Raw genomic sequence first — 230,686 nt, forward strand, 5'->3', positions numbered from 1 at the left:
TTACGTCTAAAGTAAAAAAAGAGCAGATGGATCTTCTGTTGGAGTTGGCCATCAGCAACAATTATCATTTAATAAAAGAATATAAAAATAACATCAATACTTTAACACAAACGGAATTATATTATGGCTATTAACTTACAAAAAGGACAAAGAGAAAACATCAACGCACCTAAATTCACTGTAGGTTTAGGATGGGATATCAATAATACTTCTACAGGAACTGCTTTCGATCTTGATGCATCTTTATTTTTGTTGGGAGATGATAAAAAGTTAGTGTCAGATAATCACTTTATTTTTTATAACAACCTTGAATCTCCGGATAAAGCAGTTGTTCACACAGGGGATAACCTTACCGGTGAAGGCGCAGGAGATGACGAGCAGATCAAAATTGATCTTACAAAGATTGATGCTGCCGTAAAAGAAATCACTGTGGTGGTAACGATTCACGATGCAGATGCAAGAAGACAGAATTTTGGACAGGTAAGAAATTCTTTTATCAGAATTTTCAATACAGATACGAATGAGGAAATCTTAAAGTATGAACTTGACGAAGATTTCTCAATCGAAACAGCAGTAGAATTCGGAAGAATCTACAACAGAAACGGAGAATGGAAATTTGAGGCTGTAGGAGCAGGACAGAGAGACGGCCTTGAGAAATTTGTATCAATTTATCAGAAGTAATCATGGACAATCAGGAAAATCAACCTATAGATCCGCTAGGATCCATCGAACCTCTCAGAACATTTGAACCTACACCCATGGTTCCGCCAACACCGGCTCAGCCTGCTCAAAATGCAACGCCGGCAGTTCTTGTAGACAGAGAGGGAAATGTAAACTTAACTCAGCTACAGACTGAAGAACGCCAGAAATATGAAGTTCTCGCCAACTCCATCGATGAGGCGAATCCGGGTTCTATTGTGAATTTCGGTGCAGAACTTCAGAAAACCTTAACCAATCAGAGTGACAGCTTTTTAGGAAATGTTAGAAGATCAAACTCCGGTGAAGTGGGAGGGCTTATCAATGACCTTTTGGTAGAGCTTAACTATGTGGACGTAGAAGAGCTTAACGGAAATAAAGTAAAAAGTTTCTTAAGCAAATTACCCTTCATGAAGAAGGTAATGACGCAGGTGGAAAATTTATTTGCAAAATATGATAAGATCATCAACAATATCGAGCAGATCTCTTACAAAGTGAATGCAGGGATCATTACTTCAACAAAAGATAATGCCGTTTTGCAGACTATTTTTGAAAGCAATGTGAACTCTATTAAGCAGATTGAAGATCTTGTCATCGCCGGAAATATCAGAATGGAAAGAGCTGCTGTTGAGCTTGCGCAGATGGAAGCTAATCCTCAGAATTTCCAGGATTATCAGATTGCAGACAAAAGAGATTTTATCGCAAGATTAGACAGGAGAATGGCTGACCTGAAAGTTGTGCGCGTCATCATGATGCAGTCACTTCCACAGATCAGACTTGTTCAGAATAATAATGTTTCAATTGCAGAAAAAGCACAGACAATTCTTACGACGACACTTCCTGTATGGAAAAATCAGCTGTCACTGGCTGTAGCAATGTACAGACAGCAGCAGAATATTGAAATCCAGCAGAAAGTTTCTCATACAACAGAGGAGATCTTAAGAAAGAATGCTGAACGCCTTGGTCAGAACTCTATCAATGTTGCCAGAGCTAATGAACAGACTATCGTTTCTGTAGAAACATTAAGGGAGACCACTTCAATGCTGATCAATACCTTGAATGAAGTAAAACAGATTCAGAAACAGGGTGCAGACAACAGAAGAAAGCTGGATCAGGATCTTCAGACATTGGAACATGAATTAAAAGCAAATGTCAGAGGTTAATTTATAGGATGCAAAGGTGGGGGATGATGCAGCAACCATATGGTCACAGAGCAAAAGAAGATTAACACGGCTTAAGCTTCTCGCCAATTTTTTTGAACATATTGACATGATATCGATTTATATTAAAACCGATATTATCCACAATTTGTTCCAGGAAAATACGACCCTGGATTACAATAAACTGGAGCTTTTCCACCTGCAGTATACCGACAGTCTCATCGAACTTCTGACCAAAATTAAAAGGCAGAAGGAAAACGAAATGCTGGCTGTCATTAATGAAATTGACATCAACAATAAATATATTTCAGGTTTCGAAGAAAGAAGAGTCGATAGTTTTGAAACGGACCGTAAAATGTATAGCGGTATATTTTCACAACATCTGAAAACCGTGTATAAAGATCTCACAGAAGATATTTTCACGGCCAACTGGGATAATGTCCTGTATTTTCATAAGAAATATGCACAGGAATTTTACAGGACAGATGTAGATGAATCCCTGTTGAAAACCGGAAATTTTCCGGCTTATCAGTATAAAGATTATTCTATTGAGAGAAAGCTGTTGGGAAGACTCAATATACAAAGCTTTAAAGTACGTTTTGTATGTGGTTATCTTATCGGAACCCATGATTATGAGCTTTTCAAAATCTTTCAGTCGGATGATTATTTTGTTTTCAGTGTAGACGAAAGGAAATTATATCTTTTCGATAAAGATCTTGATCAACTGGATATTTCTGAAAATCAGTCGAACCAAACAACCATTATCGATCAGCTGAAAAGAAAGAATGAACAACTCGAAAGCAGTATGAACGAAAGAAAACGAATTGTACCGCCAGAAGTAGAAGGCGTTTTGAAAGACTATCTCAGAAACCTTGAAAATATTGATATTATGAGTAAAATATTTGACTTTAATGAAGAAACAAATATTCTGCGTGCAATGCTTAATTTAAATTTAAATAATAACTAAAAGGTAGATTGTAAAATAGTATTTTGCTTTTTCACTTTTTTGAACCAATAAACAACAACAAAACATAAAAAAATGGCTATCAACTTACAGAAAGGTCAGAGAATTAACCTTAAAAAAGAAAACGGAGCTGAGCTTTCCCAGGCTTGTGTAGGAATCAACTGGGGAGCAATTGAAAAAAAAGGATTTTTCGGAACTAAAAAAGAAGCAGTAGACTTAGATGGAAGCTGTATTTTATATGATTCAAACAAAAATGTAACGGAAGTAATTTATTTCGGTAACCTAAAATCAAGAAACGGTTCTGTAAGACACAGTGGAGATGACCTTACCGGAGATGTTGACGGAGATGACGGACTGGATAACGAGGTGATCACTGTAGATTTCAGCAAACTGGAGCCTAATGTAGAACACGTTGCCATGGTTCTAAACAGTTACAGAGGTCAGGATTTCGGAACGATTCCTTTCGCTTCTATCCGTATTTACGAAGGAACTCCTACCAATGTAAAAGAAGTTTTTGCAAAATATGATATTGCGAACGATGCTTCTTTCAGCGGACATGTTGCCATGGTTATGGGAGTATTCTACAAAAGAAACGGAGAATGGAAATTCAATGCCATCGGAGATCCTACTGCTGACAGGAAGCTGGAGCAGACAGTGCAGACGGTGCAGATGAATTATTTGTAATCAATTATCAATCAACAGATAAAATAAACAGCAATATTTGTACCTTGTACACTTATTGCTTTTATCATATATAATAACACATTAATCAAGTGGAAAAACATCAGAGTATTTTAGAACTGCACCCGGGGCTGGTGTGGGGATTTGCGGTAACGGTCGTTATCATGCTGCTCCTGGATTTAGGAGTATTCAACAAAAAAAGTCATGAAGTTTCATCCAAAGAAGCTACCATCTGGACCATTGTATGGATTTCGTTGTCTATGGTTTTTTCAGGGGTAGTATATTGGGTTTTCAATACAGACGGAACCCCGGAGAGCCATGCGCTGGCTGTAGAGAAATTTACACAATACCAGGCGGCCTATTGGATTGAAAAAGCACTTTCAGTGGATAACTTGTTCGTATTTATCCTGGTCTTCGGATTTTTTAAAGTGCCCAAATTTCTTCATCACAAAGTCCTTTTCTGGGGAATCATCGGTGCATTGATTTTCAGAGCGATATTTATTTTTGCAGGAGTAGGGCTTATCAACCTGACTTATCTTCCTGAAATGCATATTTTCGGAGAAGCAGTAAAAATCAACATTGTAATGACCCTGTTCGGATTGTTCCTTGTGTATGCAGGGATCAAATCATGGGGAGACGGTGATGATGACGATGACGAAGACTACAGCAATACTGCAGGAGCAAAATTGATCAAGAGCTTTTGGAAAGTTTCAGATAACTACGATGGGGACAAGTTCTTTACCATTCAGAACGGAATCAAGATGGCAACACCACTTTTAGTAGTAGTGGGAGTTATTGAGTTCACAGACGTTCTTTTTGCCGTAGATTCCATCCCTGCGATCTTTGCTATTTCGGATGACCCGTTTATCCTGTATACGTCGAATATCTTTGCGATCTTAGGTCTTAGATCACTGTATTTCCTATTGGCCAATTTTATTCACATGTTCAGCAAACTTCCGTATGGACTGGCAATTATCCTTTCATTTATCGGAGTTAAAATGTTGATCGCCCCTTGGTATCACATCTCATCCCCGGTTTCACTAGGAATTGTAGGTGGAGTATTGGTTATTTCCGTTATTCTGTCTATTATGTTTCCTGATAAAGAGGAAGAAAAAGAGAAGCTGGAAGAATAGTATATACTGTTTAATATATAAAAAGCCCCTGAGAATCAATCTTAGGGGCTTTTTGTGGAATATGGGATAGAAACAGGAGACTGGAAGAGGGAAGAGGCAATTATCTTTTCTATTTAGACAGACAGGTTTGTCTATTATGTATTTTTGTCTTACATTTGCTCTACAATAAGATAATATGGCGTCACCAAAGGAGAGAATAGTAGCAACAACTTTTGACCTGTTTAGCCAGCAGGGATATAATTCTACAGGTATTAATCAGATTATTGCAGAAGCAGAAGTCGCGAAAGCGAGTTTTTATCAGCATTTTAAATCTAAAGAAGATTTGTGTGTAGCATTTCTCAACGTGAGACACGAATACTGGTTCAATGAGCTGATTAATTTTTCATCCCGGGCGACAAGCCTTCAGGATCAAATAATAAAAGTTTTTGATTTCCTGATCTATATGAATGAAAAGGAGCATTTCAGGGGATGCAGTTTCCTGAATATTCTATCTGAAATTCCTGCAGACAATGTTAAAATCCTGGAGGTCATACAATCTCATAAGGCAGATCTCCGGAATTACTTTTTAAAATTGTTGAAAGATGACGTAGTATCCGATCATATCTACATGCTTTTTGAAAGCAGTATTATTGAGAGCCAGCTTTTTAAATCCAATGAACTGATTGAAAAATCAAAGAAAATAGTCATTCATTTAATACCTTAATAGTATGGAACAGAAACATCCGCTTCCGCCGTTCACCTTAGAAACGGCTAAAGAGAAAATTCAACTGGCAGAAGATGCCTGGAACAGTCAGGATCCTGAAAGAGTTTCCAAAGCATATACCGTCAACAGTGAGTGGAGAAACCGGGATACTTTTGTGACAGGACGGGAAGAGATCATCGCATTTCTTCAAAAGAAATGGGAAAAAGAGCTGCATTATAAGCTTAAGAAAGAATATTGGGCTCATACCGGTAACCGTATTGCCGTACGTTTCGAATATGAATACCAAACCAAAGAGGGGAACTGGTTCAGGGCTTACGGAAATGAAAACTGGGAATTCGATGAAAACGGGTTGATGGCCAAAAGGTACGCAAGTATCAATGATCTGGCAATCCGGGAAGAAGACAGAAAGTTCCGGTAAATAGCTTTTTGCCACGAATGCACAGGCGGATTATAAAGTATATTTATGGCTTAGATTTCGTAGACTGAACAGCACCAGGTTTACAACTCCGTACCCTTTCCATGCAGGAGTTTATTGATTTTTCTCCTTGTCTGTACAGATACTTTATACGCTTCATCACGTAATTTCTGGATTTTGCCCACAGGTTGAAAAATAGCTTTGCTCTCAAATGGATTAAATGACAGCAGCTCATTACTGCAGATACGCGGATCCAATAATGAATCTTTGTTTATTTTCACTTCACCAATTTTAAGATAAGGAGAATTTTTCCATTCTACATTCAGTTTGTTGATGGGCTGGTCTTTGAGGTCATAACAAAATTGAATAAAAATATCTGCCGTAAAATCTGTCGTTTGAAAATAATTCCGCAATGTCTTTTTTATATTTTGTTTCTTCCCGATATTCTTGTCCACAGATTGAGGTTCCAGCTTAATTTTAATCATATAATCTCCGAGACGATAAGCCCCGACAGAATAATAATCAAAAGACAACAGAAAATCATTCCGTTTTTGAAAAAGCTTCAGGATGTTTTTGAAAAAGCTACCCGTTACAACTGAGGGTATTATTTTGATCATCTGTGCTGCAATAGAGAACAGACTGCTTCCTTTTTTGATGTAAGAGCGGTTAATGGCCGTAAAAAGTTTCAGAAAAGTAGAAACCGAGTTAATAGGAAATAATGGAAAATTAACCAGAGGAAAATTGGCCAGTAATCCTCCTTTTTCATCCTTGATCTGTATTGCAAAACCATAAGCCGGGATATCTTTCCTGGAATTCTTAATTTTCAGTTGGGCATTTGAAAACCTGATCATAATATCAAACTTCTCATTATCAAAAAACGGCTGTACCCATTCAGGGATATTTTTATCTACCCAAAATGTACCTTTCGCCACCGCATAGGTTTTTGCATGGGCATTTCTGGTAGCATAATTGACGTCACTGATAGAGGAAGATTGTTCAACGAAATCTGCTATAGATTGTTTGTTAATCTCTAGGAGTTCTTTTTCTTCTTCATTCAGTTCGTCGAACTTCTTATTATATTTTAGTGGATCTGGCATTTAGTTTTTAAATTCAATTATAACGCCAAGTTTCGGATTCTGTGTTAAGAGAGTATTACAATTATTTGAATTTTATAGATAAGAAAATATGAAATACTCAAGATATCATTTTAAAGCTTGTATATTTGGAATTAATAATTGTTTAAAAATTTGATTTTCAGAATGTTTTGTGATGTTGAACTTTAGTTTTCATTTTCGGCGGGGTATCAATAATTCCAGGCAATACGAATACAGTAAAACATAAAATAATTGATTTTTATATCAATTTTAGGTATCAATAAGGTCTTTAAAAGCAAAATCAGTGGTTGGTTGGGTATTTAACCTTAATGCTAAAAAGCACTATCTTTGTAAAAAAATAAAATTATGGGAGTAGCAGACATGTTATTTAAACGTAAAAAAGAATTGGCAGAAAAGAACCTGAAAGATGGTAAAGAATATATGGAAGAATATGGTAAGAGAGAAACGGTAGTTGAATTACCAAGCGGCTTACAATATGAAATCATCACAGAAGGAGACGGTGCAAAACCGGGACCTAAATCTACAGTAAAATGCCATTACCACGGAACTACAATTTCCGGAAAGGTATTCGACAGCTCTGTAAAAGAGGAACTCCTGCATCTTTTCCATTGAACAGAGTAATTGCAGGGTGGACGGAAGCTCTTCAGCTAATGCCTGTAGGAAGCAAATGGAGATTAATCATCCCTCCGCATCTGGCATATGGAGATCAGCAGATCAGCAAAGAAATCGGCCCCAACTCTACATTGGTCTTTGAAGTAGAATTGCTGGATATTAAATAGTACAGCTTAAAAATAGATTAAAAATTTACCTGACATCAGGTAAATTTTTTTATTTGTATTATCTTAGTGTTGATCAATTGCAATAGAAAATCAATTGTTCCTGAATATCAATCTGTTTGCAATGGGCAGCTGTATGGCACAAAAAATATGACTGAATGAAAAAACTTTTTTATCTTTTTATTGTTTTTGGTCTGTTGGTTTCTTGTGTTTCCAAGAAAAATCAGGCTATTAAACAAAATATTCTCACCCTTAAGGACAGTTACTGTAAAGCTCCTTTCAAGTACAATTACAGCAATAAACTTCCATCCTACAATTCAGATTCAATTTTAGAAAAGAATAAAGATCTGAAGACTATGTTTTCTGATCAAAGCATTTTAATTCTGAACGCTTTGAACAATCTTGATGAGGTTCATAAAATTGTTGAACTTAAAAAGATTCATCTTTGGCGTCCCAGGTTAAAATCCTGCAGCTTAAAACGAAAATCAACAGCAGAATTACCATTGCTTTAACCGAGCTTGATGCCGTAGCGGCAGAGTTCGACTGTGAAGGGGAAAGGGTAGCACAGATCGGAAATTATGTGGATAACCTCAACTCCTCAAGAAATAATAAACTTATTTTATATTCAATCATTGCAGGTGCAGCTTCCTCTATTGCTGGAGGAATTGTAAAAAGCGACGGATGGGATAATGCGATTGGCATCGGAGGAGGTATCCTGGGAGCCGGGTTTGGATTGGCAACACTCAATCCCAAAGGCAAAAAAGTAGAGTTTATCCATCAGAGAAATCTTTTAAGAGACATATGGCGGGAAAAACTGGAGTCTCCGAACTTCCCACCATTTATCTGGTACATGTATACAGAGAAAAAGTTTTCTAACAGGGAAGAGCATTCCATCATCAGTAACATGAAAACAAGATGGCTACATTACCAGTTTGATGATAATAAAACGGCTGCCGATCAGTCAGTAATTTTCAGTGACGGGGGATTTTACCGGGCAGATGACCTGCATAACCGCGCAGCTATGCTTAACCAGATGCAATCTGCAACGCGAACGATCAATCAAAACATCAATTATTTACTGTTAGATTTAGACAAATTAATACTTTAAGAAAAAATTAACTGTAATAAAATTTGTTACATTTGAAAAAAGTTATATCTTTGCCATGTAATTGAAATGAATAATACAAGATTTGCTACGGCAGTACATATTATGACCTTATTGGCAAAAAGTCCTCAGGAGTGGCTTACTTCTGAATGGATGGCGGGTAGCATTAATGTCAACCCGGTCATTGTACGCAAAGAAATCAGTGTATTGAGGGAAGCAGGTTTGATTGTAAGCAGACAGGGAAAAGAAGGTGGCAGCCAGCTTGCAAAAAATGCGGAAAGCATTACTATTTCACAGATCTACAGAGCAGTGAAAAATACCGAAGTATTAGGAAAGAAAAATCAAAATCCTAATCCGGCATGTAGTGTGGGAAAAGAAATTAATATTCATTTAAATACTTTATTTGAAGAAACAGATCAATTGGTAACACAATTTTTAGGCGATAAGTCATTACAGGAATTTACCGACCAGTTCGACTAAAATTTTTTACCTATAAATGTAACAAGATTTATTACAATTTAATTTTTAAAAATAAAACATTATGAAAAAAGTAGCAGTAATCGGAGCAACCGGATTTGTAGGAACACAAATAGTAAATGAACTTGCTCACAGAGGCTATACAGTTGAAGCGTTGGTAAGAGATGCATCGAAGGTAAAAACACAGGAAAATGTAACCGCAAAGAGCGTTGATGTAAACAATGTAAACGAACTGGCAGGCGCTTTAAAAGGTAGCGATGCTGTAATCAGTGCTTTCAACGCAGGTTGGACGAATCCTAATCTTTACAATGATTTCTTACATGGGTCTGAAAATATTGAAAAAGCCGTAGAAGAAGCAGGAGTAAAAAGATTAATCGTTGTTGGTGGTGCAGGCAGCCTTTATACACCTGATAATGTTCAAATTGTAGACACACCGGACTTTCCGGATGCTTACAAACCGGGAGCAACCGCAGCAAGGGACTATTTAAATAAAATCAAAGAAAACAACACTCTAGACTGGACTTTCTTTAGCCCTGCTGTAGAAATGAATCAGGCCAACGTAGGAGAAAGAACAGGAAAATACAGAACTTCACTGGAAACTCCCGTATTTGATGACAATGGAAGAAGCCGTCTTTCTGTAGAAGATGTAGCCGTAGTTTTAGTTGATGAATTGGAACAAAACAACCACATCCGTGAACGTTTTACAGCAGCTTACTAATTTTTAATCTAAAAGAACAAAATGTTAAAAAAGAAATTATTATCGTTGATCACAGTACTGAGCTTCGTCAGCTTGGTGTGGGCAGGGAATCTGAAAGTGAAGGTGTATAATCCGGGAACAAAAGCGATTTTTCCCATTACCTCTACTATTATTTATGGAGATAAAGATGCGATACTTGTTGATGCACAGTTTCAGAAGCAATATGCAGAACAGCTGGTAAAAGAAATAAAGGCTACGGGTAAAAACCTTACCACCGTTTTTATCTCTCACAGTGATCCGGATTTTTACTTTGGACTGGATGTGATTAAAAAAGCTTTCCCGAATGTGAAAATTATTTCAACAGCACAAACAGCCTATCTGATCTCAGCTTCAAAAGATGATAAATTGGCGGTATGGAAGCCACAGTTGAAGTCGGATGCTCCTTCTGAGATAATTGTTCCGGAAGCAGCAGTTTCAATTCCTGATCTTGAAGGAAATAAAATTGAAATCAAACAAAATCCTGAAGATCCTGCTCACAGTTTTCTCTGGATCCCATCAATCAAAACAATTGCCGGAGGAATTTCTGTTTCTGTAGATTCGCACCTTTGGATGGCAGATACACAGAATGTAAAGGCTATTGATCAGTGGATCGGTCAAATTGATGCTATGAAAGCACTGCATCCTCAGCAGGTTATACCTTCACACTTCGCAAAACAATCCTTAGCTCCTCAATCGCTTGATTTTGTGAAAAGTTATCTTGAGAATTACAGGAAAGCCGTAACAGAAAATAAGACGACACCTGCGATTGTAGATTTTATGGTTAAAAAATATCCGAATCTTCCGGGAAAAGATGAGCTTGAAATGGGAGTGAAAGTCTTCCGCGGAGAAATGGATTGGGATTTAAAATCTCCTTATCCCGCTATCGGCAGAAAGGTTGAAGTAGATTTCGGAACAGTGAAATTTGTTCTTGATTTTAAAGACAACAAAACCATGACATTTATAGGAACGGAAGGAAGTTCAAAGAACAGTACTGATACGGTAGAATATACAGCCGTTGAAGTAGCCAGAAATGTTTTTATGGTGTATTGGCATGAGCCTCATCTCGGTTTTAATGTAACCCATATTCAGGATTATAATAAAAATATTGTTTATTCTAATATTGCCGGTCCTGACGGGACATTTACACATCCTAAAGGAACTATTAAAATTTTAAAATAAAATCTCGGCTGCCTCTGGCAGCCGAGATTTTTGAATAAATTACTCCTCAAGATTAACCTTAAATCTTCATCCAATCAGCCGGCTGATTGTCTCCTTAGCTCACTTAAAATTATAGGAAGGTTTATAAAAACTCTGCGTCGAACCTATCTCCCACGGATTCCTCAGATATATAAGAATCTGCAAAATCAACCCAATCAGCGACAGAATAATTAAATAGCATAAAAAAGCTGCCTCATCAGAGACAGCTTTCTTTTATAGATTCATAAACAATTTCGGATTCACCGGAGTATTGTTTTTGTGTACTTCATAGTGAAGGTGAGGCCCTGTAGATCGTCCTGAGTTTCCTGATTTGGCAATTACCTGACCTACTTTCACTTTATCATTTACTTTAGAAACAAGTTGTGATAAATGTCCGTAAAGGGTGGCTAGCCCGTTTCCGTGAGAAACGATGACACAGTTTCCATAACCTCCCTTTTGCCCGGAAAATATTACGGTTCCGGCTGCAGCAGCTCTTACGTCAGATCCAAAAGCAACAGCAATATCCAGTCCTTTATGGAATTGCATCTGGTCTGCCTCAGCAGGCGGATTGTTCTTCTCAGCAGGACCAGCTTTTGGGGCATTGGTAGCAACAGTTTGAGCGGTTGTTTGAGCTGTCGGCGCAGAAGCCACCGGCGCAGCTTTTGGAGTTACCATTACTTTTACCTCCCTTTTATTTCCGTAGCTGTCGGTTAGTTCAACAATTTTTTCAACAGGTTCAGCTTTGACTTCCGGTTGTGGAGCTGCTACTGCCGCTGTTGAGGTTGAATGAGATTTCACCGAAGCGTAGACTGTTTTAAACGGAATAGGATTTTTTCTCACCCCAAAGTTTGATGAAATATAGCCGTCTGTAGGCATTCCCAGCGGTACCTCCATCAATTTTTTCTGAAGGTCCATTAAGTATTGACTATATCGGTTGGCTTGCTTGAAAAGGTAAATGGAATTTGAAATACTGTCCTGGTCGAGCATCATCAGCTTTTCATTAGAAATATCTTTGGATCTGAGGAAAGAATTCAGCTGACCAACGGTCTGATCTACCAGAGTAAGATCAGTTTTCATTTTTAAATAATCTACACTGTCTTTTTCAGTGTTTATTTTCACAAGGTTTACTTCATAGTTCTTGTCATCTTTTTCAGAAAACAGTTTGGCAATAAAGATACCTTGGCCAAAAACTACTAGTAAAAGTCCTCCGAGAAGAATATTTACGTTCTTTTTGCTGTTTAGAAATTTTTTCATATTTCTTCAGTATGGGTAAAACGGTTTTTTTAAGACTGCAAATTTACATAAAAATAATCTTTGGTGATTATTCTTAAGTAAAATTCAGTTTTTTCTGTATCTAACGTCAGATTTTATATTTAATTGTGTATGCATAGCATTTTTTTAAGAATATGGTTTTTATCATATTTTCGAGCCCTGTGTTAAATCTTTGTTTAATATATTTGCAGTTCACATTCCAATTATGGCTAAAAAGAAAATAATTTCAGAATCTTCGAATCCAAAAAAGAATAAAAAGGATGTTTCTGTTGGGGTAGTAGGAAGCGGAAGTTTTGCTACTGCTATCGTAAAAATGTTGGTTGAAAACTGTAAAGTAGTACATTGGTGCGTAAGAAGTGAGTTTGTAAAAGGGGCTATTGAACTTCGTGGGCATAATCCTACCTACCTTACTGCTGCCCACTTTAACCTTAAAAGTTTAAAACTGACGACAGATATCAATGAGCTGGTCTCTGCCTGCGATGTCATTGTCTTGGCAACACCTTCGATTTATCTTTCGGATGCGTTGGATAAAATGACGTGTGATTATTCAGACAAAATTTTTGTTTCAGCTATTAAAGGGATTATTCCGAGAGTAAATGATGTGGTTGCTCATTATCTTCGTGATGAATTTAAAATAGGATTCAGAAATCAGGCTGTAATTGCCGGTCCTTGCCATGCAGAAGAAGTGGCAATGGAGAGGCTGTCATATCTTACGATTGCAACAGTAGAAGACGAGATCGCTGAAAAGCTTGAAAATGTTTTCAGTTCAGATTTTATTAAAGTACATACGAGTAAGGACATTTTAGGTAACGAATACAGTGCTATTCTTAAAAATATTTTTGCCATTGGAGCGGGTATTGCCAGTGGGTTAGGATATGGAGACAACTTTACGGCAGTCTTTGTGTCTAATGCCATCCGTGAAATGGAAACTTTTCTCGAAGCAATTTATGAAGCTCCCAGAGATGTAAACGAAAGTGCTTACCTTGGAGATCTTTTGGTAACGGCCTATTCTCTTTTCTCAAGAAACAGGAACCTGGGTAACCTTATTGGAAAAGGATACACTGTAAAATCAGCTATTCAATCCATGAATATGGTGGCAGAAGGGTATTATGCTGCTGACTCGATTTATAAAACAGCAAAGCAGAAGAATCTTAAGTTACCTATCATTGATACTGTTTATGCTATTTTATATGAAGGTAAAAATGCAGAGAAGCAATTTAAAAAACTGACGGCAAAGCTGAATTAAAAAAATAAGGTCCTGCAGTGAGAACCTTATTGTAAAATATATCTGAAACTTAAGCATTCCTCATATGCTTAAGTTTTTTTATTGACTCATTTTAGTAATAATAAGAGCCAGTGAGGATCTTATATTCAGGTTGCTGGCCGTAAATCCGTTTCCTGTATCAAATTCAAATTTTTGTCGGATCGTAGTAGGTGCTGCTAACGTTAAAAAATAACTTCCCTGGAAAAATGTGAAAGAACTTGATAACTGACACATTCTGTTCGTCTCCGTAATATTTGTACCGGTCGCCGCATTGATCATGTATGAGCGCGTACAGGTAAAATTTTGTGAAAGGTATTGGGTATTAGCCGTTCCATTATTATTACCTCCATTACTTGAATCTACAGAATAGCGAAGGATATACGTTCCGGCAGGTAATGTAATGGTCGAATTATCTGCTCCCAGTGAAGCACCGGTAATTTTATTGGCGGCTACACTAAAGTTGGCCAAAGTATTATTGGTACTTCCTGTAGGAATTAAAACACCGGAATTAATGATCAGCGACATCGCCTGAGGCTCAGAACCCGAAAGAATAGCCCGTTGCCACTGGTTCCTGATCCAAATATAGTATCCTTTCGGAAAAGTGGAGGCTCCTCCTTTGTTATAAATCATCAAACCATCTGCCGGATTGGCTATAGGAGTTGCTGTACTGTTGAGTACAGTGAGGTCATATTGAGGAAAAAGTACTCCTTTATTAGAAGAAGTGATGTCCAAAACACTGCTTGCGCTGGGGGTGCTTGTATTGATACCTACTTGAGCATTAACGGGTATGGCCAATAGTATGGTAAACAGACAAACAATATAAAAATAATTTTTCATTGTAATACTGATTATTGATTAAGAGCTGATCTTTGAATGTCAACTTTTGCATTCGTTATAATGATTTCACCATTGTTTGGAGCAGTGCCTCCGGCTCCCATCTGATAGGTGCCTCCCGCATCATGAGCGATGGAAGGAATTAATGTGATAGGAGTAGCAGAGGTAGAGACAAATGAAAAGCTCATATTGAGTGTATGCGTTTTATTACTTGCTATTGATTGAGCATTGATGCTGATGGTCTTTCCATATACATTACCCGTTACCGGATCTACCAGCCTGACCAGGTACTGATGCAAATGAACCTGGGTTCCTCCGATTCCCGCTGTTGTGCTTTCCTGGGTTGTTCTGATATTCAGACATACGTTGACTAAATAACCACTGTTTCCGGGAAGAGTGATTGCACCTGTTGCTGCATTATAAGAACCTCCGATATCATTAGACATCACAGTAAAAGCTGCATCGTTGAAGTTTTTAAATGTACCGTTCGCGAAACTCCCCAATACGGTATAATCCGTACTGCGCTGGAGCATCATATAGCTTACCAGATTATACGTATCTGCCATTTGTGTCCATTTATTGCCTTTCCATACATAAATTCCGGGGCTGATTGAATTACCTTTATTATACACCACAAGACCTTCCGCAGGATTATTAACTGGTGTAGTTTTGTTTAATATATCGATTATGTCAACTCTGGGAAGAAGAACTCCCTTATTGCTAGATTCAGATATTTCAAGCGCTGCAGAGCTGTTGATGGTTGTTTTACCTATTCCTACTTGAGCATATAGGGTCTGTGCTATGATAAATAATAGCAGGATATAACTTTTTTTCATAGGTCGGCTTTTTTAAAGTTGTGATATTTTAATATAAGACCCGTTAGCAATGACATTGACCAGGTCATAAAAGGTGCTGTTTTGCATTCTTCCTAATCTCAACCTCAATCCTCCGATGATATTACCATCAGCATTACTCGGAACACTGTAATAATAAGACCAGGTTGCCAGATGGTTTGTATTCACTTTTGAAACTATAGGAACTTCTTTTCTGGTGTTGGCACCTCCGGTGAATGTATTGGTCGTATTGTTGTACGTATCATTCGTAAAATCGATGAAATATCCCATCAGATAATAGGTGCTGCCTGACAAAGGTGCAGTTCCTCCCTGGCCGGCCGGATTCTCCTGAGGAGAATTGAGATTCAGGTTTACTTCCACCAGGTAATTTCCTTGCGGAAGAACCAGTGAATAGCCTCCCGAATTTGGGTTCTGGACAACTTTGAAACCATTGATGTTGGATACTCCGGAAATTGCAGGGGGATTTACTAAAAGCTGAGTGTTTGCACCCGCGACTGCATTGTCTAATGCAGATAGTGATCCCGTAAAATCGAGGTAAGCAACTTTAGGTGTATTTTCTGCATCAATGTTACTTTGCCATTGATTGGTTGTACTGTTGAAAGTATGCAGTGTTTTATTGTTGCTGTTACTACCTCCATTATATGCAATAAGACCATTGGCAGGAGATGCCACAGGACTGGTAGTGCTGCTTAGGTTGGCAATATTCAGATTGGGAAATAACATTCCTTTATTTCCTCCCGATATCACAACGGCAGGAGCTGTACTGTAGCCGCTTCCTCCATTGTTGATCGTTACACCCGTAATCACACCATTGGAAAGTATAGCTGTAGCACGTGCTTTGTTGCCACCGTTTACAACGGATCCTCCTCCATAGAAGTTGACCGTAGGGACAGTGGTGTATCCACTTCCTCCATTGGTAATGGTAATCCCTGTTACTGCTCCTCCTGATATGGTAGCAGTGGCAGTAGCTGGAACTCCATTGAAATTTTCGATATGCAGAATTGCACTGGGGTCCGGTTTGGACGTATTGATTCCTACACTTCCGCTTTGGGCAAATGCCACTGTTGCGAAAAACGTACACACGAAGTTAACAATTTTCATCCTTGTAATGTTTTACGAAATAATTTTAATTTAAATACACTGGAATATGGTATTTATTTATTGAAAGATACATATAAAAAACATTCTTTTTGTATTTTTTAAATAGATTTTTATCGATAAATGTGATTATTTATCAATAAAATGTGATTTTTAATCAATATTTATTAATGTTTTATCACCTTTTATTGAAAAAAAGTACTGGCGTAAAGTATTATGGTTGAAGTATTTTATATCGTGAACTTAAATAAACTTAAGTTTTTATAAAATTTTACCCTTTATGCAACCCCTTCATTAGTGAATTAAATACTTTGAAAATGTGGTATTTTTTTATTTCAAATAAGACTTCTTGTCATTGTCTTTATGAATCATTTCAATGAAACTATATTGAAACTTTCCATTGCATTTTGTTGTGTATGTAAGAAGTCGTTTTACTTCAAAAAATAACGTGTTAAAATCGTTAAACGCGTTTCTGTTTTTAAAACTTTTCCCGAAATTTGAAGTAAAATTTAAAATTATGTCACAATCGCTTACAAGCAGAACACCGAAACCTAAATATGACGTTGTACTGATAGGCGGCGGAATTATGAGCGCCACTTTAGCAACGCTGCTTCATGAGTTTGATCCCCATCTTGAAATTGCCATCTTCGAAAGACTCGGAAGATTTGCCAAGGAAAGTACAGCAGCATGGAACAACGCAGGAACTGGCCATTCGGCTTTTTGTGAGCTAAATTATACCCCTGAAAAAGAAGACGGATCCATTGATATTAAGAAAGCGGAGAGTATAGCCGAACAATTTGAAATTTCAAAACAATTCTGGGCGTATCTGGTAAGCAAAGGATACATCCAGGAACCCAAAGATTTTATCAATTCCTGTCCGCACATGAGTCTGGTATTTGGTGAAAAAGATGCAGATTACCTTAAAAGGCGCCACGATAAAATGTCTGAATCTGTACTTTTCTCCGGAATGGAATTTTCTACAGATCATGAGAAACTGAAAGAATGGATTCCTTTGGTGATGAGCAAAAGAAATAAATCTGAAGTGATGGCAGCCACCAAGATGGATATGGGAACGGATGTGAACTTTGGAACATTGACCCGAAAGATGGGAAGACATTTGCTTGAAGATTCTAATGTAGAAGTTTTCCTTTACCATGAAGTGAAAGATATTGATCCTCGCGAAGACGGAAAGTGGGAGATGAAGGTAAAAGACAGAATCCACAATCATAAGCAGGAAGTAGTAGCCGACTTTGTATTTATCGGGGCTGGAGGATATGCGCTTCCATTACTGGATAGTTCAGATATCAAAGAAAGTGAAGGATATGGCGGTTTCCCGGTTTCCGGACAATGGTTGGTAACGCACAATCAGGAATTGGTAGAAAAGCATCAGGCTAAAGTATATACACAAGCAACGGTAGATGCCCCGCCTATGTCTGTACCTCACCTTGACCTTAGAATCATCGATGGTAAAAAAGCTCTTCTGTTTGGTCCTTTTGCAGGGTTTTCAACAAAATTTTTAAAAGAAGGAAGCTACCTGGATCTGCCAGAAAGTGTAAATACTAAAAATTTAAGATCGCTTTTTGGGGCATGGTGGCATAATCTTCCTTTAACAAAATACCTTATTCAGCAGGTAGCGATGACAAAATCTCAGAGAATACAGCATTTGAGAGAGTTTATCAAAGATGCCAAAGAAGAAGACTGGGAATTGAAAGTAGCAGGACAGAGGGTTCAGATCATTAAGAAAGATGATAAATTAGGAGGAAAACTTGAATTTGGAACAGAGGTGGTAGTTAACAAAAAGGGTACTATCAGCGTCACTGTTAGGGGCTTCACCCGGGGCTTCCACTGCGGTACATGCCATGCTGACCGTTATTGAAAAGTGTTTCCCTGAGAAACTTAACGGGGAATGGAACAGCAAACTCCTTGAAATGGTACCTTCTTATGGGAAAAAGCTGGCAGAACATCCTGAGCTTACAGAGGAATTAAGAAATTATACAAAAGAAAAATTAGAATTAGAATACTAACATCAATAATGGGCAATAGGTACAAATAGTATCAATTGCCCGTTATTCATACTTATAAAAGTGGAAGAAATAGTTGTAAAACCGGTCATTGCAAAAGAGCTTCTTGAATCTCTTCAGACAAAAGTAGAAGAGGAAAAGCAGGTTATTGTTCATTGTTGTTTTCCGGCCTCACCATTTTTAGGCAATCTCATTAGAATCTGGCATTCCACTTATCTTTTTGATAACCAGTCTGAACATAGAAGTAAGCTGATTCATGCTGAAAATATTTCTATTTCCCCTTATTGGACGCCTGTTCCCTTTATGAAGGATTTCTGGTTTACCTTAATATTTTCAGGTCTTCCTAAAGATTGCAAAAGCTTTGATTTAAAAGAAGTCATTCCTGAAGAAGGCGGATTTTTTGTAGAATCAATTAAAAGGAATTCAACAGATGTGTATCGTGTGAAAATCTCAGAATCCTATTAACATGAAAATAAGAGAAGATAAGCTTGAACAAATCATTCAATGGGCAACCGACAACCGGGATGTTCGTGTCGTTCTGCTGACGAGTTCTTTAGTGAATCCTTATGCACCGGTAGATGATTTCAGCGATCTGGACGTTGAACTTGTTTTTGAAAGCAGGAAACCCTATGAAGATGATCATCAGTGGATCAGTCTATTCGGCCAGCCAATTTCAATGGTTGAGGAAGGTGACGAAGTTTTTGAGGGAAAACATGCGATGAAAATGGTTTTGTATAAAGATCATGTGAAGGTTGATTTTAAATTGTATCAGCTTTCAGACTTTATTGCTGAAATTAAAGCTGAAAAACTTCCCGACGACTGGGATTTGGGCTACAGGGTGCTGGTTGATAAAGATGGATTGACCACAGAGATGAAACCTCCAAGCTACCGGTCGATCATGATTCATCAGCCTGAAGAAAAAGAGTTCAGACAACTGCTTAATGATTTTTGGTGGGACACCACTTACGTTGCCAAATGCCTTAAGCGTGGAGATATTTTTTATGCCAAATTTATGTCCGAAAATATCCTGAGGACAGATTACCTGGTTCCCTTGATAGAATGGTATATTGCCTCTTCCCATGACTGGAATAACATTACCACCAATAAACATGGCAGACTCTTTAAAAAATATCTTTCACAGGAATTGTGGAATAAGGTTGAACTAACCTTCTCAGGCAGTAACATTGAAGAAAACTGGGCTGCTTTATTCGCTTTTGCTGACCTGGTTCATGAACTGGGAACTGCTTTGGCTTATCAACTCAATTTCACCTACCCGGTTACACTCGAAAATGATATCCGGAATTATCTGGCTGAAGTACGGGAAATATCGTTTTAAGCAAACTCATTGTGCTGAATCAGATTTTCAATACAATATTCGGCGATGGCAGTAATAGTTACAAAAGGATTTACACCGATCGTTCCGGGAATAAGTGATCCATCCAGAACATAAAGATTTTCGTGACCCTTTAATTTACCATATTGATCAGTGGCTTCCCCGAGTACACAACCACCGAGTGGATGGTAACAAATATCAGCTCCGAAACCATTATTGAACAAAAAATGACTTCGGGTGCCTCCATTGGCTTTATTCATTTTTCTGACAAAATATTTAGCATTTTCCCGCATTTTCACAGTATGATTTTGGTTCCAGTCAAGTTGTAAAGCCTGCTTTGCCTTATCAAATGTCACTTCACCTTTTTTGTCAACCCTGTTGATCAGTAAATATAAAGCGGTTGCAACATCCATACCCATTGGGAGAGGAGCTATTTCAGTGAAAAACGGATGTTCAGAATCATCCCAGTTATCAATTCCTCCAACAGGAATCGTTGATTGCTTTGAGCCGGTTCCTCCTGATAAAGGATGTACCCAATTTCTTCCGGTCATGAAATTGCCGTTATTCCCCCAGCTTTTTCCTACTTTTTCATTGATAGGAAAGGTATGAATAGCATTTGATTTCAGGAGAAGCTGTAAAGTTCCCATTGTTCCGGCAGAAAGAATTAATTTTTTACAATTGAATGTTTTACTGGCAAGTATATTTCCGGAAGTGCCAATCTGCTCCGTGCTGACGGAGTAGCTTTTATCATCATTGAGTTGAATATGTTCTACACGATGAAGATCAAGGATCTCAAGATTACCGGTTGCCAGTGCCTTTTTTAAGTATGTTTTGTCTAAACTGTTTTTGCCGTAGTTGTTTCCATAGATGACTTCTGTATTGAGAGCCGAGCGGGGAACTTCATTCCGGAATTCTTTTTCCATGTACTTAAAATCATATACATTAGGCACTCTTATCGTCCTAAAACCTGCTTTATGTGCTTCCGCTTCACCTACTCTTGTGAATTTGTAATAAGGACAATCCTTTACAAACTGCTCATCAATGACATTGACTTTAAGTTCTTCCCGTACTAACGGAAAATAATGACTGTAAAACTTTCCGGAATCAAGATCAGGGAAAATTTCTTTGAAGTAACTTTCTTTAGGAGTAACAGCCATTCCACCGTTTACCAGTGAGCCTCCGCCAACACCCCGTCCTACCCAGATGTTAATGTTTTCAAATTCCAGCCGGTCCAAGGTTCCGGTGAAAGGAGTTAAAGAAAAAATATTCATAAAAGGAGCAATTGTTTTTTTCTTTAACCAAGCCGAGCTTTTGCCCGGTTTCAGTAAATTGGAATAAGGAATTCCGGACTTTTCCCAGTGAAGACCCATCTCAAGAAGAATGACTTTTTTTCCGGCTTCGCACAAACGAAGGGCAGAAACAGCACCACCATATCCGCTCCCGATAATAATGATAGGAGCTTCTATTGTTTTTTCCTGTTTAGCGATTCTAGGTTGTACTGCTTTCAATACATCGGAATAAAGAAAATAAAAACCTGATAAGGCTAGTACACTCGTCTTAATAAATCCTTTTCTGTCCATGAATCTTGTTTTTCAAAAAGTATGCTAATGATGTTGAAGAATATTTTATTTACAACAGATTATCATTTTTTATTACAAATTTAACGCTGCTGTCCCGTGAAAAATTCATAGTTTTACTTTATAATTTTAGATTCATGAAAAAATATATATTGATTTTTTTACTCGTTCCATTATGTTTTTTTTCACAACGGATCGTTTCTCAGGAAGTCATGGATGTGAAGAAATTTCAGGATGATCTCAACGAAGAATACCTGAATCCTAAAACAACACCATTACGCGGGGATAATTTTAAAAACTTTAAAGAACATCCATTCTTTCCTTTTGATTTAAAATACAGAATCACCGCAAAATTTGTGAAAACAAAAGATCCGAAACCTTTTGACCTGCCAACTTCTTCAGGAAAAACAAAATCGTACCGGGAATATGGAAAAGCTACCTTTAAGCTGGATGGTAAATCATACACGGTTACTTTATACCAAAGCCTGGATCTGATCAGGCAAGAAAAATATAAAAATGATCTTTTCCTGCCTTTCAGGGATGCTACCAATGAAAAAGAAACATATGGTGGAGGAAAATATATGGACCTGAAGATTCCGAAAGGAAATACAATTTTGTTGGATTTTAACCAGTCCTATCAGCCGTTTTGTGCTTACAACGCTTATGACTACAACTGTCCGATCGTTCCTGATGAGAATAAACTTCCCGTAGAAATAAGGGCCGGTGTTATGTATCAGGATATTTACCATCACTAATCATGATACAGCTACGATTTTTTACTAAAGGAGATCTTTCTGAACTCAACTATGCTCTGGATGAAAACCAGTCTCGCTTTACGGCAAACGTTGAACAGGCATTGCACAATCTCGAACTAAGGGAAGATCATAAGGGATTTGCTGTGACCATCACCGAAGATGAAAAACCTGTAGGATTTTTTGTGCTTGATTTTGGTGAAGATAAATTTGAACTGACAGATAATGAAAGTTCTGTTTTGGTACGATCATTATCTGTAAACCCTGAAATGCAGGGCAAAGGAATTGGAAAAGCTGCCATGCTGAAAGTTGACGGCTTTGTAAGAGATAATTTCAGAAACTGCAACGAAATTGTACTGGCAGTCAACCAGAAAAATGAAGCGGCATACCATATCTATCTCAGTGTCGGATACGTTGATGAGGGCAAGACCAGAATAGGGCGGAGCGGACCGCAATATCTGATGTATAAAAAACTTTAATAAAATTTTAAAACCATAATTTCTTTACTGCTGATTTCTTTCCCTAACTTTGAGTAACATCAAATTCAAAATATGGAAGTATCACTTCATAACCAGGTTGCTGTAGTTACAGGAGCCTCCAGCGGAATAGGTTCCGGAATTGCAAAATCATTAGCCGCAGCAGGAGCAATAGTCATTGTCAACCATTCTTCTGAAAGATCTGTAGAAGAAGCAAAAGCTGTATTGAAAGAAATCACTGATGCCGGCGGAAGTGGAACAACCTATCAATGTGATGTTTCTAAGGAAGATCAGGTTGTTAAAATGTTTCAGGACATCGTTTTACAATTCGGGACAGTAGATATTTTGATCAACAACGCCGGAGTGCAGAAAGATGCAAAGTTCACAGAAATGACTTTAGACCAATGGAATACTGTCATTGGGATCAATCTTACAGGTCAGTTTTTATGTGCCAGAGAAGCGATCAAAGAATTTTTACGCCGGGGAATTGATCCTTCAAGGTCTGTAGCCTGCGGAAAAATTATTCATATCAGTTCTGTTCATGAGATTATACCATGGGCTGGGCATGCGAATTATGCTGCCAGCAAAGGAGCGATCAGGATGCTTATGCAGACTCTGGCTCAGGAATATGGTGCAGACAAAATCCGGGTTAATTCTATTTGTCCGGGTGCCATTCAAACCCCGATTAATAAAGATGCGTGGAGCACACCTCAGGCACTGAATTCACTTCTCAACCTTATTCCTTATAACAGGATCGGACAACCACAGGATATCGGTAACCTTGCAGCATTCTTAGCCAGTGATCTTGCGGATTATATTACAGGTACCAGCATTTTTGTGGATGGAGGAATGACCACTTTTGAAAGCTTTTCAACCGGAGGATAGTCCTGATATTCACAGTATCGTGTTTGTCGTTTAAAATTTAAATCTTACCATTTGAAAACTTTGTCAGTCCGGAGGTTTTGTTCAATACAGCACTCATTACCTATTACTCATTACTCATAATTATCGTTTATGTCAGAAAAAGAAAGAATTTCAGATGTTTCATGGAAGAAGTGGGGCCCTTACGTAAGTAACCGTGAATGGGGCCTTGTACGTGAAGATTATAGTGAAAACGGAGATGCCTGGAATTACACCAATCATGATACGGCTGAAGCCAAAACATACCGATGGGGTGAGGAAGGAATATGCGGAATCTGTGATGACCTTCAAAAGCTAGTATTTTCGGTAGGATTCTGGAATAAAAAAGATAAAATGGTGAAAGAGCGATTCTTTGGCCTTACCAACGGACAAGGAAATCATGGAGAAGATGTGAAAGAATATTTTTATTATCTGGATTCCACTCCCACGCACTCTTACATGAAGATGTTGTATAAATACCCTCAAAACTCTTTTCCTTACGAAGATCTGATAACAACCAACGGCAGAAGGAGCAAAGAGGAACCGGAATACGAACTTATTGACACAGGCATTTTTGATCACAATGAATATTTTGATATTTTTATTGAATATGCCAAAGAAAGTCAGAATGACATTTTAGTGAGGATAACGGTTGTTAATAAATCTGAAAATGAAGCTTCTCTGGTTCTGTTACCTACTATTTGGTTCAGAAATACATGGAACTGGGGCTACGATGATTATCAGCCACAGCTTTCCGGAGGAGAGGCGCGACGTATTAAAGTAAATTGTAAAGATCTCGAAATAAAAAATCTGTATGCAAAACAATCTTTAAAAACGCTGTTCTGTAACAATGAAACGAATAACCACAGATTGTATCAGTCTGCTAATGTAAATGAATATTGTAAAGACGGTATCAATCAATTTATTCTTACAGGAAACTCTGCAACCGTTAATCCGGAAAACACCGGGACCAAAGCCGCATTCTTTATTGATGAAGATTTTAATGGTAATGAGTCAAAGACATTTGAATTCAGGATTACCGATAAAGATATAAGAGATCCTTTCAGTGATTTTACTACTGTTTTTGATGAAAGAACCAGAGAGGCCGACGAATTTTATGCGGAGATTCAGAAAGGGATAAAATCAGATGATGAGAAGCTTGTACAGCGGCAGGCATTTGCCGGTATGCTGTGGAATAAAATGTTTTATCATTATAATGTTGAAAAGTGGCTGAAAGGAGATCCTTCTCAAATGCCACCCCCAAAATCCCGTGAAAAAATAAGGAATTATGACTGGAAGCACCTGAATAACGAACATATTATTTCGATGCCTGATAAGTGGGAATATCCCTGGTATGCCACATGGGATCTGGCATTTCATACCATCAGTTTCTCATTGATAGACCCGGATTTTGCCAAGCATCAGTTGAAACTGTTTCTGTTTGAATGGTATATGCATCCTAACGGCCAGCTCCCTGCTTACGAATGGGATTTAAGCGATGTTAATCCTCCGGTGCATGCCTGGGCCGTTTTCAGGGTATTCAAAATTGATGAATATTTAAGAGATAAGCCGGATCTGGAGTTTTTAGAAAGTGCTTTTCAGAAGCTGCTGATGAATTTTACCTGGTGGGTCAATAAAAAAGATGTCAACGGCAATAATATCTTCGAAGGCGGATTCCTGGGGCTTGATAATATCGGTGTCTTTGACAGAAACGCTACGCTTCCCAATGGTGAGCAACTGGAACAGTCCGACGGAACAAGCTGGATGGCCATGTTTGCGCTGAATATGATGAGGATAGCTTTGGAACTGGCTTTGTACAACAATGTATATGAAGAAATGGCGATGAAGTTCTTTGAGCATTTTCTTTCTATTGCCCATTCACTGGATAATATGGGGGATGAAAAATTCAGCCTCTGGGATGATGAAGATGAGTTCTTTTATGATGCTATTACCTCCAGTGACGGTACTCATATGTACTTAAGGATGCGAACAATCGTAGGCCTTATTCCGATGTTTGCCGTTGAGGTGATCGATGATGAGATGATCGAGAATCTCCCCAATTTTAAGAAAAGAATGAAATGGGTGCTCGAGAATAAGCCGGAACTGGCGTCCCTTGTTTCAAGATGGGAAGTGAAAGGACAGGATTCCAAACACCTTTTGTCTCTGTTGCGGGGACATCGTTTGAAAAGGTTGTTAAGCAGAATGCTGAATCCCGATGAATTTTTAAGCGATTATGGTGTCAGAGCTCTTTCTAAAGAATATGAGAAAAATCCGTATACTTTAAATCTTAATGAAACAAATTATACGGTAAAATATACTCCTGCAGAAAGTGATAGCGGTCTTTTCGGAGGCAACAGCAATTGGCGCGGTCCTATCTGGTTTCCTATTAATTTTTTAATCATTGAAAGCCTGCAACGTTTTTTCTTTTATTATAGTCCTGATTTTTTGGTGGAATATCCCACCGGAAGTGGAAACTATTCCAATTTAGATCAGATTGCCAACTCATTAAACAAAAGGCTTTCTAAAATTTTCTTACAGGATGCAGAGGGCAAGCGGCCTGTTCATGGTCAGTATGAAAGATTTCAGACAGACCCGGACTTTAAAGATTATCTATTGTTTTATGAATATTTTCACGGGGACAACGGACGTGGGGTAGGAGCGTCGCATCAGACGGGCTGGACGGGGCTTATTGCAAAAATTCTGCAGCCTAGATTTTCCCAAAAAGAAATTGCAGAATCAGAGACTGAAATGCCGGAAGATACCGGTGAAAAGAAGTGATCCATCGCTTCCAACATTCACTGTTTTATCATGTTTTAATCAAAAATCTGCTGTATAATTTCCAGTGAGGCTGGTGTTTTAAAATCAGTGATATGGTAATGGTAATACACCAGAAGGCTATCCAAAAAGTCTTTTCTTAACCGACTATGAATTTTTGTGGCATATAAGTTATCGCTGCTGAGTGCTTGTTTCCATAGCATTGAAACTTCTTCGCTGAATAACTGATGAGACGGATAAGGTGAAAAAGTTCCGGTTTCAGGATCTAAAAAATGTCCGTCAGCCAATAAAGGCGCAACTCCCTGGATTTTTAAAACAGCGACCAGAAAAAGTAAATGAGCCTGGTAATTCTTGTTTGTCAATTCGCTGATAAACCTGTCAATTCCGGAATAAATACTGAGGTTTTTATTTTCATATTTAAGAATCTGATTCAAAAATCTGAAATGAAAAAAATGACTGTATTGGTTTTTATGTCGGTATACATGTCATTATTTTTTACCAGTTCAAATTTTGATACGGACGATATACCGTTGCCTCTTGCTACGGATACAGAAAAACAGAGTTCATTCAGCGGTTGCAGCAGGGCTTTCTTTTTATTTTTTTTGGAATAAATTCCTTTTAAAAAATAGCTCTGAAAACCCTCTTCCTCAGTAAAACAATGCAGTACAGCATCATTTTCCCCATATTTAATAAATGAAAGTAAAAAACCGTTTTGCGAATTCATTAATTGACCACTCCTATTTTAGCTGTAGCTTTATCAGATCCATCTTCATTAGTCATCAGAACAAAGTAAATTCCAGAGGCCACTCTGTTTCCTTTCTGATTATTAAGATCCCATTCGTAATAGCCTCCTCTTGCTACAGCTGAATGCACTACATTTCCTGCAGCATCTACAATCCGTATATTGGTCTTTTCAGCAAGACCCTTAATAGTAACTTTTCCTTTGAAATTAGAATATACAACGGGGTTAGGATATACCATTACGTCGCCAAAATTAGACGTCACATCAGATACATCTCCCTGATAGGTCACAATTCCGCTATAGGTTGCAAAATATACTTTTCCTGTTTTTTTATCTACTTTAATGTCTGTCACACTGTTGGTTGGAAGTGGGGAGTTTTCTTTAGTGAAATGCTTAATGGTTTTCTGGCCGTCAGAAGATAGATAATAAACACCGCCTCCGTCGACAGATACCCATTTGTAATCACCACCGTCTACTTCAATCTGGAGGATATGAGAGTCTTTGAATAATTCTTCAGGAATACCATTTTGCTCGATGACCACAGCTTCCATTTTGGGTTTAGAAGATCTGATTTCTGATGCTGCATTAGACATTACCCTTAAGCCGCTGTCGGTACCGATCCATGCATCCCCGGATTTGTCAAAAGCAACAGATAGTGATCCGGCAGAACTGCTCGGGAGACCGTTGGGCTCACTAAGAATATAGTCCGAATCATCGGAAAGATTAGCTGCGTTTTTATAGTCGTATACCCAAAAGTTATTCGTCCTGGGTAGAGGAATCCATAGCATATTCTCGTAGAATATGGGTTTTTGTACACCTGTACTTGTGAAAACAATCTTTTTTAAAACGAAATCATCCGTAGCCTTGTCATATATTCCTATCGCCGGATTTCCATCGTTATCAAATCCGATAGAGGCGAAAATATTATTTTGTGGATCAGTTGCAAGACCTGTTCCGCGTCTTAAATAAGGTTGAGCTCCCAAGTCATAATATTTTACCAACTCAAAATCTTTATTGGTAGCGTTGTATTTCATTCTGTAAACCCCCTGATCCTGCATAGCATAATTGGTGAAAAACACTTCATTATTGTTGAGAGGGTTGAGTATGGCATCCAATACGTTAATGCTCCTTGTATTATTGATGAAAAACGATGAGTAGATCCATTCTGTACCATTGAAATAATAAAATCCTGGTTTTTTAGGAATAACAACAGGATAGTTATATGTTTCTGCTCTTGCTCCTGTAGAGACAAGAATCTGGTTGTTGTCATACAGGTTTATTTTGTATGCATAATTATAAAATGGTCCTGATGGTTTGTAGGTAGTATTTCCCTCATCTTTTATTCCGGAAAGTACAGTTCCTCCGAATACTTTTCCACCCGCCATCAGTGCCGTATTACATTCCTCACCGAGACTGACGGCATTTAAAGAAACGCCATTGGTGCCGTATGTGTAAATCCTGTTGTCGGTAACTACAATATTGTTGGGAGTGATGACCACATCCTTGATATCGCTAAAACTTGTTGGAAGTTGAGTAGGAGTACCATTATTATAAAGATATGCAGTAGTAGCATTTGAAAAAACAATATCAGATTCAGAATCTATATGCTTGAATGCACCCGGAATTTCTGTAGTCCATGTGGTGTATACGGGGAAGGTCGTATTCATTTCATGGCTTTTTAATCCTGAATTTGTAACTGTATACACTTTATTTCCAAATATTACTGCTTCATTGCTGGCCTGATAAACACCGGATTGAATGAAAAAAGCAGAATCTCCGAATTCTTTCTTTTTCAAATTAAATAATGAAAGACCATAACCGACAGAAATTACAGCCTGATCTCCGGTAATCGAAATATGATTGATTTTTTTACTTCCGTTGTAACCGGTAGCAATAGGAATATCAACGATATATTTGATTTCCTGTGGTGTAATAACGTCCATGGAACCATTATCATAGCCTATAAGAGCTGTTTTGGTCTGCGGATTATAATCAAAAGCAGTGATTCCGATATTGTGAAGGCCGTTCGCTTTAGATAACTTCGTAATTTCTCCTGTAGATATAGTATAATAGAATATTCCACTTTCTGTTGCGGCAATTATTTTTCCATTGTCTTCTTTCATAGCAATGACATTGTTGTAGGAAAAAAGATCTGCCCACTTTTTTGAGGAAATCACCTGCGCTTTTGTAAGTTGCAGAGCGGCTAAAATACCAAGAGAAATTATATAAAGTTTTTTCATATTATGCGATTATACTGCTGTCTATTGCCTGGTTGTTCCAGGAGATATGTTTTACATTTTTGTTTGTATCAAAATAAAAATCTATCCTGCCTAAAAGAAGGCCTGCCCATCCCACTTGATTGACAAGAACATTTTTCCCCTGTCTGTTGGTGAAAGTTTGAGGTTCCGGTAGAAAGGTATGGGTGTGACCGCCTAAGATGATATCAATATTCTCTGTATTGGCAGCCAAAATTTTATCACTGATCTTATCAGGTTCTTCCTTGTAATCATAACCGATATGTGAAAGGCAGATCACAAGATCACATTTTTCTTCGTTTTTCAGGAAGTTGGAATAGTGCTGGGCTACATCAATAGGGTTTGAATATACTGTTTCTCCATATTGCTTCTTGCCTACGAGACCATCCAGCTGAATTCCCAGTCCGAAAATTCCTACTTTGATACCGTTTTTATTAAAAATCTTGTAAGGAGAAGTTTTCCCGTCCAGAATGGTATTCTTAAAATCATAATTGGAACAGATAAAAGGAAATTTTGCATTGGGAAGAACTTTCAGAAATCCCTCCAATCCGTTATCAAAATCGTGATTTCCCATCGTAGATGCATCATACTTCATCATCGACATTAATTTGAATTCCAGTTCTCCTCCAAAAAAGTTGAAGTAAGGGGTGCCCTGGAAAATATCTCCTGAATCAAGGAGCAATACATTGCTCTCCTGATTTCTGATTTGCTGAATTAGGCTTGCCCTTCTGGCAAAACCTCCCTGGTTGGGATTTTTAATATAGCTGGCATCAAAAGGTTCTATCCTGCTATGCTGATCGTTGGTATGAAGGATCGTCAGTTTATGGGCAGATTTTAAGTCAAGAACTTTGAATTCTTCCGCCATCATCATATTCGGAGCCAGAGCTATTGCCAAAGATCCACCACCTATTGCTTTTAAAAAACTTTTTCTATCCATTACTTTTTACCAATAAAATTTAAACGAACGTCTGTAGCAGGAACAATTTCAGGATTTTTTTGAAACATTCAATATATAAATCTCTGAGTTTAACTCCCGTTGGGATTGCTTCTCCTTTTGAGAAAAACTTCATATTATCACCACCCAGAGCAAGATAGTCTGAAGTGGCAATATAGTAGTCTTTGTTGGGGTCAACTACTTTTCCGTTAATTAAAGATTGGGATAATTGTCCGTTTTTTGTTTCAATATAAAGGTGAGAAACAGGGTTGTTTACCTGTGTTTTTGCATAATATTCAAAAAGTCCCGGTAAATCTGCTCCGTTCATCTTGACAATGATCAGTTCATTTTCAAAAGGCATTACCTCAAAAACATTTTTCAGCATAATGTCACCTTTTCCAATCGTGGTACGAATACCTCCGATATTGATCAACGCTGCATCTACATTTTGCTTGAGATGAGTTTTTGCCCACTGATCGCCTCCTTCAAGGGTATAGTCTGCTAAAAGATTACCCAGATTGCTGTTATCACCCTGTTTTGTAAGATCAACATTGGTATGGGAGATTTTTTGATTCATCTCTCTGTCCAGTTTTTGCTTGTAGGGTTCGATAAACTTTACAAATTCCTCATCATTCTTTAGTTCATTATTAATAGAAATATTTTTCTGGGTCTTTACATTCGCAAGTTGCGGCGTAGAGGCCGTTTTGCATGCTGTAAGAGATGCCAGAGCAATTCCTAGTAACAAGAATTTATTTTTCATAATATCTTTTAGTATATGCAAATATAACTATATGTATAATAAAACATTATTATTTATAACAAATTCTTGACGTAAATGATTAAATTTGGCAAAAATAATTCGAACAGATGAGCATTTTAAAAGGAGTAGGTGTTGCATTGGTGACACCCTTTAATGAAGATTTATCCGTTGATTTCGATAGTTTAACAAAGCTTGTTGAATATAATATCGACAACGGTACCAATTATTTGGTAGTATTGGGAACTACGGCAGAAGCCGCAACGCTTTCTGATGATGAAAAGAAACAGGTAATTGAGCATATCATTAAGGTGAATAATAAACGTCTTCCTCTTGTATTGGGAATTGGCGGAAACAATACCCTTGAAGTCAAGAAACAGATCGAAGAAGCGGATCTTTCTGCATTTGAAGCAGTGCTTTCTGTATCACCTTACTACAATAAACCTAATCAGGAAGGTCTTTATCAGCATTATAAAGCTTTAGCATCCACAGGGAAGAATATTATTATCTATAATGTTCCGTCAAGAACAGGGCAGAATGTTGAAGCAGATACAACGATACGTCTTGCAAAAGAATTCCCGAATTTATTCATGATCAAGGAAGCTTCACCCAATATTCTGCAGTATTTTGATATCTTGAGAAAGAAGCCTGAAGGATTCTCTCTTGTATCAGGAGATGATGAATATACTCTTCCTGTGACGTTAGCAGGAGGTGATGGTGTGATTTCCGTGATCGGACAAGGATATCCGAAGGAGTTTTCTACGATGGTGCAGCTGGCTTTTGAGGGAAAGGTGAAAGAAGCTTACGAAATTCATAATAAACTGGTAGAAATTACCCGTTTAATTTTTGCAGAAGGAAACCCTTGCGGTATTAAAGTCGTATTGGCTGAAAAAGGTATTATTAAAAATTATCTTAGACTTCCGTTGGTTCCTGCTTCGGAAGGGCTATACGCGAAAATTAAAGCAGAAATGGCAAATATTTAGTCAATGATTTGTTTCTGGTAAATTTTTACTGTAATTTTAATGTTTATCAGTATTCTTAAATTAGAAAGACTAAACAAAATATCATAAAGTGAGAAGCTCCGGCTTTTCACTTTTTTAATCATAATAATACCAACTTATGAAATTAATACAAGCAACACTGGAAAATATTCCTTTAATTCAGGACCTGGCACGACGCTCCTGGGAAAATGCCTATGCGGATATACTTTCTGCAGAACAAATGGAATACATGCTATCCGAAATGTATTCTGAAACGGAAATAGCAAGCCATTTTCAAAATCCTGATTATCATTATTATCTGATTTTTGATGAAAACAACGGATCATATGAAGGCTTTATCGGCTACCAGCATCATTACGAAGATAAAACGACCAAATTGCACCGTATTTACCTGACTCCGGAAAGTAAGGGAAAAGGTTTTGGAAAAGAAGCTCTTCAGTTTATAAATGGGCAGGTGTCTGAAAACGGAAACAGCAGAATTATTTTAAATGTTAATAAGCATAATGTAGCCAGGAAGTTCTATGAATCGCAGGGATACAGGGTCTATGACGAGGGTGTTTTCGATATTGGAAACGGTTTTGTAATGGATGATTTTCTGATGGAATTTCTAATTCACGATTAATTGACTTAAAATTTTGTAACTTTCACCTGTAATTCTATAACGGGTGATTTCTTTTTTTAAGTCATCTTTGCTTCAGAACCAAATCACTTATAATACAATACATTCATATGCTTGGTTTTGAGCTTTTTGAGCTTTTTATCAGTATATTTTTTTCATCCTTAGTGTTTAAATTCCTGTATTCAAGAATACAGGAGTTTTTTTTTCTATAAAATATGTTAAAAAATATAATCCTATTTCACATTCAATTGAAATAAATTATTATATTTACTAAAAAATTGGCTTACTTATTACTAGGATGAAAATGTACGTAAAATTTGACTTCAATGCTCTTTGTAAAAAGGTATTGGAGGAAAAACTTAGAGAGCATGGGCTAAAGTACCGGCTACTGAACTTCGGTGAGGTAGAGTTTTACGAACCCATTACTCAGGAGCAGCATAATCTTTTTAAGAAAAATCTTGGAGATTATGGGATCGAGATCATTGAAAGCCAAAAAACGGCTTTGGTGCAGAAAATAAAAGATGCTATTGTAGAACTTGTTTTTTCAGATGAGATTATTCCTGTAAAAGCGTCTATTTATATTTCCGAAAAACTGAATCACAGCTATGGATACCTTTCCAATCTGTTTTCAGAGGTCGCTTACACATCTATTGAGAATTTTATTATTCTGCAAAAAATTGAGCATGCGAAAGCTCTCATTATAAGAAATAAGCAGAGTCTCACTGAGATTGCTCATAAGCTGAACTATTCCAGTGTCGCTCACCTGAGTACACAATTTAAAAATACCACAGGGATTACTCCCTCCCAGTTTCAAAAGATCATAGGAAAAAGAAGAAGGGCCCAGACTACGGTAATAAATCCTAAAATGCAGTATGAATAAAGAATTTCTGAACGTAATAGTAGCAGATAGCGATGAAAATACTTTAACCTTTTTTAAAAATATATTCAAAGAACAGAAGATATCTATAAAAATTCAAAGCTTCAACAACGGAAAAAATATGATGAAGTATCTGAATCATGAAGATGCAGTGGTTCCTGAAATTGTTTTTATTCAGTATGCAATTCCTGAGATAGATAGTATAGAATGTATTGCAGAATTTAAATCACATTCAAAGTTCAATAATATGGTGACTGTTATATTTTCCGACCAGATTTCAGAACATGAGATTGAAGATATTTTTGTGGCGGGCACCAATATTTACATGAGAAAACCGGAAGATTTCAAGAGTTTAAAGAAAGTTCTTTCAGATATTATCAGTATCAATTGGCAGTACCACACTTCAGGATTGAATAAAGATCATTTTATCCTGAAAATATGATGGATACAAGATTTAAAAGCTCTGGTTTTTGTTAAAAATCGACTTATATTTCATGCATACTATTCACACAAAAGTGAAAATTTTATAACTAATAGTTGAAATCATATAAAAAAAATATCAATTAATATTCTGACATTTGTAATCATAAAATAATTACACAAATTTAACCATATACGAAAATACGGATGAATGAAAAGGAAATTGTTTCTAAAAACAAAAAAATATATAAATCACGATGTTAGCTAACAAAATGAATTATACTCATTTCCAATTTTAAAGCATAGAAGATCTTTAAACAAAACGGTACAATCATGAAAACTTAAGAGTGTTGGAGATATTTTTTATTCGTTTCATTCCCTCATCTTCAACCTCGACACAGTTAGTTTTTATAATAAGCAAGTTGGAAAAATAATTCATTTTGTTTTTTATAATTTATTTTAATAGTTGATGGTTTTGAGCCTATTCAAATAGTAGATACATATTTTCACACCACATCACAAAATATTAAGCCTAAACTATTAAAATAAATTTTTTTGAAGACCAAAAGTAATTTCTTCTAAATAACAGTTTTATAAGGGGACCGCAGGAAATTTTTTTCTGCGGTTTTTTTATGAAATCTTACTCCACTTATTCTTCCCTTTATAATTTCTGAGATAATAATTTTTCATGACAAGATTGTCTGGCCTTACCAGTAACGGATCTGCTTCCAGTATTTTCTCAACCGTATTTTTCGTGGTCTTAATAATGGCAGAATCTTTTACCAGGTCCAGTCTTTTGAAATCTACCACACCACTTTGTTGTGTTCCCAGAATATCTCCGGGCCCGCGAAGCTGCATGTCAACTTCAGAGATTTTGAATCCGTCATTGGTCTCTGTCATGGTACGGATACGGGTTCTGCTTTCTTTGCTCAGCTTATCCGAGGTCATCAGAATGCAGTAGCTCTGCTCTGCACCTCTTCCTACACGGCCCCTGAGCTGATGAAGCTGAGAAAGACCAAATCTTTCCGAACTTTCTATAACCATTACGGAAGCATTAGGTACATTGACACCTACTTCAATAACCGTTGTTGCAACCATGATTTCAGCTTTCCCTGAAGCAAAATACGCCATAGCAGCATCTTTTTCATCGGGTTTCATTTTCCCGTGCAGCATCGTTACATTATAGTCTGAAAAATAATCCATGACATGCTCAAGACCTTCCATGAGATTCTTGTAATCTAACGTCTCGGATTCCTCAATAAGTGGATATACAAAATAAATCTGTCTGCCTTTTTTAATTTCATCTTTACAGAAATTATATACATACGATCTGTCTTTCTCCCGTCTGTGAGCAGTGATAATGGGTTTTCTTCCTACAGGCATTTCATCAATAACCGATACATCAAGGTCGGAATAGAAACTCATTGCCAGAGTTCTTGGAATAGGAGTAGCCGTCATCACCAGGATATGAGGTGGAATTTTGTTTTTGGCCCAAAGCTTAGCGCGTTGTGCCACACCAAACCTGTGTTGCTCGTCAATGATGGCCAGCCCAAGGTTTTTAAACTTAACCTTATCTTCCAAAACAGCGTGAGTTCCCACTAAAATAGAAAGGCTTCCATTTTCCAGTTCTTCATGAATAATTCTTCTTTCTGCTGCCTTTGTGGATCCGGTTAAAAGGCGAATGTTAACTTCCGTATTTTCAAGCAATTCCTTTATGCCATTATAGTGCTGCTGCGCAAGGATTTCTGTAGGCGCCATAAGGCAGCTTTGAAATCCATTATCCATGGCAATAAGCATTGTCAGCAAAGCCACCATTGTTTTCCCGGAACCCACATCACCTTGCAGGAGCCTGTTCATCTGGATAGGTTTTTTCATATCCATACGAATTTCCTTTAAGACTCTTTTTTGCGCATTGGTGAGTTCAAAGGGCAGATGATTTTCATAAAAACCATTGAAATGATCTCCTATAATAGGAAAGGGATTACCCAATGACTGCGTTTTATGATGGAGCTTTTTTAAGCCATATCCGAGCTGAAAAAAGAAGGACTCTTCAAACTTTAATCTGAAATCTGCTTTTTCAAAATGTTCCATATCCTTTGGGAAATGTACATTCAGAAAGGCATGCTGTCTTGAGATGAATTTAAAAGTTTTCACCATGTATTCCGGAAAGTTTTCTTCAATCAGATTAGGAATTTCTTTGCATATATTTCTTAATGCATTCTGGAAGAACCTCTGGCTTAATCCTCTTTTGGTTAATTTTTCGGAGCTCGGGTAAATCGGTTTCAGGCGATTATCACTTTCTTTATTTTCTTCAGCTTCAATCTCCGGGTGGGGCATAGAAAACTGACGGTTAAAAACATTGATTTTTCCAAAGATATACACCTCACGGTTGATGGGAAGCTGTTCTTTCAGCCATTTTGAATACTGGAACCATACCAGATCCATGCTACCGGTGTCATCATTAAATTTTGCAGAAAGTCTCTTGGTTTTTCCGGTTTGAATTTCCTGTACCTGGGTGATTTTTCCTTTCAGCTGTATTTCAACACTGGTTTCCTCGTGAAGCTGGGAGATTTTATAGACTTTGCTTTTATCCAGATACCGGATAGGGTAGAAGTTCAACATATCTTCTACGGTGGATAGGCCCAACACACTTTTTATGAGTTTGGCTCTTTCCGGACCTATTCCTTTTACATATTCTATGGAGGTTTCTAAAGTCATTTTTTTTAAAGATCCGCGATTCCGGACCTGTATTTTTTGAATGGAAAAACAAAGGTCCGAATTTCGGGAAAATAAAAAAGACTTCAAAAAAATGGAAGTCTGATTTTTTATAAGGTAATCGGAAGTTCGAGTGTTAGTCTTTTATTTTGGATTTAAATTTCTTCTGGTAATCTTCCCATTGCTCCCGGGTTTTGATTTTTTTAAATACATCTTTTGAGATCAGTTCAAGGTAGGGTTCCAGCTCTTTGGCCGACAATTCTCCCTGAAGGATGGTGATGGGATCTCCGTGCTCATCCAAAAAAACAGTGCTTGGAACAGCTCCTACATTCATGTATTGGGTAAATTCATGTAATGAATTTCTGCCTTTATGCTCAGTACCATGGTTGGAAAAAGTTCTTCCAAAGATTTCAAATGATTTTTTTTCTTCTGCATTAAATTTTACAGGATAATAATTTTCATTTAAGATCTGAGCAATAATGGGATGTCCGTACGTTTTTTTATCCATTATTTTACATGGGCCACACCAATCTGCATAGAAGTCAATAAGGATTTTCTTCGGACTTACTTTTTGTGCTTTTAAAGCTTCGTCTATAGTCATCCATTTTACCTGGGCAAAAGTAAAATTTAATAAAAATAAGAGTGTTATGCTTAGAATTTTCTTCATAATTTGATATTTACGTAAAAATAAGCATAATTACTTATTTTTTTATTTTACATCCTGCATTAATTTTTTCACGAGTGATGAAAGCAATATTAATACCACTCCGGCAATTAAAGCGTAAATACCCAGTGTTTTATATCCATCTGTATAAGCCAGAAGTTTACTCATATTGGTATTACCTGTATTGGATTCAGAGAAACTGGCTCCGATCTTTCCTGCGGCAAACTGCCCGAATGCACTTGCTAAAAACCATAATCCCATCATCATTCCAAACATCTTTTTCGGAGATAGTTTAGTGATAATAGACATACCTATCGGACCTAAACAAAGTTCCCCGAAAGTAATGACAAGCCATGTGAAAGTAAATAAGTTAAGAGAAGACTTTCCGTCTGCTCCTGCAAAATATCTTAAACTATAGAATAAGAAAAACCCGGCGGCCAGAAATAAAAACCCGATTCCGAACTTGTTAATTGTATTAGGTTCAAGTTTCTTTTTGTTTAAACCAACCCATGCTAAGCCGATAAGAGGGCTGAAGATGATGATAAAAAATGAATTGGCACTATTGTTAATCACATTTGGATCCATCCCAAATCCCAGCAAATTGTGCACAAGGTTATCTTTTGCAAACAAAGATAAAGACCCGCCACTCTGTTCATATATAGAATTGAAAACAAAATACATGAAAATAAATATAAAGGCAGCGATCAGTTTCTTCTGATAAGGAGTTGTTTGCTTTAAGGTTTCTATAATGAAATAGCCTACAGCCGCTACACCGATTAAGTACATGAAATAATCTGTAAAGCTTGTATTTTTAACCATGACAAAAATAAGGGGCATACTTAATAATGCACCAATATAGACCAATACTTCACGTAATGTTCTCTTTGATTTAGGAATAAATTGCAACGGAGAATCACCGATAGGACCTAATGTCTTTCTGGTAGCAAAAAATGTAATAAGGCCTAAAACCATTACAATGGCAGCTGCAAGGAAGCACCAAGACCACGAATGGTATTTTCCGAGATAAACACAGAGAGCGCCTCCTAAAAGTCCGCCAATATTGATTCCTGCGTAGAAAAGCCCATATCCGGCATCTCTTCTCGGGTCATCCTCTTTGTAAAGTTCGCCTACCATAGAAGAAATATTCGGTTTGAAAAACCCGGTACCTATAATGGAACAGGTAATTCCGAAATAAAAGAAATCGTGTGGAGAAAGAGCGATAATCAGATTACCGACAGCCATAATAAGTCCTCCAAAAACGAGAGATTTTTTAAAACCTAAGATTTTATCAGCAAAAATCCCTCCTATGAAAGTAAAGGCGTAAATGAAAGCCTGTATGGCTCCATATTGTAAATTGGCTTTGTCTTCCAATAATCCTAATTGGTCTACCATAAAAATAGTAAGGACACCACGCATTCCATAAAAACAGAAACGTTCCCACATTTCAATGGTGAATAAGGTCCAAAGTTGTTTTGGATACTTGCCTTTAAAGTCTTGTATTTCTTCTAGAGTTAAGCTCATAGCGCTATATGATTAAGTTTTAGTTAAGGGGTTTTATTTTCCTGATCCAGTTCAAAACGAATTCTGTCCTGATCAATAAGTTGTTTTAATTCTTCTTCTTTTGGGAGATACAGCAGGTATTTGCTGGCGAATAAATTGTTTTTATCATTGAGTACGGAATATTTTACGATTGTTTCATCTTTTTCAGAACAGAGTAAAATTCCGATAGTGGGATTATCTCCTTCACCACGTTTCATATCATCATACATTCTTACGTACATATCAATTTGCCCGATGTCCTGGTGAGACAGTTCGCCAGTTTTCAGGTCGATGATTACAAAACATTTTAGGATGTAATTATAAAAAACCAGATCGATATAAAAGTCTGAGGTATCAGTAGAGATATGTTGTTGCCTGGCAACAAAAGCGAATCCTTTTCCAAATTCCAGTAAAAACTTTTGAATATGGTCGATGATGGCGGTTTCAATTTCTTTTTCTGAAAACTGTTCATCAACTTTTAAACCGAGAAATTCAAAAATATAAGGATCTTTTAAAACACTGTGGATACTTTCAGTTGAAGTTTTTTTATGTTTTAAAACTCTTTCGTAGGCAAGTGAACTGATCTGTCTTTTTAAATCTCTTACATTCCAGTTATTTTGTACAGCTTCATTGAGATAATATTCTCTCTTGGATTTATCATCCTGACTTGAAAGCAGTCGGTAGTGCGACCAGCTCAATTGTTGAGACAATGTGTCAACAATTGGGAAAGCGGTATAAAACTTACGCATATTGGAAAGATTTGTGTAATCAAAACCTTTTCCAAACTCCAGAGTCAGTTTTTGTGAAAGATTCTTTAAGGTGTATTTTCCATATTCCGCACGTTCTTTTCCTTGCTGCTCATTTTCAACAATCAGTTTTCCGATTTGCCAATAGGTAAGCAATAGCGTAGAATTCGCTATCCGAAAAACTTTTTCGCGCGATTGCCTAACAATTTCCTTTACGGACTGGAATAAAGAATCTTCGGAAATTTCCATCATACGAAAATAAAAAAAACCTCTGACTTAGCAGAGGTTTTATTCATATTTTGTTAATGCTGCTAGTTGACACCGTGCATCATTTTCTTTAAGATCGGCGACAGTAGACCTAAGATTACTGAAGCAATACCACAAAGTACCACAAACACCATGAAGAATTCAAATAAGTTATGAATCTCAAATCCCACAAAACTAGGGTTGTGTAACGGTAGCTGTGCTTTTTCAAATGCTGCAATCTGATCAGCATTTAAAGTAATTTTTTTATCTAAAACATCCTGTAAGTTAACTCCGATTTCCTGAGCTTTCTTAAATTTATCACCTGTTGCAGGGATAAGTGCTCCTAATGAACCTGCCAATGCGTATCCGGCAGCATTAGAGATAAAGAAAACACCATATAGCAATGAAGCAAATCTTTTTGGAGCCAGTTTACCTACCAGCGAAAGCCCGATTGGTGATAAACAAAGCTCACCACAAGTCTGGATGAAATATAAAAGCATCAACCATTTGATTGCCAATAAACCGGAGTTTCCTAGATCTTTTACATTATGTGCAATGATGAAATAAGAAAGAGCAATTAATGCAAGCCCCATCGCTTGTTTGAATGGAGATACCGGCTCTTTTCCTTTTGCTCTAAGCTTATCCCAACATAAACTGAAAGGAACCGCTAGTAGAACTACAAAAATTCCGTTAAATATCTGAACCATTGATGGTGGCATATTCCATCCAAAAATATTTCTGTCTGTCTGGTTATCTGCAATAAACGTTAATGAAGAACCTGCCTGTTCGAAAGCTGCCCAGAAAAAGATGATGAAAAAAGAAACGATATAAATGACCCAAATTCTTTGTCTTTCTACCTTGTTTTCAGCTGAAGACATAATTAAGAAAGCTAATGAAATACCTGCTGCATAGATGAAAGGATAGATAATCCCTTTGATCATCTGTCCCATTTCCACAGAGTTGAATCCGAGTTCTCCTACCAATAAATATCTGAATACAAAGAAGAGAACAACAAAAATTGCTATTGTAGCTCCCAGGAAAGCACCCGAAAATTTTGCTGTCTGAGATTCTCCTTCTTCAAAATCTGCAGTGGTATTGTTCTTTGGTAATCCTCCGATAGGCCTTCCTTCAGGAGTTACTACATATTTATTTTTAAGAATGAAGAATGTAACTGTTCCGATTACCATCGCAATGGAAGCTGCCAAGAACCCCCATTTGAAAGCAAAAATATCTCTTACACCGGTCGTAGCATCCTTTACGTCTCCTACATAAGGACAGATAAACTGGCCAAGGAATGCTCCGATGTTGATCCCCATATAGAAAATAGTGAATGCAGAATCCAGCTTAGATTTTTCCTGTTTTGGATATAGACTTCCCACCATTGAGGAAATATTCGGTTTGAAAAATCCATTACCAAAGATGATAACAAATAAAGCCAGCCACATAATCAGTTTAGCACTTCCGATATCCGCAGAGAAAGTAGATGCACTGATAAATAATAAAAACTGTCCGATGGCCATTAGGGATCCTCCCACAATAATGGCAAATCTGTTTCCGATATATTTATCGGCAATAAATCCTCCCAAAAGCGGAGTAAGATAACATAAAGCTAAAAATCCACCATAGATGATTGCAGCATCTGCTTCTTTTATTAATAAGGAATTTACCATAAAGAGCGTTAAAAGTGCTCTCATTCCATAAAAGTTGAAACGCTCCCACATTTCCGTTCCGAAAAGAACCCATAATCCCTTTGGATGTCTGGAATTCTTATTCTCCACAAATTCATCCGGTTTCGGACTTAATGCTTCAATATTATCCATTTCTATTGTTAATTTTTGTTAAGACTGACAAATATAGTTTATTTTGGGTTTTTGGCAAGTTTTTAATTTTATTTTTAAATAAAAAAGCTGCGGAACCGGTCCACAGCTTGATATTTGTTATAGATATAAAGGATTAATGTCCTTTTTCTTTCATGATTTTATTTAATCTTTTCAACATAGAAAGGCCTAATAGTGTAGCAAATATTAACAAACCGAAATTTACAAGAAAATAATTCGTCTTGTTTTCATAGCTGTACCACGTACTGGCAAGGATTCCTGAAAGTTTGTTTCCTACAGAGTTGGCCAGAAAAAAACCACCCATCATCAATGCTGTAATTCTGGCTGGTGAAAGCTTTGAAACAAAGGAAAGTCCCATTGGTGAAAGGCATAATTCGCCGATAGTAATTACCCCGTAGCTGGCAACAAGCCATAAAGGAGAAACTTTTACCGATCCATTATCTCCGGCCATTACAGCAAGAACCATTACCAGGCATGATAAGCCTGAAATAAATAACCCCAGAACAATCTTCGTAGGAGTTAAAGGCTCTTTTCCTTTTCTTCTCAGCAATGCCCAGAACCCGACGATCACCGGAGTCAGTGCGATTACCCAGAATGGATTAATAGACTGGAAAAGTTCTGTATTGTATAAGTATACTTTATTTTCAGGGTTCTTTTCTAAGACAGCACGTTGTTCCGGAGATATATTTTTAAAATAAACATCTTTGCCTGTTTCTTTTTAGTATCACCATTTTCATCCTTCTGAGATCTGAACTGATTATCGTAAACCGGAGTTTCTTTGTCTTCATAGCTCTTGCCATCCACCATATAGATACCTTCTAATGGTTTTTCCAGGGAAGCAGGAACACTTCTGTCGGTGTAATAATTTGCCCATCTTGTCAGTGCAGTACCATTTTGTTTGAATACAGCCCAGAAGAACATACTGATCAAAAAGACAGACAACAATGCTCCGATTGAAGCTTTTTCCTCAGGTTTAGCCTTGAAATAAAGGGAAGCATAAAAGTAAATAACAGGAATACAGGCGAAAATAAAAGCGTCAGTACTGTCACTTCCAAAAATATTGTTCGGAATAAACCAGCCGATTGCTCCTGCTGCAATAGCGGGAACAAATACTTTGATAAGGATCTCTGAAAGCTTAGTATCTCCTTCCTGTACCGGCTTCATCTGAGCGGCGTGGAGATAATGTTTTCTACCGATGGTAAAAATAACCATACCGATCAGCATTCCTACTCCGGCAGTAATGAAAGCTTCACCCCAACCGAATTTATTACGCATGAATGCTGCAATAATATTACAGATAAACGCTCCGATATTGATTCCCATGTAAAAAATATTATACCCGGAATCTTTGTTGGCTTTATAAGGTTCTTCAGAATATAGATTTCCCAGAAGGGTTGAGATAGTAGGCTTAAAGAAACCATTTCCGATAATAATTAATGCTAAAGAAGTATAAAATAAAGGTAGATCTTTGAAAACTCCCATTCCGATATATCCTGCAGCCATTAAAAAACCACCCAGATAGATCGATTTTATATATCCTAAAACCCTGTCTGCCAAGAAACCTCCAATAAAAGGAGTAAGATAAGTCAATGCAATATAAGTCCCGAAAATGTCATCGGCGGTTTTATCCGGTAATCCAAGGCCTCCTTTCATACCGGCAGGCTCGATAACATACAAAACAAAGATTCCAAGAATCAGGTAATACCCGAAACGCTCCCACATTTCTGTAAAAAAGAGAAAAGGCAGCCCTTTAGGATGTTTAGTCTTCATATAATCAATTTTCAAATTTCCCAAAATTAGGTTTTTAATTTTAATTGATAAAATAAATAATCATTGAGTAAACGATTAATGAAATAAATATAAAAACCTCTTGTTGTTGACAAGAGGTTTATTGTTTTATATGTAATTAGATTTTTATTTATTTGATTTCATTTTCAATTCTTGGTTTTCTTTCTTTAGAATTTCATTTTGCTCTTTTAGTATAGCAATGTAATCTTGTAGGTTTTCTAATAAGGAGCTAGGAATATTAAAATGTTGATTGTAATAGTTTCCAGAATTGTCATTAAATGTCGAATTATCATTGTGTACTATTCTCAATTCTTTCTCTTCCTTAATATCTTCAACCGGAACTTCAAGAGCTGCAGCCAATTTTTGCCATTCCTCATCATGAATTCTTACCTCCCCACGTTCTTTGCGGGAATAATTAGATGGATCTGTTGATAGTATTTTAGCCATTTTTTCTTGGGATATACCTTTTTGTTTACGTAAATTTCTAAGTTTTTCTTGAACCATCATTTTAAATGTTTTTTACAAATGTGCAAAATATGCATTTATTCTGCAAGAAAATTACAATAAAATTGCATTGGTTATTTCACTGTTGTTTGATTTTTATTTTTAGCTTTGGCAATGTCAATAGTGACATAAAATCATTCTAAAAAAAACATCATGAAAAAAATTGATTTGAAAAAATTGAAGGGAAGCTTGTCCAGAGACGAGCAGAGAACAATTAAGGGAGGGCTTATTGCGGCTAGTGGATGCGGATGCACTAATGCTGCCTGTGCAAACACTCATAATGGTAATGGAGATTCTTATTGCAATGGTACTTTTTGCTGTGGATAATCACTGAAACTTTTTTAAAATGGCAACGGGAAACTGTTGCTATTTTTTTTGAACAATAAAGATGCATTAGAGATGACACATAAAAGTTATATAGCTGTTATGAATTATCTGGATGATAATAAAATATATATTGATAGGGATGAGTTCGAACTTCAATTGGAAGGGCATCCTGATTTTCCAAGTCTTCTGGCATTTTCTGATGCTTTACACTTTTTCAATATTGAAAATTACAGTTACAGAATAGATAATGATGAAAAAGATTTTTTACCTGAGGATTTCCTGGCCTTAGTAAAAGGAGAGTTGGCAGTGGTGAATAATAAAGATAATAAAATAACAGTCAATGGTTCGCAAACGGACGATTTTTTTTCAGAATGGGAAAATATAATACTTATTGTAGAAAAATCTGAAGACCAGTTTTACAAAAAATCAAAATTTGAGTATACATATGTCAACTGGGGAATTGTAGCGCTGGTGTTTCTGTTTCTTTTCGCATATGATCACTCCAATCTGATTTTGAAATTGATCTTTGCCGCTACCGGACTTATCGGCTTCATCTTTGCCCGTGAAGCCTACAAAAAAACTCATGGTAAAGGAACATTCATTCCGGTTGGAGTATGTAAAAGCAATTATCTGAATACGGATTGTGACCTGGTTTTTAATTCGAAAAAATGGAAGATTTTTAACAAAATAGATTTATCTGAGATTTCATTGTTGTTTTTTACGAGTCAGATCGTGTGTTTTGTTTTACTTGGCCTGATAAAAAATGTTGAATTCTTTTTTGAGACCTATCGGTATGGGTTATTTGCATTTATACCCGTTGCTGTTTTATCATTATACTATCAGATATTTGTTGTTAAAAAATACTGTCCTGTCTGCATGGTAATCATAGCTTTAGTAGGTATTCAACTGGTGGCTGCCAATCTTATCTCCTTTACGAGTAAGAAACCGGACATAAGTGCTGTTCTGTTTTTAATCGGGAGCTTGGGTTCGCTCATTGTTCTGATGAATTTTAGGATAAAAAATCAAAATGCCCAGAAAGATGAAAATACACTTAAAAGAAATTTAAAATTCAGAAGAAACTATCAGTTTTTCAAAAATAATTTGTCTTTACAAAAACGGTTGGTCAATACTGATTTTTCAAGTGCTTTTGTATTTGGAAACGAAAATGCAGACCAGAATTTGACCTTTGTGACTAATCCCTTTTGTAAGCATTGTAAAGAATTTTATCCTGTTTTTCTAAAGCTGGTTAAAAAGTATTCAGATGAGTTGAGAATCACTATTTTTTTTGATATAGACCTTAGCAGGGATGATCTGGATAATAGAACGGTTCATGTAAATCTTACCAATATTTATATCAATAGCGAAAATAAAATAGAATTTCTGGAAGCGTTAAGCGGCTGGTATAACGTTCAGGGATATAGTGAAGACAAAAGTGGCTGGTATCAAAAGTATTCTAAATATTTTGGAAACCCGGAGAGTGCACTAGCACTATTAAAAGGACATGAAGAATGGGTAAGCAGCAATGGTGTGCATTTTACACCCAATATCTTTATCAATGACACGGAGTACCCGGTTCAGTACGAAAGAGCAGATCTTGAGTTCTTTATTCCGGAATTATTATCTGAAAATTAAATTATTATGAAAGGCTTATTATTTATATTGCTGGGAACATGTATGATGTTTGCTCAGAACAACAGGTTCATCTATGAGGTGAAATACAAGAAAGATTCAACCTCAAAAGATATTACCAGGGAAAATTATTATCTGGATATCACAAAAGAGGATATAGCCTATTATAACAGATTGAATTATATTAATGACTCAATATTTAGTGTTACCGGGCAATATACATCTGGTAGGTTGACTTCTTTTATTATCAAAAAGAACAAAAGTAATATTTATCAAAACTATGAATATATTGGAGATGCAAACTACTATAAATTATCCGAAGAACCCAAACAACAGTGGAATATTACAGACAGTGTAAAGATTTCTAATAATTTACGGATTCAAAAAGCTACTACTCGGTTCGGAGGAAGAAACTGGATCGCATGGTTTACAAAAGATATTCCAATGGCCTACGGACCTTATAAGTTTAACGGATTGCCGGGATTGATTATGGAATTGTATGATACAAAAAGAATTATTATTTTAAGGTGATTAAGAGTGAAAAGATTGCGGATGATTATCAACGTAATTCATTAAATAATTATATCCTCAGAGCGATTTCCGTTACTCAGAAAGATTTAAATAAACTAAGGCTGGACCTCTATTCCAATCCTTTTAAATATATATTTAATGGAAATCTGACTATGCGCGAAGGGCAAAAATTACAGCTTGATGACGGTACAATTCTCACCAAAGAACAACTGAAACCAGCAGAAACCAACGAAAGAAAAAAATTAAAAGCCTTTAATAATCCGATAGAGTTAGATAAGGCCGTAAAGTATCCTTAATGAATGTGTTTTATGAAAACTCCCTTTCAGAATTTCTGAAAGGGAGTTTATCTGTTTTATTTATTTTTTATAAATTTTGTACAATGAAATCCGTCATCTTCTGATAAAGCTGAGGTCTTGTCTGCCCACCATTGATTCCATGGTTTTTATCAGGATAAGCCATGAAATCAAATTGCTTTTTATTTTGAATCAATGCTTCAGATAATTCCATCGAATTTTGAAAATGTACGTTATCGTCAGCCGTTCCATGGATTAACAGGAATTTGCCTTTCAGCAGATTTGCATATTCTGTAGGAGAGTTTTTATCATACCCATCAGGATTTTCCTGTGGAGTTCTCATAAATCTTTCAGTATACACCGAATCATAATATCTCCAGTTGGTTACCGGTGCTACAGCAATTCCCATTTTGAAAACATCTGCACCTTTGGTCATTGCTAAGCTGGTCATGTAACCTCCGAAGCTCCATCCGAACATTCCGATTCTGCTTTTATCAATATAAGATTGATTTCCGAACCATTTTGCAGCAGTGATCTGATCTTCAATCTCATATTTACCAAGATTCATATAAGTTACTTTCTTATATTTTGCACCTTTATATCCTGTTCCGCGTCCGTCTACACAAGCTACAATATATCCTTTTTGTACCAGGTGATTAAACCACAAGGCATTACCGTTATCCCACGAATTGGCAACCTGCTGAGATCCCGGTCCGGAATATTGGAACATGAAAAGCGGATACTTTTTATTAGGATCAAAATTCTTCGGTTTCATTACCCAGGCATTCATTTGATCACCCACCGCATTAGGAATCGTAATGAACTCTTTTTCTGCAAAATTATCCGTTTTTAATTTCTGCAGCTGGTCATTATTATTGTGAAGTTCCTTTACTGTTTTACCGTTTCCGTCTTTCAATACATACGTGTAAGGTCTTGAAGCTGTAGAAGAGGTCTCGATAAAATAGTTGTAATTTTTACTGAAATTGGCAGAATTGTTTCCTTCCCCATTGGAAATCAGTTGAATCTTCCCGCTTTCGATATTTACCTTAGAAACAACCTTGTTGATGCTTCCTTTCTCAGTAGTCTGGATGTAAATTTCTTTTGTCTTGGGATTGAATCCATAATAATTGGTTACCTCCCAGTTTCCTTTCGTGATTTGCTTTTTAAGCTTACCATCCTTATCATACCAGTATAAATGACGATTTCCGTCTCTTTCAGAAGACCAGAGGAAAGAATTGTCATCCAGGAATTGAAGTGTAGGGCTATCTGTTTCTATCCATTTATCATCCGTTTCTGTAAATAGTTTCTGAACTGCCCCCGTTTTGGTATTTACTTTCAAGATGTCGGATGCATTCTGAATTCTTTCTGAAGTAATCAACACCATTTCATCAGGCTTTGCCGTCTGGAACACATTCGGGATATAGTAATTTTTGAAAGAAGCTAAGTTGAGTTGTATTGTTTTTCCGCTATCAAGACGATACAGCTGAGCTGAAACTACAGAGTTTTTCTCTCCGGCTTTCGGATATTTATAACGCATCTCAGCAGGATAAAGATTTTTTCCGTAGATGGGAATGTAAACTTCCGGAACCTGGCTTTCATCAGACTTTACAAATACAATGGCATCAGAATTTTTGGTCCATTCATATTGTTTTGCATGACCGAATTCTTCTTCATACACCCAGTCTGCCAGCCCATTGAGAATAGAATTTTTCTTGCCGTCGGTCGTGATCTGCGTAATTTTTCCTGAAGTTAAATCCTGATAAAACAAATTATTGTCTACAATAAAAGCAACTTTTGTAGCGTCAGGTGAAAAGCTAGGTTCCTGTACCGGTTTTCCATCATTTAAACTGATTGTTTTTCCTGACTTCAGATCTTTGACATCAAATTTTCCAAGGAAAGAATGTCTGTAGACCGGTTGACGGCCTATTTGTAACAGAATTTTAGACTCGTCATCAGAAAAAATATAGCTTTCAAATTTTCCATCTACAAGATTTCCTTCTTTCTGAGAATTTTTATAAGAATATTTAGCTATTCCGGTAGGTTCAATAACAAGATAATTTTCACCGTTTTTCATAGATGTGATTCCGGCAATGCCTTTGCCACGGTAATATCCTGAATATATTTTGTCTAGTGTGATTTCCTGGGCTGATGCATTATAGAATGCGGCTGCCATAGTAAGAGTTAAAAGTAGTTTTTTCATTTCTAGCATTAATCAATTTCAAAGATAATAATTTTATTAAAATATATAAAAAAGCTTTTCCAAATATGCTTTTTGGCAAAAAAATTGAATATCATTTCATATAATCAAATCAAATAATAATTATGGAAACGAATGCCTATAACCAGAAATTAAACCGTTACGTATTGAACGACCAGATTGTCTATACCGGTTTTTCCAGCTTTAATGATGCTGACGAATGTGCCCGCAAAAAAGGTGGAACTCTTGTGGAAGTGGGCTTTAAGGACGGAAACGACAACCCTGAAATCACTGATGAAGCAGGTTTGATAGAAAAAAAACTTCACTATTATGTGTATGCCGGCGATGAATACAAATTTATCCATTCTTCAGATCCGGGATTCCGGAAATATGCAGATGAACTGCAGAAAATTAAAGCAAAGCAACAACAATCTCCACCGGATGAAAGATATTTAGCCAATTTCGAGATTGAAAATGCAGAAGACCCGATAATTGTGATTAAAAATGATCATTTTCAATCGGTAACTTCAAGAGAGCGTTCAAAATATTTGAAACACGCCAGAGTTTACGAACTGGGGGTAGCCCTGCCAAAATCTTAAAACAAGTATCATGAGCAAGACAAAATATTCAGAAAAAGCTCAGGACAAAGTAGGAAAAGTTATGCACGAATTTAAGGAAGGAAAACTGAAATCTTCTTCCGGTAAAAAAGTGACAAGCAAGAAGCAAGCCGTAGCTATCGGTATTTCTGAAGCAAGAGAGAAAGGCTTAAAGGTGCCTGCAAAGAAAAAAAGTAAATAATTAATTCTCAATAAAAAACCGCCTAGTAAAAGTTTTACAGGGCGGTTTTGTTTTATTTATTTGATAGCAGGATATTATCTTTCTTGATAGAGTATTCTGTAATATTCATCTGCCATTCTATCACTATTGAACTGATCTTTCACGTCATTCATTGAGTTGTACTGAATTTTTCTCCATTGCTCCGGATGATCATAGTAGGTGGGAAGAATTTCATTTTCAAGGATTTCGTATAATTTATTTAAATCATAGTTATCCTGCTCATAAATACTCATATTCTGGTAGTCTGCTTTTGGTACTACAAAAGCATTTTCCCATGTTTTGCGAATTCAGGGATCCAGCCATCGTCAGTAGATAAATTGATCGATCCATTCATTGCAGCGGTCATACCGGAAGTACCCGAAGCTTCACGGGGTACCCTTGGATTGTTGAGCCACAGATCTGAACCTTGCTTTAAAGATTTGCTGAGAGACAATTCATACCCTGTAAGGACAGCCATATTTTTATGGTTCTTACTTTCTTCCACGAGTGTATTGAAAGTAGAAATAGCCGAATAATCCATAGGGTAGGGTTTCCCGGCCCAGATAATCTGTACCGGATATTTCGGATGATTTAAAAGCCTGTAAAATCTGTCTTTATCATGCAGCAGCAGTTCTGCACGTTTGTAGCCTGCAAATCGTCTTGCCCACACAATAGTAAAGATGTTGGGGTTGAATAGATTTCCGGTCTGATCGGCAACAATGTTGAATAATTTTTTCTTTAAATTCTTTTTACGGTAGTCGAAAACGGTTTCGTCATTTTCATCCTTTGCGTTATAAAGAGGCTTATCCGCCCAGTATTTAAATTCCTGAGCATTGGTGATGGAAGTGATCTCACAGATTCCCGGATATTTATTCCACATCGTTCTGGAAACTACTCCGTGGAGTTGGGAAACTCCGTTGGCCTTCCGGGCCATCTTCAGAGCACAGAGAGAATGGTTGAAGCGATCTCCATCACCTCCTTCAATACTTTTTATCTCTTCCATGCTGTATCCTGAGAAGTATGACATATCGTAGCATAGCTTCAGATTATGTTTTTCGTTACCTGCTTCTTCCGGTGTATGGGTAGTGAAGACCAGTTTTTCCCTTACTTTACCCAGGTCACCATTGTACTTTTTCAACAGATAAAATGCAGCAGGAAGACCGTGAGCTTCATTGAGGTGGTAGACCTCTCTTTCAAGATTCATCTCATCCAGTAACTGAGCTCCGCCTTTTCCCAGTAAAATATATTGTGCCAGCTTGGTAGATTCGTTGGCATCATACAATTTATGACAGATCGTTTTCGATACGTGATCATTCTCCGGAACATCTGTAGACAGAAAAAACATAGGCGCTGTATTGAATGTTTCGGGATTGAGGTACCATACCTTTACCCAGACAGGTGCACTATGAATTTCAATTTGGAACTTTATCCCTGTGTCTTCAAGAAAGCTGTACATTTTTCTGGTCCATACAGGTTGTAAAGTCTGATCATGATTCCTGGCCTGATCATAATAACCAAATTTCCAGAGAATACCAATTCCTATTAAATCCTGCTTCAGGTTATAGGCGCTTCTCATATGAGATCCTGCCAGAAAGCCGAGACCGCCGGAGTATATTTTAAGTACCTGCTCAAGGGCAAATTCCATTGAGAAGTACGCTGTTTTCTTTGAATATTGGGGATTGATGTTGTAGGGTATCTTAAAATTCCTAAAATCCATAATGCTGATTTGTGTTACAAGAGACAAAGGTATTAATAATGAAAATAAACCTTACATTAATTATTTGATAAATAAATGATAAAACCGGATGTTGAATTGTTTTTTTACTTATCTTTAAGTGTGTAAATTTTTGATTATCAAAAACTTTTAATGATGAAAGCCATTGGCTGCATGTGTTCGTAATTTTTAAAAAATAATCACATGAAAAAGACGTTTTCTGATGAAGATCTGATTAAAAATCTAAGTTTATATTATCTCAACAGGCATTTGAAAAAAAAGCCCATAGAAAAGTACCACCGTACCATAGACGAGTCTCCGCTTCATGATCGTGAAAAATACAGAAAGAAGTCCGAGATTTTGCTACTCAATTCTTTCATGCATCATTTTCCCGAAGTGAAATTTGAAAACTTTACCTGCGAAAGTCCTGACTTTATCGCTAAGTTAAACGACAAAAAAATCGGAATAGAACTGACCGAAGTGATCAATCATCTGGAAATGAAAAAGGTGGAAAGCACTTTAAATAAAATATTCCGTCAGGCAGAAATACTACTAGAACAAGAAGACACTACGAAATATCGTGGTGTTTATTTTTTAGAATTTCATTCCAATGTAAAATTTGATCACTTGGAACAACAGGAGGAAAATATTACCAGTATTTATAAAAGTATAAAAAAGAATAAACCGTTAGGATGTGTAAAAAGTATACGAAAATCTTTCCACAGAAGAAATGTATTTATTACTCATGAGTACAGTATGAATCTTTTTGACGAATTATGCTCTGAGAAAATTCTTGAACTGATCGAAAAGAAAAATGAAAAGTTCCCTTATTATGACACCTCTGTGGATGAATGTTGGCTGGTCATTGTGTCTGATATGAACTCTATCGCTTCCAGGTATACTTTTATTCAGGATAAAGAACATTTGAAAGAAGTCAAGAGCCCTTTCCATAAAATTTTTCACCTTGAAAACCTTTGTGGAAATATTACAAGTATAAAATAAATCGATTTATGTAGAGTATTACGCAATAAAATATTTTTTTTATTTAAAATATTTTAAAATAATGTAAACTTTATTATTTGTAATGAAATTATAGGTATATTTGATATGTGTTGAGAGGGATATGTGGATGTAACTAATTCAACCATAAAAACATATGTCTATGAGAAAACTTTTACTATTTGTTCTTTTATTGATATCCCATACTTTTTATTCTCAGCAAGATTGTGCCACAGCATTGGCCGTCTGCGGAAACTCAAATATTACATACAGCCCGTCAGGATACGGTGATATCAAAGAATTGGAAAACTCTGGAAGTTGTATAGATTTCACTGGGGAGCACAATTCGATTTGGTATAAAATTACAATAGCAACCGGAGGTACCCTTACTTTTGATCTTACTCCGAATAACCCCGGTGCAGACTACGACTGGGCTATTTTCGGCCCCAATGTGAATTGTGGCAGCCTGGGAGCGCCAATACGTTGTAATGCCGCCACGGTGATTGGTGTTGGAGCGGCCACAGGCCTTAATATGACAAGTACAATTACAAGTGCTCCCGGAGGTTCCCCAACACCGTACTGCAAATATATGGATGTTTTGCCCGGAGAAACATATTATTTATTCATAGACAACTGGGTGAGTAGTACCAGTAGTATAACAGCGCCGTTTTCTTTAACATGGGGAGGAACGGCAACCCTGGCTTCTCCTTTTACCGACCCGAATATTCAGGTTTACCCATTTGTGCCTCCCGGAATTCCTGCAACGAATCCTGCTGACCCCAGAGAAGTGGTAATCTGTGGTGCCACTGAATTATTTGACTTTTCACTCCTGACTCCGGGAATTCTTAACGGGAATCAACATTTCGGGGTAAGCTATCACGTGAGTCAAAATGATGCTTTAACAGGAAATAACCCGATTACAACTCCTCAGACGGTAAATACGACGACGGTTTATTACTACAGTATCAGCTATACGGATGCGTCAAATCCTGATAATCCACTTAACAAATGTAAACAGGTTGGCGCTTTCAGATTTAAAAATGGAGCAATTACAGCAAAAAATGCAACATTAACGCAGTGTAATAACAATAATGCGGGTACTGCCTTATTTGACCTTACATCAGCGGACGTCGGGTCAAACCCCAATTCCATTAAGAGGTATTTTCTAAGCATGACAGATCTTAATGCCAATGCTAATGAAATTACAAATCCTATGACTTTTGTATCCGCAGAAGGAACTATTTATGTAAAGGTAACTTCTGAATTCGGATGTAAAGCTATTGCTCAGATCAGTTTGAAATTTCATCCTGTCGTCGTCGTTAATGATGCAATATTAAGATCGTGTGCTCTCGAAACAAACCTTTCTACAGGAGCTTTCAACCTTGGGAATGCGTCTGTTACAGGCCAGACAAATCCTATCAAAAAATATTATCCCTCTCTGACAGATGCTGTTAATCAAACCAATGAAATAGTAACCTTCAACAATTATATTGCGCCTAATGGAGTAGTATATGTAAGAGTCTCCAATGCGCAGGGATGTTATAATGTGGCAAAGATTACACTGGTAGTCATTGAGCCGGTGTATTCTGCGATACTCAAAGATAAAATTATTTGTGCCGAAGCAAGAACTGTTTTAGATGCCGGCCCGGGATTCAAAAGTTATGAGTGGAGTACCGGAGCGACTACCCAGACGATCAATGTAGGAATCGGAACTTACTGGGTGAAGCTCAAAACCGGAGAATGTGTAATTACCCAGCCGGTAAAAGTATACGCTTCGGAACAGCCGGTTATTTCTACAGTTGATATTGGCAATACTACGGTTACGGTATCTGTGATGGGTGGTACACCTCCTTATCAATATTCATTGGATAACGTAACGTGGCAGAATTCCAATATTTTCAATAATGTGGCGAGAGGAGATTATAAAATATTTGTAAAAGATACCTATGATTGTGTTCCTGTAGAAATAGGAATTGTTGTGCCTAATCTTGTCAATGTTATTACTCCCAATGCGGATGGTATTAATGATATTGTCGATTATTCCGCATTAGGAGGTAAGCAAAATCTGGTAATGGATATTTTTGACCGGTATGGAACTAAAATCCATCAGCTTAATAAACTGAGCGGCTATACATGGGATGGAACTCAGAAAGGAAGAAAAGTCCCTACAGGAACTTATTGGTATTCTGTAATGTGGAATGAAAATGATAAAAATAATACAGCCATTAAATTTACAGGTTGGATATTGGTGAAAAACAGAGAATAATAATCAATAAAATAAATAGATAAAACCACTTCGTCAGAGGTGGTTTTATGCTGCAAATACTTTAGATTAGTAACAAAATAGAAAAAAATGAAAGAGCTGTTTGTAAAGCGTTTTAGATATTATAAATCTCTTGGTGATCAATCATTTGAGCAATTGTCAGATCAGCAGATTTGCTGGCAGTATAATGAAGAAAGTAATTCTATTGCTGTCATTGTAAATCATATCGCAGGAAATATGCTGTCAAGGTGGACGGACTTCCTTACTGAAGATGGCGAAAAATCCTGGCGTAACCGTGACGAAGAATTTATAAATACACCCAAAACCAAAAAAGATGTTATTGAATTTTGGGAAAAAGGGTGGAGATGTCTGTTTAACGCTTTAGAACAAATTACCGATGAAAATTTATATTCAACAATTTACATTAGAGGAGAAGCACATCCTGTTATTGATGCAGTTTTAAGACAACTGGCTCACTATCCTTATCATATCGGACAAATTGTATATATCGCCAAAATGATAAAGAATGAAGACTGGAAAACACTTTCTATTCCAAGAAACAAGTCTCAGGAGTATAATGCTGAAATGAAGAATAAATTTTCAGGCAGTGAACCTGATGCAAATTCCTCACCAGTATGTTTCCAAAATAGTTCCGAAGTAAGGGATGAATACAAGCAATAGATTGAATCAATCTTGAGTTCTTATTAAAATTACTATCTTTGCACCCATAAAATTAAGGAGTACCTCATGTCTAGTTTTCAAAGAACTGCCGCGTATCACACACTTGGCTGCAAGTTAAACTTTGCAGAAACATCTACTATTGCCCGTCAATTAACAGATGCAGGTTATGATAAGGTGGGCTTTGATGAGAAAGCCAATATCTATGTGATCAATACATGTTCTGTTACCGAAAATGCAGACCGCGAATGTAAGCTTCACGTAAAAAGAGCAATGAAAGCCAACCCTGAAGGTCTCGTGGTAATTGTGGGTTGCTATGCTCAGTTGAAACCTGAGGAAATTTCACAGATTGAAGGAGTAGACCTTGTGTTGGGGGCTAAAGAAAAATTCAATATTCTAAGCTACCTTGACGATCTGGAGAAAACAGAAAACGAAGGAATCGTTCATTCATGTGAGATTGAAGAAACCGATTTCTTTATCGGAAGCTATTCAATTGGTGACCGGACAAGAGCCTTTCTGAAAGTTCAGGATGGCTGTGATTACAAATGTACCTATTGTACCATTCCGTTGGCAAGAGGTATTTCACGTTCAGACACCATAGAGAATGTTCTCAGAAATGCTGCTGAGATTGCAGCAAAAGATATTAAAGAAATTGTTCTTACCGGAGTGAATATCGGGGACTATGGAAAGGGAGAATTTGGAAACAAAAGACACGAACATACTTTCCTTGATCTGATTTCAGAACTTGATAAAGTGGAAGGTATTGAAAGGATCCGTATTTCATCCATAGAGCCTAATCTGCTGAAGGATGAAAGTATCGAACTGGTTTCTAAAAGCAGAAGTTTTGTTCCGCATTTCCATATTCCGTTGCAGTCAGGAAGCGATGATGTATTGAAAAAAATGAAACGCCGTTACCTGACCAAACTGTACAGTGACAGAGTAAGCAAGATCCGCGAGGTAATGCCTGATGCTGCTATTGGGGTAGACGTTATTGTCGGATTCCCGGGAGAAACCGAGGAAAAATTTATGGAAACCTATAATTTCCTTAATGAACTTCCTATTACTTATCTTCATGTATTTACTTATTCGGAAAGAGAAAATACAGAAGCAACAGCTATGGACGGCGTAGTACCGGTAGCTGAAAGAAAAAAACGTAATAAAATGCTGAGGATTCTTTCTGAAAAAAGAAAATGGCATTTTATCAGACTCAACTTGGAAAAACGCTTCCTGTCCTTTGGGAGCATGAAAATAAAGACGGCAAAATGTTTGGCTTCACAGAAAATTATGTGAGGGTTCAGAAAGACTTTGATCCTGCATCCGTTAATCAGATAGAATTTCTAAATTTAGAAAAAATCCTGTCAGATGGCACAGTTTCTGTGCAATCTTCCTACCAAAATTTTTTAGCAAAAGCATAGGCTCTTTGCAAAATTTCTACTAAATTTATTTTTAAACTTTAAAATACTACATTCATGAGAGATAAGTTTTTATCTTGGGGAATTGTATTAGTTATTGCTACCTGGATTGTCGCAATACTGATCAGAGCGCATTATTGGATACCGACGCTGTTATCCGCAATTTATGCATTGGGAGTGTATAATGCTTACCAATCGAAACATGCTATTTTGAGGAATTTCCCGGTTTTGGGATACTTCAGGTACTTTTTCGAGAGTATTTCGCCGGAAATGCAGCAATATTTTATTGAAAGGGAAACAGACGGAAAGCCTTTTCCAAGAAATCAGCGTTCTGCAGTGTACAGGCGTGCTAAAAACTTAAGCGACACGGTGGCTTTTGGTACTCAGCTGGAAGTAAATCACAGAAAATATGAAGGTATTAAGCATTCCATTTATGCAAAATCCCCTTCCGAGGAGCTTCCGAGAGTTTGGGTGGGAGGAGAACAATGTACGCAACCCTACCATGCTTCTTTATTGAATATCTCAGCAATGAGTTTTGGGGCATTAAGTGACAGAGCTCAGATTTCCCTGAACAGAGGGGCCAAAAAAGGAAACTTTTACCATAATACAGGAGAAGGAGGTATTTCTCCATATCATCTGGAAGGAGGCGATTTATGCTGGCAGATCGGTACCGGATATTTCGGATGTCGTGATGAGGAAGGAAAGTTTAATCCTGAATTATTCACGAAATATTCAACACTTCCCAATGTGAAAATGATTGAAATCAAATTGTCACAGGGAGCAAAACCGGGACACGGTGGAGTACTTCCGGGAGTAAAGAACACTCCGGAGATTGCAGCCATCCGTCACGTAACACCGGGAATGACGGTGATTTCACCACCATCACATACTTCTTTCTCTGATGCTGCCGGACTATTAAGATTTGTACAGGAATTAAGAGAGCTTTCAGGAGGAAAACCGGTTGGGTTCAAGCTTTGTATCGGTGATACTAAAGAATTTGAAGATATCTGTGTACAAATGAATGTTCTGAAAATTTATCCTGACTTTATCACCATTGACGGTGCAGAAGGGGGAACAGGAGCCGCTCCGCCGGAATTTTCAGATGGAGTAGGGATGCCACTTGAGCCTGCCTTGATCTTTGTAAACAGAACACTGAATAACTACAACGTAAGAAATAAATTAAGGGTTATTGCCAGTGGTAAAGTCCTTACCAGCCTTGATATCTTAAGGGCTATCGCTATGGGAGCAGATATGTGTAATAACGCAAGAGGATTTATGTTTTCTTTAGGTTGTATCCAGGCGCTGAGATGTAATTCCAACAATTGTCCTACAGGAGTTGCCACTCAGGATAAAATGCTGATCAAAGGACTTGATGTAACCGATAAAAGTGAAAGAGTATATCACTTCCATAAAAATACCCTTCATACATGCAATGAGCTTATTGCCGCTGCAGGAAGGAGTTCTTATGAAGAGGTAGATGCTACAATGTTTATGCGTGGAGATGAATTTGATCACCTTGCAGATCTGTATTTCCCGGATATTTTAGGAAATGTAAAACAAAAAGCAAGAACATAATAAAACATAAAAAAACCGTCCTCAGGACGGTTTTTTTATTAGTATATCTATTATCTCTATTGTTGTTGTTCTGAAGTTTGCGCCTGATCGGCAGGTCTGTCCGATCTTCCGTAAATCTGGAAGTTGAAAACAAAAGATCTGTTTCTGTGAGACATGCTCAGGTAAGGATAGTGTGGGTTTCTTGCAAATGCGGCTCTCGAAGGAACAATAATTACCCCCTGAAGATTATAAGGCGTTTCGCTTGGAAGATTATCAAAAGCATTGAACTTTTGTAATGCTTCTCTAAACCCTGGTATCTGATAGTATTTTGCTTTTTTAGCAGCTTCTACAGTCGCATCATCCAATACCTTTTTCTTAACATAGTAATACATGGGGTCAATCACAGGAACTGTATAGCCGTCTATTGTATTAAAAAAAGTCTGCTGAGATGCAAATGCTACTTTTCCGTCTGTTTCAACAGCTATGAAAGAATAAGCCCTACCCATCATTTTAATAACGTCATCCGTCTTAATGACCTGCGGATTAGTCGTTGGCTGTGCACCTTCTCTTTTAATGTAAATAGTTCCGGAAGGTAGTTTTTCATTAGGTAATTCAGACAATTTTTTGTATTTGTCATCAGTAGTATCAGTGGCACTGAAAGGTTTTATATTCCCCTGTACATCCAGATAGTTTTCGTCCATAAATTTCTTAATAGACTGATCATCATAGCTATCCTGGGTGGCAACATCTGCAGGTTCTTGATAGCCTACCACTTCATCATCTTTTTTACATGCAGAAAAGCATAAAGATCCTACAAGGGTATATAAAAATATTTTTTTCATTTCAAAAAACTTTTAATTACTTTACAAATAATATAACGGCAAAAGTATAAAAAATTATGAGAATAGATAAATTTTTATGGAGCATTCGTTTTTATAAAACAAGAAGTATTGCAGCAGAAGAGATTAAAAAGAACAGAGTTTCTATCGGAACGTCTGCCGTAAAGTCATCTAAAGAGGTAAAAGAAGGGGATGTTATCAAAATTCGTAAAAATCAGATTGATTACAAAATAAAGGTTATCCAGATTCCTAAAAGCAGAATTGGAGCCAAATTGGTCCCACTTCACATACAGGATGTGACGGATAAAGAACAATATGAATTGTTAAAACTTCGCAAAATGTCACAGGATTATTACCGTAATAAAGGTGAAGGAAGGCCAACTAAAAAAGACAGAAGAGATATGGATGATTATGTAGGTAATGATATCGATTCAGATTTTACAGATTGGGATGACTTCTTTGGAGAAACAGGTGACGAAACAGAAGGTGACGATTAAAATAAAAAAGCTCTAGGGATAGAGCTTTTCTATTATTTCGTTGACGATCTCTTCCGGATCACGCGAATCTGTTCCTACTGTAAATTGAGCCTTACTATAGAACTGATTTCTTTCAAACAGGTGTTTAGCAATGAACTCCGGGAGATCCTCATCGGATATATTGGCTATTAAAGGTCTTTTTTCCTTTTGCTTAGACAATCTTTCTACCAAAGTGCCCACAGAGCTCCTTAAAAAGAAGCTTTTCGAATTGTGGTTGATGATCTCCATATTATTATAGTAAACAGGAGTTCCTCCGCCAAGGCTTAAAACTACATTTTCTTCAGAGGCAAGAATCTCTTCCAGAGCCTCTCTTTCAAGCTTTCTAAAATAAATTTCTCCTTTTTTTTCGAAGATTTCTGGAATCGTTAATTTGTTCTTTCTCGAAATCTCTTTATCAAGATCTATCAATTTGAAATTTATTTTCTCGCTTAATATTTTGGAAACGTGAGATTTGCCACTGCCCATGTATCCGATCAATGAAACTATCATGAATTTTTTTTAAACAAATTTGCGAAAAAGTTTTGAGATAAAGAAAAAAGTCATATCTTTGCACCACTTAAAACAAGGGACATTACTTAAATGAAACTTGATGCATAAGTGGCCGACTCGGTAGCTCAGCTGGTAGAGCAATACACTTTTAATGTATGGGTCCTGGGTTCGAATCCCAGCCGGGTCACAAGCAAAAAAAGTTACTGGAATTTTGTAATTTTTATTGCCTGCGTGGTGAAATTGGTAGACACGCCATCTTGAGGGGGTGGTTTCCTAAGGATGTGCTGGTTCGAGTCCAGTCGCAGGCACTGCAAAGAAAATTTAATAATTAATAGTGAAATTTATTCATTTTTAATTGTGGCCGACTCGGTAGCTCAGCTGGTAGAGCAATACACTTTTAATGTATGGGTCCTGGGTTCGAATCCCAGCCGGGTCACAAGTTTACTGAAAAGTAAATTTTTTTCATATTAATATTTTGTGATTTGGTGTTTCAAAGGCTTCCTTCCGGAGGCCTTTGATTTTTTATATTAAACCTTTACTTAGGGGAATATGAGTATTATTAATGAAGAATTAGCCTGGGTGCTATTAATTGCTTTGCTGTCAGCAGGAATTTTCTACTTGATTTTTCTATTTCATGTCATTAACGGGAATAGAAAAGCGGGCAAAGAAAATATAACACTAAAACAAACCTTGTCATATGGTTATATTGCGGGTGGCGTGATCTTATTTGGACTGCAATCAATCTGTTTATTTTGTCTTAGCATCAGCAATGGAATGATACAGGATATTGTGGCTGTGATACTCCTTGCGGTGTTGTTTCTTTCCCCTGTTATTATTTTATTATCAGGATGGTATTATAACAGAATAAAAAACTCTGATTATAGAGTCTGAAAGACTTTCATAACCAGAGTCGGAGATTTTATTTTGCTGTATGTTATTTTGGAATTAATCCAAATGCATATTGTCAATTAATCTAACACCGTCTACTACAACTACAATGAATGCTCTGTAGTTTCTATCCTTGTAAAAGAAATCAGTTTCTTTTAAAGTATCTTCATCGGCAATCAGAAAGTACTCAAGTCTCATTCCCTGTTGCTGATCGAAAATGTCTGTCACTCTTTCTTTGATCTCAGGGACGGAAACTGTTCTGAACCAGTCGTTCACTTTTTTCAACGTTTCATAAATTACTTTTGAAGTTTCTTTTCGGTCTTCATGCAGCCTCTGGTTTCTTGAGCTTAAAGCCAGTCCGTTTTCTGCCCGATAAATAGGGACTCCTTTTATGTTAACCGGAAGATGTTTTTTCTCAACCATTTTTTTGATGATCGCAAGCTGTTGAAAGTCTTTTTCACCAAAGTAGGCGTTGTCCGGCTGTACTTGTCTGAAAAGCTCTTCCACCACAGTTCCTACACCATCAAAATGTCCCGGTCTGGATTTTCCCTCCATTTCATTTTCTAATCCGTCGTAGTCGTAATGCTGGCTTTCTGCCTTTTCAGGATATATATCTACGACTTCAGGAATATAAACGGCATCTACCAGTCCTGAATTTTCCAGAATTAAAATATCTCTGTTGATATCTCTCGGATACTTCTCAAGATCCTCAGGATTGTTGAATTGAGTAGGATTTACAAAAATTGAAGAAATAACAAGATCATTATCTTTTCTTGCTTCTTCATAAAGAGAAAGATGGCCTTTATGAAGTGCTCCCATAGTAGGGGCAAAGCCAATTCTTTTCCCATTTCTTTCTGTCTTTCAATGAAATCCTTCAGGACTTTACTGTTTTTAATAACTTCCATAGTTTATTTTAATACTAATTCAAAATTACTAAAAATATCACATAATAAGGTGTGTTTTTAATAATTTGAAAATCGGAATTTTCGTAAAAAAATGTTAATTAAAATAATGTTGGATGTTTTTTTGTAATTTTGCACATTAAAGCATTTTTACAAAAATTAGATAGAAAGTTTATGCCGAATCAAAAAATACTGTACATTACTACAGAGATGTATCCATATCAGGAAGATACAAATATGGCTGCTGTGGTAAACAAAATGGCACTTAAGATGCACAATGAAGGCAATGATGTAAGAGTTTTTATGCCAAGATTTGGACAAATAAGTGAGAGGAAATTCCAACTTCATGAGGTGATCCGTCTTTCAGGAATGAATATTATTATCAATGACCTGGACCAGCCCTTAATCATTAAAGTAGCGTCTCTTCCGGGGGAAAGACTTCAGGTTTACTTTATTGACAATGAAGAATACTTCAAAAGAAAGCAGTACTATTTTGACGACGAAGGGAATCCTTTCGATGACAATGACGAGAGAGCTATTTTCTTTGCAAGAGGAGTTATCGAAACCATCAAGAAACTGAACTGGGTTCCTGATGTTATTCATCTGAACGGATGGATGGCTTCTTTTGTTCCAATTTATCTTAAAACTTACTACGAATCAGATACTTATTTCAAGGACGCGAAAATTGTTCTTTCTCTGTACAACGAGAAGGATGCAGATCTTGATAAAAAGATTGATGAAAAGTTGAAGTTTGATAATATTTCAGGATTAAAAGCGTTAGATAACCCAACAATTAAAAGTTTTGTTATCGAAAGTATGAACTATGTAGATACGGTAGTGAAGGGCGATGAGTTTCTTGACGAAGACCTTGACCAGGCATTTAAAGAAACGGCTACTCAAAAATCAGAGTATCTTGATGTAGATTCTATAAACCAACTTTATTAAAAAACACATTTTTAATGACTCATACTCTTAAAAGGACTTTCGCCGTGCTTTTACTGGCGATTTTCGGAAGTACAATCCTTTATAACTGTGAACCGGATCCGGATGCTCTCGGAGAGCAGCTGTTTAACAATGATGCAGCACAAGGTACGGAAGTTTCATATCCCGTTGTAGCATACAACTCCAGCAATAACGACTCAATCAGAAGTGATGCATCCAGACTTATTAACTCATTAAACACCACAGGTGGAGGTCTTTCCGTTGGGGTGTTAGGAGCTTTTAAAGATTCACAATTTGGTATGCAGAAGGCATCGTACGTTACGCAGTTCAGAATGCCTACCGATAATTTTGATTTTAACGGGCCTAATGCGAAAGTAGATTCCGTAGTTTTGGTATTGAGAACTCCTGCGAATACGGCTGATGATACTTATTATATCACTGATTCAATCAAAGCACCGGGCGCTTATGATAAAAATGACTTCCCGGTAGGTGATGAAAAAGTTGCGGTTTCCATTGAGAAAAAATCTTATCCTGTACGTAAATATGGTAATTATAAAACCATGAAATCAATGAAGATTAACGTACATGAAATTACAACTTTCCTTGATATAAATACAGAAAGTCTTACCCGTTCGAATCTAAACGTTGGTCTTGGTGAAAAATTAGGATCAGCAACTTTTGACGGCAATGTAAGTACCGTGACTGTGACGAAAAAGTCTGATAATACCAATGTGTTTACAGGTAATTTAGGATTTAGAATAAAATTGGATAATACCGATTTCTTCCAAAACCGTATTATTGCTAAAAAAGGTAAGCCTGAGCTTCAGGATGCTTCAAACTTTGTGAGATATATCAGAGGACTTAGAATTTCTACAGAAAGTAATGACGGTTATCTTTTCCAGTTTGCACCTGATGATATGGAAATGATTATGTATTACAAATATGATGTAACCAATAATGGAGTAGTAACCCGTCCTCAGACTTCTTTGAAATTTTCTATGGGAAGTCCTAATGCTCATGTGGGACAGTATGAGTATGACAGAACAGGATCTGCTCTGGCCAATGCACCAGCAAGCGATCCTATAGGTGGAGATGCAAGACTTTTTGTACAGGGAATGGGTGGACCATCCGTCAATGTGAAAATTCCTGATGAAAAAATTAACGAGCTTAAAGCTTTATTTGAAAAAGATAAAATAGGTATCGTTGGAGCTAAAATCAGATTTTTTGTAGATCCTCAATCTCAAAACTGGACGAATATTACAAATACGATAAGTGGAGATCGTAAATTTAATCTTGTTCCGGTAATTACAGACGATAAAGGAAAAATTGATCTTACTCAGTTTACTTCAGATGCTTTAAACGGATTTAATATTTATACGTATACTCCGAAAAAGGACCCTGTACCGGAATATTATGATTTTGTAATTACAAAAACCCTTAAAGATATCGTTGAAGGTAAACTGGTAAATAATAAATTAGCTGTTAATACTCCTTTCCTTATCAATATGGGATCATTTGTGAGAAATGCTTCAGGAGCTCCTGTAGGTGCGAGATACACAACCAGAGCATTTGATATGAGCAGAGTCATTTTAACAGGTACAACTAAAGATTCAAACCCTTACAAAACTCAGTTGATAGTTACGTACGGAAAGAAAAAAATAAAACACAATAAACAACAACACTAGACAAAATAAATATGTGCGGAATAGTAGGATATACAGGTTTTCAGGATGCTTATGATATTGTAATCAATGGGCTTAGAAGACTAGAATACAGAGGATATGACAGTGCCGGAATTGTTTTAGAAGGTTCAGACAATAAGCTTGAAGTAGAAAAAACAAAAGGTAAAGTTGATGATTTGGTGAATATTTCGAAAGATTTAAAAGGAAAATTCAAAGTGGGGATGGGACATACGCGTTGGGCAACTCACGGAGTACCAAGTGACAGAAACTCACACCCGCATTTGTCAAATAACGGTAAAATAGCAATTGTACACAACGGGATCATTGAAAATTATGATACCATCAAAACAATGCTTACAGAAAAAGGATTTTCTTTTAAATCAGAAACAGATACTGAAGTATTGGTGAATTTAATCCAGTATTTTATGGATCTGAACCCTGAAATAGATTTCCCGACAGCAGTAAGATATGCATTGAATGAAGTATATGGGGCGTATGCCATTACAGTACTTCATGAAGATTATCCTGGCGTTTTGGTCGTAGGAAGATTAGGATCTCCATTGGCGATCGGAATCGGTGATAAAGAATATTTTATTGCTTCTGATGCTTCTCCTTTTGTGGAATTTACAAAAGAAGCTATTTACCTTGAAGAAGGACACATGGCGACCATTTCTCTTGAAAATGGAGTAGATATCAGAACCATCAATGAAAACTCTAAGATTGAGCCTGAAATTCAGAAACTAAAATTAAGCTTAGAGCAGATTGAAAAAGGAGGTTATGAGCATTTCATGCTTAAAGAAATCTTTGAACAGCCAAAATCCATCCACGATACTATGAGAGGTAGACTTCTTGTAGATGAAGGAGTTATCAAAATGGCAGGAATCTGGGATCATGTTGAGAAGTTTAAAAATGCCAACAGGATTATTATCATCGCTTGTGGAACTTCATGGCATGCAGGTCTTATCGGGGAGTATCTTATCGAAGAATATGCAAGAATTCCTGTAGAAGTAGAATATGCTTCTGAATTCAGATACAGAAACCCTATTATCACAGATAAAGACGTTGTTATTGCCATTTCTCAGTCAGGAGAAACAGCAGATACAATGGCAGCCTTAAAATTAGCTAAAGAAAAAGGAGCATTTATATATGGTATATGTAATGTAGTAGATTCTTCTATTGCAAGGATTACAGATGCCGGTTCATATACCCATGCAGGCCCTGAAATTGGGGTAGCTTCTACAAAAGCATTTACTGCTCAGCTTACCATTCTTACGTTAATAGCTTTCAAATTAGGAAAACATAACGGGAATTTAGGAAATGCAGACTTTATGAGTCTTATTGCCGAGCTTGACGCAATTCCTAAAAGAGTAGAAGACGTACTAAACTCTACCCATGAGCAAATTCAGGAGATTGCAAAAGATTTTGTAGCCACTACAAACTTCCTTTATTTAGGAAGAGGATACAACTATCCGGCAGCTCTGGAAGGTGCTTTAAAATTAAAAGAAATTTCCTATATCCATGCAGAAGGATATCCGGCAGCAGAAATGAAGCACGGACCTATCGCATTGATAGACGAAAACATGCCGATTGTTATTATAGCCCCTAAAAAAGGTCACTATGATAAAATAGTAAGTAATGTTCAGGAAATTAAGGCAAGAAAAGGAAAAGTTATTGCTGTCGTTAATAAAGGTGACCGCCAGGTTAGCGAAATGGCAGACTATGTTATTGAAATTCCTGAGACATCAGAATGCTTCTCTCCGATTGTGGCTTCAGTACCTCTACAACTGCTTGCATACTACATTGCAGTATATAGAGGAGCGAACGTAGATCAGCCGAGAAACTTAGCAAAATCTGTAACTGTGGAATAAAAAATTGTTGTAAATAAAATAAATTTAGATTTCTTTCGTTATTTCAAAATAAATCTTAAAAGTTTCTTAAAAAAATTATATATTTACGGCTTAATTATAAAAATTAACATGAAAAGGATATTTCTTTTATTATTGTCTGCGTCGGTAGCATCGGTATCTTGTTCAGGTGGTGGCAGCTCTTCTGTAGGGAAGCCAGGAACAAAAGGAGAATTGATACCAAGAGAAAAAACTAAATCATTTGTTGCGGAAAGACCATACGGAATGGTGGCGATTCCTGCAGGTTCATTTGTGGCTGGTTTAGCAGACCAGGATCCAACAAATACACCTGAAAAAGCATCATTGAAGACAGTTACTGTTTCTTCTTTCTTCATGGATGAAGCAGAAACTACCAATTCAGAATACAGGGTATTTATCAATTATGTAAGAGATTCTATTGCAAGAACTTTACTTGCCGAAGCTGCCGGAGAAGGTGGTGACGAAGGCGGACGTAGAGGTGCAGCTATAGGAGATTACGCATACCTTGCTAAAAAAGAAGAAAATTTAACTCCTTATCAGGAATATATGGAAGGTCAGGGCGGCCGTGAAGACGGAACCTATGACGCAAGCAAAAGACTAGACTGGAAAATCCCATTGCACTGGAGTACTTCAAAATACCCGGATGTAGAATATGCGGAAGTTTTGGAATCTATGTATTTACCTGCTTCTTCCAGAATAGGAAACGAAAGAATTTTAGATGTAAGTAAGCTTAAATATACGTACCGTTGGGGAGATATGGATGCTGCACTTGCGGATAACGAAAGAGGAGCCAATTACCTGAAGAGTCAAAGTATTGCGATTTATCCTGATACGACTGTTTGGGTAAAGGATTTCCACTTTGCTTACAATGAGCCATTATTTGAACAATACTTCTGGCACAAGGCTTACAAAAACTACCCTGTAGTGGGAGTAACCTGGGATCAGGCAAGAGCTTATTGTAACTTCAGATCTAAATTAAAGACAGACTACAACGAAAGCCTGAAAAGAAAAAAACAAAGACCATTGCAGTTCCGTCTTCCGACAGAAACAGAATGGGAATATGCTGCAAGAGGTGGAATGCAAAATGCTACTTATCCTTGGGGTGGTCCGTATTTAATGGACGACAGAGGTTGCTACTTAGCCAACTTCAAACCTAAGAGAGGTAACTACATGGAAGACGAGAAAAAAGGTACTTATACATATACAGCTCCAGTTAAGAAATTTAAGAAAAATGGATTTGGGTTATTTGATATGGCTGGAAACGTTTCTGAGTGGACAGAATCTGCTTACAACAATTCTTCATATGGATTCTCTTCTACATTAAATCCTTCTACTAAAGATAAAAAGGATGTAAAAAAATCTGTAAGAGGTGGATCTTGGAAAGATATAGGATATGCGTTGATGACAGGGGCAAGAGATTGGGAAAGAAAAGATTCAGCAAGAAGCTATATCGGATTTAGAACTGTACAGGATATTCCTGAAGCAGCTGTTAAGCCAAGAAGAGTTAATAGATAATAACAAAACAATTATTTTTCAATACAATTTTATTTAACATTAAAAAAACTAACTCAATATGTTTAAGACTAAAGATGCTTGGATGAATTTCTTCTATTCATTCGGTGCTGCAATTGTAATTCTTGGAGCTTGGCTTAAAATTACTCACATTACCCTGGGACCAATTAACGGTAATATAGCTCTTACAGTAGGGCTTATTACAGAGGCAATTATCTTTATCATTTTTGCATTTGACCCTCCGAAAACTGAAGAGTCTTATGCCTGGGAAAATGTTTATCCTGAATTATTAGATAAACATGCCAACCCAAACCCATTGCATTCTAACGTAACAACAAGAAATACAGGTGCTCAGTTTGCTGAATTAGAAAACTCTCTTTCAAACAAATTAGATAAAATGCTTGAAGATGCTAGACTAGACGTTCAATTATTTGAAAGACTAAGAACAGGTATCGACAAGTTCTCAAATTCTGTTGACCAGATTAACCAAACGGTGGACGTTTCGGCTTCTACTCATAAATATAACGACCAGCTTAATAAAGCAGCTCAGCATATGGAAAGCATGAATGCCTTATACGCCATGCAGCTGGAAAGCGGTAAAAAACAATCGGAGTTTGCCAATAAATATGTAGCAGATATGCAAAAATCTGCTGAGCAATCTGAAAAATTCAATCAAGAACTACAAGGTTTAACATCTAATCTAAACAACTTAAATAGAGTTTATGGTGGTATGCTAACTGCTATGAAGTCTTAATTCCTAACCATTTCTAAATTTAACTACTTAATCAAAAAACAAAAAACAGAAAATGGCACAAGGAAAACAGACCCCTCGTCAGAAGATGATCAACCTGATGTATCTGGTGTTCATCGCGATGATGGCCCTCAATATTGATGCAGAAATCATCAGATCATACTACGACTCTACCAGAGCATTGAATGAAACCAGAACTTTAACGGAGAAGAAAAACGAAAAGATCTTTGAAAAAACGCTTGAAGCTAAAGCACAACAAGTTCCCGATACTTATGCTAAACCTTGGGAGGATTACAAAGTATTAAAGAGCAAAATTGATGCACTCGTGAAATCAGCTCAGGATGTTAAGGTTTTATTAAAAAAACAATCCGAGTTTCATGATAAAGATCCTAAAACCGGAAAAGATATTGATGTAAGCGAAAATTTTGCGGCATTAAATAATAATGAAGCTACTACTGAATACTTCTTTAACGAAGGAGATGAAAACTCACCTTCAAAGAATGCACTGGACTTAAAAGCTAAAATCGATGACGTAAGAAATTATATCAACGCAACTTTTGGGAACAATGCACAGCTTAGAGATTTAGTAGACAGAGCCAACAAGTCTTTGATTGCAGAATATCCTAAAGGAAAATCTCCAAACGAAAAGACCTGGTTCCAGAATAAATTCTATCATCAGCCGCTTATCGCTGCAATATCTAATCTGGAAATTATCCAAAATGATGCCAGAAATGTTCAGTCTGATGCATTAGCATTATTACTTCAGGAAAAAGTTGATGCAAGCATTAAATTCACAAGCTATGAGCCGATTATTTCCGGACCTACCGATATTCAGGCGGGTAAACAAGCGGAGATAAAAGTAATGTTAGGAACTTATTCTAATAGCAATAAGATCAACATTTCAGGAGTAAGCAGACAAGAAAATGGTAAAGGTATTATTCCAATCTCAGGTGCTGGAATTGGAGAACATAAACTAGGAGGTACTATTACATTAACAGATGCTTCAGGTAAACCGCAAAGTTTCCCATGGACTCATACGTACAATGTTATCGCCGGACCAAGAGAAGTTAAACTTGAAAAAGGATTGCTACTTTCTGCCGATAAGATGAATGTAATGTACAGAGGACTTGAAAACCCTGTTTCAGGATCAATCTTAGGTGCAGACAACTCAAAACTTTCATTATCAGCTCCGGGTGCTAGCGTAAGAAATACAGGACCAGGAAAATGGATTGTAAAACCTTCTACAGGTACAACTGTGAAGCTGACCTTATCCGGTGTAGATCCTTATGGAAAATCAGTATCTCAGGTATTTGAATACAGAATTAAGAATGTACCGCCACCTCAAGGTCAGATGAGAGGTCAGAATGTATTGTCGATGCCGGCAACTTCTATCCCGAATCAGTCTGTGCAGGCAGCGATTCCTGACTTCGACTTCCCGGTTTCATTCACTGTAACTCAGTTTATGGTAAGAGTACCTGGCAGAGCAGCATTACTGATTCATGGTAACTCATTAAATGATGCAGCAGGATTAATTAAAAATCTAAGAAGTGGAGATGTTGTTTCAATCTTTGATATTAAAGCAACTGCTCAAGGTTTAGAAGGACAACAGATTAAAAATATTACTCCTATATTAATTAACGTTCAATAGGACTAAAATTGTAATAGATTATGAAAAAATATATTAGTACCCTTTTAGTATTAGTTTCGGGATTTGCTTTTTCCCAGACTATTCTGAACGCTTCTTCTCCGGAAGAGTTTAGAAAGATGAGAGAGGAGAACAAACAAAAAGTTGGTGATACTATTATAGATAAAACAGTAAAGCCTCTTGAATACGGATTTGTTGAAGATAAAGATATCCTTAAAAGTATGTTTGTTTGGGAAATCATTGACATGAATGATAAGATCAATCAGCCATTCTATTATGACAATCCGGACGGCCTTCTTTCCACTCCTACAAGATCTTTATATCAGCTATTGCTGGATGCAGCTTTAACAGGTAAAATAGAGCAGGTATATGATGATGAAAATTTTACGGTAAAACTTTCACCTGAAGGAATTCAGAAAAGATTGGAGAATGTTAGAATCAACGATGCTGCTATCGACATTTTAAATTCAGGAAGACAATTAACGGATAAGGAGAAAAAAGAATATACAGACGTATTTAAGACAACTACCGATAAAGTAAAAGTTCTTAAAATTATGGGAATGTGGTTCGTTGATAAAAGAGACGGTCAGATGAAATACAGACCTCTTGGTATCGCAGCTATGGGGCCTGATCCTGCCGTACAGGGAGTTATCGGACCGGATGGTAAACCCATCGCAGGAAATGATGAACTTATAGACCTGTTCTGGATTTTCTATCCTAATGCAAGAGATGTTTTAGCAAACAATTATGTTTTCAACAGAAAAAACTCTTCTGCTGACTTATCTTTCGATGATATCATCAATGCAAGAAGATTCTCTTCAGTGATCTATAAATCTTCCAGTGGTTTAGGAGACGGTACAATCAAAGATTATATCCCTAAAGATGCTGATGATCAGATAGATGAAAGTGATAGAATCAAAAAGCAGATTCTTGAAATGGAAAATGATATGTGGAATTACTAGATTTCACTTGATATTTATACAAAACCTGAGTATTTTTACTCAGGTTTTTTTATGATGAAATTGCCCTTTGATGTATTGTCAATCGGTAATCAGTAATGTAAGCGATTGTATATAACCTTTAAGTAAATGAAATTTTCCATATGAAAAATGTAGATTATATTATTGTAGGAGATGGATATGCCGGACTGTTCTTTGCCCATCAGTTAATCAGAAATAATAAATCATTCGTGATTTTTTCTGAAGGCAGAAAAAGTGCCTCCCAGGTCTCAGCCGGAATTATCAATCCCGTTGTTCTTAAAAAGTTTACGACATTCTGGAAAGCACAGGAGCAAATTGATTTCCTCAAAAACAGCCTCAGGGAAATAGAGACATATACAGGGAAGAACTACCTCATAGATGCACCTATTCACAGGATTTTTCATGATGAAAACGAACAGAAACTTTGGCTGAAAAAGTCAGCGAATGAAGAATTATCAGGTTTTCTCAGTGAAAAATTTGAGCGTTTAAATGGAGTAAAAAACGACTTTCAGACAGGAAAGGTCAATCAGTCTGCCAGACTTGATGTAAATGGATTTTTCAGCGGTTTATTCGATTATTTTGAAAAAAATGATTTTTTGATCAGAGAAAAATTTGAATATACACAGTTGGATCCGGCACGAGCAATATATAAGGATTTTAATTTTAAAAATATTATTTTCTGTGAAGGGATGCGTGTCAGAGATAATCCCTACTTTTCTGAAATCAGTGTAAATCCGAATAAGGGACATCACATAAAAGTCAGGCTTTCTCAGCCAATTCCCGAAAACATAACCATAAAGAAAAAACATTTCTTATTTCCCACAGGAACGGGACTGTATTTTTATGGTGGAACTTACGACAGAGACCAACTTCATCATCATATTGATGAATCGGCAGTTGACCAACTGGTCAAAGGACTTTCTGAAATCTATCCGTATGATTTTGACGTGAAAGAGGTACATTTCGGTTTCAGACCTACGGTAAAAGACAGAAGGCCAATTATTGGAAGACATGAAACTCATGATAATTTATACGTATTCAATGGCCTTGGAGCAAGGGGAATTCTTAACGGGTGTTACTTTGCAAGAGACCTGTACCGTTGTATTGAAGAAGGTGTTCCGTTGCATGAAGAAGTTTCATCGGACAGGTTTAAGTAATCTAAGCTTTTCTTCAGTAACCGAAGTGTAAAGAAAATAATAAGATGATATAATTTTAAAGATGACAGCTTATGAATGAAAACCTCTTAGGTATTATTGCAGGAGTACTGACTTCCATCTCCATGATTCCCCAGCTTATCAAAGTTATCCGGGAGAAAAATGTCGAAGATATTTCATTGCTTATGCTTTTGGTTCTTATTTCAGGACTATCATTATGGGTGTGGTACGGTTTTGTCAAAGATGAATTACCCATTATCCTTTCCAATGCATTTGCTGTTCTGGTGAATCTCAGTCTTCTTGTATGCTACATAAAGTACAACAAAAGAAAACAATTTTAATCACAAAAAAAGCCCCGCAATTGCAGGGCTTTTATATTGTATATCTTTCTTTATTGAAGGACAAATTTAGCCAGAGGAGCCATCTTTGCTTTGTTCAGAGTTAATGTATTTCCATTTACAGAATAGTTATCTGCTGAAAGCAGGGCTTTAGTAAACTGATTTTCAATATCAAGGTCTTCACAAGCCATCATCGTAGACATTCCCTGATTGAATTTGATTCTCATCACGTCCTGCTTGATCTCAAAGGTACCGCCTAATCCGTTACAACCGGCATGCCCTTCATATCTCATTCCTTTCATATCAAGTTTGAAATGAGGATTATTTTTAGGGTTTTTCAGTTGGATAGGCTGTCCGTTAAGCTCTGTAAGTTTCCACGTTTTGCCGGTGATATCTGTTGCTGCAGGCTTCTGCGCAGTTTGGGTATTACAGGAAACAAGAAATACGCTTAGAAAAAGAGCTGATAAAAAGTAATATAAGCTTTTCATAATTTTAAATTTAAACATTTGTTTAATATATGCTAATATGATGCCATTTTTGCAGGATCCGATTCTTTTTTAGCCTGTTTAAGGTGAAACAGAACCATATCTACATTCTTCTTCAGGAACGTTATATTACCCTTAATTTCAGAATATTGATACTCTTCATTTGAAGCGGTATATTCCGGTAAAGCATCGCTTTTTTTAAGGTCATAAGTTTTGCCGTTTAAATGTATGGTCGCTGTATTTTTAGTTTGGTTGATCGTAACTTCTATTTTTTCTCCATAGCTGTCGACGTATACATTTTTGGAGATGTTATCCGTATTTTCAGGAGCGGCTGCCGTAACGTTTTCTGCTTCTTTACTCGGATGTTTACACGCTGTTGAGGAAAGGACTGCCAATCCGATAAGGATCGGTGTTAATAAATTTTTCATAGTGATAAGTGATTTTAAAGTGTTTCATGAATTATTGTGTTAATACTATATAAAAATACGAATATTTTTAATAAATATATGTTAATTTTACATAAACTAACAATGTATTTTAATCGGGTCCTGATGAAAGGACCATTTTAAAACACTTTTCGTGAAAAACTAAAAACTAATAATAATTGTTAAGGATTTTAGATTGAAAGATGCTGTGCTGTTTTTTTAATGGGATTATTTTCAATCAGATAAGTTGTTGTTTTTTCGTTGTTCATTTGTTGTTGTAATTTGCGGCAAAAATAATTCAAAAATCAGAGAATAACAATAGATGTATGTGAATTATTTGAATTCATGATAAAATTTAGTTTTTTGTAGGTATGTCATTCTTTGATAGGGAATTAGTTTAGAAATTTTATTCTATAAAAACTGAAGAAGAAATGGGTGGCCAGCCCGGTTTTTTATCAATATATTGGCTGAAATATGTTTTTTTTTCTTAGCTGCCTGTTACTATTTTTTACGATCTGGATTTTTTAATCATACCAAGAAGACGGTTTAATTTTTCTTACATTTTTCCATTCAGCTTATTTAAAGATTCGTTAAATTTTGTTAATCTACTATGATGGTATGATAATGTAAGTGTACATTTGCAACTTCAAAATGAGAAACTATATCATATATTTTTTAACAAGTCTTTTTTGCTTTTTGTGGTAGAAAGCCGGCTTAATGTTAAAACACTCCGGAATGATTATTCCGGCCATGTTTCTCATCACCTTCCTAAAAGGGCTAATCGCCTCAACCAGACTTTTGAAAAACTTTCTATTCAGCAAATAGCAGATACTATTGATAATTCCTCCTTAGAACTTGTGGAGAATGATTTTCAATTATCTGATATAATGCAGACGATTGCTGTATTTGCAGGAGTCTTCAACCTGATTTATATTTTCGGATTAAAAAGCTATAAACGTTTTAGACAAAACATTCATGGCTTCGTCTTTGGCCTTGCTACCAAAAGATTTATCCTGATCCGTTCCCTAAGAATTTAAAATCCTTTTTTCTTGTTTTCTACCTGTTTGCGGGCAGGAAACACTGCGTTGTGTATGTTGGTAGTCATCACTTCGTAGTCCTCTTTATTACCATTTTTATTTCTATTCAAAACATTAACGATTTATACAAACTCTAGAATTATGATAAAAAGAGTTGCCTCAGGCATTGCGCTAAGCATTCTCCTATTGATGGTTGGCTGCAACAAGAAAAAAGAAGAAAAGGAAGAGGTTACAGTATACCCTGTGACAGTTCCCGTGGTAATGGATACGGTGATCAATAAAGAATATGTAGCTCAGATCCAGTCTGTGAAAAATATTGAAGTACGTGCACAGGAGAAAGGGTTTTTGGAAAAAATATTCGTCGACGAGGGACAATATGTTCATGCCGGCCAGACACTGTTCAGAATTATGCCCAAACTCTATCAGGCAGAACTATTGAAAGCAAAAGCAGAAGTGGAGCAGGCTTCTATTGAATTGAAAAATGCCAGTACCTTGGCAGGAAATAATATTGTCTCTAAAAATGAAAGAGCAATGGCTAAAGCTAAGCTGGATGCTGCCAATGCAGAAATGAAGCTGGCTCAGATTCACCTGTCGTTTACCGATATTAAAGCTCCGTTTTCAGGAATTATCAACAGACTTCCCCTTAAACTGGGAAGTCTTGTCGATGAAGGTGATTTGCTCACTTCATTATCTGATAATACCAATATCTATACGTATTTTAATGTTTCCGAACCTGAGTATCTGAGCTATCAGACACATGTTGCCGACAGAGGCACAGATCAGGTATCATTGATTACCGCAAATGGTGAAGTATACCCTGAAAAAGGACTTATCCAAACCATAGAAGGAGAATTCGACAATGAAACCGGAAATATTGCTTTCCGTGCTAAATTCCCTAATCCCAATAAACTCCTTAGAAATGGCGAAACAGGTAAAGTCCAGATGACGATGCCGGTTCATAATGCTTTAATTATTCCCCAGAAAGCAACCTATGAAATCCAGGATCAGAAATATGTTTTCGTTGTTGATAAAAACGGAACGGCAAGATCACGAAATATTAAGATCGCTTATGAGCTTCCAGATCTTTATGTAGTGGGATCAGGACTTTCAAAAGGTGACCAGATCCTTTTGGAAGGAGTACAGAAAGTAAAGGATGATCAGAAACTGAAAACAAAATTCCAGGATCCTAAAAAAGTTCTTCAGTCATTGAAACTAAAAGCAGAGTAGTAGAGGTATGTTTAAAAAATTCATTCGCAGACCTGTTCTGTCTATTGTAATCTCATTGATTATTGTGTTTATGGGAGTTCTGTCACTGGTAAAGTTACCGGTAACACAATTTCCCTCTATTTCTCCACCTAAAGTAAATATTACGGCAGAATATCCCGGAGCCAACAACGAACTCTTGATTAAATCTGTTGTTATCCCTCTGGAAAGAGGTCTGAACGGAGTGCCGGGTATGAAATATATGACATCCGATGCCGGAAATGATGGTGAAGCCTCCATCCAGATTGTTTTTGATTTGGGTACAGATCCCAACGTAGCAGCTGTAAACGTTCAGAACCGTGTATCTTCAGTTGTGAATAAACTGCCGCCACTGGTAGTCCGTGAAGGGGTAAAGATCACCCGTGAAGAACCGAATATGTTGATGTACATTAACCTGTACAGTGATGATCCCAAAGCAGATCAGAAATTCCTTTTCAACTATGCGGATATCAACGTGATGTCCGAATTGAGAAGGGTAAGCGGGGTAGGTTTTGCCGACATTCTCGGAACCCGTGAATATGCCATGCGTATCTGGCTTAAACCAGACAGGCTTACAGCTTACAGTATTTCAGCTGATGAAGTGATGGAAGCTCTGAACGACCAGAGTTTAGAAGCTTCGCCTGGAAAAACAGGTGAAAGTTCCGGGAAGAGATCGCAGTCGTTCGAATATGTGTTAAAATATCCGGGACGTTTCAACAACGAAAAGGATTATGGAAATATTATTTTAAAAGCAAAACCGGATGGTGAATCCGTAAGGTTGAAGGATGTTGCTGATATTGAATTCGGAAGTTCAATGTATGACATTTATTCCACGCTCAACGGAAAACCTTCTGCCGCTATCACAGTAAAACAGTCTTACGGTTCTAATGCCAGTGATGTTATCAAAAATGTAAAAGCATTGATGAAGGACCTGGAAAAAAATAATTTCCCTAAGGGGATGCACTATGAAATTAGTTACGACGTGTCCAGATTCCTTGATGCATCTATGGAAAAGGTAATACACACACTGTTTGAAGCCTTTATTCTGGTGGCAATCGTGGTGTTCTTATTCCTTGGAGACTGGCGTTCTACTTTGATTCCGGCGCTGGCAGTTCCGGTTTCATTAGTGGGAACTTTTGCAGTCATGTCCGCTTTTGGAATTACATTGAACATGATTTCACTCTTTGCCCTGGTAATGGCAATCGGGGTGGTGGTAGATGACGCGATTGTAGTTATTGAGGCCGTACATGCCAAGATGGAAGAAAAGAACCTCTCTCCTCTAAAGGCAACAGAAGAAGCGATGCACGAAATTAGTGGTGCCATCATTGCTATTACTTTGGTGATGGCATCGGTATTTATCCCGATTGCATTTATGTCCGGTCCTGTGGGGGTATTTTACCGTCAGTTCTCAATTACTATGGCTTCCTCCATTATTTTATCAGGAGTGGTAGCTTTGACATTAACGCCTGCTTTGTGTGCCTTAATCCTTAAAAACAATCACGGAAAAGCTAAAAAGAAAACTCCGGTTACGGTTTTCCTTGAAAAATTCAATAATCTCTTTACAAAAGGAGCCGGCAAGTATGAGAAAATGCTGAATAAAACAGTGACAAAGAAAACTATTACCCTTCCTTTGTTGCTGGCATTTTGTGCCTGTACTTTTTTCCTTAGTAATTCGCTTCCTTCAGGATTTATACCTGCCGAAGACCAGGGGATGATTTATGCGATTATCCAGACTCCTCCCGGATCTACATTAGAAAGGACGAACCAGATTGCAAGAGAACTTTTGAGAGAATCTGAAGATATTGATGGTGTACAGTCCGTTTCTTCACTGGCAGGATATGAAATTTTGACCGAGGGTACCGGATCCAATTCAGGAACCTGTCTGATCAATCTTAAAAGTTGGGAGGAACGTAAAGAATCTGCCGCTGAAATTATAGAAAAACTGGAAGAGAAAGCTAAAAATATTCCGGGAGCCAATATTGAATTTTTCCAACCGCCTTCCGTTCCCGGATATGGAGCTGCCGGTGGATTTGAACTTCGTTTACTGGATAAAGCGGGAAGTGGTGATTATCATAAAATGGAACAGGTGAGCAGTGATTTTGTAAAGGAGCTGAAAAAACGTCCGGAGCTTGGATCTGCATTTACCTTTTATTCTGCGAGTTTCCCTCAGTACATGCTGAAGATTGATAATGATCTTGCTGAGCAAAAAGGAGTGACAATTGCCAAAGCCATGGATAATTTGTCAACATTAATAGGCTCCAATTATGAAACAAGCTTTATCCGTTTCGACAGACCTTATAAAGTTATTGTTCAGGCCGGGCCGCAATACCGTGCATTGCCTACCGATCTTTTAAAATTATATGTGAAAAACGACAAAGATCAGATGGTGCCCTATTCAGATTTTATGAGGCTGGAAAAAGTGTATGGTTTATCTGAAATGACCAGACATAATATGTACAATTCAGCTCAGGTAAGTGGAACTCCGGCACCGGGATACAGTAGTGGACAAGCCATTAAAGCTATTCAGGAAGTTGCTGATAAAACGCTTCCGAGAGGCTTTGGTATCGACTGGGCCGGAATCTCTAAAGATGAAGTGAGCCGTGGAAACGAGGCCATATTTATTTTTCTTGTATGCCTGGGATTTGTTTATCTGATTCTTTCGGCACAATATGAAAGTTTTATCCTTCCGCTTCCGGTTATTTTATCCCTTCCCGTAGGTATTTTCGGGGCATTTTTATGCTTAAAACTCTTAGGACTGGAAAATAATATCTATGCACAGGTGGCGATGGTAATGCTTATCGGTCTTTTAGGAAAAAATGCAGTATTGATTGTAGAATTTGCAGTACAGAAGAAAGCAGAAGAAGGAATACCTGTTGCTAAGGCTGCTATTGAAGGAGCTGCCATTCGTTTCCGTCCTATCCTGATGACGTCATTTGCCTTTGTTGCCGGGCTTATTCCATTAGTTGTCGCTACAGGGCCGGGTGCTGTTGGTAACCGTACCATTGGAACAGCGGCGGCAGGAGGAATGCTGATCGGAACCATTTTCGGTCTGATGATTATTCCGGGACTGTATTACATCTTCGGAACAATAGCAGAGAAATCGAAACTGGCAAAATATGAAGAAGAAAATCCTTTAACAGAACAAACTGAACCTTATAAACACGATGGAAAATTCGAAGATTAAAAATATATTCATAGCCTTAGCTTTATCGCTTGTTCTGGCAAGTTGTAAAGCGCCGATGGCAACAGTCATAAAAGATGAAGTAAAAGAAACGATACCTCAAAATTTTAATCAGGAAGAACAACAGGATGCTAATAACAACAGCGGGACAACACCGTGGAGACAGTTTTTCACAGATCCGAACCTGGTAAGTCTCATTGAAACGGCATTAAAGAATAATCAGGACCTCTTGATTACCCTTCAGGAAATTGAAATTGCCAAAAGTGGTGTATTAGCCAAAAAAGGAAAATTAAGTCCCACTGTTTCTGCTGCTGTAGGAGCAGGATTGAAAAAAGCAGGCCGCTATACCAGTGAAGGGGCAGGAGATGCGAGCACAGAAATGGAACCGGGGAAACCTATTCCTGATCCTTTAGGGAATTTTGAAGGTGGCTTAATGGCCAACTGGGAAATTGATATCTGGAAAAAACTCAGAAATGAAAAAGAATCAGCAGTAGCTCATTATCTTTCCACAGTGGAAGGAAAAAACTTTGTGTTATCTAACCTTATTGAAGAAGTAGCTGATGACTACTACGAATTATTGGCACTGGATAACCAACTGGATATAATACAACAGTATATCAAGCTTCAGCAGAAAGCACTGGAGATTTCCAAAATTCAGAAGGAGGCGGCAGCAGCGACAGAGCTTGCGGTAAAGAAATTTGAAGCTGAACTGGCTAAGTCAAAAGCGACAGAATATACCATCCGCCAGCAGATTACGGAGAAGGAAAATGAAATCAATGCCTTACTGGGAAGATATCCGCAACCGATTATCAGGGCAAAGGAGAATTTCATGTCAACCATTCCGCAGACGATTTATACGGGAATTCCTTCACAGCTTCTTGCAAACCGCCCCGATATCAAACAGGCAGAGCTGGAATTAAAAGCGTCAAAACTGGATGTTCAGGCGGCCAGAAAAGAATTTTATCCGTCTCTGGAAATTTCAGCAACATTAGGACTGGAAGCTTTTAAACCTTCCTATCTGGTAAAAATGCCGGAATCTATTGCATATAATCTGGTAGGAGAGCTGGCGGGCCCGTTGATCAATAAAAGTGCCATCAAAGCCAATTTCCAAACTGCGGATGCAAAGCAGGTTCAGGCATTGTACGAGTATGACAAGACTATTTTGAATGCTTATCTGGATGTGGCCAATCTGATGTCAAAAATTAAAAACATTGATCAGTATTATCAGTTAAAATCTCAGGAAACAAAAGCGCTGGATCAATCCATTGATATTGCCAACCAATTGTTCGAAACTCCAGAGCAGACTATCTTGAAGTTCTGTTGAATCAAAGAGATGCTCTGGATGCTAAAATGGATCTTATAGAAGCCAAACAAAAACAACTAAGTACCGTAGTCGATATTTACAAAGGTTTGGGAGGCGGCTGGAAATAAAACATCATAATTCAGTTCAACAAACAGTTAATGTTTGAGGGGGTAATTCTTTAGAGTTACCCCTTTTTTATTACGTCAAGTTTTGTCGTTTTTAAGGAGTATTTTGGACCAAGAATTTAATAATAAGCAGTAAGCTGTTGATTGTGAGATTTGTCAGTATGCTTTTTACTGTAAAAAAAGTAAATTTGCGGAAAATTAATAATTGAATGTATCTCAAAAATAAGACACAAATGAAAAAATACTTGAAGATATTCCTCGCGGGATGTGTTTTCCGGCTTACTTAGCCTAAAAAATAATTGTGTAAACCTTATGCTAAAAATAGTTTCTGGACTTTCTGAAAAGTAATCCCGGTTATTGTAAACTATTGCATATAAAAATTACAATAAAAATACACAGTAGATCATTGTTTAAAATTGTATTTAATCCTATTTTTCAAAAAATAATGCATATGAAAAAAATTTATCTCGGCGCATCTGTCGTATGCGCATTCTTACGGGTGTCTGCCCAGGAAGTTCTCTGGCAGAAAGACATCAGGTCTTCCACTCAGGATTTTCTCAGCCAGGTCACTACAACAATTGACCAGCAATATCTTATCACAGGCAGTTCTATCCGGTCAGCAAGCACGAAGCCGGAGGCTGGAAAACAACAGAATAACGGTTACGATTTCCATGTAGTCAAACTCAACCAACAGGGAGAGCAGGCTTGGGAAAAATATTTTTCAGGATCAAATCATGATTATCTATCCTCTACAGTAACTACTCAGGATGGTGGTTTTCTGTTGGCCGGAACTTCTTATTCCGGGAAAGGATTGGGCAAAAAGACGATTCTAAGGGTGGCTCGGATATCTGGCTGATCCGAATCAATGAATTCGGAGATGAATTATGGCAGAAAACGTTGGGGAGCTCTTCTGATGAAGAAGCCAGGGCAGTTATTCAGACTACCGATTTAGGATTTTTTGTAGCCGGAAATGTACAAAATTCATCAAAAGGATATGGCTCCAAAGATGTCCTGATCACCCGATTGGACAAAGACGGAAAAGAATTGTCACAATTGATTGTAGGGGGAAAAGGTCTGGATGAAGTTGAGAAGATGATTCCGACCAGGGATGGAGGAGCGTTACTGGGAATATATTCTAGGAGTTCTGAGGTTCGTGATACAAGGTCTACCACTTCAGATCTGAATAATAAAACCCCAAATTCAGAATCCCGTTACTCAAAATCCAGCAGCAATTTCGGGGAAGGTGACTACTGGATTGTAAAGCTCGATAAAAACGGAAAAGTAGAATGGGAAAAGGATTTCGGCGGCAAAGGAGATGACCATATCAGAACACTGGCTCTTACTGCTACAGGTTTTGTTATCGGTGGAGAATCCAGATCCGAAAGGTCAGGAAACAAATCCGTAGGTATCGAAGAAGGCACAGATCTATGGTTGATTGCTGTAAACGAAAGAGGTGATGAAGAGTGGCAAAGATCCTACAATTTCAAAAACCGGGATATCCTGATGGGAATGAATGTGATGATGAAGAGCCAAGAATCAAGATCCAAGAATCAAGATGTTACCACAGGAATTTTACTTGGTGGTTATACCCAGGCGGAAGGAAGAGTTCAAAAAGACGATGAAACGTTTTGGATGCTCTATCTGGACGGAAACGGCAATGAACAGTGGAGAAAGCATGTGAGCGGAGAATCGCGACAAAAAGAAGAAAGACTTTCAGACTTGAAACTGAACAGAGACGGCTCTATAATCCTTGCCGGAACCAGTGCCACAGAATTAGGAAAGGAAAACTGGAAGATCGTAAAACTGGGCGACAAACAGATAGACCAGCTGATTCCAAAATATGATATTAAAATCTATCCGAATCCTGTTTCAGACTATGCGTACGTAGAAATTGGCTTTGATTTCAAAGAAGCTGAGATTGTGTTGTACGATATGAGCGGAAGACAGCTTCAGAGTTTGAAAACAAAAAATAAAGTGACCAAAATCAACACACAGGCTTTAGTTCAGGGAGCCTATCTGGTGGTAATAAAAACGGATAACAATAAAACAGCTAACGCTAAGCTTATCAAACAATAACCAATATGAAGAAGAATTATTTTTATGCAGTGGTTCTGGCCTTATGGTGCGGAACTGCTATGGGACAGCTTAATAACTTTCAGGGAGTCAATTTTGGGGATAACCGAAATCCAGTTCCTTCTTTATCATCTCTTGCTTCCTTCACGGATAATCCCCCATCAATTGCGGTGGGAATACCAGAAATTTCAGTACCATTATTAAGTCTCCCGGGATATGGAGGCTCGGGAATAAGTCTGCAATTAAGTTATGATGCTACAGGAGGCCCTCAAGACGACCCTATAGGTGAGGTGGGAGCAGGATGGTTTTTGTCTAAAGGAGGGGTTATTTCAAGACAGATCAATGGGATAATGGTAGATGAACTATTCCAGAGTCAAAATAATCCTAATTATGAAAAAAATGTATTCGATGACGAATACTATTACAACGTTCCTGGTTTATCGGGAAAGTTTAAGATAGAGAGAGATATTCAGCAGAATACCTTTAAGATTATTGATCTTAGCCCATTGAATCATGTTAAGATAGCTTACACAAAACAAAATAATACGGCAACTTTGATAGTTGATTCATTTACCATTACAGATGATCAGGGAAATATTTACTCGTTTAATGATTACTCTACAGCAGTTGTATATGATAGTTATTATAATGAAAAAGGGCTTTGGGGTACAGAATATAAATCGGCTTTTTACTTAACCCGGATTACAGATGCTAACGGAGTGGAATTATCTGGATTTTCGTATAAAAAAGAAACAAAAACTGATAAAAATGGGGCATTGCTTTATAAAACATGTCAGTTGGAGAAAATAAATACAGCTTTCGGAAATATAGAAATGGTGTACGATTACGATGAAACACTCCAAAAAACGTTAAACGATCCATTCAGTATTAAAAAAATTGTTTTGAATAACAAATACAGTAAGAACTCAGAATATGTATTTGAGTATTCCTATCCGCTTCCTTTAGGTACCATTGACAGTAAAAAGAAGAGGAGACAACTTGAAAGAGTAAAAAAGATGGATGGACAAACACTTGTCGAAGAAACATCTTTTCAATATAACCCCTTAGATTATACTTACTTTCAGGGATCATCTTGCGGTGGAGGTGATTTGGTACATCCCGCCGGTATACTTAACAAAATAACTCATCCGGCTAAAGGAGTGACTGAATATGTTTATGAGACAGGTGAAGTCTATCGTGACAGGAATTCTACAGCCTATCTGGCGTCTTTGGATGGTGATTTTAATGGTATTTTGGATCCATGTGCTCAATATATTAAAGAGTATCCCTACCTAGATATGGATACCAACCAATCTTTGACCTATAATTTTACCATATCAGGAGATGCTGCAAAGAAAAAAGCATTCTGGCTTACCGGAGGGATTGATTATTATATTGATAACCCTGAAATTATTGATCCAAGAACCGGACTACCTATTCCTCCGAAGCCTCTGCCAAAAGATCAATGGATAACATATACCTTAAAAAGAGGGACAGAAATCATAGCTACGAATCAGGACTTTATAAAAACTAAATTTTATAATTATCCGGGTCAATATACTCTTATCCTTAATGTTCCTTCTGTTGGTGGTAAAGGAGGTGTTTTTGTTTCAGAACTAGTAACTGTACCCGGACCTTACAAAAGCAGGACCTCTGCTGGTAGCCATAGGCTCAGATCCATGAAACGATATGCAGGTGTGGGAAATACTGTACCTGTCCAGTCGGTTTCTTATAATTACGATCATTTTTCGATACCTAATGCTTCAAGTGGGGAGTTTCAAATAAATAATGTAATGTACAGAAATGTTAAGGTTACTGAAGATTCAGGAAAAGGTTACACGAAGTACTATTTTAAACTTCAAAAAGACTATCCATCATATTCCTATACAAAGGACGGAAAAACGCTTTATTTTTGGCCTTATAATAACATCGTTAATTCAGGGTTGGTTGAAAAAAAGAAATCTATAGTGATAGTAATCAGCTGCTGACTAAGGATGAATATAATTATACTTTCACCGATATAGATGATAATGTCTATGTGATAGGAAATGATAAAGGATTTTCCAAGCCGGCATTTACCAGCCAGACCAAAACGAGTTCTGTAGCATATCCTTCCGGTACCGCATCTTCTTTCCTGCAAAGTTCAGGGGAAAATAATGTGAGAGCAGATAATTTCAAACCTTCGAGTTCTAAGAGTACAGCTCCTGACGGAACCGTAACCGAAACGTTCTACAAATATGCTCAGGATAAAAATCAAACCCGATTACTGGAAGCCAATATGACGGGTGTTTTACTTGAATCAGAAGTAAAAGAAAACGGAAAAACAATCGGGAAATCCGAAACACAATTCGATAACGGGTCCCATTTATATCCAAGCGCTGTTATTGGCTATAACAGGCAAACCCAGGCTCCGGTGACAACTTCGACCCTTGATGTGTACGACAGTAAAGGAAACCTGGTACAGGCCACCGGAAAAAACGGAATTCCAAGTACCACCATCTGGGGCTATAACCAGACTGTTCCTATTGTCGTGATTGCAGGGGCTTCTTATGCTCAGATCGCTTCTTTATCCAGTGTTACCGCTGCCATCACCGCATCAGATGCTGATAATAATAACCCGGCGAACGAATCGGCATTGCTTCAGGCACTGGAAACTTTAAGACAAGATCCTGCTCTGAAGGACTACAGCATTACGACTTCCACCTATGATCCTCTGATAGGAGTAACCAACACTATATCGGCCAACGGAATCAGAACGACCAATGTGTATGATACGGCAGGAAGATTAGTTAAAGTAAAGGACTCTGAAGGAAAGATCCTGCAGGAAAATCAATATAACTACAAACACTAGTGAATGATGAGTGAAGAATTAAAAATGAAAAGTAAAAATGTGTTGAAAGATAAGAGCTTTACTTTCAGTATTCATATCATTGAGCAATACAAAAGATTGACAGAATCCAAAGAATATGTTATGTCAAAACAGTTGCTTCGAAGCGGAACAGCGGTTGGTGCATTAATCCGGGAAGCAGAGTTTGCCCAAAGCAAGGCGGACTTTATCAGCAAGCTGTCTATTTCATTGAAGGAAGCTAATGAAACTTCCTATTGGCTTGAACTTCTGCATCGTACCCAGTATATCGATACCATGCGTTTTGAAGAATCAAGCCAATACATCAATGAGCTTATCAGTATGTTGGTATCAAGCATCAAAACCTCAAAATTAAAACTGAACACATGAACACACATAATGAAAAATTAATCAGGAAAACCGGAAAATCAAGGATGAAAAGAAATTTTTCACTCTTCATTCTTCTCTTTTCATTGACTCCTGTTTTTGCACAAACAAACCTCAGCACGAATGAGAACTATGTCTACAGCAAAACCTGTATGGATGGAGACTGTAATAAAAAGTCAGAATCTGTACAGTATTTTGATGGATTGGGAAGACCCATCCAGTCGGTAGCCATCAAAGCGACGCCTCTGGGAAGAGATGTGGTACTGCCTGTGGAATACGATGCCCAGGGAAGACAGGCTAAAAACTATTTTCCGGTTCCTCAGAACGGAAGTCAGAACGGAGCGCTTTACTCCAATCCATTAGCCAATGCTCCTTCGGCAGGATATGGCAATGAAAAAAATCTACACCGAAAAAAAATATGATGCCCTCTTTGCCGGGCGCGTCAGCCAGGTGGTACCGGCAGGAAATATATGGTCCCAGAGACCTGTTAATATAGGCTATGGAACCAATATTGATAATGAAGTCAGAAAATATACACTAACCACGACATGGGTGGATGGCAGGACGGAAACTGCTATTTCCGGGCCTGTTTTTTACCCTGCCAATCAATTGGGGAAAAATACGGTAACCGATCCTGACGGGAATACCGGTACAGAATTTAAAAACGGAAAAGGAGAAACCATCCTCGTTAGAAAAAATGATGGGGCACAGAATGTAGATACATACTACCTCTATAATGAATACGGACAACTGGTCTATGTCATTCCTCCGATGGCAGTAACAGGTACCGCTCCTGATCAGGCCACATTAGATAATCTCTGTTACCAGTATCGCTATGACGGACTGGGAAGGTTGGTAGAGAAAAAAGTTCCCGGAAAAGGCTGGGAATATATGATCTATGACGGGCAGGACAGACTGGTGGCCACTCAGGATGCCAACTTGAGGGAAAAAGGACAATGGTTGTACACCAAATATGATAAGTTCGGAAGAGTAACATTTACCGGGATAAATTCAGGTGGAGGAAGAAGTTCAGAGCAGGCGTATGCTAATATCTTCGGAAGTAATAATGTCACCAGAACCTCATCGGTTTTCTTTAACAGAGAAGGGATGGATGTGTATTATGATCCCAATAGTACCTATCCTACAGTGGGGTGGGTAAAGCTGTTATCGGTCAATTATTATGATACTTATCCTGCCTATAGCTTTAATCCGCCTTTTCCATCTTCAGTGTTTGGAAAACCTGTTATTTCCGATACAGGGAATGCTCCTGTCAATACGAAGGCAATGCCTACGCTTAGTCTTGTGAAAAATATTGAGGATGACAACTGGACGAAAAATTATGCGTATTATGATGGGAAAGGAAGGTTGATCAGCACCTATGCCATTAACCATCTGGGCGGATACACCAAAACAGAAACCGAACTGGACTTTGCAGGCGTTACCCAACAGTCTAAAGTATATCATAGAAGACTAAGTGGTGATAAAGAAATGGTCATTGCCCAAAGTTTTGATTATGACAACCAAAACAGAGTGCTGAGACATCGTCACCAGGTAGGGCCCCAACCTGTGGAAATTCTTGCAGAAAATACCTATAATGAGTTGTCACAGATTACCAATAAAAAAGTTGGAAATGGCCTGGAGAGTATGGATTATCAGTATGACATCCGTGGGGCTCTTACGAAAATTAATGATCCGGCAGCATTGGGAAATAAGTTGTTTGGGTATGAACTGAAATACCAGAACCCGGCCTATACCAATATTGCTCCGGGAAAGAGCAACGGAAACATCTCGGAAATCGACTGGAAGTCTGCTTCAGATGGGGTGTTGAAAAGGTATTCTTACACCTATGATGCTTTAAACAGGTTAAAGGATGCCGTGTATACAGAACCGAATACGACCAACCCGTATAACAATTATTATAACGAATATGCGACCTATGATCTGAACGGAAATATCAAGACCCTGAAAAGGAATGCTTTCCCGGTAACAGGAACCACCGCCACCCAGGTAGATGACCTCGTATACCAATACACCGGAAACCGCCTGGACAAAGTCATTGAAAATGCATTGAACGACACCGGATATGAAGGCGGAAACAATCTGATTGATTACGACCAGAACGGAAACATGATCAATATGAAGGATAAGGGGATTCAGACGATCGGATATAATTTTCTCAGTCTGCCTAATCAAACTTCCATTTCCTTGACCAATTCGGCAGGAAAAGTGTCTACCACAAATATTGATCACATCTATAGAGCAGACGGAACAAAACTTAGAAAAACAACCGTTCAACAGGCTTATATGGGGCTGCCCAGAACGGAGACCACAGATTACCTGGATGGCTTTCAGTATACCAATATAGATGACGGACAAGGATGCCGTACCTGTAAAACTGAAAGTGCGTATGAAGAACAGGCCTACAGAAAAGTGATCGGCCCTATTATCCCCGGCGGGCCAAAATGGACATTGAATTTTATCCCTACCGCAGAAGGCTTTTACAGTTTCACGGAAAACCGTTATATTTACCAGTACAAAGACCATTTAGGCAATGTAAGGGTAAGTTTCGCCAGAAACAGCGCAGGCGCTCCTGAAATTACCGGAACAAACAACTATTATCCATTTGGGCTTAACCATATCGGAGGAGGAAATATGTCTTCATTCTCCAATTATCATTCCTATAAATTTGGAGGCAAAGAACTTCAGGAAACAGGGATGTATGACTTTGGAGCCAGAATGTATATGCCTGATCTGGGAAGGTGGGGCGTGATAGATCCGTTGGCAGAAACGATGAGAAGATATTCTCCTTATAATTATGCCTTTAATAATCCTATAAGCTTTATAGATCCTGATGGGATGGCTCCATTGAACCAATTTAGGATGATGTCAGATTCTCGTCCTGATGCGACTTCCGGTTGGACAAACCCCAATTGGTTGGGAAGAGGATCATACGGTAATATAGATTATGGAGAAACTTTAGCACCTGGAGGTGGTGGAGGTGTTTATGAAACTGGTTATGGAACTGTATATGAAGGAAGTTATGCAAGAGATGCTTTTTCATCTTTAATATCTGGTGCTGATCCAACTCCTCGACCTAAGAAAAATAGGAGCATATGGAATAGAATCGGCCGTTTTTTGGGGTTAGTTGGTAGCAGTAAAAAAGGAAGCATAGAAGTTGGTCCTGCGGTAGCTATAGATCCTTATGTTCCAATTGTTTCCCCCTATGAATCTATTGGCGTATTCTCTTCTTATATAGCAAGTCAAATAAGAACTACAACGGAAACATTCTTTAGTTTTTCAGGAGGATCAAATGATCCGGATAAAGAAACTTTGAATAAGCTTAGACCTGGTGATAGAATAGATTTTAATAATATGTTTGAGTATATTATAAATGGTTATGGGAGATCTGCAAAAATTTTAAATGTACGACCAGATGAAATTCAGGCCGGTATTGATGCTATTAGCGTTGCAACTCTACCAGATATATTTAAAGGTGATCCGGATAGTTTATTAATTAATGAGGCCCTTTATTTTCCTCAGGTTCATGATACGTCAATATATGTTCCTTATAATCAAAATTTTAGTAAAGAGTCAGATAAATTTAATAAAGCTGTCAGAATTATAAATAAAAGAGGTATAGATAATTGGTATAAAAAATATTATGGTAAATAATTTAAAAAATATTACATCATTGGCATTTATTTCACTATTGATGTTTTCTTGTAAAAATCCAGAACAGAAGTCGTTAAATATTTTAGAGTTATCTGATTTGCAGAATTATAAAATTAAAGAGATAAAATTGAGTGACACTGTTGTAAAAATTTATGGTAAAAACTCAGAATATACTATAGAGGGATTAATGGACCGACGAAATCATTCTAGACAGAAATGGTGGAACATTAAAAGCAGGATAAATAAAAATTGGTTTGAAATTGAATATATCTTTCTAGATAAACAATTAGAAAATCAAGTAAAATTATATAATAATGGAATTCTTGATAAGCGAGCAAGTAAATTTTATAATAAATCTATCAACAAAGGAAATAGGCAGTTTGACTTTTACTTTCCTGTTTCTGAATATATCATTAATAATGTTGAGCTTGATTATGTTATTTCTGATACGATCGCTAGGAAAAAGTTAAGAGAAGGAACTGTAAAATGTGAAAAAATAAATGATCATTATAGATGTAATATTTTTTTAAAAAAAGGAGAAAATTCTGTTATGGGTGTTGTAACAGCATTTTCAGAATTTAAAGAAAGGGACAGTATATCCCTTGCTGCAGATAGAATGTTTATAAAATTTTAGCTCTTCCACGGCTAGCGCGAGCGTCCTGGCTCGTGTCCATTAATAAAAAAACCACTGCAAAATGCAGTGGTTTTTTACAATAAGAAAACCGCTATATTTACCAGTACAAAGACCATCTTGACAGACAAGTAAAAGAGAATCTTTTACGCAGGCTGCGAACGCAGTTCAGTGAGGGTAAGTTTCGCAAGAAACAGCGCAGGCGCTCCTGAAATTACCGGCATCAACAACTATTATCCATTTGGGCTTAACCATATAGGAGGTGGAAATATTTCACCTTTCTCTAACTATCATTCTTATAAATTTGGAGGCAAAGAACTTCAGGAAATAGGGATGTATGATTTTGGAGCGAGGATGTATATGCCTGATCTGGGAAGATGGGGCGTGATAGATCCGTTGGCAGAAACGATGAGAAGATATTCTCCTTATAATTATGCCTTTAATAATCCTATAAGCTTTATAGATCCTGATGGGATGGCTCCATTGAACCAATTTAGGATGATGTCAGATTCTCGTCCTGATGCGACTTCCGGTTGGACAAACCCCAATTGGTTGGGAAGAGGATCATACGGTAATATAGATTATGGAGAAACTTTAGCACCTGGAGGTGGCGGATTCTATGAGAATGATTATGGAACTGTATATGAAGGAAGTTATGCAAGAGATGCTTTTTCATCTTTAATATCTGGTGCTGATCCAACTCCTCGACCTAAGAAAAATAGGAGCATATGGAATAGAATCGGCCGTTTTTTGGGGTTAGTTGGTAGCAGTAAAAAAGGAAGCATAGAAGTTGGTCCTGCGGTAGCTATAGATCCTTATGTTTCAATTGTTTCCCCCTATGAATCTATTGGCGTATTCTCTTCTTATATAGCAAGTCAAATAAGAACTACAACGGAAACATTCTTTAGTTTTTCAGGAGGATCAAATGATCCGGATAAAGAAACTTTGAATAAGCTTAGACCTGGTGATAGAATAGATTTTAATAATATGTTTGAGTATATTATAAATGGTTATGGGAGAGCATTTAAAGTTGTAAATTTAAAACCAGATCATTATCAAACAGCGATTGATATTATGTCTCTGAGTTCACTTCCAAATGGGAATGGATTTTATTCCCCCTATGATGTAGCTGTAGAATTAGATACATTTAGTTATTATGGTGTTCAATCAGTCGATATATTCCCATATAGAGATAATAAAAATAATATTACTGGTTTTGGAGTTGGAACTAAAATTATTAATGTAAATAATATGTCAGGAAAACAATATGATTCTTTAATTCGCAGAGTTAATAATGATTATAATTATTACAATGGAAGAGTTAATTATGCAGCTGACAGTTTACTTCATCAAATGTTAAAAAAATGAGAAAAATAGGAATAATATGCTTAATACTTTTTTTAAGCTGCAATGAAAAAGTGAAAACAATAAAAATATTAGGACCAGAAAATAAGTTGAAATATGTTTATAAAACTAAAGGAGACATCACAACTATTTATGATTATGCGAGAGATGGGAAGTTAATGATGAAATTAAATTTTAAACAAGATCAATTTATAGATACAATATATTTTTATGATTTTGATAATCACTATACCGTAATAGATAGTTCAAAGGGTAAATATTTTTATGGAACACAAATTCTTACGTATGATAATGGAAAATATGCGTATAAAGGCCCTTATAGATATACTAAAAATACTGATCCTAAAGAAGTATCAAAAAGTTTATTGAAATTTGGACATCATAGTACTTATAATGTTGATGGCAGTCTTCGAGAAGAATTAAATTTTAAAATAATTGGTGATTCTTCATTTGTTGTTAGTACAAAAAATTAGTAGATAAAAACGTATTACTAATATGGAGGTATACCTATCTCTATGAATAAAAATGAAGCCACCGCAATGCAGTGGCTTTATTATAGAAAACCGTTTTACCAGTACAAAGACCACCTTGACAGACAAGTAAAAAAGAATCTTTTACGAAGGCTGCTAATATAGATTATGGAGCTGTTTTAGGATCTGACGGAGGTGGCGGAGTCTATGAGAATGATTATGGAACTGTATATGAAGGAAGTTATGCAAGAGATGCTTTTTCATCTTTAATATCTGGTGCTGATCCGACTCCTCGACCTAATAAAAATAGGAGCATATGGAATAGAATCGGCCGTTTTTTGGGGTTAGTTGGTAGCAGTAAAAAAGGAAGCATAGAAGTTGGTCCTGCGGTAGCTATAGATCCTTATGTTCCAATTGTTTCCCCCTATGAATCTATTGGCGTATTCTCTTCTTATATAGCAAGTCAAATAAGAACTACAACGGAAACATTCTTTAGTTTTTCAGGAGGATCAAATGATCCGGATAAAGAAACTTTGAATAAGCTTAGACCTGGTGATAGAATGGATTTTAATAATATGTTTGAGTATATTATAAATGGTTATGGGAGAGCATTTAAAGTTGTAAATTTAAAACCAGATCATTATCAAACAGCGATTGATATTATGTCTCTGAGTTCACTTCCAAATGGGAATGGATTTTATCCTCCAGCAGGTTTAGCTAATCCAGATACATTAGGAATATGGGATACTCAAGCTACGGGAATTTTACGCATGAATGATGGTACGCCATATGGATTAAAATATAAGAATATAAGAGGACAGGGTCTAAGTAGAAGAACTTTAGATTCCTTAAACAGAGCAATCAAAGATTCAAATAATTATTGGAATAAACAAATTATGCAAAATAAATAAAAAGATGAGAAAGATTAATTTTATTATAGTATTTACTTTAATATTATTTAATTGTAAAGACACTAAGTTTCAAACGAAAATATATTATCCTAATGGAAAATTAAATTATACATCAGAAATTAAGAAAGACACTAATAAACTTATATTTTTTGATAAAAATGAAAAAGCGACTATGCATTTAAACTTTTATAAAGATCATTTTACAGGTGCTATTTGCTATAATAAAAACCCTAATCTTCCATTTAAAGATTCTATCAATATAGATAGTTTGAATGGTCCGTATTTCTATGGTACAGAATATATTGTTTTTAAAAATGGTGCTAAGCGTATGGGAACATATAGATATAAAAGAAATTTAGATTTTGAAAAAGTACTATCTAGCATACAGCCGTTTGGTATCCATAATACCTTTGATATGAATGGAAATATTATTGGTAAAGATGAGTATATGATTATAAATGATACTATATATAATACTAAAATTGTTGAAAATGAATAGTTATAAATATTTTTTACATGTAGTTTTTTCATTTATTTTAATAAGCTCTTGTACTAAAAATAATGATTTAAGCTACCATCTTTATGATAAAAATGGTTTTATTAAGGTTGATGGAAAATTTAAAAGTGATCAATTTATAGATACAATTTATATCTATAAGGAGACAGATAGTGATATATATAATGATCATTTTAATACTTTTATAAAAATAGATAGCTCAAAAAATAACTTTTTTTATGGTACAGAAATCATAGAAGAAAAGAATACTCATAAACTTTTTTCTAAGGGAATGTATAGATTTAAAAAATCTAATAATGCAAAAGAGTGTTATGAAAGTAAATTAAGAACTGGATATTTCATTATTTTTAATCGTGATGGGAGTTTAAATTCAAGAAAATTATATCAGATAAAAGGGGATTCTTCTTATATTATTAAAAGACAAAGCATATAATAATAATTTTAACCGCTGGCATAGCAGCTCACTAGTGTTCCTCTGGATAAAACAAAGCCACTGCGTTGCGGTGGCTTTACTATAAGAAAACCGTTATATTTACCAGTACAAAGACATTTGGACAGACGAGTAAAAGAGAATCTTTTACGCAGGCTGCGAACGCAGTTCAGTACGGGTAAGTTTCGCAAGAAACAGCGCAGGCGCTCCTGAAATTACCGGAACCAACAACTATTATCCTTTTGGGCTTAACCATATCGGAGGAGGAAATATGTCTTCATTCTCCAATTATCATTCCTATAAATTTAGAGGTAAAGAACTCCAGGAAACAGGGATGTATGATTTTGGAGCCAGGATGTATATGCCTGATCTGGGAAGATGGGGCGTGATAGATCCACTGGCAGAAACGATGAGAAGATATTCTCCTTATAACTATGCTTTCAATAACCCGATCAGTTTCATAGATCCAGATGGGATGACACCAATGAATCAGTTTAAGATGATAACCGATACTCGTCCTGATGCAACTTCAGGTTGGACAAACCCAAATTGGTTAGGAAAAGGTGGTGGATCAGGAAGTGATTATGGAGCTGTTTTAGGATCTGACGGAGGTGGCGGAGTCTATGAGAATGATTATGGAACTGTATATGAAGGAAGTTATGCAAGAGATGCTTTTTCAGATTTGGTATCAGGAAATCCTCCTCGGCCTAAGAATAAAAAGCTAAATTTTCTTCAAAGAGTTGGAAACTTCTTTAATAAATTATTGGGTAATAATAAAGGCGTCGGTATTACAACATTTGCTGCTGGAGCACAGGTCAGTAGAATTGTTCAGATTGGAGAGTTAATTCAGTTAAATGCACAAGCTTTTTATAGTGCTAGTGGTACTTTAGCAACTCGTAGTATTTGGGCATTACCATTAATATTGAATGGGGATAGCTCTCATGCACGTGGTTATGATATACCTATTACAGGTACAACAGATGTACCAGCAGATGATTCGGATGGTGTTGAATACTTTTATAGAGCAATGTCTTACAATGAGTATAATAAAGCTGGTGGCTATTTAACGCAGCGTATAAATGATTTAGGAATTGATATGGGTGAAGGTCCATATGTGACGAGAAGACTTGAGTATGCACAAAGGGCAATTTTTAGTTTTGGCTATTCAGATCAGTATGATGTTATTGTTCAATATGCTGTACCTCAAGGTACTTATGAGATGTTTAAAAATATATCTCTTCCTGCTAGAGGAGTACAATGAAGCAAAGCGAACAGCTCGGGTTACCAATTAAAAAAAGAGAGGGTGGAGATTATAATTTCTCATTTTATGGTAAAAATACACTAATTTTTAATTCAGTAGTAATTCGCCCACCACAAATTATATCAATTAAAAAATAAAATATGGAAAAATTTAATTTATTCATTTCAGCAATTGATGATGATGACGATCATATGATTGAGGTTTATAAGAAAGACTTACTAAATAATTCAGAAATATTTTTTCATGAAATATCAAATTTTATTAGTGATAATAAGAAACATTATGATAAACTTCAATATATTATTGATTTATACAATATATTTGATATATCCGAGCAAAGGTTAAGTATTGTAAAAAATATTGGAAATTTAATATTTCAGATATATATTGAGATAATTGATAATCTTATTAAAAATGGTGAAGAATACAGTATATATTGCTATATTGATTTTTTTTATGTAAATAACTTTTTCTTTCGAGAGCAAGAACAAATTTTCTTTCAAAAGAGCTATGATATATTATTCTCAAATTTAAATAACGAAGAATCAAGCTGGTTTATTATTGCTTGCTATAGATTGCTTGATTTATATTTCCATTATTGTAATGATAATTTATATATTGAGAAGTATTTGCTAATGGGAAATAATGATTTACTTAAAAAATATATAATTAATAGGTAGTAAATTACTTGTTTTACAATCGGAGAAAAAGCTGCTGATAGGAGCATCTTGCTTGACCTCTGAACAAAAAAACAGTGACTTTATTATTCTAAACAGTTTTATTTACCAGTACAAAGGCTACCTTGACAGCCGAGTAAAAGAGAACCTGGCCTTGGTTTTAGCTAAATAGGTAAAGAACAGTATTTAATTAGAATGAATAAAATGAAAAATTAGAAAAAGTTACAATGAATTATAACGATTAGAAACCAACAGATATCGCATTCATAAAATCACTTGAATGGTCAGTTTCACAGTTGGAAATAGTCTTTTATTTTTAATTAAGAGGAGAAGTTAATAAGTGGCTGGATATTTCAAGACATTTTTTTGAAATGTCAATAACTTTTAAGAATATTTCTATGCTGAAACTTGATTTTAGTGGAGGTGGCCTACAGCAGATTCTAGGCTTTGATATATTGGATATTTCTAATAATGGCTTTGAAAAAAATAATTTTCAGATTGAAGATTATGAAAATGGTTGCATCAGTTTTTTTGTGAGGAAATAGAAATAAATAAAGTATTGAATCTTGAACAATTATTAATATTTTAAATGAATATTCCCTCTGGTGATGCGAGTCTCTTTTTTGTGTCAACAGAGTAAAATAAAAGCCACTGCATTGCGGTGGTTTTACTATAAGAAAACCGTTATATTTACCAGTACAAAGACCACCTTGACAGACAAGTAAAAGAGAATCTTTTACGCAGGCTGCGAACGCAGTTCAGTGAGGATAAGTTTCGCCAGAAACAGCGCAGGCGCTCCTGAAATTACCGGAATAAACAACTATTATCCATTTGGGCTTAACCATATCGGAGGTGGAAATATTTCACCTTTCTCTAACTATCATTCTTATAAATTTGGAGGCAAAGAACTTCAGGAAACAGGAATGTATGACTTTGGAGCGAGGATGTATATGCCTGATCTGGGAAGATGGGGCGTGATAGATCCTATGGCGGAGATAATGAGACGCCATAGTCCTTATAACTATGCTTTCAATAACCCGATCAGTTTTATCGATCCTGATGGAATGGCTCCCTTGAACCAATTTAGGATGATGTCAGATTCTCGTCCTGATGCGACTTCCGGTTGGACAAACCCCAATTGGTTGGGAAGAGGATCATACGGTAATATAGATTATGGAGAAACTTTAGCACCTGGAGGTGGTGGAGGTGTTTATGAAACTGATTATGGAACTGTATATGAAGGAAGTTATGCGAGAGATGCTTTTTCAGATTTGGTGTCGGGAAATCCTCCTCGATCTAAAAATAATGGAAGTATTTGGAATAAAATTGGGCAATTTTTTAAAGGACTATTTAGTAAAGAAAATTTGGCTGTTGCAGCCACTTCACATGGAACACTTGAAATTGGAGAATTACAATTAATAACAGCAGAATATTATGCCAGTGCAAGAGCAGGCATTGGCATAGCGGGAGCTTCTATTGGGGCGGCAACTTTAGGTGCTATTTTGATGCCTACAATGATGAAAGATGCTGAATATAATTGGACGAGAGATTTGCCATTAGATGTACCTATTACAACAGGAGATATAAATCGTAATGGTATATTACTGTATAGAGGAGTTTCTTCAAAAGCTAAAGGCTCTATGTATTTTGAAGCAATGCAGGGAGTTGCAATACCTGGAGGATTTAGACAAGTCGCTACAACTTTTGGTCCTCATAGGGATATGGAATTACACGCTGGAGGAGATAATCTTAGCATTTGGACTAGTTGGACTAGTGATATAAATGTTGCAAGAGATTTCGCTACGGGTAATGCATTTTACACAAATGGAGTTCCTGGGATTATTATGTCTAAAACATTTACCACAGGGCAAGCTGTTCCAAATCCTTTCACATTAGCTGAATCTGAATGGCTTGTAACTGGAGTTACATATGGAGCTAAAGTTCAATATGTTTTACCAAGATCAAAATAAAATAATCTATATGTTAACATCAGAAGACATTTTTAAATTAATTAAAAAAGAAAGAAATTTCTTAGGTAATATTGACCAATATAAAATTAAAATCAGCAATAGTGATAACTTCGACAGAGATAACTTAATAGGAGTATATAAAATTAGACAATATAACGCTACAAGAAATGGTAATGATAATTTATCACAAGAAATAGGTAGTCTAATACTAAGTTTGGAAAATTATTCTAATAGTAAATTGAGGTTTGTAAGTTTGTTAGGGAAAAAATATTATGGTATGTTTTTTCTGAGTGAAAATTGGGATGAAGTTATTGGATACTTAGAGCGTGAAATTGATGAAAACGAATTTACAAGTATGGATTCAATTGATTGATTAAGAAGAGACCCTCCGCTGGCGCGAGCGTCTCGCTCGTGTCACCTAAGGGTTTTACTATAAGAAAACCGTTATATTTACCAGTACAAAGACCACCTTGACAGACAAGTAAAAGAGAATCTTTTACGCAGGCTGCGAACGCAGTTCAGTGAGGGTAAGTTTCGTCAGAAACAGCATAGGTGCTCCTGAAATTACAGGAACCAACAACTATTATCCATTTGGGTTAAACCATATCGGAGGAGGTAATATTTCACCTTTCTTTAACTATCATTCCTATAAATTTGGAAGCAAAGAACTTCAGGAAACAGGGATGTATGATTTTGGAGCGAGGATGTATATGCCTGATCTGGGAAGATGGGGAGTGATAGATCCTATGGCAGAAGCCATGAGAAGGTATTCTCCTTATAACTATGCTTTCAATAACCCGATCAGTTTCATAGATCCAGATGGAAGAAAACCTCGTCAGTTTGCCATGCCTACGGATGCGAGACCTGATGCTCCTTCAGGATGGATCAATCCTAACTGGTTAGGAAGAGGAGATGCGACTTTTGGATCTATAGAAACAGGATATGGAGGTAGTTATGGATTTGGCTCTTTATATCCACAATCAAATGGAGTTGATAACAGTTATCTTCTTAATGATCTTTTGGCAGGCTGGAAAACAAGAGGAATTAATATCGATATTTCAGGAAATGGTAATCTTACTTACTGGACCGGAAATCCAACATTTATTAAAGGTTATTCTACAAATAATGATGTTTATGGAGAATATCATCTGGGCGTATTGAATTCAATAACAGTTAAAAATGGTGATATTCCATTAGATGCCTATAAAAACTGGGCAGATTGGGGATCAACTGCTGTGGGTGGAGGATTTGATTATCTGGCCAAAAGAAGAACAGCTCTTTACAATAGTGGAAATTGGATTGATAACCTTGGACAAATGAGAAGTACTTCCTATGCAGGAAGAGCTAGGGGATCATTAATAGGGCTTAGAAGTGACTATTTAAGAACTACTGCGATGTATGGGAAATATGCGAAAAGAGCCGGTTATGTAGGTTATGCAATTAGCGCAGGACAAATAGGTTATGGTATGATTCAAGATGGCGGAAAATTTGGCGTTAAAGCTAAAGTGGCAACAACAGGTGTAGTTGGTGGAATGGCAGGTGCAGCAGCTGGAGCATGGGCAGTGGGTAAACTTGGAGGACTGATTGGATCACTGATTGGGCCAGAAGGAACAGCTGGTGGAGCTGTAATTGGAGGCGTTGTTGGGGGAATTGTTGGAGGCTTTTGGGGAGGTGAAATTGCTGAGGATTGGGCTGATGGAATATTAAATAGACCTAGTAATATTAAATAAAATAAATAAAAATGAATACAATTGAAATAAAAGGCAGTAAAACAAAATTATCACTATTACTATTAGGATCACTAATCTTTCTTTTTTTAGGATTATTTTTGGCTTTTAAACCTAATAGATTTATTTCTACAATATTTAAAAGTGAGACATTTATAAGTTTAGCAGGGATTTTAGCTATATTGTTTGCAGTTTTATGCTTAAGCATTTTAATTAAAAATTTCTTCAATAGATCTTTTAATCTTGTTATAGATAAAAAGGGATTAATGATAATTCCAGTTTTGCAGGTGTAGGAATGATTTTATGGGAAGATATTGTTTCAATAAAAAAGACTACTGTCTTTTCAACGAAATTTTTGCTGATAGAGGTCAAAAATCCAGATAAGTATATACGTGTTGACAGTAAATTAAAGAAAAGGATTCTGGAAAATAATTTAAGAACATATGGTACTCCAATAGCTATATCAGCCAATACACTGGCTTTTAACTTTGATAAACTAGAAGAAGTGATACTTAAGTCATTTAATGAATATAAAAATTGACAGGATTAACCCCTGCTGGCGAGCGTCTCGACTGTGTCCCGTAAGTAAAAGTAAAACCCACTGCATTACAGTGGGTTTACTATAAAAAACCGTTATATTTACCAAAGACCACCTTGACAGACAAGTAAAAGAGAATCTTTTACGCAGGCTGCGAACGCAGTTCAGTACGGGTAAGTTTCGCAAGAAACAGCGCACGCGCTCCTGAAATTACCGGAACCAACAACTATTATCCATTTGGGTTAAACCAAATTGGCGGAGGGAAATCTCCTTTTTCCAATTACCATGCGTATAAGTTCGGAGGTAAAGAACTTCAGGAAACAGGGATGTATGATTTTGGAGCAAGGATGTATATGCCAGATTTAGGAAGATGGGGCGTGATAGATCCATTGGCTGAAACGATGAGAAGATATTCTCCTTATAATTATGCCTTTAACAACCCGATAAGCTTTATAGATCCTGATGGAATGGCTCCCTTGAATCAATTTAGGATGATGTCAGATTCTCGTCCTGATGCAACTTCAGGTTGGACAAACCCCAATTGGTTGGGAAGAGGATCATACGGTAATATAGATTATGGAGAAACTTTAGCCCCTGGCGGCGGTGGCGGTGTTTATGAAACTGATTATGAAACTGTATATGAAGGAAGTTATGCAAGAGATGCTTTTTCAGATATGGTGTCGGGCAATCCTCCTCGGTCTAAGAATAAAAAGCCAAATTTTCTTCAAAAAATTGGAAACTTCTTTAATAAATTATTGGGTAATAATAAAGGCGTCGGTATTACAACATTTGCTGCTGGAGCACAGGTCAGTAGAATTGTTCAGATTGGAGAGTTAATTCAGTTAAATGCACAAGCTTTTTATAGTGCTAGTGGTACTTTAGCAACTCGTAGTATTTGGGCATTACCATTAATATTGAATGGGGATAGCTCTCATGCACGTGGTTATGATATACCTATTACAGGTACAACAGATGTACCGGCAGATGAGTCGGAACAGAGAATAACATTATACCGAGGGGTTTGTGTAGGGCACTATGATTATAAAAATGCTCTCAAAGGTATGGCAGTACCATTAGGAGGGCATAATGATCCTGACTCGCATAATTGGGGAGATACGGAAAGTGTTTTTACATCGTGGACAACTAATATAAATATTGCCCTTAAATTTGCAAATAAAAATGGGTCAGGAGGTGTACTTTTATCAAAAGATTTTCTAGTTCGTGAAACTATACCGAGCCCAGATACATATAATGAGCAAGAAATATTAATACAAGGAATTGTTACTGGAGCATTTCCTTTCATTCAAAAAAGATAAAAATGGAGACAACTAATATAGATCAAATATTAACTTTGTTTCGTGATAACTATAATAATCATCTATATTCAATCATTTATGAGTATTTAGATGGTTTAACAGTATTAAAATATATTTTAATAGATAAAAGCAAAGCTATTTCAATATATACATTACGAAGTGAAATAAATAGTTTTAATGATTCCAAAATTTCAGGTTATGATGAATTATTAAAGAATCTGCTAGATTATAATGATAAAAAAGTTATAATTAGTAATTTCAATTATAAAAATAATGATATAACTATTTTTATTAGTGATAAAATGGACAAAGTTTTGGGAATATTAAATCAAAAAACAAATTAATATCCTCCTACTGCTTCCAGTTGGCGCGAGCATCCTGCTCGTGTCCTTTCAATAAAAGTAAAAACCACTGCAACTGTAGTGGTTTTACTATAAGAAAAACCGTTATATTTAGCAAGCGAGTAAAAGTGAAGCTTTTACGAAGGCTGTGAACGTAGTCCAGTAAGGGTAAGTTTCGCGAGAAACAGCACAGGTGCTCCTGAAATTACCGGAACCAACAACTATTATCCATTTGGGTTAAACCACATTGGAGGAGGAAAATCTCCTTTTTCCAATTACCATGCGTATAAGTTCGGAGGTAAAGAGCTTCAGGAAACAGGGATGTATGACTTTGGAGCCAGGATGTATATGCCAGATTTAGGAAGATGGGGCGTGATAGATCCTATGGCAGAAGCTATGAGAAGGTATTCTCCCTACAATTATGCCTTCAATAATCCTATAAGCTTTATAGATCCTGATGGTATGAAACCTCGTCAATTTGCCATGCCTACGGATGCGAGACCTGATGCGCCTTCAGGCTGGATTAATCCTAACTGGTTAGGAAGAGGAGATGCTACTTTTGGATCTATAGAAACTGGATATGGAGGTAGTTACGGATTTGGCTCTTTATATCCACAATCAAATGGAACAGACGATAATGATTTGCTTAATGATATTATATCTATATGGGAAAAGAAATTAGGAAAAAAAATAGAAAGAAATAAAAATGGAGATTTTTATTGGTGGAAAGATTATAAAGATCCAGATCCAAAGGTAAAGGGCGTTGGGGAGCTTAATATTCTTAAAGTATTTAATAATAGTTTAATGGGAATGGTAAACAATGTAGAAGGAATGAGTAAAAACCTAATGCATTATCAGACAGAAGATTTTTTTAAGGATACGGAAAAGCATTTAAATGGACAATTAGGAAATGCTAATATCGTAATAGATGAATATAATAAATTATCCAATGTAAATAAAATAAATGCCTCGACATTTCTTTCGGCAGTTAGTGGTATTAGAGCAGGAAAGATTTTAAGATCAACCGAGGGATTTATGAAATCGGTAGGTAAAATTTCTAAAAGATTAGGCTATGTTGGTACTGCTTTAACTGCTGGGGTAACTTTATATGAGTTTGGAACTGATACTTGGGATGCCCATTCTATCATAAATCTAGGTTTATTAGGAGCCACTGCTGTAGCAACATTTGTAACGGCTCCTGCCATAGTTGCAGCTGCACCAGCTATTTTGGCTGGAATTGCAATATATGGTGTAGCAGATTATATGTTCGGTATTGGTGACCAATTAGATGAAAGTATTGGTAGAAAGTCTACAATATGGTACCCATAAATGATTTGAAAATGAAAGAATATAAATTAAATAATTTTTCAATAAAAAAACTATCACTATACACGGTTGTTTCTTTTATTATAATAATACTATTTACAGTTTTAACTTCTATTTACTTTAATCCTAAGATTTATCCGGCAATAGTACTTTTTATATTAAGTGTTATTAGTTTTGTTTTAATAAAAAAGAATTCTATGAATACTTACAATATATCTTTAGACAATAATTATATTTCTTTTAATAATAAAAAAATTGATTTATCACATATTAGTAATTATAGCTTTAGTGAAACTGAAAATTATTACGGATGTAGATTAGTTTTTAGTTCTTATAAAATTTTTTAAATATCCCTAAAAAAGAGACTAGTGATTATTTAGATTTTAAAAAACATTTTATTGAGATTATTAATTTGAAGAATAAAGATAGAATTAACAATCCAATTATTGAATATAATTGGTATAAGACGAAATCTTCTAGAATATATGGCTATTTTGTGATTAGTATAATGTTAACATGGCTTATGTTAATGATTATATTCCCCGGTAAATTGAATTTATCCAATATAGGATTGTTTTTAATTGTTACCGCTGGCTTAAGTCCTATAGTCTATAGAATTTTTGGTAATGATAGGTTTAAATGATTTTTTATTCTATCCTCTGGGGCGAGCATCTCGCTCATCCTTGAACAATGATAAAGCCACTGTTATCTCAGTGGTTTTCTTATAAAACAGCTATATTTACCATACAAAGACCACCTTTACAGACGAGTAAAAGAGAACCTTTTACTGCGAACGCAGTTCAGTACGGGTAAGTTTCGCAAGAAACAGCGCAGGTGCTCCTGAAATTACCGGAACCAACAACTATTATCCATTTGGGCTTAACCATATCGGAGGCGGAAATATTTCACCTTTCTCTAACTATCATTCTTATAAATTTGGAAGCAAAGAACTTCAGGAAACAGGGATGTATGATTTTGGAGCGAGGATGTATATGCCTGATCTGGGAAGATGGGGCGTGATAGATCCTATGGCGGAGATAATGAGACGCCATAGTCCTTATAACTATGCTTTCAATAACCCGATCAGTTTTATCGATCCTGATGGAATGGCTCCCTTGAACCAATTTAGGATGATGTCAGATTCTCGTCCTGATGCGACTTCCGGTTGGACAAACCCCAATTGGTTGGGAAGAGGATCATACGGTAATATAGATTATGGAGAAACTTTAGCACCTGGAGGTGGTGGAGGTGTTTATGAAACTGATTATGGAACTGTATATGAAGGAAGTTATGCGAGAGATGCTTTTTCAGATTTGGTGTCGGGCAACCCTCCTCGATCTAAAAATAATGGAAGTATTTGGAATAAAATAGGTGGCTTTTTTAGAGGATTGTTTGGGAGTGAAAAACGTGCAAAGGTTGAAGCTGGCCCTGCTGTTGAAATAACAGAATCACAATTTAAAATAGGTGATATAACAGGACTTTTATTACAAACCTTTTTGTTTGGAAATACAGATCCTTATTCAGCAATTGGAAATATGGGAGTAGGACCTTATGCTGAAGAAAGAGAAAATGTAGGGATAGTTGGTATGCTTTTTATTAATCCAGAGGCTGCTGCTGAGGGATTAGAAAGAAAGGCACTTTCAAGAGCTGCAATGTCAAAGATTTGGGGAGCGAGTTCTTTAAGAATTGATCCAGAGAACTTACCAAAAACTGTAACAAATGATTTCATTAATATCTTAGCAGGGAGAGGTAATCCGATAATGAGAAATGGAGTACAAGAAACAGTAAGACATAACGTTAAGTGGGCGGGAGCTTTAGAATGGAAAATAAAAGATATCCCTGGAAGTACATTAAATGGTAGTAGAATTATTCAACATCCAGATGGAAGATGGGGGGGTGTTTTTGATCACGATTATACTAAAATTATACAAATACCAACAAGTTCAGCAGTAAAATGGAAATAAAATTTTTATCAGAAGAAAAATCGTTATTGACAACGAAATATATAAAGCTCATTCGTAAAAAAGATTTTGACAAAATAGTTATTAAAAGAGATGATATTAAGGCTATCAATCTTCAATTTGGAGAAATTTCTAAGCAAGATATAATTATTAGAGTTTCTTTTAAAAGCCTTAAAGCTTTTAGAAACGATTATTTTTTTAATGTCTTAGATATCTTAATTAAAAACAGAGAAATTGTTTTAACAGGAACTCTTGACGATCCTTTATGGATATATAATCAGGGGTATATAGATAATTTTAAACTTCTCACTGATAAAAAAGAAAAAATAAAATGGTATGAATTAAGTGATAAACAAAAGTACTATTACTTAAGAGGTTGTTTCCTATTGAATGGAGTTAGAGAAACAATAGATAATATGAATCAGGTTATAGAAATTGACTTGTCAAAAGTTAGAACCGATTTGGATGTCTATTATGAAATTGGTAAAGCTTTCTTTAATTCATATGGATATTTTGGAACCGAAATAAATTCATTTATAGATTGTTTATGTAATATTGATGAATCAATGAAAAAAAGAGAAAAAATGCCGGTGTTAAAAATAAAGGGATATAAGAACTTTGAAAATTACTTTTCAAACAATATTTTATTTGATGACTTTTACCAAGAATTTGCTAAGAGTGGTTTTGAAATTACAAATTCAAAATAATGTTTCTGAATATCTAAGCCACACAAAATTTCTGACTTTGAGTGAGTAAATAATATATCTAATACAGTTTAGTTTGAGGTTTAGTTCAAAAAAAGTATATTATGAGATCTTGGAGGTGCAATCGTAAATTTTGCCAGAGATAGCCCTGCTGGCACGTGTGTCTTACGCGTGCTCTTAAATAAAAGTAAAAGCCACTGCATTGCAGTGGCTTTATTATAAGAAAACCGTTATATCTACCAGTATAAATACCATCTTGACAGACAAGTAAAAGAGAATCTTTTACGAAGACTGCGAACCTTGTTGCTGCACAAATCCTTTCATGGGGGCAGATGTACTAATAAAGAAAAATACAAATGGAAAAAACAATTGAAATTCAGAAAGAAGATATAAAAAAACTCTTATTGACTTTGGTGCAAAAATTAGAAAGGTCTGAGGTTTCTAAATTTTCTTTTACACAGGATCTATATTGGAATATTCCTGTTGACGAATCATTTAATGTGTATGAAGAGCCTAAACTTACGATCGGAAGCATCACAGAAGATTGGGAGTTTTTAGAAAAGATATTGGATAATGATAGGGAAGCTCTTAATTTTGATCTCTGTAAGGTATCTGCTATTCTCAAGCTAATAAGCGTTTCAACACTATAAAAGATCAAGAATATCTTACTTCCACTCTTTATCAACAGAACTTGTCAGACCAACCGGTCTCAAATACTAATCCCGTTGAATAGTGATTTTCTTTTTCCCTGTTTTAATTTCATAACTTTGTCAATATCAACAATCAAAATAAAGACAATGTCCATCACAAACGAATACGAACTGGCAGGAATGCAGAAAATAAGTGAAGCGGTAGCCTATACGTTACGGGAGATGACCCGATATGCCCAACCCGGTATGACGACAAAAGATCTCGATGAATATGGAGCCAGGATATTAGCAGACTTCGGAGCCAAATCGGCCCCTTATCTTACCTATGGATTTCCCGGCTGGACGTGCATCAGCGTAGATAACGAATTCTGTCACGGGATTCCCTCCGAAAAAGAATACTACAAGAAGGTGACCTGATCAATATTGATGTATCTGCAGAACTTGAGGGGTACTGGGCTGATAATGGCGGATCTTTTGTGCTGGGAGAAGACAAATATCAACACCAGAAACTGGTAGAGGCGTCCAAAGAAATTCTGCAAAAAGCCATCAATAATATAAAAGGCGGCGTGAAAATAGCTGACATCGGAGCTTTGATGGAAAATGAAGCCAGGAAAAGAGGCTATAAAGTTATCAAAAACCTCGGCGGGCACGGAGTGGGAAGAAGCTTACACGAAGAACCTGATGAACTGCTTAATTACAGGAACCGTTTCGATACCAGACGCTTCAGGAAAAACTCCGTAGTGGCCATTGAAACCTTTATCTCTACCGATTCAAATATTGCTGTAGAACTTAAAGACGGGTGGACCATGGTTGGAAATAAAGGAGGCTATATGGCTCAGCACGAACATACGATCATTGTTACCGACGAAGCTCCAGTCATCCTTACGCACATGAACGGAATTCTCAATTAATTGGGTTCAAAATAAATAAAAACCTTTTCGGAACCGGAAAGGTTTTGTCTTTTCGGTACTACTATGACGATCAGCTGTGATAATATTGTTTCACAGATGAATAGGACCGATGGTGCAACCTGAATTATACACAGAAAAGATTCTGCATAAAATCTCGTAAAGCAGCCTTTATTTTTGAGATGTATGTGAAATCATCGATACGGGCGGAGGCTAATGTTGTTAAAGAAGAAATACTTTCCTATATTTATAAGACCAAACTACACCACAAACCTATTGCTATGAAAAAATTTCTTTTAATTCTTCTGGGGATCATTGTTATCCTTGCTGCTATTGTTCTGGTTAAAACGTATACCTATCCTTTTAAGAAAAACAATACAGGAACAGGAGAAGGGTGGAAACCTGTAAAAAACGATTCAGCAGTCATGCACCTTTCGGGAGGAATAAAGATTCCTACAGTATCTACAGGAAGTTTGGGTGAATTTAATTATGAACCTTTTGCCCGGTTTAAAGAATATTTGAAAACATCTTACCCACTGGTATTTCAATATACAGAAAACGTTGAGGTCAATCAATATGGTCTTGTGTTCAGGCTGAAAGGCAGTAATCAGTCCTTAGAACCGATTCTTTTCCTTTCCCACATGGATGTAGTTCCTCCGGGAGATGCCGATATAAAAAATAAAGAAGAAAATATATTCCGCCCGGATGATCAACCTTCGGAGCCTGTTTCAACAGTAGCTGAAGATTGGGATTTTGCACCTTTTTCAGGCGTTGTGGCAAATGGGAGGATCTACGGAAGGGGAGCCATCGACATGAAAGGGATGCTTTTCTCTTTAATGGAATCCATGAATAGTTTGATTAAAAATAAGCAAATTCCGCAACGCGATATCTACCTTGCTTTTGGATTTGACGAAGAAGTAGGAGGACAAAAAGGAGCAATACAGATTGCTGATTATTTCAAGAAAAAAGGATTGAAATTCGATGCCGTATATGATGAAGGCGGATTGATAATGAGAAAAGGCAATGTAGCGGGAATAGATACTGATGTTGCGGTAGTAGGCTGTGCAGAAAAAGGCTTCCTTTCCGCAAAAATTAAAGTTAAAGGATTGGGAGGGCATTCATCCATGCCTCCTATGGAAAGCGCCATCGGAAAAGCAGCTGTCATCATGCAGCGCCTTGAGGATGATCAGATGAAACCGGAGATCACTCCGTTAATCAAAGAATTTTTTAATAATATCGGTGGTGAAATGCCATTTACAACAAGGCTTGCATTAGCCAATCAGTGGCTTTTAAAACCGTTACTGATCTCACAGTTAACCAAAAATAATACAACCAATGCTTTGGTAAGAACAACAACCGCTTTAACGATGATGAAGGGCAGCGACGGAACCAATGTTCTTTCTCCAGAGGTGGAATTTGTAGTCAATTTCAGACTTCTTCCCGGAAACAGTGTAAAGGATGTCAGAGATCATATTGCCAGAGCAACCAAGGGCTTTGAGGTGGAAGTTGAAGAAATTGATAATACCAGGGAAGCATCCGCCATATCCCCAACCAATACAAAAGCATTTAAACTAATAGAAGCAGGCGTCAGAGAAATACATCCGGGAGCAATTGTGACTCCTTATCTTACGATGGCAGGTACAGATGCAGGAAAGTATGAGATTGTCAGCAAAAATGTATACCGATTTATGCCCATCAAAATCAACAGTGCAGAACAGCAGAGTATCCACAGTACCAACGAATACCTCAGCATCGAAAACTACCTGAAAATGATCCACTACTTTGAATATGTAATGAAAAACTACGATAAATAGTTGAAAATTGAAAATTGAGAATTGAGAATTGAGAATTGAAAATGTGGGATAGAAGCATGGTACCTTTACCAATGAATTTTGTATTTGAAAAAAACATAATCGCCATTGCAGCATTGTATGTCTATCATCTATCCGTCTCTCATCTTTCCTCTTTATTCTTTATTCTTTATTCTTTTGCCCATTCTCTCCAATCATCTATTTTAAAAATTAATTTACACAAAAATATATTACGTCAAGTTTTGTCGCATTACAGATATAGCTTTGTCTCATCAAAATTACAGAGCTATGGAATTGCCATTTTACTTAAACTTTACAGACTTTGAAAGCAACTATTATCATAATCTTGAGAAATGGTTTGAAGAATATCATAACGCAAGCGAGATAGATTATCTTAAGGCACTTGCAGATTTGTACAGTCCGTACGTTTACTACAACTTTGCTGCGGATAAGTTGCAGGCAGATGCTTCCATTGAAATTAAAGACTGCTTCTTTCCCTACCACGAGAAGATCGGAATTTCTTTTTGTACCCATTGTGAAAAAGATACAATATCCGGAAAAAACCTGGACCACGTATTTGAGTTCAAAAATATTTCAATGATGGAATATGCTCAGCATATTTTAGATAAAATCAACAGGTATTGCTCAAAAAACAGATCTGCTTTACAGGGAAATAAAAGTATCCATGATTACATCAATCATTATGACAGTATCACTTCCGTAGAAGGAGTAGGCTATTGTATCAGCTACAACCGTCATCAGAAGGTGCTTCCTTTTTTGAAAGCGTATCTTCCTTATTACGGACAAACAGTGAATATGACAACCTATAAGGAATTTATTTTCTCCATCGTAGAAATCGCTGAGTTTATTGATAAGAAGTTGAAAACAGTTCGTGCTTTCGAACATACCATCTATGCGCAGTCGAAATCAGAGGCCAAATTCAATGTGCAGATGAGCCGACAGTTTTTAACATTATGCAATTAAACATTTACACATTTACACCATACATTCATACTTAATTATATTGATGGAAGATATTCTTCCGACAAAATCCCGGACAGCAATGACCGGGATTTTTGTATCATAGTAAAGTTAATAACTAGTTTTTTTATAAGGAATATTCCAGATCAGATCAGCAGCCACGTAATGTACACCTCCGTGATGAATGCTTTCACTTCCGCGGATCAGGTCATCCATATAGCCGATATCCACAGTAAAGGGAGAATGGGGGATACTAAACATATAATAGGCTGTAAGCCGCATTTCCCTATACCCAAAGGAGTTCCATTGGGCGTCCGGCTCATTCATATGGCTGATCGAAAACAGGGCTTCTGCACCCAAAGCCAGTTTCTGATTGTTTTTTGGTGATAAATTGTAGGTCAGCTGACTTTTGATACGGGTTCTCAATTGAAAATCTTCTTCAACCTGATGAAATCCTGCATCAAAAAATTTCCTGAATTCCTGTCTTACCGTGTTTTTTAATTTAAACCTTTTACCCAGGTCAAAGGTGTAGGCATATCGTCCGTAAATTCTGAATTCCTGTTCAGTACTTTCCTTTTCATAGGGTGCCTCACTCTCGTATTGCGGCTGTCGTCGATAGCTGATGGCATAGCTGTATTGCTGATGGGGAGCAAAAGAATGATAAAATTCGTGGTTTACTACAAAAATAGCCTGTTTTGAAAACAAATTATCATTGTCAGGGCTACTTTTGCGGCCTATTGCAATATAGCTCATCGTCGATTTTTTTCCCAGAGAATCCAGCTGGCGTTTTACTCCGAAAGCTGACCAGAAAGCAGTACTGGCATCCCCCAATCCGGGCGGGCTGATCTGTGCCTGCACAATACCGGTCATGAAACTTAATAAAAATAACCCGACGAAAAATTTCCTTATGCTTAATGTCATCAACAATTTTTTGAATAGTAGTAATAATAGCTGCGAAGCCGAAAATTCTGATACGAATTCCGGTGTGAAACAGCGGGAATGATTAGTGGATACAAAATTAGAGGCTTTATTCATGCAATGTTTATTCAAATTCTGATAATACTGTTTAAAAACATGACAAAATAAGCGACAGATTTAGGAAAGTTTTAGGAATAAGATTAAGGAAACAAAAACAGGAGGTTGAAATATTTTGCCGGTATGATGTTGAATGTAACATAAAGCTTGACATTTATTATTTCCATTGCGAGCAGGCACGGATTCAATAAAAAAATTGCAATCAAGCAAATGATGAAATCGACTTCATTGATTCTTTCTAAGCTTTATCAGCGACCTTGTCATTTCTTAGCTCCCGCATCAATAAGCAATGGCATCCTCCCTTTGCGTTTTGTAAAACTTCGGAATACAACTTAGACGTGTAAAAGACAGAACGTTTTTTCTCTTCAGATAAGCCAGCCTTTTCGTGTAGCCCCAACTTTTACACCTGATCCGTTTAAACGCATATTAAAAATAATCACAAAAAAATAAGCCTGCGCTAAAATCAGCACAGGCTTTGTTTTTCTTTGCAGAAAGGAAGGGATTCGAACCCTCGATACAGTTACCCGTATACTACCTTTCCAGGGTAGCTCCTTCAACCACTCGGACACCTTTCTTTTTGAGACTGCAAAAATAGAGTATTTTCTTGAATTTCCAAATTATTATTGCAATTTTTCACCAGTTATTTCTCCACAAAGGCTTTTGGTGAAGTTATCGGCGAAACTTCCGGTGTAATTTGGGTTGTCGATCAGGTGCATGGCTTTGGTTATCGCTGTTTCTGCAGTCATATCTCTTCCTGAGATTGCTCCGATTCTTGAGAAAATATTACTGTTTTCATATTTCCCAAAAGAAATACCACCTGATATACACTGGCTCACCACTACGATTTCAGTACCGTTATTTCTGATTTCCTGAAGTGTTTCCTGTGTCTTTTCACTGCTGAAAATCGTTCCGGAACCAAAAACCTGAAGAATAAGAACTTTCATTTTAGGAATCTCCCTGAAATGACTCAGATGCATTCCCGGGAAAATTCTCCAGAATAAAATATCTTCAGAAATATGTTCATCCACATGGAATTCTACCTTCGGGTCACAACGGAATAAGTTGTCTTTGATGATATTTAAATGAACACCCGATTGCCCCAAAATTGGGTAGTTCGGACTTGCATAAGCGTCAAAATACTCCGCAGAATATTTAAGGGTTCTGTTTCCTCTTAGGAGCTTATATTCAAAATAAATAGCGACCTCCTGAATGACTGCTTCATCATTTTCATAGAGACTGGCATAATACAGACTTGTCAGAAGATTTTCCTTTGCATCCGTTCTCAGGTCACCGATCGGAAGCTGTGAACCCGTCATGATGACAGGTTTTCTTAACCCTTTTAACATGAAACTCAGAGCTGATGCCGTATAAGACATCGTATCTGTGCCGTGCAGAATCAGGAATCCGTCATAATCATTATAATTCTTGTAAATATAATTAGCAATCACTCTCCATTCTTCCGGGCCCATATCTGAAGAATCCAGTGGTTTTGCAAAAGGATGTACGAAAACTTCACATTCCATCAGCTTCATTTCAGGCATCTTTTCAAATATATTTCCGAAATCAAAGGCACGGAGGCTTCCGGTTTCATAATCTTTTTCCATACCAATGGTTCCACCCGTATAGATAAGCAGGACTTTTCGTTTCATGTATTATTTTTAATTAAGAATTTCAACCCGGATAAGGTTCATAGTTCAAAATTACGTTAATTTGCAAAGATTTGAAAATGAATGAAACGCTTATCTTTGTATTTTACGAAAATAAGATGCTGGTAAAGACGTTATAATAGTCGCTTGAAAAAAATAACTGAATGCAGATGAAAGACTTAGCACAAACTTTTGAATATTTAAAACAATTTTTAACTGAAGAAAGACTCGCAAAAATTGAACATTTTTCGCAGGAAAGCTCCGATTTTGTACTTCCCGTGGTAGAAGATGTTTATCAGTTTCGAAATGCCGCAGCAATTGTGCGTTCTGTAGAGGCCTGCGGTTTTCATAAAGTGGTGGCCCTGCAGGAGGAATACAGTTTTGAACCGAATCTTCGTGTAACAAAAGGAGCCGATACGTGGGTAGAGGTCGAGAAACTTCCCCGCAATATGGAATCTTTCCAGAATATTAAAGACAGAGGGTACAAAATTGTAGCAGTTTCACTGGAAAAAAATGCTAAAATGTTACCGGAATATGAAATAACAGAACCCATAGCCTTAGTTTTTGGAACTGAAATGGAGGGCGTTTCGCAGGAAATTCTGGATTTTGCGGATGAGACACTTGCCATTCCGATGTATGGCTTTACCAGAAGTTTTAATGTTTCTGTAGCTGCTTCAATTTGTATGTATGAATTGAAACAAAAGCTTATCAACTCTGATATTGACTATAAGTTAGATGAAGAAAAGCTGTTAAGGATGAAAATTCTTTGGGCTACCAATTCCATTAAGAGCGGAAAGGAAATTTTAGCAAAATACCGGGCAGATCACAACATCATTAAACAATAAGAATGAAAAAGTATACTCTACATCTGTTCTTTTTTTCCATAATTGCTTCTTTTTTAAGTCTGATTATGCAAGAAAAGGGATATAAGGAAATATATCCGTTTGCTAGCTGGAAGCTATTTACAGTACCAAGCGGAGGAGAGAATTCAGTAGATAGGTATAAATTATACGGAATCAAAAATGGTGACACAATAAGAATTCTTAACAAGACCACAGCAAGTTATGAAGCTAATGATGAAGAGGGAATAGTGAATTTATATGGAGGGAAGATTGAAATGAATGACAACAAAGAAGAGAATATGAAGAAACTTTTTGTTTTTGTTAAAAATATAAGGCCCGAATTCGAAGAGTATCTGCTTTATAAAGAATCCTATAATCCCAAAGATATAGGTAAAGAAAGAACAAAAATTCACAAAAAACTTATTACTGTCTTATAATGAAATATTCTCAACTGACTGTATTTAACTATAAAATAGCTTACTATGCGATGAGGATAGTCGGATTATACTGGCTGCTATCTCAATATTATAGATTTTCCGAGTTGCAGGGTAGACCGAAGGAAATTTATGAACCTTTCTTTTTAGTGGAAAAAATTATATTTCCCGAATTTCCTGATATTTTATTATTTGGAGTGCTTTTAATAAGTTGTAGTTTGTTTATTATTATTTCTATTTTTAAACCGTCTTACATTCTCAATATTCTCATATTTTTACTGATGGCAGTCATCAATCTTCCTTTGTCTGCAAATTTTGGGCTTCATCATGATAATCATTTGGTTATTTTAGGATTTTTCTTAAGTATATTTTTGCTTCCAACATATCTTAAGGAAAATGATTATAAATTAATTCAGTATTTTTATTTAGGTCTTTTAATGACTTATACTTATGCAGGTGCCAGCAAGTTTTTAGGAACGGCTAAAAATATTATTAAGGGTACTGATAAAATGCTATGGATTAATAAAAATTCTGCAAAATTAAATTCCTATGATAATTATTGGGTAGCTGACTTAGATATACCCGTCTGGATGAAAGAGGTGTATGCCTATGAAAATCTTTGGGTTTTCCTCACAATGACAGGAATAAGCTTACAGCTTCTTTGTTTTCTTGGAGCTTTTAACAGAAAATTGCTTACATTTTTTATGCTGTTCATTGTAGTATTCCACCTGTACAATATCGTGTTCGTTCTTGCAGATTTCAGAAATGCTATCTTTTTTGTTTTAGCAGCGCTGTTTCCCTATCATCTGTTGATTCCGCTTTTTAGGCGAAACAGGAATCAAAAGATGAACCACTAAATCATTTTGTTATAATTCCATGCTGCAACGAAAATTCCGGCAGTTTCAGTTCTCAATCTCTGATTCCCCAGTGAAACAGCTTTGATATTATGCTGTGCCAGAAACGAAATTTCCTTTTCAGAAAAATCACCTTCAGGGCCGATTAAAAAGGTAACTTGCTCCATCACCGGAATATGGTTCAGGTCCGTTCTTTCCAGATTTTCATGACAGTGGGCCACAAAAGTGTTTTGAGGACTGGTATTTTTTAGAAAATCCGTGATTTTAGTCAAATCATTAATATTAGGAAAATGAAATCTCAAGCTTTGTTTTGAAGCGGAAATTGCTTGCTTTCTTAATTTATCAATATTAATATTTTTACGTTCCGTTTTCTCTGTCTGTAAAATCGTGATCTCAGAAATTCCCATTTCAACGGCTTTCTCTACAAAAAACTCGATACGGTCAATATTTTTCGTTGGAGCGATTGCAATATGAAGTTTCGGATTAAAATTTGGGAAGTCCGTTTTAATTGTATCCACTTCCATATTTGCTTTTTTGCCTTCAATCAAAAGCTTCCCGGATGCCAGACTTCCTTTTCCGTCGGTCACATGAATTTCTTCACCGTTTTTCATGCGGAGAACCTTTACAATATGCTGTTGCTCTTCGTCGTTGATTGTTACCTGACTTCCCTCAATTTCTCCGTAAAAAAGTTTCATATTCAAATATTTAGAATCTTCCTGAATTTATGTATAAGTGATTATTAAAAGTAAATTTCATTTTCGCTTAAAAATGCCACACCCGTCTTTATCGTCGTATAAATATCACCTTCGCAATCACGATAAGAGCACATATAGATTTCTTCTACCCAAAGATTATTCATGAAAATCATATTCAGATATTCATTTTTTCTTAAATTATTTTTAATCGATAGATAATCTCCTTCTTTCGGTTCATACGGAAAACTAAAAACATTCTCTGAGTTTATTTTCTCAAGAATTTCTTCCTTTATATTCTGGATGTACCCTGTTTCCGAACTTATCATTTGGAAATCTTCTTCTACAAATTCATGGGTAACTTCATTTTTACCAGTAATCGTTTCTAATACCCAATAATATTTTGAGTTTTTCTTAGAATGTGTTCCAAGTATTTTTTCTTCTAACAATATTTTCATAAATCATATTTTGCAGTGGCCGTAGTCCTTAAATCGGTAAATTCTCCTCTTTCAAACTTCAGTTGGGCAACCATAGCAATCATTGCCGCATTATCCGTGGTGTACTCAAATTTTGGGATGTAAATATTCCAGCCCAGTTTTTCACGGTTATTTTCCATTGCTTTTCTCAAGGCAGAATTCGCCGAAACACCACCGGCAATGGCAACTTCTTTAATGTTGAGCTCCTTAGCCGCTTTTTCAAGCTTATTCATTAAGATTTCAATGATACATTTCTGTACGGAAGCACAAAGATCATTAAGGTTTTCTTTGATGAAATCAGGATTTTTTCTCACTTCTTTCTGGATGAAATACAATACTGATGTTTTAATCCCGCTGAAAGAATAATCGTAATTTTCAAGCTTAGGTTTGTTAAACGTGAAGGCATCAGGATTTCCTTCTTTCGCCAGCCTATCAATAATAGGTCCTGCAGGATAATCAAGATCAAATATTTTACCTATTTTATCAAAAGCTTCACCCGCAGCATCATCGATCGTTTTACCGACAATTTCCATATCAAAATAGTCTTTTACGACGACGATCATGGTGTGTCCGCCGCTTACAGTAAGGCAAAGGAAAGGAAATGTGGGCGGCACAGGATTTGCATCCTCGATGAAATGGGCCAGAATATGGGCTTGAAGATGATTCACTTCAATAAGCGGTACATTAAGGCTCATAGCCAAAGACTTAGCAAATGATGTCCCTACAAGAAGTGATCCCAAAAGTCCGGGTCCACGTGTAAATCCTATAGCTGAAATTGCATTTTGTTGTATATTTGCTTTGGTAAAGGATTTTTCAACAACGGGGATAATGTTTTGTTGATGGGCTCGTGAAGCCAGTTCAGGGACTACACCACCATATTCTTTGTGGATAGCCTGATTTGCGGCAATATTCGAAAGAATAGAATTCCCCTTGATGATAGCTGCTGAGGTGTCGTCGCAAGACGATTCAATACCTAAAATTATAGAGTCGCTCATAATAATGGCAAAGTTAGAGAATAATAACGAGAATGAGAATAAAAAATCGGTAGCTGAAAACTTAGGAGATCAGGTACAGAAAACTGTTGAAAATGTAGAGGGAAAGGTTCGGGAAACAGTAAAAGAAGCATCTGAGCTCGCTTCAGATGCCATTCATCATCCTGTAGAAACAGCTGAGGAATTTGGGAAACAGGCAATGAAAGACGTTGTCAGCTATTCATGGTGGGCGAAACTTTTGCTGATCCTTTTTGGCTGGGTCTTTTTCTTGTGGCAAGTGTCCTGATTGTGATCAACCTTCCCGTAACCAAACAATGGGCCGCTGACCAGGCACTCAAAATTGTAAACCAGGATTTTAAAGCCGGATTCTCTACCGAAAGCGTTGATGTAAATTATTTCGGCGATGTTACCATAAAAGGTCTTAAAGTTAAAGATTATAAAGGTTTCAATTTCATTACCGCCCGTGAATTCCGTGCAGATTCAGACTGGATATCTCTGGCCGTAAATGCTATTTCCGGGAATAGTAATTCTCTGAGTTTTAATTCCCTTACCCTTGTGAATGCTGATATAAAGGTGATCACCTATAAAGGAGACAGTATTGCTAATTTTGTCAGATTTACAGAACTTTTTGACAACGGTAAAAAAAGAGATCCGAAAAAACCCCCTTTTCAGTTAAATTCCAGGGTACAGATTATTGATTCTAAAGTTTCTATTGTAAACCAAAACTCCGAAGGCGAACATGGAAAATGGTTGACCGCAACTAAATTTAATTTAAAAGCTCCGAACGTAAAGGTGAATGGCCCCAATGTTTCGGCACTGATCAATAATATGTCTTTTGTGACTTCAAGATGGGGGAAATCACATACTGTAGATACTTTTTCAACAGAGCTTTCTTTGACGCATCAGTTTTTATCACTTAAAGATCTTACGTTAAATACAGACCATACTTTACTTCAGGGAGATATTAAATTCAATCTCCACGACGGCTCATGGGCAGATTTTGCAGATAAGGTAGCCTGGAACATGAATATCCAGCAGGGCAGCCAGGTCAGCGGATATGATATCAGCTATTTTGTAACGAATTGGGATAATATCAAGCCATTTAATATTGCCGGTAAGATGACGGGTCCGCTGAATAAATTTCACTTGGAAAACTTCCTGATCAGAAACCCCGATGTCAACATTGCCACTAAAACAATGAAAGTGGATAACCTGTTGAAAGGACATTTTGCGATTGAAACAAGAGACCTTTCCACAGATTTTACCTATAAGGATCTGAAAGCGATGATGCCTTCCTTTATTTCTGTTAAAATGAAAAATTTTGCCGATGATTTCGGAAAATTAAAATATAACGGTACCGCAAGAGTTACTCCTGAGCTGGTGTATGTAGAGAGCGGAAATTTAATGACAGGCATCGGCCAGGCAAAAATATCTAAACTTTCTCTGACAGGTTATAGTACCGCTATGCCTAAATACACAGGGTATCTGGAAGTAAAAGATCTGAATACCTCTGTGATCACAAAAAACAAATCGGTAGGTCTTATTTCAGGTAAATTTGATCTGAACGGTCAGAGCTTTGATGTGAATACCATGCGCTTGACCACCAAATCTCAGATCAGCAGTATCGAAATCATGGATAAAGTGATTAATAACCTCTACCTGGACGGATTATTAGATCATAAAAAATACAACGGACTCATCACTGTTAATGATGAACAGGCAAAAGCCACCATCAAAGGATTGATTGATTTCAGTACATCCAGAATTTCTACCGATGTAAATGCCGATGTCACTTACCTGAACATGAATTATTTCACGGGTAAGCCTGGTAATCAGGTCGTAAGCGGGCAGGTAGAAGGTAAAATGGCGATGTCATCTATTAATGACCTTACTTTGGATGTGAATGCGAATAACCTGCATTTTGCAACAGCTACTCAAAAATATGAGATCCCCAACGCCAAATTAAAAACATTTGTGGAGGCCGGTGGCCGTGTCATTGATGTAGATGCACCGGGTGCTGCGACAGGAAAGATTTCAGGGCGGTACAACCTTGGTGATCTGGTAGGAATGGTAGAGAACGGAGTTGGAAGGATTTTGGTGGGACCACCGCCAAGAAAACTGTACAGAGATCAAAACTTTAAGATGAACTTTAACGTACAGCAGGGACTTGTCAATTACTTTTTACCGGACCTGAAGCTTCCGAACGGAGCCCTGGTGGAAGGTGAGTATGATGGGAGTTCCAATAACCTGATGCTGAATCTTGATGCGGCTGCGCTAAAGTATATCATGACCAAAGAAGAGGAAATCACGGATGCTGATAAGGCCTTAGCTTCTTCCAACCCTGATTATATCGTTAATAACAGACAAAATCAAAGCAGGGACAGTGCAATGGTAGACAGTGTTAAGGTGAGGATTAATACGGCCAACCTTAGCCAGCAGATATACGCCAGAATCAACAGACTTGAATATAATAAAAATATCATCAAGGATTTTGAGCTTAAAGGAAACAATGAGAATGGGAATACGCTTCACCTTGCTACCGTCTTCAAACATGGAAGTCCTGACGATGAAATCAATGAAAAGCTTAAAGAATATGCCATCAATGTTGATCAGTCTACAGATGCAGCCGGCGATTATGTCTTTAAATTTGAACCGACAGAGGTGAAATTCAATGAAGTGACCTGGGCTATTGATACAAGTCCGGAGCTCAACCACTCCATCACCTACAGGAAGGGAACCGGGGATTTTGATATCCGAAATCTGAGGATTTATTCTGATGAAAGTGCCTTACTCATCAAAGAAGCTCAGTTTAAATCGCTCAAAGATTTTTATTTAGACGCAGATATCCATGATTTTTCCATCGAAAAGTTACTGGAGATGCAGTCTGGCGGAAATGGCATGGATATTAAAGGTCTTGCCAACGGAAGCGTGAAGATCAAAATGGATAAGAGTACCCTGCAGCCATTGGTAGACCTTACCATCGACGATATCAAAATGAACGGTAATGATATGGGAGATATTACTGTATCAGCTACCAACGGGTTCTCACTGAATGTATATGATATCGATATCAAAGTACATTCCGCAGGAGCTCTTGGAGGAAATAGTCTTGATGTGACCGGTACGGTTAATAACAATACCGCTTCTCCGGATATTGACCTCACCGCACAAATGCGTGATTTTGATTTATCTTTCACCCAACAGTTCGTGCAGTCTATCTTTGGAAATCTGAGAGGAAAAGCGGCAGGTGATTTAAAAATTAACGGAAAATTAAAGAACCTCGATTATAACGGGGATATTGCCTTAAAGGATTTTGGATTAAAACTCTTGTTTACAGGAGTAGATTATTCATTTGATGATACGGTAATTCAGCTTACGAAAGGGCTTGCAATTCTTAACAATATTGAAGTACATGACGGAAGGACCAATTCAAAAGGGAATATCTCAGGGGCTATCCAGTTTGAAACACTTTCTTCAATGGGGGTTTCTCTGGTAATGAGGGCTGACAACCTGCTTATGCTGAATACTACCCAAAAAGATTTCGACCTTTTCTGGGGTAGAGTATATGGCCAGGGAGATCTTTATGTGGATGGGCCTGTGTCTGGATTAAGCATAACTACACCCAATATGAGGGCACTTAATGGAAGTACTTTTACTTTTAATTCAAGCTCAACCTCTAATGTGGAAGAGTTTAAAATGCTGAGATTCCTGAAAGAAGGAAAAGACGGCTTGGTCACTCTTGAAGAAAAGAAGAAGACGGGAGCTAATATGAACATTGACTTCAATCTGGCTGTAGATAAAGGAACTACCGTGAACGTACTTGTGGGAGATGATGTGGGAAATATTACCGTAAAAGGCTCAGCGGATCCTTTACGATTCCATATGAACAGACAGGGAAATATTGCCATGAGTGGTACTTATAAAGTTGATAACGGTACATTCGTTTCTAAAGCCATCCTTAATAAAACCTTCCAGATCGAAAGAAACAGTAGTATCAGGTGGGATGGTGATGCCATGAAGCCTGCTTTGGATATTAATGCCAATTATGTAAGAATGGTTTCCAATGTGGGAGAATATCTTAATTTAAGTAAGCTTCAACCGATCAGTATTTTGTTACAGGCCCACATTAGCCAGTCGTTGGTAGATCCTAAAATTGATCTTAATGTGACGGCTCTGGATGTTTCCAGCCAGGTAAGGGAAACCCTGGCGGCGAAAATGAGCCAGGAAGGGGAGAAAGTACTCCAGTTTGGTTCGGTGCTCTTGTTGAGTACTTTCAACGTATCCAACACCGGTGGAGTAGATGTAAATGTAGGGAATGTGGCAGAATCATCCGGTTATAATATGCTTTTAAAGCAGTTGGGATCGGTTCTTAATACGATGAGTAATGAATTCCAGATTGACCTTAATTATGTGAAGGGAGATCAGAATGCGAATATCGGAGACAGGGCCAATGCCGGAGTTAGCGTTGCCGTATCACCGAGGATTAATGTGAAGACCGGATTGGGAATTCCACTATCAAGAACTGAAGGTACTCAGGCAAATTATCTCTCTACCGAGGGATCTATTGAATATGACCTCTCAAAAAGAATGACGGAACATTGCTTATCCGTGGATATTCCAAACCTGCAAATATTGGGATGATCAGTACAAATGGTTCTACTAATCAGGCTTATGGAGTGGGTGTTATGTGGAGTAAAAGCTTTAATTCTTTATTCAAAAAGAAGAAAAAAGACAAAAAACCTGCAGGAGCTAAAACAGAAATAAAAACAGATTCTATAAAATCAGATACTAAATAATTTGAATATTTTAATGATTTTTATCATCTGTGTTAATTATTGTTAATATTTGATATATTTTTTTTAGTTAAATTATTTTTCGTAAATTTGCAAAAAATACATAGATTTTTTAAAGAAATTGTAATTTAACTAATATGAACTATCAACTGGACGAAATAGACAAGAAGATTCTTGATTTCTTAGTAGAAAACACAAGAATGCCTTTTACTGAAATTGCAAAGCAGATGGATGTTTCTGCTGGAACAATTCACGTAAGAGTGAAAAAGATGGAAGATGCAGGTATTATTTTGGGATCATCTCTTAATATCGATTATGGAAAGCTGGACTATCACTTTACAGCTTTTATCGGAATCCTTTTGACAAAATCAAACCGTACTCAGGAAGTATTGAAAGAATTGTCAGTTATTCCTAATGTAATCGAAGCTAGCGTTATTTCCGGAAAATATAACATTTTCTGTAAAGTAAGAGCTAAGAATACAGAAGATGCTAAAAGAATTATTTATCAGATAGATGACATTCAGGATGTAATGAGAACTGAAAGTATGATTTCTATGGAAGAATACTTAAGTGATAAAAACAGACTGATCAACGCGATCTCTATTTAATTCAAATTTTAAACGAATTATTATAAAAGAACTTATGAAATCTCTCATAAGTTCTTTATTTTTGTACCTATGGAAGAATACAGCTATTTTGATGAAGATCCGAAGAAAGGATGGGGTTTCGTATTAGCCTTTGCTGCGTTAATGTTATTTACCGTAATGGGGCTTGGCATTGATGTCGATGAATATTTGCAGCATGAATATCTTGAAATCCCGAGATGGTACTTCTATGTTATTTTCTCCATCGACTTCCTGATGATGATAGGGCTGATCCTGATGTTCTTCTACCGCAAAGCAGGAATCTTTATGTTCCCTGTATTACTGGTGCTGCATTTCTTTATGCATAATTATTACCTGTCTACTTTTTTATATACCGATGTGACCAATCTTTTCCTTTTTACAGGATTTGGTATGCTGGCAATTATTCCGAAATGGAAATTTTTTAAATAGGACTATACAGTTTTTATCTGTTAAAGTGGTTGAAGAAGCTCATACATGAACTGAATATGAAGCCGTCAGGGTTATGTCTCTGTGAAGTTTTTGCCACTGTAATATCCGGGATTCTTATTTAGCTTGTTGTCTATTCTGCGTTCTGCAGTTTAGTCTGGATTTTAATATTGTTTTCTGACAAGCCTATTTTCTTTCCATCGAACGATAATCCCATAATCTGTGAACGTATTTCTTCCTGTAAGTTCAATCTTTTCCTTTTAAATTTAATAGCTTCCACTATCTGTCACTCCAAAAAAATATCTGGATTGTTTCGAAAAGTGATACAGGTGTATTCTTACTCTTCTAGACGTTTTAATAATAAATAAGTCAGGAAAAATAGCTAAAATCATGAAACTGGCTACACCTTTCATAAATACAATAGTCTGATTTGCCAGGATTAAAGTATTTTTACGGCCCATTTTAAAAAAGAAACAAATATGGATTTTCAGATTTTAAAAGAACAGATAGAAGCAGCTGCAAAAAAAGCCTTTTTGGAAATATATGAGAAACATGGTGAAGAAAACATCTATAGTTTTGCATTGTACAGTGATGAGGGAGCAATGACCGTCTGTCCGTCTGCTAATACGCTTAAAGCAACAGCCGGTCTGGATGAAGACGATAAGCTGTATTATACATATGAACCTGCAGAATGGACCTATGAATCATCAGGAGCCGATGAGGCGTTTAATGCGATATGTTCTCAACTGAGAGATGAGCTTTCTCAGAATGAGGAAAATGAGGAATGGTTTACTGATTTTCAGGCTAAACTTTATGCTGCTTGTATTGAAGTGCTGGAAAAACTTAAAAATGAAAATTTCTTCAGCAATATTACCGGACAAGACATTTTCCTGATTTTTACAGTCTCAGATTATGAATTTGAAGAGCAGGATATGAAAAATATCATCACCCGCCTCAACGATAATAAATATGGAACAGAATATTTGCAGTGGATGGATGCCTGGGGCCATTAAAGTACTAATATAAGCCACATTAACAAAGCAATCTTCTATCCCTGCTTCAAAGTAAATTGCAAGGTCGGATAATAACAGATGAAATTGCTTATTCTTTTTAGGAAAAATAACTACCTTTTGTAAAATTTTAAATCAAATTATAAAAACTAATATGAATACACTTGAATTCTACAAGAAAGATGGAAATGTATATGTCTTTAAAAATCAACCGGTCTTTATGACTGTAGTATCTATTTTCTTTTTAGCAGTAGGAATAATAACCTTTAACAGTATAAGGGTTTTAAGCCTTCTTATGTTTTTTGGTTGTCGTTTTCATTATTATCAACTTCTTTGCTAAAAAATTTGTCATTGATCCTGACCGGCAGACGGTAACCGGCAAACATAGTATTTTTGTTCCTGCCCAAACCTATTCTATACAGGATTTTACGAACTTTGAAGTGATTGCTACGAAATATATGTTTATTACTGCCAATGTGATGGTGTCCATGCATTTTAATATCAACGGAAAGGATAAACAGCTTACTATCGGCCAGTCTCTTACCAAAAAAGGGATACAGAAAATGGTAAATGAAACTGAAGATATCATGAACAGTAATCAGCAAGGTAATGAACGTCATAGACCGCTATAGATTCGAAGAAAACGGAAGTGAGATCCGGCTGATGCCCAATTATAGCTTTATTCGTACACTGGTATGGTGGCTGGCATTGGGCGTGCTTGCATTTGTGGGGATTTGCCTCTATTATGCAGGACAATGGGGAGATCATTTTATCGTGACTTTGATACCATGGGGTGTCTATATGGCTTATTTCCTTTATGACCTTATTTTTAGAATTCCCGTTACCTATATTTTTGATAAATCAGAGAAATGTATCTACAGAAAATTATACATTTCTAAAAAGATCATGAATTTCGATGAAATGACCTATTTTATTAAAGATGACAACGGAGGAGGATATTACGCAATCGGAAAACGAAGATACCAGTTTGTGAAAAATTATAAAATCAGTAATTATTTTTCAGACTCCAAAGCATCACGGAAAAGAGAAGAAGAATATATCGTACATATATTTCATCCTATATTGAGAGCTGTAGGAATTCCGGTACCGCAATCTGAACAATAAATGCATTAAAAAATAAGTCCCGGGCGGTTTCGAAGAAACCGCCCGGGACTGTTAGTATACTATAACCTGTATTAAGCTAAAATTCTCTTTACAGCTTCTTTCACTGCAGCAGCGTCAATTTTATACTTTTTCATCAATTCTGCAGGTGTTGCAGACTCTCCGAAAGTATCATTTACCGCTACGAACTCTTGTCTTGTAGGTCTTTTTCTGGCAAGCATTCCCGCTACAGATTCACCTAAACCACCTAAGTAGTTGTGCTCTTCAGCAGTTACAATTTTACCGGTTTTTTCAACAGATTTTAAAATGATTTCTTCATCTAAAGGTTTGATCGTATGGATATTGATCACCTCACAAGAGATCCCTTCTTTTTCAAGCTCATCTGCAGCTACAAGAGATTCCCATACAAGGTGCCCTGTTGCTACAATCGTTACATCAGTTCCTTCCTGCAGCATAATTCCTTTTCCGATTTCGAAAGGCATATCTTCAGGCATGAATACAGGTACAGTCGGTCTTCCGAATCTTAAATATACAGGCCCTTCAAAGTCAGCAATTGCAATCGTTGCAGCTTTAGTCTGGTTGTAGTCACAAGGATTGATTACCGTCATTCCCGGAAGCATTTTCATCATACCGATGTCTTCCAGAACCTGGTGGGTAGCACCGTCTTCCCCCAACGTAAGTCCGGCGTGAGAAGCACAGATTTTTACATTCTTTCCTGAATACGCAACAGACTGACGGATCTGGTCGTATACTCTGGAAGTAGAGAAGTTGGCAAAAGTTCCCGTAAAAGGAATTTTTCCTGTAATACTAAGACCAGCAGCAAGTCCAATCATATTGGCTTCTGCAATACCTACCTGAAAGAATCTTTCCGGTGCCTTTTCAATGAATTTTTCCATTTTTAAAGAACCGATAAGGTCGGCACATAGAGCGACAACATTAGGGTTTTTGTCAGCAAGTTCTGCTAATCCGGCTCCGAATCCTGAACGAGTGTCCTTTTTTTCTGTATATGTATATTTCATTTTTATTTTTATTAATCGAGATTGTTTAAATAATTGTTTAATTTCTTTTGATCATCAGCTTCAAGTTTTCCCTGAATTTCGTTGAGATATAAAATCTCCCGTCGTATTTCATCCAATGTACTTTTGATTCCCACAGAATGAGGCTCAAACTGTGAAAGATACATATCACACATCTGCCCCGTATAATTTTTCAAATGTTCCTTTAGCTCTTTGTTGTTGAACTGCGGAATACTCTTTTCAAAATTCGTACAATGCTTGGGTAATCCTTTCCAAAGTTTGTCATTGTGTATAGTATGAATCGCTAGATCACCATCAGGTTGGATATTTTTTTTGTAATCAGAAACATAATCTGTGACAAATGCGTACTCTTCAAATTCTACGGCAGCAGAATCGGCGGCTACAACTGCTGAGTCAGCGGTCATATTATTGTACTCATCCATTTGCTTCTGATAAGCAAGTGTAAGAGAATCACGCTTTCGCTGTCGGTCAGTAATGATTTTTTTATGATCGATATACACAATATCCTTAGAATCTGTTATCGATTTCATTACTAAATACTCCTTGTCATAATCTTTTTCAGGTGCCAGCTTCAGAATAAATCCTTTCAAACCGGATTTTTCCAGTTTAGGTATTTTAAGATATTGTTTCACCAATCCGTTGAAAACAGTAAAACTGTCATAAGGAGAAGTTTCATCAATACATACTTTAAGGGACCCATCTTCACGGGTGAAACTCTGTTTTTTAGACTTGAAGTTAATCAGATAATGTTTACACGGAATACCTAATATCGTTTCCTGGGTGTTCAGTTTTTTAGATTCAAAAGCATATTCTTCTTCCGGGGCCTCGTAGGCTGAATTAGACATCATAGAATCCCATAAGAAATTCCCGATTCCTGCACCGTTAAGGCGGTTATTCAATTCCAGACTTACCGGACTCGTTGCCAATGCATCGGTAAAGAGATACATCGGAACATCTTTGAAGGTAATATTGGTAAAAAAATCATTGTTATTGCTTACATACATTTTCACGGAAGAATTGGCAGGGGTATTTCCCTCCATCTTATAGGTAAATTCCTTTGCAAAAGAAATCTTCTTTTCCTGGGCAATACCTGGAATAAAACTTGTAAGAAAGCAGATTAAAATGAATTTTTTCATGAAAATTTGATACCTGATTTTTTAAAGATATTAGTAATCGGCAGGAGCTTCTAAATACAATTGTTTGAAAGCGAGATCCAGCTGCTCATCATTAGGAGCTTTACCATGCCACGCATGAGATCCCATCATATAATCTACTCCGTAACCCATTTCTGTATGAAGCATAATCGCTACCGGTTTCCCTTTTCCTGTTTCAGCTTTTGCTCTTTCTAAAATAGCAATTACAGCCTCAAGATCATTACCGTTTTTCTCTTCTAAAACGATCCATCCGAATGCTTCCAGTTTAGCATGAAGATTTCCTAAGCTTAATACATCATCCGTATCACCGTCGATCTGACGTCCGTTATAGTCAATTGTTGAAATGATATTATCTACTTTTTTAGCAGCAGCATACATCAAAGCTTCCCAAACCTGACCTTCCTGAAGTTCTCCGTCTCCGTGAAGAGAGTACACAAGAGATTGATCTCCGTCCAGCTTTTTACCCTGAGCTACCCCTAAAGCAACTGAAAGTCCCTGCCCAAGTGAACCTGAAGCAATTCTGATTCCCGGAAGACCTTCGTGAGTAGTCGGGTGACCCTGTAACCTTGAATCCAGCTTTCTGAAAGTTCTCAATTCATCTACCGGGAAGAAACCGAATCTAGCCAAAGTAGAGTAGAATACTGGTGAAATGTGCCCGTTTGACAAATAAAAATGATCCTCATTTTTTCCCTCCATGGTAAAAGGAAGATGATAGTTCATCACCTTTCCATAAAGGGCTGTGAAGAATTCTGTACAACCTAAACTTCCACCCGGGTGTCCTGAATTAACCGCATGAACCATTCTTAAAATGTCTCTTCTGATCTGCGTAGTAAGAGATTTTAACTCTTCGATACTTTTACTCATTATATCTGATTTATTTGCACACAAATCTACAATTTTTTGACGGCTTACGGAAATGCAAAATCCGGATCTGAAAAACCCGGATTATGATATATCGACATGTTGAGAAGCTTTTAACAGCCTTCGTTGATGTAAACTGTGATTTCAGTAACAGTATTATTGACGAATTTAAAAGTTAATTGTGTCCCCGCATCATAGTCCTCAATATTAAAATATCCCGCATCTTTGATACGCTTACCATTATCATCCACGTCAGGGCGTACACTGAAAGTAGACTGATTCCTGTAAGCATTGATCAGGTCATCTCTGGTACTTCCTACTCCCATTCCGCTTTTTGTTTTAAATTTTTTACTCGTGGTCGTCAAACCTGTAATGGTAACGGCTTCAGGTGAAGCATTGCCTCCATAGCCCTCGTAAAGCTGGATATTGATGATCTCTCCATTGTATTTTACCATATTCTTTTTTTCTCCATCGGAAACTTTCAGTGAAGTGCCTGCAATCTTTTCGGCCTCACTTTTTTCCATAAAGACTTTGTATGGCCCTATTCGTAAAGTGGAGATTTCAAAATTTTCCTGGGCGCTCATGTAACTGAAAGCCATTACAAGCATACATAGCGAAATAATTTTCTTCATAGTTTTTTCTGAGTTATTGTTATTGCCTGCAAAGATACTGAAAAAGCGCAGCATTGAAAGGAGAGCAGGTTATTTAAGGCTCTGACTGAGGATTTGTTAATTATTTTAATTAATAATTTATATGATTGATAGGTTTTGTTATTTTTTTATATATTTATTGATAACTTAAATCTCATATTTATGAAAATTAAACAATTGTTTTACCTGGGTATATTGATAATATCCATTTCCTTTGGGAAAGCACAGGATTTTTTTACACCTATCAATGAAAGGTCCATTAAAACAGACTCTAAAAACAGAACCGTGCAACCTGAGAAGTTCCTTACTTACCAATTGGATGTTGCGGCCATGAAAAGCTACTTTGCCTCAGTTCCCGAATTAAGGGATGATCAGCTTAAAAATAATGCTCCCATTATCATTCTGCCAATGCCTGATGGTACAAAAGCAAAATTTAAGATTTGGAAATCCTCCGTAATGGCTCCGGAACTCGCAGCGAAATTTCCTCAAATAATTACATTGACCGGGCAAGGCGTTGATGACCCTTATGCTACGATAAAACTGGATTTTACAGAACTGGGTTTTCATGCTCAGATAAAATCGGTGGTATCAGGAGATAATTATATTGATCCCTATTCCAAAACAGATAACAGCAATTATGTTATCTATAAGAAAAGTGATGTAACGGACAAAAGCCAGAGAGTCTGCGGAACAAAGGATGAAGATGCTCTATTACAAAAAAAAAACGTACTAAAGTCCGTTACCCCAAGCGTAGGAACTCAAATTAGAGTTTTTCGTTTTGCCATAGCTTGTACCGGCGAATATGCAATTGCAGCGACAGGATCACCTTCACCCACTGTGGCTCAGACCTTATCAGCTATTGTAACCACTGTAAACAGAGTAAATGGAGTGTATGAGCAGGAAGTCGCTGTAAGGTTGGTTTTAATACCCAATGAAACGAGCATTATTTTTACAAATCCTAATACAGATCCTTTTAATGGGAATAATGATGCCTATACATTAATTGATGAAAGCCAGGCTCAGATTGATGCTATCATAGGAACGGCAAATTATGACATCGGACATACATTTAGTACAGGCGGCGGCGGATTAGCCAGTTACGGTATATGTGACCCACAGTATAAAGCAAGTGGAATTACCGGTTCACCTAACCCTGTAGGTGATCCTTATGATATTGATTATGTAGCTCATGAAGTAGGACATCAGTTTTGGGGACCCCATACTTTTAATGCAACAACAGGAAGTTGTGGCGGTGGCAATCGAAGCAACTCTAATGCTGTAGAACCTGGTAGCGGGATTACCATTATGGCTTATGCCGGGATTTGCGGAGCTACAAATAATTTGGCTGCTAACAGTATTCCTATTTTTCATACCCGTTCATTTCAGTCTATCACGAGTGCAGTTCAGTCTGCATCATGTTTTGTAACTAATCCTGTGGCCAATACCGCTCCTGTGGTGAATGCAGGAAATAATTATACCATCCCTAAAAGCACACCGTTTAAGTTGACAGGTTCTGCAACAGATGCTGAAAACAATACGCTTACGTATTGCTGGGAACAAAACGATAATGGCCCTGCAGGAAACTGGAATGTTGCTACAGGAAATGCAGCGATATTCAGATCATTCATGCCTGTCACTGTACCCTACAGATATTTCCCTAAACTGTCTGATATCATCAATAACACAACCTCTAAAGGTGAGATTCTGCCATCCTACGCAAGAAATATGGAGTTCAGACTAACGGTCAGAGATAATAATCCCGGGTGTGCCGGTGTTGCAAACGATGACGCCATTATTACTGTAGACGGAGCTTCAGGCCCATTTAAAGTAACTGCTCCTGCTTCAGCGGTAGCATGGGCAGGGAATTCTTCTCAAACCATAACATGGGACGTAGCCAACACAACTGCAGCCCCTGTCAGCTGTGCTAATGTAAGTATTCTGCTTTCAACAGATGGTGGCCTTACTTACCCTACAATCCTTGTGGCTTCCACACCCAATGATGGCTCTGAGGCAGTTACGATCCCGGATATAAGCACTACACAAGCCAGAATCATGGTGGCAGGAGAAGGAAATGTATTTTTTAATATTAACCCTGTTAATTTTACCATCAACAGAGCATCATTAGCCGTAAGCGAAGTAAACGGAAATAAAGATGTATTTGTAGTATATCCTAATCCAAGCAAAGGAATTTTGAATATCAGATTTGCCCAGTCAAATGAGGTGTATGATATTGCTGTATATGATGTGAGTGGAAGATTAGTGTTCAGCAGGCAGGATAATAAACCGGCCCATGATAAAACCGGAACATTCAACTTAGCCGACTTAATCAATGGCGATTATATGGTTAAAATCAAATCAAAAAACATTGATAAAACGGTAAAATGGATCAAAGAATAAACATGATCTAAAATCATCACTTGATAAAAAAGGCTGTTTTCATTGGTTGAAAACAGCCTTTTAAATTTTATGCTAAAGCTTATGAGCGGTTAGACAACCTTTAAGTATTGTTTGTCTTTTACCAGCCATAATCCGAAGAACGTCAATAACCCGTTCAGGATGATCAGTTCTACCCCGATACGATAATCTGTGTAGGCTGTCACGGTAAAATTAATCAGGTAAGTGACAACCGGAGCTAAAATAGTGACCATCAGAATAGAATACTTTTTTGAAATTTTGAATTTGGTGAAAATCCCGAAAGCAAAAAGACCCAGCAGCGGACCATATGTATAGCCGGCAATTTCCATGATCAGATAAACAATTGATTTATCATTTAATGCTTTGAAAACCATAATCAGAATAAAGAAGACTACGGTAAAAGTTAAATGTACTTTCATACGAAGGCGTTTCTTTTCTTTTTCAGTTTTGGTTTTGTCTTCATTGAGGTTTAGCAAATCTACACAGTATGAGCTTGTAACAGCTGTCAGTGCACCATCTGCAGAAGGAAACAATGCGGAAATCAACCCGATAATGAAGATGACTGAAATAGCCATTGGAAAATAGCCTTGAAGGGAAAGGGCAGGGAAGAGGTCATCTCCCATAATGTTTTTTATGTTTCCCGAAGCATCTTTAAATCCGAAGATATTCGTCACCGTATCTCCATTGATCGTTCCGTAATCAGCTCCGTGCTGTAAGGCAAAAAGGTAAAGTAATCCTCCTAAAAATAGGAAAGCAAGATTCACAATAAGAAGAGTTCCTGCAAAGGTCAGCATGTTCTTTTTTGAATTTGTAAGATTATCTACAGAAATATTTTTCTGCATCATTTCCTGGTCCAGCCCGGTCATAGAAATGGTGATAAAAATTCCGCCTAATATGGTTTTGAGGAAAAATGTTTTCGAATTAGGATCGAAATTAATAAAGTGAGTATAGTTTTTCTGTTCTAAAATGGTGTACGCTTCGCCAAAAGATAAGTTAAGATTAGACAGAATATAAATGATACATCCCACCAGACTGATAATCATAAAAGACGTCTGCAGAGTATCTGTAATGACAATCGTCTTTACACCACCTTCAAACGTATAGAGAAGAACCATCAGCAAAAGCACAAGGGACGTTGCCCAAAAAGGAACTCCCAAACCTTCAAGCAGGAAAATCTGTAATACATTGACAACCAGGTATAATCTCGCTGTAGCGCCGATTGCCCTTGAAATAATAAAGAATATAGAACCGATTTTATGAGCTTCCACATTAAATCTCTTTCCCAGATAGGTATAAATGGAAGTCAGATTCATCTTGTAATACAGAGGAAGTAATATCGCTGCCACGATAAAATAACCGATGAAAAAGCCGATTACCATCATGTAATACTCAAAACCTCCGTAAATGTATTCTGAACCGGTCATCTTGCCGACCGTTCCGGGTACTGAAATAAAAGTGACGCCACTTAAGCTGGTTCCTATCATTCCAAATGCTACAAGCCACCATTTACTTTTTTTGTTTCCGATAAAGAATGACTGATTGTCGGAATTTCGGCTTGTAAAATAAGAGATTACCAAAAGACCTACAAAATAGACAAAGACAAATAGCAAAAGGATAGTTCCTGGATTCATTCTTAATTTTTAAATTTTAGCAAATATATAATTTGATAATTTATTTTTTTAAATTTATAGGGTTTATTTCAGTAATAAATAAATTAAATTTTAAAAATGGAGACAGAAAAATTAGGATTTATAGGGTTGGGAAGTATGGGACATCCCATGGCTAAGAACTTGGAAAAGGCCGGTTTTTCCCTGGGTGTTTATAACAGAACTGCTGAAAAGGCTGAGGCATTTAAAAATCGGTCGATAGTGTATACAAGTGTTCGGGAACTGGTGGAAAATTCTGATATTATTTTTACAATGTTAACCAATGACGCGGCAGTACGAGCAGTGTACGAAGAAATTCTTTCTGTGGATATTCGTGGTAAACTGTTAATAGACATGAGTACCGTTTCTCCTGAAATCAGTAAAGATATCGCTTCAGCAGTTAAAATAAAAGAAGCCGGCTTTATTGATGCTCCTGTAGCCGGAAGCACCAAACCGGCAGCTGAAGGAACATTAATTATTATGGCCGGAGGAGATGAAAGAGATGTTTTACGGGCCGAACCTTATTTACAAAAACTGGGAAAAGCAGTTAAGCATCTGGGCGAAAACGGGAAAGGTATTGCCGCAAAATTATCTGTGAATTATTTTATTTCCGCATTATATCAGGGGCTTGCTGAAACGATCTTATTTTCAGACAAATTAGGGATCGAACGAAAAGATATGCTGGAAATTATTAATGAAAGTGCAAGTGGAAGCGGTGCCACCAAGGTAAAAACGCCATTGTTACTTAGTGATGATTATGAGCCTTCATTTGCCCTGGACCTCATGCTGAAAGATATTCTTCTGGCCAAAAATGCAGGAGCCGATTATCCTTTGTCAAAAACCTTAAGCGAAACGTACCAGGCTGCTCATGATGCAGGATTTGGGGAAGATGATGTGATAGGCATTATCAATTATTTGAAACAGTAAATAGGAAGCAGGTACACAAAACAAACATTGTCAAAGTATTTGTGAGTAAAAATAAAACCCTTTCGTAGATGTACTATGAAAGGGTTTATTGTAGGGTGAAAACAGTGACTAATTCACTAAAACATCCTGAAGTTCAGGACTTTTTTGGAAACTTGCCTTCGCAAAAGGACAAAGAGGAATGATTTTTTTTCCATTCTTTCGGGCAAAATCTACAGCAGTTAAAAGCATTTCCTTGCCTACACCTTTTCCGTTGTAAGCTTCTTCCACTTCAGTGTGGTCGATGATAAATCTTTCTTCTCCGGCCCAGGTGTAGGTCATCATTCCTGCGCGTCTTCCATCTATGAAAGCTTCAAAACTTCCGTGTTTTTCGTCGTTGTTTTGTTTTACTTCGATCATGTTATGAGAATTTTGTTAGTATTTCTATGTCGTTAGTTAATATTTTATGAACAGGGCAGGCGTCAGCAATGGTATGCAGTCTTTTCAACTGCTCTTCATCCAGAATACCTTCGAAGCTGATATCTCTTCTGAAGATGGCTCGTTTGGTCAGCGGAAAATTTTCGAGTTCTACCTCTACATTAATATTTTCCACATCCCACTCCTTTCTTTCAATATACATTCTCAATGTTGCTGCTGTACAACTTGCCAGAGAGGTAGCGAGAATTTCCAAGGGATTAAAGCCTTTGTTTTGACCGCCTTTATCAATAGGCTCGTCTGTGATGATTGTATTGTCACCAGCTGTTACCTCTGTATAATATTTTGTTTTTCCTAAGCTTGCTTTTACCGTTACCGCCATTATTGTTTAGTATTGAATTTATAACTTAATGCTCCTGATGGGCATAGATCTATCTGTTTTTTAAGCTCTTCGGGAGTTGCATTTTCTGCTTTTATCCAAGGCCTGTCTTTAGGATTGTAGACGTTGGGAAGAGTTTTTACGCATATAGCAGAGTGAATACACTTTTTGGGCTGCCAGATTACTGTGATATCACCGTTAGGATATTCATGTGTTTCCATATCAATTTTCTTTTAATGATTTTTCGATTCTTCTGTCCGGAATCAGCCATATAAGAGCCACGATATAATAAAAACCTATGGCAATATAAGGATAAAAAAATGAAGTACCGATGCCCAGGACATAAAAAATAATCGATATATATTCTTTAAATGTAGAATGTATTGCTTGTTTGAGCTTTGATTCTTCTCCCTCACATCGCATAATGACATATTCCAGGACCGTATATGCGATGGCCGACATAATCAGTCCGATACCATACGCAGCAACAGGATTTTTGGCAAAACCGGTCGTTCCGATCCATTCTGTGGCAATAGGCATAAGGGATAGCCAGAACAGCAGATGCAGGTTGGCCCAAAGAATACTGCCATTCACCTTTTTTACCGTTTGAAATAAATGATGATGATTATTCCAGTAAATTCCTACATAAATAAAACTAAAAATATAAGCCAGAAATTTAGGCAATATAGGTTTAAGACTGGACCAGCTGCTTCCTTCCGGTACCTTGAGCTCAAGGACCATGATGGTAATAATGATTGCCAGAACACCATCGCTGAAAGCCTCCAGTCTTCCTTTAGTCATGGGATAATACCTGGTTTTTAAAGTTTTCTATTTTAGTTTTAAGGTCAGCAAGCATTTCCGGATTAATTACCCCACTTTCAAGGTCAAAATTTTCATAGAACTTCGGAAGTGAAAAGGTATCCTTAATATCTGCTGCAAACTGCGGGAAAAATGTTTTCGCTGTGTTCATTACATTGCCGCCGCCATAGCCACCCGGAGAAGTACTCATCAGGAGCATGGGTTTGTTTTGAAAAAGCTTTACATTAATTCTTGAAGCCCAATCGAAAACATTTTTAAAAGCAGCACTGTATGATCTGTTGTGTTCCGCAAGCGAGCAGATAATCACGTCCGATTCTTCAATGGCTTTTAAAAACCGATGTGCTTCATCCGGAAATCCTTTCTTTTCAAGATCTACAGAGAAAACCGGCATGGTGAAATCATTAAGGTCAAGCAGATTGATTTCTTCATTCTGAAAATCTTTCAGTACAAATTTTACCAGCTCACGATTGATCGAAGTAGAAGAAGAACTTCCGGCAAAGGCTACTATTTTCATGGTTTCGGATCGGATTTATTTTCTGTTTAAAATTGCTTTGGGAAGAGGTACATATTCCTGATCATCGCCGGGAACCAGAGGGAACGCATCATGGTTCTGATCATTCCAGTTTACCTTTGCCTGATCAATGATTTCTTTGTCAGAATTGACAAAATTCCAGAATATAAAACGTTCCTCATCAAACGGCTCACCACCGAAAAGATAGACCGTACCATTTTCACTCATGTCAAATTCACAAAGCTTTGTGTCTTTGGCAATCATTAATTGTTTTGAACCATAGGAATTTCCTTCAGTGGTTACCGTTCCGTCCAGAACATACATGGCTGCTTCACCATAAAGGTCTTTTCCGATGCTTATTTTTTTCGGTTCCTTTGTTTTGATTTCAAGGAAGAATAATTTACTGTGAACAGGAACCGGAGATTTTTTTCCGAATGCCTCACCGGCAATTAATTTATACTGAATTCCATCTTCTTCCCAAACCGGAATATCGTCAGCTTCAATATGGCTAAAAGTAGGCTCAGACTGTTCAAGATGTTTAGGTAATCCTACCCAGATCTGAAATCCGTGAAGCCTCTTATCACTGTGTCTGAGATATTCAGGGGTTCTTTCTGAATGTACAACTCCTTTTCCGGCCGTCATCCAGTTGACAGCGCCGGGTTTTATTTCAATAGCGCTTCCGATACTGTCTCTGTGAAAAATAGATCCTTCAAGTAAATATGTTAACGTAGACAACCCGATGTGAGGATGCGGAGGAACGTCAAGGTTCTGATAATCCTTTAGTTCAGAGGGGCCCATATGATCAATAAATACAAAAGGTCCAACAGCTCTTTTTTCACGGAAAGGAAGAAGTCTTCCTACCAGAAAGTTTCCTATATCTGCTGCTTTTTCTTCGATGATAAGTCCAATATTTGACATAATAATGTAGTACGTTTTTTTAAGTGTTTATTTAAATTGAGTAGGGCTGAAACTTAAAGTTTATCGTATCCCTCAAACTTTTCGTCAACAATACGTTTCCACTCAGGATGTTTTTTGATAAATGCAAAAACATATGGGCAGAATGGTAATAGTTTTTTGCCACTTTCTTCAATATAATGTAAGGTTTTTTCAACCACTGCAGCCGCAGCTCCCGTTCCTGCCAGTTCGGGTTCAGCTTCTGTATGGATCAAAGCAATCTGGTGAGTTGTTTCACGATAGTCGATAAAGGCATAATGGCCGTTGAATTCTATTTCAAATCTTTTATCTGCTTTTACCAGAGGTATATTTTCAAAGTCTTGTTTCATAATTTTTTAATAAAAGGTAAGTCACTTCAGGTTGTATAACCGAAAATTAAACCTAACAGGTTTCTGAAACCTGTTAGGTTTGTTTATGATACGTCAGAATAAAGTTACTGAGTAATAAACCTCATAGGTTTGAAAATCTATAAGGTTTATCATTGGTATTAATCTTTATTCAACATAATTAAATATAAAGTTAATAAAAAAGGAATAACCAAAGATTAAGATAAATTTAATTTTACTAATCTTCCAGATAACCGAATTTTCCGGTGTTGAAATCTTCAAAAGCCTGCATAATCTCCTCTCTCGAATTCATGACAAATGGGCCGTGAGGATAAATGGGTTCATTAATCGGCTCACCACTGATGATTAAGATCACCGAATCTTCATTTGCTTCAATGGTGAAAGTTTCTCCTTCATTTTTAAACAAAGCAAAGTGATCTGCTTTTACATGTTCTTCACCGTTGATCACGATATTTCCCTCGATCACCAAAGCCGCTGTGTTGAAATGAGCAGGGAAGTTAAATGTTGCTTTTCCTCCGGCTTTAAGTTTTGCGTTCATCATATGGACAGGAGTGAATGTGGTTGCCGGACCTTTATGCCCTTCATATTCACCTGCAATAATTTCTATGAATCCGTTATCGTTCAGGTCTACTTTCTCCATTTTGGAGTTTTCAATAGCCTGGTATTTCGGACTGCTCATTTTATCTTTTGCCGGAAGATTGACCCAAAGTTGGACCATTTGGAAAATTCCACCGTTCTTTGCCCATTCTGTTTCATGGTATTCTTTGTGAAGAACACCCTTTGCTGCGGTCATCCATTGTACATCTCCTTCTCCGATGATGCCGCCTCCGCCCGCACTGTCATGATGTTCTACTTTTCCGCTGTACGCAATGGTGACCGTTTCAAAACCTCTGTGCGGATGAACTCCCACTCCTCTGGGTCTGTCTGAACCATTGAAATGAAATTTTGAATTATAATCCAGCATAATAAACGGATCCATTCTTTTCATATCTAAACCGTGTACGCCCGGAATAAAATTATGAACTCTAAAACCGTCGCCTACAAAATGCGCAGGTCTTGGAGATACTACGATTTCTACTTTTTTAGTTGCCATAATATTGTTGATTTTATATATACAAAGGTAGCATCCTTATATGGCAAAGGCATTGATCTGTGATAAGTTCGCAGACACCCGAAATAATGAAAAAGGAAAAGAAAAATTACAGGTTACAATTTCTTTTCTGAAAGTTAATCATCTTTGGATTTCATGTTCTTTCCATCTGAAATATGAAGTCTTCTGAAAACAAATCCTGATAAAATCGTTAATATTCCTACCGTAAGAAACGTATACCGGAAGGCATTGTGGATTTCTCCTTCGATGAGGTCTGTGCTTTCAAATAATTTTAAAACAATAAGCCCGAACGCAATCCCGAAACCGATAGCCAGCTGCTGATTTACCGATATCAGAGAATTACCGCTACTGGTCTGAAAATTGCGCAGATCAGCAATAGAAATGGTATTCATGGAAGTAAACTGAATAGAGTTGAAAAATCCTAAGACGGCAATAATAGGTACAAACCAATATAAAGAGGTATGAATATCAGGAATGGCAAGCAGACAAATTAGGGTTCCGATAATAAATGTATTCATCATTAACGTCTGACGATATCCGTATTTATCAAGAATTTTAATAACGGATGATTTCCCGAAAATAGCCGTTAAAGCCATCGGTGCAATAATCCAGCCAGAAGTTACTGCGGATTGTTTATACGCAATCTGAATCATCAGGGGAAGAAGTAACGGGACGGAACTGATCCCTAATCTTGTCGCCAGGTTTCCCACAATTCCTACCCGGAAAGTTCTTACCTGAAACAGGTCCAAAGGAAAAATAGGATGGCCTCCTCTTTTTGCATGCTTATAATAATAATAGAGAAAGAGGAATCCGAGGATAAATACCACAAGAACCGGTGTAATATTCTGCATGTCTCCGAACAGTTCCAGCGAAATTGAGAGCAGAAGAGAGGCGGCAGCAAAAATCAAAAACCCTTTTAGATCAAAATCTACATCATCGGATTTATAATTGGGCATAAATTTTAGACCTAAAACAATTCCCAGAAATCCAATAGGAATATTGATCAGGAATATCCAGTGCCACGAAAGATAATCTACCATATATCCACCGACTAAGGGGCCAAGTACCGGTCCGATAAGAGCAGGAATAATGGCGAAGTTCATCGCCTTTAGCAGCTCACTTTTGTCAAAGGTTTTTATCAGGGCCAGTTTTCCGACCGGGGTCATCAGGCTTCCGCCGACTCCCTGAATAACCCTTGAAATAACGAGATGGGTAAGGTTTTGAGATAATGAACAGAATAAAGAACCCAGACTGAAAAGTATCAGTGAAACAATAAATACCTTTTTGTTCCGAAACGGTCTGCCAAAAAACCACTGGCAGGCATAAAAACGGCTAGTGTCAGTACATAGCTGATAATCGCATTCTGCATATTAAGCGGTGATTCGTGAAGGTCCTTGGCAATGGAGGGTAACGAAGTATTCAGGATGGTGGAGTCCAGCATTTGCATAAAAATAGCGGTAGCCAGAATCAAGGGAAGAATTTTCTTTACGGACGTCTGTTGTGAGTTAGTATCTGTCATGTTGTACAGACCGGGATCTTTACAATTCCCGGACTTATTTTATGTGGAGAAAAGGCTTGCTTTAAGCTATTTCAATCTTTAGATAAAGAAATCCATATAAAATTAAAAAAGTCCTGCGAAATATCACAGGACTTTTTGATTTATTTTCTTGGTTTTTCTACTCCTTTCCATTCATCACCGGCTTTTTTGTACTGGCTTAATGTAAATGTTTTGAAATCCTTGGTTTTGTATTCAATATTGTCTGTATTCTGCTCAAATGGCATGATATAATAGTAATCAAGGTCTGTTTTATCAGATTTGTTCCCTTTTTTTACAGAAGGTACATACTTGGAAAATTTATAACCAGGAAGATATTGTCTCAATCTTGTATAAAATGATTTATCGTCTTTTTCACTAGGGATGATGTCTACGATATTCAAATCATCTTTTTTCTTATCGATCCACAGATAGTATGTTTTCTCTTCCCCCATGTTTCTGTTGAATGAGTTGAAAGCAAACAATTCTTTTGGAACCAGTTCCTTGATTTTCTCAGGATCCACTTTAGTGTAATATTGTCCTTTTGAAGGGTCAACATAAGTTTCCAGATTGTACATCAGAACAGAATTGTTTTCAAATTTTTTATTTTTAAAATATTGATTTAAAGATAATTCTGCAGTTGCTCTCAATTCCTTGCCCCTGTCATCAAGCTTTTTCGTAGGATTCTGGGGATTTACATATTTTACAAATTCATATAAAACAACAGGTTTTATATCTTTTAAATGGGGATAGGTTTTAAGCTGTTCTGCTTTTACCAACCAGTAAAATTGTTGATAGTAATCATCTTTATCAGCATCTTTCACACTTTTATAAGCTAAAGCAAGCTTTTTAGAATTCAGATACTTGCCGTATTTTCCTTGTCCGAAGGCGAAACTTATGGATAATAAGGCAAATAAAACAGTAAGGTTTCTTCTCATTTTTTTTATAATTGATATTTTCGTTTTCCAAATATAATTATTTATTAGATATTATTTCTGATTGTGAGTTAAATTATGCCATATTATTGTCGTTAATTCAAGAAAAAATCCTGTATTGCTACAGGATTGATAAATTTTATATATCTGAACTCAGATCGTAAAAGCTGAACCCATGTAAATAGAGAAAACACAATCATTTACAGTAAACATCATATTCTCATTTTCAACTAATATGACGTTTCATGTACTTTTACAGCCCTTCCACTTGGGTCATTCATTTTTTTGAAAGCTTCATCCCATTCTAATGCAATAGGAGTAGAGCATGCTACAGACGGAACAGAAGGTACTGTGGCTGCAGACGTCTCGCTCGGAAAATGTTCTTCAAAAATAGTTCTGTATCGGTATTCTTCTTTGTTTTGCGGAGTATTCAGCGGGAACCTGAATCGCGCATTGGCCATCATTTCATCGGTGACTTCTTTTTCTGCCACCTCTTTCAGGGTGTCGATCCATGAATATCCTACACCGTCTGAAAACTGTTCTTTCTGTCTCCATGCAATAGATTCCGGAAGAAGATCTTCGAAGGCTTTTCTTAATACCCACTTTTCAATCTTTCCTTCAGCCACGTTGATCATTTTGTCTTTTGGGTTAAGGGTCATGGCTATATCCATGAATTCTTTATCCAGGAAAGGAACTCTGCCTTCAATTCCCCAGCTCATCAATGCTTTGTTGGCTCTTAAACAGTCGTAAAGGTGTAGTTTTCCTAATTTTCTTACTGTTTCATCATGGAACTCTTTAGCGTTCGGAGCTTTATGGAAATACAGGTATCCGCCAAATAATTCGTCAGACCCTTCTCCGGAAAGAACCATTTTGATTCCCATAGATTTGATAACTCTTGCCAAAAGATACATTGGGGTAGAGGCCCTTATGGTGGTTACATCATAAGTTTCGAGATGATAAATTACATCACGTACGGCATCCAATCCTTCCTGAACAGTGAAGTTAACCTCATGGTGAACAGATCCGATGTGCTCTGCAGCTTTTTGGGCCGCAGCAAGATCCGGTGAGCCAACCAATCCTACAGCAAAGCTATGAAGCCTTGGGTACCATGCTTCCTGAGTGTCACCACTTTCAATTCTTTGTCTGGCAAATTTTGCAGTAATGGCAGAAATCACGGAAGAGTCCAAACCTCCGGAAAGAAGTACTCCGTAAGGAACGTCGCTCATCAGCTGTCTGTGAACGGCATCTTCCAGTCCTTTTCGTAAGGTTTCAATATCCGTATCGTTATCTTTTACATGATCGAAGCTTTCCCAGTCTCTGGTGTACCATGGTTGCAGCTCTTCTCCATCTTTGCTGTATAACAGGTGTCCCGGTAAGAACGTTTCGATTTTTTTACAGACACCTTCCAGTGCTTTGAGTTCTGAAGCCACATAATAGTTTCCGTTTTTATCCCAGCCCTGATACAGCGGGCAGATTCCCATGTGATCACGGGCTACAAGATATACATCGTTTTCTGTGTCGTATAATGCAAATGCGAAAATTCCGTTTAGTTTTTCAACAAAATCCTTTCCGTATTTTCTGTATAGGGCAAGAATAACCTCGCAGTCAGATTGAGTCTGAAACTCATAATCAGGGAATTCTTCTTTTAATTCTCTATGGTTGTAGATTTCACCGTTCACGGCTAATACTACTTTTCCGTCTTTAGTAAATAAGGGTTGTTTTCCTGAAGTAGGATCTACAATGGCAAGTCTTTCATGGGAGAAAACTACTTTTTCGTCCTGATAAACTCCGCTCCAATCCGGTCCTCTATGACGGATTTTTTTGACATCTCCAATACCTGAAGCCTTAATGTCTCTGTTTTTTGTTTGGCGTCAAATAAACATACTATTCCACACATATTTTTTATTATTTATGAAACAAAAGTAGAGTTGATGTTTATAAATAACAATAAAAAATATTTAAAAGCGAAAATTTTTAATCAAATAGTTTTAAAATAAGAAAAAAATAAATTATTTCAAGTGATTACCATGTTTTTGATTAATTTTTTTCGCCAAAGGAAATTGAATGGGGATATATACAAAATAAAAATGACATATTTATTAATATATGGTAATTAATTATATGAATTTTAACCCTTACTTTGTGGCTCGAAATAATTTTTTTTCATCATTTGTGTTTTTACCTTCTTGCAATTCTCATGCAAGAAGGTTTTGTTTTTATTGTACCCCTAATAAAGTTCCCGATACATTCCATGAGCTGAAACTTGTGCCCTCTGTAGGGCCCTGCGGAATTTTTACCTGAATGGTATGTTTTCCCGCTTGTAAATCTCCCAAAGGAATAAAGTCAGGATTGGTAACGGTTCCCGGGCACCAATTGGATCTGCTGAGGTCTGATGAAGAAAGGCCATCCGGAAAGTTTCCCGAAGCCGGATTATAAAGTCTGTAGGATCCGCAGTCTGTTCTCCACGGTATAAAAGAAAATATCTGTTTTCCGTCAATGAATATAGAATTAGCTTTCGGTACAAATTCATCCCCGTTTTCCCAGCCTCCGTGTCCGGTGGTTGTATATCTCAGCTGGGCATTTTTCAGATCTTTGTGTAAAGTAAAGTCTACGGATAACCCTTTATCCTGATTAAACATGGTGGAATAGTCCTGCCCTGCCATTTCCATAATATTTAACGTATTGAACAAAGGAATGATGGTATTGTTTTTATAAACGGTCTGGTCACTTTTATGAATGGTGATTTCAAGACTTATCTTGTGTCCTCCTTTATCATAATTACCGATGAAAGCTCCAACCCAGAGTTCTTTCCCTGATAAGGACGGCTTTAATTCTGTGATATCCTGTCGGTAAGGATTTACAGTTTGCCATGTTTTATCTTTAAGCTGGATATGATTGAATTTCTGAATTCCAAAAGGAGTAAAGAATCTCATCATTTCAACAGCCGGATTGTATTGGTCTGTGGCAACAATCCCGTAATATTGTTTCCCGTTTCCGTTTTCAAAAACCGGTAGCGTTTTTGCTCCTTTCTCCAGGCCGTCAAAGAACGAGGTCTCTTTATCCTGAGGAATGAAAAAGACGGTTCCGGTTCTGTCATAAGCATCTCCATTGGACTGTTGTTTCAGCTCTACGAAAATATTTTCACCTTCCGTAATAGACGGAAACTGAATTTTCTTTAGGATAATTGTTCCGTTGGCATATCTTTTTATTTGATGATCAGATTTTGAATCGTCAGAAAAATTGATCATTTCATTCTCAAAAATTTTCAATGTGGTAAACCTGCTTTTCCAAAGAAGGTCTTTATATCCCAGCTGATCTGTGGATTGTACCGGTCCTTTGATGATATTTTCAATGCCGGTATTTTTGATTTTTTTGATAGAACTGGCCGTGATGACCGAATTTTTATTTCTTTCAACTTCCAGCACCAATCCGAGATTTTGACCTAAAACAGATGGCCCGCCCTGAACTTTTACATCATTCGTATACCAGATTTCAATCGTATTTGAATTCACTTTGGTAACTGCTTTTTTACACAGATACCCCAATATTTTTTGGTGTCATTGGAGTGTTCAAAATTCTGTTTTCCTACGGATTCCGTATCTGATGATGAAATGATCTCACCGGGTTTTAAAAATGCATAAGAAGTAATGGTATTAGACGGTTTCTCTACCTTGGTGATCTCGAAAGGATAGCTGCTTTTGTGCTCTTTAATAGCTGTGTTGAGGATAAAGCTTTCTTTTTCGTTAACCCAGACTATCGTAGAAGGCTGATCACTTACTGTCTTTCCGTTGTATGAGCTTGTAAATTGAATTTCATAGGTTTGAGCTGAAATCAGGCAGAATAAAAAAACGGATAAGAAACTGAAAACAATTTTATGGTGCATCAAAAGCGGTTTAATCTATACAGTAAGTAGAAAATACGGGTGAAATGTTACACTTTTTTAACATAAAAAATAAAAAAACTACCCTTTTAGAGTAGTTTTATATTGATTTGGATATTGTTCCTGATTAAGAAATTCTTTCGATCAGAGCCATATAGAATCCATCGTATCCTGTACTTGGCATTACTTTTTCATCTTTGATCATTTTGAATCCCGGGTTGTTTTTTAAGAATTCTTCTACCTGCTTATTATTTTCAGATGGCAGAATAGAGCATGTAGCATACACCATCTTTCCGCCTTTTTTAAGCATTTTAGAATAGTCCTGAAGAATCTGTTGTTGTTCTTTTTTGATCCTGTCGATAAAGTCCTGATCGATTTTCCATTTGCTGTCCGGGTTTCTTTTCAAAACTCCAAGGCCTGAACATGGCGCGTCAATCAATAATCTGTCTGCTTTATCGTGAAGACGTTTGATGACTTTATTATCGGCAATCATTCTGGTTTCGATATTGTGAGCTCCGGCTCTTTTTGCACGACGTTTCAGTTCTGCCAGTTTCCATTCAAAAATGTCTAATGCTACAATCTGACCTTTATTTTGCATTAATGCTGCCAGGTGAAGTGTTTTTCCACCTGCACCGGCACATGCATCTACTACTCTCTGGCCTTCTTTTACATCCAGGAAGTATCCGATTTTTTGGGAATTGGCATCCTGAACTTCAAACAGACCTTCTTTGAAAGCCGTAGTAAGGAAAACATTCTTTTTCTCTTCCAATTGTACGGCGTCCGGATAATTTTTAATCGGGAATGAAGCCACTCCTTCATCAGAAAGATCCGAAATAAGTTCTTTGGTGGTCGTTTTTAAAGAATTCGTTCTTAAAACCGTAGGAGCCTGCTCGTTCAGTGCAATCATTTCTCGCTCCCAGTTAGCCCCCAATTCCTTTTCCAGTGTTTCTGCCAGCCAGTCCGGGATAGAATGTTCTATTGCTTTTGTAGGTACGGTGTTCTTTTTTAATTTGGTAAGAATATCGGCTATTTTAATTCCGTCAAATTCTTCAAATTTTTTATAATTGGTTTTGCTCCAAAGAAGATAGGCGATAATGAGCTTATAGATATTGTTAGGCTTTACCCCTTCACCCATATAATACTCGAGGCGTTTCTTCCAACGGATAATATTGTAGAAAATCTCAGAAACAACAGCTCTGTCCTGGCTTCCCCATTTTTTATTAGCTTTTAAAAGTCTTTCGATTACTTTATCTGCGTATTTATTTTTCTCGAAAAATGTTTCTTGTAAAGCATCGTGAATTCCGATCGCTAAGTTTCTGTGAATAAGTTCCATAAATTTGCTTCGCTGTTTTGAATCTGCAAAAATACGACTTTTAATTGAGAGTTAAGAATTTGCACCTGATGAGTTTCTGTGTCGGAGGGTTTACGTCTGTTATTTATTGCCATACCTGTTGTCTCTTGACTGTAACCTCTAAAAAGCCCTACCTTTGCAAAAAAATAAAAATATGAGTGATACAGTACTTTGTCCGAAATGTAGTTCCGAGTTTACTTATCCAAGCGATAACATGATGGTGTGTTCCCAATGTTTCTATGAATGGAATCCTGAGGAGGCAGCGTCTGAAGCCGCTAATGAAGGTAAAATATTGGATTCTAACGGTAATGAACTTCAGGACGGTGATTCTGTAGTGGTTGTTAAAGATCTTCCCGTAAAAGGAGCTCCAAAACCTGTAAAGGCTGGAACGAAAGTTAAAAATATCAGATTAAGACCGGGAAGTGATCACAATATTGATTGCAAGATTGATGGTTTCGGGGCTATGGCTTTAAAATCAGAATTCGTGAAAAAAGCTTAAAAGCACAGATAATAGAGTTTTTATTAACCACATAGAAACATAGGGAATCTACTTTTGTATTGAAAAACTATGTGCCTATGTGGTTAATTTTTGTGATAAGAGCATAAGAAAAGGAAAAAATTGGACAGTGTAATCTTTCAAAAGACTTAATTGCAAGATTGCTAATGTCCGTCCGGAAGGCAGAAAGAGAAGTAACCAAAAATTTCCTTATGCTGTGTACTACAAATGTAAGAAAAAGTTTTAAAACAGGTTCTTACATTTGTATTTTTTTATCCACAAATTATGGATAAGTATAAGGAAATGTATGGGTTATGTAATGTTGTTTTTAAACAAATGAAATATTTACCATTCCATCCAATCTTTCATCTGTAAACATTACTATCACTTTATTTTTTACTTTTACTTTATTCCAGTAATGATTGCCGGCAAATCTGCTTTCAATAACTTCGGCATTACATCCGGTTTCTGTAATTTTGATTTCCTTCGGATAATAAGAAAATTTACTAAGCTGAAAATCAGTGATCTCTTCTTCAGTGAAGATGTTCACTTCTCCAAAAAGTTTGGCAACATAGGAATTGTATGGATGTCTATAGGTCTGTTCAGGGTTGTCATTCTGAATAAGTCTTCCGTCCTGAAGGATTACAATCTGATCGAGCCATGGCATAATATCCTGAAGTTCGTGGGTAGAAATGATCAGCGAGACATGATGTTGTTTTACATATCTGAAAAGTCTCTCACGAAGCTCAATTTTTCTTGGAAAATCCAGATTACTGAACGGCTCATCTAAAATAAGCAGCTTGGGAAGTACAGAGAGAGCTCTGGCAATAGCAACGCGCTGTTGCTGGCCGCCACTTAAATATTTAGGAAGTACATGGGCAAATTCCTGAAGACCTACCACTTCCAGGAGTTCCATTACATTTTCTTTCTTTTGTTTTAAATTGATATTCGAAATAAATTTACCGACATTTTCAGCAACGGTAGCATAAGGCATAAGATCAAAATTCTGTGCCACAAATTTCATTTCCGCTTCTCCGGGAACCAAGTTTCCCTTAGGCCCAGACAGTCGGGTCCCATCAAAAATAATATCACCACTTTCCCAATCGAGAAGTCCATAAATAAGGCTGAGAAGGGTTGATTTTCCGCAGCCGCTTTCGCCGGCAAGGGCAATGATTTTATTGGCTTCAAACCTTAAATTGAGGTTCTGAAACAGGGGTTTGTCTTTGGTGTGGGAGAAAAATAAATTGTTTATTTCTAATAGCATATTACAAATGTAAGGTTTTTATGAAAACACAATTTTTTTTATTATATTAGCGGGAGTAATAAAAATAAATCAAAAATGAGAAAAAAACTGTTTTCGTTAGCTATTCCTGCTTTATTTATTGCTGCAGTGATGGTTTCTTGTAAAAAAGATAAACCTCTTACCAGCGAAAGTAATGAAGTGACAACGACTAAGGAAGGAAGTCAGTACACATTGGATACGCTAAACAGTAAAGTGGAATGGAAAGGATATAAAGTATTTAAATCTGAAAATACAAGCCACTTCGGAACAATTAAGTTCGAAAGTGGAGATGTAACGGTGAAGGAGGGAAAACTGGAAAGCGGAAAATTCGTTGCTGATATGAATTCTTTAACTTCTGTGGACCTGAAAGACAGCCCGGAAGATTTAGGGAAATTAAACGGCCACCTGAAAAGTGGTGACTTCTTTGAAGTAGAAAAATTCCCGACTGCTTCTTTTGAAATTACAAAAGTTACTCCCGCTACAGAAGGAGACTATAATACCTTGTTGGATGGTAATTTAACCATTAAAGGAATTACAAAACCAGTTCAGTTTAAAGCTAATGTTTCTGTGAAGGATGGGGAAGTGAGTGTAGCGACTGAGCCGAAAGATATCAAAAGAGAAGAGTTTGGGGTAAAATTCCAGGCTCCTGCTGAAAACGGCGTGATTAAGGATGAGGTAACTCTTCAGATCAGCGTTAAAGCTTTAGAAAAGAAATAATTTTTTTATTTAAGTGAAATAAGTGATTGAAGTCTGCCTCCCGAAAAAGAGGCAGATTTTTTTATTACGGATTAATTATTCAACTTAAAAATCGTATTTTTGCAAAACATTTTGAAAGGGTAAAATAATGATAGAAAAGATAGAAGAACTACTGATCGAAGTAAACGGCTTCAATGCTACCTCTAAGGAAGATATAGAAAACTTCCGAATCAAGTACAACGGTAAAAAAGGGGTTCTGAATGATTTTTTTGAAAAATTTAAAGAAGTTCCTAACGACCAGAAGAAAGAATTCGGACAGAAGATCAATACTTTAAAACAAGCAGTGGCTGTAAAATTAGAAGATTTGAAAAACTCTTCCGCATCTTCCGTTGCTGTAGAAAAAGAAGATCTTACAAGACCTGCCTTTCCATTGGAACTGGGTTCAAGACACCCGATCAACCTGGTAAAAAACAGAATTATCGAAATTTTCAAATCTATCGGGTTTGCAGTAGCAGACGGTCCTGAGATTGAAGATGACTGGCATAACTTTACTGCGCTTAACCTTCCGGAATATCACCCGGCAAGAGATATGCAGGATACTTTCTTCATTGAGCAGAATCCTGATATTCTTTTAAGAACGCACACTTCTTCCGTACAAACCCGTTATATGGAAGAAAATCAGCCGCCAATCAGAATTTTATCTCCGGGAAGAGTATTCAGAAATGAAGCAATCTCTTCTCGTTCTCATTGTATTTTCCATCAGATTGAAGGATTATATATTGATGAGAATGTAAGTTTTGCAGATTTAAAGCAAACCATACAATTCTTTACTACAGAACTCTTCGGAAAATCAAAAATCAGAATGAGACCGTCATTCTTCCCGTTCACTGAGCCTAGTGCTGAAATCGATGTATATTGGGGATTAAACTCTGAAACAGATTACAGAATCACAAAAGGAACAGGTTGGCTGGAAATCATGGGATGCGGAATGGTAGACCCTGCAGTTCTGAAGAACGTGAATATCGACTCTGAAAAATATTCCGGATATGCATTCGGAATGGGGATTGAAAGAATTACGATGCTTCTTTACCAAATGAGCGACATCAGAATGTTCTTTGAAAATGATATCAGAACCTTGGAGCAATTCAAGACACTATAAAAAATCAAACCTCCGGAGCTCCGGAGGTTTTTTGTTTTTAATTACTGACCTAAGAAACAAAACGGTAACTAAAAACTGATTTTATTGAAAAATTTACACGTGTCCTTGTTTCCTACGCTGATACTTCGCTTCCTATGGTCCTGAAGTCTTCATTGCAACGACAGTCCTGAGGGCTGCTTCTATCATAAAGACAATCAATATCAATTGTATATTACATGAAAATAAAAAAGCCTGTACAATTTACAGGCTTGATATATTAGAATCAGTACTTATTACTTACTAAACTTTAACGGATATTTTACATTCTTATAATCATCAATGCTGGCTTTCAAAGAGCCTACCGCCAATTCAGCTTTCAATAGCATCGGGACATGATTGGCATCATTGGAAACCCACATTGTTACGCCTTCTTTTTCTTTAAATACCCTTCCGCTTTTCACGGATGGAATAATTTTTAAACAGTTAATAGTCCCGAATTTGGTCTTCAGATCTTCTGTTCCTGTCACTTTCAATTGGAAAGGAAACATCTCATCATCAATCCATACATTCATATTAATTACCGTTCCCACTTTCAGCTCTTCCGGGCTTTTACTTCTCAAATAATAAAAGCATGAAAGCATATCCTGCACACCTTTTACTGATTTCAAAACTTTGGAACCATTGGCAGGTGTCTTTTTATCTGTTAAAATTAAAGTATTGTTATCGTGATTGAAGACCGTTTCAAAATGCTGACGATATCCGCCTTCACGTACATTTCTCACATAGAAACTAGGTAATCCGTTTTCTGTATTGATGAAGCTTTCATACAAATCTTCTACCTTAAAGAAGGCTTTTACCGCTCCTGTGGTTTGTCCGGTACCTTTTACATACAAGTGAGGAGCTCCTTTGTAAGTGGTTTTTTTTGTTGTAAGATTTGCGGTCCCTGCATTTAAGAACCCATAGTGAATTCTTAAAGTGATCGATTCGCCGTCTGCAATATTATCAATCTGTGCCGAGCCTAAAAAGAATATAAATACTGCAACAAGGTTCAAAATTTTCTTCATGGTATGTCATTTACAAATACATTGCCAAATTTAAAATCTTAATTGATAGATATTTGACAAATCTCAGGTTTTTATTTAGAATCAATTAAATATGCTTCGCATTAAAATTAGTAAATTTGCAGTTACATGTATAATTAAATTATCTTAAATTATGATAACCACTGATATATTGATCATAGGTGCAGGACCTACAGGACTTTTTGCAGTTTTTGAAGCTGGTCTTTTAAAAATGAAGTGCCACATTATTGATGCGCTTCCACAGCCGGGAGGGCAATTGGCGGAACTTTATCCTAAGAAACCTATTTTTGATATTCCGGGGTATCCATCAGTGAATGCCGGAGAATTAGTGGATAATTTAATGGAGCAGATCAAGCAGTTCCAACCCGGATTTACGCTGGGAGAAACTGCCGTTTCCTATACGAAAGTTGACGATGAATGGTTTGAGGTAATCACCAATAAAGGAACAGTTCACAGATGTAAGGCGATTGCCATTGCGGGTGGATTGGGGACTTTTGAACCAAGAAAGCCTACTTTTGACAATGTAGCTGACTATGAAGAAAAAGGTCTTGAATATTTCGTGAAAGAACCTGAACATTTCAGAAATAAAAAAGTAGTGATTGCCGGTGGAGGAGACTCTGCCCTTGACTGGAGTATCTTCCTTTCTAATGTAGCAAGCGAGGTAACTTTGATCCACAGAAGAAATGAGTTCAGAGGAGCTTTGGATTCTGTAGAAAAAGTTCAGGATTTGAAAAATGAAGGGAAAATTAAATTAATTACTCCTGCAGAAGTTACCGGTATCAGAGGTGACGGAAAAGTAGAAGCGATCACTGTACAGAAAGATGGTGAGGATGCTTTTGAAATTGAAACCGATTATTTCATTCCTTTATTCGGATTGACTCCCAAGTTGGGGGAGATCGGAAACTGGGGATTGAATATTGAGAAAAATGCGATTGTCGTAAACAATGCGCTTGATTATCAAACCAATATTGAGGGGATTTATGCCATCGGTGATATCAATACATATCCCGGAAAATTAAAACTAATTCTCTGTGGTTTCCACGAAGCTACTCTGATGTGTCAGAGTGTTTACAACAGATTGAATCCTGGTAAAAAATTCGTATTGAAATATACAACGGTAAGTGGAGTAGACGGATTTGACGGTAGCCGTAAAGAAGCAGAGAAGGCTGTTGTGAAAAAAATTGACTAATTTTGCAGAATTATGTCAGATATTAATATTAAAATCACCGACAGAGAAGGTGTAACCCACGATGTGATAGCTCCTACGGATATGTCCATGAACTTAATGGAGATCATTCGTTCTTATGAATTGGCAGAAGAAGGTACTATTGGTGTATGTGGAGGAATGGCGATGTGTGCTTCTTGCCAGGTATATGTAATTAATGATCCCGGTCTGGAACCGATGGGAGATGAAGAAGATGCGATGCTGGCTGAAGCTTTCCATGTGAAAGACAACAGCAGATTGGGATGCCAGTTGCATATAGCAGATGAAATGGAAGGACTTGAAGTGGAAATTGCTCCTTATCCTTAGAAAATATTTTTTAATCTTAATATAAAGCCCGTTGGAGTTGTACTCGAACGGGCTTTGTTTTTTTATAAATATTTCACATTATTTTTTTGCCGGTTGGAACTTTGGATGCCCTACCTGCCATAATGCAAAAGCATACATATCTGCATATTCACGGAAGGCAACATCCAGATCACTTGTGAAATGGCCGTTTTCATAATTCACATAGAGCAGGACAGGTTTGCCTGAAGCGGTGCTGTTCTGCAGCTTCGCAGCAAATTTTCCAGGTTCCCATGGGGTAATTCTGGAATCATTCATCCCGGTACGAACGAGAACGGCAGGATATTTTACTCCTTTTTTTACTTTGCTTTGCACATCCATTTCGATCAGATGTTTGATGTCCCCGGACTCTTTTATGCTTCCCACCTCGGGAATCTGATTGGCCCCGTTAGCAGAGTTTTGTGAACGAAGTACATTGGTCATCCCAACTTCAGCGATAGCAACGCCGTATAAATCCGGTCTTTCTGTGATGGCTCTACCTATAAGTACACCACCCATACTTGCTCCGTTGCCGATCAATTTTGATGGGGAAGTATATTTCTGATCAACAAGATATTGTGAGCAGGCAATAAAATCTTTCCATGTATTGGGCTTTTTGGATTTCATTCCGTCTTGGTGCCAGTTTTCGCCTTTTTCACCGCCACCTCTTACATGGGCAATAGCGGTCACGACACCTTGCTCCAGCAATACAACCAATTTATTGGAAAAACGTGGAACGGAAGATATTCCATAGCCGCCGTAGCCTGTAATATAAGCGGGAGCAGTCCCGTCCATTTTCATATTTTTAGGATAAATAATCGAAAGGGGAACCATGGTGCCATCGTGGCTTTTTACTTCTACTTCTTTTACTTCGTATAATTGAGTATAGTCAGGATAGTTGTTGTCTCCATTAAAATATTTACTTTTTACAACCTTACCGTTGGCAGGGCTGTATTCGTAAGCTGTACGAGGAGACAGCCAATTAAAATTATAGCATTGAAGATCGTCATTTTCACGGGCATTAAGCGGTGCAGAATTATTGACTCCTTCAGGTAAAGGAATTTTTTTGATGGCGAAGGTTTTCATATCCATCTGATATTTTTCCTGGGTAATACCGTTACTTACAGAGTAAATAAGATAATTTTTTGAGGTTTGTATAGAGGTTATGGAAGTCGTATTACTTTCAGGAACAAGTATTTTAGCATGCGCAAAATCCGGGTTTGATAAGCTTGTAACTCCTATTTTATAATTGGGTGCATTTTTATGGGTAAGGAAAAAGAGCTGATCTCCTGTAATAAATGTCTGAACAATATCATCTGAAGCTTTTACAATCTGTTTCCAGGTGATTTTTTTATCCTTCAAAGCCGAGTAGGGTGCATAAAACTGAGGACTTTCCGATTTTGTGGAACCAAGATTAAGCAGGATATAGTTAAAATCATCAGAAAATTCAATCATAGGAAATTGCTCGATCAGCATGTTGAGTTCCGGATTATCTCCTTTGGAAGCCAGAATTATATCTTTATCTGTGCTGGTGCCAATATGATGCAGCTTAGCTTTCATATCTTTCAGAAGCATGTTGCTGTTCGGATCTCCGGTACTCATTTGGGTGTAAATGATGGAATTACCGTCTGAGGTGAATTCAAATCCAAATTCGCTCCACAAGGGACTAAGGACATCATCGAGGAGTTTTCCGGTTTTGACATCTAAAATCTTAAGCTCACAAATTTCACCACCTGATTTTGAGAATAAAAGAGCGATCTGATTTCCCTTCGTATCTATGCTGAAATTGGTGATTTGGGTATTTTTTTTATAGGTTTCAGGATCAAAAAGTAAGCTTTCTTTTCCTGTAGTCATATCTCTTACATAAAGTTTCGAGAGCTTTTCGTTCTTCTTTGTTTTAGTATAGAAATAAAAATTTCCTCTCTGCTTGGCATAACTGAAAGTGTCACCACCCATTTCCTGAATTTGCTTCATCCCTTTATACAGCTCATCACGATTGGGAATTTTGTCTATAACGCTATGGCTATAATCTGACTGGGCCTTGAACCAGTTTTTTACTTCAGGGCTTTTCAGATCTTCCAGCCATTGATAATTGTCTGTTATCTTTGTTCCGAAATAATCATCAGTGACAGATTTTTCAGGAGTGTTAGGATAATTATACTGAGCAAAAGTGATCTGGCTTAACAGAAAACAGCTCGTCAGAAATACATTTTTCATGGGTTTTATTTTTTTGTGAGAAAATTCTGATCACAAATGTACTAAACAATAAGATTATAGAAACGGAAAGAGGAAAACTTTTCAGGTCTTCCTCTTTCTGTAAATTTAAATTTCCTCTTTCGATATCCACTTTCCAACGGTCGGAGCCTGATAGGTTCTCATTTTTTCAAGCAGTTCATCAATATTGTCACTGATGAGCATCATTTCTCTGTTAACTTGCTTTAAAAAGCCTTTACTGACCATATTCTGAACCAGCTTGATCAGATCATCATAAAAGCCGTCAATATTCAATACACCGATGGGTTTCTTATGAAGCCCAAGCTGCGACCATGTAATCATTTCAAAAAATTCTTCCAGCGTACCATAGCCTCCGGGAAGTACGATCACTCCGTCACACAGGTCATTCATTTTGGTTTTTCTTTCGTGCATCGTTTCCACGAGCACCAGTTCGGTAAGGTTTTTATGAGCAATTTCTTTGGCCTGTAAAAAGTGGGGCAGAACGCCGGTTACTTTTCCGTTTTCACTTAAAGCCCCGTTGGCAATGGTTCCCATTAATCCGGTTTGGGACCCTCCATAAATCAATTGTATATTTTGTTTTGCTAAAGTCTGCCCTAGTAAAAAAGCCTGTTCTTCATAGATTTTATCTGTACCAAAGCTTGAGCCACAGAATACGGTAATACTTTTCATGTTTAAAATGTCTTAATGGTTTAAATTAAAATATCCAAAATCTTTGATTTTGGATATTCAATATAGTTGTTTTAATATTCTATTTCTGAGGAATATTCGCTAAAATATCTTTCAGGAAACTCCAGAACTTCTGAGCAGAAGGGATATTGGCCTTCTCGTCAGGAGAGTGAGCTCCTCTGATGGTTGGTCCAAAACTTACCATTTCCATGTTAGGATAATTAGCCCCGATAATTCCACATTCAAGACCTGCATGACAAGCTACTACATGAGGTTTTTCATTGAATTTCTCGGTGTAGATTTTTTCCATGATCTGTACGATCTCTGAACCAGGCAATGGCTTCCATCCCGGATAAGAACCACTGAATACTACATTCATTCCTGCTAATTCTGCTACAGATTTTAATTGCTCTGCGGTAGAATATTTAGAAGAATCTACAGATGATCTTGTAAGGTTCAGGATTTTAAGTTCTCCTCCTTTTAATTCTACTCTTGCTACATTGTTTGATGCTTCTACAAGGTTTGCTACATCCGGACTCATTCTGTATACCCCGTTGTGAAGGGCTTTTAAAGTAAGGATTACTTTTTTAGAATCCTCTTCTGATATAGCCTGATCTGAAGAAGTAGAGTTTTCAATATTGATCTGATGTCCCGGTTCTACAGAAGCAAATTCTTCCAGAATATCTTTTTTAAGAGCAGTTGCTTCTTCAATGAATTCTTGAGCATTTCTTACAGAAACGATAGCAACTCCTTCTCTTGGAATAGCATTTCTTAATCCTCCGCCATCAATAGTCAGTAACTGAATATTTTGATTTTCCAATCCTTTGTAAAGAAGCCTTCCCAGGATAATATTGGCATTTCCGAAACCTTTGTGAATATCCATCCCAGAGTGACCTCCCTGAAGACCTTTTACTTCGATTCTTACGATTTGTCCTTTAGAAGCTTCTACAGCATAATTCTGAGTGATTGTCACATCAACACCTCCTGCACAACCGATATCAATCTCATCATCTTCTTCAGTATCAAGGTTCAAAAGGATTTCTCCCGTTAATTGCCCTGGTTTTAAGCCTAAAGCTCCTGTCATTCCCGTTTCTTCATCAATTGTAAATAATGCTTCCAAAGCAGGGTGAGGGATATCAGAGCTTTCAAGAACAGACATGATTGTAGCGACTCCCAGACCGTTATCAGCTCCCAGAGTCGTCCCTTTTGCTTTTACCCAGTCACCATCGATTTCCATTTTGATTCCTTCCGTTTCAAAATCAAAATTTACATCATTATTCTTTTGACAAACCATATCCAAATGTGATTGCAACACAATCGATTTACGGTTTTCCATTCCCGGGGTAGCCGGTTTTTTGATAATCACGTTTCCTACTTCATCTACTGTGGTTTCTAAGCCCAGATCTTCACCAAATCCTTTGATGAAAGCAATTACTTTTTCTTCCTTTTTAGAAGGTCTTGGAACAGCATTTAATTTGGAGAAATTTTTCCAGATTATCTGCGGTTCTATGTTAGATAATTCCATTGAATTTTATTTTTCCCAAATTTACAAAATTAAAAATGCTTCTATGGGATACAGAAGCATTTTTTATGGGTCGTAAAAAGCGAAAAAAGTAAAATATCAGATTCGATTGTACTCTATTTTCCCTTTTTTCAGTTTAGTGTGTTTTAACATCCACATTCTCCGTAAATCGGTGTGGTAACAACAGTACCGTCAGGTTTTTCAATCGTCAGAGTGCCTTCAAATAATAAAGCTTCCTCACCTTTTATTTTTTTACCTTTTACAGAGATTTTGTAATCATTACTTTCGATTTCTTTGGTCAGTTCTTCGTCTACTTCCATATCACTTGATGAGATAAGGTTCATCACCATTCTTTTACCATCAAGTTTCATGTAAGCTGTTTTTCCGGCATCATCTGCGTAGATGTATTTTTCAGCTTCAAAATCAGCTTTGGTTTTGGCAAAGTAACATGAACATTCTTTGATCTCTTTGGGAAAAGCAATGGTCTCAATCAGAATTTTTTCTGAAGAAGACTGTGCTACAGCAGAATCTTTAACAATGTTTAGCGAATCGCCAGGAGCAGAACCCTGAACTGTTTCTTTTTCCTTTTTACAGGCTACTAAAAAAAGCGCAGAAAAGAAAATAATAAAGTATTTCATTTTTTTGTGGTTTTATTGTTTTAACCTCTTGCCCTTTCCAGAAGTGTCATCATTAATAAAGACAGGATTACCAAGCTTTCCTCCTCATCATCAATATCAATCAATCTGTCCAGCTGGAATCTTCTTCCGAAGAACGAAGGCATCTTTTTTAATTTAAAATAAGCTTTTCCATCAACACCAGTTACAGTATAGGAAGGATTCAGAAAATAGCCGGTAAACATTCCGATGATGGGAAGCTCTCCTACAAAACTGTCCCAGAATCTTACCCAGGCACTGTCTTCCTGAACTTTAAATTTCGGCTGGTCATTCGCATCCAGGATATCATAGCTCGCTTTCCAGATAGAACGCATCCCTTTTCGTGCCAATCTGCCGAAATTTTTGTTATCAACAATATCGTTTAAGGAATAAGAAGCGTTAAAATCAATCCATTGATTAGCTCTGATTCTGAAAAGCTCCTTAGACTTGCTTTCATCATTGAATACAATTACATCTTCCTTCAGTTTAAACATTTTCTGACGCACGTAGGCTACATAATTCCCGTTTTTGTCTGTAATGTTGAAGTCGCTTGCTAAGGTAGTGATTTTGAATTTGAAATCCAGTGGATAATTGAGATTGTTAAGTACCATGTTAGTTTATTTTTTTCATATGTAATTCGAGCGGCAAATATAAAGGTTTTTTTAGAGTTATAAGGTATTAGAAGTGCCAGGAAATGGTTAAAATATCATAATGAGACATTAAAGAAGGTTACATAGGATAAAAACTCATTGAAAGATTTCATTATGGCTTCACCTTTTAGTTAGAAAATATCTTATGATACAGGATGAAACAGGGGAGCTCAAATAAAAATAACTGTATTCTCAAAAAACTTAGTGGCATCTGAAGTGAAACCTAAAAATATAAACCTGGATTTAAAAACAAAAAAATGATTATTTACTCTATATTATAATGTTTTGTTTACATTTTCAATAGGTAATTTTCAGCTATAATCCCTATTTTTGTAACTATGGATTATCCAAGTAAAGTTTTGGCAAAAGCCGTTGATGAGATTTCAGGATTACCCGGAATAGGAAGAAAAACTGCGCTAAGATTAGCATTGCATTTATTAAAACAACCTAATTCCCGGGCTGTAAGCCTTGGGAATTCCCTGATTAACCTTGTTAATGAAATAAAATATTGCAAAGACTGTCATAATTTCTCAGATTTTGAGGTTTGTGAGATCTGCAGCAATGAAAAGAGAACCGGTGAACTGATCTGTATTGTTGAAGATGTGCGGGATGTAATTGCTATAGAAAATACCGGAAAATATACCGGAAAATATCTGATTCTTGGAGGAAAGATCTCTCCGATGGAAGGAGTGGGTCCCGGCCAGTTAAATATTCCGAGTATCGAAAGGAAATTAAATGAAGGTAAGGTGAAAGAATTTATTTTTGCCTTAAGTGCAACGATGGAAGGAGACACCACGGCTTATTATATTTACAAAAAATTTAAAAATTTCAATGTGAATTTTTCAAGTATTGCCAGGGGAATTTCAGTAGGGGACGAGTTGGAGTATGCGGACGAAATATCTTTAGGACGGTCGATTATCAATAGGTTACCTTACAACGAAAAGGATTAATTAATATGAAACTGTCAGTTATTATTGTAAATTATAATGTTACCCGGTTATTGAGAAACTGCCTTTTATCTATTCGAAAATATATAAAAGAAACTGAATATGAGGTGATTGTAATTGATAATGCTTCCACAGACAGTTCATGGGGAGACCTTATTCCCGAATTTCCCGAAGTCCGTTTTATGTCTTCCCAAACAAATGGGGGATTTTCGAAAGCAAATAATCAAGCCATACAAACGGCGAAGGGAGAGTATCTATTGCTTTTAAACCCTGATACCGAACTCGAAGGATTCTATATGAAAGATCTTTTGGATTTTGCCGATTCCCATTCAGGTTTTGGAGGCATGGGAGTACGTATGCATGACGCTCAGGGCAATTTTTTGCCGGAAAGCAAACGATCGGTTCCTGATATGTTCAACTCTTTTGAAAAACTGTTTACGAATTTCAGAAAGAATAATTCAAAATCTTATTATAGAAATGATATCGAGGAAAATGCCATTGCAGAAGTAGATGTGTTGACCGGTGCTTTTTTATTAGTCAGGAAAGACGTGTACGAAAAGGTTGGCGGCCTGGATGAAGCCTACTTTATGTATGGGGAAGATATAGACCTTTGCTATACCTTATTAAAGCATGGATATAAAAACTATTATTACGGTGAGGTTTCCATACTCCATCATAAAGGAGAAAGCACTATCAGAGACGAAGTGTATCTGGACAGGTTTTATGGGGCCATGCAGATCTTTATTGATAAATATTACCGCCATTCAAAACCGGTACAGTATTCATTTTTGAAAACCGGTCTGAAGCTCCGCCATAAAATTGAAAAGATCAAATTAAAATAATTGAAACTTCAAGTTTGTTACAATAAAAAAAGCAACCCGAACAGAGTTGCTTTTGTTTTATATCTGAGATAAGAATTTTCTTATTTAGTTGGTGCTACCGGTGTAGTAGCCGGAGTCGTTGTTGTAGAAGTAGCCGGAGTGCTTTGTTTTGCCGGAGCTTCTTTTTTAACGGGTTGCTGGGCAGGGGCCACTTGTGATGGTTTACCTGTGATCACAACGCTTAAAAAGGATAAGAACGATGATAGTTCCGCCTAGAGTCCATGTTGCTTTTTCCATGAAATCATTGGTTCTTTGTACTCCAAACTGTGCAGATGATGCTCCTCCAAAAGTACTTGAAAGACCTCCTCCTTTAGGGTTTTGAGCCATAATGATAATTACCAATAAAATACTGGCAATCATAATAAGAACCATCAATAGTGTAAATATAGTATCCATTAATTCTGATATCTTTTTGAATGGGCAAATTTAATCTTTTTTTACCGAACAACAAAAAAAGATGTCTGTAAATATGAATTAACTGCAAAAGTTTATTGATCAGACAATGTTTTTAGGCTAAAAAAGAGTTGATACCGTCATTTTCAGAAGCGGGAAAGCATACAAAGAACATCAATTTTAAACATCCCAGAAAAAAAAGCTGCCTTATTTGTAAGACAGCTCTTTTCTGTAAAAGAATATTATTTATTTAAAATCAGAATCCTTTGCCTGATTAAGCTGATAAGATTGCACGGTCATATTGATATCCATTCCGCCCATGTTCTGGATAATGGTAAACGGAAGTTTTACGCCTGATACATCTTTGTAATCTGCAAAGCTTGTCGGAATAGAACCTCCATCGCCTGCTTTTATTTCACCGGTTTTCAGTCCTGTTTTTACACTGTAATAGTATGTGTTTTTTGCACCCTTTACCACGTAGGAATCTTCGTTATTGTATTTTTCAATTCCGGTTAGCTTCAGGTCGGCTGATTTTGCAAACGTTAGTTCCGGGAAAAGCTCTGGTTCAGCCATCGAAGTTTTCTGCTTGTCGTTTAATGGCATTTTTTTACCCTGTCCCTCTACATATCCTTCTTTACCGTCAAAAACAATCTTCTGAACACTATTACCCATCATTTTCATATCCATCATCATTTTTCCCCCTTTTGCCTGGATCAGTTTCATACTCATATCCATTCCCTGGATTTTGGTGGTGGCATCAGCTGTTATCGAACTGATTTTTTGGACGGCTTGCAAGCCGCCGATTGCGTTGATATATTTATCTGCTACAGAACCGATCGTTACGCTGGTATCCATTTTTTGGGCTGCAGGTTTGGTAACCGGATTGGCTTCTTTATCGAAATATCTTACAGGATATCCTAATTTCTCAAGCCCTTCTGCAATATCAGATGCCTTACCGGCAATAAAAATCCTGCTCTGGCCAGGAAGAATAGTTGTTTTTACGGCATTAGAAATATCTGATGCAGTGACTTTATCAATGGATTTCAGATAGTTGGTATAGAAATCAGCAGGAAGCTCCTGTACTTTTTGGTTAAGGGCAAATTTTGCTATTGTTTCAGGTTTTTCTAAAGCCATGATGAAAGCTCCTTTCAATTTTGCTTTAGCATTTTCCAGTTCTTCAGGTTTTATCGTAGAAATCCCGTTTAGCTCATTCATCATTTCCTTCACAGCTTTATCCGTTACCTCATTTCTTACACTTGTCTGAGCAGAAAATTCCGGAGAATACTTACTTGGAGTAAGCATTGAATACGCTCCGTACGTAAATCCGTTTTTCTCCCTAAGGTTCATGAAAAGCCTTGCTTCACCGCCGCCGCCAAGAATATAGTTGGCCATCGTAGCAGGAAAATAATCAGGATCTTTCATCTTAAGATTGTTAAGATTGCTGACTGATAACACAGATTGTACTGCTGAAGGTACATCTACAACATTGATCTCGGTTTTGGCAACATTGGATGCCGGCTCTAATGCTGCAAATTTTGTATTTGACTTTTTCCAGCCTCCAAAAGCTTTTTCAATGTATGGTTTTATCTGCTCAAATTTTACATCTCCTACAATGACCAGATAAGCATTGTCCGGTGAATAATATTTGTTGTAAATATTCTGAACATCTGCCAGTTGGATCTTGTTGATAGACTCAATAGTCTGAAACTCTCCCCTCGAAGTATTTTTCCCGTACATCAGAGCATGGGAAACTCTTGCTGCTATAGAAGAGGCATTTTTTTCATCTGCCTTTAACCCTTCAATAGTCCTCTCTTTTGCATTTTGGATTTCCGAAGCAGAGAATTTAGGGTTGACGATTGCATCAGCCATTAATGCCAGTACTTCTGGAAAATATTTGGAAAGAGAACTGGAAGTGGCACCGTCTGAGTTGAAATTCAGTTTTGCTCCTAAAAAGTCAACTTTTTTATTGAATTCATCTTTGCTCAGGTTGGTGGTTCCATTATCAAGCTGACTCGCCATGATTTCGCTTACCCCCGCAATATTTCCTTCATAATAAGGAGGCCTGTCCATAGAAAGAGTCGTGTTTACTATTGGAAGTTTATTGTTTTCAACTACCATTACCGTAAGTCCGTTACTGAGCTGGAAGGTTTTTGGTTGGGCAATGTTGATGGCTGGGGTAGGGCCCGGCTTAGGCATTGCATTAATATCAATCTTTTGTGCGGTAAGCATTCCTGCAAATAAAAATGCCGCTGCTATATAAGTGAATTGCTTTTTCATGGGTAAAATTATTTTTTCTCAGGAATGTAGTTGATAATGATTCTTTGATTGGAATTCAGATATTTTTTTGCTGCATTTTGAATATCCTGTCTGGTGATAGATCTGTAAATATCGATTTCCTTGTTGATAAGATCTGTATTTCCCATCAATACATGATTGGTTGCCAAAGACGCTGCAATCCCCTGAATACTTGAATTTTGATTCACAAACTGATTTTCAAACTGATTTTGAAGCTTTTGATAATCCTCTTCAGAAATTAAAGTGGTCTGAAGCTTTTTGATCTCAGCATCAATGTCAGTCTGCAACGTCTGTTTTGTGGTTTGCCCCATCGGGATAGCAAAGAATGCAAAAATACTGTAATCTTCAAGCCCCTGGTTGAAAGCAGCTACCTGAAGTGCCTTTTTCTCCTGGTCTACCAGTTTTTTATATAATACAGATGATTTACCATTACTTAAATAAGAAGAAAGCATGTCCAGAACATAAGCATCTTTCTCTTTATTGGCAGGTGTTCTATAAGCAAAAACGTATGCCGGAAGCTGGATGTTCGGATCTGTTGCAGTAACTTCCTTTTCCTGTGTAATCGGACTTTCTTTAGGAAAATCTTTGGGATAAACGGTACCCTTTGGAATAGCACCATAATAGTCTTCGATCCATTTTTTAGTCTGTTCCGGTTTGATATCTCCTGCTACCACTAAAGTGGCATTGTTAGGAACATAATATTTTTTATAAAAAGCCTGGAATTCTTCAAGTTTTGCAGAATTAAGATCTTCCATAGAACCAATGGTTGGCCAGTTGTAGGGATGTTTGGTAAACAGGTTCTTTTGAATCGTTGGGAAAAGATTTCCATAAGGCTGGTTATCCATTCTCAATCTTTTTTCTTCCTTTACTACTTCTCTCTGGGTATCCACACCAATCTGGTTGATTACTGCGTGGCGCATTCTTTCAGATTCCATCCAAAGGCCGAGTTGTTCATTATTCGACGGGAAAGTTTCATAATAGTAGGTTCTGTCGTTGGTCGTATTGGCATTGTTTTGCCCTCCGTTGGAAGATACAATTTTAAACCATTCTCCTCTTTTGATATTGGGAGTTCCTTCAAATAAAAGATGTTCAAAAAAATGGGCAAAACCTGTTCTGCCTTTTACTTCATCCTTGGCTCCTACATGATACATTACACCCGTAGTTACTACCGGAGCCGAGTTATCCTGATGAAGAATGACGTGAAGCCCGTTGGGAAGGTCATATTCCTCGAATTTGATTTGCTGTGCATTCAGCATGAGCCCGAAGAAAGCTACGGCAGCAGCAGAAAGAAGTCGTTTTTTCATAAACTTAGAAATTGTTTGTCAATAAGTAGAAAAAGTGAATTAAATGTTACAGAAGAGACTTTTATAAATTGAAATTGAAAATGGATGGGTAGAGGATAATGATCGGTATATCTGTTTTCAAAATGTATAATTATTGTCCGGGTACAGGTTGTACAGGGCCTCTCTTATGTAAGTTTCTTTTCAGAGTTTGAATTCTCCTCTGAATACATTAATTTTGTGTTCCCAAATTTTTTGCAGTATGGACTATTTGAAAGGACTCAATGAATCACAATATGAAGCTGTTACCTCTTTACAAGGCCCTTTGATGGTACTTGCAGGAGCAGGTTCCGGAAAAACGCGTGTACTTACAATGCGTATCGCCCATTTGATACACAATGGGGTAGACCCTTTCAATATTCTGGCCCTTACCTTTACCAATAAAGCCGCTCGTGAAATGAAAGAGCGTATCGCCAAAGTAGTAGGAGACAGCAATGCAAGAAGCCTTTGGATGGGAACATTTCACTCGGTTTTTGCGAGAATTTTAAGAATTGAAGCCCACTATCTGGGATATCCTTCCAATTTTACGATCTACGATCAGCAGGATGCGCTGAATGTGATCAAAAAAGTATTGAAGGATATGAATATTGATGCCGACCTTTATAAACCGAAAAAAGTTCAGGCGAGAATTTCTACCTACAAAAATAATCTGATCACGGTAAAAGCCTATTTCAATAATCCGGAGCTGATGGAGGCTGATGAAAAGGCCAATATGAAGTTCATCGGGCAGATTTATCAACGATATGTAGAGCAGTGCTTTAGAAACGGATCTATGGATTTTGATGATCTTTTGTTGAAAACCAACGAATTGTTGACCCGTTTTCCTGAAGTGTTGGCCAAATATCAGGACAGATTCCGGTATATCATGGTGGATGAGTACCAGGATACCAACCACTCACAGTATCTTATCGTAAAAGCATTGGCTTCAAAATTTGAAAATATCTGCGTGGTAGGGGATGATGCACAGTCAATCTATTCATTCCGTGGGGCTAATATTTACAATATTTTAAACTTTAAAAAGGATTATCCGGATGCGATAACAGTATCTCTGGAACAGAATTATCGTTCCACGCAGAATATTGTAAATGCTGCGAACGTGGTTATTGCTAAAAACTTACAGCAATTCAAAAAAAACGTGTTCAGTGATAATGAAGAAGGTGATAAAATTAAAATATACCGCTCTCTTTCCGATGCTGATGAAGCTAACTTCGTAGCAGGAAATATCTGGGAACTGCGTAACAGAGATCAGAGGAAATACAGCGATTTCGCTATTTTATACAGAACAAACTCTCAGACCAGAGCATTTGAAGATGCGTTAAGACGTAAGAATATTCCCTATAAAGTATATGGAGGCCTTTCCTTCTATCAGAGAAAAGAGGTAAAAGATTTAATCGGTTATCTTCGTCTTCTGATCAATGAAAATGATTCAGAGGCGTTAATGAGAATCATCAATTACCCTGCAAGAGGAATTGGAGAAACCACTCAGAATAAACTGATTGTATTTGCCGATGCTCAGAATATTTCTGTTTCCAAAGTTTTGGATAATCTGCCAATGTACGCACCACAATTAGGGCTGAACAATGGGGTTTTAAACAAATTGAATGACTTCTGGTCGATGATCAAAGCTTTTCAGGTATTGCTGAAAACAGATACAGCGTACAGTGTAGCAATGGAAGTGGCCAAACGAAGCGGACTGATCAAATTTTTAAAAGATGACCAGACACCGGAAGGAATTTCCAGGGTAGAAAACGTACAGGAATTGATGAACTCTATGCAGGGATTCATTGAAGAACAAATGCAGCTGGAAGACGGAGATCCAAGCCTTTCCAATTTCCTTGAAAATATTGCCCTTTCTGCAGATACACAGGATAAAGAGCTTGAAGATGACATGGTTTCCCTGATGACGATCCACCTTTCAAAAGGATTGGAGTTCCCGGTGGTACACCTGGTAGGTCTTGAAGAAAACCTGTTCCCAAGCTTTATGAGCTCAGCTACCAGAGAAGATCTTGAAGAAGAAAGACGATTGTTCTATGTAGCTTTAACAAGAGCGGAAAAGCAGGCATTTTTCTCTTATGCTGTTTCCCGTTTTCAGTGGGGGAAAATTACAGATGCAGAACCATCCCGATTCTTGAGCGAAATCGACGACGAATATATTGAGTTCCTTAATCCTGCCCTTGAAAAAAGATTTATCAATAATGCCGGCGTAAAATCCAATATTTTTGATGAGCATCCTTCTGAGATGAAAAGTTTCAGAAAAGTGGAGAAAAAGACAATGGACAGAGGAGAAACCTCGAAACCTGCTCCTGAAGCCAGAAAACTGAAACCGGTAAGTACAGCCAAAATCATCAATCCAAGCGGAGCTTCTTCTCAGGATATTGAAGTTGGAGATAAGGTAAGACATGATCGTTTCGGAATTGGTGAAGTGTCTTTCTTAGACGGTACCGACCCTCAGAACATCAAAGCAAAAGTTATTTTCATCCACGAAGGAGAAAAAAACCTGATTTTAAAATATGCGAAACTGACAAAGATTTAAGCATAAAATACTTCAATAAATATAATTAATACAAAACGGATTCAAATGTGAGTCCGTTTTTCTTTTTAACATTTCCGCTATAGATTTTTTTGTTAAATCGTAACGGTTACATGAAAAAAGAATTAACTTTAATAAGGGATAGAAAGAAACGATAATTATTTTTTATAAAACAAAGTCTATTATTTTTGTGGACTAATGAATAAGTTTTACATTTGCACCTTGTAAAAACATAAATGTTCAATCAAATTCTAACTAAATGAGAAATAAAAAAACTATTCTTTCGGCCTCTGTTCTGTTTTTCCTTGGGGTATATACCTTCGGACAGGAAAAAGACAGCATAAAGACCAATAATGTAGAAGAAGTAGTGGTACTGGGCTCCAGAGCCGGGGCAAGATCAAAAACTGACAGTCCGGTTCCTGTGGATGTATTCAACATCAAGGAATCTTCAGTCATTTTACCACAAAATAATATCGGCCAGATTCTAAATGCTATAGCTCCTTCTTTTACGTCTACCATTCAGACCAATTCAGATGGTACCGATCACCTGGACCCTGCTCAGCTTAGAGGGCTTGGCCCTGATCAGGTATTGGTTCTGATGAACGGAAAGAGAAGACATACCTCAGCATTGGTCAATGTAAACGGAACTCCCGGAAGAGGAACGGTAGGAACCGACCTGAACGCTATCCCGTCTTTTGCTTTAAACAGAATTGAAGTATTGAGAGATGGGGCTGCTGCCCAATATGGTTCAGATGCCATTGCCGGAGTCATGAATCTTGAACTTAAAAGGGATACAGGGGAAACTGGCCGGCCAGATCAGCTACGGAGGCAATTTGACCCCTGCCGCTAATGACCATACCGGAAACTTTGACGGGCAGAATATTCAGCTGGACCTGAATTATGGTAATAAAATCGGGACTAAAGGTGGTTTTTTCAATATTACCTGGTCCTCGCAATTCAGAAATCCTACCTACAGAGCAGGAACAGAAAGTGCTCCTATCTATAATGCCTATAACGCCATCGAAAGACGTGCACTCAATGACGGAGTGAACCTTTCTTCTCTGTTTAATAATATAGGAAATACTCCTAATTCTCAGCAATTGGTAAATTATATCCATCAATATGCCAAGAATGTGGATTATTTTTCACAAAAGTTACAGGATGATATTCAGGGAGCCAACACGATCGGAGCATTACAAAATGTGTTGAAATCCGGAAGTTTTACCAGGGATCAGCTTAACTATATAACGGATCAGGAATTGGCCTACAGAGGGCAGACCAGAAAGGATTTCAATATGCAGGTAGGACAGTCTAAACTCAATAACCATCAGCTTTTTATCAATGCTGAGGTACCTGTGAGTGATGATTGGAAGGTCTATACTTTTGGAGGCTACAGCCTGAGACATGGTACTTCCGGAGGATTTTACAGAAGACCAAGTGAAAGCAGAACCTTTACGGGATATTATCCGGACGGTTATCTTCCACAGATCAGTACCGATATCCAGGATATCTCGCTGGCTGCCGGAATCAAAGGAAAATGGGACGGCTGGCATGTCGATTTGAGTAATACTTTCGGGCAAAACTCTTTTACATATAACATCGGCAATACAGGAAATACGTCGTTGCGGTTTGCTTCTCCCAAGGAGTTCAATGCCGGAGGTTTAAGATTTACCCAAAACACCATCAACCTTGATTTTTCTAAGAAATACGATGTCCTGGAAGGATTAAATGTGGCTTTTGGAGGTGAACACCGTTTTGAAAATTTTAAAATGACCGCAGGGGAAGAAGCTTCCTATGCTACCTATGATGTTTTCGGAAATGTCTGGAACGGAAATTCCCAAAGACCTACTGATTTCTTTGGAGCCTCACTTCCGGGTGGTTCACAGGTGTTCAGTGGATTCAGACCTGAAAATGCTGTCAATAAAAACAGACAGTCAGTAGCAGCGTACGCAGATCTTGAATTCAATTTTACAGACTGGCTTTTGGTAGATGCCGCAGCGAGATATGAAAATTATTCGGATTTCGGTTCTACTTTTAATTATAAACTGGCCTCAAGAATCAAAGTAGCCCCGAATTTTAATGTAAGGCTGGCGGGATCTACAGGATTCAGGGCGCCATCCATTCACCAGATCTACTATAATGTTACGTCTACCCTGTTCGTAACTTCACCTCAGCTGCCAAACGGACAGCTTCTGGAGGTTGGAACATTCAGTAACGATTCACAGGTGGCAGGATTACTAGGAATACCAAAACTGAAACAGGAAACATCCAAATCGGCCAGTGTAGGATTTACCTATAAAATCCCATCCGTGAATTTAACATTCACTGCTGACGGATATTTTACCAGGATTGATAACAGAATCCTCCTTACTGACCAGTTTTTAAAAGCCAGTGTGTCTGATGACGCCAAAAAAATCTATGAGCAGTTAGGGGTGAATGCAGCACAGTTCTTTACCAATGCCATTGATACGGAGACAAAAGGATTGGATGTGGTTATCTCGCACAATGCAAGATTTTCCGGGGTAAAATTAGATAATAATTTTGCCATAAACCTTAACCAGACAAAACAGGTGGGAGATATTCACTCTTCCGGGCTTCTGCGATCTCCGGAGCTTGAAAAAATCTATTTCTCTGAAAAATCAAGAGTCTACCTGGAAGAAGCAGTACCGAGAGTAAAAGCGAGTCTTTCTCATACCCTTACCTGGAAGAACGCCAGTTTCTATCTTAGGAATACCTATTTTGGTAAAGTGACCGGTGCAGATGTACTCGATGTCAATGGAGACGGTGTCATAGGATTCAACGAACATCAGAAAATAGGAGATAAGATTATTACCGATATTTCTGTGGCGTATCAGTTCACTAAAAATATCGGACTGACTTTAGGGGTCAATAACCTGTTTGATATTTATCCTACGAAAAATCTTCCCGCTTCGGCCAATAATGACCAGTTTGTCTATTCACGGTCTACTTCCCAGTTTGGACAAAACGGACGATATGTGTTCAGCAGGCTTAACTTCAACTTTTAATCAAGACTGATATTTATAAAAAACGGAACTTAAAAATGAGTTCCGTTTTTTATTATATAGTGTTGGAGAAGCCATAATAGGTATATCCTGTGTTTCTTTTGTCTTTAAAAATTTGTGATTTAATAGGTAAATCTTGCATTGCTGTAAATCACAAATTGAAATTTTCAGTGATTAGGATAAAGCTTTAGCTTCCTTCCTCCAGCTTCCTTACTTCCATTTCTTCAGTTCATAGGCTGCTTCCCAGAAGTGATATTCCATTCTGGATGCTGTGGCAAAGGCTTCATTCATTTTTTTTCTTGTTTCTTCGGTCGTGTTTTCAGCTAATCTGTCACAGATGGCGATAGCCTGATCTACAGCTGTTGAAAATTCTTCTCCCGCATACGTGGCAATCCATTTTTCATAAGGATTGTCAACTGTATTTTGAATCTCATAAATATAATTTCCAACCTCGCGATAAATCCAGAAGCAGGGTAGAACTGCTGCAACGGCAATTTCTACAGATTCCAGCGCTGCAGTACTTCTCAGAAAATGAATATAATGATGACATGCAGGTTCTAAAACTCCCTTATCTGTTAATCCAAAATCTTTGAAGTAAGATTCATGAAGGGCATTTTCCACAACAATGGCATTTTCTGCAAAGCGCATAAAAGCCAATACATCATGAAGATCGGTAATTTTCGCGGCAATTAAAGAGAGAGTCCTTCCAAAATGCTCCAGGTATAAAGAATCCTGGGCCATATAAAAACGGAATTTATCTTTTGGTAAGCTGCCTTCCGATAATTCTTTGATAAAAGGCATATTAAGAATTGACTGATAGCATTCTTGTATTTCCTTCCAGGTTGATTCAGACCATTTCATTTTTGATAAGTTTTTGAGGATTAAAAAAATGGTTCAGCGGTCCGTTTCCGTGACCAGTTTGTACATCGGTTCCATTTTCTATGGCCTGATAAACATATTGCTGCCCAAGGGAAACCGCCTCAAATAAATTTTTTCCCTGAGCGATATATGCTGCAATGGCGGATGAAAGGGTACAGCCTGAACCGTGGGTATTGTTAGTATTGAATTTTGTTGTTTCAAAAGAGTGAAATTTTTCATCCTCATCATAAAACAAAGAAGTAATTGTTGAGGTTTCCTGATGACCGCCTTTGAGAAGAATCGTTTTACAGCCGAGCTTTTTGATTTTGGCTCCTGCAGTATATAAATCTTCCAGGGTTTCTACCTTCATATCGGCTAAAATCGCAGCCTCGTCCATATTGGGGGTGATGACATCTGCAATGGGAAACAACTTTTCAGTAAGTGCTGTGATTGTTTTTTCTTCAATCAGACGGTGTCCGCTGGTGGCAACCATTACCGGATCGAAGACCACAGGTATTTTGGGATATTCTGCCAAGGTGGAAACAATGGTTTCTACCAGTTGAGGAGTATGAACCATTCCGATTTTAATAGCATCAGGAACAATGTCGTCCAGAATTGCCTTTATCTGATCCGCCACTGCTTCTACAGGTACAGGATATATTTTTCGTACCCCCTGAGTATTCTGAACAGGCAAAGCCGTTAATACCGAAGTAGAATAGCAACCTAAAGCAGAAGTTGTTTTAATATCAGCCTGAATACCGGCACCACCGCTTCCGTCGAAACCTGCAATGGTCAATACGGATGGATATTTATATTTTTTCATTTTACAATTTCATTTTTTAATTCATAAGCTGCTTTCTGAGGATCTGCAGCGCTGCATATTGCAGAAACGACAGCAAGGCAATCAGCTCCGGCATGGATGACTGCCTTTGCATTTTCCACCTGAATATTGCCTATCGCTACCAAAGGTTTTTGGGTGAGTTGCCTGATTTGATTAATTCCTTCCAGTCCCCATTCTATGATAGTGTCTGTCTTGGTTTTTGTTTTAAAAACAGGACTTATTCCCAGATAATCAGCTACTACAGTTTGTTCATTGTCAAGTTGTGTCAGATCCTCTATAGAATAACCGATTATTTTATCCTCAACAAGAGATCTCAGTTCAGTAGGGGCCATATCATGGTTACCAACATGAATACCTGCTGAATTTGCTTTTTCCGCAACAGTGATATTATCGTTGATGATCAGCGGAATATTATATTTATTTGTCACTTCAATCAATTGCAACGCCTTTTGAAGAAATATTTCCGTATCATCATTTTTTTCGCGGAGCTGTATAATATCTACGCCACCAAGTATGGCTTGTTCTGCAACTTCCAGAAAGTTTTTCCCCCTGCAATCTGCTTGAGAAATTACCAGGTATAACGAGTAAGGGAAAGTTTTCAACCTCATGATTTTGTAAGTTTTAAATGGCCTGTAAATTCTTCTTCAGTCATATTGTATAATTTGTCAGTCAAATGAACCTGAAGACTGCCCGGACCATTGCTTTCACGAACAGCCAGTTCGCCCGCTATTCCTAATAATGCCATGGCAGCAGCAGTTCCGGATGCTTTATCTTCTGTAACCCCGATGAAAGCACCAATCAATGCCGTAGCAGAACATCCCAGTCCTGTTACCTTGGTCATAAGAGCATGCCCGTTTTTGATCTGTATAGATTGATTTTGGCTAAGAATGATATCCGTTTCTCCCGATATACAGACGATGGTGTTATATCGGTTAACCAGGATTTGTGCGGCTTCAACAGCGTCATAGCTTGCTGCTGTACTGTCGACTCCTTTAGTGACGGTTGTATGGGTTTTGGCCAGAGCTATAATCTCTGAAGCATTTCCCCGGATTACGGTAGGATGAAATTGTAATAGGTGCTGCAATGTCTGGTCCCGAAAAGAAGTAGCTCCCGCACCTACCGGATCCAATACCCATGGCTTATGGAGCATATGCGCGGTTTCAGCGGCTAAACGCATGGATTCTGCCCAGTATTCATCAAGGGTGCCGATATTAACAACCAGAGCATGAGCTATACTGACCATTTCTTTGATTTCAGAATGCGCATGCGCCATAATAGGAGAGGCTCCAGCAGCCAGAAGGGCATTGGCTGTATTGTTCATCACTACATAGTTGGTAATATTGTGAACCAGAGGAGACTTTTGTCGTACAAGCTGAACCTGTTGCCAGAGAATTTTTTCCATTGTTATTATTCAAAATAAAATAGCTTTAGGAAAAAATCCGAAACAAAAAGACATAAGAAATCAGTCATTTTGCTTTTCCCTACGTCGGTGTAAGCCGTATCAGGTTCAAAGGGACTCTCTCAATTCTTTTCAGAATACCCCTAAAGCAAAACAAATGTATAAAAATTATCACAGGAAGCAAAGACCTTTAACAGATTTTGCTGAGCGTCTATCATCTCTCTACCAGCTCTTTCACCGGTTCTCCGTAGTAATCAATCTCTGTTGTTTTGATTTGAAGAAGCTGGTACCATTTTCTGAAAGCTCCTATGAAAACAATCAGCATCAGGACCATGGCCGTTACGGCTAAGGCAGCTAATAAATACTGTTCTTTCGGAATATAAATGCTGGTCACCTGAATATATCCGGCCCAGAAAGTAATTATTGCCATAAAAACACCGGGAATAGCCGAGCATAATGCATACTTTCCTCTGTTCATCCTAATCAGCATCGTAGTACAGACAATCAAACCACAGGCAGCCAGCAGCTGGTTACTAATGCCAAATAATGGCCAGATGCTGCTTACATTTCCGGTGTATACCAGATAGCCCCAGGCGAAAGTAAATAGCAAACTGCTGATGATAATTCCGGGAACCCAGTTTTTATCATTGAATTTTGGAACAACAGAACCCAGCATTTCCTGTAGAAAGAAACGTCCCACTCTGGTTCCTGCATCAATAGCCGTAAGGATGAATACTGCTTCAAACATGATGGCAAAATTATACCAGTACGCTGTCAGTTGATCCATATAAGGGATTTTGTTGAAAATGTGAGCCATTCCCACAGCCAGCGAAACAGCACCACCGGTTCTTCCGTAAAGGTCAATACCAATTTTTTGAGAATAGTAATCAATATCAACTCCATGTAATGTAGGATGTGCAGCCAGAAATGAATCATAAGCATCTTTCGGAGTGTTGATGGCAAAATAATCACCGGGCATCAAGGTACATGCAGCGATCAGAGCCATAAGGGCTACAAAGCCTTCTACCAGCATAGCACCGTATCCTACGAAAAGAATTTCTTTTTCTTTATTGAGCATCTTGGGAGTGGTTCCCGTGGCGATTACCGCATGAAATCCGGAAATGGCTCCACAGGCAATTACAATAAAGATGAAGGGAAGTACCGGGCCGCCGATCACAGGACCGCCTCCATTTACAAATGCAGTAATAGCCGGCATCTGTACAGTAGGGTGGATGACAATGACGCCAATGGCCAGCATAATGATTGTCCCGATCTTAAGGTAGGTAGAAAGGTAGTCCCTTGGAACTAAAAGCAACCAAACCGGTAATACGGATGCCAGAAAACCATAAAGGGGGATGGCTATAGAGATGGTTTTAATATCCCAGGAGAATAAATTATTCATCGTAGGGTTCTGCATAAGACCATGTCCGCCGATAATGCCGGCAATTAACAGGATTCCTCCCAGAATACTGGCAAAGAGAACGCTGTTTTTTTTGTAACGCATGATCAATCCCATGATGATAGCGATGGGCATTGTGATGACTACTGTAAAGAGTGACCATGAGGCTTCATGCATCGCATTGATACAGGCAAGGGATAACCCCGCAAGTGTAAGAATTAATATAAACAGGATCGCAAAGCCGGCTACGGTTCCCGTAGTTTTACCGATTTCTTTTGAAGCAATAGTGGCGAGACTTTGCCCTTTATGCCGTACAGAAGCAAACAATACAACCATATCATGCACCCCGCCACCCAGCACGCAGCCTATCAGGATCCACAATGCACCGGGAAGATATCCGAATTGGGCGGCGAGAACAGGTCCTACCAAGGGCCCGGCAGCAGCAATGGCTGCAAAGTGATGCCCGAAAAGTACGTTTTTATTTGTTGCTACATAATCTTTACCGTCGGCAAATTCCACGGCAGGGGTCGTATGTTGATCATTAAGCCGCAAGACTTTGTTTGCAATAAAAATACCGTAAAAACGGTAGGCAATAACAAAAATAAGTACAGATACGAATATAAGGGTTAGAGCATTGATATTGTCCAAGAAATCCATATTCTTCAGGTTTTAAAGTAAATAATTTAAAGTATTGTCTTTTTTGTTGAGAATAAATTAAATATTAGCCAAGGTAATTATTTTTTAAATAAAAACTAACGATATGTATATCAATCTAGCAAATTTTTTGCTCCGTTTTTATCTGTACTTTTATTTATGGATGTTTAAACAATTTTAACAGATCTAAAGTATAGTTTTATTTTTTCTGCGAAACAATAAAATCTACTGTCTGATCTGTCATTTTATCAAGAGCGGTTTTATCTGTTGTGGAAAAACTGTGCACTCCGTTGTCAATAATAATTAAGGAAGTTTCTACTTTGGCTCTTTTAAGTCTTCTGTACAATTTCTTAGACTGGCTTAAAGGAACGATCTTATCTTTGTTTCCCTGGACAATTAAGGTCGGAACTCCTGTTTCAGTATATGTTGAAGGAGATATTGTTTTGAGATAATCGATGGCTCTGTCCTGATCTTTTTGCAGATCGTATCCTGAGATTCCTTTTACCAGACCTTGCTGTAAGCTTACAATCTTTTTGAAATCATTCCTACCATAGCTACCGGAATAGTCCCCAGTCTGGTATGGAAAAGCTTGTTCAGATCTACCGGTCCGTAATGATCGACAACATAATTCACTTTTGCAGAATATGGTGAAAGGTCAGGGCTTCCTTTAAATGTATCATCGGGAGTGTAGGCTGCTACGAGAGACAGATGCGCACCGGCTGATGCCCCGAAAAGGCCAATATTGTTGGTGTCGAAATTATATTTTTCAGCATTTTTCCTTACCCATCGCACCGCGTCCTTGGTGTCTTGCAATGGGAGAGGGAAGTGGGTGCTGTCATTGAGAAGGGTGTAGTTGATACTGATAACGGCATATTGTTTTGCCATCAGTTTGGCGATCGTGTTTTCCAGGTAATTATCTGCATATACGGCTTTGCTGCCTTCTATCCATCCGCCGCCGTGAACATAAATCAATACCGGAAGTTTGCCTGAGATATTTTTCGGAGTGTAAAGATCCAGAGCCAGGGAATCTCCTTTTTTACCGGTTTTATAACCAATATTTTCAGAAATTGTAGCTATTTCAGGGAGGAGTGTACTTTTTGCCCTTTTCACTTTTTCAGGTGACTGAGAAAATGATTGAGCAAAAGTAAGGGAAGACGAATTTAAAAATAAAATAAAAAACAGGCTTGCAAGAAACCTGTTAATCGATATGTAGTTAAATAATTTCATACTGTTTTTTTGAGAGAATCTTATTTTACTAACTCCTCAAAAAGTTTACCAAAAGTGGCTTCAAGGTCCATAGATTTTCCGGGATGAGGTCTTGAAGTTTGAACGACCGCACTTCGCACGGCAGTTAACCAGCGGAAACGCTCCGGAATATCAAGCTGGGCAATCGGCCCTCCTTCTTTATCGCCATTGGCAATTTTCTGAAAACTTGTCAGATTCTGAATAATATCATCATAATCCAGCTTGCTGTGCATCAGTTTAAATTTATCCGGACACAAATAGAATTCTACTTTGATGAATTTTTCTTTTTTGAAAACATCACTAATCCGATATTGAAAAATTCTTCTCTTTCAACTTTGGGTACCAGGCGTATTACCGCATATTCATATATTTTATCCTCTTGCATTTTTAGCTTCGTTTACAAAGATTTGAGAATTTTCTAATCTGGTTTTCATAAACTGAAAATAAATCTCGCGAATTTCATCGGGAGTTTCATCAGCATCATTCCAGTGCAGCCAGTCTTCAGGAATAGAATTGACAATATCTCTGAAAAGATCGTCATTCAGTACTTCATGAGCAAATCTGTCTGCTTCATCAAGCATTTTAGCTTTAGGCAGCAGTACGTGGTCTTTCACATATTTGAAAGGTGTTTTTGCCGCAGCATCAAAATTCTGCCATGAATGATGAAAGTAGAACGAAGCACCATTATCAATAATCCAAAGTTCTTTATGCCACATCAGCATATTGGTATTTCTAAAAGTACGGTCGATATTGGTAATAAATGCATCCAGCCACACTATTTTTGATGCCAACAGCGGATCGACACTCACACCCGGATCATAGGTAATGGAGCCGGAAAGATAATGTAGTCCAAGGTTCAGACCTTCTGAAAATTTCAACAGATCCTGTATTTCTTCGTCTGCCTCGGTTCTGCCAAAATCAGCATCAAGATGGATAAAAACAAGCTCAGGAATCTTTAATCCCAATGCTTCCGTAATCTTTCCTCCTAAAAGTTCAGAGATCAGCATCTTCACCCCATGGCCGGCACCACGGAATTTTAACACATATTTGAAATCATCATCAGCCTCTGCCAGAGCCGGAAGTGAACCTCCTTCTCTCAGTGGCAGAATGTAACGCTTCACGGTTACAGTTCTTAAATTCTGCATGACACAAAAATAAGCTTATTTTTTTATAGTTTTTTTCATAAATTTCGATTAAAATTAATTGTATTTGTCGTATGAATCTGACTATTAAGAAAAATATAAGGCTGGAAAATCCGGAAACAAGAAGCTTTCTTGCGGATAGCTTCTATACTGAAGGACGTGAAAAACAACCTTTGATCATCTTTGTTCATGGCTATAAAGGCTATAAAGACTGGGGTGCCTGGGATCTGATGGCAAAAAAGTTTGCGGAAGCAGGTTTTTTCTTTGTAAAGTTCAATTTTTCACATAACGGAACAACGGTAGAGGATCCTCTTAATTTTGCAGATCTTGAAGCATTTGGAAATAATAATTACTCAAAGGAATTATCTGATCTTGGTTTAGTGATTGACCATTTTATTGCAAATCCCCAAGTGGATGAGGAAAAAGTCATTCTGATCGGTCATAGCAGGGGTGGCGGAATTTCTATCATTAAGACCTTTGAAGATGAAAGAATCAACGGATTGATTACGTTGGCAAGCGTTGATACGCTGGAGCGGTTTCCGACAGGAGAACTTCTTGAGAACTGGAGAAACAAAGGGGTGTATTTTGCTCTTAATGGCAGAACCAAGCAGGAGATGCCCCATTATTACCAGTTTTATGAAAATTATAAACAAAACGAGCATCGTTTTGATGTAGAACGCGCTGCTGAAATGGCTAAAGCCCATATGCTGATTGTTCATGGAACGGATGATGAAGCGGTAGAGGTGAAGCAGGCAGAGCATCTCCATATTCTTCATCCCAATTCGGAATTATTCCTTATTGAAAATGCCAATCATACGTTTGGAGCTAAAGAACCCTGGACAGAAGACGAACTCCCTAAAGACCTGAATACTTTGACAGAAAAATGTATTGATTTTATCAACAAGAAGATGTTTTGAAAAAAGGTTTTTAAAATAAAGTAATTTGAAATACGTTATACTATTAAATCACCATATTAAATTAATTATGAAAAAGGTTATTGCAGGCGCATTGGCGCTATCATTATGTACAGCTGTAGTTTCTTGTAAGAAAGAAACGCAAACTCAATCTTCTGTAAGCACAGATACACTGGCTACCGTACTTCCAAAGGATTCCGGAGCTGCGCCAAAGACTGATTCGGTATCGTCAGCACCTTCAGCACCCGCCGGCATAGAGTCTATTACTAAGAATGACGGAAAGTATCCGCATGAAGTGAAGCTGTTTGAAGATAAAGCTTTTACAGACAGGCTGAAAAAAATCTTAGGAAAAGAATATGACGGAATGGTAACAGCGTTCAGCGTAGAAAGCCCTATAGTATCTGAAAACGGGATTTATAAACTGCACGGATGCAAGCAGCATGACTGTCCGGGGTATGCCACATCTATCTATTATGATTCTAAAAATGACAACCTGAATGTCTCTATTGATAAAAACGGAAAGATTTCAGATTTTACAGAAAACGGAAAGATTCCGGTTTCAGAATCTTTGAAATCTAAATAGAATAAAATATTACAATGTAACGAAAAAAGGAGTGAAACTGTCACTCCTTTTCTATTGAATATCGTCTGTTTTTACGGCGTTCTTTTTACCGATTTTAAAAGAGCTCTGAAGTTTTTCATGGTCATCATTTCTGTTGACGGATCGAAGACGGTGGCCTTTTGATCTTTCTCTACAGAAACTTCTGAAGATGCTTTGAGGGAATATATTTTTTTCATGGTGCCAATGTCATACACCTCCATCATGGCAAATGTTTCATTCTTTTTATATTCATACTGAAGGCCAATGGAATTATCCAGGCTATTTCGCACCTTTAAGGTATAAATATTGACCAGAAAATTATAATCAGAATTGTTTTTCAACACTTCAAGATCTTCAATTTCGGGTTCAAACGGTATGCTGTTTTGAATGATATTTTCCGCTTTTGCTGTTTTTAAATCAGAGGCTTTACCATTGCTTAATTTCTGAAATAGTTCCAGGACTTCTTTGCTCATCATTTCTCTGTGGTGAGCGCTTACACCGGTTCGGATATCATTGATCAGCCATTTTTTGTCTTTTGAAAAGACGAGCGATTTACTATAGATCCCGTAATCTTTTCTTACCGGATAATAACAGGATTGCAGTGCTATCAACAGCAAAAATAAGAAGATAAGCTTTTTCATGGCCGTCCCGAATTATTTAATTAAAACCTTCCAGGCTTCTTCGATTTTACTTTCAAGTAATAATTTCTGTGCATCCTGATGAACATTTTCATCCGCATGGTATTCTCCTGACGGCAATACTTCAACGTTGGCCAGCATTCCCAGGTCATTTCCTGTAAAGATCGTACTGTATTTGATGGCATCCGGTAATAGATCAAAGCCGATTCCTTTTGTTACCAAAGGCTTGGGAACTTCGAAAAGGCTGTTTTCATTACTTCTCGAATACCAGTTGCTGCCTAACCGTGCCACCATATCCAGTTTTTGCTGATCAAGGTTTCCGGCCTCATTCAGGTATTCCTCTCTGATATGAATCTTCTGCACTTCACAAATAACCAGATTTCCGGCACCTCCCAGGTCACCCAGAGATTTTATTTCTAAAACTTTACATTCAAAATTAACCGGACATTCTTCAATGAGTTTAGGTTTCACCAGATCAGCATCTTTCATCGTCAGGCCAGACTTGATAAATTCGTTTACTCCTGTTTCATATTCTGTTGACGCCAAAGAAATCTGTTGTACAATGGGAAAATTAACAGTTCCAATCACAACTTCCGGAACTTCGAGAACATTCTCAAGAGTATGTTTGGTCGTATTATCCCGTACTCTCCTTGAGGGTGAAAAGATCAGGATCGGAGGAACGGTACTGAACATGTTGAAAAAGCTGAACGGAGATAAGTTATGATTACCATTTTTATCCACTGTAGAAGCCAATGCAATCGGACGCGGTGACACGGCTGTCTGCATGATGGTTTGTAGCTGTACGGAGGTTATTTCAGAGGGGATTACTGTTTTCATATTTATAGCTATAAAAAAATCATATAACCACAAAAGTCACAAAAGTCTTTAGGCAAATATTGTTAATCATTAAAGCTCAAAAAAGCATATCATAATATTTGTTGACAAAAGTTTCTTGTCCATCATGATAAAGATTTTTTACATTAAAATTGACTAATATGCCTTTTGGCTTTTTCATCAAATTAATATAGTTTAAAAGCTGAGCCCTATGAACATCATTTAATTAAGCTACTGATTTTATCTCAATAACAATTAAATCTTCAATTAAAAAATCACAAAAGAAATCACAATGAATTTCTTTTCCTTTGTAATTTACAGGAACTTTCAGCTCTGATTTAAAATTAATATTTCTTAATCTGAATTCTTCTTCAAGGCATTTATGGTAGACACTTTCTAATAAACCGGCACCCAGAATTTTGTGAACTTCTATGCAGGCGCCGTTTATCTTGTAGGTCAAATCAGTTAAATATGACAGAGTCATCATAAATCCTTTTGTGACTTTTGTGGTTAATCTTTAATCTTAAAGTGTTGGAATAATTTTACCGGAAACTTCACCGAAACCTACTCTGATTCCATCTTTTTCAGCCCATGCTTTCATGGTAACGGTATCATTGTCTTCGATGAATTTTCTTTCTTCTCCGTTGCTTAATGATAAAGGATTTTGGCCTCTCCATGTCAGTTCAAGCATTGAGCCGAAAGATTTTGGATCGTTTCCTGAAATCGTTCCGCTGGCATACATATCACCTACTTCCACATTACATCCGTTGATGGTGTGATGGGCAAGCTGCTGGGTCATATTCCAGTACATGTGCTTGTAATTGCTTTCACAGATCAGGTTTTGATCTCCGTTTTCAGGCTGGATGTAGACTTCAAGATTGATATCGTAATTTTTGTCTCCTTCAAATTTTAAATAATCCAAGACCTCAGGATCCTGTACCGGTGAAGCTGTTTTGAATGGCTCTAAAGCCTCGAGAGTAACTACCCAGGGTGAAATGGATGAGCCGAAGTTTTTCGCCAGGAATGGTCCGAGAGGAACATATTCCCATGACTGAATATCTCGTGCAGACCAGTCATTGAAAACCACCATTCCGAAGATGGCGTCTTCAGCATCTTTTGTAGAAATACTTTCACCCATCTCGGTATTTTTGTTGATGATAAAAGCCATTTCCAGTTCAAAATCCAGCTGCTTGCACGGCCCGAAAACAGGTTTGTCTGCATCGGCAGGTTTCATTTGTCCTTTCGGACGGTTGATATCGGTTCCGGAAACGACGATAGAGGAAGCTCTTCCGTGGTAACCTACCGGTAAATGTTTCCAGTTTGGTAACAATGCATTGGCAGGATCACGAAACATTTTTCCTACGTTGGTAGCATGTTCGATGCTGCTGTAGAAATCCGTATAGTTCGGGATATGAACAGGCATCATCATTTTTATTTTATCCAGGTCGTAGAATGCTTCTTCAATAGTTTTCTGATCTTTTGACAGAGCTGAACCTTCCTGTAATAAGGTCTGGATTTTGGTACGAACGGCATTGGTGACCGGCTTACCCAGTTCGATAAATTCGTTGATGGTATAGGCTTCAAAAACATTGTCGTTTAAACCTTCAATATCTTCAAAATACCCAAGGTCATATAATGTGGCAAGATCAATAACCTGATCACCGATTCTCGTACAACATCCGATGAATTCTTTATTAAAAACTGCGACTCCGAAAGGAATATTGTGTATAGAAAAATCCGAATTTGAGGAATAGTCTACAAATGATTTCATAAGTTTAGATTTTGAGTTAGTTAAAATAGTATTCCGAGAAGTTTCAGCTCCTTTGAATGTTTATTTTGCCTTTTGGGGTTTGGAATAGGATTCTTCATCAATCCATCTGTCTCTGGTATTGACATCGATAAGGTACAGAATATTATCCTGCTGGGTGAGCAGTAAAGTCTTGGTGACAGGGAGAGGTACTTTTTTACCTTCAAGCATATCTGCCCGTAAAGAAACGATATTCTTTTTTCTGATAATATCTCCTGTAAAGACATTGGAACTACTTTCTCCGTTGGTTTTATCATCAAAAACTTCCACGTAGGTGGCATTGTTTCCTTTGATGATAATGAAGTCCCTTTCTGTATGGTCTGTTTCATCTTTGATGAAGACAAACTTTTTGTTGTCAATATTTACATTTTCAAGATGCTGGTTGATGCCTTTTCTTGCTTCAAGTCTGTCAAGAATTGCATTCAATGTTCCGTATTGTGCTTTTAAGCCTAAAGAGCCAAAGAATAGCATTCCGATTACAATTTTTTTCATAAGCTGTGTTTTATAAAAAGTTTTGTCAAGACTTTGCATCCTGACAAAACTTATTATTTTTCGTTAAATTAAAGATTACCTCTTCTTTCCTGTTCTCTTTCTAATGCTTCGAATAAAGCTTTGAAATTTCCGGCTCCAAAACTCTGTGCACCGTGTCTTTCAATGATTTCGAAGAATAGAGTAGGACGGTCTTCTACAGGCTTGGTAAAGATTTGTAAAAGATATCCTTCTTCATCATGATCAATAAGTATACCTAAATCCTGAAGTTTTTTAAGATCTTCATCAATATGACCTACTCTTTCAGGAACCATATCATAATAAGCTTCCGGCGGTGCAGAAAGGAATTCTACGCCACGTTTTTTCAATTCAGTCACCGTATGGATGATATCTTTTGTAGCGACAGCAATGTGCTGTACACCTTCACCTTCATAGAAATCAAGGTATTCTTCTACCTGAGATTTCTTTTTACCTTCTGCAGGCTCATTGATAGGGAATTTTGCATATCCGTTTCCGTTTGACATTACTTTAGACATCAATGCAGAATATTCTGTGTTGATCTGCTTGTCATCAAAAGAAAGGATATTGACAAATCCCATTACTTTTTCGTACCATTCTACGGTAGGAATCATTCTGTTCCAGTCTACATTTCCTACACAGTGGTCTACATACAATAAACCGGCTTCTTCAGGTTTGTAGTCGCTTTCCCATTTTTCATAACCCGGCATGAAAGCTCCCGTATAATTTTTTCTTTCAATAAACATGTGAACGGTTTCTCCGTAAGTATAAATCCCGGACATTCTTACTTCACCATGCTCGTCAGTCAGAGTGATTGGCTCTAAGTACGGTTTTCCACCTCTTTTGGTAGTTTCTTCAAAGGCTTTGTAAGCATCATCTACCCAAAGTGCCAAAACTTTCACTCCGTCTCCGTGTTTTTTTACGTGTTCATTGATAGGAGATTCAGACGTAAGTCCTGTTGTTAAAATCAGTCTGATTTTTCCTTGCTGAAGCACATAAGATGCACGGTCTCTTACTCCGGTCTCAGGACCGGCATAAGCTACAGACTGAAAACCAAAGGCGGTTTTATAATAATGGGCAGCCTGTTTTGCATTTCCTACATAAAACTCAATGTAATCTGTACCGTTGATCGGTAAAAAATTCTCTGCTTGAGCAATCTTTTCGGCGAATGTAAGTGTTGACATATTTTCTCTTTTACTTTTATTTTATTGGTATGCAAATTACAAAAAACTTGGATATAGCGAAAATATTCAGCCAGATTACTTAAATATATTTAACATAAAGTTAAAGAAGTGTTCACTTAAGTATATTTAAGTTTCTTACGTTTAAAATCAGCTGCCTACATTTGTAATACAAAAGACAAGTGAAAAAAATGTTTTCGAACATGAAAGCCGCAGAGATGATCTGCGGCTTTCTTATTTTTTAAACGGTTTCAATGATTCTGTTTAACCTTCCGGCGTCGGGATTGTAGTTGTCCCATATCTTCCATGTGTTGTCTATTTTCCGTATAAAATAGATCTGGGTACTGAGTTGATTTACAAAATGCTCTTCTCCGGTTTCCCCTACTTTGAATAGAAGATTCCAGAATTCCTGAGATTCCAGGATTTTTTTGTCAGGTTCGTCGGTTACTACATGAATGTCAAAAACTTCATAGTTGGACCGATTGTTTTTAGTAACCAGTTGGAAATCTTTATCACATAATTCTTTGCTGAACTGTGAAACTCTCTCCAAAAACGGAGAGTCATCAAATACGAGTTCTTTGAAAAGTTCCGTATTGTGGGCAGGAAACTGTTTACAGAATTCAAAAGCAGTGGCACAGTAGTCATACACCATTTGTGTCATAAATGAACGGTCGTCTGTATCTTTATTTTCCTGCTTTTTATGTCTTACAGAAAGAATATAGTCGTTCAGGTCTTTGTAGCCCAGAAATATGCAGATTTTGTCGAGGGTTTTCAAAAACCTCAGATCACTGTGGGTTTTGTCCTGATAGTCATTTTCAAAAAAGCGTTGTAAAGTAACATGTGAAATAGTGTTTCCTATTTCAAATTTTTTTCCTCCTTTTAATTCTTCAGCTTCAGACAGTTCTTCTTTGATGATTTCGGAAAGAATTATATAATGGCTTCTTTTCCATTCACTCACATTCCCCAAAACAGAATTGGTTACTTTGGAATGTTTTACAACTTCATCCCGTATCGAATTATATATAGTTTTCAATTTCCTTGTTTTACAGAGAGTTTTATCAAAAATACTGCCAAAATGTTAAAGCTTTTTTTGTGAATTATTTGTTTGAGTTGAAAATATGTTTTTTGAAAATTAAACAAAAAGCATTGAAAGGTTGTTTTACTGGCTGATTATCAGTGTTTAAATCTCTCAAACGCTGCTCTCTCCAACATTTCCCTGTCATCGGGATGCGCAATGCTGATCAGCTCCTGAGCTCTCTGGCGGAGGTTTTTACCATAGAGGTAGGCTGTTCCGTACTCGGTAACGACATAGTGGATATGCCCTCTGGTAGTTACCACTCCGGCTCCCTGTTTAAGATAAGGGACAATCCTCGAAATCCCTTTTTGGTCCTTGAAGTAATTGCGATAATAGGCTTTCCGCCTTCACTTAAAGCAGCACCCCTCATAAAGTCCATCTGTCCTCCGATTCCGCTGTATTGCAAAGTTCCGATAGAATCAGCACAAACTTGCCCCGTAAGGTCAATTTCAATAGCAGAATTGATGGCTACAAGCTTTTTATTTTTCATAATGTTGATAGGGAAGTTAACTTCACTCACATCTCTGAAGGCAAAAACGGTGTTATCATCTACATAATCATATAATTTTCGGGTTCCAAAACAGAAGCTTGTGATGGTCTTGTTATCATTGTAGCCCTTGTATTTATTGTTGATGACATCATCCTGAATCAGGTCGATGACTCCGTCACTTAGCATTTCAGTATGGATGCCCAGGTCTTTGTGATTGTGTAAACACTTTAATACTGCATCAGGAATGGTTCCGATTCCCATTTGCAGGGTAGATTTGTCTTCAATAAGCTCTGCGACATTTTTTCCTACGAGCATTTCTTCGGGGCCAACTTTTGAGCCGTAATCTACGGTGTGAAGCTCTTGTTCATGCCAGACCAGCTTGTGAATTCTGCTGATGTGAATCATACCATCTCCATGCGTTCTCGGCATTCTGGGATTAACAAGGGCAACAATGATTTTTGCTGTGTCAACGGCTGCTCTGGCGATGTCTACGGAGGTTCCTAAAGTACAGAAGCCATGTTTATCCGGAGGTGAAACGGTAACCAAAGCGACATCCAGCGGTAAAATATTTTTCCGGAACAGAATAGGAATTTCACTTAAAAATACAGGGACAAAGTCGCCCCTGTCTGAGTTGACGGCATCACGAACGGGTGTAGACACAAATAGTGAATTGATAAAGAATTTGTCTTTATATTCCGGTTTTGCAATTTCGATATTTCCCTGTTGGGTTATTGAGACCATTTCTACATTATCCAGCCTGTGAGACTGTCTTGCCAGCTCATCGATCAGGTAGTTGGGAGTACATGCACTGCCGTGAAAAAATACACGGTTTCCGCTTTTTATGGTATATATTGCTTCTTCTGCGCTTATGTAATTTTGCATACTTTATCTTTTAATACTATTTATGACTGCTAATGATCACATCTTCTTATCTCATAAAATATCTATCCTCTCTCTCAAAGATAGCTTTTATATTTTTACTTATTCTAATTATTTTGTGAATATTATGAAGACTTTTGTCATATTAAATGCAATTACTATAACAACAAAAATATAGGGTCAAATGCATTGCACTCAACCCTATGGTATAATTTTTTTAATTTTTAATTAGAAATTTCTACTTCTGTAGCTTGTTTCATACTTCCTGTCTGGGCAAATCTCAGATGCCAGCTGAATGATTCTTCCAGCAGGTGAGGAGTATGGCCACCCCTCTCACAAGCTCTGTCAAAATACGATTGCAATTCTTCTTTATAATCAGGGTGAACACAGTTGTCTATGATTTTCTGAGCTCTTTCTCTTGGCGCCAGCCCTCGCAGGTCAGCCAATCCGATATCGGTTACCAGAATATCAACATCATGTTCTGTATGGTCGGTATGAGAAACCATAGGAAGCACATGCGAAATATTATTGCCTTTTGAAGCAGCCTGAGTGACGAAAATACTTAAATAAGCATTTCTGGCAAAGTCTCCCGATCCGCCGATCCCATTCATGATTCTGGTTCCGCCGATATGGGTAGAGTTTACATTTCCGTAGATATCAAATTCAATAGCCGTGTTGATGGCAATCACCCCCAATCTTCTGATCAGGCCTGGTGTATTGGAAATATTCTGGGGTCTTAAGACAAACTTTTCTTTATATTTTGAAAGGTTTCCTAACACTCTTTCATAGCATTCCTTAGAGACGGTAATGGAAGATGCAGAGGCAAAACTTAATTTCCCTGAGTCTATCAAATCAAAAGTACTGTCCTGAAGGACTTCAGAAAACATTGTTAAATCATAGAAGTTACTGTCTTTAAACCCTGTAAGTACAGCATTGGCTACTTTCCCGATGCCTGCCTGAAGGGGAAGTAAGCGGTCGGTAAGACGTCCCAGCTGTACTTCGTTTTCAAAGAATCCGAGAAGATGTCTGGCAATGGCTGTGGTCTTTTCGTCCGGTTCCGCAATATCTGCCGGGCTGTCTTTAAGATTGGTGAAAACAATTGCCTCTATTTTATCAGGATCAACAGGAATACTTTTTCTTCCGATCTTGTTCCATGGGGCTACAATAGGAATAACGTTTCTGTAAGGATAATCTTCTGCCTGATAAATATCGTGGATTCCGTAGACTTCTTCAGGAACTTCGGTATTGATTTCAATGATGACTTTTTTGGCTAAGGCAGCAAAGGTGACTGAATTTCCCACGGAGGTGGTAGGAACAATGCTTCCGTCTCTTTCAATATAAGCCGCTTCGATAACCGCTACGTCGATGCTTTGTAAATTTTTGGTGTGGAGAAGTTCGGCACTTTCGCTCAAATGCTGGTCGATAAAGAGAATTTCACCATTATTGATCTTATTCCTTAAAATAGGATCTACCTGGAAAGGCATCCTTTTCCTGATGACATCAGCTTCCGCTAATTTTCCGTCAGTACCGTGCCCCAGCGAAGCGCCGGTCATTAATGTTACTTTAAGGTTTTCTGTTTTTCCTCTTTCTGCCAGGGCAGGTAAAATAGCTTTGCTGTCTCCTGCTTTAGTAAAGCCGCTGGACCCGATGGTCATCCCGTCTTTAATGATTTTAACAGCATTTTCAGCTGTTGTTACTTTTTGGTGTAGACTTTCTAATCTGATTCTTTCTAACATGTAATCTTGATTTTTATTAAACCACCATTACTTAGGATGCGTTATGAAAAATAATGATGGCCATATGTGAACCATACCTTACAAATTTACAAAAAAGACGCTTTAAATAAAGGATTTAAAGCGTCTTTTGTATGTATTCAGTAATACTTTTTGATCATTATAACAAGTTTATTCCAGCCATGAAGTTTTGTATGACGGATCTTCCACTTTTAAAGCTTCTTCCGTGATTTTTAACGGACGGAAAGGATCTACCATTACTGCATATTCTTCGGTGAACTTTTTCCCGATACTTCTTTCCATAGCGCCAGGGTGAGGCCCGTGTACGATTCCTCCCGGGTGAAGCGTGAAGTCCATCAGGTCGATATGATTTCGGCTCATAAAGTCTCCTTCCGTATAGAACAATACTTCATCAGAATCGATATTTGAGTGGTTGTAAGGTGCCGGAATCGCTTGTGGATGGTAATCATACATTCTTGCACAGAATGAACACACTACGAAATTATGCCCTTCAAAGTTCTGATGTACCGGAGGGGGCTGGTGAATTCTCCCTGTGATGGGTTCGAAGTTTTTGATATTAAATTTATAAGGATAAAAATATCCGTCCCAGCCAACTACATCAAACGGATGTGTTGCATAGATGAAATCTGTAATCTGGTTTTCTTTTTTTACTTTGATTAAAAATTCTCCTTTTTCATCAACAGGTTCTTTGAAAGCAGGAGCAATCATATCCCGCTCACAAAAAGGAGAATGTTCCAAAAGCTGCCCGAATTCATTTCTGTATCTCTTCGGAGTGTAAATAGGAGAGTGGCTCTCCAGGACAAAAAATACGGTATCATCAGATTTTAATTCTACCTGGTAAATGGTTCCTCTCGGGATAATCAGATAATCACCGGTTACAAAATCAAGATCTCCTACAAATGTTTTTAAAACTCCGGTTCCCTGATGAACATATAAAAGTTCGTCACATTCAGCATTTTTATAGAAATAATCCATCGATTTTCTTGGCTTTGCCAATCCCATTTTCAGGTCGTTGTTCATCAAAAGGATCTTACGGCTGTCCATAAAATCATCTTCAGGAGTGACATTCATTCCCTTAAACATTCTTGGAGTAATGTTTTTTTCTACCGCAATTTTGGGCGTTACATCCTTAGGCTCACCAATTGATTTGATCTGCGTGGGGCGGTGAATATGATATAACAGTGAAGAAATTCCATGAAAGCCTTCTGTTCCAAAAAGCTGCTCATAGTAAAATTTATCTTCCGGAGACTTAAAGATAGTGTGTCTTTTTGGTGGGATATTTCCCGCTAGATGATATCTCATTTTACTTTCATATGTAGTTTCTCAAATTTAATCATTTTTCATGAATTGATTATACCAATATTTTTTTAGGTGTTTTGTGTTTCGAAAATAATTGTTAGCTTTGTCTAACAATTATTATTTCATGAAACGAATATTATTCTCTGTTACTTTTTTATCCTCCTATTGTTTTGCTCAGCAGACCGACAGTTTAAGTTTATCTCCAAACAAAAACATAGATTCTGCAAGGGTTTCAAAAAAAGAGATGAAAACAAGTACGATCGATGATGTGGTGGTTACCGGAACCATAAAACCGGTCAGCAGGTCAAAAAGCCCTGTAGCAGTAGAAATCTACAGTCAGAAATTTTTCCAGAAAAATCCGACGCCAAGTATTTTTGAAGCCATTGCCATGGTGAACGGGGTAAAACCTCAGCTTAACTGTTCGGTTTGTAATACCGGAGATATTCATATCAACGGATTGGAAGGACCTTACACAATGATTCTGATTGACGGAATGCCGATAGTAAGTTCCCTTTCCACAGTCTATGGATTAAGTGGTATACCCAACAGCCTTGTGGACAGGATAGAGGTGGTAAAAGGACCGGCCTCTTCAATTTACGGTTCTGAAGCGATGGGAGGAGTGATCAATATAATTACCAAAAATGCATTAACAGCTCCCAAGTTAAGCGTTGACCTCATGACGAGCACCTGGGCTGAGAATAATCTGGATCTTTCCACTAAGTTTAATGTGGGAAAGAAGGCGGCGTCTTTATTAAGCTTGAATTATTTTAGTTTTCAGGAAAGAATAGATCAGAATAAGGATAATTTCACTGATACCACTTTACAAAGCAGAATTTCTGTTTTCAACAAATGGAATTTCCAGCGAAAAGATAACCGGCAGGCGAGTTTTGCGATGAGATACCTTTATGAAGACCGTTTTGGAGGTGAAATGCAGTGGAACAAATCTTTCAGAGGAAGTGATGAGGTCTACGGTGAAAGTATCTATACCAACCGTGCAGAGATTTTCGGATTGTATCAGTGGCCGATGAAAGAACATATTGTTACTCAGTTCTCTTATAATTATCATGACCAGAATTCTTTTTATGGGGCTAATCCATATAATGCTCTGCAGAAAGTAGCGTTTGTACAGACCTATTGGGACAGGAGTTTCGGAAAACACGATATTACAGCCGGATTGACTTTTAAAAGAACTTTTTACGATGACAACACACCGGGAACCCTGGCTTCTGATGGAATCACCAATGCACCGATGAAGTCTCCGATATGGGGTGCTTTTATCCAGGATCAGTGGGAAATTAACGACAAAAATACGTTATTGCTGGGCTATCGTTATGATTACGATAAAGTACATCATTCGGTACATTCTCCAAGATTTGCATGGAAATTTTCCCCGACCCCTTACCACACCTTACGTTTCAATTTTGGAACAGGTTTCAGAGTGGTAAATTTATTTACGGAAGACCATGCAGCGTTGACAGGTTCCCGGGAAGTTGTGGTAAAATCAGACCTTCAGCCTGAAAGATCCGTAAACGGGAATTTGAATTATATCTGGAAAATTCCTGTCGGAACCCGGATGCTGCATCTTGATGCTTCGGCATTTTATACTTATTTCAGTAATAAAATTGTCGGTGATTTTGATTCTGACCCGAATAAAATTATTTATGATAACCTCCACGGATACGGAATCTCCAGAGGGGCTTCCCTGAATGTTGATTTTACATTCCAGTTTCCGCTGAGTGTCAATTTGGGGGTAACCTATCTTGATGTGTACCAGAAATATGATAATGAAAATCAGAAAACACAGCAATTGCATGCTCCAAAATGGAGTGGAACTTATAATTTAACCTATAAATTTCCAGGTAATCTGACCATCGATTTTACAGGACAGTTTTACGGACCGATGAGGCTTCCTGTGCTGCCTGATGATTATCGTCCGGAATATTCACCGTTTTATTCTCTGGCTAATATTCAGGTTTCAAAAAGTTTCAAATCCGGATTTGAAGTGTATTGCGGGGTTAAAAACCTCTTCAATTTTACTCCAAAAGATCCTTTGATGAGACCATTTGACCCGTTCGATAAACACGTTAATGACCCCGTTAATAACCCGAACAATTATAATTTCGATACGGCATATGGCTATGCACCGATGCAACGTATCAGAGGATTTCTGGGAGTAAAATATACCCTGAAGTGAAAACTTTTATTTTATTTTTAATGTTTGTGCCCTGTCTTTGTCTGTCTCAGATGAAGACAGGCACTTTTTCTGAAATGGAGGTTTTGCAAAAAGAAGCTCCCAAGCCTGTGGTCATTCACCTTTACACAGACTGGTGTGCGGTTTGCAAAATAGAATCTTTCCGTCTGAATAAGGATAAGGACGTGGTGGATATAATGAATGAGCATTTTTATCTGATCAATTTTGAAGCTGAAAAAACCAGGGATAAAATTAATTTTCAAGGTCAGGAGTTTGAATATCTATCCAATGGAAGTTCCGGAATCCATGAACTGGCACTTGCACTGTCGAAAAATAAAAATCAGCCGGTCTATCCTTTGTGGGTATTCCTGGATAAGAATCAGAATTTAGTATATTATCAGGAAGGGCAGATGACACCTCAGCAAATGAAGCAGAAATTGAAAGAAATTTCTGCTCTATAATTTGGTATACTTTTATTGGAAAACGCAATGGAAGACGCAAGGATTTTATCTGCGATAAAATGGGATATATTTTTTAAAGCCACGAATGCACGGACAAAATCTATGTGTCTATGTGGTTTTAAAATTTTATATTACATATGATCGGTCTACACATGCTGAAAACCTTTGATTTTCTTGCTCCTTACAACATCTTGTTTATTTTCTTTATGATTTAAAGTTTGTGAGAATTATCCCAATCTTTTAATCACTAGTATCCGCATCTATCAAAACAGCCAGCTGAATACAAGGTTCATCGGAACGGTTGCTCCACGCATGACGTGTTCCTCTTTGAATGATAATGTCACCGGATTTCAGGAGGGTTTCGCCTTCTTCCATGATCAGATACAGTTCACCGGAAAGGATAATGATATAATCTACAGTTTGAGTTTGGTGCATCATCGGATGAGGTTCATTTTTTTTCCATTCTATGCCTAAATTTTTATCCGGCGGAACGACTACATATCGGAAATAAGTGCCGTTTTTTGGTGTTTTCGGAAATCCGGTATTGGGAATTCTGGTTTCAAAATCCAGGCTTGCCGGCATTTTTTGTGTATTCCAAACATCAGAAATGATGAGTCCCGGAAAATGTTCTACAGCGTTTTCTACCGTTTGATCTTCGACGATAACTGATTTTCCGTCTTTGATTCCTGTGACGATGCGTCTTGGTATGGTCTTCATAGGTTAATGTTTCATGATAAGTTTATGGCCCCCGGTCTGGTTGTTTTTAAGAATCGAATGTGCCTGAAGAACTGTTTCCAAAGAAAGGTTACCGATTATTCTGTATTGGGGAGGTGCAATGATTCCGGATTCAATCATATTTTTGATTGTAATAAGACTGTCTTGATAGTAGTCGTACTTTTTGATCATACTGTAGGTATAATTGGAAATATTCATCATCAGAGCCCCTTTATTAAAGAGCATCTCGTGAGCGGTTTTAGTAACGAGAGCAGTTACATCCACATAGGTACCGTTAATTTTCAGTACTTCTGCCGTGGCTTCAGACATGGAGTTTCCCACCAGATCGATTCCATATTCGAAAGGCTGGTCATTATTGGCTTTTAAAATATTCTGGAGAAGATTTTCTTCTTTGTAATTGATAATCTGATGATTTTTCAACCCTATATTGATAAGGCTCTGCCTGTTTTCTTCACTGCCGACGGTTGCGGTAATTTGACGGATATTATGGGCTAATAAAAGTTTTACCAGAAATGACCCGACCCCGCCCGCAGCACCTGTGATAAGGATGGTATTTTCCGGATTTAATTTCAGACGGTTAAAAATCTGCAGAGATGTAAGTCCTACCGAGGGAATAGAGGCTGCCTGTTCAAAAGAAATATTGACTGGTTTAAAAGCAACAATAGCTTCGGGAACACAGATATATTCTGCGTATGTACCATTGCTTCCCATAGATCCACTGCCACAGAAGACTTCGTCTCCGATATTGAATCGGGTAACACCCGCTCCTTTTTCTACAACAATTCCGGATAGTTCACGGCCCAATATGGGTGAACTGATGAGTTTTCTCTCCAGCTCATTTTCGAGCATCTGATAATCGATGGGATTAAAACCGCTTGCTTTGATCCGGATTAAAACTTCATGATCTTTTGGAAGAGGTTTTTCTGCGGTACCATTTTCCAGGGTTCCGTTTTTATTTAAAATAACTGCTTTCATATGATTAATTTGAATACAAATGTAAAACGGGAATAGTTTATATTTGCTACTAGTTAACCAATGGTAACTAGTTACCTTCATGAAACTATTATGGCAAAAATTATTGAAAACGGAGTTGAAAGAGAGGCAAGCTGTACCGAAGAACTGTTTGCGATGCGTGACAGCCTGGATGTCCTGGGAGGAAAGTGGAAACTGATGATACTGAGATATCTTACCAACAGACCGGATCAGATGATCCATTTTAAAAAACTGGAACGAAGTATCGAAGGGATTTCTGCTAAAATGCTGAGTAAAGAATTAAAAGAACTGGAAACCAATTTACTGATCACAAGAACGATTCAGGATACGAAACCCATCACGGTAACCTATGCAGTAACTGAATATGGGAAATCAGTATTTCCGGTGACAGAAACCCTGGTGAACTGGGGAATACTTCATCGTGAAAAAATCAAAGAATCGATGGGATAATTATAATTAGCGGAAAAGGCAAAGATGTCGGAATATTATATGCGAAAAGACATTTTACATGATCTATATGTCTATGTGGTTTAAAATTTTTTACCATATAGACACATAGGCTTTTGAATGGCTATAAATTATTGTTTCGGCAGATCAGTGGAATCACTGAAATAGAAAAAAATCCTCACACTCGGGTAGAGCTGAGGATTGTAAGAAATACCAAATTGTATCGTTGTTTTATTTTTTATCCAGCCAGCTATTGATCAGTTCAGTGTGATCTTCCACCCACTTTTGAGCGGTAGCTTCCTTATTCTTGCTGGTTTCCATTTTCATTAACAGGTCATTCATCGTTTCATCGTCAAAATGAAGCTTTGAAAAAAATGTGGCCAACTCAGGGTGGTCTTGGGCAAAGCTTTTTCTTGAATAGGTTTTTATCTCTTCAGCTTCTCCATATATCTTTTTAGGATCATCTAGAAACTTCAGTTTCATTTTACCAAACATCCAGTGTGGCTGCCATCCGGTGACCACAACCCATTCGTTGCGCTGTATGGCATTCTGTAATTCAGTGATCATGGCAATGGTGGAGGAGTTGATCTGCTTGTAATCCAGGTTATAATCGACAATGGCTTTATCGGTTCCGGTCGTCAGTCCTGCTCCTTTTTCAATTCCAATAATTCTATGGCTGAATTGATTCTGATACTGGTTGAGTTCTTCGATAGAATGGATAGGGACATATTCAGGAACCACCAATCCTATACGTCCATTATCATAATTCGTTCCCAGCTTCGTTAATCCGGGAAATTTTGCCAGTTTTTTAGCATGGGTATGGGGAAGCCAGACTCCCATGAAAAGGTCTGTATCTTCATTATTCATCGAAGCCATAATCATATCGGTAGAAGCTTTTTGGACGATAACATGATAACCCTGCTTGTCCAGAATGGCTTTGGCGACGTGGGTCATGGCAACATCTTCTGCCCAGCCATCTACCATTCCGATGGTGATATATTTAGAGTTTTTGATGTTTCCACATGAGTTTAATGCAGCGAATACTATCATTAACATGGGAAAGAACAGGTATTTTAATTTCTTCATTTTATTGCTTTTTCTTTACAAATCCCTGGGTAATACGATCTAGGATAATGGCCAGGATCACAACAGACAGTCCACTTTCAAATCCTAATCCGATATCCAGGTTATTAATTCCTTCCAGCACTTTTTCACCGAGACCGCCTGCGGCAATCATTCCGGCAATCACTACCATGGATAATGATAAAAGTATGGTTTGATTGATCCCTGTTAAAATAGTCTTCATTGCTAAAGGCAGTTCAACTTTAAAAAGAATCTGACGGCTGGTCGCCCCAAAAGCTCTGGCAGCTTCCACGATATCTTTAGGAACAGATTCAATTCCTAATGTTGTTAATCGTACAGCCGGTGGCATGGCAAAAATAATCGTCGCAAAAGCACCCGGAACTTTCCCGATACTGAAGAACAGCACGGCAGGAATCAGGTAGACAAATGCGGGCATTGTCTGCATCAAATCAAGTAAAGGACGGATGATTTTTGCTGCTATTGTATTTTTTGCTGCCAAAATTCCAAGAGGGATGGAAATGACCAGAGCGGTAAGGGTTGATACAAAAATAAGAGCCAGGGTTTCCATGGTTTCTTTCCATAATCCCATTAAAAAGATTAAACTTAATCCTGTTAAAGTGACAACGGCAACTGCTTTTCCGGCTTTCCATAAGGCCAGTAAAGTAACAAATAGGATAATGACATAGAAAGGTGTGTTGATCAGCACCCATTCAATCCCCATGATAGAGGCATTTCCTACATGTTTTATAATGTCAAATACAGGTTTTCCGTTTTCTGTGAGCCAATTGATTGCAGTTTCTACATATTGACCTATATCTATAGTTTTATTCATCTTATTGATTGTTTGCGATTTCTTTTAATTCAATGATCTCTTCTTCGTTAAACTTGGTTGCTTCTATGACCAGAGATAACTGAGTCACAAGACCTAGAAATTTGTTGTTTTCATCTATTACAGCAATGGCGGATTTACTTCCGGAAATCAACGGGAGCATTTCTTCTACGGTAACTTCAGGATATACTGACGGAACATTACTGTTGATAATTGATTCCACGGTCGGTTCTTTCTTTTTGGCAATGCGGACGACATCATTAAGGGTTACAAAGCCCAGGAATTTATTTTGAAAATCGACGACTGGTAAATTTTCCAGTCCGGTTGTTCTCATTTTTCTTAAAGCTCCTTCAGGACCGTCTTTTCTGAAACGTACCACTGTTGCTTTGTCGAACATCAACGATCTTGCAGTGATGATGGTCTTACGGTCTACTTTTTCCACAAAGGCCTTTACATAGTCACTGGCAGGATTGGTCAGAATATCTTCAGCTGTTCCTATCTGTTCTATGACTCCGTCTTTCATAATCACGATACGATCCCCAATTTTAATGGCTTCGTCAAGATCATGGGTAATGAAAACAATGGTTTTTTGCAGGGTATTTTGCAGTTCAAGCATTTGGTCCTGCATTTCAGATTTTATCAAAGGGTCCAGTGCCGAGAAAGCTTCATCCATAAGCAGAACTTCAGGATCGTTGGCCAAAGCTCTTGCTAATCCTACTCTTTGCTGCATTCCTCCTGAAAGTTGGGAAGGATACTGATTTTCAAAACCGTTTAATCCAACAATATCCAGTGCTTTTTGTGCTTTTTCATCGCGTGAGGCCTTGCTTTCTCCTCTGATTTCAAGTCCGAAGCCGGCATTATCTAAAATAGTGTGATGAGGCAATAATCCGAACTTCTGGAATACCATACTCATTTCCGTTCTTCTTACTTGCAGCAGTTCTTTATTATTTTTACCGGTGATATCATCGTCATTGATGTATACTTTTCCCGATGTAGGCTCATTAAGCCTGTTGAGACAGCGCAGCAGGGTAGATTTTCCGCTTCCTGACAATCCCATGATGACAAAGAATTCACCTTCATAGATTTCAAAACTTGCTTTGTTGATCCCAACGGTACAGCCTGTTTTTTCAAGAATTTCTTTTTTGGAAAAACCTTTGTCTAAAAGTTCCTGTGCTTTTTCTTTGTTTTTACCAAAAATAATCGTCAGATCTTCAACTTTAAGTTTTACTTTTCTACCGTTTTCATTTTTTTCCATATTCAGAATTTTTTTTAATTAATAATTGATTTACAGTGTTGTATATCAGTTAATTATTAAACGTTTAACTTTTGTCGTTGTTCTCAGAATGATGATGGTGTAAAATAATCTGTTGAGCTTATCATGATGAAAGCTTATTGCCAAAAAATAAATGCATAAAGTCCTGCCGGGCATTATGTTATTTTAAATATTTCAATAGATTATACTCTAGAAAAAGAGTGTCTCATGAAAAAGAAATTTAATCTCTTCCATGGATTTACAGTTAAATTACTGATGAAGTAATTAAAGATATGTGTACTGAACAACTAGGATTCCTACATTGCATCAAAATGCAGGCCAGCATAAAAAGCTTGTGTATCAATTTTTTATGACGGTGCAAATTTACGAATTTTATATTAAATGGACTTTTCAGGGTCTAAGCAACTGGTTGTAAGTACGATCATGGCATAAGATAATCATTGGGAATTTTCCCTGCTCATCAAAGATAAGAGAGGATTTGCAGGACAAATATTTTCAGTAAACCTTTTACAATGTATAGCAGTAAAATTATTGCAATAAAACAGCAATAATTGCCAAAATAGCAGGGAGAGCCTGGACAAAAATATATTTTTTAGTAGCAGACACCGCTCCATAGATTCCGGCAACGGCAACACATCCCAAAAAGAACAAGGCTACATTTGTTTGCCATTGAGGATCTTTAATCAGAAACGACCAGATCAATCCGGCGGCTAAAAAACCGTTATACAACCCCTGATTGGCAGCCAATCCTTTGGTAGGTCTGAACATTTCGGCAGGTAAAGCCGCTTTGAATACTTCTTTGCCCTTGGTTTCCCAGGCAAACATTTCCATCCAGAGAATGTAAAGGTGTTCGATTGCAACGACGGCGATCAGAATTTTAGCAACGACTTCCATGATTTTATATTTTGTCATTGTAAAACTAAAAAAATAAAGTTAAGTTTGGGTATCAATTCTACAGATGGATAATTTCAAGGCACATTTAAACAAGTTCATTGCGGTAACTGACGAAGAGTACAATTCAATTTTTTCATTCTTCGAAGTCGTAAAGGTGAATAAAAAACAAAACCTGATGCAGGAAGGTGAGGTTTGCAGGAATATGTATTTTGTGGTGGAAGGTTGCCTGAGAAAATATTTTATTAATGAAAAAGGAGTAGAACATACGACACAGTTTGCCATTGAAAACTGGTGGGTTACCGATACCTTCGCTTATGAGAGACAGTTGCAGACGGATTTTAATATTCAGTCTGTGGAAAAGTCTACCATTCTTGTTATTGATTTTAAAAGTCAGGAATCATTATTAAAGAAGCATCCTGTCATGGAAAAATATTTCAGAATCATATACCAAAGGGCTTATGCAGCTTCTGAAAGAAAACTCCGTTATCTGACGGAATATTCGAGAGAGGAACTGTATGTTCATTTCAGCACGCTGTATCCATGGTTTATTCAAAGAATTCCTCAATATCTTATCGCTTCTTTTCTGGGTTTCACACCGGAATATTTAAGTGAAATTAAAGCAAAATTACGTTCTTAAACCAGTTTAAGTTTTTTACGGATCAGAAGTCGGAGATTTGTCATGTGATTAAAAGCCAATACAATGACAGATACCAAAAATCAATTTCCACAGCTGTTTTTAAGACTTGCTCTCGGACTCACCATGCTTTCAGCAGTGGCCGATCGCTTCGGATGGTGGAGTAAAGAAAATTCTGCCTGGGGAAATATGAGCAGCTTTGAAGACTATACAAGACAACTGACTTTTTTTCTTCCTGCGTCTTTAAGCACTTTCTCAGCATACGCCGCTACATTTCTCGAAATACTACTTCCAGTGATGTTGATTCTTGGATTTAAAACCAAAATTGCCGCGTACGGAACCAGTATTTTACTATTGATTTTTGCCTTGTCAATGTCTGTTGCATTGGGCGTAAAGGCTCCGCTTAACTACTCTGTATGGGTAGGCAGTGCGGCATCACTCTTGCTGGCAGTTCAGCAACACTATTCTTTAAGTATAGATCAATTAACCAAAAAATAATATAATAATGAGTGCAAGACTAAATATTGCAGCAGTGGAATCCGCAGCTTATAAAGCAATGATGGGATTGGAAGGGTATTTACAGACAACTTCTTTAACCCATATTCAAAAAGAATTAATTAAAATCAGGGCCTCGCAGATTAATAAATGTGCCTTCTGCCTCGATATGCATACTAAGGATGCCATCAAGTACGGTGAAAACCCCCAAAGAATTTTTATTCTGAACGGATGGACTGAGGCCAAAGAGTTTTTTACAGAAGAAGAACAGGTACTTCTGGCAATGACTGAAGAAATTACTCTGATCAGTCATGCAGGTTTAACGGAAGACACATACCAAAAGGCTGCAGCTGTTTTTTCTGAAAAACAGATTGCCGAAATTATCATGGCCATCGTAACCATCAATGCATGGAACAGAATTGCCGTGAGTACCCATATGCCGATAGCAAAGTAAGAAAACATACGATAGATCATGCCGCTTGATAAAAAAAGAGTTTTTCAATAGTGAAAAACTCTTTTTTGGGCTGGTAAAACAGAAATTCCGTGGTATCAATTCTACAATAGATCTTAAGGGTCAATATTAAGTTTGTTTACGGAAATCAAACGTTTTGCCGGCTGTCATTATTTTACGGGTTTTTTCTTTTGAATGGACCTTGCGGAGCGATAATTTCAAGATTGGTTCCGTCCGGATCTCTGAAATAAGCAACTGCAGTTCCATATCCTGATTTTAGCCCGTCTGCTTCTTCAAATACGATAGGTTCTCCATCAGGTTCTACACCTATCTCCTTTAATCTTTGCATTGCTTCATCAATGCTGTCTACTTCGAAGCAAAGGTGCATCGCACTGATCTGATTGTTGGAATAAGATGCCTGTTCAGATTCCGGGATTACATATTCAAGAATATCAAGGTTAAGATTATCAAGGTGCAGATTGGCATATTTGATTTTGGTATCAGTGAGACCTTGTGTTTTTGCCATTCTTTCACCACCAATTTCGTCTACGTTGGAAACTTTGGTTCCGGTCAATGCTTCATAAAAAGCAATTGATTTTTCTAAATTTTTTACCGTGATTCCTACGTGGTTGGCACGTGTAAAACCTTTTGTTTTGTTTTCCATTGTTTTAAATTTTGTCTTTGATATATAAAAAATCGTATGGTCAATTCTCAGAGTTGGAATATTAAATTACACATAATTGCTGAGAACTGAGAAAGAAATTAATAAATAGCAACAGGATTAACATTCACCTGAGTGGAACCTACATACAGCGGTTGCCCCAATACAAAAAGGAATTCCCATATCTTTTGTTTAACCAGCGGGCGGCTGTCGATCAATTCTAAATTGTAAATTCCTTTTTTAGCCAACATATATTGGTTGATCGGAAATTCTTCTTTGCTTTTTGGATTGGGATATACCTCAGAAGCCCAGGTGTCCCCACCAAAAGCAACAATTCCTTGGTCAGCCAGCCATTTGGCAGCATCCATTCCGATTCCCGGTTCAGTTTCCAGGAATTGTTTATTGTCTTTACCTATCAATTCAAGCCATCCTGTATTGAAAAGGATAACATCTCCTTTTCTTAAAGTAAGCCCTTGTTTCTTTAAAACAGCTTTAATATCATCTACGGTAAATTCTGTTCCACCGGGTACAATTGCTTTTCCGTAATGGGCTACCATATCAAGAACTACACCTCTGGTCACAAAAGGAGGTACTTTTTCAACACCCAGTTTTTTTACGCCTTCTACCGTTACAAAGTCTGTCGCTTTATTTCCGTTATAATACACATTATCAATACCGATATGCCCGATCCCGTTAAGCTGAGTTCCTACACCGGTCCATCCATTCACCAACTCGTCATTGAAGGTAAATTTATTAGGACCAATACTTTTTCCGCCCTGTTCTCCGGGTTGAATATTGTACAGGTTAAAACTTCTGTGTCTGAAAGCGGGAAGATTTTTATCAATAGGAACGGCAAGAGCCAACGTTTTGCCCTGTTTTACCAATCCTAAAGCTTGTTTTACCACTTCAGGAGTTAATAAATTGGCTGCTCCGATTTCATCCCGGGCTCCGTAAGCTGACGGATACCATGATTTATCTTCAGGATTTACAAGCGTTTGAGCTTTTAATGTAATACTGTTGATGGTCAATAGGGTTATTAACCCGAATATTTTGATCAGGTTCTTTTTCATTTTTTATGATATATAGGGTAAATAAGAAGGGAAGCTGGAAGAGGGGGAGAGGGAAATGATTAAAGTCTGCCAACAACTCGAATTTTATAGATCAGATTGTTGTGATGCTTTAAAGTAACAGACTGTAGGTTAACAATACACGCTAGTGTTTTCTTCAACTTCATATTTTCCTCGTACAGTCTGATAATCATTGGATTCAACAGGCTGAAAGTCATCTTTAACCTGACAGTATTTCTATCCTCTTTCTTCCGGCTTCCAGCTTTTATATTAAATCTCGCTCAAAGCGGAATTGATGAAGTTCAATTCTTCCTGAGAAAGTTTGATGTCCATTGTTTTGGCATTGTCGATGGCTTGTTCTGCATTTCTTGCTCCCGCCAGTACAACGGTGATGGCTGGCTGTAATGTAGTCCATCTTAATACCAATTGAGAAAGGCTTGCCCCTTTTTCCTGAGCGATCGGTTCTATTTTTTCCAGGAAAGTTTTTACTTTATGTAAATCAAACTGAGAGAAATATCCGTTTCTGTGGTCGTTGTCTTTTAGTTTGTTGTTTTTAAAATATTTACCCGTTAGAAGACCTCTTTCCATGGGGCTATAGACAATGATTCCTGAATTGTTTTCTAAAGAATAAGGAACAAGGTCGTTTTCAATAGCTCGGTTCAGCATGCTGTAAGAAACCTGGTTGCTCGCTAATTTCAAAGTTCTGCTGGCCTCTTCCATTTGTGCCACATTATAATTACTTACTCCGGCTGCACGTACTTTTCCTTGCTGAATCAGTAATTCCATAGCTTCCATTGTTTCACTGATGGCAGTTGTGCTGTCCGGCCAGTGAAGTTGTAAAAGATCGATATAATCTGTTCCCAGTCTCTTTAAACTTTCTTCAACTTCTTTGATGATGTTTTCTTTAGACGCAAATTTGTAAACAGGAATGACTTTTCCTTCATCTTCAGCGTCGAAGAAAAACTCTCCTTTTCCGTTATTGCTGCCGTCCCAAACCAAACCGAATTTAGTCAGTAACTGGATTTTTGAACGGTCTTTACCTTTAATCGCTTCACCAATCATTTCTTCACTTAACCCGAAACCATAGAAAGGTGCCGTATCGATTGAAGTTACCCCATGATCTAATGATGCGTGGATAGAATTGATAGAATCTTTCTTTTCATTACCTCCCCACATATTTCCGCCGATCGCAAAAGCGCCGTGTGTGATGGTTGATAATTCCAAATCTGTGTTTCCTAATTTTCTATATTCCATTTTTGCTTGTTTTTAAAATTTGTTATTGTATGTTGCTTTGTAAAGCACATCGTTAAGTCTTCTATTGTGACAGGTTTTCAAGATGTATGTGTACTTTTATCTGTCAAATCGGTTATTGAAATAACTTAAGTGTTCAAAAAGCTTTTGTGGTTAAAAAACTATGATTTTCGTTTAAATAAGATGGGTGATGTAAATCTGAGGTACTTCCTGAAGTTTTTCATCAACCAAAGCTCCGAAAGCTTTAATATAAGGCTGCTCATTATGTTGTGCCAATCCTTCTTCACTTTTCCAGATTTCATAGAACACAAAGTGATTTTTATCCTCAATTCCCTGGTGAAGGTTGTACAGTTCACAAGCTTCTTCTTTTCTTGTCTCTTTTACCATATTCTGAAGAACTTCGAATACTTCTGAACGGTGTTCTTCTTTGGCTTTAATAACTGCGGTTAGGTGAATTTTCATTATACTAATTCTGGTTTTAATTCTTTTGCAAATACATTTCTCACATGGTCTCTGTAAAGCTTCATGTCACGCTCTACGTTGGCATTCTTTTCCACATCATGGAAGTGGAAACTATCCATTTTTTCTAACGATACGAAAGCGTTCATTCTGTGAAAACCAAATAGAGGTCCTTCGTCTACGCTTTTCTCGTTAAAGAATTCTCCAGGAAGCGTAAAAGCTGTTGCCGGAGCATTCCAGCTTGTCGTCAACATATATTTTCTACCGCCAAGCATTCCTCCTGTACCGTAGTTGATTTCAGGGTTTGCGGCATTTCTTCCGTCGCTCATATAAATACCTTTGGCGTGGCCTGCCGTGAAAACTTCATCAATATATTTTTTCAATCCGTTCGGAAGCTGGAACCACCAGATGGGCGTGTGGTAAATGATATAATCTGCCCAAACGAATTTTTGTACTTCTTCATGTTTGTCGTAATTTTCACTTACATTTGTAACCTTTACTTCTACATTATCAAATTCTTTAAGAACGGTTAACGTATTTTCTGCGATGGTCTGATTATATTGTCCTCCGGAATGTCCGAAGTTTTGTCCTCCGTTGATGATTAGTACTTTTTTCATTTTATTGATGATTGTTTAAATTTTACTCTGCAAAGTTACCATAGAGTATTGTATTATAAAAATAATATAAATTATAGTAAACTATTATAATATTTATATATTGAAATTGTAAGGAGAAAAATTGCTGATTATGAGTTTGATACTTCCTGTTTTAAGAGCAGTATTTCTAAAATTTGCATTACGTTTACATTGATCCATAAGATTTCTTTATCCTGCAAAATGTCATGCTATCCTTACACAAAAATTCATACCTGTCTCGTACATTTGATTAACAAATTGAGAGATAATGATACAGATAGCCATTTTTAGTGATGTGCACGGGAATCTTCCGGCTTTGGAAGTTGTGTTAAAAGATATGGAGCACAGAGGAATTCATCAGAAATTTTGTTTGGGAGACCTCGTTGATTTTGCTCCATGGGGGAATGAAGTCATAGAGAAAATAAGAGATTTGAATATTCCGTGCCTGATGGGAAATCACGATGAAAGAATCGCATTTGATATTCCCGTACTGCCTTTATCCAAACATTCAGAAGAAGAGACCCGGGCCAGATTTGTTGCTATTGACCATTCTAAAAAATATATCACTGAAGAGAATAAAAAATTCCTTGCTGAGCTTCCTTTTCATCTGAGATTAAATTATAAAACAGGAAAAAAACATTGGAATATCCAGTTGGTTCACTCCAGTCTGGAAAGCAATGATACCTATTTATATGAATCAGAAAATGATGAAATGTTTAAGACAATGCTGGAAGAATCAAAGTCTGATGTAATGGTGATGGGGCACACGCATTTATCTTTTATAAAACAATTTAATACCAATACATGGGCAATCAACTGTGGTTCCGTAGGCCGTTCTAAGGAAAAAAACCGCCTGGCTTCCTATGTGATACTGACCTTAGACGAAGAAAAAATCACTCCGGAGATCGTACAATTACCCTATCCGGTGGAGGAAACTGCCCGTCAGATTCAGGAAAGCGGTATTCCGGATTATTATGCTGCCTTTTTAAAGAATGAAAATGTATTAATATTATAATTATTTTGTAAATTTGCATCAGAATATTAATAATTAAGTCATGGTTAATTTAGAATGGTATCGTACTTTTAAAGCGATCTATAAAACCGGGACATTGACAGGTGCAGCCGATGCCCTATTCATTTCACAGCCCGGAGTAAGCCTGCATTTAAGTTCACTTGAGGCTTATGTTGGGTATAAGCTGTTCGACAGAACCGGAAGAAAAATGATTCCGACGGAAAGGGGAAAAGTATTGTTTAATGCAGTAGCAGAACCGCTTACCAAACTGGAAGATGTAGAGAAAAATTTCCAGAAATCTACGGAAAAACTAACCCCCACGATCAGCGTGGGCATGTGTTTTGAAACTTTTCAGACGACTCTTGAGCAATATGTTTCATCTTTGCCTTTCAACCTGATCATCAGTTTCGGGGAATATCCTGAAATGCTCGATCAGTTGGATAAAGGAATTCTCGATCTCATCATCACACCGAAAAAGGGATCTTCTCCCAATATAGAACATGAAGCATTCTCTTCTGAACAAATTATTCTGGTTGGTGGAAAAGACGTTGATACTGCAGCATTCAACAAAATACTGAAAACAAAAGACGCCGAACAGATCGAGGAGTGGCTGAAGAATGAAAAATGGTATGGGACAACAGGAGATATGGAGCACCTTTTTCAATTCTGGACGCTTAATTTCGGGCATAAACCAAACTTCCGTCCCAATTATATTGTTCCGAACCTTAATTCCATCATTCGTTGTCTGAAAGGGGGAACGGGGCTTGCCGTTGTGCCGGATTTCCTGTGTAAAAACGAGATTGAAAGCGGAGAACTAAAGCTGATCTGGGATGGAAAGAAAAAGCTTGAAAATACCCTGTATTTCGGGTGTAGAAAAAAGACCAATTATCAGGCGGAAATAGACCACATCAAAGACCTATTCCGTAAGGTGATGGGCAAGTAACACCATATCACGCATCTGTAAACCGTTTTCGTAAATTGGAGCAGGATAATTTTCAATGAAAAAATCTTTACGGACTCCATTTTTTGTAAAACTGTTTTTCTCATAGAATCTGATCTGTTGGAAACCTGTATCTGAGGTTCCGACAGTCAGTATTTTATACTTGTTTTCCTTCGCAATTTCTTTTGCTCTGTCGATCAAAATGCTGCCAATGCCTTTGCTTCTGTAGGACTCAATAACGGCAATGTTTTTAATTTCGAGCTCAATAGTACTGTTTTTGCATACAGCCATAACGGCAATATTTTCTGTTCCGTCATGTAGCAGATAAATATCACATTTGGAGATGTACTGATCAATAGCCTCTTTGGTTTCATCAGCCAATAGCAGCAATTCATAAGGAATATCCGACTCTTGGGCAATTTGATTAAAAGTATAGTGTTCCATCTACAAAATTATATGAATAATCGGATCACCGGAAGTATTGATAATTTGTTGTGACCCGATTGTAAGTTTTCACAAAAATAATGAAAATACACAAAAGGGTTTTAAATATATATATCTTTTTAAAGTGTATGAAAATCTAAAATTTTCTGTAATTCCAAACTGCTCATATTTTGCTGCAAATGTACGAACGAAATCTATGTGCCTATGCGGTTGGAAAAAATTAAACCACATAGGTACATAGGTTTTTGAGATGCATAAGAGGATTTATTCGTGAATTTGTGGGATTACATAATTCAGTATTCAATTTTATCGCAGATAAAATCCTTCAGTCTTACATACAAACACATGAAACAGAAAAGTTGTCGCCTTTGCGATTTTCAAACATCATAGCAAACACTCATTGCATAACATTTTTTAACAAAAAACAGTAAAATTGGTAAGCCATACTTCCGTTTTTTTATTGCAAATTTGTTTAATCACTTTATAGTAATCATCAAAATAAATATTTATGCAAAAGAAAACCTATTCAGGGCAACCTGTAGTCACCTTACATAATGGAATAGATATTCCTGCTTTGGGATTTGGAGTATGGCAGATGGAAAATTTGAAAGAATGTGAAGAGGCAGTTGTCAAAGCTATCCAAACCGGATATAGAATGATAGACACTGCTGCTATTTATCAGAATGAAACTGCTGTAGGAGCTGCGGTAAAAAACAGCGGAGTAAACAGAGATGACTTGTTTATCACATCAAAAGTATGGGTTCAGGATCATGGATATGAAAAAGCTAAAAAAGCATTTCAGAGAACATTGGACAGATTGCAGATGGATTATCTTGACATGTATCTTATTCACTGGCCTTATGGCGATTTTCTGGGAACCTGGAAGGCCTTAGAGGAATTGTACCAGGAAGGGAAAATTAAAGCAATCGGCGTGTGCAACTTTACTGTTGAGAAGCTGGAAGAATTAAAGGCAAACTCAACCATTCTGCCGGTTATCAATCAAATTGAGCTGCATCCCGTTTTTCAACAGAAAGAACTGCAGAAATATAACAAGGAAAACAATATTATAACGCAGCCGTGGAGCCCGCTTGGAAACGGAAATGCAGATTTATTAAACCATCCTGACCTGAAAGCAATCGCTGAAAAATATGGAAAAACAGTGGCGCAGGTGATTTTAAGATGGCATTTACAGGAAGGTTTCGTTGTGATTCCGAAATCGGTAACTCCTTCCAGAATAGAAGAAAACTTCAATGTATTTGATTTTGAACTGACAGAAGATGAGATGAATACCGTTCGCAGCCTGGATACGGGAAAAAGATTATTCTTTGATCCGAAAGATCCGGAATGGGAGCAAAAGATGTTGAATTCTGTAGCGGATATTTAATTAAAAAATGAGAAATATTCCCACAGATCGCACAGGTAACACAGATTGTAATCCGTGGAATTTGTGAGATCTGTGGGATTTTATTTGTCATCAATGGTGAGGAATATCATATTCCGTTGAAAGTGAGGTGTTTTTTATTTTTTGTACCTTTTTAATTAAAATAATTTCATATGTTTTGGCCGGATACAATCAGTAAAAAATTTGGGATAGCATATCCTATCATTCAGGCTCCCATGTTTGGCGTAAGTACAACACAGATGGTGGCCGCTGCCTCCCCGGGCCGGTGCTTTGGGATCACTGGCATTGGCAGACCTCTCCGCGGATGAATCTGTCAAATTAATCAGAGAAACAAAGAAGCTTACTGATAAACCTTTTGCTGTCAATATTTTTGCTCATGATATTCCTGTCATTACAGAAGATTTGAAACAGAAGTTTATTGCTACAAAGATCTTTCTGGAAAAGCTGGGAAGAGAAAATAATATTGAGGTCAGCCTTCCCGAACTTGAAGATATCAAGGTGAACGGCTATCATGAACAAATTGATGTTCTTATTGAGGAAGGATGCAACATACTAAGCTTTACATTTGGAAATCTTGATGATAAAAGTATTCAGAAACTTAAAGAAAACGGAGTGATACTCATGGGAACCTGTACATCTGTAAAAGAGGCCCTTATTCTTGAAAATTCAGGAATTGATGTGATCTGTGTTCAAGGTACGGAGGCAGGCGGTCACAGAGGAACTTTTGACCCGGATCATGTTTTGCAGATTGGTGGTTTATCTTTGCTTGCACAGGTTTACGATCATGTAAAATTGCCTTTGGTTTATGCGGGAGGAATTTATAATGCAAAGATATTGCACGCCGTAAAGAATTTGGGAGCAAAGGGATTCCAGGTTGGTAACCTTTTATTGGCTTCCAGGGAAAGTGCTTTGGAACCTTTTGAAAAAGCAAGACTTAAAAAGGTGAGAGAGGAAGAGGTTGTTTTGACAAAAAGTTTCTCGGGACGGTATGCCAGAGGAGTAAAGAATACATTTATAGAAACAGTTGAAAATTCAGAATATATCTTACCATACCCTTATCAGAATAAATTGACCAATGGATTGCGTAAAGCTGCTAAATTACAACAGAATGCAGATTTTGTAGGATTATGGACAGGGCAGTCTATCCATGATTATAGTGAGCTTTCTACGGAGGAAATCCTGAGAAATCTCATTGTACAGACAGAGGCTGACTAAATTTAAATGCCTTATCTTTGGCGTTCAAATGTAATTTAAAATAACCATGAAAAAATTATTTCTATCGTTTGCTGTATTCTCAGCAATAGTATCATGCAGTAGTGACAATGATAATGATGAGCAGAAAGCCTCAATTATCGGAAAATGGAAAGTTTCCAAAGCTGAAATTATCACTCCCGGCACTAATAAGACAACGATTATTTTACCTGAAGGCTGCGAAGTGGAAAACACGCTGGAATTTGATGGGGTTAATCAGATTGCGATGACCTATGAACAGAAAAATGATGCCTGTGTTCCTAAGGCGAATAGCTTAAAATATAACTATGACAAGCCTTCTCATGTTTTGTATTATAATTTTGAGAACGGTGGTCAGTATAGTTATAAGGTTACCACTTTAACGCAGACAGACCTGATTATAGAAGATGATAAATATGTAGTGGATAGCAGCACTGGGGAAGCCAAAACATACAAAAGATATTACAAAAAAGTAAAATAGACCTCTCTATCGTCATGAAAAAAATATTTCTTTCATCTGCTATACTTTCAATACTGGCTTGTAGCAGTAGTAATGAGGAGGTTCAGCCTGTTCAGGCATCCATGATTGGAAAATGGAAGCTGAATAAAGTTGAGGTGCATAATTCCAAAAGTAACCAAACAGTAACCCACGTTACTACCGGATGTGATAAGGAAAGCATCCATGAATTCAAAGAAAAGGAAATGACCTCCACTACCTTTGCTCCGGAAAACGGATCTTGTGTAAAAACAGATGTCGTAACCAGAAAATATACCTATGATCCTGTGACGAGGAAATTTTGGTACGAAGAGGAAAAAGACTATTTCTATATAGTCTCTCAGTTATCTCAGGCAGATATGATTTTTGAAGATACCATCCAGGATTTTGATGGAGACGGTGTCAATGATAGGGCAAAGTACTTTTTTACAAAAAGCAATTAAAATAAAAAACTCCTTTTGAACAAAAGGAGTTTTTTTATGATCTTATCTTTTATTGGCTAAGGTCCAGTCCGCCAAAATTTCCTGAGCTCATCATCAGATAGACTCCATTTGTTTTATCCAACGTGTTCCAATAAGCATGAAGATCTTCAGCATTAGTGAAAACTTTCAGATTTTCATTTTTGAACTTTTCTTTAATAAATTCGGGAGAGATAGGTTCCATCCTTTTGATTTTTAAAGCATCTTCTGAATAGAAAACCACGGCTTCATCCAATCCGTCCATAGCGTGGTCATACTGCTCTAAAAAGGCAGGATTTAAACTTGAATACGTATGGAGTTCCAGGAAACCGTATTTTTTATCGTTCCTGAACTGCTCAACAAATGCTTTCACTGCGGCTTTTACCTTACTCGGAGCGTGGGCAAAATCTTTGTACAGCGTTCCTTTATCCTCTCTTTCTACTTTTTCAAGACGCTTGGAAGCCCCTTTGAAACTCATAATCGCTTCGTAGAAATCTTCATCCATGATGCCTAATTGCTGGCAGATATGCCTTGCTCCTTCAAGATTCAGAAGGTTATGGGCGCCAAATACAGAAAGAGGAACATCTCCCATTTCAGTTTTTAAATATACCTTTCCATTGCTGATCTCATATTCAGGAGTTTTGTAAGGGATCTTTCTGAAATAATTCTCTGCATTTTCCACCACTTTTACCACTTCAGGATCTTCTTCATTATAAACTAAAACGCCGCCAGGAGTAATGCTTGCAACAAATTTTCTGAACTGTTCAATATAATCATCAAATGTTTTAAAAACATTGATATGATCCCATGCAATACCGCTCATCAAAGCGATATTCGGTTGATATAATAAAAACTTCGAACGTAAATCAATGGGGGAAGAAAGGTATTCATCGCCCTCCAGTACCATAAAATCATTATCCTGGGTCAGTTTTACCATACAGTCAAACCCTTCCAATTGTGCACCTACCATGAAGTCAACATCCTTCTGGTGGAAGTTTAGCACATGCAGTATCATTGAGGTGATGGTAGTTTTACCATGAGAACCTGCAATAACGACCCTGGTTTTGTTTTTGGACTGTTCGTATAAAAATTCAGGATAAGAATATATTTTTAACCCCAATTCTTTCGCTCTTGCGAGTTCAGGATTGTCCTGGTGAGCATGCATTCCCAGAATAACAGCATCAATATCGGGTGTGATTTTTTCCGGAAACCAGCCCATTTCCTGAGGTAATATTCCTTTTTTCTCCAACCTTGATTTTGAAGGCTCAAAAATGGCATCATCTGAACCGGTTACCAGATATCCTTTATCTTTTAATGCAATAGCAAGATTATGCATGGCGCTTCCGCCAATGGCAATGAAGTGGGTTTTCAATTGTATTTACTGTTTTTTAACATTAGTATTAATGATCTGCTGGAAAGCTTCGAGAATATTGTTCCAATTTGTCTGATAGTTTGGAATAATCAGACTGGCATCTGTTTTACTGCCTTCATTAGGACCTTTCTTGATGTTGATTGACGTGGAAACATTATCATAAATTTTCTTACGATCTTCCTGTATTCTCCTGAAATTGTTCTGGGAAAGCACCTGATCCAGTTTCTTTAAATCTTCATTTGAAATCTTAAAATCCTCCTTATATTTCTTTCCCTGACCTTCAAAAGAGTAGTGTACATTATTTCCTTTTATCAGCAGGTTTTCATATACAGGAGCATAGCCTCCGCTTTTTGAATAGCTGATATCAAAATCCGAATATACCTTTTGGCTGTTGCACGAAACTAACACTATGACAGCGAATAAGATTCCTATTATTCTGTTCATAATTTTACTTTAATTATTTGAGTCCTTTTGTTCTAATTTTTTAGCTTTAAGTTCTTCATCATAACTGTGTAATACATTGAAATCTTCAGTCTGCTCAATGGCAGTCATGATTTTCAATAAAATTTCCGGTGCTTTTTCGTTATCGTAATCAATATCAAGAGGAGCTTTAAATTCCATGGTAGGTTTCACACCGGTAACCTTCACACGAAGTCCTTTTTTATCAAAAGCTCTTCGAAACCCGTTGATCTTGATAGGGATCACAATCGGGCGTTGGTTTTTTACCAGTTTGGCAGTTCCTCTTCGTCCCTGGGCAAAAGCAGATGTAGTACCCTGCGGAAAGGTTGCTACCCAACCGTTGTCCAGGGCTTTCATGATATTGTCTACTTCGCTCATGTCTACCATCCTGTTGACATTTTTACCCTCAGCTCTCCACGTCCTTTTTACCGTTACAGCTCCTGCAATTTTAAAAATTTTTGGCAAGATCCCTTTATTCATGGTCTCTTCAGCTGCAACATAGTAAAAATCGATCTTAGGATTCAGCAGATAGATCGGATTTTTAATAGTGTTTAAATATCCGTTGTTTACGGCACAAAAAGCATGATACATTGCTGCTACATCCGCAAAGTAGGTCTGATGGTTCGATACAAAAAGCACGTTGGAATCCGGAAGATCTACAAGGTGTTCTGTACCGGTTATTTTCAATTTATTAAACCCATTGAATCGTCTGTAGGACACCAGTCCTAAAATAAATATAATTAACCTTTTTAAAAAATAAGGTGTTCCGAATGCATCGGTGAAAATATTTTTCTTCGCCATCTCTCAATTAAACACGGTAGTGCAAAGTTACATTTTTTTCAGCAACTGGCTGAATTCACTTAATATCATTGCTGTGGCTCCCCAGATAATGTATCCGTTGAAATTAATGACAGGTACTTCCTTACCGCCGGCACTTGGAAGAGCCATAATTTCGGGGGTGTCTGACAGACTTAAAAAAGAGGTAATAGGAAATTCAATAACTTCCACGGCTTCGCTTTGCTGGAGCACAAACGCAGGATTCTTTGTTGTATACGAAATATAAGGGTACACGTAGAAATTGCTGGGCGGAATATAGATAGGGGACATTTCCCTGATGATTCTTACGTAATGTTTATCTATTCCGATTTCCTCTGAAGTTTCACGAACGGCTGTCTCTGCAAAATCTCTGTCCATTTCTTCGCGTTTTCCACCCGGTAACGAAATCTGTCCACTATGCCTGTCATGCTCATTGATCGTTCTTTGAATCAATGGGAAATACCATTCATTGTCTTTCAGGTATAAAACAATATTGACGGCTGCAAACTTGGGATTTTTTGTCAGCACTTCATCATAAGTGAAAACAGGACGATAAGGAGGTGAGAATACTCCGTGGGCGGGTTCTCCCGGAAGCTCTACACTTTTTATTTTTCTCAATAAATCTTTTCCGAAATTTTCCATAGCTCAAATTTAACAATATATATCGAAGAAATAAGGAGCTTAACATTTATTAACCTATAGGGGAATTGCGAATTACAGGATTAAAAGGAAAAAAATGAAGACTTACCTATTTAAAAATAGATAAGATTCCGCAGATGTACAGAATTTGATCTGCGTAAGCAGTATATCAGGATTTATTTAACCCATACAGTGGGAATATGTTTAACCTCGAAATTAACCGAATTGGCAATAAAGCAATATTCATTGGCTTTATGGTGTAACTGCTTTGCTTTTTCAATCATTGATTCTTCTGTTATAGTAACGGCGGGATGCAGGGTCACCTCTGTAAAATGACCGCTACCGTTAGTTGTTTCTGCCATTATTCCGGTTGCTTCATCAGTATAATCCGTTACAATAATTCCTGCTTCCGAACAAAAATGAAGATACCAAAGCATATGACAGGAAGATAGCGAGGAGAGGAACATTTCTTCAGGATTGTATTTTGTTTTATCTCCACGGAAAGAAGGGTCCGAAGATCCCTCAATGATCACTTTGTTTTCTACTGAAATGCTGTGGCTTCTTTCGTAATCTCTGTAGCCGCTGGTTCCCGTTCCTTTATTGCCGGTCCATTGAATTGTTGTTTTGTAATGGTGCGTTTTCATAGTTATAAAGATAAAAGATAAAAGATAAAAGATGAAAGATGAAAGATGAAAGATCTTGCGGTTAAATCTCAAAAATTGCTTGGCTGGATCAATAGGAGCAGGCTTTAGCCCGCTTTCGTTATACAATATATTCCATTGGCTTTAGCCAAAACCTGTATTTAAAGCACATTCGTTATTTTAATTCATAAAAAAACCTCCAGCACAGGCTGGAGGTCTGAATTTTGTCCTTAATTAGAGAATTCTATCAATTCTTCTTTTTTGGAATTGTAGATTTTGTACTCTAAATATTTAAAAGAATCCCTTGGAACGATGGTTACCCATTTTTTGTATTTGATAAACCATTTCATCTGGATACTTTTGATGCCTTTGGTAAGGTAGGCTTCCACAAACGGATGTACATGCAGGTAGATTTTTCCTTTTTCTTTCTGCAGTATATTTCTCAGAGTTTCACCCATTTTTTCCACGATGACAATAGGAGCTACAATTTCTCCGTCTTTGTTCGGGTTTTCTTCTTTGGTTTCGATCTGTTTTTCCGGACGGTTTCTTTGTCTGGTGATCTGGATCAGTCCGAATTTACTTGGAGGAAGTATTTTGTGGCGTGCTTTGTCGCGCTTCATTTCCTCTTTCAGGTGTTCGTAGAGATCTCTTCGGTGTTCAGAGTTCGGCATGTCGATGAAATCGATTACGATAATTCCTCCCATATCGCGGAGGCGTAATTGTCTTGCGATCTCTGTGGCTGCCATTTTGTTCACTTTCAGTGCGTGTTCTTTATTGACAGCGGTTCCGGTGGTAATATTGTTTCCGGAGTTGACGTCGACGACGTGAAGTGCTTCTGTGTGCTCAATAACAAGATAAGCGCCTTTTGAACTTGGAATGTTGACGTGTTTTCCAAAGCTCTGCTTAAGCTGTTTTTCAACATTGTAGTATTCCAGGAGAGGAATATGAGAATCATAAAACTGGACAATATTTTTCTTTTCAGGAGCGATTACTTCAACGTAATTTTTCATTTCGTTTACCATTTGCTCGTCATCACACATGATATTCACGAAATCCTGGTTAAAATTGTCCCTTAAAATAGCTGAAGCTTTGTCTTCTTCGCTTAAAACTTTAGACGGAACTTTATTTCTCTGGATATTTTTAAAAGTGCTTTCCCATTTTTGAATCAGCTGATTCATGTCATTGTGAAGGTCGGCCACCTTTTTCCCTTCGGCAACGGTTCTGATAATAACTCCAAAACCTTCAGGTTTAATGCTGTCGATAAGGGTTCTCAGTCTTTCTTTTTCCTCAAAACTTTTGATTTTTTTGGAAATTGAAACTTTATTGTCGAATGGAATTAAAACCAGAAAACGTCCTGTTAAAGAAACCTGAGTCGAAATCCTTGGTCCTTTGGTAGAAATAGGTTCCTTGGTGATCTGCAAGAGAACAAGATCGTCCTTTGCAATTACTTTATCTACCGTTCCGTTTTTGTCTATTTCGGGTTGAATCTCGAAATTTTTTAAGCTTGAAGAGTTTTGTTTTTTAGAAATAGTATCCTTTAAAAACTTTCTGTAGGTAAGATATTGAGGGCCCAGATCCTGATAATGCAGAAAAGCATCCTTGTCATATCCGATATTTACGAATGCAGCATTCAGGTTTGGTGCCAGTTTTTTTACTTTTCCTATAAACAGATCTCCAACTATAAAATCGCTTTTGTCCTCTTGTTCATGAAGTTCACATAGTCTTCCGTCTTCCAGCAGCGCAATCTTTGTAAGATCATCTTCATGCGAAACTATTAGTTCTTTCTTCATTTTGTTATAAGATAAAATTGTTAAGATTATATAGGAATTTGACGTTCTTTCTCGATTAATTCATCTATTAAATATAAGGATTTAGAATGAAAATCATTATATTTTTATTAAAATAATATTTGAAACCGTCCCTTTTCCGCGGAATCTTATAGTTGCAAACAAAAATATAGTCGGTGAACTTTAAAAAATAAAACCACCAACTATATTATTATATTGTAAATCTCGAGAAGAGGAGATTATTTTTTCTTATGTCTGTTTGCTCTTCTTCTTTTCTTTCTTTTGTGAGTTGCAACCTTGTGTCTTTTTCTTTTCTTTCCGCTTGGCATAATTTTAATTTTTTAGTAACTAGTTAATATTCAGTTAATGTTCTTATTTTACTGCAACTTTCGTTTTTACTTTCTCTACAAAAGATTTTGAAGGTTTGAAAGCAGGAATGTTATGAGCAGGAATCTCGATCGCAGTGTTCTTAGAAATATTTCTTCCTGTTTTAGCAGCTCTTGTTTTAATGATAAAAGATCCAAAACCTCTCAGATAAACGTTATCCCCATTATACATAGAAGTTCTGATCTCCTGCATAAAAGCTTCTACAACTTTCTGTGTTTCATTCTTTTCTGTTCCCAACTTATTTGAGATGGTGTTTACCAATTCTGCCTTTGTCATTTCCTTATTTTAATTTTAAATTTTAGGTGTGCAAATTTAGTTAAAAAAATTGAATACTAGCAAATTAGTGACAAAATATTTTTATTCGCAGCGTTGGACTTATCCCATACATGCCTTGTGAGCATGGCCTCAAGATAATTTAATAATTTATTAATACAGTACAAAAACTATCCTCGGTTCTCATAAAAGGTGTCTTTTAAGAATACCTTTAGTAGTGAGGTGTACGAGGATTACAGATCATGTTTTACCATTTTAAAAACCTGTTATTGGTCTTTTTACATGCTGGAATTATAGTATCCGTTCTCTACACAAAAACGAATCAGGTGAAGCTTCGTTTTCAGTCCCAGTTTTTCTGTAAGCCTGTTGATATAAGTATCAATTGTTCTTGCACTCAGATTGAGCTTTTCCGCTATTTCTTTATTACTGAAGCCTTCATAGCAGAATCTCATCAGCTGTATCTCGGCAGGTGAAAGCTCTTCCTGGCCTCTCTTCTGTCTGTCCATATATTCCTGTACAGCCAGAGGTTGTTGTTCCCATTCCTTAGAATACGCCCTGTAGTCGAATTCTTCCGAAGCAATACTTCCTTTGATAATATCCTTGATAATATTACTTTTTTTCTGGCAATAATATATATTAGGAATCTTTGAAAGAATTTCAGCCATGTCTTCCTGGTAAGTGCCGGAATAAGTGATAATGGGAGTTTCCGTATTGTTTTTTCTGATGTATTTGATGGCTTCAATTCCACTCAATACCGGCATGAAAAGTTCTATAATGAACACATCTTCCTGTCTTCTATAGATTCTGTTGACAAGCTCGTGCCCATTATTACAATCATTCAGAAGCATATAGAAAGGGTTTTCCATAAGTGTTTTGATCATTATTTTTTTAAAATAAAAATCGCTGTCAGCAATAGAAAAACGCACGGTATTAGATAATATTTTACTCATTTTTAATATCGATTTGGCTAATGATATTCAAAATTCAGAGGCCTAATTTATGAAAAACTTATCAAAGAGAAAATTAATATTAATTTAATTAGTGTTTTCACGAATGACAGCATAGGGAAAATACGGGTTGTGCATAAAATTTTTTTTTATATTTTCACAGGCCAAACAAATCGCAAATTATGTCTTCGAATAGGGAAAAAAAATTGAACAAATCAGATGTCAGAACGGGCATCTGGAAGTTTATTCTGTCGTTTGTTGCTTTGTCGGTTGTCTCGTTTGCCTGTTTATATCTTTTCTTTAAAAGTTATGACATACAACGGGAAGGAATCAGCAGAGAAGCCGAAGCCTATAAGGAACTTATGGGCCGCAGTGATGTGCTCAGGGAGCATGTGGATAATATTTATGAACGTATGACTCAACTTGATGCCAATAAAGTGGAGAATGAGGTATTTCTGAGAACCAACATTATGGATAACGTAGGAGATGCTAAAAATATTATGGGAAAAGACAGTACCGGAAATTTTAAGCATTACGCCATGCTTATGAAACAAATCGGTCCTATGATTGCCTTAAAAACAAAAATCAGTGGAGTAGAGTACAAAAAGAAAACAGTTCTTAGGGATCTGGACGAGTGTATGGGAAAGATCAACAGAGCGAATAACCAGCTCAGAAAAGATCCGACCAGAAACTTTACCGGAGGCAGAAGAAGATAAAAGTAAATAAAAAACCAAGATATGCAAGGACAAATCACATTATCTAAAAAAGAAAGGCATTATCAGTTTTTATATTTAATACTGATGCTTTTAACTGCCATGATTTTTTTGGGAGTTATCTTTTTGAAAGGATTTGAATCCCCGTTTTCTGATGAAGATATAAGAGGTATTCAAAACCTTGAACAAAAAGCAGAATTTGAACAACATCAGAAAATTATTCTGCCCATCATGGATAGTACCTATACCATGATCACCAAACTTACCGATGAAACCCCACAGCCCTTTGTGGAAAATAATATTTTTAACAATATCAACGATCTGAACGGGTACTTCAAAAACAATGAAATTGCTGATATCAGAAAAGATGCTTATCCCCAGATTGCAAGATTCTATAAAATGTATTTTGATGATAAAAAGGTAATCTCAACAACTACTGAGGACATTAAAAAATTTGAAAAACAGGTTGAAGAATGCAGAATAGGCTTTAAAGATAAACAAAACAAGCTTTATGATCGTGAAAATGCATTGAAAGCACGGACACAGTAAATGAGGAATGAAAACAGGAACTATATATAAAACACATCACAATTATTAACTATGAATTATTTTCAAAAGAACAAAAAGAACATTATTATTGGTGTTATCGCTACCTTGCTCATTGCAGCGCTCGTTGCATTGTGGCTGCAGAAAAAGGTGATTCACTCAGCTGATGATATTGTAGGAGTGGTTTATCCGTCTTCATTGTCGGTAGGAGATACCCTCTTGTTTGAGGATAAAACCCAGTTTGCCAAAACCAAAAGATGGAACTTTGGTGACGGTACAACTTCTGACAAAAACAGTGGTATCCACTTTTATAATAAACCGGGATACTACCAGGTAAGTCTGATCGTCGACAACAAGTACACGAAATCTTTCCCGGTCATGGTAAATGCCAGAAGTTTTCAGAAGAAAACAGATACGGCTAAAATCACTACAACCATCGAAGCTCCTGCTCAGGCAATGCAAAATGAAAACGTACAGTTTAGGGCAGTTTCTGAAGCCAAACAGTTCAACTGGAAATTTGGAGAGACAGGAAATACAGATGCCAAAGAAAAATTTGCCATTTATTCTTATAAAAAGCCCGGAGACTATGTCGTTACTTTATATACTGAAGAAACCCAGGATCCTATTTATCACCGTATCAAAATCCTTCCTGCCTATAATTCCTTAGAAGAAGAAGAGGTATCGGTAGAAGATTCTTATGCAAAAGTGGATAACGACTTTAAATACCATCTGCAGCAGATTGCCAACGGAAACAGTTTCAACATGCATTACAATTACTTACTGAAAACGTATCTGTGTAATAATGAAAACACGGTAGTAAAAGTAAATGAAAGTAAAGTAAATAACTTCTACATGTACTGTGCAGGTCTTCAGTTTGATAAAAATACTGTGATTCAGACCGTAAAAGTAAATCTTGATGATTTACAGAACTGTGTAACAAAGGTAGACATAAACCAAAGCAAATAATACCGTCCATCGATTTGGATGCGCCAATCATAAAAAGATAAAATAGGATGAAAAATAAATTTCCTCTAGCAGCATATTATATAGGATTATCAGTGTTATTGACGAGTTGCCAGGTCAAACTTCCGTCAAAAAAGACTCCTGAACCATCTCAATATGGCCAGGTTGATGCCTCGCCCGTGGTCAACGGTTTTCCTAAAAAATCCGTTCCATGGATCGTTATTTCAGACAGATCAAGAAATACCGCCTTTTTAGATAAAAGTGATGAAAAGTCTTATAAAGAAGTGAAGTTCCTGGAACCTTTGATGGTTCTGAAACACAGAGACGGGATGGTAAAGGTTGCGGAATACGTACCCGATGCTTTAATGAAAAAGGTTTCTTCAAAATCTATTAAAACATATGGATGGATTCCTGAATCTGATCTTCTTCTGTGGAACAATTCATTGAAAAGCGAGAATACAGGCTATCCTGTGAGAGTTGCCGTAGTACCGAATAATAGTGAAGTAATCAGAAGCGCTGAACGATATTATAAAAACGACTCAATCATGGTGTTTAATTCACCGAGTCTTATCGAAGAAGCAAATGTTAAGATCCCTAACGGGCAGATGGTCTACGTTTATAAACAGGCTGAAAATAATAAAAGATTTTTAGTAGGTAAAAAGCCTTCTGTTGATATTGACAGTATCGGAAAAAGCCTTTATGGCTGGGTAAGTTCCAATGTGATTTCCGCATGGGGAGAACGTTCGGCGATCAAACTTAAAAATCCTACAGGAATCACAGAAAGTGAGCTGGGAATCCATGAAGGATATCCTGGCGGATCAGCATCTGATGCAGTCAATAAAACAGCTATTCTTCTTACGGATGTTAACAAAAGAACACCTTTGGAGAACATTTATCCGGTTAATCTTCCGTTAGAACAGGCCCCGACTCCGGACAGAAAAACAAAATATTTTACCAATATCCTGGATTATAGTAAGAATTTTGTTTTCAATGTCTTAGGTGAAGAGATCTATTTTGACCGATACAGAGAAATCACAGAGAAAGATAAGAATATTAATATAGTTTTTGCATTGGATATAAGTGCTCAGAATGCTCCTTATGCTCCTATTGTAAAATCATTGCTGCAGGACCTTCAGCTTAGATTCGAGAAACCTTCTTACTTCAGCAATGTTAAATATGGGGTTGTTTTATACAAAAATAATCCTTGCGGAAATAATGTTTCCATTTCCAACCTAAGTGCAGATTACAGTAAAATAACATCATTTATTGATCAGAAATCCAATGAAATGAATTGTGCCAGCAATAACGGCTATCAGCCGGTAGGGGAGGCGCTTTCTGCAGCAGGAAATCTTCTTTCCAATGTTCCTGATGAAACCAATATTGTAGTGACGGTAGGAACCTCTGCAAGTCAGAGTGGTAATATGTACAGCGTGATCAGCTCTCTTACTCAGGCTCAGGCAAGGTTGATTATGTTCCAGACTAATGCAAGATCTTCAGATAATTATAACGATTTTGTATTGATGGCTGAAAATGTAGTGACCAATACCGCTAAAAATATTGCTGAACTTAAAAAGCAAAAGATCATTAACCAATATGATGTTCTTACCAAAAACAACTTTAGCTTAATAGAAGGTGATGAAGGATTCTTCTCTTTGGATTATCCTAAACAAAGTATGTCTCAGGGATTTGTGATCTTCCCTAAAAAAGGAGATGTAGCAACACCGGGATTCCTGAAAAAGTCTGTCGACAGCCTTATTGCTCAGGTTACTTTAGATAATCAGAATATTGATAAATCACTTAATAAATATTTCCATTCTTCTGTGGGGGCGGGAAGAACAGATGTAGATTTAAAATATAAATATCTGTTCCCGGGACTTACCAACCCTGTTTCTGCAGGAATTGCCGCTCAGCTCATCAATTATGGAAGCCCATTCCTTGTTAAAGGATATATTCCTAAAGAATTGAAAGATTTTCCTCCGGCAACGGAAAAAGGAATTCTTATCTCCGAAACGGAATATGATAACCTAAAAGCATTCTATACAGAAGTATATAGAAATACCAATGCGGATAAACCTGATTTTAACCAGTCAAGAGCTATTAAAGAATATGTGAAACTGCTTAAAAAATACAACCCTACCATCAAGTTCCTGGATAAAGGAGAGCTTTATGAGCAGCCTATGGCTTATGCGGTAGGTATGAGTACAGGGTTTGACCTTTCAGAAGAAGAGCTGATGGCCAAGTATAAACTTAAAGGCTGGAGAAAATCTAAGATTGTTGCCAGCGAGACCGTAAGAAACTACTTCCGTCATTACAAAGACCTGTCAGACAGGATGCTTGCCAACAGGAATAATCCTGCCGTAAAAATACAGCAAAACGGACAGACATTTTACTGGCTTAATGAATATTTTACGCCAACAAGGCTTCCAACCGAACAACCGGAATATACAAAGCATTAAGTCTTTAGTTGTATAATATCAAAAAGCAGGGGTGATCACACTTCTGCTTTTTTATTGTCCCCAGCAAATATAAAAGCTGTTGAACAATACGTTGAAATCTTATTTTTGATTTTCCAACCTCATTATAAACCCTATCTTTCATTTTCAACTCTCCAACTTTCCATTCTCTATTTTCAATTTTCAGCTTTCAATTTTCCACTTTTCTCCTGTTTTTATTCCCGTTCATGTGGAAAATAACTCCTTCGACCGTTGTTTTTGAGTTAAGCCAAATGCTTTCATAGTGAGGCTTAAGAAATAGTAGTAATTCTAAAGTCGTAGAATTACGACAAGAAATCGTAGAATTACGACAATTTTTCAGATTTACGGCAGAAAGTTTTTTTTAGAAAAAAAGACGGTATATATTTGCTACACAATCACCACATCACAAAATATTACTAACGATTAAAATTTACACATTATGGCAGAAAGAAATTCAAGAGGAATCTTAAAATTCAACGGAGGAGAAGGGCAGAAACTGTTAAAAATGAACTACAGTGTATCAAGATCTACAGACGTTTCAGGACGTGTAGCATCAGACCCTTCTAACGCATTAATCAAGGTGACAGTAGAAGCTACTGAAAAATCAGACATCCTTGAAAGCCTACTGAACGGAAAATATAAGCCTACTGTAGGTGAAATCACTTTCAACAAATCTCACGAAGAAGGTACATTGATTACTTTGAACTGGCAAAACGGATATGTTATCCAACACCAGGTGGAGTTTGATGCTGTAGACAGCAACAGTATGCTGATCAGCTTTGTAGTAAGTGCTGAAACAATTGACTACGGTACTTCTCAATACAACGGGCTTTGGCCGTCAAGCTAAAATTGATACCCATTATCAACAATTCATACGAAGACTGTCCTTTATCAGACAGTCTTTTTTGGCCTGCTGAAATACAGTCAATGCTAATTTTAGTAACAGTAGACCAATAGATGCCAACGAAAAGAGAATCTTGAATTATTTATTTTTATACTATATTGCCAAAAAAACGAAAACCATTCAACCCGATTAAACAAAAAACTATTAATGACCAATATTACTACTCATTTAAAGTATTTCTCAAGGCTATCTGCCACATTCATTGTTAATGTGCTTAAGATATATGGACTTGGAGTTCTTTCAACGGTCATCACTTTGGTGCTAGGAATTTATATCCTGTCAGAACACTTAGGCCCTTCATTGGGTCATACGGGCGTATTGGCATTTTTAATAACAACGGTTAAAGCTAAACCGGTATCAGCAAGTATATTCTATCTGCTGATGGTTGTTGCTCCTTTTCTTACCATTGTTTTTGCCTCCAAATATGCAATGTCTGTTGTGATCAGCAGATTGCTTCAGGACCATTCAAAAACCATCGTAGTTCCTTTTATAGATAAGGTGATAGGAACCTTTAAAGCCAGACAGCCGTCCGTTATCCGGAACAGTGCAGATTTTGCCATTGCAAAAATCAAGTTGCTGAATGAGTTTAAAAACAGTTCAGAAAACAAAATACTCACACGTATCTTAGGCTACGCCCTCAATAAAATAAAGTTTGACGAATTAAATCTTGGAGCAGATCATGAAGACTTTTCGGAAATCATTAAGAACCAGCTGATCGAAAAACTGAATGAGCTGGCAGAGCCTTCAGGCCTGATATTTTACCTGTATATTGGCTTACAGTGGCTTAGTCTCGCTTTGCTCTATTTTCTGAATATGTAGAATGCATTTCCTGTAAATTAGTATGGACAATAGTGATTAGCTAAAATTTACAGAATCAGGAATGCATGTGAAAATGAAAAAAGCCAGTCGGTACTTAGCCCAATAAAGAATTAACTATCTTTATCTTATTTAGAATAAAATAATTAATTTTAGAGACCCAAAAAGCAACTTTTAAATCCTCTGAGGATAAAACAGTATAGATAACATCAAATAATCTGAAATAAAGGTAAGACAGAACGCACAAATATATTAATATAAGAAAAATTATAAATGGGAGTACTAGTAACCAACGAAACAGTAAAGCAGCTATTTCATATTGCTCAGTCGATAGCGAAGGAAAACTACAACGCTACTTACGGCGGACCACATATTTTACAGGCTTTAATGCATAAAGATATCGGTCTTAATGAATTTTTAAAAAGCATAGATAAAGATCCCGGCTATTTCTATGAATGGGCGGATGTCCGTATTGAAGAATATGCTAAAACAGCTCATCTTCCTGACGAAGTAAGCCAGGATGAAGCCATAGATACTTTGATAGAAGAAGCAGACGATATCAGATTAAAATTAGGACTGGATGAGATCACACCAATCTGTATCCTGACCGCAATAGTAAAACCTCAGATCGTATTTTCACTGCAGCAGCTGAAATCTCTTCCCTTAAGAGAACACGAAATTTTCAATTTATATAGAAAAGACAGTCCGTTTGCTGTTTCAGAAGACAATGACTTTTCCTCTTTATTTTCCAATGGATCGGATTTTACAGATTCTTCTTTTCCGTCCATTAAAAGCTATTGCGTAGACAGAACTGCACAGGCAAGAAAGGGAGATCTTGAAAATATTATCGGAAGGGATAAAGAACTCAGGATGCTCGTGGAAATCCTTTGCCGCAGAAGCAAGCCGAATGTCATTATTATCGGTGAACCCGGAGTAGGAAAGACCGCATTGGTAGAAGGCTTTGCTATTGAAATTACAAAAGGAAATGTTCCTGATATGCTGAAAAATGGTACCCTTTTGGAGCTGGATACCGGAGCATTACTGGCAGGAACTTCATATAAAGGAGAAATTGAAGATCGTCTGAAAAAGGTCATCAATGAATGTAAGAAAATTGAAAAAGCGATACTCTTCATTGATGAAATTCATACTCTTTTAGACCCTAAAGGAAGTATCGGAAATGTAGCCAATCTTTTGAAACCGGAGCTCGCAAGAGGGGAAATTACCGTCATTGGAGCTACTACCCAGGAAGAATACAGAAAAATTATAGAACCGGAACAGGCTTTCAACCGTCGTTTTGAGGTGCTCACGGTGAACGAGCCGGATGAAAAGACCTGTGTGAAAATGATTGATGTACTTCTTGAAGGGTATAAAAAACACCACGGCATCGAAGTTGAAAAAACAGCCCTGCCGGAATGTGTACGTCTGGCAAAAAGATATGCAAAAGGTAAAAAATTGCCGGATGCAGCTATTGACCTGTTAGACAGAACAATGGCAGCCATCAAAATGCTTGATGAATTTTCTGAAAAGGAACTTGATAGCTGGAAAGAAAGCTATGATGCCATCTTAAAGGAAGAATATTCCGACAATAAAGATAAAGCAGACGAATTGATCTGGACATACAACCTGTTAAGAGACAAAATAAGCCCTATTTTATGGGGTTCACTCAGTGAGCAACCTGCTATCGACAATTCCATGCCGGTTGACCAGATTCAGAAGATTATTGAAGATACCTATGCAGAGCTTTTACAACATGCTGCCAGGAAAAGAGAAAAAGTAGATCGCCTTGAGCTGGCTGCTGTAATGGCCGCTAAAACCAATATTCCGATCGGAAAAATTCAGGCCCAGGAAAAAGAAAAACTCCTGAATATGGAATCTTTACTTTTAAACAGGGTTGTAGGCCAGGATCACGCCTTAAAAATTCTTTCCGATGCCATCGTGGAGAACCGTAGCGGACTGAACAAACCCGGGCAGCCTATCGGATCATTCTTCCTGCTGGGACCTACGGGAACCGGTAAAACTGAGCTGGCAAAATCAATGGCTGAATTACTTTTTAATGATGAAAAGGCAATGGTGCGTTTTGATATGTCGGAATTTAAAGAAGAACATTCGGCCGCATTATTGTATGGTGCGCCTCCGGGATATGTAGGATACGAAGAAGGAGGAATGCTGGTCAACAAAATAAGACAGCAGCCTTATACCGTTGTTTTATTTGATGAGATTGAAAAAGCTCACCACTCTGTTTTTGATGTATTCCTTCAGATCATGGATGAAGGTAAAGTACATGATAAATTAGGAAAAGAAGGAGACTTCAGTAATGCCCTGATTTTATTTACGTCCAACATCGGAAGCGAAGAAATTGTAAAACAGTTTGAAGAAGGTAAAATACCGGAATCATCTTCCCTGATGCAGATCATGTCTAATTCCGGAAGATTCAGACCCGAGTTTTTAGCAAGAATTACAGAGATTATTCCTTTTGCCCCAATCACAGAATCTATTGCAGAAAGAATCTTTAATATTCAGTTAAAATCCCTTCATACCTCACTGACAAGATTAGGAATCGTCTTAAAGATCAGTGATGAGGCAGTGAAAAACCTGGCGTTGGGCGGATTCAGCAGTAAATACGGTGCAAGGCAAATTTCCGGAGTGATCCGTGCCCAGCTGGCAAGACCGATTTCTAAAATGATTGTCAGAGAAGAAGTGAAATCCGGACAAACAATCCACGTAGATTGGAATAAGGAAGAGGAAAAACTAAGCTGGAAGGTAGATTAAACTAAAAGTAAAAAGCAAAAGGGCACAATGTATATAGCAGCCCTTTTGCTTGATAAATAATTGTAAAATGAAAACTATTATCAGAAATATCTTTACAGGTGTAATGCTGTTGGGAACTGTAGTTTTGGTGAACGGACAGTTTCTCGCAGCTTCTGATACCTCAGAAAGCAGCGTGAAAAGATATCAGGGAATCATCAATTCCAATAAAGATCTTGTTGAATTTATTGAGCAGCTGCTTCTTCAGAAGGGGCTTCCAAAGCATTTAAGAAACCTTGCCCTGATTGAATCTCACTTTAATAAAAATATTACCTCAGGAGCGGGTGCTGTAGGGATATGGCAGCTGATGACTGCACATGCCAACCAATACGGACTTACGGAGCAAAATCGTACCGATGTTTATAAAAGCACGAAAACAGCGGTTGTCTCATTAGCAAACCTTTATAAAAAATATAACAACTGGGTAACTGTAGTTGCTGCATACAACTGTGGAGAAGGTAATATTGCAAAAGCAATGCAGGCCGCCGGATCCTCACAATATCATGAGTTCTCGCAATATCTTCCGGCAGAAACAATTAATCACGTGAAGAAATACTTAAATGCTTGCTATGCCACAGGAGAACTGCAGAGTGTTTTAAACAATTACAACTCTTCAAGAATTAATAAGGTTTTCTTTGAAGACGGCAACAGGAAAATGACCGCCGCTGCGCTTTCGGAAACAGAAATCAATGCCGGTTTTAACCTTAATATTGTGGCAGATGAACTCAAAGTAGGAGTTGATGAAATTCTGGCCTGGAATCCGGGAATTGTAGAAGAACTCCAGAGAAAAGGAGAAAGTCCTTTTTATCTTCCCACTGATCTTATGCCGGACTTCCTTTTGAGAAAAAATAAAATACTGACGAAATCTATAAAAGCAGGAGCAGGTCTACAACAGTAGATGGAAACTGAAAATATAAATCGTCAAGAATAGATGATAATGATAGCTAACGGTAGATCCTGTTAGCTATTTTTTATGAAAAGAAGCAGAATTGCTATTCTTCACGGGAAAATATCAGATCAAAGTATAGTCAACAAAACAAAGCCGTCGTATTTTTTCCCATTATATCGTTACTTTTCTGACCATTTCGATACGTTAAAAAATACTAAAATTGTATTAAAATATCTTAATATCTCTCGTTGGTGTGGAAAATAACTCTTTTGTTTAAAATATTACTTGTGTTTAAGTAATTGTTTATCAGTTGTTTGAATGTTATTTTTAAATCAAATGTCGTAGAATTACGACAAGAAGTCGTAGAACTACTACAATTTTTCAGATTTAGGTTTAAAAGTTTTTTTAAGAAAAGAAGAGCTTCTATATTTGCTAGACAATCACCGAATCACAAAATATTATTAACGATTAAAATTTACAATCATGGCAGAAAGAAATTCAAGAGGAATCTTAAAATTCAACGGAGGAGAAGGACAGAAACTGTTAAAAATGAAATACAGCGTATCCAGATCTACAGACGTTTCAGGACGTGTAGCATCAGACCCTTCTAACGCATTAATCAAAGTGACAGTAGAAGCTACTGAAAAATCAGACATTCTTGAAAGCTTACTAAACGGTAAATACAAGCCGACAAAAGGAGAAATTACATTCAACAAATCTCACGAAGAAGGAACATTGATCACTTTGAACTGGGAAAACGGATACGTAATTCAACACGAAGTAGACTTCGACGCTGTGGATAGCAACAGCATGCTGATCAGCTTTGTGGTAAGTGCTGAAACAATTGATTACGGAAACTCCCAATATATGGGATTATGGCCTTCAGCAGGTAAATAAGCCTATTCATCATCTTAGTAAAAATAAAATTGGTACAGAACAGTGCACTCTTCAGAGTATGCTGTTCTGTTTTTCCCATTTAACAGAATATCAGCCTCCCAAGTAATTTTTCCAGAGAGAAAATGACCGTGGCAGTTAGTAATTCATAATCCTATATCTTTTATGCTGTAATCAGCAGTTTATTTAACTTTAAATACAAGACATTATGTTTCAGGATGACAAAACAACTAAAGTAGATACCCCGAAAAAAAGAGATAAAAAAGGCAATGACCAGTTGAAAGATACTGTACAGGAAAATGTTGCCAAAAAAGCAGAGGGAAAATTGACTACAACGGGCGAAAAAGTTAAGAAAGTAGCAAAAGTAGGACAGCAAAGCTTAAGTGCTGCACAGGGAGCAGATATGTTTATGAACCAAACATTTGTTCCCAACGATCCTTCTATTGTCGACAATAAAGTTTGGGCAAAGCAACCCACTTCAAAAATACACAATGTAGAAGCTATTGCTGAAAGCGTTATTGCGGGTATTAATCGTGTAGTGATGCTGGATGTAATTATTGAAGGAAAAATTATCAAACATTTTAAGCATTTCAGACTGACTCAAAGCGCTGCTAAGCACCATGAATTTAGTTTGACACTGGCACATGATACCTTAGGAAATGCAGAAAACCATAATCTAGGAGAAGCCCAGAGTTTTCTTGGGAAAAGAATTACCGTAGTTTTTAAATATAAAGATATTGAAAAAGGTGCCGAACGCAACTTTGTAGGTGTTGTTACAGAGGTCGGTTTCAGCCAGGAAAAGGGAAGCCTGGGAAATATTGTTCTTAAAGGATATAGCCCAACGGTGCTTCTGGATGCCGCTCCCCATATTCAGAGTTTTGGAGGTGCCCAACCGGTGAGTCTCAACAGTATTGCAGATCAGGTAATACGCGAAGGACTGGGCCAGAGTAAATTCGATTTCAGAATTGATGCTCAACACGGAAATATTTCCTACAGCTCCCAATATGAAGAAACTCACTATAATTATCTTGCCAGAATGGCTGAAGCTTATGGTGAACAGTTTTATTATGATGGTGAAGTACTGCATTTTGGTAAACTTCCACCACAGGAAAAACCAATTAAACTTACCTACGGAAGCAGTGTGAGTGATATTGCGGTTAAAATGAAGGCTCAACATGTCAATCCTACATTTTATGGCTACAACAGCAGTAAAAATGAAAAATTGACAACAGGAAATTCAAAAATCAATCATGCATCGGACATTGCAAGACGTGCTTACGAAATATCAGAAAAAACCTTTACCACCCCTTCTCTAAGGGTTGCTCCCATAAAAGCCACTTCTTTTATGGATATTGATGCGTCCCAGAAAGGAACGGCAGGAAGTAAAGCTTCAGAAGTATTCGTTACTTCCGGAACCACTACTGTCCCTTTTCTCTATCCGGGATGTACCGCAGATATCGAAATGCGGAAAACGGGAAGTAATGAAACTTCTTATTTTACAAAACTGATGATCATCGAAGTGACTCATGAGGTAGATGGGAGAGGATATTATGATGGTAGATTTGAAGCCATTGCTGCAGATACAGGATTTATTCCACGTCCGGAATTTGAGGTTCCAAGGGCTGAAGCTCAGTTTGCCAAAGTAATTTCCAATACAGATCCTTTGAACCAAGGAAGAGTAAAAATACAATTTGATTGGCAAAACGGTCCTGATTCTTCAGAATTTATCCGTGTCATGACCCCGGATGCGGGAAGCAGTGATAAAGTCAATAAAAATAGAGGCTTTATGGCTATTCCTGAGGTTGGAGATCAGGTTATTGTAAATTTCGTACATCAGCATCCGGATCGTCCTTTTGTTATGGGAGGAATGTTCCATGGAGGAATTGGAGCCGGAGGAGGAGCCGATAATAATATAAAAAGTTTAAGCAGCAGAAGCGGAAATAAATTAGAATTAAATGATGGTGAAGGTTCCGTATTTCTAACAGATCAGGGAGGTGCCAATATGAAATTCGATGGTGCAGGGAATGCTCATACCAATGCTAATAACAATAAAATAGTAAATGTCGGAAACCATAATACCGTAAATGCAGGAAGTAGCAGTGCTATCAATGTAGGTGGAAAAGAAGGAGAACCGGCAAATTCTTATTTAAAAATGGATGCTTCCGGAAATATCTGTTTAGAAGGAAAAACAAAGATTGAACTGAAAGTCGGAAAAAATACGATTACCATAACCCAGACAGGTATTACCATTTCTGCGGCAGACGGTATGCTGGATATGAATTCATTACAAAATGCATTGCTGGTTACCCAGGATAACCTGAGCATTCATAGTAAATCCCTGACATCCATTAATTCGGGCGGAGACATGACTATTACCGGTAGTACTGTAGATATCAATTAATAAAGGATCAGTATAATTTTAAAAGAAGATTAGAATATGGCTTTTGAACTTGATCACGAAGAAAAAGACGATTTATTAGGATTTAAATACGCATGGTATAAAAATGCTGAATATCTTATCAATATTAAATCGTATCTTACTTTAGGAAGTGGGAAAGCCAATCAAACGGAAATAGAACAAAGCTGGAATGTTTTGCCCGGAGAATACAATCATATTACGATCGACTCTTCTCCTCAAAGATATATCCAGTCTGACGGGCAGATGCGGGCCTTTTATGAAATCCTTGAAGAAATAAACAAGGCAACCAATGTATTGCAGCTATCATTGGATACCGATAAAAGTATCCTTGAAGTCACTAATAAAGACGAAATTTCAGGTAAATGGAATGAAATAAAAAGAGATTTACATTTTTTTGAATTGGTGAAAGAAAGCTATGAAGCCTTTATTCACCTTTATGATAAGGAGTTTAATAAT

At 37.3% G+C, this 230,686-nt stretch carries 195 protein-coding genes, 4 tRNA genes, 24 pseudogenes and 1 riboswitch (2 of these 224 running past the window's edge); of the genes and pseudogenes, 127 read left to right on the forward strand and 96 right to left on the reverse strand.

Annotation, left to right across the window (positions count from 1 at the left end; translation table 11 throughout):
* From H3Z85_11890 to H3Z85_11925, 8 genes are all read left to right on the forward strand, one after another.
* A protein-coding gene (locus H3Z85_11890; GenBank protein ID QPQ50237.1) for a phosphoribosyltransferase family protein crosses the window boundary here: on the forward strand, window positions 1-134 show its 3' end. 691 nt of this gene lie to the left of the window's left edge; the window shows 134 of its 825 coding nt (coding positions 692-825); the start codon falls outside the window, past its left edge; it ends in the stop codon at window positions 132-134.
* Entirely contained in the window at window positions 124-681 is a 558-nt protein-coding gene (locus tag H3Z85_11895) for a TerD family protein (protein ID QPQ50238.1), read from the forward strand. The genes H3Z85_11890 and H3Z85_11895 overlap by 11 nt, the downstream gene beginning before the upstream one ends.
* A 2-nt stretch (window positions 682-683) precedes the next feature.
* Entirely contained in the window at window positions 684-1,859 is a 1,176-nt protein-coding gene (locus H3Z85_11900) for a toxic anion resistance protein (protein QPQ50239.1), read from the forward strand.
* Window positions 1,860-1,965: 106 nt separating this feature from the next.
* Window positions 1,966-2,823 carry a hypothetical protein gene (locus tag H3Z85_11905; GenBank protein ID QPQ50240.1) on the forward strand — a complete coding sequence of 286 codons (858 nt, stop codon included), beginning with the start codon at window positions 1,966-1,968 and terminating at the stop codon, window positions 2,821-2,823.
* A gap of 72 nt (window positions 2,824-2,895) precedes the next feature.
* Complete coding sequence (locus tag H3Z85_11910) at window positions 2,896-3,504, forward strand: TerD family protein (protein QPQ50241.1); 609 nt, start codon at window positions 2,896-2,898, stop codon at window positions 3,502-3,504.
* Window positions 3,505-3,593: 89 nt separating this feature from the next.
* On the forward strand, window positions 3,594-4,634 hold the full coding sequence (locus H3Z85_11915; protein QPQ50242.1) for a TerC/Alx family metal homeostasis membrane protein: 1,041 nt from the start codon (window positions 3,594-3,596) through the stop codon (window positions 4,632-4,634).
* A 175-nt stretch (window positions 4,635-4,809) separates the two neighbouring features.
* Window positions 4,810-5,337, forward strand: a complete 528-nt coding sequence (locus H3Z85_11920; protein ID QPQ50243.1) for a TetR/AcrR family transcriptional regulator — start codon at window positions 4,810-4,812, stop codon at window positions 5,335-5,337.
* A 4-nt stretch (window positions 5,338-5,341) separates the two neighbouring features.
* Entirely contained in the window at window positions 5,342-5,755 is a 414-nt protein-coding gene (locus tag H3Z85_11925; GenBank protein ID QPQ50244.1) for a nuclear transport factor 2 family protein, read from the forward strand.
* Window positions 5,756-5,835: 80 nt separating this feature from the next.
* On the opposite strand, the gene H3Z85_11930 is transcribed toward H3Z85_11925, so the two are convergent.
* Window positions 5,836-6,849 (reverse strand): catalase, encoded by a 1,014-nt coding sequence (locus H3Z85_11930; GenBank protein QPQ50245.1) that lies wholly within the window; start codon window positions 6,847-6,849, stop codon window positions 5,836-5,838.
* A gap of 363 nt (window positions 6,850-7,212) precedes the next feature.
* Between H3Z85_11930 and H3Z85_11935 the strand changes: the two are divergent.
* From H3Z85_11935 to H3Z85_11955, 5 genes and pseudogenes are all read left to right on the forward strand, one after another.
* Window positions 7,213-7,646: pseudogene (locus H3Z85_11935) on the forward strand (FKBP-type peptidyl-prolyl cis-trans isomerase).
* Between the two features lie 155 nt (window positions 7,647-7,801).
* Window positions 7,802-8,751 (forward strand): annotated as a pseudogene (locus tag H3Z85_11940) (hypothetical protein).
* Window positions 8,752-8,817: 66 nt separating this feature from the next.
* A complete protein-coding gene (locus H3Z85_11945; GenBank protein ID QPQ50246.1) occupies window positions 8,818-9,228 on the forward strand; it encodes an Rrf2 family transcriptional regulator in 411 nt (136 codons plus the stop codon).
* 61 nt (window positions 9,229-9,289) lie between these two features.
* Window positions 9,290-9,943, forward strand: coding sequence for an NAD(P)H-binding protein (locus H3Z85_11950; GenBank protein ID QPQ50247.1), 654 nt, complete (start codon window positions 9,290-9,292; stop codon window positions 9,941-9,943).
* 21 nt (window positions 9,944-9,964) lie between these two features.
* Window positions 9,965-11,140, forward strand: a complete 1,176-nt coding sequence (locus H3Z85_11955) for an MBL fold metallo-hydrolase (GenBank protein ID QPQ50248.1) — start codon at window positions 9,965-9,967, stop codon at window positions 11,138-11,140.
* 252 nt (window positions 11,141-11,392) lie between these two features.
* Here H3Z85_11955 and H3Z85_11960 read toward each other — a convergent pair whose 3' ends face one another.
* Complete coding sequence (locus H3Z85_11960; protein ID QPQ50249.1) at window positions 11,393-12,412, reverse strand: peptidoglycan DD-metalloendopeptidase family protein; 1,020 nt, start codon at window positions 12,410-12,412, stop codon at window positions 11,393-11,395.
* Between the two features lie 223 nt (window positions 12,413-12,635).
* Between H3Z85_11960 and H3Z85_11965 the strand changes: the two genes are divergently transcribed.
* A complete protein-coding gene (locus H3Z85_11965) occupies window positions 12,636-13,676 on the forward strand; it encodes an NAD(P)-binding domain-containing protein (protein ID QPQ50250.1) in 1,041 nt (346 codons plus the stop codon).
* Between the two features lie 78 nt (window positions 13,677-13,754).
* Here H3Z85_11965 and H3Z85_11970 read toward each other — a convergent pair whose 3' ends face one another.
* From H3Z85_11970 to H3Z85_11980, 3 genes are read right to left on the reverse strand one after another with little or no spacing between them, the layout of a single operon-like run.
* Window positions 13,755-14,531 carry a hypothetical protein gene (locus tag H3Z85_11970; protein ID QPQ50251.1) on the reverse strand — a complete coding sequence of 259 codons (777 nt, stop codon included), beginning with the start codon at window positions 14,529-14,531 and terminating at the stop codon, window positions 13,755-13,757.
* 11 nt (window positions 14,532-14,542) lie between these two features.
* A complete protein-coding gene (locus tag H3Z85_11975; protein QPQ50252.1) occupies window positions 14,543-15,364 on the reverse strand; it encodes a hypothetical protein in 822 nt (273 codons plus the stop codon).
* A gap of 12 nt (window positions 15,365-15,376) precedes the next feature.
* Window positions 15,377-16,483, reverse strand: coding sequence for a hypothetical protein (locus H3Z85_11980; GenBank protein ID QPQ50253.1), 1,107 nt, complete (start codon window positions 16,481-16,483; stop codon window positions 15,377-15,379).
* A 514-nt stretch (window positions 16,484-16,997) separates the two neighbouring features.
* Between H3Z85_11980 and mqo the strand changes: the two are divergent.
* The 3 genes and pseudogenes from mqo to aadS all read left to right on the forward strand — a co-directional run bounded on the left by mqo (window position 16,998) and on the right by aadS (window position 19,837).
* Window positions 16,998-18,504 (forward strand): annotated as a pseudogene (gene mqo, locus H3Z85_11985) (malate dehydrogenase (quinone)).
* 60 nt (window positions 18,505-18,564) lie between these two features.
* Entirely contained in the window at window positions 18,565-18,966 is a 402-nt protein-coding gene (locus tag H3Z85_11990; protein ID QPQ50254.1) for a hypothetical protein, read from the forward strand.
* A gap of 1 nt (window position 18,967) precedes the next feature.
* Complete coding sequence (gene aadS / locus H3Z85_11995; GenBank protein ID QPQ50255.1) at window positions 18,968-19,837, forward strand: AadS family aminoglycoside 6-adenylyltransferase; 870 nt, start codon at window positions 18,968-18,970, stop codon at window positions 19,835-19,837.
* On the opposite strand, the gene H3Z85_12000 is transcribed toward aadS, so the two are convergent.
* A complete protein-coding gene (locus tag H3Z85_12000; GenBank protein QPQ50256.1) occupies window positions 19,834-21,414 on the reverse strand; it encodes a GMC family oxidoreductase in 1,581 nt (526 codons plus the stop codon). The genes aadS and H3Z85_12000 overlap by 4 nt on opposite strands.
* A 134-nt stretch (window positions 21,415-21,548) precedes the next feature.
* Between H3Z85_12000 and H3Z85_12005 the strand changes: the two genes are divergently transcribed.
* The 4 genes from H3Z85_12005 to H3Z85_12020 all read left to right on the forward strand — a co-directional run bounded on the left by H3Z85_12005 (window position 21,549) and on the right by H3Z85_12020 (window position 26,317).
* On the forward strand, window positions 21,549-22,166 hold the full coding sequence (locus H3Z85_12005) for a DUF1684 domain-containing protein (GenBank protein QPQ50257.1): 618 nt from the start codon (window positions 21,549-21,551) through the stop codon (window positions 22,164-22,166).
* Between the two features lie 2 nt (window positions 22,167-22,168).
* Complete coding sequence (locus tag H3Z85_12010; GenBank protein QPQ50258.1) at window positions 22,169-22,642, forward strand: GNAT family N-acetyltransferase; 474 nt, start codon at window positions 22,169-22,171, stop codon at window positions 22,640-22,642.
* 72 nt (window positions 22,643-22,714) lie between these two features.
* Entirely contained in the window at window positions 22,715-23,524 is an 810-nt protein-coding gene (locus tag H3Z85_12015; protein ID QPQ50259.1) for a glucose 1-dehydrogenase, read from the forward strand.
* 129 nt (window positions 23,525-23,653) lie between these two features.
* Complete coding sequence (locus tag H3Z85_12020) at window positions 23,654-26,317, forward strand: glucosidase (GenBank protein ID QPQ50260.1); 2,664 nt, start codon at window positions 23,654-23,656, stop codon at window positions 26,315-26,317.
* Window positions 26,318-26,352: 35 nt separating this feature from the next.
* On the opposite strand, the pseudogene recO reads toward H3Z85_12020, so the two are convergent.
* From recO to H3Z85_12040, 4 genes and pseudogenes are all read right to left on the reverse strand, one after another.
* Window positions 26,353-27,038, reverse strand: a pseudogene (gene recO / locus H3Z85_12025) (DNA repair protein RecO).
* Entirely contained in the window at window positions 27,038-29,296 is a 2,259-nt protein-coding gene (locus H3Z85_12030; GenBank protein ID QPQ50261.1) for a T9SS type A sorting domain-containing protein, read from the reverse strand. The pseudogene recO and the gene H3Z85_12030 overlap by 1 nt, the downstream one beginning before the upstream one ends.
* Before the next feature lies 1 nt (window position 29,297).
* Window positions 29,298-30,248, reverse strand: coding sequence for a metallophosphatase (locus H3Z85_12035; GenBank protein QPQ50262.1), 951 nt, complete (start codon window positions 30,246-30,248; stop codon window positions 29,298-29,300).
* Window positions 30,248-31,005, reverse strand: a pseudogene (locus H3Z85_12040) (5'-nucleotidase C-terminal domain-containing protein). Before H3Z85_12040 ends, H3Z85_12035 begins: the two are co-directional and overlap by 1 nt.
* A 107-nt stretch (window positions 31,006-31,112) precedes the next feature.
* On the opposite strand from H3Z85_12040, the gene H3Z85_12045 reads away from it, so the two are divergent.
* The 4 genes from H3Z85_12045 to H3Z85_12060 all read left to right on the forward strand — a co-directional run bounded on the left by H3Z85_12045 (window position 31,113) and on the right by H3Z85_12060 (window position 33,941).
* Window positions 31,113-31,985: a 4-hydroxy-tetrahydrodipicolinate synthase gene (locus tag H3Z85_12045; GenBank protein QPQ50263.1), complete on the forward strand. Its 873-nt coding sequence runs from the start codon at window positions 31,113-31,115 to the stop codon at window positions 31,983-31,985.
* A 136-nt stretch (window positions 31,986-32,121) separates the two neighbouring features.
* Window positions 32,122-32,625 (forward strand): GNAT family N-acetyltransferase, encoded by a 504-nt coding sequence (locus H3Z85_12050; GenBank protein ID QPQ50264.1) that lies wholly within the window; start codon window positions 32,122-32,124, stop codon window positions 32,623-32,625.
* Window positions 32,626-32,920: 295 nt separating this feature from the next.
* Window positions 32,921-33,502: a helix-turn-helix transcriptional regulator gene (locus H3Z85_12055; GenBank protein QPQ50265.1), complete on the forward strand. Its 582-nt coding sequence runs from the start codon at window positions 32,921-32,923 to the stop codon at window positions 33,500-33,502.
* Complete coding sequence (locus tag H3Z85_12060; GenBank protein QPQ50266.1) at window positions 33,495-33,941, forward strand: response regulator; 447 nt, start codon at window positions 33,495-33,497, stop codon at window positions 33,939-33,941. Before H3Z85_12055 ends, H3Z85_12060 begins: the two co-directional genes overlap by 8 nt.
* A 608-nt stretch (window positions 33,942-34,549) precedes the next feature.
* Here H3Z85_12060 and recG read toward each other — a convergent pair.
* The 7 genes and pseudogenes from recG to H3Z85_12095 form a co-directional block, all read right to left on the reverse strand.
* Complete coding sequence (recG, locus tag H3Z85_12065) at window positions 34,550-36,637, reverse strand: ATP-dependent DNA helicase RecG (protein ID QPQ50267.1); 2,088 nt, start codon at window positions 36,635-36,637, stop codon at window positions 34,550-34,552.
* A 133-nt stretch (window positions 36,638-36,770) separates the two neighbouring features.
* Window positions 36,771-37,301 (reverse strand): thioredoxin family protein, encoded by a 531-nt coding sequence (locus H3Z85_12070; GenBank protein QPQ50268.1) that lies wholly within the window; start codon window positions 37,299-37,301, stop codon window positions 36,771-36,773.
* A gap of 42 nt (window positions 37,302-37,343) precedes the next feature.
* A complete protein-coding gene (locus tag H3Z85_12075) occupies window positions 37,344-38,819 on the reverse strand; it encodes a peptide MFS transporter (GenBank protein ID QPQ50269.1) in 1,476 nt (491 codons plus the stop codon).
* Between the two features lie 23 nt (window positions 38,820-38,842).
* Entirely contained in the window at window positions 38,843-39,835 is a 993-nt protein-coding gene (locus H3Z85_12080) for a DUF1016 domain-containing protein (protein ID QPQ50270.1), read from the reverse strand.
* Between the two features lie 59 nt (window positions 39,836-39,894).
* Window positions 39,895-41,649, reverse strand: coding sequence for a peptide MFS transporter (locus H3Z85_12085; protein QPQ50271.1), 1,755 nt, complete (start codon window positions 41,647-41,649; stop codon window positions 39,895-39,897).
* 133 nt (window positions 41,650-41,782) lie between these two features.
* Window positions 41,783-43,437: pseudogene (locus H3Z85_12090) on the reverse strand (peptide MFS transporter).
* Window positions 43,438-43,581: 144 nt separating this feature from the next.
* A complete protein-coding gene (locus tag H3Z85_12095; GenBank protein QPQ53882.1) occupies window positions 43,582-43,959 on the reverse strand; it encodes a helix-turn-helix transcriptional regulator in 378 nt (125 codons plus the stop codon).
* Between the two features lie 168 nt (window positions 43,960-44,127).
* Here H3Z85_12095 and H3Z85_12100 point away from each other — a divergent pair, with 168 nt between their 5' ends.
* From H3Z85_12100 to H3Z85_12115, 4 genes are all read left to right on the forward strand, one after another.
* Window positions 44,128-44,286 carry a hypothetical protein gene (locus H3Z85_12100; protein ID QPQ50272.1) on the forward strand — a complete coding sequence of 53 codons (159 nt, stop codon included), beginning with the start codon at window positions 44,128-44,130 and terminating at the stop codon, window positions 44,284-44,286.
* A gap of 99 nt (window positions 44,287-44,385) precedes the next feature.
* Window positions 44,386-45,918, forward strand: a complete 1,533-nt coding sequence (locus H3Z85_12105) for a thioredoxin domain-containing protein (GenBank protein ID QPQ50273.1) — start codon at window positions 44,386-44,388, stop codon at window positions 45,916-45,918.
* A 6-nt stretch (window positions 45,919-45,924) separates the two neighbouring features.
* Window positions 45,925-46,446, forward strand: coding sequence for a GLPGLI family protein (locus H3Z85_12110; GenBank protein QPQ50274.1), 522 nt, complete (start codon window positions 45,925-45,927; stop codon window positions 46,444-46,446).
* Window positions 46,443-46,742: a hypothetical protein gene (locus H3Z85_12115; protein QPQ50275.1), complete on the forward strand. Its 300-nt coding sequence runs from the start codon at window positions 46,443-46,445 to the stop codon at window positions 46,740-46,742. The genes H3Z85_12110 and H3Z85_12115 overlap by 4 nt, the downstream gene beginning before the upstream one ends.
* A gap of 67 nt (window positions 46,743-46,809) precedes the next feature.
* Here the strand turns inward: H3Z85_12115 and H3Z85_12120 are convergent, their stop codons facing one another.
* On the reverse strand, window positions 46,810-48,939 hold the full coding sequence (locus H3Z85_12120) for a S9 family peptidase (protein ID QPQ50276.1): 2,130 nt from the start codon (window positions 48,937-48,939) through the stop codon (window positions 46,810-46,812).
* 122 nt (window positions 48,940-49,061) lie between these two features.
* Here H3Z85_12120 and H3Z85_12125 point away from each other — a divergent pair, with 122 nt between their 5' ends.
* Both H3Z85_12125 and H3Z85_12130 read left to right on the forward strand, forming a co-directional pair.
* Entirely contained in the window at window positions 49,062-49,535 is a 474-nt protein-coding gene (locus tag H3Z85_12125) for a hypothetical protein (protein ID QPQ50277.1), read from the forward strand.
* 10 nt (window positions 49,536-49,545) lie between these two features.
* Complete coding sequence (locus H3Z85_12130) at window positions 49,546-49,734, forward strand: hypothetical protein (GenBank protein QPQ50278.1); 189 nt, start codon at window positions 49,546-49,548, stop codon at window positions 49,732-49,734.
* A 74-nt stretch (window positions 49,735-49,808) separates the two neighbouring features.
* Here H3Z85_12130 and glgP read toward each other — a convergent pair.
* Window positions 49,809-51,469: pseudogene (gene glgP / locus H3Z85_12135) on the reverse strand (alpha-glucan family phosphorylase).
* A gap of 201 nt (window positions 51,470-51,670) precedes the next feature.
* Between glgP and H3Z85_12140 the strand changes: the two are divergent.
* From H3Z85_12140 to H3Z85_12160, 5 genes and pseudogenes are all read left to right on the forward strand, one after another.
* Window positions 51,671-52,468 (forward strand): hypothetical protein, encoded by a 798-nt coding sequence (locus H3Z85_12140; GenBank protein QPQ50279.1) that lies wholly within the window; start codon window positions 51,671-51,673, stop codon window positions 52,466-52,468.
* Window positions 52,469-52,628: 160 nt separating this feature from the next.
* Complete coding sequence (locus H3Z85_12145; protein QPQ50280.1) at window positions 52,629-54,731, forward strand: T9SS C-terminal target domain-containing protein; 2,103 nt, start codon at window positions 52,629-52,631, stop codon at window positions 54,729-54,731.
* Window positions 54,732-54,818: 87 nt separating this feature from the next.
* Complete coding sequence (locus H3Z85_12150; GenBank protein ID QPQ50281.1) at window positions 54,819-55,409, forward strand: DUF1572 family protein; 591 nt, start codon at window positions 54,819-54,821, stop codon at window positions 55,407-55,409.
* 66 nt (window positions 55,410-55,475) lie between these two features.
* Window positions 55,476-56,821, forward strand: a pseudogene (mtaB, locus tag H3Z85_12155) (tRNA (N(6)-L-threonylcarbamoyladenosine(37)-C(2))-methylthiotransferase MtaB).
* A gap of 54 nt (window positions 56,822-56,875) precedes the next feature.
* Window positions 56,876-58,393 carry an FMN-binding glutamate synthase family protein gene (locus H3Z85_12160; GenBank protein ID QPQ50282.1) on the forward strand — a complete coding sequence of 506 codons (1,518 nt, stop codon included), beginning with the start codon at window positions 56,876-56,878 and terminating at the stop codon, window positions 58,391-58,393.
* A gap of 56 nt (window positions 58,394-58,449) precedes the next feature.
* Here H3Z85_12160 and H3Z85_12165 read toward each other — a convergent pair whose 3' ends face one another.
* Window positions 58,450-59,214 carry a hypothetical protein gene (locus tag H3Z85_12165; protein ID QPQ50283.1) on the reverse strand — a complete coding sequence of 255 codons (765 nt, stop codon included), beginning with the start codon at window positions 59,212-59,214 and terminating at the stop codon, window positions 58,450-58,452.
* Between the two features lie 56 nt (window positions 59,215-59,270).
* On the opposite strand from H3Z85_12165, the gene H3Z85_12170 reads away from it, so the two are divergent.
* Entirely contained in the window at window positions 59,271-59,708 is a 438-nt protein-coding gene (locus tag H3Z85_12170) for an RNA-binding S4 domain-containing protein (protein QPQ50284.1), read from the forward strand.
* A gap of 12 nt (window positions 59,709-59,720) precedes the next feature.
* Here the strand turns inward: H3Z85_12170 and H3Z85_12175 are convergent, their stop codons facing one another.
* Window positions 59,721-60,236, reverse strand: coding sequence for a dephospho-CoA kinase (locus H3Z85_12175; GenBank protein ID QPQ50285.1), 516 nt, complete (start codon window positions 60,234-60,236; stop codon window positions 59,721-59,723).
* A 114-nt stretch (window positions 60,237-60,350) separates the two neighbouring features.
* On the opposite strand from H3Z85_12175, the gene H3Z85_12180 reads away from it, so the two are divergent.
* The 4 genes from H3Z85_12180 (at window position 60,351) to H3Z85_12195 (ending at window position 61,127) form a co-directional block, all read left to right on the forward strand.
* A tRNA-Lys gene (locus tag H3Z85_12180) sits at window positions 60,351-60,423 on the forward strand.
* 38 nt (window positions 60,424-60,461) lie between these two features.
* A tRNA-Leu gene (locus H3Z85_12185) sits at window positions 60,462-60,544 on the forward strand.
* Between the two features lie 55 nt (window positions 60,545-60,599).
* Window positions 60,600-60,672: transfer RNA gene (locus tag H3Z85_12190), tRNA-Lys, on the forward strand.
* A gap of 113 nt (window positions 60,673-60,785) precedes the next feature.
* Window positions 60,786-61,127 (forward strand): hypothetical protein, encoded by a 342-nt coding sequence (locus H3Z85_12195; GenBank protein ID QPQ50286.1) that lies wholly within the window; start codon window positions 60,786-60,788, stop codon window positions 61,125-61,127.
* A gap of 54 nt (window positions 61,128-61,181) precedes the next feature.
* On the opposite strand, the pseudogene H3Z85_12200 reads toward H3Z85_12195, so the two are convergent.
* Window positions 61,182-62,029 (reverse strand): annotated as a pseudogene (locus H3Z85_12200) (pantoate--beta-alanine ligase).
* Between the two features lie 171 nt (window positions 62,030-62,200).
* Between H3Z85_12200 and H3Z85_12205 the strand changes: the two are divergent.
* The 9 genes from H3Z85_12205 (at window position 62,201) to H3Z85_12245 (ending at window position 72,916) form a co-directional block, all read left to right on the forward strand.
* Window positions 62,201-62,971 (forward strand): glycogen/starch synthase, encoded by a 771-nt coding sequence (locus H3Z85_12205; protein ID QPQ50287.1) that lies wholly within the window; start codon window positions 62,201-62,203, stop codon window positions 62,969-62,971.
* Window positions 62,972-62,985: 14 nt separating this feature from the next.
* Window positions 62,986-64,653, forward strand: a complete 1,668-nt coding sequence (locus H3Z85_12210) for a DUF4270 family protein (protein QPQ50288.1) — start codon at window positions 62,986-62,988, stop codon at window positions 64,651-64,653.
* A gap of 11 nt (window positions 64,654-64,664) precedes the next feature.
* On the forward strand, window positions 64,665-66,518 hold the full coding sequence (glmS, locus tag H3Z85_12215; GenBank protein QPQ50289.1) for a glutamine--fructose-6-phosphate transaminase (isomerizing): 1,854 nt from the start codon (window positions 64,665-64,667) through the stop codon (window positions 66,516-66,518).
* A 108-nt stretch (window positions 66,519-66,626) separates the two neighbouring features.
* A complete protein-coding gene (gene gldK, locus H3Z85_12220) occupies window positions 66,627-68,048 on the forward strand; it encodes a gliding motility lipoprotein GldK (protein QPQ50290.1) in 1,422 nt (473 codons plus the stop codon).
* Between the two features lie 58 nt (window positions 68,049-68,106).
* Window positions 68,107-68,799, forward strand: coding sequence for a gliding motility protein GldL (gldL, locus tag H3Z85_12225; protein QPQ50291.1), 693 nt, complete (start codon window positions 68,107-68,109; stop codon window positions 68,797-68,799).
* A 52-nt stretch (window positions 68,800-68,851) separates the two neighbouring features.
* On the forward strand, window positions 68,852-70,444 hold the full coding sequence (locus tag H3Z85_12230) for a gliding motility protein GldM (GenBank protein QPQ50292.1): 1,593 nt from the start codon (window positions 68,852-68,854) through the stop codon (window positions 70,442-70,444).
* Window positions 70,445-70,464: 20 nt separating this feature from the next.
* The gene (gldN, locus tag H3Z85_12235; protein ID QPQ50293.1) at window positions 70,465-71,403 is read left to right on the forward strand and encodes a gliding motility protein GldN; all 939 of its coding nucleotides are present in this window, start codon (window positions 70,465-70,467) and stop codon (window positions 71,401-71,403) included.
* Window positions 71,404-71,543: 140 nt separating this feature from the next.
* A complete protein-coding gene (locus H3Z85_12240; protein ID QPQ50294.1) occupies window positions 71,544-72,578 on the forward strand; it encodes an FAD-binding oxidoreductase in 1,035 nt (344 codons plus the stop codon).
* A gap of 71 nt (window positions 72,579-72,649) precedes the next feature.
* A complete protein-coding gene (locus tag H3Z85_12245; GenBank protein ID QPQ50295.1) occupies window positions 72,650-72,916 on the forward strand; it encodes a SemiSWEET transporter in 267 nt (88 codons plus the stop codon).
* A gap of 50 nt (window positions 72,917-72,966) precedes the next feature.
* Here the strand turns inward: H3Z85_12245 and H3Z85_12250 are convergent, their stop codons facing one another.
* Together H3Z85_12250 and H3Z85_12255 are read right to left on the reverse strand one after the other, a co-directional pair.
* The gene (locus tag H3Z85_12250) at window positions 72,967-73,401 is read right to left on the reverse strand and encodes an META domain-containing protein (protein ID QPQ50296.1); all 435 of its coding nucleotides are present in this window, start codon (window positions 73,399-73,401) and stop codon (window positions 72,967-72,969) included.
* A 32-nt stretch (window positions 73,402-73,433) separates the two neighbouring features.
* Entirely contained in the window at window positions 73,434-73,826 is a 393-nt protein-coding gene (locus tag H3Z85_12255; protein QPQ50297.1) for a hypothetical protein, read from the reverse strand.
* 648 nt (window positions 73,827-74,474) lie between these two features.
* Between H3Z85_12255 and H3Z85_12260 the strand changes: the two are divergent.
* The 31 genes and pseudogenes from H3Z85_12260 to H3Z85_12410 all read left to right on the forward strand — a co-directional run bounded on the left by H3Z85_12260 (window position 74,475) and on the right by H3Z85_12410 (window position 110,186).
* Window positions 74,475-74,860 (forward strand): annotated as a pseudogene (locus H3Z85_12260) (hypothetical protein).
* A 141-nt stretch (window positions 74,861-75,001) separates the two neighbouring features.
* The gene (locus H3Z85_12265; protein ID QPQ50298.1) at window positions 75,002-76,087 is read left to right on the forward strand and encodes an efflux RND transporter periplasmic adaptor subunit; all 1,086 of its coding nucleotides are present in this window, start codon (window positions 75,002-75,004) and stop codon (window positions 76,085-76,087) included.
* 7 nt (window positions 76,088-76,094) lie between these two features.
* Complete coding sequence (locus H3Z85_12270; protein ID QPQ50299.1) at window positions 76,095-79,286, forward strand: efflux RND transporter permease subunit; 3,192 nt, start codon at window positions 76,095-76,097, stop codon at window positions 79,284-79,286.
* Window positions 79,267-80,714: pseudogene (locus H3Z85_12275) on the forward strand (efflux transporter outer membrane subunit). The gene H3Z85_12270 and the pseudogene H3Z85_12275 overlap by 20 nt, the downstream one beginning before the upstream one ends.
* A 448-nt stretch (window positions 80,715-81,162) precedes the next feature.
* Window positions 81,163-82,787, forward strand: a pseudogene (locus H3Z85_12280) (T9SS type A sorting domain-containing protein).
* 5 nt (window positions 82,788-82,792) lie between these two features.
* Window positions 82,793-84,772, forward strand: a complete 1,980-nt coding sequence (locus H3Z85_12285) for a hypothetical protein (protein QPQ50300.1) — start codon at window positions 82,793-82,795, stop codon at window positions 84,770-84,772.
* Window positions 84,773-84,822: 50 nt separating this feature from the next.
* On the forward strand, window positions 84,823-85,635 hold the full coding sequence (locus tag H3Z85_12290; protein ID QPQ50301.1) for a hypothetical protein: 813 nt from the start codon (window positions 84,823-84,825) through the stop codon (window positions 85,633-85,635).
* A 24-nt stretch (window positions 85,636-85,659) separates the two neighbouring features.
* On the forward strand, window positions 85,660-86,019 hold the full coding sequence (locus H3Z85_12295; GenBank protein ID QPQ53883.1) for a four helix bundle protein: 360 nt from the start codon (window positions 85,660-85,662) through the stop codon (window positions 86,017-86,019).
* The gene (locus H3Z85_12300; GenBank protein QPQ50302.1) at window positions 86,016-86,438 is read left to right on the forward strand and encodes a hypothetical protein; all 423 of its coding nucleotides are present in this window, start codon (window positions 86,016-86,018) and stop codon (window positions 86,436-86,438) included. Before H3Z85_12295 ends, H3Z85_12300 begins: the two co-directional genes overlap by 4 nt.
* Window positions 86,383-89,688: an RHS repeat-associated core domain-containing protein gene (locus H3Z85_12305; GenBank protein ID QPQ50303.1), complete on the forward strand. Its 3,306-nt coding sequence runs from the start codon at window positions 86,383-86,385 to the stop codon at window positions 89,686-89,688. Before H3Z85_12300 ends, H3Z85_12305 begins: the two co-directional genes overlap by 56 nt.
* Window positions 89,678-90,322 carry a hypothetical protein gene (locus tag H3Z85_12310; protein QPQ50304.1) on the forward strand — a complete coding sequence of 215 codons (645 nt, stop codon included), beginning with the start codon at window positions 89,678-89,680 and terminating at the stop codon, window positions 90,320-90,322. Before H3Z85_12305 ends, H3Z85_12310 begins: the two co-directional genes overlap by 11 nt.
* Window positions 90,323-90,460: 138 nt before the next feature.
* Entirely contained in the window at window positions 90,461-91,687 is a 1,227-nt protein-coding gene (locus H3Z85_12315; protein QPQ53884.1) for a hypothetical protein, read from the forward strand.
* Window positions 91,684-92,157, forward strand: a complete 474-nt coding sequence (locus H3Z85_12320; GenBank protein QPQ50305.1) for a hypothetical protein — start codon at window positions 91,684-91,686, stop codon at window positions 92,155-92,157. Before H3Z85_12315 ends, H3Z85_12320 begins: the two co-directional genes overlap by 4 nt.
* Window positions 92,158-92,492: 335 nt before the next feature.
* Complete coding sequence (locus H3Z85_12325) at window positions 92,493-93,065, forward strand: hypothetical protein (protein QPQ50306.1); 573 nt, start codon at window positions 92,493-92,495, stop codon at window positions 93,063-93,065.
* Between the two features lie 4 nt (window positions 93,066-93,069).
* Window positions 93,070-93,564: a hypothetical protein gene (locus H3Z85_12330; GenBank protein ID QPQ50307.1), complete on the forward strand. Its 495-nt coding sequence runs from the start codon at window positions 93,070-93,072 to the stop codon at window positions 93,562-93,564.
* Window positions 93,557-94,015 carry a hypothetical protein gene (locus tag H3Z85_12335; protein QPQ50308.1) on the forward strand — a complete coding sequence of 153 codons (459 nt, stop codon included), beginning with the start codon at window positions 93,557-93,559 and terminating at the stop codon, window positions 94,013-94,015. The genes H3Z85_12330 and H3Z85_12335 overlap by 8 nt, the downstream gene beginning before the upstream one ends.
* A gap of 139 nt (window positions 94,016-94,154) precedes the next feature.
* Complete coding sequence (locus tag H3Z85_12340) at window positions 94,155-95,273, forward strand: RHS repeat-associated core domain-containing protein (GenBank protein QPQ53885.1); 1,119 nt, start codon at window positions 94,155-94,157, stop codon at window positions 95,271-95,273.
* A gap of 140 nt (window positions 95,274-95,413) precedes the next feature.
* Window positions 95,414-95,953: a hypothetical protein gene (locus tag H3Z85_12345; protein QPQ50309.1), complete on the forward strand. Its 540-nt coding sequence runs from the start codon at window positions 95,414-95,416 to the stop codon at window positions 95,951-95,953.
* 728 nt (window positions 95,954-96,681) lie between these two features.
* Window positions 96,682-97,920 carry an RHS repeat-associated core domain-containing protein gene (locus tag H3Z85_12350; protein QPQ53886.1) on the forward strand — a complete coding sequence of 413 codons (1,239 nt, stop codon included), beginning with the start codon at window positions 96,682-96,684 and terminating at the stop codon, window positions 97,918-97,920.
* Between the two features lie 10 nt (window positions 97,921-97,930).
* A complete protein-coding gene (locus tag H3Z85_12355) occupies window positions 97,931-98,293 on the forward strand; it encodes an enoyl-CoA hydratase (GenBank protein QPQ50310.1) in 363 nt (120 codons plus the stop codon).
* A 118-nt stretch (window positions 98,294-98,411) separates the two neighbouring features.
* Window positions 98,412-99,650: a hypothetical protein gene (locus H3Z85_12360; GenBank protein ID QPQ53887.1), complete on the forward strand. Its 1,239-nt coding sequence runs from the start codon at window positions 98,412-98,414 to the stop codon at window positions 99,648-99,650.
* An 11-nt stretch (window positions 99,651-99,661) separates the two neighbouring features.
* Window positions 99,662-99,940, forward strand: a complete 279-nt coding sequence (locus H3Z85_12365; protein QPQ50311.1) for a hypothetical protein — start codon at window positions 99,662-99,664, stop codon at window positions 99,938-99,940.
* Between the two features lie 382 nt (window positions 99,941-100,322).
* On the forward strand, window positions 100,323-101,501 hold the full coding sequence (locus H3Z85_12370; GenBank protein QPQ53888.1) for an RHS repeat-associated core domain-containing protein: 1,179 nt from the start codon (window positions 100,323-100,325) through the stop codon (window positions 101,499-101,501).
* Between the two features lie 2 nt (window positions 101,502-101,503).
* Window positions 101,504-101,845 (forward strand): hypothetical protein, encoded by a 342-nt coding sequence (locus tag H3Z85_12375; GenBank protein ID QPQ50312.1) that lies wholly within the window; start codon window positions 101,504-101,506, stop codon window positions 101,843-101,845.
* Window positions 101,846-102,046: 201 nt separating this feature from the next.
* Complete coding sequence (locus H3Z85_12380; GenBank protein ID QPQ53889.1) at window positions 102,047-103,171, forward strand: RHS repeat-associated core domain-containing protein; 1,125 nt, start codon at window positions 102,047-102,049, stop codon at window positions 103,169-103,171.
* Between the two features lie 842 nt (window positions 103,172-104,013).
* Window positions 104,014-105,132 (forward strand): RHS repeat-associated core domain-containing protein, encoded by a 1,119-nt coding sequence (locus tag H3Z85_12385; protein QPQ53890.1) that lies wholly within the window; start codon window positions 104,014-104,016, stop codon window positions 105,130-105,132.
* Window positions 105,123-105,836 carry a barstar family protein gene (locus H3Z85_12390; GenBank protein QPQ50313.1) on the forward strand — a complete coding sequence of 238 codons (714 nt, stop codon included), beginning with the start codon at window positions 105,123-105,125 and terminating at the stop codon, window positions 105,834-105,836. The genes H3Z85_12385 and H3Z85_12390 overlap by 10 nt, the downstream gene beginning before the upstream one ends.
* Before the next feature lie 353 nt (window positions 105,837-106,189).
* Window positions 106,190-106,483 (forward strand): hypothetical protein, encoded by a 294-nt coding sequence (locus tag H3Z85_12395; protein QPQ50314.1) that lies wholly within the window; start codon window positions 106,190-106,192, stop codon window positions 106,481-106,483.
* A gap of 147 nt (window positions 106,484-106,630) precedes the next feature.
* Window positions 106,631-107,394, forward strand: a pseudogene (gene map, locus H3Z85_12400) (type I methionyl aminopeptidase).
* A 278-nt stretch (window positions 107,395-107,672) separates the two neighbouring features.
* Window positions 107,673-109,205, forward strand: a complete 1,533-nt coding sequence (locus H3Z85_12405; protein QPQ50315.1) for a M20/M25/M40 family metallo-hydrolase — start codon at window positions 107,673-107,675, stop codon at window positions 109,203-109,205.
* A 285-nt stretch (window positions 109,206-109,490) separates the two neighbouring features.
* Window positions 109,491-110,186, forward strand: a complete 696-nt coding sequence (locus tag H3Z85_12410) for a hypothetical protein (GenBank protein QPQ50316.1) — start codon at window positions 109,491-109,493, stop codon at window positions 110,184-110,186.
* Window positions 110,187-110,294: 108 nt separating this feature from the next.
* Here H3Z85_12410 and H3Z85_12415 read toward each other — a convergent pair whose 3' ends face one another.
* From H3Z85_12415 to H3Z85_12425, 3 genes are all read right to left on the reverse strand, one after another.
* A complete protein-coding gene (locus H3Z85_12415) occupies window positions 110,295-111,104 on the reverse strand; it encodes a DUF2490 domain-containing protein (GenBank protein ID QPQ50317.1) in 810 nt (269 codons plus the stop codon).
* A 602-nt stretch (window positions 111,105-111,706) separates the two neighbouring features.
* A tRNA-Ser gene (locus tag H3Z85_12420) sits at window positions 111,707-111,793 on the reverse strand.
* A 45-nt stretch (window positions 111,794-111,838) separates the two neighbouring features.
* Window positions 111,839-112,867, reverse strand: a complete 1,029-nt coding sequence (locus H3Z85_12425) for an asparaginase (protein QPQ50318.1) — start codon at window positions 112,865-112,867, stop codon at window positions 111,839-111,841.
* Window positions 112,868-113,028: 161 nt separating this feature from the next.
* On the opposite strand from H3Z85_12425, the gene H3Z85_12430 reads away from it, so the two are divergent.
* From H3Z85_12430 to H3Z85_12440, 3 genes are read left to right on the forward strand one after another with little or no spacing between them, the layout of a single operon-like run.
* Window positions 113,029-113,709: an RNA methyltransferase gene (locus tag H3Z85_12430; GenBank protein ID QPQ50319.1), complete on the forward strand. Its 681-nt coding sequence runs from the start codon at window positions 113,029-113,031 to the stop codon at window positions 113,707-113,709.
* A 2-nt stretch (window positions 113,710-113,711) separates the two neighbouring features.
* Window positions 113,712-114,143, forward strand: a complete 432-nt coding sequence (locus tag H3Z85_12435; GenBank protein QPQ50320.1) for a hypothetical protein — start codon at window positions 113,712-113,714, stop codon at window positions 114,141-114,143.
* Entirely contained in the window at window positions 114,143-114,997 is an 855-nt protein-coding gene (locus H3Z85_12440) for a hypothetical protein (GenBank protein QPQ50321.1), read from the forward strand. Before H3Z85_12435 ends, H3Z85_12440 begins: the two co-directional genes overlap by 1 nt.
* On the opposite strand, the gene H3Z85_12445 is transcribed toward H3Z85_12440, so the two are convergent.
* Genes H3Z85_12445 through tsaD form a run of 3 tightly spaced genes read right to left on the reverse strand, consistent with a single transcriptional unit; the run spans window position 114,994 to window position 117,157 of the window.
* Complete coding sequence (locus H3Z85_12445) at window positions 114,994-115,689, reverse strand: 16S rRNA (uracil(1498)-N(3))-methyltransferase (GenBank protein QPQ50322.1); 696 nt, start codon at window positions 115,687-115,689, stop codon at window positions 114,994-114,996. The genes H3Z85_12440 and H3Z85_12445 overlap by 4 nt on opposite strands.
* 44 nt (window positions 115,690-115,733) lie before the next feature.
* Window positions 115,734-116,144 carry a hypothetical protein gene (locus tag H3Z85_12450; protein ID QPQ50323.1) on the reverse strand — a complete coding sequence of 137 codons (411 nt, stop codon included), beginning with the start codon at window positions 116,142-116,144 and terminating at the stop codon, window positions 115,734-115,736.
* Window positions 116,141-117,157, reverse strand: coding sequence for a tRNA (adenosine(37)-N6)-threonylcarbamoyltransferase complex transferase subunit TsaD (gene tsaD, locus H3Z85_12455; protein ID QPQ50324.1), 1,017 nt, complete (start codon window positions 117,155-117,157; stop codon window positions 116,141-116,143). The genes H3Z85_12450 and tsaD overlap by 4 nt, the downstream gene beginning before the upstream one ends.
* Before the next feature lie 4 nt (window positions 117,158-117,161).
* On the opposite strand from tsaD, the pseudogene H3Z85_12460 reads away from it, so the two are divergent.
* From H3Z85_12460 to H3Z85_12485, 6 genes and pseudogenes are all read left to right on the forward strand, one after another.
* Window positions 117,162-121,950: pseudogene (locus H3Z85_12460) on the forward strand (translocation/assembly module TamB).
* Window positions 121,951-122,084: 134 nt separating this feature from the next.
* The gene (locus tag H3Z85_12465) at window positions 122,085-122,555 is read left to right on the forward strand and encodes an AsnC family transcriptional regulator (GenBank protein QPQ50325.1); all 471 of its coding nucleotides are present in this window, start codon (window positions 122,085-122,087) and stop codon (window positions 122,553-122,555) included.
* A 69-nt stretch (window positions 122,556-122,624) separates the two neighbouring features.
* Complete coding sequence (locus H3Z85_12470; GenBank protein ID QPQ50326.1) at window positions 122,625-123,002, forward strand: hypothetical protein; 378 nt, start codon at window positions 122,625-122,627, stop codon at window positions 123,000-123,002.
* 476 nt (window positions 123,003-123,478) lie between these two features.
* Window positions 123,479-124,012, forward strand: coding sequence for a DUF4303 domain-containing protein (locus tag H3Z85_12475; GenBank protein QPQ50327.1), 534 nt, complete (start codon window positions 123,479-123,481; stop codon window positions 124,010-124,012).
* Between the two features lie 151 nt (window positions 124,013-124,163).
* Window positions 124,164-124,641 (forward strand): annotated as a pseudogene (locus tag H3Z85_12480) (hypothetical protein).
* Window positions 124,642-124,810: 169 nt separating this feature from the next.
* Window positions 124,811-125,134, forward strand: coding sequence for a hypothetical protein (locus tag H3Z85_12485; protein QPQ53891.1), 324 nt, complete (start codon window positions 124,811-124,813; stop codon window positions 125,132-125,134).
* 71 nt (window positions 125,135-125,205) lie between these two features.
* Here H3Z85_12485 and H3Z85_12490 read toward each other — a convergent pair whose 3' ends face one another.
* From H3Z85_12490 to H3Z85_12505, 4 genes are all read right to left on the reverse strand, one after another.
* The gene (locus H3Z85_12490; GenBank protein QPQ50328.1) at window positions 125,206-126,150 is read right to left on the reverse strand and encodes a transketolase family protein; all 945 of its coding nucleotides are present in this window, start codon (window positions 126,148-126,150) and stop codon (window positions 125,206-125,208) included.
* 11 nt (window positions 126,151-126,161) lie between these two features.
* Complete coding sequence (locus H3Z85_12495) at window positions 126,162-127,304, reverse strand: hypothetical protein (protein QPQ50329.1); 1,143 nt, start codon at window positions 127,302-127,304, stop codon at window positions 126,162-126,164.
* Between the two features lie 30 nt (window positions 127,305-127,334).
* Complete coding sequence (locus tag H3Z85_12500; protein ID QPQ50330.1) at window positions 127,335-128,186, reverse strand: transketolase; 852 nt, start codon at window positions 128,184-128,186, stop codon at window positions 127,335-127,337.
* Between the two features lie 110 nt (window positions 128,187-128,296).
* Window positions 128,297-128,815 (reverse strand): hypothetical protein, encoded by a 519-nt coding sequence (locus tag H3Z85_12505; GenBank protein QPQ50331.1) that lies wholly within the window; start codon window positions 128,813-128,815, stop codon window positions 128,297-128,299.
* 180 nt (window positions 128,816-128,995) lie between these two features.
* Here H3Z85_12505 and H3Z85_12510 point away from each other — a divergent pair, with 180 nt between their 5' ends.
* Window positions 128,996-131,230, forward strand: a complete 2,235-nt coding sequence (locus tag H3Z85_12510) for a T9SS type A sorting domain-containing protein (protein ID QPQ50332.1) — start codon at window positions 128,996-128,998, stop codon at window positions 131,228-131,230.
* Between the two features lie 89 nt (window positions 131,231-131,319).
* Here H3Z85_12510 and H3Z85_12515 read toward each other — a convergent pair whose 3' ends face one another.
* The gene (locus H3Z85_12515) at window positions 131,320-132,879 is read right to left on the reverse strand and encodes a sodium:solute symporter (protein QPQ50333.1); all 1,560 of its coding nucleotides are present in this window, start codon (window positions 132,877-132,879) and stop codon (window positions 131,320-131,322) included.
* Window positions 132,880-132,975: 96 nt separating this feature from the next.
* Here H3Z85_12515 and H3Z85_12520 point away from each other — a divergent pair, with 96 nt between their 5' ends.
* The gene (locus tag H3Z85_12520; GenBank protein QPQ50334.1) at window positions 132,976-133,821 is read left to right on the forward strand and encodes an NAD(P)-dependent oxidoreductase; all 846 of its coding nucleotides are present in this window, start codon (window positions 132,976-132,978) and stop codon (window positions 133,819-133,821) included.
* Between the two features lie 108 nt (window positions 133,822-133,929).
* Here the strand turns inward: H3Z85_12520 and H3Z85_12525 are convergent, their stop codons facing one another.
* From H3Z85_12525 to H3Z85_12585, 13 genes and pseudogenes are all read right to left on the reverse strand, one after another.
* Window positions 133,930-134,217 carry an N-acetyltransferase gene (locus H3Z85_12525; GenBank protein ID QPQ50335.1) on the reverse strand — a complete coding sequence of 96 codons (288 nt, stop codon included), beginning with the start codon at window positions 134,215-134,217 and terminating at the stop codon, window positions 133,930-133,932.
* A gap of 1 nt (window position 134,218) precedes the next feature.
* Complete coding sequence (locus H3Z85_12530) at window positions 134,219-134,614, reverse strand: OsmC family protein (protein QPQ50336.1); 396 nt, start codon at window positions 134,612-134,614, stop codon at window positions 134,219-134,221.
* A complete protein-coding gene (locus H3Z85_12535; GenBank protein ID QPQ50337.1) occupies window positions 134,614-134,832 on the reverse strand; it encodes a (4Fe-4S)-binding protein in 219 nt (72 codons plus the stop codon). The genes H3Z85_12530 and H3Z85_12535 overlap by 1 nt, the downstream gene beginning before the upstream one ends.
* A gap of 1 nt (window position 134,833) precedes the next feature.
* On the reverse strand, window positions 134,834-135,412 hold the full coding sequence (locus H3Z85_12540) for a DUF1211 domain-containing protein (GenBank protein QPQ50338.1): 579 nt from the start codon (window positions 135,410-135,412) through the stop codon (window positions 134,834-134,836).
* Window positions 135,405-135,944, reverse strand: coding sequence for an NAD(P)H-dependent oxidoreductase (locus tag H3Z85_12545; protein QPQ50339.1), 540 nt, complete (start codon window positions 135,942-135,944; stop codon window positions 135,405-135,407). Before H3Z85_12545 ends, H3Z85_12540 begins: the two co-directional genes overlap by 8 nt.
* Window positions 135,945-135,959: 15 nt before the next feature.
* Window positions 135,960-136,859, reverse strand: a complete 900-nt coding sequence (locus tag H3Z85_12550) for a pirin family protein (GenBank protein ID QPQ50340.1) — start codon at window positions 136,857-136,859, stop codon at window positions 135,960-135,962.
* A gap of 53 nt (window positions 136,860-136,912) precedes the next feature.
* Window positions 136,913-137,224: an N-acetyltransferase gene (locus H3Z85_12555; GenBank protein QPQ50341.1), complete on the reverse strand. Its 312-nt coding sequence runs from the start codon at window positions 137,222-137,224 to the stop codon at window positions 136,913-136,915.
* A gap of 235 nt (window positions 137,225-137,459) precedes the next feature.
* Window positions 137,460-138,335: a pirin family protein gene (locus tag H3Z85_12560; GenBank protein ID QPQ50342.1), complete on the reverse strand. Its 876-nt coding sequence runs from the start codon at window positions 138,333-138,335 to the stop codon at window positions 137,460-137,462.
* A 134-nt stretch (window positions 138,336-138,469) separates the two neighbouring features.
* Window positions 138,470-139,872, reverse strand: a pseudogene (locus H3Z85_12565) (MFS transporter).
* Between the two features lie 140 nt (window positions 139,873-140,012).
* Window positions 140,013-140,825, reverse strand: coding sequence for a hypothetical protein (locus H3Z85_12570; GenBank protein QPQ50343.1), 813 nt, complete (start codon window positions 140,823-140,825; stop codon window positions 140,013-140,015).
* Window positions 140,826-141,052: 227 nt separating this feature from the next.
* Window positions 141,053-142,719, reverse strand: a pseudogene (gene asnB, locus H3Z85_12575) (asparagine synthase B).
* Window positions 142,720-143,038: 319 nt separating this feature from the next.
* A pseudogene (locus tag H3Z85_12580) lies at window positions 143,039-144,705 on the reverse strand (GLPGLI family protein).
* A gap of 124 nt (window positions 144,706-144,829) precedes the next feature.
* A complete protein-coding gene (locus tag H3Z85_12585; GenBank protein QPQ50344.1) occupies window positions 144,830-146,035 on the reverse strand; it encodes an RsmB/NOP family class I SAM-dependent RNA methyltransferase in 1,206 nt (401 codons plus the stop codon).
* A gap of 172 nt (window positions 146,036-146,207) precedes the next feature.
* On the opposite strand from H3Z85_12585, the gene H3Z85_12590 reads away from it, so the two are divergent.
* On the forward strand, window positions 146,208-146,552 hold the full coding sequence (locus tag H3Z85_12590) for an alkylphosphonate utilization protein (protein QPQ50345.1): 345 nt from the start codon (window positions 146,208-146,210) through the stop codon (window positions 146,550-146,552).
* 325 nt (window positions 146,553-146,877) lie between these two features.
* Here H3Z85_12590 and H3Z85_12595 read toward each other — a convergent pair whose 3' ends face one another.
* Window positions 146,878-147,813, reverse strand: a complete 936-nt coding sequence (locus H3Z85_12595) for an ABC transporter ATP-binding protein (protein QPQ50346.1) — start codon at window positions 147,811-147,813, stop codon at window positions 146,878-146,880.
* A 75-nt stretch (window positions 147,814-147,888) separates the two neighbouring features.
* On the opposite strand from H3Z85_12595, the gene H3Z85_12600 reads away from it, so the two are divergent.
* Together H3Z85_12600 and pheS are read left to right on the forward strand one after the other, a co-directional pair.
* Complete coding sequence (locus H3Z85_12600; protein ID QPQ50347.1) at window positions 147,889-148,548, forward strand: YceI family protein; 660 nt, start codon at window positions 147,889-147,891, stop codon at window positions 148,546-148,548.
* Between the two features lie 127 nt (window positions 148,549-148,675).
* Window positions 148,676-149,686 carry a phenylalanine--tRNA ligase subunit alpha gene (pheS, locus tag H3Z85_12605; protein QPQ50348.1) on the forward strand — a complete coding sequence of 337 codons (1,011 nt, stop codon included), beginning with the start codon at window positions 148,676-148,678 and terminating at the stop codon, window positions 149,684-149,686.
* Window positions 149,687-149,958: 272 nt separating this feature from the next.
* Here the strand turns inward: pheS and H3Z85_12610 are convergent, their stop codons facing one another.
* On the reverse strand, window positions 149,959-150,729 hold the full coding sequence (locus tag H3Z85_12610) for a DUF3108 domain-containing protein (protein ID QPQ50349.1): 771 nt from the start codon (window positions 150,727-150,729) through the stop codon (window positions 149,959-149,961).
* Window positions 150,730-150,880: 151 nt separating this feature from the next.
* Between H3Z85_12610 and H3Z85_12615 the strand changes: the two genes are divergently transcribed.
* The gene (locus H3Z85_12615; GenBank protein ID QPQ50350.1) at window positions 150,881-151,936 is read left to right on the forward strand and encodes an NAD(P)/FAD-dependent oxidoreductase; all 1,056 of its coding nucleotides are present in this window, start codon (window positions 150,881-150,883) and stop codon (window positions 151,934-151,936) included.
* Between the two features lie 12 nt (window positions 151,937-151,948).
* A complete protein-coding gene (locus H3Z85_12620) occupies window positions 151,949-152,278 on the forward strand; it encodes a 2Fe-2S iron-sulfur cluster binding domain-containing protein (GenBank protein ID QPQ50351.1) in 330 nt (109 codons plus the stop codon).
* Window positions 152,279-152,356: 78 nt separating this feature from the next.
* Here the strand turns inward: H3Z85_12620 and H3Z85_12625 are convergent, their stop codons facing one another.
* The 5 genes from H3Z85_12625 to H3Z85_12645 form a co-directional block, all read right to left on the reverse strand.
* On the reverse strand, window positions 152,357-154,510 hold the full coding sequence (locus H3Z85_12625; protein QPQ50352.1) for a S9 family peptidase: 2,154 nt from the start codon (window positions 154,508-154,510) through the stop codon (window positions 152,357-152,359).
* Window positions 154,511-154,615: 105 nt separating this feature from the next.
* Window positions 154,616-155,197: a TIGR00730 family Rossman fold protein gene (locus H3Z85_12630; GenBank protein QPQ50353.1), complete on the reverse strand. Its 582-nt coding sequence runs from the start codon at window positions 155,195-155,197 to the stop codon at window positions 154,616-154,618.
* Window positions 155,198-155,276: 79 nt separating this feature from the next.
* Window positions 155,277-156,719, reverse strand: a complete 1,443-nt coding sequence (locus tag H3Z85_12635) for an aminoacyl-histidine dipeptidase (GenBank protein ID QPQ50354.1) — start codon at window positions 156,717-156,719, stop codon at window positions 155,277-155,279.
* A gap of 143 nt (window positions 156,720-156,862) precedes the next feature.
* Window positions 156,863-157,354: a hypothetical protein gene (locus H3Z85_12640; GenBank protein QPQ50355.1), complete on the reverse strand. Its 492-nt coding sequence runs from the start codon at window positions 157,352-157,354 to the stop codon at window positions 156,863-156,865.
* 20 nt (window positions 157,355-157,374) lie between these two features.
* On the reverse strand, window positions 157,375-157,980 hold the full coding sequence (locus H3Z85_12645) for a hypothetical protein (GenBank protein ID QPQ50356.1): 606 nt from the start codon (window positions 157,978-157,980) through the stop codon (window positions 157,375-157,377).
* A gap of 377 nt (window positions 157,981-158,357) precedes the next feature.
* Here H3Z85_12645 and recR point away from each other — a divergent pair, with 377 nt between their 5' ends.
* Window positions 158,358-158,969, forward strand: coding sequence for a recombination protein RecR (gene recR / locus H3Z85_12650; protein QPQ50357.1), 612 nt, complete (start codon window positions 158,358-158,360; stop codon window positions 158,967-158,969).
* Window positions 158,969-159,808 (forward strand): glycosyltransferase family 2 protein, encoded by an 840-nt coding sequence (locus tag H3Z85_12655; protein QPQ53892.1) that lies wholly within the window; start codon window positions 158,969-158,971, stop codon window positions 159,806-159,808. The genes recR and H3Z85_12655 overlap by 1 nt, the downstream gene beginning before the upstream one ends.
* Window positions 159,809-159,888: 80 nt before the next feature.
* Here the strand turns inward: H3Z85_12655 and secG are convergent.
* From secG to H3Z85_12670, 3 genes and pseudogenes are all read right to left on the reverse strand, one after another.
* Window positions 159,889-160,243 (reverse strand): annotated as a pseudogene (secG, locus tag H3Z85_12660) (preprotein translocase subunit SecG).
* Between the two features lie 243 nt (window positions 160,244-160,486).
* On the reverse strand, window positions 160,487-162,517 hold the full coding sequence (locus H3Z85_12665; protein ID QPQ50358.1) for an insulinase family protein: 2,031 nt from the start codon (window positions 162,515-162,517) through the stop codon (window positions 160,487-160,489).
* Window positions 162,518-162,525: 8 nt separating this feature from the next.
* Window positions 162,526-163,839 carry an insulinase family protein gene (locus H3Z85_12670; protein ID QPQ50359.1) on the reverse strand — a complete coding sequence of 438 codons (1,314 nt, stop codon included), beginning with the start codon at window positions 163,837-163,839 and terminating at the stop codon, window positions 162,526-162,528.
* A 238-nt stretch (window positions 163,840-164,077) separates the two neighbouring features.
* Here H3Z85_12670 and H3Z85_12675 point away from each other — a divergent pair, with 238 nt between their 5' ends.
* A complete protein-coding gene (locus tag H3Z85_12675; GenBank protein QPQ50360.1) occupies window positions 164,078-166,408 on the forward strand; it encodes a UvrD-helicase domain-containing protein in 2,331 nt (776 codons plus the stop codon).
* Between the two features lie 256 nt (window positions 166,409-166,664).
* Window positions 166,665-169,431 (forward strand): annotated as a pseudogene (locus tag H3Z85_12680) (TonB-dependent receptor).
* 207 nt (window positions 169,432-169,638) lie between these two features.
* On the opposite strand, the gene tenA reads toward H3Z85_12680, so the two are convergent.
* From tenA to H3Z85_12705, 5 genes are all read right to left on the reverse strand, one after another.
* Window positions 169,639-170,289, reverse strand: a complete 651-nt coding sequence (tenA, locus tag H3Z85_12685) for a thiaminase II (GenBank protein ID QPQ50361.1) — start codon at window positions 170,287-170,289, stop codon at window positions 169,639-169,641.
* Window positions 170,276-171,109, reverse strand: coding sequence for a bifunctional hydroxymethylpyrimidine kinase/phosphomethylpyrimidine kinase (thiD, locus tag H3Z85_12690; GenBank protein ID QPQ50362.1), 834 nt, complete (start codon window positions 171,107-171,109; stop codon window positions 170,276-170,278). Before thiD ends, tenA begins: the two co-directional genes overlap by 14 nt.
* Window positions 171,106-171,735 carry a thiamine phosphate synthase gene (thiE, locus tag H3Z85_12695; GenBank protein QPQ50363.1) on the reverse strand — a complete coding sequence of 210 codons (630 nt, stop codon included), beginning with the start codon at window positions 171,733-171,735 and terminating at the stop codon, window positions 171,106-171,108. The genes thiD and thiE overlap by 4 nt, the downstream gene beginning before the upstream one ends.
* Window positions 171,732-172,529 (reverse strand): hydroxyethylthiazole kinase, encoded by a 798-nt coding sequence (gene thiM, locus H3Z85_12700; protein QPQ50364.1) that lies wholly within the window; start codon window positions 172,527-172,529, stop codon window positions 171,732-171,734. The genes thiE and thiM overlap by 4 nt, the downstream gene beginning before the upstream one ends.
* 59 nt (window positions 172,530-172,588) lie before the next feature.
* A riboswitch (TPP riboswitch) is annotated at window positions 172,589-172,681 on the reverse strand.
* 59 nt (window positions 172,682-172,740) lie between these two features.
* Window positions 172,741-174,582, reverse strand: a complete 1,842-nt coding sequence (locus tag H3Z85_12705) for a carbon starvation protein A (protein QPQ50365.1) — start codon at window positions 174,580-174,582, stop codon at window positions 172,741-172,743.
* A gap of 287 nt (window positions 174,583-174,869) precedes the next feature.
* Between H3Z85_12705 and H3Z85_12710 the strand changes: the two genes are divergently transcribed.
* The gene (locus H3Z85_12710) at window positions 174,870-175,031 is read left to right on the forward strand and encodes a hypothetical protein (protein ID QPQ50366.1); all 162 of its coding nucleotides are present in this window, start codon (window positions 174,870-174,872) and stop codon (window positions 175,029-175,031) included.
* Between the two features lie 70 nt (window positions 175,032-175,101).
* Here H3Z85_12710 and H3Z85_12715 read toward each other — a convergent pair whose 3' ends face one another.
* From H3Z85_12715 to H3Z85_12725, 3 genes and pseudogenes are all read right to left on the reverse strand, one after another.
* Complete coding sequence (locus tag H3Z85_12715; GenBank protein QPQ50367.1) at window positions 175,102-175,689, reverse strand: alpha/beta hydrolase; 588 nt, start codon at window positions 175,687-175,689, stop codon at window positions 175,102-175,104.
* A 137-nt stretch (window positions 175,690-175,826) separates the two neighbouring features.
* Window positions 175,827-176,209, reverse strand: a pseudogene (locus H3Z85_12720) (DUF3037 domain-containing protein).
* On the reverse strand, window positions 176,196-176,969 hold the full coding sequence (locus H3Z85_12725) for an aminotransferase class I and II (GenBank protein QPQ50368.1): 774 nt from the start codon (window positions 176,967-176,969) through the stop codon (window positions 176,196-176,198). The pseudogene H3Z85_12720 and the gene H3Z85_12725 overlap by 14 nt, the downstream one beginning before the upstream one ends.
* A gap of 71 nt (window positions 176,970-177,040) precedes the next feature.
* On the opposite strand from H3Z85_12725, the gene H3Z85_12730 reads away from it, so the two are divergent.
* Window positions 177,041-177,883: a prolyl oligopeptidase family serine peptidase gene (locus H3Z85_12730; GenBank protein QPQ50369.1), complete on the forward strand. Its 843-nt coding sequence runs from the start codon at window positions 177,041-177,043 to the stop codon at window positions 177,881-177,883.
* Window positions 177,884-177,950: 67 nt separating this feature from the next.
* Window positions 177,951-178,463, forward strand: coding sequence for a hypothetical protein (locus H3Z85_12735; GenBank protein ID QPQ50370.1), 513 nt, complete (start codon window positions 177,951-177,953; stop codon window positions 178,461-178,463).
* 71 nt (window positions 178,464-178,534) lie between these two features.
* Here the strand turns inward: H3Z85_12735 and H3Z85_12740 are convergent, their stop codons facing one another.
* The 10 genes and pseudogenes from H3Z85_12740 to H3Z85_12785 form a co-directional block, all read right to left on the reverse strand.
* Window positions 178,535-179,122: a hypothetical protein gene (locus tag H3Z85_12740; GenBank protein ID QPQ50371.1), complete on the reverse strand. Its 588-nt coding sequence runs from the start codon at window positions 179,120-179,122 to the stop codon at window positions 178,535-178,537.
* 12 nt (window positions 179,123-179,134) lie between these two features.
* Window positions 179,135-179,956, reverse strand: coding sequence for a flavin reductase family protein (locus tag H3Z85_12745; GenBank protein ID QPQ50372.1), 822 nt, complete (start codon window positions 179,954-179,956; stop codon window positions 179,135-179,137).
* 76 nt (window positions 179,957-180,032) lie between these two features.
* Window positions 180,033-180,440 (reverse strand): annotated as a pseudogene (locus tag H3Z85_12750) (GxxExxY protein).
* 36 nt (window positions 180,441-180,476) lie between these two features.
* Entirely contained in the window at window positions 180,477-181,724 is a 1,248-nt protein-coding gene (gene fahA, locus H3Z85_12755) for a fumarylacetoacetase (GenBank protein ID QPQ50373.1), read from the reverse strand.
* A gap of 60 nt (window positions 181,725-181,784) precedes the next feature.
* On the reverse strand, window positions 181,785-182,252 hold the full coding sequence (locus H3Z85_12760) for a hypothetical protein (GenBank protein ID QPQ50374.1): 468 nt from the start codon (window positions 182,250-182,252) through the stop codon (window positions 181,785-181,787).
* A gap of 68 nt (window positions 182,253-182,320) precedes the next feature.
* On the reverse strand, window positions 182,321-183,451 hold the full coding sequence (gene hppD / locus H3Z85_12765; protein QPQ50375.1) for a 4-hydroxyphenylpyruvate dioxygenase: 1,131 nt from the start codon (window positions 183,449-183,451) through the stop codon (window positions 182,321-182,323).
* A gap of 238 nt (window positions 183,452-183,689) precedes the next feature.
* On the reverse strand, window positions 183,690-184,481 hold the full coding sequence (locus H3Z85_12770; GenBank protein ID QPQ50376.1) for a hypothetical protein: 792 nt from the start codon (window positions 184,479-184,481) through the stop codon (window positions 183,690-183,692).
* A 140-nt stretch (window positions 184,482-184,621) separates the two neighbouring features.
* Window positions 184,622-185,895 (reverse strand): annotated as a pseudogene (locus H3Z85_12775) (acetyl-CoA hydrolase/transferase family protein).
* A 221-nt stretch (window positions 185,896-186,116) separates the two neighbouring features.
* Entirely contained in the window at window positions 186,117-187,628 is a 1,512-nt protein-coding gene (locus tag H3Z85_12780) for a succinate CoA transferase (GenBank protein QPQ50377.1), read from the reverse strand.
* 168 nt (window positions 187,629-187,796) lie between these two features.
* Window positions 187,797-188,948 (reverse strand): homogentisate 1,2-dioxygenase, encoded by a 1,152-nt coding sequence (locus tag H3Z85_12785; protein QPQ50378.1) that lies wholly within the window; start codon window positions 188,946-188,948, stop codon window positions 187,797-187,799.
* A gap of 121 nt (window positions 188,949-189,069) precedes the next feature.
* On the opposite strand from H3Z85_12785, the gene H3Z85_12790 reads away from it, so the two are divergent.
* Entirely contained in the window at window positions 189,070-191,139 is a 2,070-nt protein-coding gene (locus H3Z85_12790; GenBank protein ID QPQ50379.1) for a TonB-dependent receptor, read from the forward strand.
* Window positions 191,136-191,597, forward strand: a complete 462-nt coding sequence (locus tag H3Z85_12795; GenBank protein QPQ50380.1) for a thioredoxin family protein — start codon at window positions 191,136-191,138, stop codon at window positions 191,595-191,597. The genes H3Z85_12790 and H3Z85_12795 overlap by 4 nt, the downstream gene beginning before the upstream one ends.
* A gap of 240 nt (window positions 191,598-191,837) precedes the next feature.
* Here the strand turns inward: H3Z85_12795 and H3Z85_12800 are convergent, their stop codons facing one another.
* Both H3Z85_12800 and H3Z85_12805 read right to left on the reverse strand, forming a co-directional pair.
* Window positions 191,838-192,314 (reverse strand): cupin domain-containing protein, encoded by a 477-nt coding sequence (locus H3Z85_12800; protein QPQ50381.1) that lies wholly within the window; start codon window positions 192,312-192,314, stop codon window positions 191,838-191,840.
* Window positions 192,315-192,317: 3 nt separating this feature from the next.
* The gene (locus tag H3Z85_12805; GenBank protein QPQ50382.1) at window positions 192,318-193,307 is read right to left on the reverse strand and encodes an NADP-dependent oxidoreductase; all 990 of its coding nucleotides are present in this window, start codon (window positions 193,305-193,307) and stop codon (window positions 192,318-192,320) included.
* Window positions 193,308-193,397: 90 nt separating this feature from the next.
* Here H3Z85_12805 and H3Z85_12810 point away from each other — a divergent pair, with 90 nt between their 5' ends.
* A complete protein-coding gene (locus H3Z85_12810) occupies window positions 193,398-193,775 on the forward strand; it encodes a helix-turn-helix transcriptional regulator (GenBank protein ID QPQ50383.1) in 378 nt (125 codons plus the stop codon).
* Between the two features lie 228 nt (window positions 193,776-194,003).
* Here the strand turns inward: H3Z85_12810 and H3Z85_12815 are convergent, their stop codons facing one another.
* From H3Z85_12815 to H3Z85_12830, 4 genes are all read right to left on the reverse strand, one after another.
* Window positions 194,004-194,858, reverse strand: a complete 855-nt coding sequence (locus H3Z85_12815; GenBank protein ID QPQ50384.1) for a glycine betaine ABC transporter substrate-binding protein — start codon at window positions 194,856-194,858, stop codon at window positions 194,004-194,006.
* Between the two features lies 1 nt (window position 194,859).
* On the reverse strand, window positions 194,860-195,687 hold the full coding sequence (locus H3Z85_12820) for a proline/glycine betaine ABC transporter permease (GenBank protein ID QPQ50385.1): 828 nt from the start codon (window positions 195,685-195,687) through the stop codon (window positions 194,860-194,862).
* Between the two features lies 1 nt (window position 195,688).
* Window positions 195,689-196,939, reverse strand: a complete 1,251-nt coding sequence (locus H3Z85_12825; protein ID QPQ50386.1) for a glycine betaine/L-proline ABC transporter ATP-binding protein — start codon at window positions 196,937-196,939, stop codon at window positions 195,689-195,691.
* Between the two features lie 546 nt (window positions 196,940-197,485).
* Window positions 197,486-197,851, reverse strand: coding sequence for a DUF1304 domain-containing protein (locus tag H3Z85_12830; GenBank protein QPQ53893.1), 366 nt, complete (start codon window positions 197,849-197,851; stop codon window positions 197,486-197,488).
* Window positions 197,852-197,915: 64 nt separating this feature from the next.
* On the opposite strand from H3Z85_12830, the gene H3Z85_12835 reads away from it, so the two are divergent.
* The 3 genes from H3Z85_12835 to H3Z85_12845 all read left to right on the forward strand — a co-directional run bounded on the left by H3Z85_12835 (window position 197,916) and on the right by H3Z85_12845 (window position 199,434).
* The gene (locus tag H3Z85_12835; protein QPQ50387.1) at window positions 197,916-198,488 is read left to right on the forward strand and encodes a Crp/Fnr family transcriptional regulator; all 573 of its coding nucleotides are present in this window, start codon (window positions 197,916-197,918) and stop codon (window positions 198,486-198,488) included.
* A 63-nt stretch (window positions 198,489-198,551) separates the two neighbouring features.
* Window positions 198,552-198,983, forward strand: coding sequence for a DoxX family protein (locus H3Z85_12840; protein ID QPQ50388.1), 432 nt, complete (start codon window positions 198,552-198,554; stop codon window positions 198,981-198,983).
* A gap of 7 nt (window positions 198,984-198,990) precedes the next feature.
* A complete protein-coding gene (locus tag H3Z85_12845; GenBank protein QPQ50389.1) occupies window positions 198,991-199,434 on the forward strand; it encodes a carboxymuconolactone decarboxylase family protein in 444 nt (147 codons plus the stop codon).
* A gap of 172 nt (window positions 199,435-199,606) precedes the next feature.
* On the opposite strand, the gene H3Z85_12850 is transcribed toward H3Z85_12845, so the two are convergent.
* From H3Z85_12850 to H3Z85_12870, 5 genes are all read right to left on the reverse strand, one after another.
* Complete coding sequence (locus H3Z85_12850) at window positions 199,607-200,095, reverse strand: VOC family protein (GenBank protein QPQ50390.1); 489 nt, start codon at window positions 200,093-200,095, stop codon at window positions 199,607-199,609.
* 98 nt (window positions 200,096-200,193) lie between these two features.
* The gene (locus H3Z85_12855; GenBank protein QPQ50391.1) at window positions 200,194-201,162 is read right to left on the reverse strand and encodes a cyclase family protein; all 969 of its coding nucleotides are present in this window, start codon (window positions 201,160-201,162) and stop codon (window positions 200,194-200,196) included.
* 267 nt (window positions 201,163-201,429) lie between these two features.
* The gene (locus H3Z85_12860) at window positions 201,430-202,413 is read right to left on the reverse strand and encodes an aldo/keto reductase (GenBank protein ID QPQ50392.1); all 984 of its coding nucleotides are present in this window, start codon (window positions 202,411-202,413) and stop codon (window positions 201,430-201,432) included.
* 171 nt (window positions 202,414-202,584) lie between these two features.
* Complete coding sequence (locus tag H3Z85_12865; GenBank protein QPQ50393.1) at window positions 202,585-202,872, reverse strand: antibiotic biosynthesis monooxygenase; 288 nt, start codon at window positions 202,870-202,872, stop codon at window positions 202,585-202,587.
* Window positions 202,872-203,486 (reverse strand): NAD(P)H-dependent oxidoreductase, encoded by a 615-nt coding sequence (locus tag H3Z85_12870; protein ID QPQ50394.1) that lies wholly within the window; start codon window positions 203,484-203,486, stop codon window positions 202,872-202,874. Before H3Z85_12870 ends, H3Z85_12865 begins: the two co-directional genes overlap by 1 nt.
* 286 nt (window positions 203,487-203,772) lie before the next feature.
* Here H3Z85_12870 and H3Z85_12875 point away from each other — a divergent pair, with 286 nt between their 5' ends.
* Together H3Z85_12875 and H3Z85_12880 are read left to right on the forward strand one after the other, a co-directional pair.
* The gene (locus H3Z85_12875) at window positions 203,773-204,519 is read left to right on the forward strand and encodes a metallophosphoesterase (GenBank protein QPQ50395.1); all 747 of its coding nucleotides are present in this window, start codon (window positions 203,773-203,775) and stop codon (window positions 204,517-204,519) included.
* Window positions 204,520-204,559: 40 nt separating this feature from the next.
* Complete coding sequence (locus H3Z85_12880; protein QPQ50396.1) at window positions 204,560-205,459, forward strand: LysR family transcriptional regulator; 900 nt, start codon at window positions 204,560-204,562, stop codon at window positions 205,457-205,459.
* Here H3Z85_12880 and H3Z85_12885 read toward each other — a convergent pair.
* On the reverse strand, window positions 205,433-205,900 hold the full coding sequence (locus H3Z85_12885) for a GNAT family N-acetyltransferase (GenBank protein QPQ50397.1): 468 nt from the start codon (window positions 205,898-205,900) through the stop codon (window positions 205,433-205,435). The genes H3Z85_12880 and H3Z85_12885 overlap by 27 nt on opposite strands.
* Before the next feature lie 508 nt (window positions 205,901-206,408).
* Between H3Z85_12885 and H3Z85_12890 the strand changes: the two genes are divergently transcribed.
* From H3Z85_12890 to H3Z85_12905, 4 genes and pseudogenes are all read left to right on the forward strand, one after another.
* Window positions 206,409-207,284: an aldo/keto reductase gene (locus tag H3Z85_12890; protein QPQ50398.1), complete on the forward strand. Its 876-nt coding sequence runs from the start codon at window positions 206,409-206,411 to the stop codon at window positions 207,282-207,284.
* A gap of 170 nt (window positions 207,285-207,454) precedes the next feature.
* Window positions 207,455-208,517, forward strand: a pseudogene (locus H3Z85_12895) (nitronate monooxygenase).
* Window positions 208,518-208,563: 46 nt separating this feature from the next.
* Window positions 208,564-209,013 (forward strand): lipocalin family protein, encoded by a 450-nt coding sequence (locus tag H3Z85_12900; GenBank protein ID QPQ50399.1) that lies wholly within the window; start codon window positions 208,564-208,566, stop codon window positions 209,011-209,013.
* 14 nt (window positions 209,014-209,027) lie between these two features.
* On the forward strand, window positions 209,028-209,471 hold the full coding sequence (locus tag H3Z85_12905) for a lipocalin family protein (GenBank protein ID QPQ50400.1): 444 nt from the start codon (window positions 209,028-209,030) through the stop codon (window positions 209,469-209,471).
* 49 nt (window positions 209,472-209,520) lie between these two features.
* On the opposite strand, the gene H3Z85_12910 is transcribed toward H3Z85_12905, so the two are convergent.
* The 8 genes from H3Z85_12910 to H3Z85_12945 all read right to left on the reverse strand — a co-directional run bounded on the left by H3Z85_12910 (window position 209,521) and on the right by H3Z85_12945 (window position 216,810).
* Window positions 209,521-210,858: a peptidoglycan synthetase gene (locus H3Z85_12910; GenBank protein ID QPQ50401.1), complete on the reverse strand. Its 1,338-nt coding sequence runs from the start codon at window positions 210,856-210,858 to the stop codon at window positions 209,521-209,523.
* Window positions 210,859-210,864: 6 nt separating this feature from the next.
* Window positions 210,865-211,302, reverse strand: a complete 438-nt coding sequence (locus H3Z85_12915; protein QPQ50402.1) for a hypothetical protein — start codon at window positions 211,300-211,302, stop codon at window positions 210,865-210,867.
* A gap of 9 nt (window positions 211,303-211,311) precedes the next feature.
* Window positions 211,312-212,118 (reverse strand): 1-acyl-sn-glycerol-3-phosphate acyltransferase, encoded by an 807-nt coding sequence (locus H3Z85_12920; protein QPQ50403.1) that lies wholly within the window; start codon window positions 212,116-212,118, stop codon window positions 211,312-211,314.
* A 27-nt stretch (window positions 212,119-212,145) separates the two neighbouring features.
* Window positions 212,146-212,775: a CoA pyrophosphatase gene (locus H3Z85_12925; protein QPQ50404.1), complete on the reverse strand. Its 630-nt coding sequence runs from the start codon at window positions 212,773-212,775 to the stop codon at window positions 212,146-212,148.
* 173 nt (window positions 212,776-212,948) lie between these two features.
* A complete protein-coding gene (locus H3Z85_12930; protein QPQ50405.1) occupies window positions 212,949-213,416 on the reverse strand; it encodes an OsmC family protein in 468 nt (155 codons plus the stop codon).
* 227 nt (window positions 213,417-213,643) lie between these two features.
* Window positions 213,644-215,203 carry a ribonuclease E/G gene (locus tag H3Z85_12935; GenBank protein QPQ50406.1) on the reverse strand — a complete coding sequence of 520 codons (1,560 nt, stop codon included), beginning with the start codon at window positions 215,201-215,203 and terminating at the stop codon, window positions 213,644-213,646.
* 369 nt (window positions 215,204-215,572) lie between these two features.
* Entirely contained in the window at window positions 215,573-215,863 is a 291-nt protein-coding gene (locus tag H3Z85_12940; GenBank protein ID QPQ50407.1) for an integration host factor subunit beta, read from the reverse strand.
* 275 nt (window positions 215,864-216,138) lie between these two features.
* Window positions 216,139-216,810 (reverse strand): response regulator transcription factor, encoded by a 672-nt coding sequence (locus H3Z85_12945; protein ID QPQ50408.1) that lies wholly within the window; start codon window positions 216,808-216,810, stop codon window positions 216,139-216,141.
* Window positions 216,811-216,989: 179 nt separating this feature from the next.
* Between H3Z85_12945 and H3Z85_12950 the strand changes: the two genes are divergently transcribed.
* From H3Z85_12950 to H3Z85_13000, 11 genes are all read left to right on the forward strand, one after another.
* The gene (locus H3Z85_12950) at window positions 216,990-217,523 is read left to right on the forward strand and encodes a type VI secretion system transmembrane protein TssO (GenBank protein ID QPQ50409.1); all 534 of its coding nucleotides are present in this window, start codon (window positions 216,990-216,992) and stop codon (window positions 217,521-217,523) included.
* 21 nt (window positions 217,524-217,544) lie between these two features.
* The gene (locus H3Z85_12955) at window positions 217,545-218,069 is read left to right on the forward strand and encodes a type VI secretion system transmembrane protein TssO (GenBank protein QPQ50410.1); all 525 of its coding nucleotides are present in this window, start codon (window positions 217,545-217,547) and stop codon (window positions 218,067-218,069) included.
* Between the two features lie 51 nt (window positions 218,070-218,120).
* Window positions 218,121-219,032, forward strand: coding sequence for a PKD domain-containing protein (locus tag H3Z85_12960; protein ID QPQ50411.1), 912 nt, complete (start codon window positions 218,121-218,123; stop codon window positions 219,030-219,032).
* A 47-nt stretch (window positions 219,033-219,079) separates the two neighbouring features.
* Complete coding sequence (locus tag H3Z85_12965) at window positions 219,080-221,485, forward strand: type VI secretion system protein TssR (GenBank protein ID QPQ50412.1); 2,406 nt, start codon at window positions 219,080-219,082, stop codon at window positions 221,483-221,485.
* Window positions 221,486-221,942: 457 nt separating this feature from the next.
* Window positions 221,943-222,350, forward strand: coding sequence for a hypothetical protein (locus H3Z85_12970; protein ID QPQ50413.1), 408 nt, complete (start codon window positions 221,943-221,945; stop codon window positions 222,348-222,350).
* A gap of 204 nt (window positions 222,351-222,554) precedes the next feature.
* The gene (locus H3Z85_12975; GenBank protein ID QPQ50414.1) at window positions 222,555-223,226 is read left to right on the forward strand and encodes a hypothetical protein; all 672 of its coding nucleotides are present in this window, start codon (window positions 222,555-222,557) and stop codon (window positions 223,224-223,226) included.
* A gap of 270 nt (window positions 223,227-223,496) precedes the next feature.
* Window positions 223,497-225,992 (forward strand): ATP-dependent Clp protease ATP-binding subunit, encoded by a 2,496-nt coding sequence (locus H3Z85_12980; GenBank protein QPQ50415.1) that lies wholly within the window; start codon window positions 223,497-223,499, stop codon window positions 225,990-225,992.
* Between the two features lie 67 nt (window positions 225,993-226,059).
* Window positions 226,060-226,926 (forward strand): lytic transglycosylase domain-containing protein, encoded by an 867-nt coding sequence (locus H3Z85_12985; protein ID QPQ50416.1) that lies wholly within the window; start codon window positions 226,060-226,062, stop codon window positions 226,924-226,926.
* Window positions 226,927-227,400: 474 nt separating this feature from the next.
* Complete coding sequence (locus tag H3Z85_12990; protein ID QPQ50417.1) at window positions 227,401-227,814, forward strand: hypothetical protein; 414 nt, start codon at window positions 227,401-227,403, stop codon at window positions 227,812-227,814.
* A gap of 205 nt (window positions 227,815-228,019) precedes the next feature.
* Entirely contained in the window at window positions 228,020-230,212 is a 2,193-nt protein-coding gene (locus H3Z85_12995; GenBank protein ID QPQ50418.1) for a Vgr family protein, read from the forward strand.
* Window positions 230,213-230,248: 36 nt separating this feature from the next.
* Window positions 230,249-230,686: the 5' portion of a hypothetical protein gene (locus tag H3Z85_13000; GenBank protein ID QPQ50419.1), read on the forward strand. Its footprint extends 417 nt past the window's final position; the window shows 438 of its 855 coding nt (coding positions 1-438); it begins with the start codon at window positions 230,249-230,251; its stop codon lies off the right edge, out of view.

Origin of the sequence: Chryseobacterium indologenes (genome assembly GCA_016025055.1) — a bacterium.
In the GTDB taxonomy this organism is placed as follows: Bacteria; Bacteroidota; Bacteroidia; order Flavobacteriales; family Weeksellaceae; genus Chryseobacterium; species Chryseobacterium indologenes.

Excerpts from the sequence above, each read along its gene's own strand:
- H3Z85_11895 (QPQ50238.1), top strand. The coding sequence starts at position 124 with ATGGCTATTAACTTACAAAAAGGACAAAGAGAAAACATCAACGCACCT.
- H3Z85_11900 (QPQ50239.1), top strand. The coding sequence starts at position 684 with ATGGACAATCAGGAAAATCAACCTATAGATCCGCTAGGATCCATCGAA.
- H3Z85_11905 (QPQ50240.1), top strand. The coding sequence starts at position 1,966 with ATGATATCGATTTATATTAAAACCGATATTATCCACAATTTGTTCCAG.
- H3Z85_11910 (QPQ50241.1), top strand. The coding sequence starts at position 2,896 with ATGGCTATCAACTTACAGAAAGGTCAGAGAATTAACCTTAAAAAAGAA.
- H3Z85_11920 (QPQ50243.1), top strand. The coding sequence starts at position 4,810 with ATGGCGTCACCAAAGGAGAGAATAGTAGCAACAACTTTTGACCTGTTT.
- H3Z85_11925 (QPQ50244.1), top strand. The coding sequence starts at position 5,342 with ATGGAACAGAAACATCCGCTTCCGCCGTTCACCTTAGAAACGGCTAAA.
- H3Z85_11930 (QPQ50245.1), bottom strand. The coding sequence starts at position 6,849 with ATGCCAGATCCACTAAAATATAATAAGAAGTTCGACGAACTGAATGAA.
- H3Z85_11945 (QPQ50246.1), top strand. The coding sequence starts at position 8,818 with ATGAATAATACAAGATTTGCTACGGCAGTACATATTATGACCTTATTG.
- H3Z85_11950 (QPQ50247.1), top strand. The coding sequence starts at position 9,290 with ATGAAAAAAGTAGCAGTAATCGGAGCAACCGGATTTGTAGGAACACAA.
- H3Z85_11955 (QPQ50248.1), top strand. The coding sequence starts at position 9,965 with ATGTTAAAAAAGAAATTATTATCGTTGATCACAGTACTGAGCTTCGTC.
- H3Z85_11960 (QPQ50249.1), bottom strand. The coding sequence starts at position 12,412 with ATGAAAAAATTTCTAAACAGCAAAAAGAACGTAAATATTCTTCTCGGA.
- H3Z85_11965 (QPQ50250.1), top strand. The coding sequence starts at position 12,636 with ATGGCTAAAAAGAAAATAATTTCAGAATCTTCGAATCCAAAAAAGAAT.
- H3Z85_11970 (QPQ50251.1), bottom strand. The coding sequence starts at position 14,531 with ATGAAAAATTATTTTTATATTGTTTGTCTGTTTACCATACTATTGGCC.
- H3Z85_11975 (QPQ50252.1), bottom strand. The coding sequence starts at position 15,364 with ATGAAAAAAAGTTATATCCTGCTATTATTTATCATAGCACAGACCCTA.
- H3Z85_11980 (QPQ50253.1), bottom strand. The coding sequence starts at position 16,483 with ATGAAAATTGTTAACTTCGTGTGTACGTTTTTCGCAACAGTGGCATTT.
- aadS (QPQ50255.1), top strand. The coding sequence starts at position 18,968 with ATGAAAATAAGAGAAGATAAGCTTGAACAAATCATTCAATGGGCAACC.
- H3Z85_12000 (QPQ50256.1), bottom strand. The coding sequence starts at position 21,414 with ATGGACAGAAAAGGATTTATTAAGACGAGTGTACTAGCCTTATCAGGT.
- H3Z85_12005 (QPQ50257.1), top strand. The coding sequence starts at position 21,549 with ATGAAAAAATATATATTGATTTTTTTACTCGTTCCATTATGTTTTTTT.
- H3Z85_12010 (QPQ50258.1), top strand. The coding sequence starts at position 22,169 with ATGATACAGCTACGATTTTTTACTAAAGGAGATCTTTCTGAACTCAAC.
- H3Z85_12015 (QPQ50259.1), top strand. The coding sequence starts at position 22,715 with ATGGAAGTATCACTTCATAACCAGGTTGCTGTAGTTACAGGAGCCTCC.
- H3Z85_12020 (QPQ50260.1), top strand. The coding sequence starts at position 23,654 with ATGTCAGAAAAAGAAAGAATTTCAGATGTTTCATGGAAGAAGTGGGGC.
- H3Z85_12030 (QPQ50261.1), bottom strand. The coding sequence starts at position 29,296 with ATGAAAAAACTTTATATAATTTCTCTTGGTATTTTAGCCGCTCTGCAA.
- H3Z85_12035 (QPQ50262.1), bottom strand. The coding sequence starts at position 30,248 with ATGGATAGAAAAAGTTTTTTAAAAGCAATAGGTGGTGGATCTTTGGCA.
- H3Z85_12045 (QPQ50263.1), top strand. The coding sequence starts at position 31,113 with ATGAGCATTTTAAAAGGAGTAGGTGTTGCATTGGTGACACCCTTTAAT.
- H3Z85_12050 (QPQ50264.1), top strand. The coding sequence starts at position 32,122 with ATGAAATTAATACAAGCAACACTGGAAAATATTCCTTTAATTCAGGAC.
- H3Z85_12055 (QPQ50265.1), top strand. The coding sequence starts at position 32,921 with ATGAAAATGTACGTAAAATTTGACTTCAATGCTCTTTGTAAAAAGGTA.
- H3Z85_12060 (QPQ50266.1), top strand. The coding sequence starts at position 33,495 with ATGAATAAAGAATTTCTGAACGTAATAGTAGCAGATAGCGATGAAAAT.
- recG (QPQ50267.1), bottom strand. The coding sequence starts at position 36,637 with ATGACTTTAGAAACCTCCATAGAATATGTAAAAGGAATAGGTCCGGAA.
- H3Z85_12070 (QPQ50268.1), bottom strand. The coding sequence starts at position 37,301 with ATGAAGAAAATTCTAAGCATAACACTCTTATTTTTATTAAATTTTACT.
- H3Z85_12075 (QPQ50269.1), bottom strand. The coding sequence starts at position 38,819 with ATGAGCTTAACTCTAGAAGAAATACAAGACTTTAAAGGCAAGTATCCA.
- H3Z85_12080 (QPQ50270.1), bottom strand. The coding sequence starts at position 39,835 with ATGATGGAAATTTCCGAAGATTCTTTATTCCAGTCCGTAAAGGAAATT.
- H3Z85_12085 (QPQ50271.1), bottom strand. The coding sequence starts at position 41,649 with ATGGATAATATTGAAGCATTAAGTCCGAAACCGGATGAATTTGTGGAG.
- H3Z85_12095 (QPQ53882.1), bottom strand. The coding sequence starts at position 43,959 with ATGGTTCAAGAAAAACTTAGAAATTTACGTAAACAAAAAGGTATATCC.
- H3Z85_12105 (QPQ50273.1), top strand. The coding sequence starts at position 44,386 with ATGAATTATCTGGATGATAATAAAATATATATTGATAGGGATGAGTTC.
- H3Z85_12110 (QPQ50274.1), top strand. The coding sequence starts at position 45,925 with ATGAAAGGCTTATTATTTATATTGCTGGGAACATGTATGATGTTTGCT.
- H3Z85_12120 (QPQ50276.1), bottom strand. The coding sequence starts at position 48,939 with ATGAAAAAACTACTTTTAACTCTTACTATGGCAGCCGCATTCTATAAT.
- H3Z85_12125 (QPQ50277.1), top strand. The coding sequence starts at position 49,062 with ATGGAAACGAATGCCTATAACCAGAAATTAAACCGTTACGTATTGAAC.
- H3Z85_12130 (QPQ50278.1), top strand. The coding sequence starts at position 49,546 with ATGAGCAAGACAAAATATTCAGAAAAAGCTCAGGACAAAGTAGGAAAA.
- H3Z85_12140 (QPQ50279.1), top strand. The coding sequence starts at position 51,671 with ATGAAAAAGACGTTTTCTGATGAAGATCTGATTAAAAATCTAAGTTTA.
- H3Z85_12145 (QPQ50280.1), top strand. The coding sequence starts at position 52,629 with ATGAGAAAACTTTTACTATTTGTTCTTTTATTGATATCCCATACTTTT.
- H3Z85_12150 (QPQ50281.1), top strand. The coding sequence starts at position 54,819 with ATGAAAGAGCTGTTTGTAAAGCGTTTTAGATATTATAAATCTCTTGGT.
- H3Z85_12160 (QPQ50282.1), top strand. The coding sequence starts at position 56,876 with ATGAGAGATAAGTTTTTATCTTGGGGAATTGTATTAGTTATTGCTACC.
- H3Z85_12165 (QPQ50283.1), bottom strand. The coding sequence starts at position 59,214 with ATGAAAAAAATATTTTTATATACCCTTGTAGGATCTTTATGCTTTTCT.
- H3Z85_12170 (QPQ50284.1), top strand. The coding sequence starts at position 59,271 with ATGAGAATAGATAAATTTTTATGGAGCATTCGTTTTTATAAAACAAGA.
- H3Z85_12175 (QPQ50285.1), bottom strand. The coding sequence starts at position 60,236 with ATGATAGTTTCATTGATCGGATACATGGGCAGTGGCAAATCTCACGTT.
- H3Z85_12195 (QPQ50286.1), top strand. The coding sequence starts at position 60,786 with ATGAGTATTATTAATGAAGAATTAGCCTGGGTGCTATTAATTGCTTTG.
- H3Z85_12205 (QPQ50287.1), top strand. The coding sequence starts at position 62,201 with ATGCCGAATCAAAAAATACTGTACATTACTACAGAGATGTATCCATAT.
- H3Z85_12210 (QPQ50288.1), top strand. The coding sequence starts at position 62,986 with ATGACTCATACTCTTAAAAGGACTTTCGCCGTGCTTTTACTGGCGATT.
- glmS (QPQ50289.1), top strand. The coding sequence starts at position 64,665 with ATGTGCGGAATAGTAGGATATACAGGTTTTCAGGATGCTTATGATATT.
- gldK (QPQ50290.1), top strand. The coding sequence starts at position 66,627 with ATGAAAAGGATATTTCTTTTATTATTGTCTGCGTCGGTAGCATCGGTA.
- gldL (QPQ50291.1), top strand. The coding sequence starts at position 68,107 with ATGTTTAAGACTAAAGATGCTTGGATGAATTTCTTCTATTCATTCGGT.
- H3Z85_12230 (QPQ50292.1), top strand. The coding sequence starts at position 68,852 with ATGGCACAAGGAAAACAGACCCCTCGTCAGAAGATGATCAACCTGATG.
- gldN (QPQ50293.1), top strand. The coding sequence starts at position 70,465 with ATGAAAAAATATATTAGTACCCTTTTAGTATTAGTTTCGGGATTTGCT.
- H3Z85_12240 (QPQ50294.1), top strand. The coding sequence starts at position 71,544 with ATGAAAAATGTAGATTATATTATTGTAGGAGATGGATATGCCGGACTG.
- H3Z85_12245 (QPQ50295.1), top strand. The coding sequence starts at position 72,650 with ATGAATGAAAACCTCTTAGGTATTATTGCAGGAGTACTGACTTCCATC.
- H3Z85_12250 (QPQ50296.1), bottom strand. The coding sequence starts at position 73,401 with ATGAAAAGCTTATATTACTTTTTATCAGCTCTTTTTCTAAGCGTATTT.
- H3Z85_12255 (QPQ50297.1), bottom strand. The coding sequence starts at position 73,826 with ATGAAAAATTTATTAACACCGATCCTTATCGGATTGGCAGTCCTTTCC.
- H3Z85_12265 (QPQ50298.1), top strand. The coding sequence starts at position 75,002 with ATGATAAAAAGAGTTGCCTCAGGCATTGCGCTAAGCATTCTCCTATTG.
- H3Z85_12270 (QPQ50299.1), top strand. The coding sequence starts at position 76,095 with ATGTTTAAAAAATTCATTCGCAGACCTGTTCTGTCTATTGTAATCTCA.
- H3Z85_12285 (QPQ50300.1), top strand. The coding sequence starts at position 82,793 with ATGAAGAAGAATTATTTTTATGCAGTGGTTCTGGCCTTATGGTGCGGA.
- H3Z85_12295 (QPQ53883.1), top strand. The coding sequence starts at position 85,660 with ATGAAAAGTAAAAATGTGTTGAAAGATAAGAGCTTTACTTTCAGTATT.
- H3Z85_12300 (QPQ50302.1), top strand. The coding sequence starts at position 86,016 with ATGAACACACATAATGAAAAATTAATCAGGAAAACCGGAAAATCAAGG.
- H3Z85_12305 (QPQ50303.1), top strand. The coding sequence starts at position 86,383 with ATGCTCCTTCGGCAGGATATGGCAATGAAAAAAATCTACACCGAAAAA.
- H3Z85_12310 (QPQ50304.1), top strand. The coding sequence starts at position 89,678 with ATGGTAAATAATTTAAAAAATATTACATCATTGGCATTTATTTCACTA.
- H3Z85_12320 (QPQ50305.1), top strand. The coding sequence starts at position 91,684 with ATGAGAAAAATAGGAATAATATGCTTAATACTTTTTTTAAGCTGCAAT.
- H3Z85_12330 (QPQ50307.1), top strand. The coding sequence starts at position 93,070 with ATGAGAAAGATTAATTTTATTATAGTATTTACTTTAATATTATTTAAT.
- H3Z85_12335 (QPQ50308.1), top strand. The coding sequence starts at position 93,557 with ATGAATAGTTATAAATATTTTTTACATGTAGTTTTTTCATTTATTTTA.
- H3Z85_12345 (QPQ50309.1), top strand. The coding sequence starts at position 95,414 with ATGGAAAAATTTAATTTATTCATTTCAGCAATTGATGATGATGACGAT.
- H3Z85_12355 (QPQ50310.1), top strand. The coding sequence starts at position 97,931 with ATGTTAACATCAGAAGACATTTTTAAATTAATTAAAAAAGAAAGAAAT.
- H3Z85_12365 (QPQ50311.1), top strand. The coding sequence starts at position 99,662 with ATGAATACAATTGAAATAAAAGGCAGTAAAACAAAATTATCACTATTA.
- H3Z85_12375 (QPQ50312.1), top strand. The coding sequence starts at position 101,504 with ATGGAGACAACTAATATAGATCAAATATTAACTTTGTTTCGTGATAAC.
- H3Z85_12390 (QPQ50313.1), top strand. The coding sequence starts at position 105,123 with ATGGAAATAAAATTTTTATCAGAAGAAAAATCGTTATTGACAACGAAA.
- H3Z85_12395 (QPQ50314.1), top strand. The coding sequence starts at position 106,190 with ATGGAAAAAACAATTGAAATTCAGAAAGAAGATATAAAAAAACTCTTA.
- H3Z85_12405 (QPQ50315.1), top strand. The coding sequence starts at position 107,673 with ATGAAAAAATTTCTTTTAATTCTTCTGGGGATCATTGTTATCCTTGCT.
- H3Z85_12410 (QPQ50316.1), top strand. The coding sequence starts at position 109,491 with ATGGAATTGCCATTTTACTTAAACTTTACAGACTTTGAAAGCAACTAT.
- H3Z85_12415 (QPQ50317.1), bottom strand. The coding sequence starts at position 111,104 with ATGACATTAAGCATAAGGAAATTTTTCGTCGGGTTATTTTTATTAAGT.
- H3Z85_12425 (QPQ50318.1), bottom strand. The coding sequence starts at position 112,867 with ATGAAACGAAAAGTCCTGCTTATCTATACGGGTGGAACCATTGGTATG.
- H3Z85_12430 (QPQ50319.1), top strand. The coding sequence starts at position 113,029 with ATGCAGATGAAAGACTTAGCACAAACTTTTGAATATTTAAAACAATTT.
- H3Z85_12435 (QPQ50320.1), top strand. The coding sequence starts at position 113,712 with ATGAAAAAGTATACTCTACATCTGTTCTTTTTTTCCATAATTGCTTCT.
- H3Z85_12440 (QPQ50321.1), top strand. The coding sequence starts at position 114,143 with ATGAAATATTCTCAACTGACTGTATTTAACTATAAAATAGCTTACTAT.
- H3Z85_12445 (QPQ50322.1), bottom strand. The coding sequence starts at position 115,689 with ATGAAACTTTTTTACGGAGAAATTGAGGGAAGTCAGGTAACAATCAAC.
- H3Z85_12450 (QPQ50323.1), bottom strand. The coding sequence starts at position 116,144 with ATGAAAATATTGTTAGAAGAAAAAATACTTGGAACACATTCTAAGAAA.
- tsaD (QPQ50324.1), bottom strand. The coding sequence starts at position 117,157 with ATGAGCGACTCTATAATTTTAGGTATTGAATCGTCTTGCGACGACACC.
- H3Z85_12465 (QPQ50325.1), top strand. The coding sequence starts at position 122,085 with ATGAACTATCAACTGGACGAAATAGACAAGAAGATTCTTGATTTCTTA.
- H3Z85_12470 (QPQ50326.1), top strand. The coding sequence starts at position 122,625 with ATGGAAGAATACAGCTATTTTGATGAAGATCCGAAGAAAGGATGGGGT.
- H3Z85_12475 (QPQ50327.1), top strand. The coding sequence starts at position 123,479 with ATGGATTTTCAGATTTTAAAAGAACAGATAGAAGCAGCTGCAAAAAAA.
- H3Z85_12485 (QPQ53891.1), top strand. The coding sequence starts at position 124,811 with ATGGCTTATTTCCTTTATGACCTTATTTTTAGAATTCCCGTTACCTAT.
- H3Z85_12490 (QPQ50328.1), bottom strand. The coding sequence starts at position 126,150 with ATGAAATATACATATACAGAAAAAAAGGACACTCGTTCAGGATTCGGA.
- H3Z85_12495 (QPQ50329.1), bottom strand. The coding sequence starts at position 127,304 with ATGAAAAAATTCATTTTAATCTGCTTTCTTACAAGTTTTATTCCAGGT.
- H3Z85_12500 (QPQ50330.1), bottom strand. The coding sequence starts at position 128,186 with ATGAGTAAAAGTATCGAAGAGTTAAAATCTCTTACTACGCAGATCAGA.
- H3Z85_12505 (QPQ50331.1), bottom strand. The coding sequence starts at position 128,815 with ATGAAGAAAATTATTTCGCTATGTATGCTTGTAATGGCTTTCAGTTAC.
- H3Z85_12510 (QPQ50332.1), top strand. The coding sequence starts at position 128,996 with ATGAAAATTAAACAATTGTTTTACCTGGGTATATTGATAATATCCATT.
- H3Z85_12515 (QPQ50333.1), bottom strand. The coding sequence starts at position 132,879 with ATGAATCCAGGAACTATCCTTTTGCTATTTGTCTTTGTCTATTTTGTA.
- H3Z85_12520 (QPQ50334.1), top strand. The coding sequence starts at position 132,976 with ATGGAGACAGAAAAATTAGGATTTATAGGGTTGGGAAGTATGGGACAT.
- H3Z85_12525 (QPQ50335.1), bottom strand. The coding sequence starts at position 134,217 with ATGATCGAAGTAAAACAAAACAACGACGAAAAACACGGAAGTTTTGAA.
- H3Z85_12530 (QPQ50336.1), bottom strand. The coding sequence starts at position 134,614 with ATGGCGGTAACGGTAAAAGCAAGCTTAGGAAAAACAAAATATTATACA.
- H3Z85_12535 (QPQ50337.1), bottom strand. The coding sequence starts at position 134,832 with ATGGAAACACATGAATATCCTAACGGTGATATCACAGTAATCTGGCAG.
- H3Z85_12540 (QPQ50338.1), bottom strand. The coding sequence starts at position 135,412 with ATGACTAAAGGAAGACTGGAGGCTTTCAGCGATGGTGTTCTGGCAATC.
- H3Z85_12545 (QPQ50339.1), bottom strand. The coding sequence starts at position 135,944 with ATGAAAATAGTAGCCTTTGCCGGAAGTTCTTCTTCTACTTCGATCAAT.
- H3Z85_12550 (QPQ50340.1), bottom strand. The coding sequence starts at position 136,859 with ATGTCAAATATTGGACTTATCATCGAAGAAAAAGCAGCAGATATAGGA.
- H3Z85_12555 (QPQ50341.1), bottom strand. The coding sequence starts at position 137,224 with ATGAAACAAGACTTTGAAAATATACCTCTGGTAAAAGCAGATAAAAGA.
- H3Z85_12560 (QPQ50342.1), bottom strand. The coding sequence starts at position 138,335 with ATGGCAACTAAAAAAGTAGAAATCGTAGTATCTCCAAGACCTGCGCAT.
- H3Z85_12570 (QPQ50343.1), bottom strand. The coding sequence starts at position 140,825 with ATGAGAAGAAACCTTACTGTTTTATTTGCCTTATTATCCATAAGTTTC.
- H3Z85_12585 (QPQ50344.1), bottom strand. The coding sequence starts at position 146,035 with ATGGAACTTATTCACAGAAACTTAGCGATCGGAATTCACGATGCTTTA.
- H3Z85_12590 (QPQ50345.1), top strand. The coding sequence starts at position 146,208 with ATGAGTGATACAGTACTTTGTCCGAAATGTAGTTCCGAGTTTACTTAT.
- H3Z85_12595 (QPQ50346.1), bottom strand. The coding sequence starts at position 147,813 with ATGCTATTAGAAATAAACAATTTATTTTTCTCCCACACCAAAGACAAA.
- H3Z85_12600 (QPQ50347.1), top strand. The coding sequence starts at position 147,889 with ATGAGAAAAAAACTGTTTTCGTTAGCTATTCCTGCTTTATTTATTGCT.
- pheS (QPQ50348.1), top strand. The coding sequence starts at position 148,676 with ATGATAGAAAAGATAGAAGAACTACTGATCGAAGTAAACGGCTTCAAT.
- H3Z85_12610 (QPQ50349.1), bottom strand. The coding sequence starts at position 150,729 with ATGAAGAAAATTTTGAACCTTGTTGCAGTATTTATATTCTTTTTAGGC.
- H3Z85_12615 (QPQ50350.1), top strand. The coding sequence starts at position 150,881 with ATGATAACCACTGATATATTGATCATAGGTGCAGGACCTACAGGACTT.
- H3Z85_12620 (QPQ50351.1), top strand. The coding sequence starts at position 151,949 with ATGTCAGATATTAATATTAAAATCACCGACAGAGAAGGTGTAACCCAC.
- H3Z85_12625 (QPQ50352.1), bottom strand. The coding sequence starts at position 154,510 with ATGAAAAATGTATTTCTGACGAGCTGTTTTCTGTTAAGCCAGATCACT.
- H3Z85_12630 (QPQ50353.1), bottom strand. The coding sequence starts at position 155,197 with ATGAAAAGTATTACCGTATTCTGTGGCTCAAGCTTTGGTACAGATAAA.
- H3Z85_12635 (QPQ50354.1), bottom strand. The coding sequence starts at position 156,719 with ATGGAATTATCTAACATAGAACCGCAGATAATCTGGAAAAATTTCTCC.
- H3Z85_12640 (QPQ50355.1), bottom strand. The coding sequence starts at position 157,354 with ATGAAATACTTTATTATTTTCTTTTCTGCGCTTTTTTTAGTAGCCTGT.
- H3Z85_12645 (QPQ50356.1), bottom strand. The coding sequence starts at position 157,980 with ATGGTACTTAACAATCTCAATTATCCACTGGATTTCAAATTCAAAATC.
- recR (QPQ50357.1), top strand. The coding sequence starts at position 158,358 with ATGGATTATCCAAGTAAAGTTTTGGCAAAAGCCGTTGATGAGATTTCA.
- H3Z85_12665 (QPQ50358.1), bottom strand. The coding sequence starts at position 162,517 with ATGAAAAAGCAATTCACTTATATAGCAGCGGCATTTTTATTTGCAGGA.
- H3Z85_12670 (QPQ50359.1), bottom strand. The coding sequence starts at position 163,839 with ATGAAAAAACGACTTCTTTCTGCTGCTGCCGTAGCTTTCTTCGGGCTC.
- H3Z85_12675 (QPQ50360.1), top strand. The coding sequence starts at position 164,078 with ATGGACTATTTGAAAGGACTCAATGAATCACAATATGAAGCTGTTACC.
- tenA (QPQ50361.1), bottom strand. The coding sequence starts at position 170,289 with ATGAAATGGTCTGAATCAACCTGGAAGGAAATACAAGAATGCTATCAG.
- thiD (QPQ50362.1), bottom strand. The coding sequence starts at position 171,109 with ATGAAAAAATATAAATATCCATCCGTATTGACCATTGCAGGTTTCGAC.
- thiE (QPQ50363.1), bottom strand. The coding sequence starts at position 171,735 with ATGAGGTTGAAAACTTTCCCTTACTCGTTATACCTGGTAATTTCTCAA.
- thiM (QPQ50364.1), bottom strand. The coding sequence starts at position 172,529 with ATGGAAAAAATTCTCTGGCAACAGGTTCAGCTTGTACGACAAAAGTCT.
- H3Z85_12705 (QPQ50365.1), bottom strand. The coding sequence starts at position 174,582 with ATGGATTTCTTGGACAATATCAATGCTCTAACCCTTATATTCGTATCT.
- H3Z85_12725 (QPQ50368.1), bottom strand. The coding sequence starts at position 176,969 with ATGCAGAATTTAAGAACTGTAACCGTGAAGCGTTACATTCTGCCACTG.
- H3Z85_12730 (QPQ50369.1), top strand. The coding sequence starts at position 177,041 with ATGAATCTGACTATTAAGAAAAATATAAGGCTGGAAAATCCGGAAACA.
- H3Z85_12735 (QPQ50370.1), top strand. The coding sequence starts at position 177,951 with ATGAAAAAGGTTATTGCAGGCGCATTGGCGCTATCATTATGTACAGCT.
- H3Z85_12740 (QPQ50371.1), bottom strand. The coding sequence starts at position 179,122 with ATGAAAAAGCTTATCTTCTTATTTTTGCTGTTGATAGCACTGCAATCC.
- H3Z85_12745 (QPQ50372.1), bottom strand. The coding sequence starts at position 179,956 with ATGAAAACAGTAATCCCCTCTGAAATAACCTCCGTACAGCTACAAACC.
- fahA (QPQ50373.1), bottom strand. The coding sequence starts at position 181,724 with ATGAAATCATTTGTAGACTATTCCTCAAATTCGGATTTTTCTATACAC.
- H3Z85_12760 (QPQ50374.1), bottom strand. The coding sequence starts at position 182,252 with ATGAAAAAAATTGTAATCGGAATGCTATTCTTTGGCTCTTTAGGCTTA.
- hppD (QPQ50375.1), bottom strand. The coding sequence starts at position 183,451 with ATGTCAACACTTACATTCGCCGAAAAGATTGCTCAAGCAGAGAATTTT.
- H3Z85_12780 (QPQ50377.1), bottom strand. The coding sequence starts at position 187,628 with ATGTTAGAAAGAATCAGATTAGAAAGTCTACACCAAAAAGTAACAACA.
- H3Z85_12785 (QPQ50378.1), bottom strand. The coding sequence starts at position 188,948 with ATGAGATATCATCTAGCGGGAAATATCCCACCAAAAAGACACACTATC.
- H3Z85_12790 (QPQ50379.1), top strand. The coding sequence starts at position 189,070 with ATGAAACGAATATTATTCTCTGTTACTTTTTTATCCTCCTATTGTTTT.
- H3Z85_12800 (QPQ50381.1), bottom strand. The coding sequence starts at position 192,314 with ATGAAGACCATACCAAGACGCATCGTCACAGGAATCAAAGACGGAAAA.
- H3Z85_12805 (QPQ50382.1), bottom strand. The coding sequence starts at position 193,307 with ATGAAAGCAGTTATTTTAAATAAAAACGGAACCCTGGAAAATGGTACC.
- H3Z85_12810 (QPQ50383.1), top strand. The coding sequence starts at position 193,398 with ATGGCAAAAATTATTGAAAACGGAGTTGAAAGAGAGGCAAGCTGTACC.
- H3Z85_12815 (QPQ50384.1), bottom strand. The coding sequence starts at position 194,858 with ATGAAGAAATTAAAATACCTGTTCTTTCCCATGTTAATGATAGTATTC.
- H3Z85_12820 (QPQ50385.1), bottom strand. The coding sequence starts at position 195,687 with ATGAATAAAACTATAGATATAGGTCAATATGTAGAAACTGCAATCAAT.
- H3Z85_12825 (QPQ50386.1), bottom strand. The coding sequence starts at position 196,939 with ATGGAAAAAAATGAAAACGGTAGAAAAGTAAAACTTAAAGTTGAAGAT.
- H3Z85_12830 (QPQ53893.1), bottom strand. The coding sequence starts at position 197,851 with ATGGAAGTCGTTGCTAAAATTCTGATCGCCGTCGTTGCAATCGAACAC.
- H3Z85_12835 (QPQ50387.1), top strand. The coding sequence starts at position 197,916 with ATGGATAATTTCAAGGCACATTTAAACAAGTTCATTGCGGTAACTGAC.
- H3Z85_12840 (QPQ50388.1), top strand. The coding sequence starts at position 198,552 with ATGACAGATACCAAAAATCAATTTCCACAGCTGTTTTTAAGACTTGCT.
- H3Z85_12845 (QPQ50389.1), top strand. The coding sequence starts at position 198,991 with ATGAGTGCAAGACTAAATATTGCAGCAGTGGAATCCGCAGCTTATAAA.
- H3Z85_12850 (QPQ50390.1), bottom strand. The coding sequence starts at position 200,095 with ATGGAAAACAAAACAAAAGGTTTTACACGTGCCAACCACGTAGGAATC.
- H3Z85_12855 (QPQ50391.1), bottom strand. The coding sequence starts at position 201,162 with ATGAAAAAGAACCTGATCAAAATATTCGGGTTAATAACCCTATTGACC.
- H3Z85_12860 (QPQ50392.1), bottom strand. The coding sequence starts at position 202,413 with ATGGAATATAGAAAATTAGGAAACACAGATTTGGAATTATCAACCATC.
- H3Z85_12865 (QPQ50393.1), bottom strand. The coding sequence starts at position 202,872 with ATGAAAATTCACCTAACCGCAGTTATTAAAGCCAAAGAAGAACACCGT.
- H3Z85_12870 (QPQ50394.1), bottom strand. The coding sequence starts at position 203,486 with ATGAAAAAAGTACTAATCATCAACGGAGGACAAAACTTCGGACATTCC.
- H3Z85_12875 (QPQ50395.1), top strand. The coding sequence starts at position 203,773 with ATGATACAGATAGCCATTTTTAGTGATGTGCACGGGAATCTTCCGGCT.
- H3Z85_12880 (QPQ50396.1), top strand. The coding sequence starts at position 204,560 with ATGGTTAATTTAGAATGGTATCGTACTTTTAAAGCGATCTATAAAACC.
- H3Z85_12885 (QPQ50397.1), bottom strand. The coding sequence starts at position 205,900 with ATGGAACACTATACTTTTAATCAAATTGCCCAAGAGTCGGATATTCCT.
- H3Z85_12890 (QPQ50398.1), top strand. The coding sequence starts at position 206,409 with ATGCAAAAGAAAACCTATTCAGGGCAACCTGTAGTCACCTTACATAAT.
- H3Z85_12900 (QPQ50399.1), top strand. The coding sequence starts at position 208,564 with ATGAAAAAATTATTTCTATCGTTTGCTGTATTCTCAGCAATAGTATCA.
- H3Z85_12905 (QPQ50400.1), top strand. The coding sequence starts at position 209,028 with ATGAAAAAAATATTTCTTTCATCTGCTATACTTTCAATACTGGCTTGT.
- H3Z85_12915 (QPQ50402.1), bottom strand. The coding sequence starts at position 211,302 with ATGAACAGAATAATAGGAATCTTATTCGCTGTCATAGTGTTAGTTTCG.
- H3Z85_12920 (QPQ50403.1), bottom strand. The coding sequence starts at position 212,118 with ATGGCGAAGAAAAATATTTTCACCGATGCATTCGGAACACCTTATTTT.
- H3Z85_12925 (QPQ50404.1), bottom strand. The coding sequence starts at position 212,775 with ATGGAAAATTTCGGAAAAGATTTATTGAGAAAAATAAAAAGTGTAGAG.
- H3Z85_12930 (QPQ50405.1), bottom strand. The coding sequence starts at position 213,416 with ATGAAAACGCACCATTACAAAACAACAATTCAATGGACCGGCAATAAA.
- H3Z85_12935 (QPQ50406.1), bottom strand. The coding sequence starts at position 215,203 with ATGAAGAAAGAACTAATAGTTTCGCATGAAGATGATCTTACAAAGATT.
- H3Z85_12940 (QPQ50407.1), bottom strand. The coding sequence starts at position 215,863 with ATGACAAAGGCAGAATTGGTAAACACCATCTCAAATAAGTTGGGAACA.
- H3Z85_12945 (QPQ50408.1), bottom strand. The coding sequence starts at position 216,810 with ATGAGTAAAATATTATCTAATACCGTGCGTTTTTCTATTGCTGACAGC.
- H3Z85_12950 (QPQ50409.1), top strand. The coding sequence starts at position 216,990 with ATGTCTTCGAATAGGGAAAAAAAATTGAACAAATCAGATGTCAGAACG.
- H3Z85_12955 (QPQ50410.1), top strand. The coding sequence starts at position 217,545 with ATGCAAGGACAAATCACATTATCTAAAAAAGAAAGGCATTATCAGTTT.
- H3Z85_12960 (QPQ50411.1), top strand. The coding sequence starts at position 218,121 with ATGAATTATTTTCAAAAGAACAAAAAGAACATTATTATTGGTGTTATC.
- H3Z85_12965 (QPQ50412.1), top strand. The coding sequence starts at position 219,080 with ATGAAAAATAAATTTCCTCTAGCAGCATATTATATAGGATTATCAGTG.
- H3Z85_12970 (QPQ50413.1), top strand. The coding sequence starts at position 221,943 with ATGGCAGAAAGAAATTCAAGAGGAATCTTAAAATTCAACGGAGGAGAA.
- H3Z85_12975 (QPQ50414.1), top strand. The coding sequence starts at position 222,555 with ATGACCAATATTACTACTCATTTAAAGTATTTCTCAAGGCTATCTGCC.
- H3Z85_12980 (QPQ50415.1), top strand. The coding sequence starts at position 223,497 with ATGGGAGTACTAGTAACCAACGAAACAGTAAAGCAGCTATTTCATATT.
- H3Z85_12985 (QPQ50416.1), top strand. The coding sequence starts at position 226,060 with ATGAAAACTATTATCAGAAATATCTTTACAGGTGTAATGCTGTTGGGA.
- H3Z85_12990 (QPQ50417.1), top strand. The coding sequence starts at position 227,401 with ATGGCAGAAAGAAATTCAAGAGGAATCTTAAAATTCAACGGAGGAGAA.
- H3Z85_12995 (QPQ50418.1), top strand. The coding sequence starts at position 228,020 with ATGTTTCAGGATGACAAAACAACTAAAGTAGATACCCCGAAAAAAAGA.